Below are 227171 nucleotides of genomic sequence, written 5' to 3'. Positions count from 1 at the left end.
CGCAGAGCGTGGGGGTGATCCCGGCCATGGCGACGGGCCGACCGCCCGCCTCCCAGAGCATGCAGCGGCCGCCGGCGATGCGGTTGTCGACCGCACGGGCGTCGCGGGGCGGCGGGCCGCCGGTCTCGGCGGCGAAGGCGGTGGACCAGGCGAGCAGGAGATCCCGGTCGGCGGGCGTGGCGGGACGGGCCGCACCGGGCGGTGCGGGGTCCGGCGGTGTCAGCTCGCCCAGCCGGTAGCGGCGGTGGCGCTTGGCGAGGCGCACCGTGCCTCCTCGCCGCTCCTGCCAGGCCGCGGCGAAGGCCTCGGCCGCCGCCCGGGCGCCGTTCACCCCCGGGATGCCGCCCGGGTCCTGCGCCAGCGCCCGCGCCAGCTCGGCCGCGGCACCCTCCGGCATCGGCGAGAGCAGCACCGTACGCGGCGGGGTCCAGACGAACGCGGCGCCGACCGCGCCCCCGCCGCGCCGCCACCATCCGAACGACGGTGCGTCGTCCCCGTACCTGTCCCGGCCCAACTCCCGCAGGGCGGACACCACCGACAGCAGCACGGTGTGCTCGGCCGGCCGCCCGCGCAGGAACTCGCCCGCGGCGGCCTCGTATGCGCCCGGGTCCCGGGTCGTCGTCCATGCCATGTCTCACCCTCCCGCAGGTCCGCGGGCGGACGCAGCCGGTTTCCGGGCCGGCTCCGGTGGCGCTCAGGCGCCCTCGACGGCCGTGGGCGGGGCCGGGAGTCCGGGGCGGCGGGGCAGCAGGACGGTGCGGAGCAGGATTCGGGGAGCGACGAGCCGGGTGGGCGGGGCGGTGAGGCAGAAGACGTCCCGGAAGGCGTCGCCGACGACGCGGTCGACGGCGGCGCGGGCGAACAGCCGGTCGAGGTACCACGTGCTCAGCCGCTCGCCGAGGCCCGCCGCGGCGTCCTGGCCGTCGGCGTAGGGGCGGTCCGCACCGACCGCGGCGAGCCAGGCGGGCTCCACGGCGCGGGCCGCCGCCCGCTGCGCCTCGGCGGTGGCACCGGGGCGCAGGCCGCCACCGCCGGCGAGCGTGTCGCGCACCGCCAGCGCGCCCAGTGCGGCGACCGACATGCCCTGCCCGTATACGGGGTTGAAGGTGCAGGCGGCGTCCCCCAGGACGAGGAACCCCTCGGGCAGGGCACCGGGGCGCTCGAAGTGCCGGCGCCGGTTACAGGTGTCGCGGAAGCCGTGCACCGGCGACAGCGGCTCGGCCTGTGCGAGCAGTTCGTGGATGTACGGGTCGCCGATCGTGGCGCTGAACGCGGTGAACTCGGCCTCGTCCGTGGGCGGATGGTGCCCGCGCACCCCCGACAGCGTCAGCAGCCAGTTGCCGTCCTCGACCGGGATGTACGCGGCGCCGCGGGGACACTCCGGCCAGCCGGGGACGTTGACCCCCGCGTCGGGGGCGGTGTCCGGGTCCTTGGGCCGGTACATCCGGGTGGCGTAGGCGAGTCCCGCGTCCACGGTCTCCTCGTGCGGCGAGGTCCGGCCCAGCGCGGCGTACCACTGGGGCGCGCGGGAGGCCCGGCCCGAGGCGTCCACGACGAGCGCGGCCGGCAGCGTCCGTTCGGTGGGCTCGCCCGGCCCGGCGTCCCGTGACCGGACGCGCACCCCGCTGACCCGCCCGGCGTCCCCGATCAGCCCGATCGCCTCGGTCGCCTCCAGGACCTCCACCCGGGTGGTCGAGCCGGCGACCGCCCGCAACGCCCGCTCGCGTACGACCGCGTCCAACACCGGCCGGGTGATGCTCAGCATGCGATGGCGGCGCTCGTCGAAGCGGCGCTGCCAACCGGTGGGCGTGCGGGTGAGGATGTCGCGCGGCAGATACAGACTGCGCGCCCCGGCCTCGGTGAGCGCGGCGACCGTGCCGGGCAGCAGCTCCTCCAGCGCCCGCTGACCGCCGCTGAGGAGAATGTGCAGATGGCGGGCCTGCGGGACGCCCTTGCGGAAGGCATGGCCTTGCGGGTAGCGGTCGCGTTCGACGACCGTGATCGCCTCGACGTGTCCCGCCAGGGCGGTGACGGCCAGCATTCCGGCCAGCCCGCCCCCGATCACGATCGCGGTGCGCCCGCCATTGGAGTGCTCTGCCATCCCCACCTCGCTCCCCTGCCGGGCCCGCCCGGCCACCGATCCGCACGACTTCTTGCGATTCCTTTCCTCCCTCGTGCCACCCCAGTCCCTGACATCCCGATTTGCGGCGCCCCTGCGTCTAGACTCCCCGGCAGTGGACGCACCCGGTCCGCAAACGGTCTCACCAGCAAGGGATTCGCCTCAGCAGCAAGAGATTCAGGGACGCTTGTGACATTCCAGCAGGATTCTGAGCCGTATGACGCATACGACGTACTCGTCTTCGGTGGGACGGGCGTGGACACCGTCGTGCCGGTCGGCGCGCTGCCCGTGCCGCTCGCCGATTCCCACCCGGTGGCGCCCATTCGCGAGTGGGCGGGACACACCGGCACCGGCGTCGCGCTGGGCTGCGCGGCGCTCGGGTTGGCCACCGGGCTCCTGGACTTCATCGGCGACGACCATCCCGGCGGCCTGGTCCGTGAGCGGCTGGCCGGCACCGGCGTCGACTTCCGTCCACTGATCTCCCCGCACGGCACCCGGCGCGCGGTCAACCTCGTCTCCCCCGACGGCCGCCGGATGTCCTTCCACGACGCCCGCGACCCGCGCGAGCTGCGGATGCCGGCCGAGCACTACCTCCCCGCGCTGCGCCGGGCCCGGCACGTCCATCTGTCGATCACGCACTTCGCGCGCTTCGTCTACGACGACATCGAAGCGCTCGGCCTCCCCGTCTCCACCGATCTGCACGACTGGGACGGTCTGACGGAACATCACCGGGAGTTCGCGCTCCGCTCGGATCTGGTGTTCCTCAGCACGGCCGGGGCGGGCGAACGGATCGGGTCCGTCATGCGCGACATCCTGCGCCAGGGGCGTGCCGAGGCGGTGATCGCGACGGCCGGCGCGGGCGGCGCGTACCTCCTCACGCCCGACGACCGCACCCCGCGGCTCGTGCCGGCCGTGGTCCCGCCCGGCCCCGTCGTGGACAGCAACGGCGCCGGCGACGCCTTCACCTGCGGTTTCCTCTACGGCCGGCTGGCGGGCCGGCCGCTGGAGGAGTGCGCACGGCTGGGCGCCGTCGCGGGAGCGCATGCGTGCACCGCGCCGGGGACGCACACCGCCCTCGTCGGACCGGACGATCTGCGCGGCGTGGTCGCGGACACCCGGGTGGTCGCCCCGACCCTGACGGCACGTGTGGTGGAGCCGCCGCCCGGGCTCCCGGAACCGCCGGAGGCCCAGGTCTCCCCGGCGGGGGCGTAGGCCCGCCAGGCGTCGATGGCGGCCTTCCGCCCCCGCCGGTGTCCGGTGTTCAGCCCTTGCGGCCCACCGCGCCGTAGAAAATGGTGTTGTTGAGCTCCTCGGCACCGGGCACCGCGCCGTCCGGCCGCCACAGCGGCACCCGTACGACGCCCGGCGACAGCAGTGCGAACGGTCCGAAGAGCCGCTCGACGCCGGCCTTCGACCGCAGGTTGAGGGTGGCGGTGGCGCTCTTGTAGACGTCCTGTACGCCGGCCCGCGCCACCTCGTCCGTACGGCCGCCCTCGTACGCCTCGTAGGGCTCGTCGGTGGCGTGCGACAGGACGAGATGGCTGCCCGCGGGGAGCGCCTCGGCGAGGGTGGCGATGATGCCGGCCGGGTCCTCGTCGTCGCGGACGAAGTGCAGCACGGCGACCAGCAGCAGCGCCACCGGCCGGTCGAAGTCGATCAGTTCGCGGACGGTGGGGTGCGCCAGGATCGCCTCGGGGTCGCGAACGTCGCCGAGCACGAAGCCGGTGTGCGCGGTGTTGGTCAGCCGGGCCCCGGCGTGGGTGGCGACGATCGGGTCGTTGTCGGCGTACACGACGCGGGTCTCGGGGGCGATCTCGCGGGCCACCTCATGGGTGTTGGGCGAGGTGGGGATGCCGGTGCCGATGTCGATGATCTGGCGGATGCCGCCGGCGACCAGTTCGCGCACCGCCCGGCGCAGGAACGCGCGGTTGGCTCGGGCGCTGAGCCGCACCTGGGGGTGGACCTCGATGACCCGCTCGGCGGCCACCCGGTCGACCTCGTAGTTGTCCCAGCCGCCGAGGTAGTAGTCGTACATCCGCGCCGGGTGCGGCCGGCTGGTGTCGATCTCCTCGGCCGCGAAGCCGGAGTGCGCCGGCCCCGGGGCGTACGGTCCGATCCGCGGGACCTCCGGGTCCGGGGCCGCCGGGGAGGTGTTCTGCTCGCTCACGCCGACCTCCGCTCGGTGCACCGGCCCGGTGCGGCGGAGAGCAGGAAGTCGGCGTGGCCGGCCTTCGCGCCCTCGATGAAACTCACCATTTCACGGTGGGTGTAGATGAGTGCCGGGCCGTCCGGGTCGGTGGACTGGCGCAGCGCGATGCGGCCGTCCCCCAGCCGCATCGCCTCGACGCACTCGCCGCCGTTCCCGCCGCTCCATGGTTTGTGCCAGCCCTCTGTGCCCAGCTCTTTGGCGGGCATGCCGTTGTAGATGCGTATGCGATCCATGGGGGGTTCAGATCTCCTTGCGAAAGCCACCCAGAATGGCCTCGGTGGTGTGTGCCGGCGCGGCCTGCGCGCACATCCGGTCCAGGGCCTCCAGGAACTGCGAGACGTCGTTGCGCTGGTCGAAGTACACGGCTCCGACGAGGCTTTCCGCGTATGCGATGTCCGGGAGTTCCGGGATCGGGAAGCGGAAGATGTGAAAGGGCCCGTACATCGCGGGGTGCGCGCCCGCGGCGAAGGGCATGAGCTGCAGCCGCACGTTCGGCAGCGCGGTGGCCTCCATGAGCCGGGTGATCTGGTCGCGCATCACCTTGGGCCCGCCGATCGGCCGCCGCAGGACGGTCTCGTCCATGACCACCCACAGCATCGGCGCGTTCTCGCGGGTCAGCAGGGACTGCCGTTCCATGCGCAGCGCGACGATGCGGTCGATGTCGGCCGCGGAGGCGTGCGGCATACCGGCGCGCAGGACGGCGGTGGCGTAGTCCTCGGTCTGCAGCAACCCGGGGACGTAGTGCGGCTGGTAGGCGCGGATGAGGTTGGCCTCGCCCTCCAGGCTGACGAACGCGCTGAACCACTCGGGCAGTACATCGCGGAAGCGGTGCCACCAGCCTGGTTTGTTGGCCTCGCGGGCCAGCGAGAGGAAGCCCTCGATCTCGTCGCCGTCGGTGACGCCGTAGGTCGCCAGCAGCTTCTCGACGTAGGGGAGTTTGAGGCCGACTTCGGCCTTCTCCATGCGCCTTATCGTGGCGTGGGTCACATCGAGCGCCGCGGCGGCCTGCTCGAAGGAGAGTCCCGCCTTTTCGCGCAGGTCCTGCAGCCGCTTGCCGAGTACCACCCGCAGGACGGTCGGTGCGCCTGCCGACCGTGGGTCCGCCACGTCCGATCGCCTCCAACTGATGTCAGTGATCAGCAGTGTGTCATGCCGTCACTATTAACGAACAGACTGCACTTACGATTCTGCAAATTACAGAGTGATCCTTGCCATCGGTGACCAACATCGCACATAGTTACGACGTGGCTTCCTCCAACAACGCTTCTTCGTTAGGGCGCTGTGGCGGCTTCGTCGCCCAGTACCCGCAGGACGCGTTCCACTTGCCGGCGCGACGCACCTCCGTTCCCGAGGCGCGCAGACGCGTCAGTGTGCTGCTGTGCGAGTGGGGCGCGGATCAACAAGTCCGCGACGACGTGGAGTTGGTGGTCTCCGAGCTGTTCACCAACGCGGTACGGCACACCGACAGCGAGAAGGTCGGCTGCGAGCTGTCCCTCGTCGGGACGCACATACGCATAGAGATCACGGACCAGGGCGGGCCGGGGCTTTCGGCGCCGCACGTCCAGCCCGGCAGCGTGGACAAGGAGTGCGGACGGGGCCTGTTCCTCGTCGGGGCCCTGTCCGACGGCTGGGGATCGCGGCCCGCCGACAGCGGTCAGGGCCGGGTCGTCTGGGCGGACCTGCCGTACAAGGGCACCGCGGCACACAACTGAGGCCCCGTTCCGCGTCTGCGGGAGCGGGGCCTCGGTCATGCCGCGGGCCCGCCGTCGGGCCGCGGCCGCACTACAGCGGAAGCAGGTCCGGCCGCTTGGGCTCGACATGGTCGCCGGAGGACTCGCCGCGCAGCCGGCGGCCGATCCACGGCACGAGGTGCTCCCGCGCCCAGTGGACGTTGTCCCGCCGCGCCTCGGCGGCCGATCGCTCCGCCTCCGGAGGCCACGGCTGGTCCGGGTCGGCCGGCACCCGCAGACCGAGCACCTGGGCCGCGCGCAGCGCCACCCGGGTGTGGCCGTCGGCCGACAGATGCAGCCGGTCCTCGCTCCAGGCCCGCCGGTCCTGCACCGACTTCAGCGACCACAGGTCCAGCACCGGGCAGTCGTGCCGGTCCGCGATGGCCCTGACGTGCGCCGTATACGTCGCGATCTTGCCGCGCAGATGCTTGAGCACCGGGACACCGCGGGTGTCGAAGCCGGTGCAGAGCAGGACCGTGCCGACGGCCTGCCGCAGATCGACGACCGCCGCCTCGTAGCGCTCGGCGACCGCGTCCGGATCCGAGCCGGGCCGCAGGATGTCGTTGCCGCCGGCACAGAACGTCACCAGCGCCGGGGCGAGCTCCTTCGCCCGCGGCACCTGCTCCTCGACGATCTGGTCCAGCAGCCGCCCCCTGACGGCGAGATTCGCATAGCGGAAATCCCCCTCCGCCCGCTTGTCCGAGAGCAGGACCGCGAGGCGGTCCGCCCAACCGATGTACACCCCGTCAGGGCCGGGATCCCCGACCCCCTCTGTGAAGCTGTCCCCGACGGCTGCGTACGACCCGATGGCGCCGTGGGCGCCGGTGATGAGGTCTTTCGACTCATCTGCAGCGCTCCAGGCGCCGCTGCTGATGTTCTTCGAATCGTCTGCCACGTCAGGACATACTTCACCTTCAGAAGTGACCTACGCCACCGTAACCAGGGGTTGACGGGAGGTGATTAATGCCACCAGGTCAAATTCTTCTCAAGTTGGAATAATGATCGATCACTCGCCGCCCCGAGCGCCGTCTCGCGCTTCCACACACCACCATCGCGGCTTGATTGACCATTGCACCAGTGTCGTATCGTCGGTTGTGCCCGCGCCGTCGACAAGCAGCGTCGCCGGCCGACATCAAGGAGCGCCCGTGACGCAGACGCCGCAGGTCCCCCAGGCACAGCCCGAGCTCGCGGAGGTCCGCAACTTCCGCGATGTGGGCGGGCTGCCGACCGTGGACGGGCGTCGCGTACGGGAGGGCAGGCTGTTCCGCAGCGGGCACCTCGCCCACGCCACGGAACAGGACGCGGCGTTTCTGGCCGGCCTCGGGCTGCACACCGTCTTCGATTTCCGCAATGCCTCGGACATCAAGCTGGAGGGCCCCGATGTCGCGCTGCCCGGCGTGCGCAATGTGAACATCCCGCTCACCGACCCGGCCGACGGCGCGGAGTTCTGGACGATGGTGCGCGACGGTGAGCTGGGGCAGCTGCGCACCCTGCTCGGCGACGGCAAGGCCGCGGCCCGTATGACGGCGACCTACCGCCACATCATCACCACCCGCACGGAAGACCACAGCCGGGTGCTGCATGCGCTCGCCGAGGACAGCGTCCCGGCGCTGATGCACTGCGCGGCCGGCAAGGACCGCGCCGGACTGTCCGTCGCGGTGACCCTGCTGGCGGTCGGCGTGGAGCGGGACGCCATCGAGGAGGACTACCTCAAGTCCAACGAGCCGCACCGCCGCTACAAGATCCGCCGCTCGGACAACTCCGCGGTCGGGATGTCCCCGGAGGTACTGGAGCTGCTCTCGCCGCTGTTCGGGGCGCACGCCGACTACCTCACGGCCGCCTACGCCGCGATCGAGGAGACCTGGGGCTCCACGGAGAGCTACCTCTCCGACGGCCTGAAGCTGGCACCCGCCACCCGCGAGCGGCTGCGCGACCGGCTGCTGGAGGGCTGACCCGCCGCGGACGGCCGTATGGCAGGCTCCGAGCCATGATCGACAACTACGAGTTCTCCAGCGATCCGGCTCGGCTGGACCCCGCCCTGGTGCACCACTGGCTGTCCACCGACACGTACTGGGCAGCGGGGCGCTCGCGGGAGAAGCAGGACCGGGCGATCGCCGATTCGCTGAACTTCGGGGCCTACGACACCGCGTCGGGTGCCCAGGTCGGCTATGCACGGGTGGTCACCGACCGGGTCACCTTCGCCTGGCTCTGCGACGTCTATGTCGCCCGCGAGGCACGCGGCAAGGGGATAGGCACCGCGCTGGTCGCCGCGGTCCGCGACCACCTGGCGCCCTACGACGTGCGGCGCATCCTGCTCGCGACGGCCGACGCCCACGACGTCTACGAGAAGGTGGGCTTCCGCCCACTGGCGGAGCCCGGCAAATGGATGGCCTACGGGCGCCAGTAGCACCGGCTCACGGCTCGGCGACCCAGCCCGCGACCAGCACCATTCCCGACGCCCGGTGCACGGCGAGGAAGCCGAAGGGCCGGTCGTAGCGGGCCGCGATCCACAGCGCCTGGTGGCGCGGGGGCGGCGGTGCGGCGCCCGCGGCGGCCGGCAGGACCGTGACGGCCGCCGCCCGGAAGCCCAGCGGGCCGAAGGTCGCGGTCGCCGTCTGGCGGGCGGCCGCCGTCGCGAGCGGGGTGTCGCTGATACCGGGGAAGTGCCCACGGGAGGTATCACAGGCGCTGGCGAGACCGAAGAGGTCCGCCCGCTTCAGCAGATCGTGGTCGGCGTCGACGGTGAACGCCGCGGTGGTGAGGTGGAATCGCGGGGCGGGGTCGTCGCTCTGCACCCTCGTCACCGTCAGCCCCGGCCCTACGCCGTCGCTCAGCGCCGTGCCGGAGACCGTCGGGTAGGTGCCCTCCAGTGCCGCGACACCATGGTCCAGCACCTCGGCACCCGGCGTCGTGGGCCCGCCGAGCAGCAGATGCACGTCCAGGCCGTTGTCGCCCTCGACCGTGACGTCGGTGAGCGGACCGGCCGGTGTGGCGTGCACCCGCACCTGGTCCACGTCGGGCCCGGAGCGGCTGAGCGAGGTCAGCTCCCGCCCCGCCCAGGGCCCTTGGCCCACCCGGTCCGGGAACGCCTGGAACGGCCGCGCCCAGGTGGTGCGCACCAGCAGCGCACTGGCCAGGAGCAGCAGCAGGTCGGGGGTGACCTGCACCGGCATCCGCTCGATCAGGCCGTCGGTGTGCCGGCGGGCCCAGTCGTCCAGCGCCGCCTGGTCCGCCTCCGGGTCCTCGGCCAGCTCGCCGTGCACGCCGGGCGGCAGACCGCCCAGCCACGCGGGGCGCAGCGCCAGGGTGCGGCGGGCCCACAGGCCCACCGCCGCGTCGACGCCGTCCGCGGCGTCCAGCGCGGCGAGCAGTGCGGCGCCCTCGCGGACCGCCTGCTCCGGATCGGTGCCGAGCGCCTCGGCCAGCTCCGCACGCGCCGGGCCGGCCGCCGGGCCGGCGAGCAGGGCCAGCAGCGGCCAGACGCCGGCCGCGGTCAGCACCGTGCCCTGCTCCCCCACCGTCTCCCGCGCCCAGCGCGCCGTCATCGTGTTGACCGACCGCACCGTCGTCCCGGCGACCATCGCACCCCCACGAGCGTCGTCAGCGGTGGGCGACCGCCTGTTTGACCAGCGTCCGCCCGAAGTCCCACAGCAGGCCGCCGCCGCCATGGGCGTCGTCCATGACGGCCGTGAACGCCTCGACGAAACGGTCCACTTCCGGCTCGCCGATGATCAGCGGCGGGATCAGCTTAATGACCTCCAGATGGTCGCCGGAGACCTGGGTCAGGATGCGGTGCCGCTGCAACAGCGGGACCACCACCATCTGCGCGAACAGGCCCTTGCGGGCCGCCTGCAGCATCGTCCAGCGGCTCCGCAGGCCCAGCGAGCTGGGGCGGCCGAACTCGATGCCGATCATCAGGCCGCGGCCGCGTACGTCGTGCAGCAGCTCGTACCTGCCGACCAGTGCGGCGAGCCGGGAGCGCAGCAGCTCGCCGGTGTGCCGGGCGTGGGCGACGAGCTGCTCGTCCTCCAGCACCGTGAGCACCGCCAGGCCCGCCGCCATCGCCTGGGCGTTGGCGCCGAAGCTGGCGGAGTGCACCAGCACCCGGTCCATGGACGAGTAGACCTTCTTGAAGATCCAGTCCTTGCCGAGGGTCGCGCCGACGGGGACATAGCCGCCCGAGAGCGCCTTGGCCACGCACACCAGGTCCGGTTCGACGCCGTCCTCGTGCTGGTAGGCGAAGAAGTCGCCGGTGCGGCCGAGGCCGGTCTGCACCTCGTCGGCGATCAGCAGCGCCTTGTGCCGGTGCAGCAGCTCCTGTGCGGCCCGCAGGAAGCCGGGCGGGGTGGGGTGGACGCCCTTGCCCTGGATGGGCTCGACGACGAATCCGGCCACGTCACCGCGCTTGAGCTCGCGTTCCAGCGCGGCCAGATCGCCCATCTCGACGGCCGTGTCCGGCAGCAGCGGGGCGAAGCCGTCGCGGAAGCCGTCCTCGCCGTTGACGGAGAGCGCGCCGGTGGTCAGGCCGTGGAAGGCGTGGGTGCAGTACAGGACGCGCGGTCTGCCGGTGGCGTAGCGGGCGAACTTCAGGGCGGTCTCGACGGCTTCGGTGCCGCTGTTGCCGAAGAAGACCCGGTCCAGGTGGGGCGCGTGGGCCAGCAGCTTCTCGGCGAGCAGTCCGGGCAGCGGTGCGCAGTCGAAGCGGGTGAGGTCGGGGAGCTCGGCGTCCAGGACGTCGTGCAGCGCCTGCCGGACGACGGGATGGTGCCGGCCCAGGCCCATCACCCCGAAACCCGCCAGCATGTCCAGGTAGTCCTGGCCGTCGGCGTCCCAGAAGTACGCGCCCTCGGCCCGCTCGTAGACCTTGTCGAAGCCGATGGTGCGCAGCATCCGCGGGAGCTGGTGGTTGAGGTGGCGGGTGTGCAGGTCGTAGCGCTCGGCGCCGCGCTCGGCGAGCAGCCGGGTCAGATCGAATCCGGTCACGGGGTGCCCTCCTTACGGGCCAGCGCGGCGCTGATCCGGCCGGCGATCTCGGCCGGGGTGAGGCCGAGGTCGGCCAGCAGCTCCCCGCGCCGGGCGTGCGGCAGGAACTGCTCGGGCAGGCCGAAGGTGCGCAGCGGCACATCGACGTCGGCGTCCCGCAGGGCCTGGCCGACGGCCCAGCCGACCCCGCCGTTGCGGCTGTTGTCCTCGACGACCGCCACCATCGCGTGCCGTGCGGCGAGCCGGGGGACGGCGTCGTCGACGGGCTTGACCCAGCGCGGGTCGACGACGGTCGCGTCCACCCCGCGTGCGGCGAGCAGTTCGGCCACCCGCAGACAGACCGGGGCCATCACTCCGACCGCGACCAGCAGTACGTCCGGATGCGGTGTGCGGTACAGCACGTCGACGCCGTCGACCCGGTCCACGGCCGGGATCGGGTCGTCCACCGACTCCTTGGGGAAGCGGATGACGGTCGGTGCGTCGTCCACCTCCAGCGCTTCGCGCAGCTGGGCGCGGAGCTGGTCGGCGTCGCGCGGCGCGGCGATCCGCAGCCCCGGTACGACGCCCAGCACCGACAGGTCCCACATGCCGTTGTGCGAGGCGCCGTCGGTGCCGGTGACACCGGCCCGGTCCAGGACGAAGGTGACCCCGCACTTGTGCAGGGCGACGTCCATCAGCACCTGGTCGAAGGCGCGGTTGAGGAAGGTGGCGTACACCGCGACGACGGGATGCAGCCCGCCGGTGGCCAGCCCGGCGGCCGAGACCGCGGCGTGCTGTTCGGCGATCCCCACGTCCCAGACCCGGTCCGGGAACGCCTCGGCGAACTTCCCGAGCCCGACCGGCTGCAGCATCGCCGCCGTGATGGCCACGACGTCCTCGCGCTCGGCGCCGATGCGGACCATCTCGTCGGCGAACACGGACGTCCAGGAGGGCGCACCGGGCGGGGCGACCGGCGCGCAGGTCAGCGGGTCCATCATGCCGACGGTGTGGAAGTGGTCCGCCTCGTCCTCCAGGGCCGGCTGGTAGCCGCGGCCCTTCTCGGTGCGGCAGTGCACCAGCACCGGCCCGTGGAAGCCGGCCGCGCGGCGCAGCGCGGACTCGACGGCCGCGATGTCGTGGCCGTCGATCGGTCCGATGTACTTCAGGCCCAGGTCCTCGAACATGCCCTGGGGTGCGAAGGCGTCCTTGAAGCCCTTCTTGGCACCGTGCAGGGACCCGTAGAGCGGCTGCCCGACGACCGGGGTGCGCTGGAGGACGTCCTTCCCCCAGGCCAGGACCTTCTCGTAACCGTCGGTGGTGCGCAGCGCGGCCAGATGGTCGGCCAGGCCGCCGATGGTCGGCGCGTAGGACCGCTCGTTGTCGTTGACGACGATGATCAGCGGGCGGTCCTTGGCGGCGGCGATGTTGTTGAGCGCCTCCCAGGCCATGCCGCCGGTCAGCGCGCCGTCACCGATGACGGCGACCACGTGGTCGTCCCTGCCGCGCACCTGGTTGGCCTTGGCCAGGCCGTCGGCCCAGCCCAGGACGGTGGAGGCGTGGGAGTTCTCGATCACGTCGTGCGCGGACTCCGCCCGCGAGGGGTAGCCGGAGAGCCCGCCCTTGGCGCGCAGCTTGGAGAAGTCCTGACGACCCGTCAGCAGCTTGTGGACGTAGGACTGGTGGCCGGTGTCCCACAGGATGCGGTCGGCGGGCGAGTCGAAGACCCGGTGCAGGGCGATGGTCAGCTCGACGACCCCCAGGTTGGGGCCCAGATGGCCGCCGCTGCGGGCGACGGCGTGCACGAGGAAGTGCCGGATCTCCTCGGCGAGTTCGGGCAGGCGCCCCTCGGGGAGCGCCTTGAGGTCACGCGGTTCCCGGATGTGTTCCAGCATCGTCACAGGGGTCCCCCTCTGCTCGTTCGGCCGGCTGGTGGCGGGGAGCCCCCAGGGCGTGGGCTCCCCGCTCATGGGGTCAACCGCGGTTCCCCGCGACGGTCTCCTTGGCCGCCCGGAGGGATTCCTTGAGGGAGCCCATGGTGGCCAGGACGGCCGTCGGTTCGTAGCCGCAGTGCGCCATGCAGTTGGCGCAGCGGGGGTCCTTGCCGCGGCCGTACTTGTCCCAGTCGGTCTCCTCGATGAGCTCCCGGTACGTCGGGACGTAGCCGTCGCTCATCAGGTAGCACGGGCGCTGCCAGCCGAACAGCGAGTAGTTGGGGATCGCCCAGGCCGTGCACGGGAAGTCCGCCTTGCCCTCCAGGAAGTCCAGGAAGAGCGGGCTGTGGTTGAGCCGCCAGCGGCGCCGGTTGCCGCCGGCGAAGGCCTTCTTGAACAGCTCCCGGGTCTGCTCGACGCCCAGGAAGTGCTCCTGGTCGGGGGCCTTTTCATAGGCGTAGGCGGGCGACAGCATCATTTCGTCGACCTGCAGGTCGTCGTTGAGGAAGTTGAGGACCTCGATGATGGTCTGCGGGGTGTCGGTGTTGAAGAAGGTGGAATTGGTGGTGACCCGGAAGCCGCGCCGCTTGGCCTCCTTGATCGCCGCCACCGCCTCGTCGAATACGCCTTCCTTCGCCACGGATTCGTCGTGCCGCTCACGCATTCCGTCGATGTGCACCGCGAACGCGAAATAGGGCGAGGGGGTGAACTCGTCCATCTTCTTGCGCAGCAGCATCGCGTTGGTGCACAGGAAGACATACTTCCGGCGGGCCACCAACTGCCGCACGATCTCGTCGATCTGCGGGTGCATCAGCGGCTCGCCACCGGCGATGGAGACCATCGGGGCACCGGACTCCAGTACCGCGCCGACCGCCTGTGCCACCGGCATCCGCTGTTTGAGCACCCCCGCGGGGTGCTGGATCTTCCCGCAGCCCTCGCATTTGAGGTTGCACGCGAAGAGCGGTTCGAGCTCGACGATGAGCGGGAACTTCTCGCGACGGCGAATCATCTTCTGTTCAAAGAGATAGGTCCCGACCCTGATGGACTGTCGGAGCGGCATGGCCATCTGGCTCACCTCCAGGGGAGCAGCAAAGAACGGTGCCATTCATAGAAGACAGGAAGTACCGAGCGCAGCACCCGGAAGGCTGATATTCCACCGCCCACGGTGCCGATGCGTACGAGTTCATGTTCTGGAGCGTCCACGACCACCCGGACGGCCGCAACCGGGCGGCCGCCGGCTCGCTGCGCCGCGCGGAGCGTGGCGGCGGACTCCATGTCCACCGCGAGCGCCCCGGAGGCGTGCAGCGCGGCCCGCTCCGCGCCGCGCACGACGTGGTCGGAGCCGCACAGCAGTCCGCTGTGCACGGTCAGGCCGCGCTGCCGCAGCGCGCGCAGCAGCGGGCCGTTGTCGCGGCAGGGCAGGTCCGGCGCGCCGGGCCGGTGGTCGCGGGTGGCCTCGGCGACGACCACGTCCCCGGGGCGCATCCCGGGGGCGAGGCCGGCGCAGAAGCCGCTGGCGACGACGGGGGAACGCGCTGTCGCCCGGTCCTCACCCAGCGCTTTGACGACGGCGCGTTCGGCCGCCTGGGGGCCCATGCCCGTACGGAGCACGACCAGCCGCGGCGGTGCCTCCCCCGCCGGCCGGCCGGCTCCCCCGCGCAGCGCGAACCTCTCGATGCCGAGCGCACAGGCGACCAGCAGCGGCGGGTCCGCGTCCGCGGGGGGCCGTCTCGGCATCAGGCCTCCACCGCGGCGGCGGCCGGTCCCCCGTGGAGATAGCGGCCCAGGGCCGTCAGTGGGAAGACCTGGCGGTAGAGGTGGTAGTTGATGGAGAAGTCCCAGGGGAAGCCGGTGCCGGTGAAGTACGGCTCGTCCCAGGAGCCGTCCTCGCGCTGGGTCCCGGTCAGCCAGCGCACCCCGCGCCGTACCGCCTCGCTCTCCCGTTCGCCGGCCGCGAGCAGCGCCATCAGCGCCCAGGCGGTCTGCGAGGCGGTCGAGGCGCCGCGCCCGGCCCACCGCTCCTTGTCCTGATAGGACCGCTGGTCCTCGCCCCAGCCTCCGTCGTCGTTCTGCACCCGCTCCAGCCAGCGCACGGCGCGGCGGACCGCCGGGTGCGCGGCGGGGATGCCGGCCGCGGCGAGCGCGGGGAGCACCGAGCCGGTGCCGTAGACGTAGTTGGTGCCCCAGCGGCCGAACCAGGCACCGCTGGGCTCCTGCTCGGCCAGCAGCCAGGCGATCCCGCGGCGGGTGCGCGGGTCGTGCGTACGGCCGACGTCGGCGAGCATCTCCACGACATGGGCGGTGACATCGGCCGACGGCGGGTCGATGACCTCGCCGAAGTCGCAGAACGGCAGACGGTCGGGCAGCGGGCTGGTGTTGTCGACGTCGAACGCGCCCCAGCCCCCGTTCCTGGACTGCATACCGAGGTTCCACCGGACCGCGCGGCGCACCGCGGCCTCGACCCGCTGCGGGTCGGGGTGGTCGACACGGCGGAGCGCGAGCACCACCTCGGCGGTGTCGTCGATGTCCGGGTAGTTGTCGTTGTCGAACTCGAACGCCCAGCCACCGGAGGGGAGTTGGGGCCGCCGCACGCTCCAGTCGCCGGGCCGGTCGAGCTGCTCGGCGAGCATCCAGTCGGCGGCCTTGACCAACTGCGGGTGGTCGGCGGGCAGTCCGGCGTCGGCCAGTGCGATGGCGGCCAGGCAGGTGTCCCAGACCGGGGACTGGCAGGCCTCGATCATCCGGGCGCCGTCCTCGCGCCAGACCGCGAACCGGTCCAGCGACGCAAGGCCGGTGCGCAGCACGGGGTGGTCGAGGTCGTAGCCGAGGAGGTGCAGGGCGATGATCGAGTAGACGGCCGGGGGCTGGATGCCGCCCCAGCAGCCGTCGTTCTCCTGCCGTTCGATGATCCAGCGGGCGGCGGAGCGCATCGCGGCGCCGCGCAGCTTGCGCAGGGCGACCCTGTGGTAGAGGTGCAGCGCCTTGTCGAGGCGCTGGAAGACGCCGTCCCAGCTGGTGGCGCGGGCGAGCGGCCGGGGCGGGTTCGGGTTGTCGGGATCGGTGTGCAGCTCGTCGAGGGCGAACGGCGCCGGGCGGACCGGGCGCTTGGCCGAGACGATGGTCAGCGGCACGATGGTCTGCCGCGCCCAGCACCCGAAGTCATAGATGTTGAGCGGGAACCACTTGGGGAAGTAGAGGAGTTCCGGCGGGAGTTCGGGCAGGTCCTCCCACTTCCACCAGCCGAAGAGCGCCAGCCAGATACGGGTGAAGACCCGGGCGGCGGCGATACCTCCCTGTGCGCGGATCCAGGCCGAGGCCCTGACCATGTGGGGCGCGTCGGGCTCGTCCCCGGCGAGCCGGAGGGCGACATAGGCCTCGATGGTGGCGGAGAGCTCGCCGGGCCCGCCGTAGAACGTGGCCCATGTCCCGTCCTCGCACTGCTCACCGCGGATGAAGCGGGCCGCGGCCTCGGTGAGCTTCGGGTCCTGGATGCCCAGGAACTGGCGGAGCATCAGGTCCTCGGCGTCCATCGTGACGTTGGTCTGGAGGTCGCCCTTCCACCATCCGGCGGGGTCCTGGACGGACAGCAGGTAGTCGGTGGCGCGTGCGGTCGCGCGCCGGGCCGCCTCCGCCGTGTCCTGGAGTACGGCGGTATCCGTGCGGTGGGTCGATTCGGTTGTCTCAGCGGTGGTCTCGCTGGCCGAGGGGCCCCGGGGCGGCAGCGCCCCGGTGCTTCCGTCGGTCGTCGCTGTCATGGCTTCCCCTTCGGCAGTGAACTGTCAAAGCGTGCTCAGGGATTCCGTCGGCCGGCGCCCGGCTGGCACCGGCCGGCGACTGCGATCTATTCGGTGTCGAAGCGTGATCATCTCTCTCGTACAACGACGAAGTCGGCGAGTGCGACGAGCTGCGCGCGGACCTTTTCCGGCATCTCGATCTCGTCCAGCGCGGCGATCGCGGTGGCGTGCTGGCGGCGGGCCTCCTGGGAGGTCCACTCGCGGCCGCCGGCCTCCTCGATGAGGGCCGCGCGGGAGGCGAACTCCTCCTCGGTGAAGTCGGCGATCTCGGTCTCGCTCTTCTGGGCGTCGGCGGCCAGGATCTGGGCCAGCCGCTCGGAGGCCGGGCCGCCGGCGGCGAGCGCGGCGACGACCGGCAGCGACTTCTTGCGCTGGCGCAGATCGCTCCAGGGCCGCTTACCGGTGGCGTCCGGGTCGCCCCAGATGCCGAGCACGTCGTCGACGGCCTGGAAGGCGAGGCCGAGGTGGTAGCCGTACTTCTCCAGAGTGTCCGCGGTGCGGTCGTCGGCGCCGCCCAGGACCGCACCGATGGAGACGGCGCAGGCCAGCAGCGCGCCGGTCTTGTTGCCCTCCATCTCCAGGCACTCCTCGACGGTGACCCGCTCGCGGTGCTCGTAGGAGATGTCCTGCGCCTGGCCGTCGATCAGCTTGCGGGTGGCCAGGGTGAGCCGCCGGGTGGCGCGGCCGGCGTCGACCGTGCCGAGCTCCAGCAGTATTTCGTTGGCGAGGGCGAACAGCGCGTCGCCGACGAGGATGGCCTGGGCGGGGCCGTGCACCTTCCACACCGTGTCGCGGTGCCGGCGCTGCTCGTCGCCGTCCATGAGGTCGTCGTGCAGCAGCGAGAAGTTGTGCACCAGCTCGACGGCGACCGCGCCGGGGATGCCGACCTCGGGGGCCGCGCCGGCGGCCTCGGCCGACAGCAGGGCCAGCGCGGGCCGCACCGCCTTGCCGCTGTCCCCCGAGCTGGGGTTGCCCTCGGCGTCGATCCAGCCGAAGTGGTAGGCGGCGACGGTGTCCATGGGAGGAGCGAGCCGGTCCACGGCGGCACGCAGCACGGGAGTGGCGAGCGTCCGTCCGCGCTCCAGCAGCGCGGTGACGCTCTCGGTGTCGATAGCTGGGGAAGCCGGATTCACGGTTTCTCCTCTGTTTCCGATGCTCGTGCTCGTGGGAGCGCTGGTACTCGTGGTCATGCCGCCTCCTGAGGCAACTGGCCCTGGGGGAAGCCGAGTTCGGTGAGTGCTTCGCGGGCGGCGGCGGTGCCGCTGCGGACAGCGCTTTCCATGGTCGCGGGCCACCCGGTGGCGGTCCACGCGCCGGCCAGGAACAGGCCGGGGGCTTGGGTGCGGGCGGCGGGGCGGAGCCTGCCGACGCCCGGGGCGGGCGCGAAGGTCGCGGTGCGCTCGCGGGTGACGAAGAAGTCGCGGATCCTCGCGCCGCGGGCGGCGGGCAACAGCCGCTCCAGTTCGGGCAGGTAGCGGGCGCGGAGTTTGGCGACCGGCTGGTCGATCTCCTCCTGCGCGGCGGACTGTGAGAGGGCCAGGTACTGGCAGCCGGCCCCGTCGGGCTGCCCGGGCAGCCCGGAGGCCTCCGTACGGTCGAAGACCCACTGGACCGGGGAGCCGACCGCGGCGAAGAAGGGGCGGCGCAGCACCTTGCGGTCGTAGACCACATGGAGGTTGAGGATCGGGGCGGTGCCGATGTCCAGCAGGCGGTCCCTGCCGGCCAGCGCTCCGTCGGGCAGCAGGGCGTGGGTCTCGCGCTGCGGTACGGCGAGGACGACCGTGCCGGCGGTGAGCTGCTCGCTGCCGTGCGGGCCGTTGTCCACCGAGATCCGCCAGCCGTCGTCCGTGCGCGTCAGGGCCCCGGCGCGGGTGCGCAGGGCGATGCGCACCCCGGCCTTCTCCAGGGCCGTGCGGGCGAGGCCGTCGTGGACGTCGCCGAGCGGGACGCGGGACCAGCCGATGTCGGCGGCGCCCGGGGCGGACAGCAGCCCGGTCTTGAAGACCTTGGCGGCCAGGCCCATCGAGGCGTCGGCGGCGCGGGCGTTGAGGGTGGCGATGCCGACCAGGTCCCACAAGGCCTCGACGGCGCGCGGCGACTGGCCGTAGCGGCGCAGCCAGCTGCCGAAGTCGAGGCCGTCCAGCGCCGGGTCGGCGGGGTCGAGGGCCTTGAGCGCGAGGGTGGCGCGCACGACGCCGGCCCGCTCCACCGGGGACAGGTGCGGATAGCTCGCGAGGCTCTTGGCGAGGTGCAGCGGGACGGGCAGGGCGGTGCGGCGCAGCCGGCCGAGCCGCATCCGGTCGGCGTCCAGGACCGGTACGTCCATCCGGTCCTGCAGGGGCACCAGACGCGTGGCCCCGATCCGCTCCAGCAGCCCGCTGTAGGCGGTGCAGCAGCGCAGATAGACATGCTGGCCGTTGTCGACGCTCAGCTCGCCGGCGGCGCCGTCGCGGCGGAAGGAGAAGACCAGGCCGCCCAGGCGGGGCCGGCCCTCGACAAGGGTGACCCGCAGCCCCGCGTCGGCCAGCGCGAGCGCCGCGGTCGTGCCCGCGAGGCCGCCCCCGATGACGACCGCGGCGGTGGCGTGCGATGTCATGTGGCCTCCCCCCATACGTGAATCATGGACGCAGCCGCCTCGGGGAGGGTTGCCCGCCGCGCTGGCGCGGGGTCACCGCTGTCGTTCGCGGCCCGGCGCATCATCCACGCCTCCGGACGGCCTGCCGGCGCCCGATCGCCCGCGCGTCGAGCCCGGACAGCCCGCGCACCGCGACGAACGCCTTCTCCCGGCCGGGCAGCGACACCCGGCCGCGCAGCACCGCTTCGGGGTCCGACGCGATCCGGGTGAGCAGGCGGTGGTAGATGCCGGCCATCGCGGCCACGCAGGCGCCGCTGCGCCGGTCGAGCATCGGCAGCAGCCGGAAGCCCTCGGCGAACAGCGCACGGGCCCGCTTCACCTCGAAGTGCACCAGGCCGGCGAAGTCGGAGCCGGGCGGCGGGACGGGACCGGCGAACCCGGCCGAGCAGCCGAACTTGGCGAGGTCCTCGGCGGGCAGGTACGTACGGCCGTTGCCGGCGTCCTCGCGAACGTCCCTGAGGATGTTGGTCAGTTGGAGGGCGAGGCCGAGCGTGTCGGCGTACTCGGGAGCGCGCTCGGCGTCCGGCGCGCCCGGCACCGTGCCGAACACGCCGAGCGAGAGCCGGCCGATGGCTCCGGCGACACAGCGGCAGTAGACCCGGAGGCCCTCCCAGGTCTCATAGGTCTCGCCGCGCACATCCGCCAGCACACCGTCGATCAGCTCGTCCAACGCGTCGAGCGGGATGGGGAAGCGCGCGGCGGCGTCGGCGAGCGCGACGGCCACCGGGTCGGTGTCGTCCTCGTCGACCAGGCCGTTCTTGATACGCGCCAGCAGCGCCCGGGTGTCCTCCAGGCGTTGCTGTTTGGCGGCGGTCTCCAGATTGCCGTCGCCGATGTCGTCGACCCGGCGGGAGAAGGCGTAGAGCGCCGACATGGCCTGTCGCCTGTCGGTCGGCAGCAGCCGGATGCCGTAGGCGAAGTTGCGCGCCTGCTGACCGGTGACGGCCTCGCAGTAGCGGTACGCAGCGAGCACCGGCGCGGACGCGTGTGCGGTTGCCTCCACGGTCCGGCTCACCCCTCTCTTCGCAGTACGGCCGCCAGCTCGCGCATCAGGCTGAGCTTGGTCGGCTTGGGCGGTCCAGGGAGTACGTCGTGTTCGGCGGCCGCCACCGCCTGGAGTGCGGCGCGTCCGCCGGCCACGAATCCGGCCAGCAGCAGCTTGAGTCTGCCGTGGACGCTACCCACCAGCGCGGTGCCTTCATTCAGCAGGTCACGGGCGCGTTCGGCTTCGAACGCGATCAGTGCGCGCACCGATGCGCCCCCGCTCGGGGCGGCCAGATCGGCCTCTGTGACGCCGAAGCGTTTCATGTCCTCGGCGGGGAGGTAGACGCGGTCGCGCCCGAGGTCCTCGGCCACGTCCTGGACGTGCTCGACGATCTGCAGGGCGGTGCAGACCGCGTCGGAGCGACGGATCCGCTCGGGGCTCGAGGTGCCGGTGATGCCGAGGACGAGCCGGCCGACGGGGTTGGCGGACAGCTCGCAGTAGGCCACCAGGTCGTCGTAGGTGGCGTAACGGCTCACCCGCTGGTCCTGGCGGTTGGCCTCGATCAGGCCGAGGAAGGGCTCGGGGGTCAGCTCGCAGCGGCGGACGGTCGGGCCGAGGCGGCGCATCAGCGGATGCTTGGGGCCGGGCGCGCGGTCGCTGAAGACACGGTGCAGATCCGCCTCCAGGGCGTCCAGCAGCGCGGGCCGGTCGTCGTACTGTGCGCGGTCGAGCCCGAGGAGTACGGCGTCGCCGCCGCCGGGCGCGAGATCGCCGTCGCCGATGTCGTCGACGAGCCGGGCGAAGCCGTAGACGGCCATCAGATCGGCCCGCCAGACGCGGGGCAGGAAGAACGGCGCGACCGGGAAGTTCTCATGTGCGGCCTGATCGAGCACGGTGCGCGTCTGGTCCCGCCCGTCACCCGTCGCCACCCTTCCGACGAAGGCGCGACGCGCCCGCTCGTTGTCTCGGCTCACCGGGGTCTGCCCGGCGCATTTCGGTGCCGGAGCGAACCAGTAGCCATTGCCGTCACGTCTCCCGTTCTACACCGCCAAGCTAAAACATCCTATTTCGGACACGCCGCACCCGGCGACGCGCCCTAATCGAGCCTCCATCACCCTTTTGGGTGAGCGTCGCCCGACTTATACCACTTGTGCTGTTCGGTACCCGTACAGCTTACGCCGTGCCTCTCGTACAGGTCCGAGCGGGTACCGAGGCCCCGGGCAACGATCCGGTCGGCATCCACCCCGTCCGAACTGCTCCCGACGCCAGTGGAGTTGGCCGTCACCTCACGCCGAAGGCCTCCGCGAGGCGGACTCGCGGAGGCCTTCCGGTGCGAGTGGGGCTACTTGCCCGTTTCCTTCTCGTACGCCTTGATGACCTCGTCCGTGGGGCCGTCCATCAGCAGTTCGCCGCGCTCCAGCCACAGGACGCGGTCGCAGGTGTCGCGGATGGACTTGTTGTTGTGGCTGACCAGGAAGACCGTGCCGGCTTCCTTGCGCAGCTCGCGGATGCGGGCCTCGGAGCGCTTTTGGAAGGCGCGGTCGCCGGTGGCCAGGGCCTCGTCGATCATCAGCACGTCGTGGTCCTTGGCGGCGGCGATGGAGAACCGCAGCCGGGCGGCCATACCGGAGGAGTAGGTGCGCATCGGCAGCGAGATGAAGTCGCCCTTGTCGTTGATGCCGGAGAAGTCGACGATGCCGTCGTAGCGCTCGCGGATCTGCTCGCGGGACATGCCCATCGCCAGGCCGCCGAGGATGACGTTCCGCTCGCCGGTCAGGTCGTTCATCAGGGCCGCGTTGACGCCCAGCAGGGAGGGCTGGCCGTGGGTGTAGACCCGGCCGCGCTCCGCGGGCAGCAGCCCGGCGACCGCCTTGAGCAGCGTCGACTTGCCCGAGCCGTTGGAGCCGATCAGGCCGATCGACTCACCCCGGTAGGCGGTGAAGGACACGCCCTTGACCGCGTGGACCTCGCGCACACCGGTCGAGGGCTTGCGGCGGACGATGCGGTTGAGGGCCGCGGTGGCACTGCCCTTGCCCGCTCCGGTGCCGTAGACCCGGTAGACGATGTGCAGATCGTCCGCGATCACCGTCGGGATACGGGCCTCTGCGGCCTCGGTCGGCTGGACGCCGTTCTTCTGCTCAGCCACGTCCGTACCGCTCCTCAGCCTTCCAGAAGTACACAAAGCCGACGACGCCCATCAGCAGCGCCCAGCCGCCGGCGAACGCCCACACGTGCGGGGGCAGCTTCTCCGCCGTGAAGCTGTCGATCAGCGCGAAGCGCATCAGGTCGATGTAGACGGCCGCCGGGTTGGCGTTGAGCAGGACCTCGACGAACGCCGGGACGTCCTTGCCCTTGAGGATCAGGTCGATGCTGAACATCACGCCGGACGCGTACATCCACGTCCGCATGATGAACGGCATCAGCTGCGCCAGGTCCGGGGTCTTCGAGCCCAGCCGCGCCATGACCATCGCCAGGCCGGTGTTGAAGACGAACTGCAGCGCCAGCGCGGGGAGCACCAGCAGCCACGACCAGGTCGGCAGCTGCCCGAAGCCCAGCAGGATCAGGACCAGCACGCCCATGGAGAACAGCAGCTGCTGCAGCTGCATCAGGCAGAACGAGATCGGCAGACAGGCGCGCGGGAAGTGCAGCGCCCGCACCAGACCCAGGTTGCCCGAGATCGCCCGCGTACCGGCCATCACCGAACTCTGGGTGAAGGTGAAGATGAAGACGCCGGTGACCAGGAACGGCACGAAGTCGGGGACGCCCTTCCTCGTGCCGATCAGCAGACCGAAGATCAAGTAGTAGACGAGCGCGTTCAGCAGTGGCGTGGCCACCTGCCAGACCTGCCCCAGCTTGGCCTGGCTGTACTGCGCCGTCAGCTTGGCGCTGGCGAAGGCGGAGATGAAGTGCCGCCGGTCCCACAGCTGCCGGACGTACTCCGGGAGGCTGGGCCGGGCACCGCTCTGGGAGAGCCCGTACTTCTGGGCCCGCTGGGCAGGGGTCAGCCCTTCGTCGGAAGCTGGCGGGGCACTCATGGCGACCGCACTGTCGTGCGTGGTCTCGCTCACAGTTGACACTTTCGTCCTCAAGGTGCGCTGCCGGGGCCACGCCCCGGTTCGCGCTGATGCTCTCAGATACGAGCTTGTCAGATGACGGGAGGGCGGCCCAGTCGGGTCAGTCGCCAAACGGTAGCCCACTTCATGGGACGCCTGGGACCGCACGGGGTGACCCAGCCCTCCTTGAAGCCGCCCAGCCACGCCCGCAGCGCCGGTCGCGACGGCCGGCGGGCGAGGGTGAGCAGAAACCAGACACCGAGATAGACCGGAACCAGCGCGGCCGGGAGGTTGCGCCGGGCCAGCCAGACCCGGTTGCGGGCCACCATCCGGTGGTAGACCGCGTGCCGGGCCGGTGCCGTGGTCGGGTGGAGGAGGACCATGTCCGCCCGGTAGTCGATCATCCAGCCCGCGTCCAGCGCCCGCCAGGCGAGGTCGGTCTCCTCATGGGCGTAGAAGAAGTCGTCGGGCAGCCCGCCGACCTCCTCGAGGACCCGGGTGCGGACCGCGTTGGCGCCACCGAGGAAGGTGGTCACCCGCGAGGAGCGCATCGGGTCGGAGGCGCGCAGCCGCGGTACGTGCCGGCGCTGGGTCTCACCGGTGTCCGGATCGGCGATCCGGAAGCTGATGATCCCCAGCCCGGGGTCCGCGGCGAACGCCTCCCGGCACAGCGCGGCGGTGTCCTCCCTGGCCAGCAGCCCGTCGTCGTCGAGGAAGAGCAGGATGTCGACCTCGCTGCCGCCGGGCCCGAAGGCCTCGATGCCGACGTTGCGGCCGGCCGGGATGCCGACGTTCTCCGGCAGCTCGACGGTCCGTACGCCCTCGGGGAGCTCCGGCAGCGGCGAACCGTTGCCGACGACGGCGACCTCGATCGGGTCGCCGTCCTGCTTGGCGACCGAGTCCAGCAGCGCGCGCAGCTCCTCGGGGCGGTTGCCCATGGTCAGGATGACCGCACCGACCCGCATGCCCGACGCCCCCGTCACTTGAGCCTGCTGGAGACGAGGATGGACACGAGGTGGAGCAGCGTCTGGAGCAGCGCGATGCCGGCGAGCACGGCGACGCCCAGCCGCGAGAAGAACAGGTCGCCGCGGACCGTGTCCAGGATCGCCAGGACCAGGATCAGCAACGACGCCTCGACCCCGAGGACGAGCCGGTGGAACTTCAGCGCCGCGGCCGCCTTGCGGGCCAGCGCCATCCCGGAGGAGCGCGGCTCGGACGCCGACTCCTTGACCGGCGGCAGCCCGCCCTGGTGACGGGCCACACCCACGAGGTCGGTCTCGGCCTTGATCAGGATGGCGCCGAGGGCGGCGAGCGTGCCGAGGAAGGCCCACAGCCAGTCGATCCGCCCGGTGCCCCACAGGTCGGAGGCGCGCAGGCCGAAGCCGACCAGGACCGCGGCGTCGCACAGGTAGGCGCCGACCCGGTCCAGGTACACCCCCCCGAGCGAGAACTGCTTCTTCCAGCGGGCGACCTCGCCGTCGACGCAGTCGAGCAGCAGGTAGAGCTGGACCATCAGCACGCCGAGCACGGCGCCCGCGATCCCCGGCACCAGCAGTGCCGGGGCGGCGAGGACGCCGAAGACGGTCATCAGGTAGGTCAGCTGGTTGGGCGTGACCCGGGTGTTCACCAGGTGCCGGTCGATGCGCAAGGAGATCTCGCGCATGTAGAGCCGGCCGGCCCAGTGCTCGCCGCTCCGCCGGTCCTTCACCCCGGCGGGGTGAACGACCGGGCGGAGCTCAGCTACCGATGGCTTCTGCATAGTCGGCGTAAGCGTCCCTGATCTGGTCGGTGGACAGGTCCAGGTGCTCCAGGATGGTGTAGCGCCCGGGGCGGGTCTTGGGTGCGTACTCGACGGCCGCGACGAATTCCTCGTCGGTGAAGCCGATCTCGCCGGGCGTGACCGGCAGGCCGTGCCGGCGCAGCACCTCGACCATCAGGTCGCGGGTCTCCCGGTCCCCACGCAGATGCGTGGCGAAGGCGGCGGCGAGGCCGCACTGCTCGCCATGGCTCGCGGCGCGCTTGGGGTAGAGGATGTCGAGCGCGTGGTTGATCTCGTGGCAGGCGCCGGACGCCGGGCGGCTGTCGCCGGCCACCGACATCGAGATGCCGGTGAGGACCAGGCCCTCGGCCAGCACCTGGAGGAAGCCGTTGTCGCCGACGCCGCCGGGGTGCCGGAGCACCGCCTCGCCGGCCTGGCGCGCCATGGCGGCGGCCAGTCCGTCGATCGCCTCGCCGGTCTCGCGGTGCGAGAGCTCCCAGTCCGCGACCGCGGAGATGTTGGAGATCGCGTCGCCGATGCCCGAGCGGACGAACCGGACCGGGGCCTCGCGGATGATGTCGAGGTCGATCACCACGGCGATCGGGTTCGGCACACCGTAGGAGCCACGGCCGGCGTCGTTGTCGAGGGTGGCGACCGGCGAGCACAGGCCGTCGTGCGACAGGTTCGTCGCGACGGCGACCAGCGGCAGGCCGATCCGCGCCGCGGCGAACTTGGCGCAGTCGATGATCTTGCCGCCGCCGAGGCCCACGACCGCGTCGTAGTGCCCCTTCTTCATGGCGTCGGCGAGCTTGATCGCGTCGTCCAGGGTGCCGCCGCCGACCTCGTACCACTCGGCGCCGGGCAGGGCGGGCGACAGCCGCTCACGCAGCCGCGCCCCCGAGCCGCCGCTGATGGCGATGGCCAGCTTGCCGGACGCCGAGATGCGCTGATCGGCCAGCAGGCCCGCCAGGTCGTCCAGGGCGCCGGCGTTGATGTCGACGACGACCGGGGACGGAATGAGGCGGGTCAGTACTGGCATGCGATGTCACGGCCCTTCGCCAGGTCGTCGTGGTTGTCGATCTCGACCCACTTGACGTCGCCGATCGGGGCCACGTCCACCTGGAAGCCGCGGTTGACCAGCTCCTGGTAGCCGTCCTCGTAGTAGAGGTCGGGGTCCCGCTCGAAGGTGGTCTTCAGGGCGTCGGCCAGCTCCTCGGCGGCCTCGCCCTCGATGAGGGTGACGCCGATGTACTCGCCGGTCGCCTCGGCCGGGTCCATCAGCTTGGTGATCTTCTGGACGCCCTTGTCGGGGTCCACGACGACCTTCATCTCCTCGTCGGCGAGCTGCTTGACGGTGTCCAGCGCGAGGATGATCTTCTGGCCGTTGCCGCGGGCGGCGAGCAGGGTCTTCTCGACGGAGACCGGGTGCACGGTGTCGCCGTTGGCGAGGATCACGGTGTGCTTGATCGAGTCACGGCCGCACCACAGGGAGTAGGCGTTGTTCCACTCCTCGGCCTTGTCGTTGTCGATCAGGGTGAGCTTGAGGCCGTACTTCTGCTCCAGGGCCTCCTTGCGCGCGTACACGGCCTCCTTGCGGTAGCCGACGATGATCGCGACCTCGGTCAGGCCGATCTCGGCGAAGTTGCCGAGGGTCAGGTCGAGGATGGTGATGTCGCCGTCCACCGGCACCAGAGCCTTGGGCAGGGTGTCGGTGTAGGGACGCAGACGCCGTCCGGCGCCGGCAGCCAGCACGAGGCCGATCATGCGGGTTCTCCTTCATCGTGTACGGCGGGTGCTCCGGAAGAGACCCAGAAGCGGATGCTCTCGGTGAGCACCAGCAGCGCCAGGACCACGGCGAGCGCCGTGAGGGCGATTGTGAAACCTGAGGGGGACAGCGCGGCGGCGAGGACGGTGATCACGAGGACCCGTCCCTCGGCACCGCCGGTCGCCCGGACCAGCCACCGAGGTGGGGCTCCGGTGCCACCGCGGATGCGGTAGACCGTGTCGTAGTGATGGTAGGCGACCGCCGCAACCAGCCCGAACGCCGCGGGCAGCGCTCCGGGGTCGTCCGCGCGGGCGGCCAGGACCAGGATCGCGGTGTATTCGCCGGCCCGGAAGAAGGGCGGTACGAGCCAGTCGAGGGCGCCCTTGAGCGGGCGGGCCACGGCCGCGCCGGCCAGCAGCGCGGAGCAGGCGGCGACGCCGACGGTGAGCCAGGACGCGGGGTCGTCCTCGAAGATCACCCAGACCAGGAGGACCGCGGCCGAGAGAAACGCCATAACGGGGGCCAGGTACGAACCGGTCCGTCCGCGGCCCCGCGCGCCACCGGCGACCAGCTCGGCGAGCGGGCCGGAGTCGGCGAGGTCGGCCAGCGCCCGGGCGGCGCGGTCGGTGCGCCGGGCCCGGCGGGTCAGGGAGCGCAGCACCCGGCCCGCCGTGGTGTAGCAGGCGGCCAGCGCGCAGCCGACGAGCAGGGCGTAGAAGACGATGCGCGGGGTGGTGAGCGCGGTGAGCACCGCGATCATGGCCCAGCGTTCACCGATCGGCAGCACGATCATCCGGCGCACCCACACCGTCCAGCCGACGCTGTCGAGCTTGTCGGAGAGCGAGGCGGTGGGGCTGGTGTTGGCGGTGGCGTCGTGGTTCGCCTCGTTGAAGGAGAAGTCCACGACGTGCCGGCAGGTCTGCAGCACCATCGCGCCGAGCGCCAGCGCCCATACGTCGTCGCCGCCGCGGGCGGCGCCGAGGGCGAGGCCCGCGTAGTACGCGTACTCCTTGGCCCGGTCGAAGGTGGCGTCCAGCCAGGCGCCCATCGTCGAGTACTGCAGGGAGTAGCGGGCGAGCTGCCCGTCGGTGCAGTCCAGGACGAAGGAGAACAGCAGCAGGACGCCGGCGGCGACGAAGCCGCCGCGGGTTCCGGTGGCCGCGCAGCCGGCCGCTATCAGCGCGGTGAGCAGCGATGCCGTGGTGACCTGGTTGGGGGTGAGGCCGCGGCGCGCGCACCAGCGGGCGAGGTAGCGGGAGTAGGGGCTGATGGCGAAGGTCGTGAAGAACCCGTCGCGGGACTTCACCGCGGTGCGCAGCCGGACGGCCTCGTCGTCGACGGCGGCGACCGCCTCCCGCGCCTCCTCGCGCTGTGCGGGGGTGAGGGCGACGGTGGCGACCAGGCTGCCCAGCTCGACGCGGTGCAGCCCGACGTCCTCACGGTCCAGGGACTCGGTGAGCGTCTCGGTGAGCACGTCGGTGAGGTGTGCGGTGCCGGCGCCGACCGGGATCCGGCCGAGCGCGCGGGCCAGCGCGGGGCGGGCCCCGGGCTGGGCGGTGAGCGCACCGGGCACCGCCGCGGCCTCGAAGCGGGGGTCGGTCAGCGCCAGCCGAAGGGCGTGCAGATGTCCGACGAAGCGGGGGTCGACGACCGCGATCCGCTCCTGTGCGGGCACGGCGGCGATCAGCTCGGCGGCGGACGCGGGATCGTCCGCGGCGCGAACGTCGAAGCCCAGCGTGCGCAGGTCGGCTTCGAGCGGCGACCCGGCAACCGGCGGACCGGTGAGGATGGCGGTCGACAGACGAACTCACTCCTTGGATGCTGACAAGGCAGCACGGACGGTCCGCAATCGATCCGCATTCGATACGAACTACCCGGGCAGCGGGCGTGGCACACCTGACGCCTGGAGGGCCGGGTGGCACGTCGGCAGAGGTTATCGGATCGCCGGATGCGGCCGTTCACCGCGCATTCACCGCACGATCGAGTGACCGACGGCTGCGCCTGCCGCGATCATCATGGTGGATCGGGTGGCGCATGAACAACCGGTCAGCTGCCCGGGCACCCGATCCGGTGCCGGTTATGAGCGGGCTGGTCACGGGGCGGGCGGGTTGTGCCGGGGCAGGTGTGGTGAGAGCCATGCCGGGTCCGGAGATGATCGCCGGGCACTCCCGCCGTCACCGGGCCTGCCGCATCCGCCCTTGTCAGGGACACTGCGAGCGGCTCCCGGGGTGTGTCCCCTCTCACGACGGGCGCACTCGGCGAACGGTGCGCGGGCGGTGTTGCGCCGCGCACCCGCTGTGCCGGTGTTGCGGACCCGGCTAGGGCAGACTTGACGTCGAAGACCGACGACAAGGATGGGCATGCCGATCACACCTGCCAACGGACAGACCACCGCAGACGCGGCGGTGAGCACACCGGGCGGCACCGCCGAACCGATCTTGCTGGAGCTGGTCGACGAGGACGGCACGACGATCGGCACCGCGGAGAAGCTCGCGGCGCACCAGCCCCCCGGGCAGCTGCACCGCGCGTTCTCGGTCTTCCTCTTCGACGAGAAGGGCCGGCTGCTGCTGCAGCGCCGGGCGCTCGGTAAGTACCACTCCCCCGGTGTGTGGTCCAACACCTGCTGCGGACATCCGTATCCGGGTGAGGCGCCGTTCGTGGCCGCGGCCCGCCGGACCTCGGAGGAGCTGGGCCTGGCGCCCGCGCTGCTGGGCGAGGCCGGCACGGTGCGTTACAACCACCCCGATCCGGCGTCCGGCCTCGTGGAGCAGGAGTACAACCACCTGTTCGTGGGCCTGGTGCGGGCCGAGCCGGCGCCGGACCCCGAGGAGGTCGGCGAGGTCGCGTTCGTGACGCCGCAGGAGCTGGCCGAGCGGCATGCCGCGGTGCCGTTCTCCTCGTGGTTCATGACCGTGCTGGACGCGGCCCGTCCGGCGGTGCGCGAGCTCACCGGACAGTCGGCGGGCTGGTAGCGAGCGGGGTGAGCGGAAGCTCGGCCCAGATGGCCTTGCCGCCGTTCACCGTGTGCTCGACGTCGCATTTGCCGCCCACCTCCGCGGTGAGCGTCTTGACCAGCCACAGCCCGCGGCCGCCGACATCACCCTCCTCCGCCTCCAGCGCCTTGGGGCGGTAGGGGTGGTTGTCCTCGACCGCCACCCGCAGCCAGTTCGCGCCGATGGTCACCTGCACGGCGATCTGGGGCGAGAGCAGGGCCGCGTGCTGGACGGCGTTGGTGACCAGCTCGGAGACGATGAGCAGCAGGCCGTCCATGATGTCGGCGGCCACGGGCACACGCTGTTCGTCGAGCAGATCCCGCACCGCGTGCCGCGCCTGCGGCACGGAGGCCTCCAGTGCCGGGGCGGTGAACCGCCAGACACCTTCGTACGCGAGCGGGGAGGTCAGCTCTTCGGGGGGTTCTGCAGGGGGTCCGGAAGGCATCCTCACAGGAAGAGTGTTGAGAATGCGTTGGTCCGGACCGACCCGCTGAACACAAGTCAGCACCTATCGACGACTTATGGTCGATTCCGAGCGATTCGATCGACCCGGCGACTGGTCCTGTTCCGTTTGTTCCTTCTCCGGGGACTCCCGCGGAATGGCGACCGTACGATCCTCGCCATCAGGACCGCCCGTGCCGCAGACCCCATACAGCACAGCAGGCCCGGCGCCTGAGCACCGGACCTGCTGTACATCTTCAGTAGCGGGGACAGGATTTGAACCTGCGACCTCTGGGTTATGAGCCCAGCGAGCTACCGAGCTGCTCCACCCCGCGTCGGTTGCCCCCACACTATGGGTCACCGGCCCCAGGACCAAATCGATAATCACCACGGGCGTCCGGGGCCCGCCCCCGCACCCCTCACACGGTCCGCTCGGCGATCCGGCCGCCGTCGACCTCGATCCGCCGCGTGGTGTGCACCGCCTCCAGCATCCGGCGGTCGTGGGTGACCAGCAGCAGGGTGCCGGCGTACGAGGCGAGCGCGGACTCCAGCTGCTCGATGGCCGGCAGGTCGAGATGGTTGGTCGGCTCGTCCAGGACGAGGAGGTTGACCCCGCGGCCCTGGAGGAGGGCCAGCGCTGCGCGGGTCCGCTCGCCCGGTGACAGCGTGCGCGCCGGGCGCAGCACATGCGCCGTCTTCAGGCCGAACTTCGCGAGCAGGGTGCGCACGTCGGCGGGCGCCATATCGGGGACGGAGGCCCGGAAGACGTCCATCAGCGGCTCGTCGCCGAGGCCGGGCGCGCCGAAGAGCGCTCCGCGCGCCTGGTCGACCTCGCCGACCACCACCCCGGGGCCGAGCGAGGCCTGCCCGGCGTCCAGCGGGAGCCGGCCGAGGAGGGCGGCGAGCAGGGTGGACTTGCCGGAGCCGTTGGGGCCCGTGATCGCGACCCGGTCCGCCCAGTCGATCTGCAGGTCCACCGGGCCGAAGTGGAAGTCGCCGCGCCGGACGCCGGCGTCGCGGAGCGTGGCCACGACCGCGCCGGCCCGGGGCGCGGCGGCGATCTCCATCCGCAGCTCCCACTCCTTGCGCGGCTCCTCGACGACCTCCAGCCGCTCGATCAGGCGCTGGGTCTGCTTGGCCTTGGAGGCCTGCTTCTCGGTGGCCTCCACCCGGCCCTTGCGTCCGATCTTGTCGTTGTCCGGGGCCTTGCGGCGGGCGTTCTTGACGCCCTTCTCCATCCAGTTGCGCTGGGTGTGCGCGCGGGTCTCCAGGGCGGCCCTGGTATCGGCGTACTCCTCGTACTGCTCGCGCGCATGGCGCCGGGCCCGCGCGCGCTCCTCCAGATAGGAGGCGTAGCCGCCGCCGTAGGTGTTGACCTGCTGCTGGGCGAGGTCGAGCTCGACGACGCGGTTGACCGTACGGGTCAGGAACTCGCGGTCGTGGCTGACCAGGACCGTGCCGGACCGCAGCCCGGTGACGAATGATTCCAGCCGTTGCAGGCCGTCCAGATCGAGGTCGTTGGTCGGTTCGTCCAGCAGGAAGACGTCGTAGCGGGACAGCAGGAGCGAGGCGAGCGAGGCGCGGGCGGCCTGGCCTCCGGAGAGCGTGGTCATCGGCTGGTCGAGGCCGACCGAGAGGCCCAGCTGGGCGGCGGTCTCCTCGGCGCGCTCGTCGAGGTCGGCGGCGCCCAGGTCGAGCCAGCGCTCCAGCGCCGTGGCGTAGGCGTCGTCCGCGCCGGGCCGCTCCTCCACCAGCGCCTGGGTGGCGTCGTCCAGGGCGAGCTGGGCTCGGGCCACGCCCGTACGGCGGGCGAGGAAGGCCCGCACGGTCTCACCGGGGCGGCGGTCGGGCTCCTGCGGGAGGTGGCCGACGGTGGCGGTGGGCGGGCTGAGGGAGAGCGCGCCCTCCTCGGGGGTGTCCAGTCCCGCCAGCAGGCGCAGCAGGGTGGACTTGCCCGCGCCGTTGGCGCCGACGAGGCCGATCACATCGCCGGGGGCGACGACCAGATCCAGGCCGGAGAACAGGACGCGCTCGCCGTGGCCGGCGGCGAGGTCTTTGGCGACGAGAGTTGCTGACATCAGGCCGCCGATCGTATCCGGCCGCGCCCTCGGCGGTCGCTCTAATATCCGGGCATGGAACCGGGTCTGAAGACACACGTCAGCGACGGCACAGCGACCGTCACCATCAGCAACACCGGCAAGCGCAACGCGATGACCGTCCAGATGTGGCGGGACCTGCCGCCGCTGCTGGAGCGGCTGGCGGGGGACGGTTCCGTGCGGTCGCTGGTGCTGACCGGCGAGGGCGGGACGTTCTGCGCGGGTGCGGACATCGGGGCGCTGCGGGATGCCGCCGGCGAGTCGCAGGGCCTGGCGGTGGCGGCCGAGGAGGCGCTGGCCGCCTTCCCCGGGCCGACGCTGGCGGCGATACGGGGCTACTGCGTGGGCGGCGGCGCCCAGCTGGCGGCCGCCTGCGATCTGCGGTTCGCGGAGGAGGGGACGCTGTTCGGGGTCACGCCGGCCAAGCTGGCGGTGGCCTATCCGGCGTCCGCCACCCGGCGGCTGGTCCGGCTGGTGGGGCTGTCCACGGCCAAGTACCTGCTGTTCTCCGGCGAGTTGATCGACTGCGCGCGGGCGCTGCGTACGGGCCTGGTGGACGAGGTGCTGCCCGAGGGCGACCTGGGCAAGCGGGTGGCGGAGTTCTCGGCCGTGCTGGCCAGCCGGTCACTGCTGACGCAGACCGCCGCGAAGGAGCTGGCGAACGGGACCTGGGACGTGCCCCCGGAGGAGGCCGAGGAGCGCGGGGCCTACTGGGCCGCGCAGGCACGCGCCAGCGGCGACACCGAGGAGGGTGCCGCCGCCTTCCTGGAGCGCCGGGCGCCGCGCTTCACCTGGCCGACGGGCTGACGCCCCGGGCCCCGGGCCTTACGCGCCGGTGTCCTCGCCGGTCAGGAGGAACCGGCTGCGCTCCCGCAGCAGCGCGACGACCTCGGCCGGCGCCTTGTCCGGGGCGCCCGCGTCGTAGGGCGGCTGCGGGTCGTACTCGATGCCGAGCTGGATCGCCTGGGCCGTGGTGTCCCCGGCGATCCGGCCCAGCAGGGCCAGTCCCATGTCGATGCCGGACGAGACGCCGGCCGCCGTGACGTACTTGCCGTCGAAGACCACCCGCTCCCCGGTCGGCTCGGCGCCCAGGGCCGGCAGCTGGTCCAGCGCGAGCCAGTGGGAGGTCGCGCGGCGGCCCTTGAGCAGGCCCGCGGCCCCCAGGATCAGCGAACCGGTGCAGACCGAGGTGGTCCAGGTGGTGCCGGCGTCCACGGCGCGGATCCAGTCGTGCAGCGGGCCGTCGTCCATCTGCGCGAGCTGCCCCGGGCCGCCGGGGACGACCAGGATGTCCGGGGCGGTGACCTCGCTCAGCGTGGCGTCGGCGACCAGCCCCAGCGAGCCGACCTCGTTGCGGTAGGTGCCGGAGCGCTCGCCGACGAACACCGTCTCCGCCCCCGGGAGCCGGCTGAGCGTGTCGTAGGGGCCGATGGCGTCCAGGGCGGTGAAGCGGTCGTAGAGAAGGATGGCGATCTGCATGTGGGTTCCTGTCGGTCGTGGTGACGTAAGGGATGTACGGGGTCTGGTGAGGTCGGTGGATCAGGCCGGCTGCGGGGCCGCTCCGGCCGGCCGGAAGCGGCGCCGGTATTCGGCCGGGGAGGCGCCCAGGACCTTCAGGAAGGCGCGGCGCATCGCCTCCGGGGTGCCGTAGCCGCAGCGGCGCGAGACCTGCTGGATGCCGTCGACGGTGTCCTCCAGGCAGCGGCGGGCGGCCTCCAGCCGTACCCGGTCGACATAGCGGCCCGGCGTCATGCCGACCTCGTGGCGGAACGCCCGGGCGAAGTGCCGCGGGGAGAGTCCGGCGCGGTCCGCGAGGGCGTCGACGGAGAGGTCGGCGGCCGGGTTCTCGGTGATCCACTGCTGGACGTCGCGCAGCGGCCGCCGCTGTGCGGTCTGGGCCGCGAGCTGGGCGCTGAACTGGTTCTGGTTGCCCGGCCGCCGCAGGAAGACCACCAGATGCCGGGCGACGGTCAGCGCCAGGTCCCGACCGTGGTCCTCCTCCACCAGGGCCAGCGCGAGGTCGATACCGGCCGTCACGCCCGCCGAGGTGGCCAGGTCGCCGTCCCGTACGTAGATCGGCTCGGGCTCGACCCGCACCGCGGGGAACCGCTCGGCGAGGGTCTCGCAGAGCATCCAGTGGGTCGTGGCGCGGCGGCCGTCCAGCAGCCCGGCCTCGGCCAGCAGCAGCGCCCCGCTGCAGACCGAGACCTTGCGCCGGGCCCGGTGGGCGTGGTCCCGCAGCCACTCCACCAGGCGGGGGTCCGGTGCCCGGGTGCCCTCGCCGCCCGGCACCAGCAGGGTGTCCGGCGCCTCGGCGGCGGCCAGCGTGAGGTCGGGTACCAGGGTCAGGCCGCTGGTGGTGCGGACCGGGGCGCCGTCCAGGGAGGCGGTACGGATCCGGTAGGCGCCCGGGACTCCCAGGGCCGCACCGTGGAAGACCTCGACCGGTCCGGTGACGTCGAGGGCCTGCACGCCGTCGAAGAGGACGACCAGCACATCGCGCTGTTCCATACGTCCATCCTGGTCAGCGAGGCCGATGGCGGCAATGACGGATAACCCACCTTTTCTGCCATGTCTCGTACGCACGGACGTTCCGGCCGGTTCCGACGCCCTGCCACCGAGGCCATACCGACGGGTCGGTACCCTGCCCCCCATGACCTCATCCAGCGCACTGCCCGCACAGGCCGGCCGGGCCTGTCACAACGTCGTCAACCCCTTCCACTCCACCCACTACTTCGCGCCGGAACTCCCGGCCGAGATGGCCCGGATCGGCATCGAGGACCGCAGCGCCGGCTACTTCGCCTGCCGGTCGGCGGCCATGGGCGCGGTGGGCCCCGGCACGGTCACGGCCACCTTCTACAACTTCAACCACGACCTCGTCGCCCGGCACGTCCCGCACGTCTGGTCGGTCACCACGCCCGAGGCCGTGCTGGCCGCCCGGCTGCGCGCCGCGGACGCCACGCTGCGCCGGCTCCTGGGCGACGAGGCGGTCGAGTCGCCGGAGATGGCGGAGGCGGCGAAGCTGGCGCTGCGCGCCACCGAGGGCTGCACCCGCCACGCCCGGCCCCTGTACGCCGCGCACGCCGACCTGCCCGTACCGGACGCCCCGCACCTGGCGTACTGGCACGCCGCGACGCTGCTGCGCGAACACCGCGGCGACGGCCACCTGCTGGCGCTGCTGGACGCCGAACTGGACGGCCTGGAGGCCCTGGTCAGCCACACCGCCAGCGGCCGCGGGATGAGCTACCGCGGCGTCATGGCGACCCGCGGCTGGGAGGAGGAGGACTGGCAGGCCGCACAGGAGCGGCTGCGCACCCGCGGGCTGCTGGACGCCGAGGGCGAGTTGACCGAGGCCGGCGTCCAACTGCGCAAGGACCTGGAGGCCCGGACCGACCGGCTGGACCGGGCTCCGTACGAGCACCTGGGCGCCGAGGGCGTGGCCAGGCTCACCGAGCTGGCGACCGGCTTCACCACCACCGCCATGAACGCCGGCGCGTTCCCCGCGGTGCTGTTCGGCAAGTAGGGCCCCTGCGGGACGTCCCCGCCGGGGTGTGCGTGCGGCTTCTCACACCCCGGCGCGCACGGCTGGGCGGCGCGACAGCCCCACCCACGACCCGGCACAATGCAGGCTCAAGCAAGCGCTGGAAGGCGGGGCAGGATCAACGTGACGGCAGCCACTGAGCCCATCGGGGCCCTCGGGTCCATCGAAGCCAGGATCGCCGGGGAGCTCGGCGTCAAGGAGCGGCAGGTGAAGGCCGCGGTCGAACTGCTCGACGGCGGTTCGACCGTCCCGTTCATCGCGCGCTACCGCAAGGAAGCCACCGAGATGCTCGACGACGCGCAGCTGCGCTCGCTCGAGGAGCGGCTGCGCTATCTGCGCGAGCTGGAGGAGCGCCGGAGCGCGATCCTGGAATCCGTACGGTCCCAGGGCAAGCTGGACGCCGCCCTGGAGGCGCAGATCCGCGGCGCCGAGTCCAAGGCCCGGCTGGAGGACATCTACCTCCCGTTCAAGCCCAAGCGGCGCACCAAGGCGCAGATCGCCCGGGAGGCGGGCCTGGAGCCGCTCGCCGACGGGCTGCTGAGCGACCCCTCGGTGGAGCCGGCCGCGGCCGCCGCGACGTTCGTGGACGCCGACAAGGGGGTCGCCGATCCGGCCGCCGCCCTGGAGGGCGCGCGGGCCATCCTGACCGAGCGGTTCAGCGAGGACGCGGATCTGATCGGCGAGCTGCGCGAGCGGATGTGGGGGCGCGGGCAGGTCGCGGCGAAGGTGCGGGAGGGCAAGGAGGAGGCCGGCGCGAAGTTCGCCGACTACTTCGACTTCGCCGAGCCGTTCACCGAGCTGCCCTCGCACCGGGTGCTGGCGATGTTCCGCGGCGAGAAGGAGGAGATCCTCGATCTCAACCTGGAGCCGGAGGCCCCGTCGGACGCCACCGAGGGCCCCAGCTCCTACGAGCAGTCCATCGCGCACCGCTTCGGCATCGCCGACCGGGGCCGCCCGGCCGACAAGTGGCTCAAGGACACCGTCCGTTGGGCCTGGCGCACCCGCGTCCAGGTGCACCTGGGCATCGATCTGCGGCTGCGGCTGCGCCAGGCCGCCGAGGACGAGGCGGTGCGGGTCTTCGCGTCGAACCTGCGCGATCTGCTGCTGGCGGCGCCCGCCGGGACGCGCGCCACGATGGGCCTGGACCCCGGCTTCCGTACGGGCGTGAAGGTCGCGGTGGTGGACGCGACGGGCAAGGTGGCCGCCACGGACACCATCTACCCCCATGTGCCGCAGCAGAAGTGGGACGCCTCGCTGGCCACGCTGGCGAAGCTGGCGCGTGAGCACGGCGTCGAGCTGATCGCGATCGGCAACGGCACCGCCTCCCGCGAGACCGACAAGCTGGCGACCGATCTGATCGCCGCCCAGCCGGAGTTGAAGCTGACCAAGGTGATGGTCTCCGAGGCCGGCGCCTCGGTGTACTCCGCCTCCGCGTTCGCCTCGCAGGAGCTGCCGGAACTGGACGTGTCGCTGCGGGGCGCGGTGTCCATCGCCCGCCGGCTCCAGGACCCGCTGGCCGAGCTGGTCAAGATCGACCCGAAGTCGATCGGCGTCGGCCAGTACCAGCACGACCTGTCCGAGGTGAAGCTGTCGCGCTCGCTGGACGCCGTGGTCGAGGACTGTGTGAACGGCGTCGGTGTCGACGTCAACACCGCGTCCGCGCCGCTGCTTTCGCGGGTCTCCGGCATCAGCTCCGGCCTCGCCGAGAACATCGTCGCGCACCGGGACGGCAACGGCCCGTTCCGCTCCCGCAAGACCCTCAAGGACGTGGCGCGGCTCGGCCCGAAGGCGTACGAGCAGTGCGCGGGCTTCCTGCGGATCCGCGGCGGCGACGACCCGCTGGACGCCTCCAGCGTGCACCCCGAGGCGTACCCGGTGGTGCGCCGGATGGTGACGGCGGCGGCCACCGAGGTCGGCGCGCTGATCGGCAACACGTCGGTGCTGCGGGCGCTGAAGCCCGCGGACTTCGTCGACGACTCCTTCGGCCTGCCGACGGTCACCGACATCCTGACGGAACTGGAGAAGCCGGGCCGCGACCCGCGACCGGTCTTCAAGACCGCGACCTTCAAGGAGGGCGTGGAGAAGATCGGCGATCTGCAGCCGGGGATGCTCCTGGAGGGCGTGGTGACCAATGTCGCCGCCTTCGGGGCGTTCGTGGACATCGGCGTCCATCAGGACGGTCTGGTCCATGTCTCGGCGATGTCGAAGAACTTCGTCAAGGACCCCCGGGACGTGGTGAAGCCGGGCGACATCGTGCGCGTCAAGGTGCTCGACGTCGACATTCCGCGCAAGCGGATCTCGCTGACCCTGCGGCTGGACGACGAGCCCGGCAAGGGCGCGTCGGCGGGCGGCGACCAGCGCCGCGGCGGCTCGGGCGGCGGGCGCGGACCGCGCGAGGGCGGCGGCCGGGGCGGTGCGCCGCGGCAGCGGCAGGGCGGCGGCCAGCGCGGCGGGGACCGCCGTGGCGGCCGCGACGCGGGACCGGCCAACGACGCGATGGCGGACGCCCTGCGACGGGCCGGCCTCCTGGGCAAGGAGCGGGGCGGGCGCTGAGGCCTCGCGCCCTGAAGCAGGGTTCTCCGAGCACCTGCTGACGTACCGTCACCTTCCACGGCCGTCAGTCCGGGCAGCCGCTTACCGGTGGCTGATCGGGCTGACGGCCGCGCCGTCGGCGGAGCGGCTGGACCGGCCGCGGCTGCCCCGCAATTGCGTGGACGGGGTGAACGGGGCTCGTTATTCTGCGTCCGTGTCCAGCCCCGAGGCGTCAAGACGCTAGCCACCGGTCGTCCGGTGGCTCCTCGCGTTGCCCAGCCACAGGGAGTGTCCGCGCCGCGGGGCGTGCCCGCTCCACGGGGCGTGCCCGGCACGTCCCGCCCGGCCCGCGCCCCCTCGTCGCGCGCTCCCCTTCACGGCTGTGCTCCCCTGCCATCGGATCGCCGTAGTACGGGCTTTCTTCCGACCTGACGCGGGCTCTCGCCTGTGTGCGGCCCCAACTCGGCTGCCAGGTCGGCTTCCCGCGCGGTAGCCGCATGCGTCGTTCGCGCGCCTGCCGCCGCACCGTATCGATCCTCTGTGGTTGCGGAGTATTGCTGTGCCCTGCTTTCTGTATCTGCTCGGACTGGCCGTCTTTGCCCAAGGGACGTCCGAGTTCATGCTGTCCGGTCTCCTCCCCGGCATCGCCGCCGATCTGGGTGTCTCGCTCTCGGCCGCGGGCGCGCTGACCTCGGCCTTCGCCGTGGGAATGGTCGTCGGCGCGCCGCTGATGGCGCTGCTGAGCCTGCGCTGGCCGCGCCGCCGCGCGCTGCTGGCCTTCCTGATCACGTTTCTGCTGGTCCACCTCGTCGGCGCGGTCACCACGAGCTACGGGGTGCTGCTGGCCACGCGGGTCGTCGCGGCCCTGGCCAACGCCGGGTTCCTGGCGGTGGCGCTGGCCACCGCGACGGCCGCGGTGGCGCCGAACGCCAAGGGCCGCGCCACGTCCGTCCTGCTCGGCGGCACCACCATGGCCTGTGTCGCGGGCGTACCGGCCGGTGCGTTCCTCGGTGGGCTGTGGGGCTGGCGCTCGGCGTTCTGGGCGGTGGCCCTGGTGTCGGTGCCCGCCGTCGTCGCGATCGTCCGGTCGGTACCGGCCGGGGAGGGCCGCGAAGCCGTTCTTGACGCGCCGGACGCCCACGACACGGCGCACGGCGACGGCACCACGGGCGCGCAGGGCCCGACGGGCACGCCCGGCGCGGCGGCCGTCCGCCGTGCGGCCGGTGCACGCCGGGAGCTCCGCGCGCTGCGCGCCCCGCGGCTGCTGGTCACCCTGCTGCTGGGCGCCCTGGTGAACGGCGCGACCTTCTGCGCCTTCACCTACCTCGCGCCCCTGGTCACCGGCGTCGCCGGCCTCGCACCCGGCTGGGTGCCGGCCGTGCTCGCGCTCTTCGGGGTGGGCTCCTTCGCCGGCGTCACCCTCGGCGGGCGGATGGCCGATGCCCGCCCCGTACGGCTCCTGGTGACGGGTGGGGCGGCCCTGCTCCTGGGGTGGGCCCTCCTGGCGCTGACGGCGGGGAGTCCGGCTGCGACGTTTGTGCTCGTCCTCGTCCAGGGAGCCCTCTCGTTCGCCGTCGGCTCCACCCTGATCTCGCAGGCGCTCTACGCGGCGACCGGGGCGCCGACCCTGGCCGGCGGGTTCGCCACGGCCGCGCTGAACGTGGGCGCGGCGATCGGCCCCTGGCTGGGCGGGGCCGCCCTGGCCGCCGGGCTCGGCTACCGGGCGCCGGTGTGGGTCAGTGCGCTGCTGGTGGCGCTGGCCCTGGTGGCGGGCGGGGCGGCCCGGCTCAGCCGGTCCCCGCGTAGCCGCGCATGCGTTCCAGCTCCGCCGCGACATCCGTGAGCGTGGCGCAGTCCGGAACGGGGCGCAGGTCGGGGTCCGCCACGGCGGTGTCCCGCCGGCGGCGCGGGTCCTCCAGGGCGTCGGCCATCGCGGACAGCGCTTGGGACAGCCGCTCGGACTCCTGTGCGCCGGGCCGGTGGGCGCCGTGGTCGAGGCGTACGGCGCAGGCGGTCGCCGCGTCGACGATGCGTTCGGCCGCGGTGACCACGGTCAGCCAGTCGGGGTTGCGGTCGCGGGCGGCGAGGAGTTCGGCCGCGGCGGTCTCCGCCGCGGCCCTGGCCTCCGCCAGCGCCCGGTAGGCGGCCCGGCGCAGCGCCAGCCGCCGGGTGGGGTCGGCTCCCGGCTCCGACTCCAGTACGTGCCGCAGGAACCGCTCGGTGGCGCGCAGCGCCGCGGTGACGCGCTGGCCGACCCTGCGGCGCGGGTCGGCGAGCCGGGGCAGATGCCCGACGACGAGGACGATGACGCAGGCGATGGAGGTGTCGACGATCCGCTCGCCGGCGGGGAGCGCGGTCAGATGGGGGTACTCCTGGCCGAAGGCCGTGGGGGCGGCCCCGCCGACGTCCACGAACGACAGCACCATGAGGGTGATCGCCACGGTCTGCAGCGCGAAGTGCCGGGTGGCGAACGGCAGCAGCGCACCGCCCGCACCGGCGACCAGCGCCGGCCACCACTCCCCGGTGAGCAGCAGCCCCGCCCCGGCGAAGACCAGCACCCCGGCCACGGTCCCGGCGAAGCGGTTGACCGTACGGGAGAACAGCGGGCCGAGGTCCGGCTTGACCAGGAAGGTGGCGGTCACCGGGAGCCAGTACCAGTGGTCGGCGCGCAGCAGCAGGGCCACCGAGGCGCTCGCGGCGATGCAGACGGCGACCCGGAGGCCGTAGTGCCGCCCCGCTGGGCCGAGCAGGCTGCGCCCGCGCCGGGTCCACCGCTGCGCGAAGGCGCCCAGCATGCGGCGGAGCGCGCGCACGGTCGGCACGACCCCGGTGGGACGGCCGGACGGGGACGGGGGCGGCGCAGGCTCCGTCGCCGCGTCCGCCTCCGCCTCCGGCTCCCGCACCGGCCGGGGCAACGGCTCGCGGCGGGCGAACACCACCGCCGCGTCCAGCAGCGCCTGGTCGAAGGCGCCGCGTGCGGCCGTGCTGGTCTCGGGGGCGGACAGCCGGCCCGGTGGCCGCCCGGTGCGCAGCGCCTCGGCGAACCGGCGGGGGCTCTCGGCGACCCGGGACGGCAGCGGGCGGGCCTCCCACAGCAGCGCGACGCTGGCCTCGCACAGCGCGGTGGCCGCGGCGAACCGCTCGGTCAGCAGCAGCTCTTCGATGCGCGCGGGGCGGCGCAGCAGCCGACTGGTCAGCCGGCGCAGCCGCAGGGCCTCGTCGGCGCGGTCCAGGGTCGCGGTGAGCCGGCGCCTGGCGGGCTCGGCACCGGGTCCGCCGGCCGCGCCCAGGGCGTCGGCGAGTGCGTCGAAGACCGTGGCGACCGCCGCCCGCTCACCGCTGAGCGCGCCGCCCGCGGGGCGTGGTGAGCGCAGTACGAGGCGCAGCAGAAGCAGCCACAGGCAGCCGGCGAGCACGTAGAGGGCCTTGGTCCAGGGCGCTCCGGGCAGCGGCATTCCGGCGCCGAGGATGGTGGTGGCCAGCATCTGCATACCGGCGTTGGAGCGCACCGGCCCCGCCACGCTGCCCGCGCCGGAGACATAGCCGACCGCGAACAGCGCCGGCACGATCCACCAGCCCGCACCGGCCGCCTGCAACGAGGCGCCGATCAGCATGCCGAGCGCCGAGGCGAGGGCCGGCAGGCCGATGTGGACGATGCCGGTACGGCGGGTGCCGGGGCGGTCGTTGACGCCGGCCAGCATCGAGCCGAGTCCGGCCAGCACGCCGGGCGCCGGATGGCCGGTCGCGATGCCCGCCCCGAGCAGCGGCCCCGCGCACAGCGCACCGCGGGCGACGGCGGCCCAGGGCACGGGCAGCCGCTGCCAGCGGAACGGGTGCGCCAACCAGGCGGGCACGGCGCGCGGCGCGCGGAGCATGGGCCTCCTCAGACGACGGCGTACGGATGGACGGCGAGCGGAATCCGAGGGGCGGCATCGGCCGACGGTGCTGCTACCAGCCTAAGGTCCGGGTTTGTCCGCACCACGTCCGGAGGGTTACCGCAAGATCACGAACGGCGGACGGGCGGGCGGCCTGCTTCGCCCTGGTGCTCCCCCGCGGGCGCGCGCTCCACCGGGCTCCGCCTACCATCCCGCCATGACGCTCAACACGGATGACGTATGGGTGATCGGCGCCGGCGTGATCGGGCTGACGTCGGCGATCGCGCTGGCGGAGGGCGGGCACCGGGTGCGGGTGGTGAGCCGGGACGCGGCGGCCGCCACGACGTCGGCGGTGGCCGGCGGGCTGTGCTGGCCCTATCGCATCCGGCCCTACGAGCGCGCGGTGCGGTGGTCCGTCAGGTCCTTCGAGGTGCTGGCAGAGCTGGCGCACAGGCCGCAGGCGACCGGTGCCCGGATGGTGACGGGCACGATGGCGAGCGCCTCGACGGCTCCGGGCGCCGCCGATGACGGTCTCGCGGCCTGGTACGCCGCCGTGCCCGGGCTGCGGCAGGCGGTCGCAGACGAGCTTCCCGAGGGGTGCGGGTCCGGGTGGCGGGCTCGTACACCGCTCGTCGACATGCCGGCTCATCTGCGCTATCTGGAGCGGAGGTTGGCGGCGGCGGGCGGGGGGGTCGAACGGCGCGAGGTGCGGTCCTTGGACGAGGCGGGCCGGACGGCTGCCGTGATCGTCAACTGCTCGGGGCTGGGCGCGCGGAGCCTGGTGCCGGATCGCGAAGTGCATCCCGTGCAGGGGCAGTTGGTGATCGTGGAGAACCCGGGCGTGCAGGAGTGGTTCGTGGCCGCGGAATCGGGAGCGGCGGATACCACGTATGCGCTGCCGCAGCCGTACGGCCTGGTGCTGGGCGGTACGGCGCGGGAGAACGCCTGGTCGCGGGAGCCCGATCCGGCGGTGGCCGACGCGGTCGTGGCGCGTTGTGCGCGGTACTTCCCGCAGGTGGCGCAGGCCCGGGTCCTCGCCCACAAGGTGGGGCTGCGCCCGGCCCGGCCGTCCGTGCGTCTGGAGGCGGAGCGGCTGCCGGGCGGAGCGCTGTGCGTGCACAACTACGGGCACGGCGGTGCGGGGGTGACCGTGGCGTGGGGATGCGCGGACGAGGTGGTGCGGCTGGTGCGGGACGCCTGAGGCGGTACGGCAAGGCCGGCCGGAGGCTCGTGCGCGGCGCGCAGCGCCAGGCCCAAAGGCCCGTGGAGGGCCGGTGGCTCCGGCCACCGGTCCTCCACGGAAGCCCAAGGGCTCGATTGCCGGACTAGCCGTCTTCCTTCACCTCGGCGGTGGCGCCGCTCGCGCTGCCGCCGGGCATGATCTGGAACTCGAAGTCCCCGTCGTAGCGTTCATGGCCCGCGATGACGGCCATCTCGACGGCCTCCTCGCCCTTCTGGCCCCGCACGATCAGCGGGTCGCTGCGCAGATCCCGCATCAGCGCCCAGCACATGACGATCATCACGAGCAGGAACGGCACCGCGACCAGGATCGTGAGGTTCTGCAGTCCGGTCAGCGCGTCGCCCGAGCCGCCGCCGATCAGCAGCATGATCGCCGCGACCGCACCGGTCACCACGCCCCAGAACACCACCACCAGCCGGCTCGGTTCGAAGGTGCCCCGCTGCGAGAGGGTGCCCATGACGATGGAGGCGGCATCGGCGCCGGAGACGAAGAAGATGCCGACCAGGATCATCACGAGGATGCTGGTGAGCGTGGCGAGCGGGTACTGGTGCAGCACGTCGAAGAGCTGGCCCTCCGGTGTGCTCGACCCGCTGAGCTGCTTGGAGTCCTGGAGCTTCATGGCCGAGCCGCCGAACACCGCGAACCACAGCAGGCTGACCACGCTCGGTACGAGGATGACCCCGCCGATGAACTGACGGATCGTCCGGCCGCGGCTGATCCGGGCGATGAACATGCCCACGAAGGGCGTCCAGGAGATCCACCACGCCCAGTAGAACACCGTCCAGCTGCGCAGCCAGCCGCCCACCTCGCTGCCGCTGCTGGCCTCCGTACGGCCGGCCAGCTGCGGCAGTTCGCCGATGAACGAGCCGATGGAGGTCGGCACCAGGTTGAGGATGAGGATGGTCGGCCCGACCACGAAGACGAAGACCGCCAGGATCAGCGCCAGCACCATGTTGATGTTGGACAGCATCTGGACGCCCTTGGCGATGCCGGAGACCGCGGACAGGATGAAGGCGATGGTCAGCACGGTGATGACGCCGACCAGCAGGGTGGAGCTGACGCTGTCCATCCAGCCGAGCACCTTGATGCCGCTGCCGATCTGCAGCGCGCCGAGCCCGAGCGAGGCCGCGGAGCCGAAGAGGGTGGCGAAGATGGCCAGGATGTCGATGACCCGGCCGCCCCAGCCGCTCGCCCGCCGCTCACCGATCAGTGGGCTGAACACCGCGCTCATCGTCTGCCGCCTCCCCCGCCGGAAGCAGCTGTACGCGATGGCCAGACCCACGACCGCGTAGATCGCCCATGGATGCAGCGTCCAGTGGAACAGCGTGGTGGCCATCGCCGTGTCCATCGCCTGGGCGGCGTCCTTGGGGTCGGTGCCCGGTGGTGGAGTGGTGAAGTGCCCCAGCGGCTCGCTGACGCCGTAGAACATCAGGCCGATGCCCATACCGGCGCTGAACATCATCGCGATCCAGGACACCGTGCGGAATTCGGGCTCCTCGCCCTCCTTGCCGAGGGTGATCCGGCCGTACTTGCTGACGGCCAGCCAGATCGCGAAGATCACGAAGCCGGAGGCGGAGAGCACGAAGGCCCAGCCGCCGTTGTCGATCACCCAGTTCAGCATCGTGGTCGACACGTTCTTGAGCGAGGTGGTCGAGGTCGCCCCCCAGGCGATGAACGCCAGGGTGAGCAGTGAGGTCACACCGAAGACCACACGGTCGGTGTGTGGGCGCCCGGTCCGCAGCGGGTCGACGGGGAGGTCCGCCACCGATGGCGCGCCACCCCCGTCTCCCGTCCCCTTGTCTGCGTTCGACACGTAGTCAACCTTTCAATAGCCCATATTTTCCTTACCCGTTACCCCCTACCACACCTCGGCAGACGTCCAGGGGCGTCGCGACCGTAAGGTGATAATCGGCCCGTCGGTCCAGCAGCAGCGGGATGAGGCCGCGCAGCGACTGGCGCAGCGGGACGAGCGCGCCGCCGTCACGGTCTCTCTTGTAGGCCACGCCGTGCAGGTCCAGCTCGTCCTTGAGCCCGGCGAACTGCGCGGCGTCCAGCCGGTAGCCGCAGGGCGGGTCGGACAGGATCCGGTCAACGGGGGCGGGTTCGTTGTCCGCGCCGGCGAGGTAGACCGCTCCGCGGTCGGCGTAGCCGGCGAGCCGGGCGGCGGCGGTGGCCGCTTCGACGCGGGCACGGTGCTGGTCGGCGAAGGCGAACAGGCCTTTCAGGGCGGACAGTTGGGATGTGACCCGGCGCCGGTTGTTGAGCGCGGGGTCGGCCTTCTCGGCGTCCGTGAGCGGGTCGACGCGGGTCTCGACGAGCAGCCCGACGGATCCCTTCACCCCGGCGGTGTTGCGCAGAATGCGCTCCTGGCCGTCGCCCGCGACCTGCTGGACGGGGTCGCCGGTCTCCGGGTCGGTCCAGATGCCGTAGACCCCGGTGCTGAATCCGGCGTTGCGGACGGCGGGCCCGAGGAAGTCGTCGAAGAGCGAGGTGGCTTCGCGGTGCACCGCGTCCGAGGTGTTGAGGTTGCGCGGCCAGAGCGACAGCACGTCCTTCATGTAGTACGGGGCGGTGGGGCCGTACTCGTGCAGGTCGTAGATGGTGTCGGGCCGGTTGTCGCGGATGACCGCGGCCATCGCGCGGGCCTCGGCGGTGCGCAGGGCGAGGTGGTCGCGGTTGATGTCCGCCCCGTCGGAGTTGCCGCGGGTGTCCGCGGCCCGGCCGTCGGGGTTGGCGGTCGGTACGACCAGCACGGTGGTGCGCTCCAGGAAGCGCCGGGTCGCCGGGTCCTTGGCGTAGGCGAGGTCGCGGACGGTGGTGAGGCAGGCCTCGCGGCCGGAGGGCTCGTCGCCGTGCTGGGAGCAGATCAGCAGGACGGAGTTGCCGCGCCGTACCTCCGCCGGGCTCTTGGGGGCCGGGGCGCCGATGCGGACGAGCTGCAGCGGGCGGCCCTGCCGGGTGCCGCCGATCCGGTCGATCCGTACGCGCGGCGTGGCGCGGTCGACGGTGGCGAGGAACTCCTGCTCCTCGGGCTGACTGGTCCAGCGGGCGCCCTGGCTGGTTTCAAATCCCGTACGGGGTATCCGGTTTCCGGCGGCGCCGGCGGGCGAGGCCGACAGGGCGGCGCTGAGCGCGGCGGTCAGGGTGAAGGCCAGGGTCCCGAGGGCCAGGCGGCGGGAGCGGAGTATCACGAGAGGGTGCCTCCCTTGGTGGAGCGGTGGGGGGTGGGGGTGCGGTGGGGGTGGGGCCGGGCCGCCCGCTGCGGGGCGGCCCCGGTCATCCGGCGTGCGGCAGCCGGCTGATCGAGTGCGGCGGGGCGATCCCGTACCGCGGGCCCGTGTCCTCCGCCTGCCGGGGCGCGCCCCCGGTGGCCCGTGCGAAGGCCGGGGTGCCGCCGGTCAGCGGCAGTTGGGCGGAGGTGCGGGCCAGGTCGAGGGTGAGCCGCGGCCGGGAGGCGGGCGGGTCGATCAGGCCGGCGTCGGTCCCGCCCACGATCAGCGCGAGCCGGTGTCCGGCGGGCACGATGTGGTCGCTCGCGGCCAGGCCCAGGGTGATGGTGTAGGGCTTGCCGGGGGTGAGCGGGCGGCCCTTGCGCGGGTCGGCGTAGTTGCCGAGGTCGGCCCAGCCGCGGCTGAAGACCGTGTGCGCCACCTGCCGGGTGTCGGCGGCGGTCTCCTTGAAGCAGCCGGTGTCGCCCTTGGTCCCCTCGCCCCAGCAGGTGGCCCGGTCGAGGGTGGTGATGCCCTCGCCCTCGTCGGCGTAGTCGCGGATGGTGTCGGGGCCGAGGTCGACCAGGACGGCGGAGAGGTGGGCGGTCGTGGTGCTGGGCGTGGCGGTCACGGTGACCGTGCCGGAGCCGGACAGCCGCAGCGGTGCGCGCAGCGGCCCGGTGGTGAACCCGGCCTTGGCCGCCGTCGGTTCGTCGAGGTGCGCGGCCCAGTCGGCCTCGCTCAGCCGCGGGTCGTCGGTGAAGGTCTCGGTCGTGCCCGGAGGGGCCTGCTCGGTGCCCAGGACGCCGACGCCGGGGGCGCTGCCGGCGCGCGGCCGGACGGTGGTGGCGGAGGTGCCGGGTGCGGGCCACTGCGGGTCGTTGGTCCACGTGCCCGGCGAGCGTTCGATGTCGGCCATCGGGGCGCGGTCGATGCCGTTGTCGTAGCCCATCAGATAGTGGTCGAACCAGTGGTGCAGGGTCTTGACCCAGTCCGCGCGCCGGTAGTCGAAGGGGTCGACGTGCCCGGTCTGGGAGAGCCAGATCTTGCGCTCGACGCCGTGTCGGGCGAGCGCGTCCCACCACTGGCCGACGTTCCGGGTACGGACGTTGAGGTCCTGCATGCCGTGCACCATGAAGACGCTGGCCCGGACCTTGCGCGCATTGCGGACGTGGTCCCGTTCGGTCCACAGCCCGGTCCAGTCGCCACTGCGCGGCGCGCCCTCGACGAGCTGGCGCTGTACGGCGGCGCAGCCTCGTTGCGCGTCGGGGCTCTCGACCAGGTGCGCGAGGGAGTCCGGGCCCGAGCCGTAGAGCGGGGCGCCCTTGGCGAAGTAGTAGTCGTACCAGGAGGAGATGCCGGCGATCGGGACGATGGTCTTGAGGCCCTTGACGCCGGTGGCCGCGACGCCGCTGGCGATGGTGGCGTCCCAGCTCTTGCCGATCATGCCGGTGCTGCCGTTGGACCAGTCGGCCGTGACGGGTCTGCCTCCGCTGCGGGCGGTGTAGGCGCGGCCCCGGCCGCCCAGCCAGTCGACGACGGCCCTGGCCGACTGGATGTCGTGGCGGCCGCCGACGTCGACGCAGCCGTCCGACCGGTTGGTGCCCGCCAGGTCGACCAGGACCGTCGCATAGCCGCGCGGCACGAAGTAGTTGTCGTAGTAGAGCGGGAACTGGACCGGCCGGCCCCGTTGGTCGTAGGTCTTCTTCTGGCTCTCGTTGCCGCGTCCGCAGCAGGAGTAGTACGGACTGGCATCCATGATCACCGGGACCCGTCGGCCCTGCCGGGCGGGTTCGGAGGGCCGCACGATGTCGACGGCGACGCGGTCGGTGCGCCCGTCCTCGTCGCCGTCCAGCCCGGTGTCGACCCAGACCGAGGCACGTATCGCGCGGTCGTAGGAGTACACGGGTCTGCTCTCGCCGGGCGCCGCCTGCGCGGTGGCCGGCCCGATCAGGGCGGACAGCAGGGCGACGACCGCTGCCAGCACGAGCGCTGTGAAGGGCATGCGGGGGAACCGCGCAGGATTCGTCACGGGCGGACCGTAGCGCGGCTCAACTCGCAAGCGTAAGAGTGCGGGTGACCGCGGCCGCGCGTTCGGTGGCGGATGGGGGCCTGTGGCGTGAAGGACCACCGGGGCAGATGGTGGTTCATGTCGGTCATATGTCAGATCGGGCCATGTACATGACTCCGGCCCGAAGGACTGCATAAGGTCTGAAGCGAGCCATCCCCCCTACGAGTTGGAGGACTCGTGCGTCACAGACTCCTCGTCCCGGGCGCGGCCGCGCTCAGCCTGCTGCTGGCGATCCCGGCATCGGCGGCCAGTTTCTCGCCCGGCGCTCCCGGTGTGGGCGACACCTACTACCCCGAGAGCGGAAACGGCGGATACGACGTTTCCCACTACGACCTGCGACTCAAGTACCAGCCGAAGACGGACCTGCTGGAGGGCACGGCGACGCTGCTCGCCAAGACCACCCAGGACCTCTCCCGCTTCAACCTGGACTTCGGCCTGAAGGTCAGCGAGATCCGGGTCAACGGCAAGAAGGCCGCCTTCGCCACGTCCGGCAAGCACGAGCTGGAGGTCACCCCGGCCACGCCGCTGGAGAAGGGCCGGCAGATCAGCGTGGTGGTCCGCTACGCGGGCAAGCCCTCCGAGCTGAAGATAGACGGCTACTCCGCCTGGGCCCGTACGCCCGACGGCGGTGTGGTGGCGCAGGAGCCGGACGCCGCCGTGTGGTGGTACCCGAGCAACGACCACCCGACCGACAAGGCCACCTACGACATCTCGGTGGCGGTCCCGGACGGCACCCAGGCCCTGAGCAACGGCGTACTGGCCTCGCAGTCCTCCAAGCTCGGCTGGACGCGCTACAACTGGCGCTCGGACAAGCCGCAGGCGACGTATCTGACGACGCTGGCCGTCGGCAAGTTCGACATCACCACCGACAAGACCGCGAACGGCCTGCCGGTGATCAACGCCGTCAGCAAGGACCTCGGCGCGAACGAGGGGTCGGCGCGGGCGAGCATCGAGCGCACCACCGAGATCACCGAGTGGCTGGAGAGCGTCTTCGGCCCCTACCCGTTCAACGCGGTCGGCGGCTACGTTCCCAACGTGCCGGCCGGGTACGCGCTGGAGACCCAGACCCGCCCCTTCTACGGCAAGAAGGCCTTCGACCGCGGCACCAACGTCTCGGTCGTGGTGCATGAGCTGGCCCACCAGTGGTACGGCGACAACGTCTCGCTCAAGGACTGGAAGGACATCTGGATCAACGAGGGCTTCGCCGCCTACAGCCAGTGGCTGTGGTCGGAGAAGGAGGGCGAGGGCACCGCTCAGGAGCTGGCGGACTACGTCTACGCCCAGCACCCGGCCGATGACCCGTTCTGGAAGGTCAAGCCGGGCAACCCGGGCGCGGAGAACCAGTTCGACGGCGCCGTCTACGACCGTGGCGCGCTGACCCTCCAGGCGCTCCGCAACAAGGTCGGCGACAAGGTCTTCTTCACCATCCTCAAGTCCTGGCAGACGGAGCACACGTACGGCAACGCCTCGGTGGCCGACTTCGTGAAGTTCGCCGAGCAGAAGTCCGGCAAGCAGCTGGCCGACTTCTTCGACACCTGGCTGTTCCAGTCGCAGCGGCCGGCGGCGGGCGCGGCCAAGCAGGCGCTCGGCGCGCAGCGGGGGCCGGTCGCCCAGCCCAAGTCGTGGAAGCAGATCGCGGCCACGCACGACGTGCACGGGGCGCACGGCCACTGATCCGGTGGACGGGTGAACCGTCCGGAGCCGGGGGCGGCGGGTATCCCGTCCCCCCGGCTCCGTTCGTGCGCGGCTACGTCCGCGCCGCCCGGCGGGCCCGGCGCGCGATCGGCATGAAGCGCAGCGGCTCCGGCAGGGCCGGGACCACCGTGCGGACCACCCGCCCGAAGCGGCGCAGCCGGCGCTCCTGCGCATCGGTCCACTCCAGGCCGATGGCCTGCCGGGCGTCCGGCGGCATCAGCCCGATCGTGACGAACCGCCGGAAGCGGGCGAACCGCGGGCGCAGCCACGGCCAGCTGAGCCGGAGCAGCAGCCGCAGCCAGCGCGGGCCGCGGTCGGGGACCGGCAGCGGCGGATCGGTCGCGATCAACTCCCGTACCACCACGGTGGCTTCGAGGTCGTTGTCGAGGACCTTGCGGTAGTACGGCCAGAACTCCTCGATGGTCTGCGGCATATCGCGGTCGTGGATACCCAGGATCCGGCCGACCTGGAGCCACTCCGCGTAGAGCTGTCGCTCCTGTGCCTCGGTGAAGGGGCGGCCGAGGTAGCGCTGGGCGTGCCGGAAGACGGGGTAGCCGGTGGCGTGCACCCAGGCGTAGTAGGCGGGCGTCAGCGCGTGGTACCTGCGGCCGTGGGCGTCGGTGCCCTGGATGGTCCTGTGCAGCCGCCGCAGCCGCCGGCCCTCCTCGGCCGCGCCCTCACCGCCGTACACCCACAGCTGCAGCGAGGTCAGCGAGCGCTCGCCGCGGCCCCACGGATCGGTGCGGAAGACGGAGTGATCGTCCACGCCGGCGCCCACCGCCGGGTGCGCGACCTGCATCGTCAGCGCCGGCGGCAGGGTGAGCAGCATGCGGATGTCCCCGACCATCGACCAGAGCACACCTCCGACCGGCGGGGGTTTTGGGTATGTTTCCACCGTATTCATGGTATTAGTCATCATACGGCCGCTCTCGGCGGCCCGCGGGCAGGGGGTCCCTCCCTGGCCGGCGCGTCTTCCCCAGGCCACCGTAACGCCGGCGCCGCGGCCCGCCACCCGACCGCCCCACGGCTACTCCGCCCCACTCGCCCGGCTACCGGCCTGGAACCCGTCGCCCCCGCTCGCGACCGCGGCCGGTCATGCGCTTCGCTCGGTAAATCCCGTTCCCCTCCATCTCGTTGCCCCCGGATGGTTACCTCGAAGTAACCCCAGCTGATTTGATGTGCGTCGCCGGAACTCACCCCCACCCCACAGGGAGTCCCCGTGTCGCCTTCTCCGCTGCGCGTGTCCCGGGCCGCCGCGGCGGCCGCCGCCCTGGCCGCCGTCACCCTCGCCGCCGCGTCCCCCAGTTCGGCCGCCACCGCCCCTCATCTGAAGGTACTCACCTACAACGCCTTCCTCATGAGCAAGAACCTCTACCCCAATTGGGGCCAGGACCACCGGGCGCAGGCGATCGCGGACGCCGACTTCTTCCAGGGCCACGACGTCGTCGTCCTCCAGGAGGCGTTCGACAACTCCTCCTCCGACGCCCTCAAGTCCCGGGCCGCGGCGCAGTATCCGCACCAGACCCCGGTGGTCGGCCGCAGCAAGGACGGCTGGGACGCCACCGGCGGCGCGTACTCGGCCACCACTCCGGAGGACGGCGGGGTGACGCTACTGAGCAAGTGGCCGATCCTGCGCAAGGAGCAGTACGTCTACAAGGACGCCTGCGGCGCGGACTCCCTCTCCAACAAGGGCTTCGTCTATGCCGTGTTGGACGTCAACGGCACCAAGGTGCATATCGTCGGCACCCACACCCAGTCCACCGACTCGGGCTGCAAGGCGGGCGAGGCGGCCGCGGACCGCGCCGAGCAGCTCAAGGAGATGGACGCCTTCCTGGACGCCAAGAACATCCCGGCGGACGAGGAGGTCATGGTCGCCGGCGACCTCAACGTCGACTCGCACAGCGACGAGTACAACGCGCTGCTCGGCAACGGCGACCTGGCTCCCGCCGACAGCCGCACCGGCCACCCGTACTCCTTCGACACCCAGGACAACTCCATCGCGAAGTACCGCTACCCGGACGACCCCCGCGAGGACCTGGACTACGTCCTGCACCGCAACGGCCACGCCCGGCCCGCCGGATGGCGGAACGAGGTGGTCAAGGAGGAGTCGGCGCCCTGGACGGTCTCCAGCTGGGGCAAGGACTACACGTACACCAACCTCTCCGACCACTACCCGGTGATCGGCGGCTGACCGGTCGCCCGGGACAGCGCGAGGGCGGTCGCAGAGGCCTCTCGACCTCTGCGACCGCCCTCGATACCTCGGGTGTCCGCTACCGCGCGGCTACTTCGTCAGCTCGCGCTCCTCGGCGATCCGGGCGACCCGGCCGCGGACCGCGAACCAGCCGGCGACCAGCGCGGCGCCGATGACCGGGATCAGCAGCACGGTCTGCCGGCCGACACCGTCGTCGAACCACATCAGCACGATGACGCCGACGAGGAAGACGATGGTGGCGATGTCGGTGACCGGCGTACCCGGCAGCCGGAAGCGCGGGCGCTCGACCAGACCGGCCTTGGCACGGCGCACGAACACCATGTGGCAGATCATGATCGTGCACCAGGTGCTGACGATGCCCAGCGCCGCGATGTTCAGCACGATCTCGAACGCCTGGCCCGGCACGACGTAGTTGAGCCCGACGCCCAGCACACACACCGCAGCGGTCAGCATGATGCCGCCGTACGGCACCTGGTTGCGGTTCATCTTGCCGACGAACTTCGGCGCGGAGCCCGCCATCGACATGGAGCGCAGGATGCGGCCGGTCGAGTAGAGCCCGGAGTTGAGGCTGGACATCGCCGCGGTCAGCACGACCAGGTTCATCACATCGCCCGCCGCCGGGACACCGACGTTGGACAGCACCGTCACGAAGGGGCTCTCGCCGCCGGTGTACTTGTTCCACGGCAGCAGCATCGCGAGCAGCACCACGGAGCCGACGTAGAAGATGCCCACCCGCCACATGATGGAGTTGACGGCCTTCGGCACGACCTTCTGCGGCTCACCGGTCTCACCTGCGGTGACACCGACCAGCTCGACCGCGGAGTAGGCGAAGACGACACCTTGGAGCACGATCACCACGGGGAGCAGGCCGGTCGGGAAGAGGCCGCCGTGGTCGGTGATCAGATTCAGCCCCGGCGTATGGCCGTCGACCGGGTGCTGGGTGGCCAGCAGGAAGATGCCGATGAACATGAAGACGACCAGTGCGGCGACCTTGATGATCGCGAACCAGAACTCCAGCTCACCGAAGATCTTCACCGAAATCAGGTTCACCGACAGCACGACCGCCAGGGCGATCAGCGCCATCACCCACTGCGGGATGTCGGTGAACAGGCTCCAGTAGTGGGTGTAGAGCGCGATCGCGGTGATGTCGGCGATACCGGTCGTCGACCAGTTGACGACGTACATCCAGCCGGCGACGTAGGCACCCTTCTCACCCAGGAACTCACGGGCGTAGGAGACGAACGAACCGGACGAGGGGCGGTGCACCACCAGCTCGCCCAGGGCCCGCACGACGAAGAAGGCGAAGAGGCCGCAGACGGCGTAGGCGACGGCCAGCGCGGGTCCCGCGGAGTGCAGTCGTCCGCCGGCACCCAGGAAGAGGCCGGTTCCGATCGCCCCACCGATGGCGATCATGTTGATGTGCCGGCCCTTGAGGCCCTTGCTGTAGCCCGCATCGCCCGCATCCTGCTGCGCGGCGCTCCCCCCGTCAGGTGACCTGTGGGCTGTCTCGGTGACGGTTTCTGTGCTCACTGCTGGTGAATCTCGCTTTCGGGCAGGCGTCGCCTACGGGGCAGGCGCTCGAGCGATGGCCGGATCCCGCGGATCGCGCGGCGGCCGACGGCACACCTTCCCCGAAGAGTGGCCCCCCGTCTGTGTTCAAGATCACAGCGTGTATAGGCCATCCAAGATTTGTCCGTATTTGGCGGTAATTATCCGGCGACGTAATTTCAAGGAGGGCGTCAGTTCACCCGATTCCGGACCCCATTCCTCACTCAGCAGCGAAAACTTCTTGACCTGTTCAGTTCGGTTCAGGCGTGAATTCGCCGCCGCGACGGCCCGCTCGACCTCCGCCCGTACCTCCGGATGCCCGGCCAGTTCCCGCAGCGTCCCCTCGATGCCGCGCCGCCCCGCAGCCAGAGGAAGCCGTCCTCATCGACCCGGCCGAGGTCTCCCGTCGCGAACCAGCCATCTGCGTCGGTCGCCGGCTCCACCGATCCGTCGGCCCGCAGATACCCCTCGCACACCGTCCGGCCGCGGACCTCGATCTCCCCGTCGTCGGCCGTACGCACCTGGACGCCGTCGATCGGACGGCCGACCGAGCCCAGCCGGAACACGCCGAGGCCGTTCGCCGTACTCCTCCGCCAGCGCATCGCCGGGGCGCTCGCCCCGCTCCCGGCAGTCGACAGACGCCCGGGCCACTCCCCCGCCACCGCTGCCCGCCGCTCCTCGGGGAGCAGCGCGAGGGCGGCCCGCACCGACGCCGCCAGCTTCTCCCACACCCGCGGCACCCCGAAGAACTCCGCCGGACGCAGCTCGCGCGCGGTCCGGGCGACCGCCGACGGATCCGCGCACAGGTAGACGTGCCCGGCCCGGAAGACCGGCAGATAGATGCCCAGCATCCGCTCGGCGATATGCGCGAAGGGGAGGTAGCAGAGGTGCTCGGCGTGATCGGGCAGCTCCACCACCGCGTCCAGGGCCACCGCGTTGAGCAGCACACTGCGCCGGCTGACCAGTACGCCCTTGGGGTCACCGGTGGTGCCGGAGGTGTAGACGACGGTCAGGGGGTCGCCCGCCCGCACCTGCCGCCACCCCTCCTCGAACGCCTCGGGGTCGTACCGCTCGGCGCCCCGCCGGGCCAGCGCCGCGAAGGTCTCGTACCGGCCGTCACCGGCGGCCTCCCCCGGCTCGACGACCACCAGCCGCCGCAACCGGGCGGTGCCTGATCTGCGGACCGCACCGCGGCGCCGACTGCGGACGCGGCGCGGTCGGGAAGGTTCCAGAAGGTTTCACAAGAGTGGTGAGACAGCAATACTGTTGAACATGATGGAGTCCGCCACCGGTCTGACCGTCGACGAACTGGCCGCCCGTGCCGGGGTGACGGTCCGCACGATCCGCTTCTACAGCACCCGCGGTCTGCTGCCGCCGCCGGAGCTCGGTCCGCGCCGGGTCGGCCGCTACGGCCCCGACCACCTCTCACGACTCGCGCTCATCGAGGAGCTCCAGCACCAGGGCCTGACGCTCTCGGCCATCGAACGCTATCTTGCGCAGCTGCCGCCCGATCTGAGCGCCCAGGACCTGGCCATCCACCGTGCGCTGGTGGCCAGTTGGGTTCCGGACAAGGCCGAGGACGCCACCCGGGAGCAGCTGGAGCGCCGGGTCGGCCGGCAGCTGACCGAGGAGGACCTGGACCGGCTGGCGGCGATGAGCGTGCTCGTACGGACCGAGGACCCGCGGGTCTTCCGGGTCGACCCCGGTCTGCTGCACCTGGGCACCCGGCTGCTGGACGTGCCGATCGCGCTGGAGACCATCCTCGCGGCGCGCACCGTGGTCATCGAGCACACCCGCTCGGCGGCCCGCGAGCTGAGCCGGCTGTTCAAGGACGAGGTATGGGAGCCGTACCGGGACGGCGGGCCGGACGAGGAGGAGATGGCGCGGATGAAGTCGCTCTCCGCCCATATGCAGCCGATGGTGGTGCAGGCACTGGTCACCGCCTTCCAGCGGTCGATGAAACAGGAGCTGCGGGAGTGGTTCGGCAAGGAGGGCGAGGCCGGCCGCCGGGACAGCGGCCCGCAGACCCCGCCGGAGTGACGGGGCGGGCCGCGGCGGCCCGCCCCGTGACCCGTCAGTCGCTGAACTTCTCGCCCTTCTCGGCCTTCGCGACCAGCAGCGCCGACGGCGCGAACCGGTCGCCGTAGGCCGCCTGCAGCTCGCGGGCGCGGGCGACGAATCCGGGCAGGCCGACGAGTTCCTCCCGCCCTGACCCACCCTGGTATCCGTTGATGTACTGGATCACGCCGCCGGTCCAGCCCGGGAAGCCGATGCCGAAGATGGAGCCGATGTTGGCGTCGGCGACGGAGGTGAGCACGCCCTCCTCGAAGCAGCGGACGGTGTCCAGCGCCTCGGCGAAGAGCATCCGCTCCTGCATGTCGACGAACGGGATACCGGCCCCCTCCACGGCGAAGTGCTCGCGCAGTCCGGGCCACAGACCCGCACGCCGGCCGTCCTCGCCGTACTCGTAGAAGCCGGCGCCGCCGCTGCGTCCGGGGCGCCCGAACTCGTCGACCATCCGGTCGATGACCTCGTCGGCCGGGTGCGGCCGCCAGGTGCCGCCGGACTCCTCGACCGCCCGCCGGGTCTCCTCGCGGATCTTCCGCGGCAGGGTGAGGGTCAGCTCGTCCATCAGGGACAGCACCTTGGCCGGATAGCCGGCCTGGGCGGCGGCCTGCTCGACGGACGCCGGGTCGAGGCCCTCGCCGATCATCGCCACGCCCTCGTTGATGAAGTGGCCGATCACGCGGGAGGTGAAGAAACCGCGCGAGTCGTTGACCACGATCGGGGTCTTCTTGATCTGGCGGACCAGGTCGAAGGCGCGGGCCAGCGCCTCGTCGCCGGTCCGCTCCCCCTTGATGATCTCCACCAGCGGCATCTTGTCGACCGGCGAGAAGAAGTGCAGCCCGATGAAGTCCCGGTCGCGCTCGACGCCCTCGGCCAGCAGCGTGATGGGCAGCGTGGAGGTGTTGGAGCACAGCAGCGCGTCGGGCGCGACGATGTGCTGGATCTCCTTGAACACCTTGTGCTTGAGGCCGATGTCCTCGAAGACCGCCTCGATGACGGCGTCGCAGCCCGCGAGGTCGGCCGGCTCCGCGGTGGGCGTGATGCGCGCCAGCAGCTCGTCGCGCTGCTGCTCGGTCGTACGGCCCCGGGAGAGCGCCTTGGCGAGCAGCCCCTCCGCATACGCCTTGCCCTTCTCGGCCGCCTCCAGGGAGACGTCCTTGAGGACGACCTGCATCCCGGCCCTGGCGCAGGAGTACGCGATGCCCGCACCCATCATGCCGGCGCCGAGGACCGCGACCTTCTCCACCTTGCGGGGCTCGATGTCCTTGGGCCGGTTGGCACCCGAGTTGACGGCCTGCAGGTCGAAGAAGAACGCCTGGATCATGTTCTTGGAGATCTGGCCGGTGACCAGCTCGACGAAGTACCGCGCCTCAATGGTCTGCGCGGTCTCGAAGTCGACCTGGGAACCCTCCACGGCCGCGGCGAGGATGTTGCGCGGGGCGGGGTACGGCGCACCGTTGAGCTGCTTCTTGAGGTTGGCGGGGAACGCCGGGAGGTTGGCCGCGAACTTCGGCTGGGCGGGCGTGCCCCCGGGGATGCGGTAGCCCTTGACGTCCCAGGGCTGCTGGGACTCGGGGTGCTCCTCGACGAAGGCGCGGGCCTTGGCGAGCAGCTCCTCGGGGGTGGCCGCGACCTCGTGGATCAGCCCGGCTTCCTTGGCGCGGGTGGCGTTGTACTGCGTGCCCTGCAGCAGCACCTTCAGCAGCGCGTCGGCGATGCCGAGCAGCCGGACCGTGCGGGTGACGCCGCCGCCGGCCGGCAGCAGGCCGAGGGTGACCTCGGGCAGGCCGATCTTGGTGCCGGGGGTGTCGAGGGCGACGCGGTGGTGGCAGGCGAGCGCGATCTCGTAACCGCCGCCCAGCGCCGCGCCGTTGATGGCGGCGACGACGGGCTTGCCGAGGGTCTCGATACGGCGCAGATCGCGCTTGATGCCGTTGCCCGCCTCGAAGGCCTGCTGCGCCTGGGCGGGCGTGACCGCGATCAGATCGCGCAGGTCGCCGCCGGCGAAGAAGGTCTTCTTGGCGGACGTGAAGATGATGCCGCGGATGCTGTCCTTCTCGGCCTCCAGGCGGTCGGCGACCGCGGTGAGGGAGGCCTTGAAGGCGTTGTTCATGGTGTTGGCGGACTGGTCGGGGTCGTCCAGGACCAGCGTGACGATGCCGGTCTCGTCCTGTTCCCAGCGGATGGTCGACAAAGCGGCGGATTCACTCATGGTGCGTACTCCGTAGTGGGGTGGGACGAGGGGTCAGAGGCGCTCGATGACGGTGGCGACGCCCATGCCGCCGCCTACGCAGAGGGTGGCCAGGCCGTAGCGCTTGTCCTGCCGCTCCAGCTCGTCGATCAGGGTGCCCAGGATCATCGCGCCGGTGGCGCCGAGGGGGTGGCCCAGGGCGATGGCGCCGCCGTTGACGTTGACCTTGTCCAGGCTCAGGCCCATGTCCTTGACGAAGCGCAGCACCACGGCGGCAAAGGCCTCGTTGATCTCGACCAGGTCGATGTCGTCGATGGTCAGGCCGGCCTTGGCCAGGGCCTTGCGGCTGGCGGGCGCGGGGCCGGTGAGCATGATCGTCGGTTCGGAGCCGGAGACCGCGGCGGAGATGATGCGGGCCCGGGGAGTCAGGCCGTAGCGCTCGCCGACCTCCTTGGAGCCGATGGCGACGAGGGCCGCGCCGTCCACGATGCCGGAGGAGTTGCCGGCGTGGTGGACATGGTCGATCTTCTCGACCCAGTGGTACTTCTGCAGGGCGACGGCGTCGAAGCCGCCGGCGTCGCCGATGGCGGCGAAGGACGGCTTGAGGCCGGCGAGCGAGTCGGCGGTGGTGCCGGGGCGCATGTACTCGTCGTGGTCGAGGACGACCAGGCCGTTGCGGTCGCGCACCGGGACGACGGAGCGCTCGAAGCGGCCGTCCTTCCAGGCCTCGGCGGCGCGCTCCTGCGACAGCGCGGCGAACTCGTCGACATCGCGCCGGCGGTAGCCCTCGATGGTGGCGATGAGGTCGGCGCTGATGCCCTGGGGGACGAAGCCGGTGTCGAAGTTGGTCATCGGGTCGGCGAACCAGGCGCCGCCGTCGGAGGCCATCGGGACCCGCGACATGGACTCCACGCCGCCGGCCAGGACCAGGTCCTCCCAGCCCGAACGCACCTTGGCCGCGGCCATGTTGACGGCCTCCAGACCGGAGGCACAGAAGCGGTTCTCCTGGACGCCGGCGACGGTGTCGGGCAGTCCGGCGGCGATCGCGGCGATCCGGGCGATGTCGGAGCCCTGGTCGCCGACCGGTCCGACGACGCCGAGCACGATGTCGTCGATGGCGGCCGGGTCGAGCCCGGGGAAGCGGCGGCGGACTTCGTGGATCAGGCCGACGACCAGGTCGATCGGCTTGGTGCCGTGCAGTGCGCCATTGGCCTTGCCGCGGCCGCGCGGGGTGCGGATCGCGTCGTAAACGTACGCTTCGGTACTCACTGGGTAAGCGCCTTTCGAGAGGACACAGCGGGAGGACACAGCAGGAGGGGTCAGCCGAGCAGGGAGCGACCGATGATCTCCTTCATGATCTCGGTCGTCCCGCCGTAGATGGTCTGGATGCGGCCGTCGGTGAAGGCCTTGGCCACGCGGTACTCGGTCATATAGCCGTATCCGCCGTGGAGTTGGAGACAGCGGTCGGCAACGCGCTTTTGGAGTTCGGTGGCCCACCACTTGGCCATGGAGGCGTGCACGGCGTCGAGCGTGCCGTCCGAGTGATCGGCGATGCAGCGGTCCAGGAAGGTGCGGGTGACGGCGCACTCCGTGGCCATCTCGGCGATTTCGAAGCGGATGTGCTGGAGCTTGGCCAGCGGCCGCCCGAAGGCCTCGCGTTCCTTGACGTACTGCGTGGTGATCTCCAGCAGATGCTCGGCGCCGGCGATCCCGGCGACGGCTATGCCCATGCGCTCCTGCGCGAGGTTGGTCATCAGATGGATGAACGCGCCGTTCAGGTCACCGAGGAGGTTCTCCTTGGGAACCCGTACGTCGTGGAAGAACAGCTCGGCGGTGTCCTGGGACTTCTGGCCGATCTTGTCGAGGTTGCGGCCGCGCTCGAAGCCGTCCATACCGCGCTCGACGACGAGCAGCGACAGCCCGTGCGCACCGCCCTCCGGTGTGGTCTTGGCGACGACGATGACGAGGTCGGCGAGGATGCCGTTGGAGATGAAGGTCTTGGAGCCGTTCAGCAGCCAGTGGTCGCCCCGGTCCTCGGCGGTGGTGCGGATGCCCTGCAGGTCGGAGCCGGCGCCGGGCTCGGTCATGGCGATGGCGGTGATGATCTCGCCGCTGCAGAAGCCGGGCAGCCAGCGGCGCTTCTGCTCGTCGGTGGCGAGCGAGGTCAGATAGGGGCCGATGATGTCGTTGTGCAGCCCCACCGCGAGCCCGGCGGCTCCGGCGCGGGTGAACTCCTCGGCGAGGACGGCGCTGTAGCGGAAGTCGGCGTTGCCCCCGCCGCCGTACTCCTCGGGCACCGCCAGGCCCAGCAGTCCCTGCCGGCCGGCCGCGCGCCAGGCATCGCGGCTGACGATGCCGTCCTTCTCCCACTGCTCGTAGTGCGGCGTCACCTCCTTGGCGAGGAAGGTGCGCACGGTCTCGCGGAAGGCCTCATGGTCGGCGGTGAAGAGCCGGCGCTTCATCTGGGCGTTCATCTCTGCGGGCCCTCCTCAGAGCCAGTTCTTGACGGTTTCGATCAGCTTGGCGGGCCGGGGTCCCACCGGGTGGACGTCGAGCATCGTCACGCCCGCGTCCCGGTACGCCGCGATCCGCTCGCGGACGTACCCCTCGGGCCCGCACAGCGACAGCTGCTCGCACAGGGCGTCCGGGACGGCCGCTTCGGCCTCCCGCTTCTTGCCGGTGAGGTAGAGCTCCTGGATCCGGTCGGCGGCCTGCCCGTAGCCGTAGGCGACGGCCAGGTCGTGGTAGAAGTTCCTCCCCTCGGCACCCATGCCGCCGACGTAGAGCGCGACGGCCGGGCGGGCGAGGTCACGGGCCGCGGCGGCGTCCTCGCCGATCGCCAGCAGACCGCCGGCCACGGTCTGCAGCGGGCCGAGCGCCGGATCGCGCCGGGCGGCGCCCTCGGCGAGCGGGGCGCCCCATACCTCGCCCGCCTTCTCCGGGATGAAGAGCGCGGGCAGCCAGCCGTCGGCGACCTCGGCGGTCAGCCGGACGTCGGCCGGTCCGAGCGCGGCGACGTACACCGGGATGCCGGGCCGCACCGGCCGGGTGAGGATCTTGAGGGACTTGCCGAGCCGGCCGCCCTTCTCCGGGGGCAGCGGCATATCGGTGATGCCGTGGTGGTCGACGACCTCGCGGCGCCAGATGCGGCGGCACAGCTCGATGGTCTCGCGGGTGCGGCCGAGCGGCTGGTCGTACGGCCTGCCGTGCCAGCCCTCGACGACCTGCGGGCCCGAGGCGCCGAGACCGAGCAGTGCCCGGCCGCCGGAGAGGGCGTCGAGCCCGGCGGCGGTCTGGGCGATCAGGGCGGGGGTGCGGGAGTAGACGTTCAGGATCGCCGAGCCGATCTTGGCGTGCCGGGTGCGGGCGGCCAGGAAGCCCATGATCGTGGGCGAGTCGAAGCCGTAGGCCTCGGCGACCCAGATGGCGTCGAGGCCGGCCGGTTCGAGGGCCGCGACCGCTTCGGCGGCCTGACGCGGATCGCCCGCGTACTGCAGCGTGGTGGACAGCTCCATCAGCCGGCGGTGTCCTTCTGCTCGGTGCGGGCCGGGCGGGCGGCCGGGGTGCCGGCGCGGTCGGCCGCCGGCGGGGCGAGGAGGCCGGGGGCCTGCCAGTCGCGGGCGATCTCCTCGGTGTCCGCGCCGGGCCGAGCGGGCGGTCTGCGTACCGCGCCCGGAGTGCGCGAGAAGCGGGGCGCGGGCGCGGGCTGGGTGATCCCGCCGTGGTCGACGAAGGTGCCGCGGGCGGCGAGGTGCGGGTGCTGCGGGGCCTCGCGCAGCGAGAGCACGGGCGCCACGCAGGCGTCGGACTCCTGGAAGACCTCGGTCCACTCCTGCCGCGTACGGGTCTTGAAGCGGGCGGCGATGGCGGTGCGCAGCTCGCCCCAGGCGGCGAGGTCGTCCCGGCCGGGCGCCTCCCGCTCGATCCCCAGCAGCCGGATGAACTCGCCGTAGAACCGCTGCTCCAGAGCGCCGACCGCCATATAGCCGCCGTCGGCGGTCTCGTAGGCGCCGTAGAAGGGCGTCCCGCCGTCCAGGAGGTTCGCGCCGCGCCGGTCCTGCCAGCCGCCGGCCGCCAGCATGCCGTGGATCATCGCCGTCAGATGGGCCGTGCCGTCGACGATCGCGGCGTCCACGACCTGGCCCTTTCCGCCATCGGAGCGGGCGTGCTGAAGGGCGGCGAGGACGCCGATGACGAGGTAGAGCGATCCGCCGGCGTAGTCGCCGAGGAGGTTGGCCGGAATGGCGGGCGGGCCGTCCGGCGAGCCGATCATGCCGAGGGCACCGGTGATGGCGATATAGCCGATGTCGTGTCCCGCGGTGTCGGCCAGCGGGCCCTGCTGTCCCCAGCCGGTCATCCGTCCGTAGACCAACCGGGGGTTGCGCGCGAGGCACTCCTGCGGACCCACGCCGAGCCGCTCGGCCACACCGGGGCGGTACCCCTCCACCAGCACATCGGCGCGCTCGGCCAGCTCCAGTACCTGCGCCACCCCTTCGGGCGTCTTCAGGTCCACCAGCACCGACCGCTTGTTGCGGTTGGTGACGTCGTACGCCGGATCGATGCTCAGCCCCGCGCCTCCCGGCCGGTCGACGCGGACGACGTCGGCGCCGAGGTCGGCCAGCAGCATGGCCGCGAACGGGCCGGGGCCGATGCCCGCGAGTTCGACCACCCGCACCCCGCTCAGCGGGCCGTTGTCCGGCTCTGTCATCGCGCCCCATGCCCTTCCGCACTGTGACACTTCTGATGTAACACTCGCGATGTTAAGAACGTGTTCCACTTTCCACAAGCCCCCGCACCAAGTGGTACGCGCCAAAAAAGGCCCGTGGCGGCGATGCTCAACTGCCATCGCCGCCACGGGCCTTTGCGCGCCTGCTGCCGCTGCGCCGCTATCCCCCGTCGAGCCCGGCGATGATCTTCGCCGGGGCTATGCCGCGCAGGGGCTCCATCGCCTTGTCACAGAGCATCCCGGCGAGCCCGCGCCGGAGGCCGAGCCCGAGTCCGAGCGCGCGCTCCCGCACAGCCGCCGGATCCGCCGCCTTCGCCATGCGCTCCTCCACGTCCGATCCCCCGTACGGCACCGCGCCTGTCGCGCGCGGGCCGACCAACGCATCCCACGCTAACGGCGAGCACTGACAACGGCCCGCGCAGCGCCGGACGCCCGGCCGACGGAGCGACGAACGGCGTCACGCCGAGTCCGGCGACACCTCCCCGGCGGCGGAGCCGGCCGGCGCCCCCGGCGCGACGGCCTTCGCCTCGCCGGCCTCCGGCACGAGGTGGTCGTCGGGCGCCTGACGGTCCACCAGCCTCCCGAGGCGCTGGGGGACGTTGCCGCCCACCAGGAGGATGACGACGAGCGTCAGCCCGAAGGTGAGCACGGCAAGCGCCCGCCCCAGGGGCATGCCCTCGGCCAGATGGGCGCCCAGCACGGGGGCGACCGCACCGCCGAGGGCCCCGACGTTGTAGACGAAGCCCAGCGACGCGGCGCGGCGCGCGGTCGGGAAGTGGCCGGCGAGGTACTTCGGCAGGATGCCGGAAATGCCCTGGCTGAGCGCGAGCAGCACGAACAGCAGCGCGCCGAGCGCCGGCAGGCTGTCGTGCACCGCGAAGACCGGGAAGACGAAGACGAGCGAGGCCAGCAGCGTGCCCGCGTAGGCGCGCCGGGTACCGAACCGGTCGCCGACGAAGCCGGCCAGCCAACAGCCCGCCATGGTGCCGAAGCCGGCGTAGAACATCACGTCGGTGACCTGGGCGGGGGTGTACCCGAGGCCGGTCTTGAGGTACGTGGGCAGCAGGGCCTGGATGGGCCAGCTGTAGAGGAAGGCGCAGAACACCGTCGCCATCAGGGACACGTACAGCAGCCACCCCCGGCGGCCGCCGAGCTGCGCGGCGAAGACGATCAGGCAGAGCGCCGCGACGCCCGCCAGCCAGGGCACACTCCCCGCCCCGATGGGGGTGAAGACGCAGAACAGCGCGATCGAGGCACCCGCCGCGAGGGCGGCGTTGGCCCACGCTCGGATGCGGCCGGTGAACAACGGCCGGAACGGATTCGGACGCCCCTGCTCCGAGGGTCCCGTGGTGGCACCGATCTCCCTCTTCCAGTCCCCGGCCTCCGGCAGCGACCGGCGCACCCACAGGGCGACGAGGACGGGCAGCACCCCGATCCAGAACATCCAGCGCCAGCCCCAGTGGGGAACCACCCACTTGTACAGCTCGGCCGCGAGGACGGTACCGCCCGCATAGCCGGAGATCAGGAACCCGGAAGCGCGGTTGCGCCATCGGGTGGGCCAGCTCTCCAGCACGTAGGTCACACTGGCGCTGTACTCCCCCGCCATGCCCAGGCCGATCACCAGCCGGGCGACGAACAGGCTGGTGTACCCCCAGGCGAACCCGCAGGCGAAGGTGCCGAGCGAGTAGAGCAGGATGCTGGCGATCATGGCGGTCTTGCGGCCGTGGCGGTCGCCCAGCGCACCCAGGACGGCACCGCCCAGCCATCGGGTGATGAAGGCGCCCGAGATCAGCGAGGCGGCGGTGGCGGTGCTCAAGTGGAAGTCGTCGGCGATCTCGGTCAGCACGAGGGTGATCAGCACGAAGTCGAAACCGTCGAGGAGGTAGCCGATCCAGGCGCCGGCCATCGCCTTCCACTGCCGTGGGGTGACCTCGCGGTACCAGCTCCGTGCCCTGTCCGGGGTCTCCATGGGGCGCTTGCTCACGGCAACCCGGCCTCCTCCAGCAGTGGGCGGGCGGTTCGGTGCGCGTCGGCGTCGAGGGCGACCCGGCCACTGCCGGATCGGGACATGGGACGTCCCATGTCATCGGTGCTCACGGCGAATCTGGCCCGCCCCCGACGCCCTGTCAAGACCGCACACCGGCCCCGGCCCGCCGCAGGAGCACCAAGGCGGCGGATGGGGCCAATGGGGGCTATTGGACCGATCGTTGACGCGTCGACGGCAACTGCCTAGGGTCCCGGACACCAGTTCAACAGGGCGGTCGAGAGGATGCGGGATGCGACGGCAGGACACCTCCGGACGGGCGTATGACCTCGTTCTGTACGGGGCGACCGGTTTCACCGGCACACTCACCGCCGTGTATCTGGCCGAGCACGCCCCCAAGGACTGCCGCTGGGCGCTGGCCGGACGCAACCTCGCCAAACTGGAGCAACTGCGCGACCGGCTGGCGGAGATCGACCCGGCCTGCGCCGAGCTGCCCCTGCTGCGGGCCGACAGCGGCGACCCGGGCGCCCTGCGCGCCCTCGCCGCCGACACCCGGGTGCTGGCCACCACGGTGGGGCCGTATCTGCTTCACGGTGAACCGCTGGTCGCCGCCTGCGCGGCCGCCGGCACCGACTATCTCGACCTGTGCGGAGAGCCCGAGTTCGTCGACCGGATGTACGTCCGGCACGATGCGGCGGCCCGCGCGTCGGGCGCCCGTCTCGTCCACGCCAGCGGGTTCGACTCCGTTCCGCACGACCTGGGGGTGCACTACACGGTGGGGCTGCTCCCCGAGGGCGTCCCGCTGCGCATCGACGGCTTCGTACGCACCAACGCCACGTTCTCCGGCGGCACACTGTCCTCCTCGCTGACCGCCGTGTCGCGCCCGGTCGCGATGGCGCGGGCCGCCCGCGCCAGGCGGCGGGTCGAGCCGCGACCGGCCGGACGTGCGGTCCGGGCGCCGTTCGGGGCACCGGTCAAGAGCGCCGAGACGGGCACCTGGGGTGTGCCGTTGCCGACCCTCGACCCGCAGGTCGTCGCCCGCTCCGCCGCCGCGCTGGACCGTTACGGGCCCGACTTCCGCTACCGCCACTACGCCGGCGTGCGACGGCTGCCGATCGCCGTCGGCGGGGCGCTGGGGATGGGCGCCCTGTGCGCGCTCGCGCAGCTGCCGCCCGCCCGGCGCTGGCTGTCGGGCCGTCTGGAGCCGGGCGACGGTCCCGGCCCGGAGCGCCGGGCGCGCAGCTGGTTCACGGTGCGCTTCGTCGCCTCCGGCGGCGGCGAGCGCGTGATCACCGAGGTGTCGGGCGGTGACCCCGGCTACGACGAGACGGCGAAGATGCTCGCCGAATCGGCGCTGAGCCTGGCCTTCGACGATCTCCCGGAGACCGCGGGCCAGGTGACGACCGCGGTGGCCATGGGGGACGCGCTGACGACCCGCCTCCAGAAGGCGGGCCTCACCTTCCGCGTGGTCCAGGAGCGGTAACTCGACGCCCGGGCCCGGCGATGCCGTCGTCAGGCGCCGGCCAGCGCCTTGCGGCACAACGAGTCGGCGGCCCGGGTCGTCTCCGGGAGCCGGTAGGCCGCCGCCAGCCGGAGCGTGTGCGCGCAGGCCCGGTCGAGGTCGAAGCGGTGCCCCACGGAGACGAAGACCGGTTTGACGCCCTTTTGGGTGCGCAGGGCACGTCCGACCTCCTCGTCGCCGTCCATGAGCGGGGAGGTCGTGCCGCGCTCGGGCCCCGGAGGCTCGTACCGGAAGGTGAAGGGATTCTTCGCCACCCCGATCGTGGGCAGCCCGGTCAGTACGCCCAAGTGGCTGGCGAGCCCGAAGCGGCGCGGGTGCGCCAGCCCGTATCCGTCGCACACCACGAGGTCGGGGACACGGGCGAGGCGGGCGAGGGCGTCGAGCACGGTCGGGATCTCGCGGAACGCCAGCAGTCCCGGGACGTACGGGAAGGAGATCTGCCCGACGGCGGTGGCCTCGTCGACGACGGCGCGGGTACGGGCGTCCAGCGCGACGGCGGCCGCGGCGACCACGTCGCGCTCGTCGTCATAGGCGACGTCCACCCCGACCACGGTGCCCTCGAAGCCCGGCTCCGGCCCGGACTCATCGAGCCGTACGTGGGACCGCAACCGGTCCTGGACCGCGCGCGCCTGAGCTTCGTCGGTCGGCCAGTGCCGCAGTTCCTCGTCGCAGGAGATCGTTCGGGAAGTGTCCATGGTGTTCACCACGCTACCGAACCGGCGATCGAACGATGATCGAACCGATGCCCTGTCAGTGGCGCTCGGTACGGTGATGAATGTGTCCGACGCTCTCCACGAACTCGATGCCACCGACCTCGCCGTCCGGTTACGCCGTCGCGAGCTCTCCGCCCGGGAGGTGGTACAGGCTCATCTGGACCGCATCGCCCAGGTCAACCCGGCCGTCAACGCCATCGTCACCCTCGACCCCGAGGGCGCACTCGCCGCCGCGGCACAGGCCGACGAGCGCCTCGCCCGGGGCGCCGCCGTTCCGCCCCTGCACGGTCTGCCGATCGCGTTCAAGGACACCCATCTCACCCGCGGCATGCGCACCACCTTCGGCTCGCCGCTCTTCGCCGACCACATCCCCGACGAGGACGACCTGGTGGTCGACCGGCTGCAGCGGGCCGGCGCCATCCGCCTCGGCAAGACCAACGTCCCCGAATTCGCCGCCGGTTCGCACACCTTCAACCCGGTCTTCGGCACCACCCGCAATCCGTACGACACCACGCGCTCGGCGGGCGGCAGCAGTGGCGGCGGCGCCGCGGCGCTCGCGACCGGGATGCAGCCGCTCGCCGACGGCAGCGACATGGGCGGCTCGCTGCGCAACCCCGCGTCCTTCTGCAATGTGGTCGGTCTGCGGCCGACACCGGGCCGCGTGCCACCGCACCCGGGCGGCAACCTCTGGGACACCCTTGCCGTCCCCGGCCCCATGGGGCGGACCGTCGCCGACACCGCGCTGCTGCTGTCGGCGATGGCCGGCCCGGATCCACGCTGCCCCATCAGCCTGGAGACACCCGGCGACGCCTTCCGGGTACCGCTCGACCGCGATCTGCGCGGACTGCGCGTGGCATGGGCACCCGACCTCGGCGGACACGCCCCGGCCGATCCGGACGTTCTCGCCGCTCTGGAGCCCGCGCTCAGCGTCCTGGAGGAGCTCGGCTGCCATGTCGAGGCGGCCTGCCCGGACCTCACCGGAGCCGACGAGGCCTTCCGTACGCTGCGGGCGCACAGCTTCGACCTGGCGCTCGGCGATCTGCTCGACTCCGACCGGCAGGCTCTCAAGCCCAGCCTCGTCTGGAACATCGAGCAGGGCCGCCGTCTGACCGCGGCCGATCTCAAGGCCGCCACCGCGACCCGCGGCCGGCTGTACCTCGACGTGCTCGACTTCTTCTCCCGGTACGACCTCCTGCTGGCCCCGGTCAGCCAGGTCACGCCGTTCGACGCGGAGCTGGAGTATCCGAGGGAGGTCGCGGGCCGCCCCACGCACACGTATCTGGACTGGATGCGGTCCGCCTACCTGATCACCGTCCTCGGTGTGCCCGCCCTCTCGGTCCCCGCGGGGTTCACCCCGGGTGGTCTGCCGGTGGGGCTGCAGTTCGTCGGTGCGCCGCGCGCCGATCTCGCCCTCCTCCAGGCCGGCCATGCCTACGAGCAGGCGACACGACACGGGCGGCGCCGCCCCGAACCGCCCATATCCTGATCCGCCGCGCGCCCCCGTCCGCTCCCGAGCGGCCCGCGAGCCTCCGGTCGCCTGCCGTCACACACGTTCTGGCCTGCGTCTTCTCAGTCGGGAGGGGGCGCAGCCGGCGAGCGGGGCCTGCTCTATATTGCAGCCATGTTCGTATTGGAACTGACCTACACCGCGCCCCTCGAACGCGTCGACGCCGCCCTTGCCGAGCATGTGGAGTGGCTGCGGAAGGAGTACGCCGCGGGGCATTTCATCGCGGCCGGCCGCAAGGTCCCGCGTGACGGGGGCGTGATCCTGGCCGCCGGGATGGACCGGGCGGCCGTGGAGCGGATCGTGGCCGAGGACCCGTTCACCCTTGCCGGGGTGTGCGAGTACCGGATCACCGAGTTCGTGGCGACGACGACCGCACCGGCACTGGAGACGTACCGCGAGCAGCTGCCTTCCTAGGCGCCTCGCTCCGCACAACCCGCGGGACCCGTTGGGCTGAGCGGGCCGGGGCTCACCTCGCGGGGCTCGGGCGCAACGGGCCACCGTCCCCCGTTGCGCCAGTAGCCTTGGATCTCCTCCAGTTGGCGCCCCTTGGTCTCGGGCGCCGTGGCGGAGGCGAAGACCAGAGCGGCGAGGGCGAGAGCGGCGAGGCCCGCGAACGTCCGGGCCGCGCCGGCCCAGGCCATCAGCGACGGGAAGAACTGGGCGATCAGGAGGTTGGCGACCAGGTCGGCGGTGAGCATCACCGACGCCCCGGTGGAGCGCAGTTGGGCGGGGAACGCCTCGCTCGCATAGACCCAGATCAGCGATCCGAAGCCGAAGTTGAAGGCCGCGGTGAACAGCAGGATGGCGCCGAAGCCGATCCAGGTCGTGGCACCGCTCAGCTCCCCCGTCCCGAAGACCGCGGTCAGCACCGCGAGCATCATGACCATCGTGCCGATACCGCACAGCAGCACCACGCGGCGGCCGAGCCGGTCGATGACGAGGATGGCGAGAACCGTCGCGGCCAGTGAGGCGAGCTGCACGAAGGACGGCAGCAGGAAGTTCTGGCCGTCACCCGTGAAGCCCATCTCCTCGAAGATCTGCGGGCTGTAGTAGGTCACGGCGTTGATGCCGGTGATCTGGCAGAAGAAGCCGAGGCCGACGACGAAGAACGCCGCTCGGGCGTACGGCTTGCGCAGCAGCGAGCGCGCCGATCCACCGCTCTCCTCGGCGAGCGCGGCACTCACGGCCGCGACCTCCGCGCGCGGGTCGACGTCCGGATCGGTCATCGCCATGACCTCGACGGCTCGCTCCGTGCGCCCCTTGAGGACGTACCAGCGCGGGGTGTCCGGCAGCCGGAGCAGCGGGATCAGGACGAGCGCCGCGGGGAGCGCGGAGAGGCCGAGCATCCAGCGCCAATGGCCGCCGCCGGACAGGCCCCAGTTGACGAAGTACGTGATGACGATGCCGGCGACCGTGGCCACCTGATAGGCGGCGACGGAGGCGCCCCGGATCCGTGCCGGGGTCGATTCGGCGACATAGAGCGGGGCGGCGACGATCGAGATGCCGATGGCGACGCCCAGCAGGAACCGGACGAGGTCCAGCACGACGACGTTGGGCGCGAGGGCGGAGAGGGCGACGAACACGGCGTAGGAGCCCGCGACGATCAGCATCGCGGCCTTGCGGCCCAGGGCGTCCGCGAGCTTGCCGCCGATCAGCGCGCCCACGATGGAGCCGCACACCAGGATGCTGTTGACCAGGCCCTTCTCGACCTCGGTGAGGTGGAAGTCCCTGCTCAGGAACACCAGGGCACCGGAGATGCTGCCGGTGTCGTAGCCGTAGACGACGCCGACGAAGGCGCCGGTGAGCGCGAACAGTCTGCCGGTGCGGCGGGCGGCCCGGGACGAGGGTGGCGGGGGCGTCGCGGAGAGCGTGGCAATGGACATGCGAGGTCCTTTGTACGGCGGAGCGGTCTACTGCACGACCGACCGATCTGCGTGAGCGCATGAGTGCGTGACTGCTTGATTGATCTTGCGAATATCCAGCCTCTTTCACGCAGCTGTCAACAGCTAGCTTCTACCCCGCCACGCACCCTCCATCTCCGCATCCACCGCATGCACACCGGCACAACACCCCTACATCGCCCGCGACCAGCATCGACCCTCCACCCCTCCCCCTGACGCATCCACCCATACGAGGGATGGATCGCGCGCAGGATTCTGCGTACAGTCGATTGCAACGAAGCTAAAAGTTGCAGCTTCACGCAGCACGACAAGTATCGCGGTACAGGACGATCCAGATCCTTTTCAGGCATCACGGGAGGGTGGCCATGAACGAGACCTCGTACATGGAGCAGGAGCTGCACAGTCAGCCGGAGACCTGGCGGGAGGCGGCGCGGATCGGAGCGGCGGTCGGCACGCTGCCCGCCGCCGGGCAGCGGGTCGCCGTGATCGGTTGCGGCACTTCCTGGTTCATGGCGCAGTCGTACGCGGCACTGCGCGAGGGTGCCGGGCTGGGCGTGACGGACCCCTTCGCGGCCTCCGAGGCATTCCTCGGCAGCGACCGCGGCTATGACGCGGTGGTGGCCATCACCCGCTCGGGCACCACGACCGAAGTGCTGCGCGTACTCGACGCGGTCAAGGGCCGCATCCCGACGGTGACGATCATCGGCGACCCCGAGACGCCGGCGACGGCGATCTCCGACGAGACGGTCGCGCTGCCCTTCGCCGACGAGAAGTCGGTGGTACAGACCCGCTTCGCGACGACGGCGCTCACACTGCTGCGCGCGCACCTGGGTGAGGACGTCTCACAGGCGGTGACCGACGCCCGGGAAGCATTGGCCGCGCCGTTGGACAAGGAGTGGGTGGATGCCGAGCAGTTCTCGTTCCTCGGCACCGGCTGGACCTTCGGCCTCGCCAATGAGGCGGCGCTCAAGATGCGGGAGGCGTCGCAGAGTTGGACGGAGTCCTACCCCGCGATGGAGTACCGCCACGGTCCGATCGCGATAGCCGCCCCCGGTCGGGTGACCTGGCTCTTCGGCCGGGCACCGGAAGGGCTGGAGGCCGATGTGGAGCGGACCGGTGCGCGCTTTGTGTGCCATGCCCGCGATCCGTTGGCCGATCTGGTGCTGGTACAGCGGGTTGCGCTGGAACGGGCCCGCGCCCGTGGCCTGGACCCGGACAACCCGCGCAGCCTGACCCGTTCGGTGATGCTCGAGGCGCCGGCCGCCTCCTAGCCACCGCCTCCGCCCCGCACGCCAATCCACCCCGCACGCAAGGGAGTCAGCGCGCCATGCCCCTCGTTCCCACCTCATCCATCGTCGACGCCGCGCGTGAGGCCCGGGTCGGCGCGGCGGCCTTCAACGTCATCCATCTGGAAACCGCCGAGGCGCTGGTCACCGCCGCCGAGCGCACCGGCATCCCGCTGATCCTGCAGATCAGCGAGAACTGCATCCGCTACCACGGCAGTCTGCTGCCGATCACCCGCGCCACCCTCGCCCTCGCCGAGGACTCCGGTGCCCCGATCGCGGTACACCTCGACCACATCACCGATGCGGACCTGGTCCGCCAAGGCATCAGGGCCGGAGTGGGGTCGGTCATGGTGGACGCCTCCGCGCTCCCGTACGAGGAGAACGTCGCCACGACTGCCGAACTCACCGCCTGGTGTCACGAGCGCGGCGCCTATGTCGAGGCGGAGCTCGGCGAGGTCGGCGGCAAGGACGGCGTGCACGCACCGGGGGTGCGTACGAACCCGGACGAGGCCCTGGCCTTCGTCCGTGCCACCGGTGTGGATGCCCTCGCGGTGGCCGTCGGCTCGTCGCATGCCATGCACGAGCGCACGGCCGTGCTCGACAAGGAGCTCATCGGGGCGCTGCACGCCACCCTGCCGGTGCCGTTGGTGCTCCACGGCTCTTCCGGGGTGCCGGACGAGGAGCTGCGCCGCGCCATCGCCGCCGGAATGACGAAGATCAATATCTCCACTCATCTGGTCTCCGTCTTCACCCGCTCGATACGCCAGACGCTGGGCGCGGATCCGTCGCTGGTCGACTCCCGGAAGTATGTGAAGCCGGCCCGCGAGGCAGTGGCCGAGGAGGCCGCGAGGCTGCTGGGCGTGCTCGGCACTCCGGCGACGGTTCCGGTCCAGTACGCGGCGCAGTCACCGGCTCGGGGGTGAGCCGGCGGGCGCTGCCCACACCTGCAGCGAGGAGAAGGAGGTGGAGGACGGGGCGCCCACCGGGCGTCACGGAGGCCGCGGGAGACGAATTAGGCTCGCGCTATGAAGCGCCATGAACGGATGAACGCACTGCTCGAGCTGCTCGGGGACCGGGGCCGAGTAGACGTCGAGGAGGCGGCGACCGCCCTGGAGGTCTCGGCCGCCACGATGCGGCGCGACATGGATGCCCTCGCCGAGCAGCAGCTGCTGACCCGCACTCGGGGCGGGGCGGTGCTCAGCTCGGTGGCGTACGACCTGCCGATCCGCTACAAGCACGCTCACCGGTCGGAGGAGAAGGAGGCGGTGGCGAAGGCCGCGGCGAAGCTGGTCGAGCGGGGGGATGTGGTCGGTCTGAGCGGTGGCACGACGACTACGGCGATCGCCCGGGTGCTGGCCACTCGCCCGGACTTCGCCGAGGCGGGACCGCAGCCGCATCTGACCATCGTCACCAACTCCCTCAACATCGCCAACGAGCTGGCCGTGCGGCCGCAGATCAAGATCGTGCTCACGGGCGGGGTGGCGCACTCGCGGTCGTTCGAACTCGTCGGCCCATTCAGCGAGTTGGTACTGCAGCAGATCTCGATCGACATCGCGTTCATCGGGGCGAACGGGATGGACCCGCTGATGGGGGCCACGGTGCACGATGAGGCGGAGGCCCGGGTCAACCGCCTCATGGCCGAACGCGCCCGGCGTGCCATCGTCGTCGCGGACTCGTCGAAGATCGGCGAGCGCTGCTTCGCCCGGGTCGGCGATGCGGATGTCTTCGACACCTTCATCACGGACGGCGGCGCCAAGGAGGCAACCCGACGCGAGTTCGCCGACCGGGGACTGAAAGTGGTGACGGCACGCCCGTCTGCCGGCGAGTGAGGCTCCGGTCCGCCTCGGTCCACCGTTCACGGGAGCAGGCACATGCGGTCCCGCTCGCTATGATGCGGCACGGTTTTCCAGCCTCAGGGGGATACGTGTCGACTCGTATGTTGGCCGCGCTTGCCGTTGGCTCGCTCGTACTGGTTGCGGGATGTTCGGGCGGCGGCGGTGATGCCAAGAGCGACGCGCCGACCACCGGCGCGGAGTCGTCGCCTACCGCCTCGCAGCCCAGGTACACCAAGTTCGCCGACTTCCCGGGCAAGGACTTCGTGACGACCGAGCCGGGGTTGCGGCTTGGTGTGCGGGTGAAGCCTGTGGACACCAGCTGGACGCCCCAGTTGGTAGGTAAGCCGGCTGACGCCGGAAAGCACTATGTCGCCGTCTACGTCGCGGTGACCGGCGAGCTTCCCGATCGCGGGGTGGAGAACGTCAAGCTCCAATATCTTCGGCTGAAGTTCAAGTCGACGGAGCGGCCGTGCGAATTCGGGGAGAGCGGCTACTGCTACACCGAGGCGTTCCCCAGTAGCGGGCTCGCCGCGCTTGATGATGTCCAGCAGGACGCAAGCGGCAAGTGGCGCAACTACAGCTGGAGCGAAACGCTCCTCGGGAGCAACGTCGAGCAAGGCGCGACCAAGATCGGCGTGGTCGGGTTCAGTCTGCCGGACACGGAGAAGGCCACGTCGTTCGAGCTGTGCGGCCCCACGAAGGAAGCCCAGGTGGACACCGACGAATTCCCCTGTGTCCCGATCAAGACTCCCAGGCGGAGCTAGGCCGTCTCTTCCGGATCTTGCCGGTTGAGCCCGTGGCGTCTGGCGCGGTGCAGCTCGGCTTCCGGAGGTCGCATGAAGAGCCGAGGCGGAGCGAAGCGGAGCGCAAGGCGGAGGGTCGCCCGCGTACGGGACGTACTCGGGCGACCCGACAACGATGGGGTCCCCCGCGCCGTTCAGGCGTGAGGGAGAGGTGCCGTGTTAGACGCCACGGGTCAGGCAAGAGCCGGAAGAGACGGCCTAGGGATCCAGCGGTCGAGGCAGGCGGCCCGCCGCCCCCGATGACGCGTCGCAGGCAGATGGGCCCGCTGGTCGACCGGTTCCCGGGCCGGGGTCCCTGTTTGCGGGCCCCGGCTTCGTGCGTCGAGGCCTGGTCTGCCGGGTGCACGGAGGAAACGGATGAGACCGGCACGGCGCGTGGGTGGGTTCCGGCGGCGAGCAGTGGGCGCAGCCCTTCCAGGGTGGCGGTGACGTCGAGGTAGCCGGATGGGCGAGTGGCCGTGGCGACACCCCGGCAGAAGCCGATCGGGCAGCTGGCTGTTTGCCCCGCTTTAGCGCATTTCGCTACCGTCCTGCCCGGTATCAAAAAGGTCGCTCTTGTGTCGCACTTGTGTCCCCACGTGGCACCGGAGGCTGATTTCGTCGCGTGAGTGTGGACAATGGGGAATGAACGTGCGAAGCCGATACGGGTTTCGCAGGGGGAGTCTGAGTCTGAGTTTCTCTCGGGGGAGATGACGTGCGGAAGTTTCTGGCCATAGCGCTGGCAGCAGTGGCATGCAGCGCCTCACTGACACTGACCACCGCCGCGGAAGCGGCAGCCGCCGACCAGCCGCCACGGTGCGTCAAGGTGCGGAAGTACTTCGACAAGGGTGGACAACGGTACGTACGCCTGGCGAATCTGTGCGCGGTGCGCACCGCGTGCTTCACCGTCGTCATCCCCCACCACAAGGATCCGCGGGGCCGCCTCTCCGGAGGCGAGACGAAGAGCGTCCGCTACGGCAGGACGGCAATGACACCGCGGGCGCTGTACGTGAAGAACGTCTCGTGCTGAACGGCCTGGCCGTCAGGCGGCGGCCGCGCCCGCGGGCCTGAGAGCGCGCCGCCGGCCGGTCGGGCCGTTCCGCGCCCGACCGGCTGGTCATTCGCGTACGGCGATGCCGTCCAGCACCATCGACAGGTACTGGCGGGCGATCTCCTCGGGGCTGTGCAGACCGCCCGGCCGGTACCAGCTCGCCGCGACCCAGACGGTGTCCCGCACGAAGCGGTAGGTGAGGCGGACGTCGAGGTCGGCCCGGAAGACTCCGTCGGCCACACCCCGCTCCAGCGTGCCCAGCCAGGCCTTCTCGAATTTCTGCTGGGAGTCGGCGAGGTAGCCGAAGCGGGGCTGACCGGCGAGGTGCTTGGCCTCCTTCTGGTAGATCGCGACGGCCGCGCGGTGCCGGTCGATCTCCCGGAAGGACTCGGTGACCAGCGCCTCGATCGTCTCCCGCGGCCCGAGCCGCGCGGCGAGCACCGCGTCATAGCCGTCCCACAGCTCGTCCAGGAACGTGGACAGGATCTCGTCCAGCATCGATTCCTTGGAATCGAAGTGGTAATAGAGGCTGCCCGCGAGCATCCCGGCCTCGTCCGCGATCCGGCGGACGGTCGTGGCGTTGTAGCCCTGTGCGGCGAAGACCTCGGCCGCGGTGTCGAGCAGTTCGCGGCGGCGCTCCGGGGATGCGTTCGCGGTGGTCGTCTTCTTCTTGGCGGCTGGCACCCGCACATTGTCGCTCTCGGCCGTGCGATGTCTGCTCCGGGGAGGGCGCCGGCGGGCGCGTCGGACGCCCCCTCCCCGACCCCCATAGACTCTTTACGAGTAAAACACCTGCTAATCTTTCCTTATGGGGAAGCATGCCAGGCCCGCCGGGAAGCGTGGGAGGACAGGGAGCGTCGAGCCGACGGACGTGGTGCGCGCCCGGCCGTTGCCGATCAGGAGCACCGTGCGGCTGCGCAGCCCCGTCGACATCTGGCACAAGCCGGCGCTCAGCGCGGTCGTCGCCCTGGCGATCCCCGACCTCGCACTCCTCTTCCTGGACCGGCTGGATCTGATCCTCTACACCTCGGCCGGGGCGATGTGCGCCCTGTACGCGCACGGTCTGCCGTACGCCGCCCGCGCCCGCACGCTGGCGTGGGTCGTGCTCGGCATGGTCACGAGCCTGGCTGTGGCGCTGACCGCGGCCTCGCTGATCGCCTCGACCGCGCTGCTCGTCGTCCTCGCCTCGCTGCTCGCCGCGGTCCACAAGGTGGTGTGCGACGCCACCCGCATCGGTCCGCCGGGGAACCTCATCCTGACCTTCGTCGCCGCGTCGGGCTTCTTCGTGCCGCAGCACCCGGGGCAGGTCCCCGCGCACCTGGCGCTGGCGCTCGGCGCGGGTGTGCTCGCCTGGCTGGTGTGCATGGCACCGGCGCTGGTCCGTCCGCAGGGCCCGGAGCGGATCGCGACCGCCCGTGCGCTGGAGGCCGCCGCCGGTCTGCTGCGTACGGAGCCGGGCGCGGGCGGCGCGGCGACGGCCGGGGTGGCGCACGCGCGACATGCGGCCGCGGCCGCCGTGAACGCGGCCCGGCACACGTTGTTCCTGGTCCCTGCGTCCCGCACCCCGCAGCAGGCGGCGGCCCGGACCGGACTCGAACGGCTGCTGGTGCGGGCGGAGGCGGTACTCGGGGATACGGGCGGCCGGGAGCCCGAAGGCGCCGACGCCCAAGCCGCCCTCCTGGCCGCCTGGGCCCGTGACCTCCGGCGCGGGCGCTCGCTCCCCCATCTCTCGCTCTCGGTGCCACAGGCCGAGGAAGAGGAAAGGGAAGGGGAAGGAGAAGGGGAAAGGGAAGCGATCGGTCTCGCCGGTCAGGCGCCGGGAGGAAGCCGGCCCGGGGAACCCTTGGCGGGCACCGCCGCCGAAGCGGTGGGATCGCGGCGGCCTGCCCCCGAGCACCCACGTGGGCTGCGTGCGGTGGCCTCCCGGTTGGCGCCGGGTTCACCGCTGCTGCCCATAGGAGTGCGGGTCGCCGCCGGGTGTGTACTGGCGGGCTGGGCCTCGATGGCGGTGGGCGTCGGGCACCCGTATTGGGCCGTGGTGACCGCCGCCTCGATCTACCAGGCCAACACCACGCTCTCCTGGCAGCGCGCGCTGCAGCGCACCCTGGGCAATCTGCTCGGTCTGCTGCTGTTCACCGCGCTGCTCCCGGTGATCCGCATCGGGCCGCTCGCGATGGTCGCGCTGGCGCTGGCCTGCCAGTTCGGGGCGGAGGCCTGCATCAGCCGCAATTACTGGCTGGGCTCCGTGTGGGTCACGCCGATGGCGCTGCTGCTGACGGAGTTCGGCGGTCATCGGCCGGCGGCGACGCTGATCGCGGACCGCTGGATCGACACCGTGGTGGGCGCCGCGGTGGGCCTGGCGTGCTGTGTCGCGGTCACCAACCGGCGGGCGGCGGGCCGCGTCGAGGGCGCTCTGGAACGGCTGGCGGAGGCGGAGGCCGCCGTGCTCCATCTGCTCGCGGCGGGACCGGCGCCCGGGGCCGACGAGGCTCGGGAGATCTGCTGGGCGCGCGACCGGCTGGCCGGTTGCCTGGTCGAGCTCCGGGAGGCCGCGGAGGTGGCGGCCGGCGAGTGGTGGCAGCGCACCGTCCCGCAGGAGCGGATCGCCGGTGCAGAGCAGCGGGGTCACCGTGCGCTGGCCGGGGTCGTCCGGCGACTTGGGGCCTCTCCGGTGGGTCGGGTGCGGAAGACGGGCGCTGCGGCACCGACACCGGCACCGGCCGCCTGACCCGTACGCCCGCCCGCGCGGCGGACGGCGCCGTGCGGCAGGCACAATGAGGTCCTGTCCGGGTGATCAGCAGCGGACCGGGTGACCAGCGGGGGACGGGCCGCGCCGGACGCCGCGGTCCCGGACCTGACCCCGGCGCCGACCGCCCGGAGGGGACCGAGCGGCGGACGGCCTGGCCGAGAGGAGCGTGCGGGTGACCGAGGACATCGTCGCAGGGGTGCTGCGCCAGTGGCAGCAGGTGCACCCCGGGCTGGATACCGGCCCGATGGCGGTGATCGGGCGGCTCAACCGCTGTTCCGCCCTGCTGCAGCAGGCGGCCGACGCTCCGCTGCGGCGGGCCGGGCTCACCCGGCCCGAGTTCGACATCCTCGGCACCCTGCGCCGGATGGACCGTGAGCTGACCCCCGGACGGGTCGCCCGTGAGACCTTCGCCTCCGGTGCGGCGGTGACCAAGCGCGTACGGCAGCTGGAGGAGCGGGGGCTGATCGCCCGTCGGCCGGACGACCGGGACCGCCGCGTGGCGCATCTCTCGCTCACCGACGAGGGCCGCGAAACCATCGACCGGCTGCTGCCGGAGCAGCTGCGGTACGAGGCGGCGCTGCTCGACGGCATCGGTGATCAGCGGCAGGAGGAACTCTCCGCGGGGCTCGCCGAGTTGCTGGTCGTACTGGAGGGCCGGCTCGGGAGCCTCATGGAGTGAGGGGACGGCCCGCGGCAAGCACCCTTGACCGCTCCGGCCGACGGCCTACGTCCGCCACCTCGGCCGGCCGCTCCGCCCGGCCCCCGGCCGCCCGCGCCGCTCACCACCCCAGTCGCGCGACCCGGCCCCGCTCCCCCGCTGCCCAACAGCCCAGGTCAGGGGCGCAGTCGACGGTGTCGTACGAGCCCTGGTCGAAGGGGTGCCAGGTGCGGCCGCCGTCGAACGTGACGTCGCTGCCGGACGGTCCGACCGCCAGGGCCAGGCGCCGGGAGTGCGGGAGCCAGGCGGCGCCGGAGCGGTAGGCCTTGGGGGGTTCGGCGGACGCCGTCCACGTGGCGCCGGCGTCGGCGCTGACCGCGGCGGCGCGGGGCGAGGGCTGGTCGGGGCGGTAGTCGCCGCCGACCGCGAGGCCGTGCGCCCGGTCGCGGAAGGCGAGGGCGAAGACGCCGCGTGCCGGATCGCCCGCCGGAAGAGGGGCGTCGGTGACCGACCAGGTATGCCCGCGGTCGGCGGTGTGCAGAACGCGGGCGGTGGTGGCGCCGCCGGTCGCGATCCAGGCGTCATGGCGGCCGGCGGAGACCAGGCACTGGCCACTGGCGGCGAACGCGGCCTCGCCGGGCTGCGCCGGGGGCATGCCGTCCGACGGCAGTACGCGCCAACTCCGGCCGCCGTCCCCGGTGGACAGGATGCGGTACCTGCCGTCCACGGGGTCGCTGAGCGCGATGCCGTGCCGCTGGTCGAAGAAGGTCAGGCAGTCGTAGAAGGCGCGGGGGTCGGTGTTGCGGAAGCTCTCGTGCCAGGTGGCGCCGGCGTCGTCGGTGCGGAAGACGCGCGAGGCCTCGCCCTCGCCGATGGCGAGGACGACCGCGCGGCGTGCGTCGAACGCCTCGATGTCGCGGAACTCCAGCCCGCCGGCACCGGGCGGGGAGACATCGCTCCAGCGCTTGCCGCCGTCGTGGGTGCGCAGCACGGTGCCGCCCGTACCGGCGACCCAGGCGGTGCTGCGGCTGACGGCCGCCAGGCCGCGGAAGCGGGCGGTGCTGCCGCTGGTCTTGAGGTGCCAGCCGGCGCCGGCGAGCGGGGTGGCGCGCTGTGCTGCCGCCGCCGGCTCATGGGAGATCGTGGCCGCTACGGCCGACGGGCCGGGCGCGGCGGCGACCATGCCCGTCACCGCCAGCACCGCTGCCGCCATCCGGCGTGCCACCCGCCGTCCGAGCGGAGCCCCGCTCCCGACCCTGCCGAAGAACGACCCGCTGTGCACCATGCGCCGCATTCGCCCCACCCCGCTCGTGTTGTGCGCCGGAAGCTAGCCCAGCGCGGCGGCTCCGTCCAGGCCCACCCGGCGGCCGCCGAAGGCGAGTTCACGACGGCTTCATGACACTCGACCGAAAACTGACGCCACGTCATGTCGCATCGTCGCGCGCCGGAGCCTCCGATTCCCGGACAACAAAGAGGGCATATGGCGGCGCATGGGGATACATTCCTCCGCCTGGTGATGCAGGTCACGCAGGAATACATGGGAATCCAATGCACCCGCGGCAACGGCCTTGCCGTCCTAGTGGTTGTACACCCAGAGATCCGCACCAATTGCAAGGGAGCCGGCGATGTCCAGCGTCATCGACCAAGCCGTTTCGGCCCGTCTCATCGCGACCGCTCCCCGGTCGCGGGTGATTCCGGCGAACCTGCGTTACGACCGCGCCGATCCGTTCGCGGTGCGCCTGGTCTTTCCGCCCGCCGCGTCGCTGGACGGTGCGGAGGTGGTCTGGACGTTCGGCCGGGAGCTGCTGGAGGAGGGGCTGCACCGGTCGGCCGGCGCGGGCGATGTGCAGATCTGGCCGAGCAACGCCGACGGTGAGCGCGAGGTCGTGGTGGTGGAGCTGCACACCGCCGGTGGGATGGCGGTGGTGCAGTTCGAGGCGCAGGATCTGCGCGGCTTTCTGACCGGGTCGTACGAGGTCGTCGCGAGGGGCGACGAGGCGCGGCATCTGGACGTCGAGGCCGATCTCGACGCCCTGTTGCGCGAGGCGTAAACCCCCGGCCACCCGGGCCGCTCCGCTGACGCCGACTCAGCCCCCTACGGCCCGGGGCGCCCCCGCCTCGCGCTCACTCCCCCGCCGGCGCCTGCCCCTCGACCGCGTCCCCGAAGAGGTTCGCCAGGTGCAGGTCCAGCAGCCGTACCGCGGCCTGCGGCTCGTGCACTTCGAGCAGGACGTAGCTGGCCAGCCCGTCGGCGACACTGATCAGCAGCATCGCCTGATCCTCGGTCGCACGCTCCGGCGGCAGCTCCCCCCGTTCCGCGGCGCGTCGGAGCTGGTCGGCGAAGAAGGCGCCGAGCTGGGGAATGCCGTTGCGGGCCTCGGCGCGCAGGGTGGCATCGTGGACGGCGCGGGCGTAGTAGGCGGCGCCGACGAGCACGCCGATGCGACTGTTGTCGTCCAGCGGCAGCATGCCCGTCAGACAGGCGCGCAGGACCTCGCGCGGCGTCGGTTCCTCGGCGAGCGCCTCGATCCTGGCGCGGATGCGGTCGGCGGCGAGCTGGTTGATGTGCCGGAGGGCGAAGATCAGCATCTCGTCCCTGGTGCGGAAGTAGTGCTGGAGCCGGCCCAGTGAGATGCCCGCCTCCGCGGCGACGTCGCGCAGGCTCGCGGCGTCCAGTCCGCGGCTGCCGGTGATCCGCCAGAGCGCCTCGGAGATCTCCCGCCGCCTGGCTTCGTGATCCACCTTCTTGGGCACGGACGAGGCCTTCCTTCTCACATCGCGCACCCTTCTCACTGAGCGCGCCGTTCTTCCCGCATGACTCCGGCTGCCGCGACCCCTGCCGGTTTTTACAAGTCGCTTGTACCGTTATAACGTACCGCTACTCAATACGCTTGACTTGGAAACCGGTGACACCCTGATGCCCGAGCACGCCGCCCCGCTCCTGCGCCCGCCCCGCCACCGTGTCGACCCCCGGGCCCGCAACTGGTGGACCCTGCAGGCCCTACTGACGCTCAGCGGCCCGATGCTGCTCACCGCGCTCGTCATGGCGGTGCTGTCCCTGCTGTTCTTCCCCGGCGCGCTGCCCTGGCTGGGACCGCTGCTGCTGGTGGTGCTCGTGCTGCCGGCCGTCGGCTATCTCGTGGTGATGCCGCGCTGGCGCTATGCCGTGCACGCCTGGGAGCTGGGCGGCCGCGCGGTCTACGCCGCGGGCGGCTGGTTCTGGCAGAAGCGGCGGATCGCGCCGCTGTCCCGGGTGCAGACGGTGGACACGGTGCGCGGTCCGCTGCAGCGGCGGTACGGGCTGGCGACGGTGACCGTCACCACCGCCTCGACCGCCGGCGACATCAAGATCGCGGGACTGTCCGACGCCGACGCCGAGGAGCTCTCCCGGCTGATCGGCGAGGCCGCGCAGGCCGTGCCGGGTGATGCCGCATGAGCGCACCGCTGCCTCCCGAGGTGCCCGGCGTGTCCGGCGGGCACGACGCCCGCATCGCGCCGGACGCCGTCCCTTCCACCGCTCCCCAGTGGCGACGGCTGGATCCCCGCACCCTGCTGGTGCACTGCGGCTGGATGGGAGCGCCGCTGGCCTCCCTGGCGCTGACCGCGCTGGCCACCGGGGGCCGGATCGACACCAAGGCCTGGATCAGCCTCGCCGCCATCGCCGCCTCGTTCGCCGTCGTCACCACGCTCGGCCTGATCCGCTGGGCGCGTACGGACTTCCGGGTCACCGCCGACACCCTCGACGTACGGACCGGTCTGCTCAACCGGCGGCTGCGCAGTGTTCCGCTGCACCGCATCCGCACCGTCGATCTGACGGCGACGCCGCTGCACCGGCTGCTGGGCGTCACCGTGCTGCGGGCCGGCACGGCGGGCTCGGCGGACGGTGGCGGTGAGCTGTCGCTGGAGGCGCTGACGACCCGGGAAGCGGACCGGCTGCGCGCGGAGTTGCTCACCCGCGCCGACACCGAGGGGGCCGCCACGGATCCGGTGCTGGCCCGCATCAGCTGGCGCTGGCTGCGCTACGCACCGCTGACCTTCTGGGTCGTCGGCGGGGTGTTCGTGGCGGCCGGATCGGTCTACCGGGTGCTGGACGGTATGGGCATCGAGCCGTGGCGGATCGGCTTCGTCCGGCAGGCGTTCGTCGACTTCGGCGCCGGCGCGCTCTGGCTGACGATCCCGGCGGCGCTACTGGCCGTCCTCGCCCTCGGCTCGCTCGGCGCGATCGTCCTGTACGTCGAGAACTGGTGGGGCTACCGCCTGGAGTGGACCGACCCGCGCACCCTGCGGGTCCGCCGCGGGCTGTTCACCACCCGCTCGGTCACCATCGAACGGGCCCGGCTGCGCGGTGTGGTGCTGCGCGAGCCCCTGCTGCTACGGGCCGGCGGCGGCGCGCTGGTGCGCGCGGTGGCCGGCGGGCTGGGCAACCGCGAGGAGAACCGCAAGCGCAGCGGACTGATGCCGCCGGCGCCGCGCGCGCAGGCGCTGCGGGTGGCGGGCGGCGCACTGCGCGCGCCGTTCCCCGGCGGCTGCGGCCCGACACCGCTGGCGCCGCATCCGCGCGCCGCCCTGCGCCGGCGCCGGGTACGCGGCCTGCTGTTCGTGGTGCTGCCCGGCACCGCGGTCCTGGGGGGCCTGGGCGCGGCGTTCACGCCCGTACTGCTGCACTGCGCGTGGATCTACGCGGTGCTCGGCACGCCGCTGACGCTGCGGCTGGCCGGGGACGCGTACCGCAGCCTGGGGCACGCCGTCGAGGGCCGGTATCTGGTCGGGCGTTCGGGGACCTTCAGCCGTGACACCTTCGCCCTGCAGCGCGAGGGGGTCGCCGCCTGGACGTTCTCCACCTCGCCGTTCACCCGCCGGTCGGGCCTGGTCACGCTCACCGCGGCGGTCGCGGCGGGCGAGGACGGCTACCGCATCCGGGACCTCGCGGCCGACGAGGCTCCGGCGTTCGCCGCGGCGGCGGCTCCGGGCATCCTGGACGAGTTCCTGGTCCGGCCCGGGGAGCAGCACCGGGCCTGAGGGCAACTGCCTCAGTGGGTAAGGGCAGTCGATCGACGCCCCTTAAACGTGATGCACCTCACACACCCTTCGCGTGCACGGTGGGAGTGGGCACGGCGTCCTACTGGACGAGCCAGTGCCCATGACCGACCAGCCGTGAGGGAGCAGCGCGATGAACACCGTCATCGACCACGCCGTCCAGGTCCGCCTCATCGCCACCACTCCCGGCACGTACGCGGTCCCCGCCGTGCTGCGCTACCTCCCCGCCGACCCGCTGGCGGTGCGGATGACCTTCCCGCCGGAGATATCGCTGGACGGCTCCGCGGTGGACTGGACGTTCGCCCGCGAGCTGCTGGACGCGGGGCTGCGGACACCGGCCGGGCGGGGCGATGTCCGGGTGCGGCCGTGCGGCCCGGACCGCACGGTGATGGAGTTCCACGCCGACGAGGGCATCGCGATGGTCCAGTTGAGGACCGCCGAGGTGCTGCGGTTCCTCGCCCGGTCCTACGCGGCCGTGCCCGCCGGCGGCGAGGCGCCGTACCTGGGTCTGGACCAGGGACTGGCGGAGTTGTTCGGCGCGGCCTGACGCGCGGGCCCGCTCGGCACGAGCCGGAACGCCGTACGGGCCGCCGCCCCGGGTGTCCCGGAGTACGACGGCCCGCACGGCGCTGCTGTCTCGTAGCCTCCTACCGCTCCGGGAATCCGAACCCGTAGCCCTGCAGCTTCATCCACGGCAGCAGCCGCTCCAACGACTCCACGGTCCGGGCGCGGTTGCCGCCGCCGTCGTGGAAGAGGACCGTCGGCCCGTTGGTGAGCTCCCCGCGGACCGTCGCCTCGATCGACGCGACGCCACCGCCCTCGAAGTCCTTGCTGTCGACGTTCCAACCCAGCGGGCGCATGCCGTGGTCGGCGGCGAGCTGCCGGCTGTAGGGGGTGAAGGCGCCGCCGGGGGCGCGGTAGTACTCCACCTTCGCACCGCCCGCCGCGTCCTCGATCATCTTCTGCGCATCGAGGATCTGCTGGGACTGGTAGCTCTGCGGCTGGTGGTCCATGCCTGTGTTGTGGCTGGTGGTGTGGTCGCAGAGCTTGTGCCCGGCGGCCACCACCTGCTTGACCAGGTCCGGGTGGGCCTTGGCCTGCGGGCCGATCATGCAGAAGACCGCCTTGACCTCGTGCTTCTTGAGCACTTCCAGGACCTTCGGGGTCCAGACCGGGTCCGGTCCGTCGTCGATGGTGATGTTCAGGCTGCGACCGGGGCGGTCCGAGGCATGGGCGATGGACGGGTCGACGGGCGCGATCTTCGGCGCCCGCTCGGGCCGCTGCTGGGCGGAGCCGGGACTGTCCGCCTCGGCCTCGGAGGCCTGCAGTTGGGCGAAGGCCAGCGCCCCCGCCGCCGCCAGCGACACCACTGCCGCCGCGGCCACTCCGATGATCCCGCCCTCGATGCCGAAGCGCCGTGCCATGCCGATCCCGTCCCCTCACGCCGTGCTGGTGTCCATAGCGGACGGCGGTGGGCGATACCGGTGCCCGCCGCCTTCCACCACGACAGATGGGCACGGGATCGGGCAGGCTGCTCCTGTTACGGATCCATCATGAAACTGATTGATACTCGACCCATGCCACGTGTACTTCTGATCGAGGACGACGCCGCCGTACGCGACGGAGTGACCCTCGCGCTACGGCGGCGCGGCCATGAAGTGGCGGCCGCGGCCAGCGGCGAGGCGGGCCTGGCGACCCTGCCGACGTTCCGTCCCGACATCGTGCTGCTGGATCTGATGCTCCCCGGGAAGGACGGCTTCCAGGTCTGCCGGCTGATCCGGGCCGAGCGGCAGCTGCCGATCATCATGCTCACGGCGCGTGGCGACGATCTGGACGTGGTGCTCGGACTGGAGGCCGGGGCCGACGACTACATCGTCAAACCGGCCCGCGGTGAGGTCCTCGAAGCGCGCATCCGTGCCGTGCTGCGCCGCACCGCGCTGCCCGCGGACGGTGCGCCGGCCGTGGCGGAGCCGGGCCCCGCCCCCGTGGAGACCTACGGCGAACTGGCCATCGACCGGGCCGGTCTGGTCGTCGCCAAGGCCGGCCAGGACCTGGCGCTGGCGCCGTCGGAGATGAAGCTGCTGCTGTTCCTGTCCGCCACGCCCGGGCAGGTCTTCAGCCGCCAGCAGCTGCTGGAGCATGTGTGGGAGCACAGCTACCACGGCGACGCGCGACTGGTCGACGCCTGCGTGATGCGGCTGCGGACGAAGATAGAGGACATCCCGCGCAGCCCCCGCTACGTCCAGACCGTGCGCGGCTTCGGCTACCGCTTCGGGCCGCTGTGAACCGCCTGGTGCCGTCCCGCACGCTGCTGCGCGGCCTGCGGGCCCGGCTCGTCGTGGGGTTCCTGGTGGTGGCCACGGTCAGCGCGCTGACCACCGCGCTGCTGACCTACCGCGAGGCCCGTAACGCGATCCTCCAGCGCTCCCAGGACATCGCCGTCAACGACCTGCGGGCGCAGGTCAACTCGCTGGCGCCGGAGCTCACCGTGCCGCCGGCCCAGGCCGACCTGGACAACTTCCGGGTGCAGCTGGAGCGCTCCGGAAAGTCCCGCGAATGGGACATCTCCGTGCACTACCGCGGGGTCCCGGACAGCGACGAGGGCGGTCTGCGGCGCAGTGTGGTGATCCCGGCCGACCTCAAGGCGAGCGTGGAGAAGCGCCATGTTCCGGCGTTCCAGCGGATCGACCGCGGCGGCGACCCGTGGCTGCTGATCGGGATGCCGGTCCGGCAGTCCGACGGCGCGGCCTCCGCGCTGTCCGTCTACGCCCAGCTCCCGCTCAGCGCCGAGGAGTCCAACGTCGAGGCGCTGGTGACCGCCGCGCAGCGGGGCGCGCTGCCGGTGCTCATCCTCGCCGTGATCCCGGCGCTGCTCGCCGCGCGCGGGGTGCTGCGGCCGGTGCGGGGCCTGCGGCAGGCCGCCGGGCGGATCGCCGAGGGCAAGCTGGACACCCGGCTGGAGGTCAAGGGCGCCGACGAGCTCGCCGATCTGTCCCTGACGTTCAACGACATGGCGGCCCGGCTGGAGGAGAGCATGGCCGAGCTGCGCCGCCTGGAGTCCAACTCCCGGCGGTTCGCCGCCGACGTCTCGCACGAGCTGCGGACACCGCTGGCGGCGATGACCGCGGTCACCGACGTGCTCGACGAGGACGCCGACTCCCTCGACCCCGACACCGCCTCCGCGGTCCGGCTGATCAGCCAGGAGACCGGCAAGCTGGCGCGGATGGTGGAGGACCTGATGGAGGTCTCGCGGTTCGACGCCGGGGCCGCCGCGCTCCATCCGGACGAGGTCGATGTCGCCGAGACCATCCAGAAGACGCTGCAGGCCAGGGCCTGGCAGAAGCGGGTGGCGACGGACCTGCCGGCGGACGTGCGGGCCCGACTCGACCCGCGGCGGCTCGATGTGGTCGTCGCCAACCTGGTCGGCAACGCGCTGCACCACGGCGGCGAGCCGGTCCGGGTGGCGCTCAGGACGCCGGAACCGGGCGCCGACCGGCTGCTGATCGAGATCTCCGACAGCGGCCCCGGCATCGACCCCGAGGTCCTGCCGCATGTCTTCGAGCGCTTCTACAAGGCGGACTCCGCCCGTGCCCGCTCGGAGGGCAGCGGCCTGGGCCTGGCCATCGCGATGGAGAACGTACGACTGCACGGCGGCACCCTGCGCGCCGCCAACTCCCCCGACGGCGGCGCGGTGTTCACGGTGGATCTGCCGCTGCGCCACGACGAGCCGGGTGAGACGGGCGCCGAGGCGGCCGGCGGCGGGAAAGAGAACGACGCATGAGCACGACGCAGACCCCGAACGCCCCGCGTACGGTGCGGGCCCGGCGCCGGGTGCTGGGCGGCGCGGTCACCGGCGCGGTCACCGGCGCGCTCGCCGTCGCACTCGCCGTCGCGCTGGCCGGCTGCGGTATCGCACCCACCGATGTGATCGACGCCGGTGAGCCCGCCGGCGGCGTGAAGTCGCCCGGCCAGCAGGTGGCCGATGTCCAGCTGTTCTTCTACGGGCCGTCCGGGCTGCGCTCGGCGACCCGCCCGGCGAAGGCTCCGGTCGATCCGGAGCAGGCCATCGAGCTGCTGATGGAGGGGCCGAACCACGCCGAGCGGATGCGGGGCCTGTCCAGCGTGCTGCCGAAGTTCCCCAGCCGCCTCACCGCCTCCAGCGGCGAGGGCAAGGTCGTGATCACTCTGCCGGTGAACGCCAAGCTGCTGGACTCCGCCTCCCTGAACCAGCTGGTGTGCACCGCGGCCAATGCCCGAGTGCCCGGGGACAAGCCGCCGGGCCAGGTCACGGTGACCGTGGTGGGCGACTCGGTCCGGGTCGGCCCCATGGTGTGCGGCGGAAACAACGCCTTCCCGGTGGTCCAGCCCACTCCGGGGGGCGCGGCGAACAGCGGTACCGGCGGCGCGGGCGGCGGCGTAGGCTGACAGCGCTGACGTACAGGCCGGATCCTGGGGAAACGCGATGACGGAGCGCAAGCCACCCGGAGTCACCTTCGAGACCTGGGTCGACAAGCAGATCCGCGAGGCGACGGAGCGCGGCGACTTCGCCGACCTCCCCGGGGCCGGCAAGCCCCTGCGCCATCTCGACCAACCGTATGACGAGATGTGGTGGATCAAGGAGAAGATGGGCCGGGAGCACCTGTCCTACCTGCCGCCGAGCCTGGCTCTGCGCAAGGAGGCCGAGGATGCCCTGGAGGCCGCCGCGAACGCCCCCACCGAGGCCGCGCTGCGGCGCATACTGGCGGCGGTCAACGAGCGGATCCGCGCGGCGCTGCGGACCCCGCGCGAAGGCCCCCCGCTGAATCTCATCCCGTTCGACATCGACGAGCAGGCCGGCAAGTGGCGGGCGCGGCACGGGAGTTGAGCGCACCGCGCCGGGCTCACCGCCCGGTGTCCGCCATCCGTACGCGCACGAACCGCGGCCGGTACAGATCCACGTCGCCGTTGAGCCGGGTGTCGGCCGGCACCCCGGGCGGCCCCAGCCAGTTGATGTCGTAGCTGAGCAGCAGCTCGCCGTCCGCGGAGAGTTCCGGGTGGACCTGGGGGTTGTAGGCGGCGATGTGGTGCGGGTCGGGCGCGGGCGGGCGGGGCGGGGTGAGGCGGCCGACCGGGCCGTGCCAGGGCCCCTGCGGCGAGCAGGCCCAGTAGCCGGTGATCGTCCGCAGCCCGGCCGCACCGCCGCGCCCGGTGTCCATGGTGAACAGCACCCAGGTGGCGGAGCCGTCGCGCAGGACGGTGAAGGCGCTGCCGACACCGCGCCGACCGCCGTCCCGCAGCACCGGCCGGGCCCGCTCGGCCCGCCGCTGCCAGCGCGCACCGTCCCAGAACCGCCAGCCGCCCCGGTCCGCGAACCGCCCGGCCGGGACCCGGGCGACGTAGGCACTGGAGCCCGGCGCGGACGGCGGGTCGTCGCCGCCGAAGACATAGGTCCAGCCGCCGTCCCGCACCGCCGCGGCGCCGTAGAGGACCCGCCGCCCCGGGTCCGCGACGGCGCTCTGGCCGACGGTCTCCTCGATGCCCTCCAGGCGCAGGCCGGGCAGCGAGAGGGTGGCGACCTCGGTGCTGCGCGGCACCCCGAAGAGCCACGGTCCGGTGCCGGGGGCGCGGTTCCACAGCAGTACGCGGACGACCTTCTCGCGCGCCCCGGGCGTACGGGGCTCCACGCTCGCGTGGACCGGCCAGCGCCAGCCGCCGTCGGGCAGGTCCGGGAAGAACGGTCCGGGGGCGGCCGGGGTGCCGCCGGTCAGGGTGCGCTCCAGTAGGCCCGAAGGGGACATCAGCACGGCGGAGTTGTGCCGCAGGAAGGGGGTGCCGCCGGCGTCGGCGGTGCGCCAACGGCGGTTCTGTCCTTGGGGGTTGGGCGGTGGCTGGATCCGGTCGAGGAAGGTGTCGGAGAAGAGCCAGAGCGTACGGCCGTCGGGAAGGCGCACGGAGTGGGTGCCGTCGCCGCCGGTCCAGTCGTCCACCCGGGTGTTGTCATTGCCGTAGCGGGCGAATTCTCCGGTATGCCGGGAATCGACCGACCATGAGGCGATCCGGCGTCCGGCGCAGCCCCCGGCGCGGTCCGGTGCGGCCGCCCTCGGCAGGGCCCACAGGAGCGCGGCGACCGCCAGGAGCAGGGCGGCGACGGCGGTGGTGCGAAGGATCGGCGCCTTGGGCATCGCGCTCCTTGATCGGGTGCCGGGCCCACCGTAGCGAACCGGTCACCGACGCATAGATATGAACATCAATGAGAGGTCAACGAGTGCAACGTCACAGCTGGAGCCCCTGCTCCAGCTAACGGTCGTTCGCCTAGCCTGCTGCCATGACCGCCGAGTCCCCCGAACTCCCCCTGGCTGCCGCATTCCCGGATGCCGACCGAGCGCAGTGGCAGCGCCTCGTCGAAGGCGTGCTGCGCAAATCGGGCGTCACAGAGGCAACGGGCGCCGCCGCCGAGGACGCGCTCGCCACGGATCTCCAGGACGGGATCCGCATCCGCCCGCTGTACACCGCCGAGGACGGCGCGGCCGCCCCGGGCCTCCCCGGGGTCGCGCCCTTCGTGCGGGGCGGCCGCCCCGAGGGCACGGCCGTCGCCGGCTGGGACGTACGCCAGCGCCATGTCCAGACCGATCCGCGGCGCGCCAACGAGGCGGTGCTCGCCGACCTGGAGAACGGCGCCACCTCGGTCTGGCTGACCGTCGGGGACGGCGGAGTACCGGTGGCCGGTCTCGAAGAGGCGCTCAAGGGCGTCTATCTGGACCTGGCCGCGGTGGTCCTGGACGCGGGCGCCGACTTCACCCCGGCCGCCGAGGAGTTGCTGCGGCTGTACACCGCGTCCGGTGCCCCGCTGCGGGAGGCCGCCGGCTGCCTGGGCGCCGACCCGCTCGGTCTGCTGGCCCGTACGGGCGACGACAGCAAGCTCCGGGTCCAGTTGGAGGCCGCGGCCCGGCTGGCGCAGCGCTGCACCCACGAGGCGCCCGCGCTGCGCGCGCTGGCCGTCGACGCGCTGCCGTACCACGAGGCGGGCGGCTCGGCCGCCGAGGAACTGGGCACGGCGCTGGCCACCGGCGTCGCCTACCTGCGGCAGCTGACGGACGCCGGGCTCGGCGTCGACGAGGCCTGCCGGCAGCTGGAGTTCCGCCTCGCCGCGACCGCGGACCAGTTCCTGACCATCGCCAAGCTGCGCGCCGCCCGCCGGCTGTGGGCGCGGGTCGCGGAGGTGTGCGGGGCCTCGCCCGAGGCGTCCGCGCAGGTCCAGCACGCGGTCACCTCCACGGTGATGATGACCCGTCGGGACCCCTGGGTGAACATGCTGCGCACCACCGTCGCCGGGCTGTCCGCCGGCGTGGGCGGCGCGGACGCGGTGACGGTGCTGCCGTTCGACGCGGCGCTGGGCCTGTCCGACGCCTTCGCCCGCCGGATCGCCCGCAACACCCAGTCGGTGCTGCTGGAGGAGTCGCATCTGTCGAAGGTCATCGACCCGGCGGGCGGCTCCTGGTACGTGGAGCACCTCACCGACGAACTGGCCCGCGCGGCCTGGGAGTTCTTCCAGGAGATCGAGGGCGCGGGCGGCCAGGCCGCGGCGCTGCGCTCCGGGATGCTCGGCGAGCGCCTCGCGCGCACCTGGCAGCGCCGCACCGAGGACCTGGCGCACCGCCGCGAACCGATCACCGGCGTCAGCGAGTTCCCGCACCTCGCCGAGGCACCCGTACGGCGCGAGCCCGCACCCGCACCGGTCGGCGAGGGATCACCCCGGGCGGAGTCCGCAGGAGGGCTGCCGCGGGTGCGCAGGGACGATGCGTACGAGCGGCTGCGGTCGCGCTCCGACGCGCACCTGGAGGCGACCGGGGACCGCCCGAAGGCGTTCCTGGCCGCGCTCGGCCCGGTGGCGGCACACACCGCGCGGGCGGCCTTCGCCGCCAACCTCTTCCAGGCGGGCGGCATCGAGACCGTTCAGGAGACCGTGGACGCGCGGTCGGTGGCCGAGGCGTTCGCCCGCAGCGGTGCGAGCATCGCCTGCCTGTGCTCCGCCGACGCGGTGTACGGCGAGCAGGCGGCGGCGGTGGCGGCCGCACTGAAGGCCGCGGGTGCGCGGCGGGTGCACCTGGCCGGCAAGCCCGGCGAGCACCGGGAGGAATTCGTGGCGGCCGGGGTGGACGGCTTCGTCTTCGCGGGCTGCGACGCGGTCGAGGCGCTGTCCTCGGCCCTGGACGTCATGGAGGTGGCGTGATGGGGAACATCCCCGACTTCAGCGGTATCGAGCTGGGGGAACCGGCCGGAGCAGCCACCTCGGCCGACGCCGGGCAGTGGGCGCAGGCCGTGGCGCAGGCCACCGGCAAGGACGTCGAGGCCCTGACCTGGGAGACACCGGAGGGCATCGACGTCAAGCCGCTGTACACCGAGGCGGACCTGGCGGGCCTGGACTTCCTGGGGACGTACCCGGGGATCACGCCGTATCTGCGCGGCCCGTATCCGACGATGTACGTCAACCAGCCCTGGACGATCAGGCAGTACGCCGGCTTCTCCACCGCCGAGGAGTCCAACGCCTTCTACCGGCGCAACCTCGCGGCCGGCCAGAAGGGCCTGTCGGTCGCCTTCGACCTGCCCACCCACCGCGGCTACGACAGCGACCACCCGCGCGTCACCGGCGACGTCGGGATGGCGGGCGTGGCCATCGACTCGATCTACGACATGCGGCAGCTCTTCGAGGGCATCCCCCTGGACAAGATGACCGTGTCCATGACGATGAACGGCGCCGTGCTGCCGGTGCTCGCCCTCTACATCGTCGCCGCGGAGGAGCAGGGCGTACCGCCCGAGAAGCTGGCCGGGACCATTCAGAACGACATCCTCAAGGAGTTCATGGTCCGCAACACGTATATCTATCCGCCGCAGCCCTCGATGCGGATCATCTCCGACATCTTCGCGTACACCTCGCAGAAGATGCCGCGCTACAACTCCATCTCGATCTCCGGCTACCACATCCAGGAGGCCGGCGCGACGGCCGACCTGGAGCTGGCATACACCCTCGCCGACGGGGTGGAGTATCTGCGCGCGGGCATGGCGGCCGGTATGGACGTGGACTCCTTCGCCCCGCGCCTCTCCTTCTTCTGGGCGATCGGCATGAACTTCTTCATGGAGATCGCCAAGCTGCGCGCGGCCCGGCTGCTGTGGGCGCGCCTGGTCCAGCGCTTCGAGCCGAAGAACCCCAAGTCCCTCTCGCTGCGCACCCATTCGCAGACCTCGGGCTGGTCGCTGACCGCGCAGGACGTCTTCAACAACGTCACCCGCACGTGTGTGGAGGCGATGGCCGCCACCCAGGGCCACACCCAGTCGCTGCACACCAACGCGCTGGACGAGGCGCTGGCCCTGCCCACCGACTTCTCCGCCCGCATCGCCCGCAACACCCAGCTGTTCCTGCAGCAGGAGTCGGGCACCTGCCGGGTCATCGACCCCTGGGGCGGCAGCGCGTACGTCGAGAAGCTCACCCACGACCTGGCGCGCCGGGCCTGGCAGCACATCGAGGAGGTCGAGGCGGCCGGCGGGATGGCCAAGGCGATCGACGCGGGCATCCCCAAGCTGCGCGTGGAGGAGGCCGCGGCCCGTACGCAGGCGCGGATCGACTCGGGGCGGCAGGCGCTGATCGGCGTCAACAAGTACCGGGTGGAGTCCGACGAGGAGATCGAGGTCCTCAAGGTCGACAACACCGCGGTGCGCGCCCAGCAGATCGAGAAGCTCAAGCGGCTGCGCGCCGAGCGCGACGAGGCCGCCTGCCAGGACGCGCTGCGGGCACTGACGCAGGCGGCGAAGTCCGGCCCCGGCAAGGGACTTGAGGGCAACCTGCTGGCGCTGGCCGTGGACGCGGCCCGCGCGATGGCGACCGTGGGCGAGATCTCCGACGCACTGGAGGAGGTCTACGGGCGGCACTCCGGCCAGATCCGTACGATCTCCGGTGTGTACCGAGACGAAGCGGGGCCCTCCTCCGGTGTCGAGCGCACCCGGGCGCTGGTGGCCGAGTTCGAGCGTGCCGAGGGGCGCCGACCGCGCATCCTGGTGGCCAAGATGGGCCAGGACGGCCATGACCGCGGCCAGAAGGTGATCGCCACGGCCTTCGCCGACCTGGGCTTCGACGTGGACGTCGGCCCGCTGTTCCAGACGCCGGCGGAGGTGGCCCGCCAGGCGGTCGAGGCCGATGTGCACATCGTCGGGGTGTCGTCGCTCGCCGCCGGCCACCTCACCCTGGTGCCCGCGCTGCGCGAGGCGCTGGCCGCGGAGGAGCGCGACGACATCACGATCGTGGTGGGCGGGGTGATCCCGCCGCAGGACGTGCAGCCGCTGCGCGACATGGGCGCCGCCGCGGTCTTCCTGCCCGGCACGGTGATCCCCGACGCGGCCCACGACCTGGTGCGGGACCTGGCGTCGGTCCTCGGCCACGAGCTGTAGAGCGGGGGGGGTCATGCCTGCGACGATCGATGTCGAACGGTACGCCGAGGGTGTCCGAGCGGGCTCCCGGGCCTGGATCGCCCGCGCCGTCACCCTGGTCGAGTCCACCCGGCCCGACCACCGGGCGGCGGCCCAGCGGCTGCTGGTCGAGCTGCTGCCGTACTCCGGTGCGGCGCGCAGGGTGGGCATCAGCGGGGTGCCGGGCGTCGGCAAGTCGACGTTCATCGACGCGCTCGGCACGCTGCTGACGGGGATGGGGCACCGGGTGGCGGTGCTCGCCGTCGACCCGTCCTCCAGCCGGACCGGCGGCTCCATCCTGGGCGACAAGACCCGGATGGAGCGGCTGGCGACCGATCCCGCGGCGTTCGTGCGCCCCTCCCCCACGTCCGGGACGCTGGGCGGCGTGGCGCGGGCGACCCGCGAGTCCATCGTCGTCATGGAGGCCGCGGGCTATGACGTCGTCCTGGTGGAGACCGTCGGTGTCGGCCAGTCCGAGACCACGGTCGCCAACATGGTCGACACCTTTCTGCTGCTGACGCTGGCGCGCACCGGCGACCAGCTCCAGGGCATCAAGAAGGGCGTACTGGAGCTCGCGGACCTGGTCTCGGTCAACAAGGCCGACGGTCCGCACGAGCGGGACGCCCGCTCCGCGGCCCGCGAACTGGCCGGCGCGCTCCGGCTGTTGCGCCCCCAAGCTCTCGACGACGCTCGAGCAGGGGGGACCCCCATCGCGGACGCGGTCTGGACGCCGCCCGTACTGACCTGCAGCGCCCGCGAGGGCACCGGTCTGAAGGGGGTCTGGGAACGCGTCGAGCAGCACCGCACCCTCCTCGAATCGACCGGTGCGCTGGCCGAGCGCCGCCGCACCCAGCAGGTCGACTGGACCTGGTCGATGGTCCGCGAACAGCTCATCGACCGCCTCCAGGAGCACCCGGAGGTCCGCCGGCTGAGCCCGGACGTCGAGCGTGCGGTACGCGAGGGCGAGCTCACCGCGACGCTGGCCGCACAGCGGCTGCTGGCGGCGTTCGGGCTGGCGGACGGCGCACAGGGCTGACGGGGCCGGCGGAGCCTTTGCGGCCGACGCCCAGCGGCTCCGCCGCCCGCTGTGACGGGTTTCGTGCTACTCATCCGCGGACTTGAGTAGCCGCACTCATGACGCCCCCGCGCCCGGCCCCGAGTATGTCGATGACTGTAGGGGCGGGACGCTTTCCGCATCTTCCATGGGGGCCACCATCAATCCGCAGGACGTCACACACGGGCTGTACGACGACAATCCGCTGGCCGAGCTGATCGAGGGGTTCTGTCTGGCACCGGCCGCGGACGGTGCGCTGGAGTCCCGGCCGGTCATCCATGTCCAGTTGCGCCCCGGCGTGCGGCTGTCGGCCGTGGAGGCCGACCGGCTGGCCAAAGCCTGCCAGCACGGCGTGCGACGCCAACTGGCGGTGACAGCAAGGGAGATGGGTCAGCTGGCGGAGGACTGCCCGTCGGCCCACGAGATCGCGATCACGCTGCATACGTACGGTGCGGGCCCGTTCACCGGCGGGCCCGCGGGCGAACGGGGCCGGTCCGGGCCCGACGCGCCGGACCGGCCCTGAGCGACGAGCCGGGCCGCCCGGCCTACCCGTCCGCGTCCGGACGCAGCGCCGCCCGTGCGGCGAAGTGGGCGACCGCCATATCGCGGAACCGCTCGGCGGCCGTGGAGAGATAGCTGTCCTCGCGGCGCACCAGGTTCAGGGTCCGTACGCAGTCGGGGGCGTCCAGCCGCAGCCAGGCCAGCGGTACCCGGGCCAGGTCGGGAACGGCGAGCGAGGGCATCAGGCCGACGCCGAGGCCGGCCGCGACCAGATGGTGGGTGGCGCCGGGCTCCTCGCCCTCGCAGGAGATGACCGGGCGCCGCCCGATCGACGCGAACAGCCGCTCCAGCAGGGCGCGTTGCCAGTGTCCCGGCCCCGTGGTGATGAAGGGCTCCCGGGCGAGGTCGGCCACCGCGATCCGCTCCCGCCCGGCCAGCGGATGGTCGGCCGGCACCGCGAGGAGCACCTCTTCGTGCAGCAGCCGCACCGCGCCGAGCCCCGGCCCGGTCAGCGGCTGCGAGGCGACGCAGAAGTCGACCTGCCGGGAGCCGAGTTGATGCAGCATCACTTCGGGTGTGGACTGGAAGCAGCGGACGGCCACCCCGGGGTACGCGGCCCGGAATCCGGTGAGCAGCCCGGTGAGCGGCAGCAGGGTCTCCGCGGCGACGGAGACGCTGCCGTCGTCGAGCCCGGCGGCATCGGCGAGCTCCCGCCGGGCGTCGTCGAGTTCGTCCAGCACCCGCTCGACCCGGGTCAGGAACGCGGCGCCGTAGCGGTTGAGGCGGATGGCCCGCCCGTGCCGGTCGAAGAGCGGCACACCCAGCTCGGCCTCCAGGCGCGCGATCGTACGGCTCACCGAGGGCTGGGCGACCCGTAGCTCCTCGGCGGCCCGGCTGATGTGCTCACGGCGCGCGACCACCCGGAAGTAGCGCAGGGACAACAGATCCATCGGCTTCTCGGGCCTCCCGCTCGGGTGTCGGCGTCCCGGGAATCGTCACATACGGTCTCAGCCGCGCAGCGACACCGTCGCCCACACCGTCTTGCCCGAAGGATCCGGCGGGGTCCATCCCCACGCCTCGCTGAGCCGGTCGACGAGGTGCAGCCCGCGCCCGGATTCGGCCATCGGGTCCCGGGGTCGGACGACGGGGGTGTGGGTACCGGCATCGGAGACCGCGCACAGCACGGCATCGTCCTGCCGGGTCAGCGCCAGCCACGCCGGTCGGCGGCGCGCGAGGGCGCCGCGGCCGTCGGGGGCTCCCGGGGAGGCGGGGGCGCCGCCCTCCTCGGCCCGGACGCCGTGGCGCAGTGCGTTGCTGACGAGTTCGGAGACGACCAGCGTCGCGTCCTCCGTAACGTCCGCGCACAACTGCCAGTTGCCGAGCGTCGCGCGGGTGAACCTGCGGGCCTCCGCGACGGTGTGCGCGGAGCTGCTGAGCGCGCAGGCCGCGAAGTCGTCGGGGCCGGGCATCCACCAGGAGTCCTCACACGGTTCCTCCCGAAGGGCGTCGTGCACGGTCTCTACCGGATGTGCGGTCATCAACGTCTCCGCGAGGATTTCGGGTCTGGGCCGAACTGCCTTGGGACGGCTAATATCCTCGTCAACCGTCCCTTGATGCAAGTGCATCTGCAAGTACATCGGTAAGGACGGCGGCACAGGGGCTCGTTCACGCCAACGTGTTCGCGGGCTCGGGATCGGTCGGAGGACTCTCCTCCAGCAAGGGAGCAGCTGTTATGGAGCCGGTGACCAACGGCATGCGGGCGACCAGCATCGAAGGTGCCGTCTGGCGCAAGAGCCGCCGCAGCAACCCCAGCGGCAACTGCGTTGAACTGGCCGTTCTTTCGGACGGCGGGGTGGCGGTGCGCAACTCCCGGTTCGCCTCGGGACCGGCGCTGATCTACACCCGCGACGAGATCGCGGCCTTCGTCCAGGGCGCCAAGGACGGCGACTTCGACGATCTCGTGGCGCGCGACTGAGGCATATGCCGCTGAGATTGGCGCATATGTCGTTCGGATAGTCGCCACAACTGTACGAACTTTCGCGGCGATGGGACACTGGGCGTTCGCCCGACCACTCAGGGGAGTCAGCATGTGCGCCGCGCAGTCGAGCAGTGATACGTCCCTGCGCCGGTACCTCGAACACCCGCGGGGCGGGCCGACCGTCCTGCGCATCGTGCTGGGCACCCAGCTGCGCCGGCTCCGTGAGGCGGCCGGCATCACCCGCGAGGCCGCCGGGGAGGCGATCCGCGGTTCCCATGCGAAGATCAGCCGCCTGGAGCTGGGACGAGTGAGCTGCAAGGAGCGGGACGTCGCCGATCTGCTGACGCTCTACCACGTCACGGACGAGGCGCTCCGCTCCGACTTCCTCAAGCTGGCCGGCCGGACCAGCAGCCCCGGCTGGTGGCATCAGTACGGCGATGTGCTGCCCGGCTGGTTCGAGACGCATCTCGGCCTCGAAGAGGCCGCTTCGGTGATCCGCACGTACGAGGTCCAGTTCGTCCCGGGCCTGCTGCAGACGGCGGACTACGCCCGCGCGGTGGCGCAGCTCGGCCACCCGCGGTCCACACCCGAGGAGATCGAGCGGCGGGTGCGGCTGCGCGTCCACCGCCAGGAGCTGCTGACCGTCCCCGACGCGCCGCGGGTGTGGGCGGTGCTCGACGAGGCGGCGCTGCGCCGCCCGTTGGGCGGGCCGGAGGTGATGGCCGGGCAGCTGAGACATCTGCTGAAACTGGCCGAGCTGCCCAACGTCACGCTGCAGATCGCGCCGTTCAGCCTCGGCGGTCTGGCCGCGGCCGGTGGCCCGATCACGATCCTGCGGTTCCTGGAGCCGGATCTGCCCGACATCGTCTATCTGGAGCAGCTGACCAGCGCGCTCTATCTGGACAAGCGCGATGACGTCGACCACTACCTCGCGGTGATGGACCGGCTCAGCGCCCAGTCGGAGTCACCACGCGAGTCGTTGGCGATGCTGGAGCGGCTGCTCAAGGAGTGCTGACCGCCCGCGACAGGGCGGTCCGACCCGTTCCCGTTCGGCGACGAGGGGCGGCTTCTCGAAGGCCACGCCGCTCCCGTCACCGCCGTCGACTGCCGTCGCGCACCTACAGCTTGCGGGCGATGCCCCCGTACTCGATCCACTCCTGGGTGAGCTGCCTGGGGCCGATGTCCGCGTCCGGCTTCCAGGTGGAGACCTCCACCAGGCCGGGCTCCAGGACCTCCAGGCCCTCCAGGAACCCGGCCAGCTCATGCGCCTGGCGCACCCGGCCCCACTGCCCATGGGTGCTGACCCGCATGAACTCGGTGACGAACTCGCGCGTCGCGGCGTCCTCGCTCACCAGCTGACACACCACCAGGAAGCTGCCGGGTGCCAGTCGGTCGGCGACCCGCTTGATCAGACCGGCCGGGTCGTCGGAGTCCGGGATGCAGTGCAGCACGGAGACGAACAGCGCGGCGACCGGCTGGTCGAAGTCGATCAGGCGCTCGACCTCGGGGCTGCCGAAGACGCCGTCCGTGTCGCGCATATCGGCCTGAATGACGGCCGTGTAGGCGTTCTCCTCCAGCAGCGCCCGCCCGTGCGCCAGCACGATCGGGTCGTTGTCGACGTACACCACCCGCGACTGCGGATCGATCCGCTGCGCGACCTGGTGGACGTTGTCCTGCGTCGGCAGGCCCGATCCGTGGTCGACGAACTGCCGGATGCCGTGTTCGCTCGCCAGCCAGCGGACCGCCCGCTGCAGGAAGCGCCGGTTGTTGATCGCCAGCACCTGCGTGCTCGGCACCACCTTGCTCAGCTCGTCGCAGGCCTCGCGGTCGACGGCGTAGTTGTCCTTGCCACCCAGGTAGTAGTCGTACATCCGCGCGACGCTCGGGATGGTGACGTCGACGGCGGTCGACTGCGGTGGTGTTTCCTGGCTCATTCCACGCTTTCCCGTCGCTTCGACAGCCATCGGCCATGGCACCGCCGAAGCGTTCCGTGTCGGAACGACCACGCGGCGCAGCGTCCAACATACCCACGCCGGGGCGGTTGTTGCAGAAGAGCTGCGGGATAATTCCGCTTTCTCGGCTCCGCATCCGGCGGCGGGCCGCCGGCGCCGAGCGGCTGTGCCCCGCCGATTCTCATCGCCCTCTCACCCGGCGCTTATCGGCCGGTCACACCCGATTCGTACGGTCGCCGAAGGCTTGCCGCGCATCCGGCCGGGGCCTTGAGGAGAGGCCACCATGTACCACCTGGACGGCGTGACCAAGTGCTATCGCAGCGCCCGGGACGGCGGGGTGGTGCGGGCACTGGACGGTGTCGGGCTCTTCGTCGAGGACGGTGACGGCCTCGTCGTGCGGGGGCCGGCCGGCGCGGGCAAGTCGACGCTGCTGCGGATCCTGGGCGGGCTGGAGCGGCCGACCCGCGGCAGCGTCGTACTCAACGGCACGGATCTGGCCACGGTCACCGAGTGCCGGCTGGCCCGGATCCGTGCCGAGTCGGTCGGCATCGCCCTCGGCACGGGAGGCGACCTGCCGCCGGGGCTCACCGTCCGGCAGAGCGTGGCCGGGGCCCTGGTACCGCTGGGGCTGCGCCCCGCCGACTGCCGGGAGCTGGCCGATCGGGCGTTGGCGGAGGTCGGAGTGCCCGACGAGCAACTGACGTGGCCGACCCACGAGTTGGATGCCGGTTCGCAACGGCTGGTCGCGCTGGCGCGGGCGCTGGTGAAGCGGCCGTCGGTGCTGCTGGCGGATCAGCCGACGGCCGGTCTGCCGGCCGGCGCCCGGGCCTGCGTCGTCGCGGTGTTCGCACGGCTGTGGAGCGAGCGGCGGCTCAGCTGCGTCGTGGCCACCGAGGACGACGCCCTCGCCCGGCACGCGCCGCGGCTGGCGACGCTCTCGCGGGGGAGGGTGACGGCCCTCACCCGCCGGCGCGGCGCGGGACCGGCCGTCCCTTCTGGTCGCCCGGCCACCCGGCCGGTACAAGGGAGGGATGACAGAAGAGATGAGTGAGCCGGCGGCCTTACCGGAGGCGTTACCCGGCGTCGCGGAGATGGTCCGGGCCAATCAGGCGAACTGGGACGCCCGCACACCGATCCATGTGGCGAGCGCGTTCTACGGGCTGGACGGCTCCCGGACCGCCGAGGACTGGTTCGCACCGTTCGAGTGGACGGACCTCGGCGATCTGGCCGGGCGCGAGGTGCTGCATCTGCAGTGCCATCTGGGCACCGAGACCGCCGCGTTCGCCGAGCGGGGCGCCGCGCACACGGTGGGGCTCGACTTCTCCGCCGCGGCGGTCGAGGCGGCCCGGACGCTCGCCGACGCGGCGGGCCGGCGGGTGGAGTTCGTCCAGGCGGATGTGCACCGGGCCGTGGAGGCGCTGGACGGCCGCCGCTTCGACGTGGTCTACACCGGCAAGGGGGCGCTGTGCTACCTGCCGGATCTGACGGCCTGGGCGCGGATCGTCAGCGCACTGCTCCGGCCCGGCGGGACGCTGTACCTGGTCGAGTTCCATCCGCTGCTGGACGCCCTCGGACCGGCGCCGAGCCCGGATCCGCAGCGGCAGCAACTCACGCTTCGTTACGACTACTTGGCGGGCCGCGGCGCCATACGGAGCGATTCGCCCAGCACCTACACCGACGGCCCGCCGGTGCAGGGGGCGACGACCAGTTACGAATGGCGGCACGGCCTCGGCGAGGTCGTCTCCGCCGTGGTGGGCGCCGGACTGACCGTCCAACTGGTGCGGGAGACCGAGCTGTTGCCCTGGAAGCGGTTCGACTCGATGGTGCCGGCCGAGAACGGCTGGTGGCGGCTGCCGCCCTCGGAGCCGATCATCCCGCTGCTGTACGCCCTGCGTGCGGTGAAGCCGGCGGCCTGAGCCCGGGGACCGGGGGACGCCGCGCGCCTCATGCCCGCCGGTATACCGAGCGCAGCAGCTGGTCCTTGGCCGGCCCGGTGACCCGCCACCGCAGGAGCCACTCGTCCGCCGCGACGGTGGTGAAGGTCCCCGCGTAGCGGTCCGCGGAGCAGGGGTGGACGGCGGTCCACCGTCCACCCCTGAGGTCGAGGTCGTGGAAGGGCCGGCCGTCGGCGAAGCGGATCTCGGCGGTGCCGTCGGGGCGGGGGCACAGGCGCAGGGTGCGGCTCGCCGGGTACTCCGTACCGTCCCAGATCAGCCGCCCCTCCTCGACGTGCAGCAGCCCCTCGCCCTCCGTCGGCTCCCCGGCTCCGGCCGGCCGGAACTCCGCGGTCCCGCGGAAGGTGCCCTCGACACCGGCCCGCAGGTCGTACACGGTGCGCTCGACGCGCCAGCGGCCGGCGAGGTAGGCGGCGACGTCGGCGACCGGATACGGCACCACCTCCGGAGCGCACCCCGCCCCCGTCTGTGGCACCGGCCCGCTCGATGACATCCCCGACATGCCCCCATTCTCCCGCCCGCCCCCTCCCGTCACCCCATCGGCCCCACCCCGCGCGCCGCTCCCCTCTCCCCGGCCCCTCGTACCGTGCGGACCCGGAGTGCCCGCCTTACGCTCGGTGCAGTGATCGTCACCGAGGTCCGGTGGCCGTACGCCGTCGGCCAGGGCGGCACGCCCGCTCGCCGCCGCCTCGTACGAGCCCGGAGACCGGAGGCCCCCCATGCCGGAGCTGTTCATCGGCGGTCAGTGGACCGCAGCGGCCGACGGGCAGGTGCGGGAGATCCGCTGCCCGGCGGACGGCACGCTGGTCGCGACCGTCGACGAGGCCGGGCCGAAGGACGCGGCGGCCGCGATCACCGCTGCCCGGCTGGCCTTCGACGACGGGCCCTGGCCGCGGACCCCGACGGCCGAGCGCGGCCGGTTGGTGCTGCGCGTCGCCGAGCTGCTGGAGCGCGACAAGGACGCGCTGGCCCGGGCGGAGTCGCTGGACACCGGCAAACGGCTGGTCGAGAGCGCCTACGACATGGACGACATCGCCAAGTGCTTCCGCTACTTCGGCAACCTGGGCGCGGCCGGCGGCACCGACCGGGTGGTGGACACCGGCATCGCGGAGACCGACAGCACGGTGCGGCACGAGCCGGTCGGCGTCTGCGCGCTGATCACCCCGTGGAACTATCCGCTGCTGCAGACCGCCTGGAAGGTCGCACCCGCGCTCGTCACGGGCAACACCTTCATCCTCAAGCCCAGCGAGCTGACCCCGCACACCGCCATTCATCTGATGCGGCTGCTGGACGAGGCCGGGCTGCCGGCCGGCGCCGGCAATCTGGTGCTGGGCACCGGCCCGGAGGCGGGCGCACCGCTGACCGAGGACCCGCGGGTGGACATGGTGTCGTTCACCGGTGGTCTGGCCACCGGCCGTCACATCATGGCCGCGGCCGCACCCACGGTGAAGAAGATCGCCCTGGAGCTGGGCGGCAAGAATCCGAACATCGTCTTCGCGGACGCCGACTTCGACACCGCGGTCGACTACGCCCTGACGGCGGTCTTTCTGCACTCCGGGCAGGTCTGCTCGGCCGGCGCCCGGCTCCTGGTCCAGGACAAGCTGCACGATGCGTTCGTCGACGAGTTGGTCACCCGTGCCCAGCGGATCCGCCTGGGCGGGCCGTTCGACGAGCATGCCCGCACCGGGCCGCTGATCTCGGCCGCGCACCGCGCGAAGGTCGAGGCGTATGTGGCGGCCGGGCTCGACGAGGGGGCCGTGCTGCTCTGCGGTGGCAAGGCGCCCGACGACCCGTCACTGGCGAACGGCTTCTACTATCTGCCGACCGTCCTGGACGAGTGCACCCCGGACATGTCCGTCGTACGGGACGAGTCGTTCGGGCCGGTGCTGACCGTCGAGCGGTTCCGCGACGAGAACGAGGCGGTCTCGCTCGCCAACGACACGGTCTACGGACTGGCCGGGGCGGTGTGGACGCAGGACGGCGAGCGCGCCCACCGGGTGGCGGCCCGGATGCGCGCGGGAACGGTGTGGATCAACGACTTCCACCCGTACGTACCGCAGGCGGAGTGGGGCGGGATGAAGCAGTCGGGCGTCGGACGGGAGCTGGGACCCGCCGGGCTGGCGGAGTACCAGGAGGCCAAGCACATCTGGCGCAATACCGCACCGCGGCCGCAGAGGTGGTTCGAGTGACGGATCCCGGATCCGTGCACCCCCGTGCCGGCGACGACCATGCGCACGACGACGCCTCGCTCGCCGAACTCGGCTACAAGCCCGAACTCAAGCGCACCCTGGGCAACTTCCACACCTTCGCCGCCGGCATCAGCTATATCTCGATCCTCACCGGCACCTTCCAGCTGTTCTACTTCGGTATCGCCCACGGCGGCCCGGCGTACTGGTGGTCCTGGCCGATGGTCTTCGTCGGGCAGTTGATGGTGGCGCTGTGCTTCTGCGAGCTGGCCGCCCGCTATCCGGTGGCCGGCTCGATCTACAACTGGGCCAAGAAGCTCGGCGGCCCGCACATCGGCTGGCTCGGCGGCTGGATGATGCTGACCGCGACCATGGTGTCCCTGTCTGCGGTGGCCCTGGCCTACCAGGTGACGCTGCCGCAGATCTCCTCGTGGTTCCAGTTCATCGGCGACGGCACCGGGAAGTCGGCGGCCGCCAATGCGGTGGTGCTCGGCACCGTCCTCGTCGCCTTCACCACGCTGGTCAACGCCTTCGGCGTCAAGCTGATGGCGCGGATCAACTCGGCCGGCGTGGCCATCGAGCTGATCGCCGCCATCGTCCTGGTCGTGCTGCTCGCCGCGCACATCACCCGCGGCCCGGGAGCGATCACCAACACCTTCGGTCTGGGCGAGGGCGAAACCCTCGGCTACTTCGGGGCGTTTCTGACCGCGTCGCTGGCCTCGGCGTATGTCATGTACGGCTTCGACACGGCCTCGTCGCTCGGCGAGGAGTCCAAGGACCCGGGCCGCAACGCGCCCCGGGCGATCCTGCGCGCCCTGGTCGCGTCCTTCCTGATCGGCGGGCTGATCCTGCTCTTCGCCCTGCTCTCGGTGCCCGATCTGCACGCCGAGCAGCTGTCCGTGGACGGACTGCAGTACGTCGTCCTCGCCACCCTCGGCTCGACGGTGGGGCAGATCGTGCTCTGGTGCGTGGTCATCGCGATCACCGTGTGCGAGCTGGCCGTGCACACCGCGGGCATCCGGCTGGCGTTCGCGATGGCTCGGGACAACAACCTGCCGGCCGCCTCGCTGCTCGCCAAGGTCAGCCCGCGCTTCCAGACGCCGGTGCTGCCCGCCGTCGTCATCGGGCTGGTGGCGATCGGCATCCTGGTGATCAACGTCAACCAGCCGCAGATCTTCTCGGTGATCACCAGCATCGCGATCATCATGATCTATCTGGCGTATCTGTCGGTCACCCTGCCGATGCTGATCCAGCGGCTGCGCGGCAAGTGGGTCCCGCTGGAGGGGAAGTTCTCGCTGGGCAGGTTCGGCGTGCCGATCAACGTCCTCGCGGTCCTCTGGGGCATCGGGATGTCCCTCAACCTCGCCTGGCCGCGCGCCGCCGTCTACAACGCGACCGGTCCGCAGCACTGGTATCTGCGCTGGGGCGCGTTCCTGTTCATCGGCGTCGTGGCGATCGGCGGCTTCGCCTACTACTGGTTCGTCCAGCGCAAGCGGACCGGTGTCCTGGCCATGCACGCCGCCGTCGGCCCCGACGACGGCGGCCCGGGCGGCCCGGGCTCCCCCACCACCCCCACCCCCTGACGGGAGACGGCGCGATGCCCCAAGAGACCCCCGTGGAAGAGTTCGACTATGTCGTGGTCGGCGGCGGCACGGCCGGTGCCGTCGTGGCGGCGCGGCTGAGCGAGGACCCCTCGGTCACGGTCTGCCTGCTGGAGGCCGGTCCGTCCGACGTCGGCGACGACAACGTGCTGCGTCTGGACCGCTGGATGGGCCTGTTGGAGTCCGGGTACGACTGGGACTACCCCGTCGAGCCGCAGGAGAACGGCAACAGCTTCATGCGGCACGCCCGCGCCAAGGTGCTCGGCGGCTGCTCCTCGCACAACTCCTGTATCGCCTTCTGGGCCCCTGCCGAGGACCTCGACGAGTGGGCCGCGAGGGGGTGCCAGGGCTGGAGCGCGGCCGACTGCTTCCCGCTCTACCAGCGGCTGGAGAGCAATGACGCCCCCGGCGACCACCACGGCCGTTCCGGCCCGGTCACCCTGCGCACCGTTCCGCCGCGCGACCCGTGCGGGGTGGCCCTCCTGGAGGCCTGCGCGGCGGCCGGAATCCCCACCACCCCGTTCAACACCGGCAAGACCGTCGTCCGCGGGGCGCACTGGTTCCAGATCAACTGCCGCCCGGACGGGACCCGTTCCTCCGCTTCCGTCTCCTACCTCCACCCCGTCATGGAGGCCCGCCGCAATCTCGACGTACGCACCGGGCTGCAGGCCAAGCGCCTGAACTTCACGCCCTCCCGGCGCTGCACCGGTGTGGAGTACCTCTCCCCCGACCTCTTCCACAGCCGTACCGTCAACGCCCGCCGCGAGGTCGTCGTCTCCTGCGGCGCCATCGACACCCCCAAGCTGCTGATGCTCTCCGGCATCGGCCCGGCCGAGCACCTGCGCGAGGTCGGCATCGAACCGCTCGTCGACTCACGGGGCGTGGGCGAGAACCTCCAGGACCACCCCGAGGGCGTGATCATGTGGGAGGCCAAGCAGCCCATGACCACCACCTCCACCCAGTGGTGGGAGATCGGCATCTTCGCCGACACCGAACCCGGCCTGGACCGCCCCGACCTGATGTTCCACTACGGCTCCGTGCCCTTCGACATGAACACCTACCGGCGCGGCTACCCCACCTCGTCCAACGCCTTCTGTCTCACGCCCAACGTCACCCGCGCCCGCTCCCGCGGCACCGTCCGCCTGCGCACCCGCGACTTCCGCGACAAGCCCAAGGTCGACCCCCGCTACTTCACCCACGCACACGACGTACGCGTCATGACCCACGGCCTCCGCCTCGCCCGCGAGATCGCCGCCCAGGCCCCGATGGCGAGCTGGGCCGGCGTCGAACTCGCCCCCGGTCCCGCCGCCCACTCCGACGAGGACCTGCTCGCCTACATCCGCGACACCCACAACACCGTCTACCACCCCGCCTGCACGGTCCAGATGGGCGCACCCGGCGACGACGCGGCCCCGCTCGACCCGGAGTTGCGGGTCAAGGGTGTCAGCGGCCTGCGGGTGGCCGACGGCTCGGTGATGCCGTTCCTGACGACCGTGAACCCCTGCATCACGACGATGATGATCGGGGAGAAGTGTGCGGACCTGATCCGGGGTGGCTGAGCGCTCTGCGCGGCACGGCTCGCGGTTCACGGCCGGCGGCCTCGCGGATCAGGGCACGACAAAGACCTACGAGGTGGGCTCCCTTCGCCGGCATTGTCCGGATCAGGTGCTTGGGGGTCGCCGTCCGGTCTCACGACCTTTCAGCCTCTCAGCCCGACCTTTCTTCTTGTCCTCGGCGAGAGCCAGAGCTCCCTTCTCCGAGGCCAGTCCGGTCGAACTCCCTCGCTCGCCCCGTAGGCCGGTCTTCAGGATACTCCCGAACAATGGGAATGGAACAGTCAAATCGGATAAGTTGGCCGGATTTCCCGAGTGGCACTCGACATCGACCCGGAAAACGAAGAAAACCCCTGTTCAACAGGGGTTTTTCGCTGGTGTCCGAGGGGGGACTTGAACCCCCACGCCCGATAAAGGGCACTAGCACCTCAAGCTAGCGCGTCTGCCATTCCGCCACCCGGACTAGGTGTGATCTTCACGGGGCGTTCCCCGCGGCGACATGGACAACAATACCAAGGTTTCGGAGTGCCTTTCACCTGCGTATCCGTGCGGGACATAACCTCTACTTATGGGCAATGACGGACACATCGCTCATCTCACTGGGCCGCGCAGGCCACGGGCGCTTTCGCCGCTGCGGGAGCATCTGCGGGACACCTTCTGGTTCGCTCCGACGGCGGGACTGCTCGGCGCGGTGTTGTTGTGGTGGGCCGCGTCGGCCGTCGACCTGGAGATCGTCGCGCTGTTGCAGCGCGAGCGGGCGTACGGCGCGGTCCGGGAGCTGATGTCGATCGCGGAGGACGCCAAGACGATCGTGACGACGATCAGCGCGGCGATGATGACCTTCATCGGCGTGGTCTTCAGCATCTCGCTGGTCGCGGTGCAGATGGCCGGCGGCCAGCTCACCCCGCGGGTGGTGCGGATCTTCGTCCGGAGCCGGATCACCAAGATCACGCTCACCGTCTTCCTCGCGACGTTCCTGTTCTCGCTGCTGGTGCTCACCTCCTACGAGAGCGAGAGCAGTGCGCGGGAGGTCACCTCCGTGCCGGTCGTGCAGAGCCTGATGACGCTGGCGCTGGTGGGGCTGAGCCTGGTGCTGTTCATCGCGTATGTGTCGTCCACGCTGCGGCTGATGCAGGTGGGGCCGGTGGTGGACCGGATCGCGCGGGAGACGCTGCGGATGCTGGCGCGGCAGGCGCCGGGCAGCGAGGACGGCGGGGACGGGGCGGGGGTGCGAGCGCCGGAGACCGGGTGGATGGCGCATGAGGGGCGGGCGGGGGTGGTGCGGGATGTGCATGTGGCGCGGCTGGTGCGGGTGGCACGGCGGCAGGGCGTCGTACTGCGGCTGATCCCGCGCATCGGGGACTTCGTGATGCCGGGGACTCCGGTGCTCGCGGTGCACGGCGGGACGCCGCCGCGGCGGGCGCTGCTGCGGTACACGGTCTCGGTCGGCGTCGAGCGCACCTTCCACCAGGATCTCGGGCTGGGGCTGCGGCAGCTGTCGGATATCGCGCTACGCGCGCTGTCACCGGCGGTGAACGATCCGACCACCGCCGTGCAGTGCCTGGACCGGGTCGTGCAGATCCTGGCGGCGGTGGTGCACCGGCCGCTCGGGACGGTGCACCACCGCGACCGCCGGGGTGCGGTGCGGCTGACGCAGCGGGTCCCGGGGTGGGCGGATCTGGTGGATCTGGGGCTGACCGAGGTCCGGGCCGCCTCCGTACACAGCCCGCAGGTGACGCGCCGGCTGCTCGCCGGCATCGACGATCTGCTGCTGCTCGCGCCGGAGGAGCGGCGGGAACCCCTGGTGCGGCACCGCGAGCTCCTGCTCCAGGCGGTGGAGCAGGCGGTGCCGGAGGCGGCGGACCGGCGGTTCGCCTCGCACCCCGACCGGCAGGGGATCGGCTAGGGGTCCGATCTGATCCACGTGCCGCGGCCCGGACTCCCGCCGCCCCGTGACCGGCCGTCCCGCTACGGCATCAGGTGGTAGTCCGGGAAGTTGCCCGGCAGCCGCTCGTCGGCCGGGCCCTCGGTCACCGCGCGGACCAGCAGCTCGCCGCCGACGAAGGCGCCGCTCCAGGAGTTGCCGAAGCCGCCGAAGAGCTCATCTCGGTCGCCGCGGGAACGGGGCTTGTTGTGGCCGACCTTGAAGGCGCGGATCTGGGGCGCGAGGCGGTCGTAGGTGTCCTTGTCGTCGCAGGAGAGGCTCGCGACCAGGGCGCCGTTGCTGGCGTTCATGGCGGCGAGCAGCTCCGCCTCGGTGTCGACGAGGACGACGGTGTCGACGGGGCCGAAGGGCTCGGCGTGGTGGAGGGGCGAGGAGGGCGGCGGGGCCAGGAGGGTGGTCGGCGGGAGGTAGGCGGAGGTGTCCTGGTCGGGCAGGAAGTGGCCGTCGGCGAGGGTGCCCCGGTGCAGGGGGACGGCGCCCCGGGAGACGGCCTCGGTCGTGAGGTCGGCGAGCTCCTTGGCCTTGGCCGCGTTGATCAGGGGGCCGAAGTCGAGTTCGGGGAGCGGGTCGGCGGGATCGGCGACGGCCAGGGGGTGGCCGAAGCGGACGCTGTGTACGGCCGGGAGGTAGGCGGCGAGGAAGTCGGCGAAGGCGTCGCGCTGGACGACGAAGCGGGGGTAGGCGGTGCAGCGCTGCTTGGCGTAGTCGAAGGTCTTGCGCAGCAGCGGGGTGAGGGACTGCCAGTCGGTGTAGTGCCAGATGCCCCAGGTGTTGAGGCCCTCCTGTTCGAGGATATGGCGTTTGCCCAGGTCGGCGACGGCGGTGGCGACGCTGGCGCCGGTGTCCCGGCCGCCGACGAAGGAGACGCAGCCGATCTCCGGTGAGCGGACGAGGGCGGGCGAGAGCTCGCCGCCGCTGCCGCTGACGAGGGTGGCCGGGACACCCTCCCGGGCGGCCAGCGCGCAGGCCAGGGTGAGGCAGACCAGGCCACCGTCGGTGGGCGTCTTGGCGATCACGGCATTGCCCGCCAGCGCTTGGACGAGCATCGCGTGGATCAGCACCGACATGGGGTAGTTCCAGCTGGCGATGTTGCTGACCGGGCCGGGCAGCGGGGTGCGGTCGACGAGCATCCGGTCGATCTCGTCGACGTACCAGCGGACGCCGTCGATGGCGCGGTCGACATCGGCCTGGGCGAGCTTCCAGGGCTTGCCGATCTCCCAGACCAGGAGCAGCGCGAGCAGTTCGCGGTGTTCGGTGAGGGCGTCGAGGGTGGCGGAGATCCGGGCCTTGCGCTCGGCGAGCGGGACCTGGCGCCAGGCACGGTGCTGGTCGAGGGAGGCGCGTACGGCCTGCCGCGCGGTGTCGGCGTCGAGGCGGGGCGGGCCGGCGATCGGGGTTCCGTCGATCGGGCTGGTGGCGGGCAGCGGATCGCCGTCCGGGTGCCAGGCGGCGGCCCAGAGGTTGAGGGCGTGATCGTCGCGGAACGCCTCGGGGGCGGCCGCCAGGCTCCGTCGCCAGGCGTCCTGCCAGGACGTACCGGGCTTGAGGGCCAGGGCCGGGGTGGTGTCGGGGGTGGGTGCCATCGTGTGTCTCCGCTCTCGGTGCACGGCCGGAGGGGCAGGGTGGTGGCGCTCGGGCGGCTCCCTGAGAAGCCGTTACCGGACGGTAGTGGGCGGGGTGGCACCGGGGGGCGGTCCGGCGTCAGGTATGGCGAGTGTCACTCTTCGTGGGCGGCACAGCCACCTGGGTGAGGCGAGTGGTGGGTGGGCCGCTCCCGCACCTCCGGCCGGACGACACCCAACTGCCTCGACGGTATGCAATCTGCCGCCCGGCGGACGTCCCCATGAAGGGAGGCGATGCCCCATGCCCGACGACGCCCAGCACCTCGTCCCCGGTGGGCATTTGGTCGCCGAGGCACTCAAGGCGGAGGGGGTCGACCGCGTCTACACCCTCTGCGGCGGCCACCTCATCGACATCTACGACGACTGCGTGGACGAGGGTGGGACGGCGCCGCCACCACGCCTCACCCCCTATCCCTACCTCACCCCTACCTCATCCCTATCCCTGCGTACGGTCGACGATCGCCCGGTGACGGCGGACGACCTCATCGACAAGTCGATACGAAGTTCGGGAACCTCTTCGGTAAGGATCCACGATCTCGGTGGGCGTCCGGACCCACACACTCACCGGCCTTGGTGACCGTCAGCCCCATGACGCCGTCAGCCGGACGCCCCAACTCACCCCACTCACACCAGACTTCCTCCACATCGCTCCAAAGGCCGAGTTCCCCGCATTCGGCTACGACGATCCAGGCGACAGACCTCCTGTCGGGCGGGAGGGGCGAGGAAAGCGATCGACCCTCGCAATTCCTCTTGCATCGCCGCCAGTTCGGCGAAGTGCGGCCGGTCGCTGCCCAGTCGCAGCGCGCGCCCGATCGTCTCGCGGATCGTAGAGTCACGGCCGATAGGCGTAGCCCTCAAGACTTCTGTGAACGCGCAGAGAACCAGTGCGCACAGGGCCGCGATGGCGACATGTCTCCAGACGATCCGCAATAGCTGGACGACCGTCGTTCTCAGACATCTCCGTTGCTGTTCACGGCCTTGTCGGCGATCGCCCGGTGGTGGCGGACCACTTCATCGATGATGAAGTTCAGGAACTTCTCGGCGAATGCCGGGTCCAGGCGGGCGTCCTCGGCCAGTCGGCGAAGGCGCTCGATCTGGGCGGCCTCGCGGGCCGGGTCGGCGGGCGGCAGGCTGTGCCGGGCCTTGAGTTCGCCGACCTGCTGAGTGCACTTGAAGCGCTCGGCGAGCAGATGGACCAGGGCGGCGTCGAGGTTGTCGATGCTGCTGCGCAGGTAGCCCAGCCGCTCGCGGGCCGCCTCGTCGGCGACGGAGGCCGCTTCGCCGGCCGCCGGTGCTGTCCCTTCGCTCATGTACCTCTCGCCATTCCTGGTCGGTCGTTCGGTGCTTCGGTCCTGATCGGGTGAAGATTACCCGGCCGGCGGCCTGCGGCCGGGGCTGGTCTCGCGGATCGGACGCGTGGCGGGCGCGGAGCCATGGGGCCTACCCGGTCCACCGTTGGCCGCGGCCGGCCGGGCGGCCTCGACCTCCAGCAGCGTACGGACCGTCAGCAGCTGGTCGGCCTCCTCCTCGGTGGGCTCGTGGACGAACGCCCCCTGCGCCGGCCGCAGGCCCACCCAGCCGTCGGTGTTGAGCCGCTGGAGCGCCTCGCGGACCGGCTGCCGGGAGACGCCGAGGTGCCCCGCGAGCTCGCTCTCGACCAGATGCCGGCCGGGCCGCAGCGCACGGGTGGTGATCGTTTCCAGCAGCGCTTCATAGACGCGCTCGCGCAGCGGACCGGGGCGTTCGAGCTTCGGCACGGCGCCCTGCGGCAGCCCGGCCGCCCTATGCAGGACAATGAGGGCGCCAAGGTCACCGGAACGAGTGGGACTGATCAAGCCATGGGACGTGTCACGGAACGACGCAAGGTGATCCGTATCCGCGACGGTGCCGTGAGCACCCGCCCGGACACTCTCGTCGCCGAGGAGCCGCTGGAGATCCGGCTCGGCGGCAAGCCGCTGGCGATCACGATGCGCACGCCCGGCGACGATTTCGCGCTGGCCGCGGGCTTCCTCGTCAGCGAGGGCGTCCTGGCCCGCGCCGACGAGCTGGCGAACATCGTCTACTGCGCGGGGGCGACCGGCGAGGGCGGCGCCAACACCTACAACGTCGTCGACGTACGGCTCGCGGACGGGGTGCCGGTCCCGGACATCAACCTGGAGCGCAACGTCTATACGACGTCGTCGTGCGGGATGTGCGGCAAGGCCAGCCTGGAGGCGGTGCGCACCACCGCGCGCTGGCCGCTGGACACCTCCCTCGGCACCCCGGCCCGTCTCGCGCCCGCCACCCTCGCCGCCCTCCCCGACCGACTGCGGGCCGCCCAGCGGGTGTTCGACCGGACCGGCGGCCTCCATGCCGCGGCGTTGTTCACCACCGACGGGGAACTGCTCGACGTACGGGAGGACGTGGGGCGGCACAACGCGGTGGACAAGATCGTGGGCCGGGCGCTGCAACAGGGGCTGCTGCCGCTGTCCTCGTGCGTGCTGATGGTCTCCGGGCGGGCGTCGTTCGAGCTGGCGCAGAAGGCCGTGATGGCGGGGATACCGGTGCTGGCCGCGGTCTCGGCCCCGTCCTCGCTCGCCGTCGACCTGGCCCAGGAGACCGGGCTGACCCTGGTCGGGTTTCTGCGCGGCTCCTCGATGAACGTGTACGCGGGTGAGCACCGCCTCGCCCTGGGCGCCACGGCCGCCACTGGCTGAGGCGGCGGGAGGCGGGCCGGCAACGGCGCCCAGGGCGGCGGCCCCCTCCAGCGCCTCACTCCCCCGGCAGCGCGATCCGGGTCAGCAGCGCGATCAGCTGCTCGCGCTCGGCGGGGGTGAGGGCCGCGGTCAGCTCCGCATTGGCCTCGTCGCCGAGCCGCTGGGTGCGGCGCAGCCGCCGCCTGCCGTCGGCGGAGATCTCGACGGCGTTCTTGCGCCGGTCCTTGGGGTCGGGGGTGCGGGTGACCAGCCCGTCCTTCTGCAGGTCGTTGACGATCGCGACCATGTCCTTGGGGTCGATGCCCAGGGTCCGGCCGAGCTCCGCCTGGGAGACCGGGCCGAGCTCGTCGACCGCCGACAGCACGGCGTGATGCATCATCCGCATGCCCTCGGCGGCGAGGGCCTCGGCGACCAGGCGGTGGCCGCGGGCGGCGGCGCGGCCCAGGAGCCAGCTGGGGAGCGCGCGGATACGGCTGGGGGCGTAAGAGGTGTCGGCCATGGGGCCAGGGTATCGAGAATCCATTGGGCCGCCCTATGAAAAGTTGCGGAAATTCATTGGCTTCCCCAACGGATTCATTTACTGTTGGGGGACCCAATGAAACGGCCGGCGCCCGCCGGCCCACCCGACCTTCACGGAGGTGGCGGCCCATGCGCCGAGTCCGATTCCATGCCTATGGCGGTCCGGAAGTCCTGCGCGTCGAGGAGGCCGAGGCGCCGGTGCCGGGTCCCGGTGAACTCCTGGTGCGCACCGAGGCGATCGGGGTGACGCTGCCATGCGTACGGCGGCTGCGCGGCGACGGCAAGGGCGGCGGCGATCCGCTCCCCGGTACGCCCGGTGGGGAGATCGCCGGCGAGGTCGTCGCGCTCGGTCCGGACATCACCGGCTTCGCCGTCGGCGACCGCGTCACCTCGCTCACCCTCACCGGTTCGTACACCGAATTCGCCCTCGCGCCGGCCTTCCTGGCGAGCCGGATACCCGAGGGAGCGAGCGCCGTGGAGGCGGTGGCGCTGGTGCGCAGCGGGCATGTCGCGCTCGCCGCGCTCAGCACCGCCGCACCGCGGGGCGCCGAATCCGTACTGATCACCGGCGCGGCCAGCGGCACCGGGCACCTCGCCGTCCAACTGGCCAAGCTCCAAGGGGTGCCGCGGGTGGTCGCCGCGGTCGGCTCGGTCGCCAAGGCGGAGTTCCTCAAAGGGCTCGGGGCCGACGAGGTGGTGACCTACGACCAGGAGTCCTGGGGCGAGCCGGTGGACATCGTCCTGGACGGCGTCGGCGGGGAGGTGCTGCCGCGGGCGCTGGCCGCCCTGGCGGAGGGCGGCCGGCTGGTCTTCTTCAACTCCGGCGGCGGCACGGTCCCGGCGTACGAACTGCTGGCCGGCTCCAAGACGGTCACCGGACTGACGATGCGTCGGTTCGCCGCCGTCCACCGGGAGCTGTACGAGCAGCACCGCGTGCAACTGTGGGAGCTGGCGCGGTCCGGCCGACTGCGAGCCACCGTGCACGCCGAACTGCCGCTGGCCGAGGCCGCCGAGGCGCACGAGATCATCGAGGCCAGGGCCAATCTCGGCAAGGTGGTGCTGCGGCCGTGACGCACCGCGGGGGCGGACCGTGTGTGCCGTACGCCCCGGCCCTGCGGCACACCTGGCACACCCGACTCACGCGGCGCACCCGGCGCACCCGGCGCAGTGCCTGCGGGCCGGGTGAGTGAATTCCGGCTGCGGCGCCGAGAACCGATGCAGGCTCCTTGTCGCGGTCCGCACGCGGCAGTAGCTTCCGTCAGGGATGCACATAGGACGTGGGATGTCCTGATGACCCGACCGCCGATCCGTCGAAGGGCAGGCCGGACCATGACGTCAGTTCTCCGCGCACACCCCAGCCCCCGCCGTAGACCCCGGCACCGCCGCGCCTTCGCCACGCTCGCCGTACTGGCGGCCTCGGCCCTCGCGCTACTGCCGACCGCCCCCGCACTCGCCGTTCCTGACGAGACGTCGGGCGGCGGCACGTCGGCCACGGCGCCGTTGCCCGCGGGCGGTTTCGAGCAGCAGATCCTGTTCAAGGCCTCCCAGGAACGGGGCTACTTCTGCTTCCGGATACCAGCCGTCGTGCAGTCCGCGCGCGGCACCCTGCTCGCCTTCGCCGAGGGCCGCCGGCACGACTGCGGCGACTCCGGCGACATCGACCTGGTCCTCAAGCGCTCCACCGACGGCGGCCGCACCTGGGGCCCGCTCCAGGTCGTCAACCAGGGCGGCGGAGACACCCACGGCAACCCCGCCCCCCTCGTCGACCGCCGCACCGGCCGGATCGTCCTCGCCGAGACCTACAACAAGGGCCGCGACGACGGCCTCAGCTGCGATGTCCCCTGCGACCGCACCCCGCACCTCCAGTACAGCGACGACGACGGCGCGACCTGGTCCGCGCCCCGGGACCTGACCCCGAGCATCCGCCCCCCGCAGTGGAACTCCTGGTACGCCACCGGACCCGTGCACGGCATCCAGCTCACCCGCGGACGGCACAGCGGCCGGCTGGTCTTCGGCATGAACTCCGAGAGCTACGCGGACAACCGGGTCACCGCCAACCACGCCGCGCTGATCCACAGCGACGACGGCGGCGCCACCTGGAAGGTCGGCGCGCTGGACACCTGGCCCATCGCGGCGGACGGAACGTTCCGCCAGAAGCCCTCGGAGATGACGCTCCTGGAGCGCTCCGACGGTTCGATCTACGTCAACGGCCGTGAACAGGACGGCACCGACCTGGGCCATCGCGACGCCGCGGTCAGCCGTGACGGCGGCGACTCCTTCACCGCGCCGTTCCGCGCCCTGCCCGACCTCTACTCCCCCATGGTGCAGGGCTCGGCGCTGCGCCTGCCGCATCCGCGGGACGGCCGCAGCCGCACCCTGTTCGCGGCCCCCGCCGATCCCGACCGGCGCCGGACCATGACCATCCGCTCCTCCTGGGACGAGGGCCGCACCTGGGAGGGCGTCGACCGGGGCGCCCGGGTCACCACCGACTGGTCCGGCTACTCGGACCTGGTCGCCGTCTCACCCGACGTCACCGGCCTGATGTACGAGGGCGGGGCGGTCGACGCCCGGGACGAGATCCGCTTCGTCCGCTTCACCGAGGACTGGCTCGGCCCGCGCCGCGCCCCGGACCCCACCACCCGTGACGCCGCCCTGGGCGCCCGGCCGGCCCTCGTCCTCGGCGGTGCGAGCACCACCGGCGGCCGGTTCGGCCAGGCCCTCTCCTTCGACGGCAAGGACGACGCCGTACGGCTGCCGTTCCGCAGCTCCTTGCCCCTGGGCACCCACGACTTCACCTGCAGCCTGTGGTTCCGCTACGACGCCCGGACCGGCGAGCAGCCGCTGCTGTGGATGGGCGGCGTGGGCACCAGGAGCCCACAGGTCGCGCTGACCGGAGACCCCCGCAACGGCCGGCTGCTGGCCCGCGTCACCGCCGTCGACGGCGCCTCGCCGCCCGCCACCGCCCAGGCCGCGACCGCGGCGGCCTACAACGACGGCGACTGGCACCATCTGGCCCTGCGCCGCACCGGCGGCCGGCTGCTGCTCACCGTGGACGGCACCGAGACCAGCGTGGTGGCCGACGTCCCGGGCTCGGTCAGCCGCGGGTCGGTCTTCGGCGTCCACCTCGGCCAGCGGCCGGACGCCCGCGCCCAGTTCACCGGTGCGCTGGACGCCGTACGGGTCTACCGGCGGGCGCTGACCGACGCCGAGCTGTCCGCGGTGCGCACGGACGACGCCTCGGTGCCCGCGCCGCTGGTGCTGGGGCTGTCGCTGGACCGGGTACGCGGACCGGGCCGGTAGTACCCGTCTCCGACCGCCGCCGCGGCGGGACTGGCCTCCCGCCGCGGCTCCTGCTCCTGCTCCACACCGGCCGCATACCGCCTGGCCAGCACCGCGCACACCATCAGCTGCATCTGGTGGAACAGCATCAGCGGAAGGACCATCAGGCCCGCCTGGGCACCGAAGAGGACGCTGGCCATGGGGAGGCCCGCGGCCAGGCTCTTCTTGGAGCCGGCGAAGGTGATGGCGATGCGGTCCGCACGGGGGAAGCCGAGCCGCTTCGCGCCGTACGAGGTGAGAGTCAGCATCAGCGCGAGCAGCACGGCCTCCACGCCCAGCAGGCACAGCAGCCGCAGCCAGGAGACCTGGTGCCAGATGCCCTGGACCACACCGGCGCTGAACGCGGCGTAGACCACCAGAAGTATCGAACCGCGGTCCACATAGCCGAGGACCTTCTTGTGGCGGGCGAGGAAGTCGCCGTCCGGTCGCCCGCCGGCGTCCTGCCCGGCGCGCCGCGTCCGGCCCCGCCGGCTCCACCAGCGGCGCAGCACCTGCCCGGCGGCGAACGGGAGCAGCAGCCGGCCGACGATCGACAGCAACGAGTCGGCGGAGAAGCCGCCGCCGTCCCCGTGCAGCACGAGACCCGCCAGCAGCGGTGTGACGACGATGCCGGCGAGGCTGGAGAACGAGCCGGCGCAGATCGCCGCCGCGACGTTGCCGCGGGCGAGGGAGGTGAAGGCGATCGAGGACTGGACCGTGGAGGGCACCAGGCACAGGAACAGCAGCCCGGTGTAGAGGGTCGGCGGCAGGACGTACGGGGCCAGGCCGCGGGCGGCCAGGCCGAGCACCGGGAAGATCACGAAGGTGGCGGCCAGGACGGTGAGGTGGAGCCGCCAGTGGCGCAGTCCGTCCATCGCCTCGCGGGTGGAGAGCCGGGCGCCGTAGAGGAAGAACAGCAGCGCGACGGCTCCGGTGGAGGCGCCGTCGGCGACGGTGGCGGCCGCTCCGCGGGCGGGCAGCAGCGCGGCCAGTGCGACGGTGCCCACCAGGGCGAGGAGGTAACCGTCCACGGGCAGCCAGGAGGGCGGCTTGAGGGAGGGGCGGCGCATGGTCTCTCTTCGGTCGGCAGGCGGCTCACGGGCGGCGGCGTGGACGGCGCCCGCTCCAGCGTGCCGGTCGCTGCGGCGATCGGGAACCCCTCTTACCGTGGTGACTGTTATCGCAGAGCATGATGAGCACCGGAGGGGCCATGTTCGAGCCCGCGCAGCTGCGCACCTTTCTGGCCGTGGCACAGACGCTGAGCTTCACGCAGGCCGCGCACCGGCTGGGGCTGCGGCAGTCGACCGTGAGCCAGCACGTACGGAAGCTGGAGGAGGCCGCCGGCCGGCGGCTGTTCGCACGCGACACCCACGGTGTGGAGCTGACCGAGGACGGCGAGGCGATGCTCGGCTTCGCCCGCACGATCCTGGAGGCCAACGAGCGGGCCGCCGGCTTCTTCGCGGGTACCAGGCTGCGCGGCCGACTCCGCTTCGGCGCCTCCGAGGACTTCGTGCTGACCCGGATGCCGGAGGTGCTCGAAGGGTTCCGCCGGGAGCACCCCGAGGTCGATCTGGAGCTGACCGTCGAGCTGTCGGGGACCCTGCACGCGCTGCTGGCGGCCGGGCGGCTCGATCTCGTCCTCGCCAAGCGGCGCCCGGAGGACTCGCGCGGGCGCCTGGTGTGGCGCGACCGGCTCGTGTGGGTGGGCACCGAGCGGCTGCGGCTGGATCCGGAGCGTCCGGTCCCGCTGGTCGTCTATCCGCCGCCGGCGGTGACCCGGGCCCGTGCGCTGGAGGCGCTGGAGCGACAGGGCCGGCAGTGGCGGATCGCCTGCACCAGCGGAAGCCTGAACGGACTGATCGCCGCAACCAGGGCGGGTCTGGGTGTTATGGCACATACCAGAGGCATGATCCCGCCTGGTCTGGTCCAGATCTCGCCACGTGCCGGACTGCCGGATCTGGGCGGGGTCGACTTCGTCCTCCTGCACGGCGAGCGCGACCGCGCGGCGCGGGGCCCGGCGGAGGCGCTGGCGGACGCGATCCTCGCGGGCGGTGACCGACTGCAGCTCCCGTAGCCGCGGGTCCGTTCCGGGCGGGTCGGATGATCAAGCGTACGACCAGGCGGCACGTGCAGAGATTTGGTGCAGATATGGTCCCGGCGTCGTGATCGTACGGCGTCGAAGTACTGGGATCATGTCCATTTTTCTTCGAAGTAGCCCGATTTCGTCGCTTGGCCAGTTCCGGTGGGGGCGCGTTCACGCCGTGGTACGGCCCTGCCGGATGCCGTCCCCGTGGGGTACGGTCGCGGCCTTGTGAGCAACACCACGAGGAGCTGGGTCATTGCGCGAGTTCACCGTCCCGCCTTTGGCGACCGCGCCCCGGGTCGGCGGGCTGGCGGATGCCGTCTACGACCACGCCGAGGCCGACCCCGGACACATCGCTCTCGGGCGTAAGGACGACGCGGGGAACTGGCAGGACGTCACCTCCGGACAGTTCCGGGACGAGGTCATCGCGCTGGCCAAGGGCCTGCTCGCGCAGGGCGTCCGGTTCGGTGACCGCGTCGGGATCATGTCCCGTACGCGCTATGAGTGGACCCTGTTCGACTTCGCGCTGTGGTCGATCGGCGCGCAGTCCGTACCGCTGTATCCGACGTCCTCGGCCGAGCAGGTCTTCTGGATGCTGCACAACGCGGGCGTCTCGGCGTGCCTGGTCGAGCACGAGGACCACGCGATGACCGTCGGCTCGGTCATCGACCGACTCCCGCAGCTGCGCAAGCTGTGGCAGCTGGACGCCGACCCGGTGGCCGAGCTGACCGCGGCCGGTGCGCACATCGAGGACGACGTGGTGCACCGGCACCGGATGGCCGTCACCCCCGATGCCATCGCGACGATCATCTACACCTCGGGCACGACCGGCCGCCCCAAGGGCTGTGTCATCACCCACGCCAACTTCATGGCCGAGGCCGACAACATCGTCATGCGCTACGAGACCGTCTTCACCTCGAAGGGGGGCGACGAGGCCGCGACGCTGCTGTTCCTGCCGCTGGCGCACGTCTTCGGGCGGATGGTGCAGGTCGCCGCGGTCCGCGGCCGGGTCAAGCTGGGCCACCAACCCGAGCTGGCGGCCCGGGCGCTCCTGCCCGACCTGCAGGCCTTCCGGCCCACCTTCATCCTCGCCGTGCCCTACATCTTCGAGAAGGTCTTCGCCGCGGCCCGGCGGCAGGCGGAGACGGACGGCAAGGAAGGCCCCTTCGACAAGGCCGTCGACATCGCGGTGCGCTATGCCGAGGCGCAGGAGCACAAGGCGTTCGGCACCGGCTCCGGCCCCAGCGCCGCGCTGCGGATGCAGCATCAGCTCTTCGACAAGCTCGTCTACAGCAAGGTCCGTACGGCCATGGGCGGCCGGATGCGGTACGCCATGTCCGGCGGCAGCGCGATGGAGCGCCGGTTGGGGCTGTTCTTCGCCGGCGCCGGAGTGCGGATCTTCGAGGGCTACGGCCTGACGGAGAGCACCGCGGCCGCCACCGCCAACCCTCCCGAGCGGACCCGCTTCGGCTCCGTCGGCACCCCCATCCCCGGCACCACCGTGCACATCGCGGAGGACGGCGAGATCTGGCTGTACGGCGGCCAGGTCTTCCAGGGCTACCACAACGACCCCAAGGCGACCGACGCGGTGCTGCACGACGGCTGGTTCTCCACCGGTGACCTGGGCGCCCTCGACGAGGACGGCTATCTGACCATCACCGGGCGGAAGAAGGAGGTCCTGGTCACCTCCGGCGGCAAGACGGTCTCGCCGGTGGGCCTGGAGGAGCGGGTACGGGCACATCCGCTGGTCGCCCAGTGCATCGTCGTCGGCAACGACCGGCCGTTCATCGCCGCGCTGGTGACGCTGGACCCGGAGGCGGTCGCGCACTGGCTGGCCATGCGCGGCAAGCCGGAGATGCCGCCGACGGATCTGGTGCGCGACCCGGACCTGGAGACCGAGATCCGGCGCGCCGTCGTCGCCGCCAACACCCTGGTCTCACAGGCCGAGTCGATCCGTACGTTCCGGATACTGGCCAACCAGTTCAGCGAGGAACACGGGCTGCTGACGCCGTCGCTGAAGCTCAAGCGCAAGGCGATCGAGACGGCGTACTCGGCGGAGGTGGACGCGCTGTACGGGACGTGACGGGGCGGCGGGCCGCCGTGCCCCGTCCGTAACCGCACACCGCACCTCCGCCGTACGGCGGAGCCGGATCGTCCGCGGGCCCGACGCCGACCGCACCGGCGCTCAGCAGACTCGGTTGCATGTCCTCTCGCCGCCTCACGCTCCTGGGCCGGACAGCCGTCCTGGCCTGCACCCCGTACCTCGCCCTCAAGCTGCTGTGGCTGCTGGGCTTCGACGTCGGTGTCGGCGATCCGCACCGCATCGGCCGCGCCGTCTGGGTCGCGGCCAACGCCTTCACCTTCCTGCTCGATGCGATCGCGGCGGTGGTGGCTCACACCCTCACCCGCCCGGCCGGCCTACGCGCCCCGGCATGGCTGCTGCTCCTGCCGCTGTGGATGGCCTCCGGGCTGCTCGTCCCGCTGATGACCGGCGTCGTGGGCGGCAGCCTCGCCGGCCTGATCACCGGCGGCCGCAACCCGATGGGCTCCGACGACTTCATCGCCCCCTGGGTCTTCGGCGTGGTCTACGGCGGCTTCCTCGTCGAGGGCGTCACCCTGCTCGGCGCCTTCGCGGTGTACGCCCACCAGCGCTGGGGCGGTCTGCTGCGCAGCCCTCTGGGCGACCTCGCGGACACCGGTACCCGGACCGTGCAGCGGATCTTCCTCGCACCGGCCGCGGTCCTGCTGGCGGCGCTGGGCTGCCTCAACGTGCTGTGGGGCACGGGCTCGACGCTGGGCATGGACGCCGCCGAGGCGGCCGCGGGGACCGTGATCAGCTCGGCTTCGAACTGGTCGCAGGGCCTGCTCTCGCTCCTCGCCGCCGCCGGACTGCTGCTGCTGGTCTTCCCCCGTCTGATGCCCGGGCTGCGGGTGCGCTGGCCGCTCGCGGCGGCCTGGACCGGCGGCGGCGCGGCGTTCGCCTGCGGGGGCTGTATGTGGCTGGTGCAGGCGGTGACCGACGGCCTCTCCCCCGGCGCGCCCGCCGTCTCCGGTGGGCTTCCCGGCCTGGTCGGCGCCCTGGAACTGTGCGCCGGGCTGACGGTGCTCTGCGCCGGTGCCTTCACGCTCGGCGAACTCACCACCGACATGCGAGGGAATGCACAGCGGCGGATGATCGTTGAACGACCTGCAACAAGAACGTATACGTAAGGATCGATCCCCCCGTGAGCAAGGTTCCGTCCATCACGCTCAACAACGGCATCGCGATGCCCCAGCTCGGCTTCGGTGTCTGGCAGGTCCCCGACGACGAGGCGGCCACGGCCGTCGGCCACGCCCTGGACGCCGGATACCGCAGCATCGACACCGCCGCGATCTACGGCAACGAAGAGGGCACCGGCAAGGCGCTTTCCGCCTCCGGTCTCCCCCGCGACGAGCTGTTCGTGACGACCAAGCTGTGGAACTCCGAGCAGGGCTACGACTCCACGCTCCGCGCCTTCGACGCCTCCCTGGCCAAGCTCGGCCTGGAGTACGTGGACCTCTATCTGATCCACTGGCCGCTGCCGGCCCGGGACGCGTACGTCGACACGTACAAGGCCCTGGAGAAGATCTACGCGGACGGCCGCGCCAAGGCCATCGGTGTCTCGAACTTCCAGCCCGCCCATCTGGAGCGGCTGCTGGGCGAGACCTCCGTCGTGCCCGCCGTCAACCAGATCGAGCTGCACCCGCAGTTCCAGCAGGCCGAGTCCCGCGCCGTCCACGCCCGGCACGGCATCGCCACCGAGGCCTGGTCGCCGCTGGGCCAGGGCAGGGGCCTCCTGCAGGACCCGACGATCGCCCGGCTCGCCGCGAAGCACGGCAAGACCCCCGCCCAGGTGGTGCTGCGCTGGCACGTCCAGCTCGGCAACGTGGTCATCCCGAAGTCCGTCACGCCCTCGCGCATCGCCGAGAACATCGACGTCTTCGACTTCGCGCTGGACGACGCGGATCTGGCCACCCTCACCGGTCTGGACACCGGCAACCGCCTCGGCCCGGACCCGGCCACGTTCGACATGGCCTGACGGCCTCGACACAGGCCCTAGCTGCCACGCGCCACGGCGCCGTCCGCTCTTACGGACGGCGCCGTCGCATACCCGAGTGGCGGGCTCGGCGGACGGCGGGAAGTGTGGAGGGGAGCGCCACGTGTCGCCGCCGCGCGCCGGCGGGGCCTACGACGCGCGGCGCGCCGTCCTGCTTCCCTCCCCGCCGCACGGACGCGGCAGGCGCCCCCACCGAGGAGGCCACGATGCCCGAAGTCACCTCCGCCTATCAGCCCGGGACCCCCTGCTGGGTCGATCTCGCGGCCCCGGACCAGCAAGCCGCCATCGACTTCTACTCCAGCGTCTTCGGGTGGACCGGGGCGATCGGGCCGGCCGAGACCGGCGGCTATGCCGTGTGCGAGCTGAACGGCAAGCCGGTGGCCGGCATCATGGCCGCGATGGCGATGGGCGGCCAGCCCCCGCCGCCCACCGTATGGACCACGTATCTGGCGGCGACGGACGCGGACGCCACCGCCGGGGCCGTGAGCAGCGCCGGCGGCACGATCCTGATGCCGGTCATGGACGTGATGACGCTCGGCCGGATGTGTATCGCCGCCGACCCGACGGGCGCGGTGTTCGGCGTCTGGCAGGCGGTGGACTTCCCCGGCGCCGGCATCGTCAACGAGCACGGCGCACTGATCTGGAACGAGCTCAACACCACCGACCGCTCCGCCGCCGCTGCCTTCTACCAGTCCTCCTTCGGCATCGAGAGCACCGCCATGGAGATGGAGGGCGCCGAGAACTACTACGCGCTCAAGGTGGGCGACCGCCCGGTGGGCGGTATGCAGCCGATGTCCGAGCAGATGCCGCCCGACACGCCGTCGCACTGGCTGGCGTACTTCTCGGTGGCGGACGCCGACGAGACCGTCGGCAAGGTGACCGCGGCCGGCGGCGCGGCTCTCCAGGAGCCGTTCGACATGATGGCCGGACGGATGGCCGTGGTGACCGATCCACAGGGCGCCACCTTCGCCGTGATCACCCCCAAGCCGATGGAGTAGGGATGACGTCGCCGCGCCCCTGACTTCCCGTTCCGTCCTCCTCGGCTCCCCGGCCGGCGTACTGCCCGGCCGGGGAGCCGAGGGGCGAGGCGGTCCGGCGATCCGGCCTACCGCGCGCAGGCCGTGTGCACGGTCTGCGCGGACAGCAGGAAGACGTCGGGGCGGCGGGTGACGCCGGCCGGGTCGTCGGGGTCGGTGAGGCGGGCGAGGGTGGTGCGGTCGTCCGGGTCGAGGCGGTCGCCGTAGAGGTCGACGGAGCGGGTCAGACGGGTCTGGACGTATCCGCGGGCCTCGGCGGAGAGCGGGGCCGCAAGGTCCAGCAGGAAGCTGCGGGTGCGCGGGGCGCGCAGGCCCGCGTCGGCGAGGAAGGCGGGCCAGTCCTCGATGTCGTCGGCGGCCTCGGGCAGCGCCGTCCGCATCGTGGTGAACCACTCCTCGCCGGCCGCGTCGAGCCGGGACTGCAGCCCCGGGCGGCCGACGCCGATGTCGCGCGGCAGGTAGCGCGGGGCGAGGCCGCCCTCGCAGACGGCGAGCAGTCCGCCGGGCCGCAGATGGCCGGCGAGGGCGGCGACCGCGGCGCGCTGGTCGCCGACGTGGTGCAGGGCCTTGCTCGACCAGATCAGGTCGGCGCCGCCGAGGGCGTCCAGCCCGTCGGGGACCTCGGCGTGATGGGTGTGGATCCGGTCGCCGAGCCCGAGGCGGCCGGCCCGGGCGCGGGCCCGCTCCAGCAGCGCCTCGGCCGCGTCCACCGCAACCACCTCGGCCGCCGGGAAGGCCTGGGCCAGCAGACAGCTGACGACGCCGGGCCCGCTGCCGATGTCGAGCACCCGGCGCACCCCGTCGGGGCCGGTGCCGGCCACGCCCGTGAGCAGCTCCCGCAGCCAGGCCGCGATCTGCTGGTGGAGCGGTGTGTGCAGTTCGGCGCCCCGTTCGAGGATCGGGCCGAGCGCCTCCCAGTCGATCTGCGCGCTGTCATGGCGGGCGTGGTGGTGCCCGGGTCCGGTGCGGTCGTGGTCGGTCATGACAACGAGCCTCCGCTACGGGTGACTCCGGTGCAATCTCCTCTGACGTCCCGGCAACCCCAGGTTCCGGCGGGCCGGGAGGTGATCGTAGGGTCTTGGCCTGTGGCTACTCCGGGATGGATGCCGCCGACGGATACCGAGCGGCGGCTGTGCGAAGCGACGGCGCGTGGTGATGTGGACGGCCAGGTCGCCGCGGTCGTCGGCGAGGACCTGTATTTGGCGGCGCCGCAGCCGGGGCAGGACCCGCTGCCCGTCTACGACGACCCGGTGACGGGCGGCAGGTGCATTCCCGTCCTGACCCGCGGCATGCTGCCGCCGTGGCAGCCGCAGCAGTTCTTCGACCGGGTCTCGCTGGAGGAGCTGGCGCACGACTGGCCGAACGACAAATGGCGGCTGGCGATCAACCCGGGCACGCCGTGCGCGGCGTATCTGGCCGCCGTCCCCCAGGCGCGCGCCGGGTGGCTGCGGCTGCGCGCCCAGCTCGGGGTGCGGCCCGGCGGTCTGCTCGTCACCCACTTCGGGGGGCCGCTGCACGGCCCGGTCGCGCAGGGGCTGGCCTGCGGCGCGCCGCTCGCGGTGCACCACAGCGTGCCGTGGAACGAGCTCGGTACGGCCTTCCTCGACCACGCTTCGGACGCCCAGACGCTGAACGACCAGTGGTCGGTGACCGACCCCGCCGGCTGGCAGCAGCGGCTGGACCAGCTCCTGGCCGGGCAGTTCGTGCCGGCCGACACCGAACAGGCGCTGCGCGCGCGGGCGGCGGCGGACCCGGAGAGGGAGAACGAGGGCACCGACGAGGCGCCGGAGCTCCCCGAACTCGTCGCCCGGTACGAGGAGCGGTTCCGCGCGGACGGGCTGCTGCCGGCCGACGGCCGGGTGGTGTCCCTGCTCGCGCTGGATCTCGTGCACGCCGTCAACCTCGTCCGCTGGGGCCTGGGCGCCCGGCTGTGCGCGCCGCCGCAGGCCGAGCAGGCGGTGCAGCGGGTCGGCGCGCGGGCCGGGGAGGTCTACGGCTCGTGGGCGGAGTTCGCCGCGGGCTATCTGCTGGGCCGGATGCTGGCCTTCGACCACGGATGGTTCGGCCCGCAGTACGCCGAGGCGGCGCACCTCCACCGTGTGCTCACGCAGGACCCGTCCTCGCCGTGGCAGGTGCTGCCCTTCGCGTGAGCGGGCGGGCCGCCGGACGATCGTCCATACGGGGGACGTGGCCGCGGAGAGCTGACGGGGGGCGGTGCGGACCGGGACCGTGAGGGGTGCCCACCGCCGGACGCGATGCCACCCCGGGCGGGCGGTGGCCGCCCGGCCGTCTCCGGACAGTCCTGGCGCGGGGGATGATGCAGGACGTGACGACGAGAGGACGGACGACATGGGCGACAGCGGTACGCGCCGGGGGATGAACCGGACGCTGCTGGACCGCGCGCTCGGCGCCGCCGGGCCGAAGCCGCCGCCCGCCCGGCCCACCTGGGCCCAGTGCCGTACCGCGCTGCGCCGTACGCCGCTGTCCGTCTGGCACGACGATCTGACGGACTGGGCGGCGAGCCTGACGTACTACTCGGTGCTGGCGCTGCTGCCGTCGCTGATCGTCACGGTCTCGCTGATCGGGCTCGCCGACCCGGCGGCCACCGAGCAACTCATCAACCAGATCAGCGCCATCGCCCCGGCCGAATCGGGTCCGACCGTCCGCCGGGCGCTGGTCGGCATGGCGCATCAGCGCACCGCGGCGTGGGTGGTGGTGGGCGGCGCCCTGGCCAGCGCCCTGTGGTCGTCGTGCAGTTATCTGGCCGTGTTCCGCCGGGCGCTGCACGCCATGCACCGGACGAAGGACGACCGGCCGCCGTGGCGCAAGGCGCCGCGGATCCTGGTGACGGCGCTGCTGCTGATGGCACTGCTGATCAGCAGTGCGGTGGCGCTCCTGGTGAGCGGGCCGATCGCGACCGCCGTGGGCCGGGCGCTCGGGTTCGGTGAGGCGGGCGAGGCCACCTGGAACCTGCTGAAGTGGCCGCTGCTGCTGGTGTTGGCCACGGTGCTGGCGATGGTGCTGTTCCGCTCCGGTCCGCCCAGCTCGCGCGGGGTGCGGCGGGCGGCGCCCGGTGGTGTGGTCGCGGTGCTGCTGTGGCTGGTGTCGTCCGCGGGCTTCGCGCTCTACGCCTCGTACGTCGGCACCTTCAACCGGCTCTACGGCTCGCTGGCCGGACCGGTGGTGTTCCTGATCTGGCTGTGGTTCTCCCACCTGTCGCTGCTGTGCGGCGCCCAGTTCAACGTGGAGCTGGCGCGCGCGGGCCGGGTGGTCAGGCCGCGCTCGGGCGACTGACCCGCCACACGCCGGTCAGCGGGCGCCGTGGGCCGGGGCGACCTCCTCGATCCTCCGGGCGAGGTCGAAGTCCAGCTGGGTGATCCGGCCGCCGGCGCTGTGGGTGTTCACCGCGACGGCGAGCCGGTCGTAGCCCAGGGTCAGCTCGGCGTGGTGGTCCAACTCCTGCTGGATCCGGGCGATATGGACGACCATCACGGCGGCCGGCAGATGCCCTGGGAAGGAGTAGCTCCGGCGCAGCAGGTCGTCCTCGACGGACCAGCCGGGCAGCTCCGCGAGGCGGTCCTCGATCGCCTGGGCGCTGAGCGGTGCGGGCCGAGCGTTCACGGTGTTCTCCTCGCGCGGTAGGGCGACTTCCTCACGGCTCCAGCCTGTCACGGGGCGGACGCTTCCGCCGGGTGCCGCGGATCCCTCGCCCGGCCGTCGGAGTGAGACGCAGACCATATAATCGGCGCTGACGGCCGATCAGCTTTGCTTCACCCGGCACTTCGGAGATCAGCTTGGCAGCTTCCAGCCTTCCGGAACCTGATCAGGAATGCTTCTTCATCGCCCCCATCGGGGAAGAGGGTTCGGACATCCGCAACCGCTCCGACGGCATTCTTGAATTCATCGTGCAGCGAGCCGCACAGGAGATAGGTCTCACGGCGGTCAGAGGAGATCAGATCGCCGAGCCCGGGCAGATCAATCTGCAGGTCCTGGACCATATTCTGCGGGCGAAGGTGGCGGTGGCTGACCTCACGGGGCTCAACCCCAACGTCTTCTACGAGCTGGCGGTGCGGCACACCGCCAAGCTGCCGGTGGCGCTGATCGCGGACAAGGCCTGCGACCTGCCGTTCGACATCGCCCAGATGCGGGTCATCCTCTTCGAGCACACCGATCTGCGCAGTGCCGACAACTGCCGGCAGCAGATCGTCACGCATCTGAAACAGGCGTTGAACAGCGGCAATTCGGAGAGCCCGATCTCCACCACCCTCGACGTGCAGTCCATGCAAGTGGGCAGCCCCGTGGAGCGGAGCGTGGCCGAGATGGTGACCAGCGTCGAGGAGATCGCGCGGATCCAACGCCATATCGCGGTGGACCTGAACCGTATCGCGCAGGGGCGGAAAGAGACCGAGCGCGAGGATTTCGCGCTGCGCTACGCCCTCAAGAAGCTGAAGACCCTCCGCGAGAACATCGCCGATATGAGTCAGAGCGAGATCGAATACGTCCTGGGTCAGGCGGCTGAGGCGGTCTGGTCCGCGACGTCCCCCCGCCTGCAATTGAGCTCGCTCAACGAGCGGACCACCGTGCGCGTCCCCGAGGAGCGGACGGCTCAACCGGACAACCTCAACTCGCTTGTTCTGGCGGAGCTTCAGCAGGTGGCCTCGGCACTCGGCATCAGGGGTACGGCGCGCATGCGGAAGTCGCAGCTGATCGCGACGATCAGGGAGAAGCAGAGCAGCAAGAACTGAAAGGCGGCGGACCCGGCGAACGGGCGCCGCGCCGCGGGCCGACGACGCCGGGCTGAGGCCAGCCCCACCCCTTGGTGGCGGTAACCCCCCGTTCGGTGCGGGGGGTGCACCGGCTGTCGGGCCACGGGCCGGGTCGGAAGACTCGCCGATATGACGACGGGGCTTGGGCGGTCACTGGCGGGTGCGGCGCTCGCCGGGGGCTGGGCGGTGTTCTTCACGCTGGGCGACAGCTGGTGGCAGCCGGCGGTGGCCGGGCTGCTGGCGCTGGTGTCCGGGCAGGTCGCGCTGGTCACCCGCGAGACGGCGGATCGGCGGGTGCGCCGGGGACGGCGGGCGCGCCGCGGTCGGCGGCCGAGCGAGATCGGCGGGCGGCTGTTCGGCAACCTCGGCGTGGGGATGTCGTACGGCTGGTGGATGAGCCGGCACCCCGGCACCCCGCCAGGGTGCGGCGAGCGCCCTCAGATGGGGCGGCTCTCCCTTCCGCTGCTGGCGCTGGAGGGCTTCCGGCTGCGGGTGGCGAGCGTCCGGGCCCTCCGTTCCCCCACGCTGCCGGCATGGGGGACGGAGGCGGTGCTGCTGCTGGCGCACATCACGCTCTATCTGTGCGCACTGTTCCTGGTGCTGTCGCCCGGCAAGGCGCTGGTCTTCCTCGTCGTCCATCAGGGCGCCTTCGGCGTCTTCCTGAGCCGCCACGGCAACTCGGGCGGACGGGCGATCCCGTCAGGAGACCTTCTCGGGGACCGCGTCGGGCTGCGGCCGGTGGGCGGGCGGCGTCGCCGCGGCGCCCGCCTGGTCCTCCCGGCGTCCCGCACGGCGGGCCGCCATCCAGGCATAGACGAGGATGCCGGCGAAGAGGAACAGCACGCCCTGGTAGATCGCGGCGTAACCGGCCCCGGCGACGAGCCAGAAGGTGAAGCCGAACGCGACGAGGGCGAGGGTCAGGTCCCGGGCGAAGCGGGCCGGGCGGACCTTGTCGCGGCGACCGGTGAGCAGGAAGTAGACCTGCGCGCCGGCCGCGAGGAGATAGGGCACGGTGGCGGAGAAGGTGGTGATCAGGACCAGAATCTCGAAGACGCCGCCGCTGCCGATGAAGTAGTTGATCACCGTCAGGACACTGGCCAGGACGGCCGCGGCCAGCACGCCGAAGGTCGGTACACCGCGCCGCTTGGTCAGGAACGCGGCCGGGAAGAGACCGTCCTTGGCGGCGGCGTACGGGGACTGGGCGCTCATCAGGGTCCAGCCGTTGAGCGCGCCGATGATCGAGACGACGGCCGCGCCGGCGACGAGCGTGCCGCCCCAGTGGCCGCCGAACATCGCGTCGACCGCGTCCGAGAACGGTGCCTTGGAGTTCACCAGCTTGTCGTGCGCGACGCTGCCGAAGACGGCGAGGGTGCCCAGGAGGTACACCACGGCGGCGCCGATGGTACCGAGGACGGTGGCCCGACCGACGTTCCGCTCCGGGTCGCGGACCTCGCCGGCGCTCATCGCGGCGGACTCCACACCGACGTACGAGTAGAGGAGGATCGCGGCGGCCGCCGACATCCCGCCGACCGCGCTGCCGCCGCCGGCGTTGAACGAGCCGAGGTTGTCCGGGTCGAAGAAGAACAGGCCGACGACGGCGATGAAGAGCAGCGGGACGAACTTGAGGACGGTGGAGACCAGCTGTACTGCGCCCACGTAGCGGGTGCCGGCGAAGTTGGCGATGGCGGGGAGCCAGAGCGCGCCCAGCGCCACCAGGAGATCGGTGCCGGCGGAGGCGCGGCCGGGGAAGAGGACGTGGACATAGCCGACGGCGGCGACCGCGAGGGCCGCGTTGCTGACCCAGGTCATGGTCCAGTACGACCAGGCGGAGAGGAAGCCGGCGAAGTCGCCGAACGCCTCACGCGCATAGACATACGGGCCGCCGGTGTCCGGGTGGCGCTCGGCGAGCCGGCCGAAGACCAGGGCCAGCGCGACGGCGCCGATGGTCAGGACGCCGAAGGCGACCAGGCTGACGGTGCCGAACGGGGCCACCGAGGCCGGCAGCAGAAAGATGCCGCCGCCGATGATGTTGCCCATCACCAGGCAGGTGGCTGTCAGCAAGCTCATCCGAAACGGCTGCTTGGCTTGATTGTGCAGGTCAGAGCCGGTCTCGGGGTCCTGAGCGGCAGGGCTGCGGTGCATGGATCGTGCGTCTCTCGTCGTGCCGGTGCCCGAGGTCGCCGGGCCATAGCACATGGTCACTGCCTGGGGGCCCGCTTCAAAATCGCCGGTAATGCTCCGGCCACGGGCACCTCGGAGCGAAGGATCTTCGGCCCGGCGGGCACCCGGCAGTAAGCCTCACCCCGACCGCTCCAGGTCTTCAGCGGTCGTCGCACTCGTCGAGCCCCGCGATCGCCTGCGCACGCTCGACGGGGTACTCGCCGGCTCCGGGCACGGCGAGCGCCGTCTGGAACTGCTCGCGTGCCTCGGCGAGGCGTCCCGCCGCGGAGTAGGCGCGGCCCAATCGGGCGCGGATGTCCATCTCCAGCCGGTCGTAGTGGGGTTCGGTGAGCGGGGACAGCGTCCGGTGCCGGGAGAGGGCCTGGTGGTGCAGGGCCGTGGCGGCGCTCAGGTTCCCCTCGCCCTGCTCCGCGGTGCCCAGTCGGGTCAGGACGATCGCGTGCAGGAGAACGTCCCCGCCCCGCTGCACCAGCTCGGCCGCGTGACGGTACAGGGCCTTGGCCGCACCGTAGCGACCGAGGTCGAGGTGGACCCCGGCGGCGTTGGCCACGGCCATCCCGATCACGCGGGGCCGACCGTTGGACTCGGCGTGGGCACGGGCGGCGGCGAAGCAGTCGAGCGCCTCCTCGGAGCGCTGCCGGCTGTGGTGGACGGCCCCGAGGATGGACAGGCCCATGGCGGCCAGCCAGTCGTCGTCGAGCCGCCCCGCCAGCTCCACCGCCTCGGTCAGCGAGGGAATCGCCTCTTCGGCCCGGCCCAGATTCAGGTCGGCGGCCCCCAACCCGCCCAAGGCCACGGCCTCTTCGCGCCGTTCGGCTCGGCGGCGGCTGAGGTCCAGCGCCTCGGCGAACCGGTCCCGCGCTTGGGGGATGCGCCCCTGGTAGATGTCGGCGATGCCCAGGCAGTTGCGCAGCGCGGGGGCCATCCTCCGGTCGGTGGCCCGGTCCGCGTGCGCGAGCGCGCTCTCCAGGGCCGTCCGGCCCTCGTGGTAGCGGCCCCGGCGGATGAAGTAGTCGCTCAGGGCCTCGGCGATCCAGCAGGCGTAGTCGGCCTCGCCGAGCGCCGCGGCGTGCCCGACGACATCGGCCAGCTCCGCGCCGGCCGCGTCCAGCCAGCCCTCGGCCTCCTTCCAGTCCGCGAACGGCGCCCCGCCGGGTTGCGGCCCGGTGGGGAAGCCGCCCGGGCCCCAGTCGCTGGTGGTCCGGGCCGCGTCCAGGTAGAGGCGGAGGGCGGCGGTGCGCGCCGCGCCGGCTTCGTCGGGCTCGGCCTCCGCGAGCCGCCGTGCGTGCACCCGGACCAGGTCGTGCAGGCGGTAGCGGCCCGGACGGGGCTGCTGCACCAGGCTCGCGTCGACGAGGCTCTCCAGGATCCGCTCGGCGTCCCGGGGTGACCGGTCCAGCATGGCCGCCGAGGTCGGCGCGTCGAACTCGACGGTCGGCGACAGGCCGAGGGTGCGGAAGGTGAGCTGCTGCTCCGGCGTGAGCTGGTCGTACGACAGGCGGAAGGCCGCCTCCACGCTGCGGTCCCCGGCACTGAGCTCGCCCAGACGGTGCTCGTCGCCCGCCATCCGCTCCACCAGATACGCCAACGTCCAGGCCGGACGGGTCTGCAGTCGCGCCCCGGCGATGCGCAGGGCCAGCGGCAACCCGTCGCACAGCCGGACCAGTTGACGGGTCGCCGCCGGCTCCCGGTCCGCGCGCCGCTCCCCCACGATGTCCCGGAGCAGGGACAGCCCCTCGCCGGTCTCCAGGGGCTCCAGGGTGACCCGCCGATCGGCGTCCAGGCCGGCCAGCCGCCGCCGGCCGGCCACCAGCACCGTGCTGCCCGGTCCGGCGGGCAGCAGCGGACGGATCTGCCGCGCGCCGGGCACATCGTCCAGCACCAGCAGCAGCCGCAGCGGGCTGGTCGCGGCCCGCCACGCCGCGGTCAGCTCGTCGAGGTCGTCGGGCACCTCGCTGTCGGCGGCGCCGAGCGAGCGCAGCAGCCTGCGCAGCACGCGCTGCGGGGAGATCCTGTGCCGTCCGGTGCTGTGCGCACGGAGGTCCACGAAGAGGCAGCCGTCCGGGTGGTGGGCGCGCAGCGCACCGGCCGCGTGGACGACGAGCGCGGTCTTGCCGACGCCGGCGGTCCCGTCCACCGCCACGACCGACACGGATTCGGGCGGCGCGGGCGCGGTCAGCAGCGCCAGCTCGCGCTCCCGGCCGATGAGGCGGCCGGTGCCGCCCGGCAGTTCGTTGACCACGCGGCGCGGTCGGCGCGGCACGGCGGCCGGGCTCGCCGCCGCGCCGAGGAGCTGTGCGTCGTCCCGGCGCAGCACCGCCTGGTGCGCCCGGCTGAGTTCCTCGCCGGGATCGACCCCGAGTTCGTCGCGCAGCCGCGTGCGCATGTCCTGATAGGCGCTCAGCGCCTCGACCTGGCGTCCGCTGCCGTACAGGGCGCGCATCCGCAGCGCGGTCAGCGACTCGTCGTAGGGATCGGACGCGGACATGGCGACGAGGTCGTCCAGTGCGTCGGCGGAGCGGCCGAGCAGGACCAGGCATTCGAGGTTCTCCCGCCGCAGCGCGCGCCGGCGCCGCGCCAGCCGCCCCCGCTCGCCCTGCGCGAACGGCCCCGGCAGCCCGGCCAGCGGCTCGTCCCGGAACAGGCCGAGCGCCTGGGCGGAGCAGGCCATCGCGGTGGCCGGGTCGTCGGACGCCCGTGCGCGCTGCACCTCGCCGAGCCGTTCGGCCAGTTCCGCCACATCGAGCCGTACCTCGTCGCCGACGAAGCGGTACCCGCCCCGGCCGCCGCGGATGACCGACGCCGCCGGTCCGGTGCCCACCGCGTCGAGCGCCTTGCGCAGCGGGTAGACATAGCTGGGCAGTACCCGGCGCCCGGTCTTGGGCGGCTGGGCTCCCCACACGTCGACGAGCAGCTGCTCATGGCTGACCAGCGTGCCCGGACGCAGCACCAGCGCGGCCAGCACCGCCTGCCGCCGGATCGGCCCCAGGTCCAGCGGCGTCCCGTCACGCCAGGCACGCACCGGGCCGAGCACCTCGATCCGAAGCCGCTCGGCGGATCCCCCGTCCACAGCCAAACCCTCCGCCCCCGCGCCGCCGTCGGCATCACCGCGATTTCATCGGCATTTCAGCGTCTCCCGCCAGGGTTGGCAAGTCACCACCGAGGACCGCGGGGAAGCAGGGGGAGCGGCGAGGCGGGCCGGTACCGGGCGCGGCACGGGGTGCGCCCGCGACACGCCGGGCGTCGCGCCGTTCCCTCGGCGGATCTCCGCGGCGGCCGACGGCACGCCGTGCGTATGTGTCATTTCCCGACCTGGAGGTCATGTTGAGCGAGCACCGCCCCACCCGCAGAAGTGTCTTGAGGGCCGTCGGCGGGGTCTCCGCGGCAGTGGCCCTCGGCGGCGCGAGCGTCCTTGCCGCGGCCTCGCCGGCCGGTGCGGCCGACGACGGGCTGCGCGTCGTGGACCGCCGGGAGGACGACCCCCGCATGTGGTACTACCGCTTCGCGACCGACGCGATCGGCTGGGAACCCGCCGTCAACGTCCTGCTCCCCGACGACTACCACTCCAGCGGGCGCACCTACCCCGTCCTGTACCTGTTCCACGGCGGCGGTACCGACCAGGACTTCATGACCTGGGACCGCGCGGGCATCCGCGATCTGACCGCCGGCAAGCCGATCATCGTCGTGATGCCCGACGGCGGTCACGCGGGCTGGTACTCCAACCCGGTCAGCTCCAACACCGGCCCCCGCAACTGGGAGACCTTCCACATCGCCCAGCTGCTGCCGTGGGTCGAGGCGAACTTCCGGACGTACGCCGAGTTCGACGGCCGCGCCGTCGCCGGGTTCTCCATGGGCGGCTTCGGCGCGCTGAAGTACGCGGCCAAGTACTACGGCCACTTCGCCTCGGTGAGCGCCCACTCCGGCCCGCCCAGCCTGCGCCGCGACCTCGGCGCCGTCGCGCACTGGGCCAATGTGTCCTCCGCGGCCCTGGACCTGGCCGGCGGCACGATCTACGGCGAGCCGTGGGACGAGGCCAAGGTCAGCGCCGACAACCCGATCGAGCACATCGAGCGCTACCGCGACAAGCGGATCTTCCTCGTCGCCGGTACCAGCCCCAACCCGGTCGACCCGTTCGACCTGCTCAACGAGACCGAGGTGCTCGCCGGCCAGCGGGAGTTCCGGGCCAAGCTCGACGAGGCCGGCATCCCGCACGAGTCGCACGAGCAGCCCGGCGGGCACTTCATCCGCCCCGAGATGTTCACCCGCGACCTCGACGGCATCCTCGACCGGCTCCGCAAGGCATAGGGAGGGCGCGCGCGAGCGGTCACCCCTGGTCCGGTGGTGGAACACCGTCGGGGGTGGCCGCCCGGCGCCGGGCCGTGTCCTGGGCGGGGCCGACCGGCTGTTGCGGACCGTCGGCCTCGCGCAGCCAGCGCCGCAGCACCCGGTGCACCGCTTCGGCACCGGTCAGCGCCCGGCCTTCCGGGGCCGGCGGGGTCAGTTCGGCGGGCCAGAGGAGGAAGGCGTGGCTCTGGGCGCCGCCCAGCCCGCCGTGTGAGCCGATCTGCTCCTCGAAGGCGTGCACCGCGCCGGTCGCCGGGTCGTAGGCGGAGTTGACCATGAGGTCGGCGGTGTGCGGGAAGCGGGCGGTGCGGCGTACGGCCTCGGCCGCGCCGGCGCCGAAGGGGGCCAGTGGGTCGCGGCCGGTGATGCGGCCGGTGTCGAGGTGGTGCTCGGCGCCGGCCGGGCCGAGCACCACGGGGCCGTGCGCGGCGGAGCGGACCAGCAGGAAGCCGATGCCGGGGTGGTTGGCGAGGGTGCCGAGCAGGGCGGGGTGCCGGCGGTCCAGCTCCTCGCGGGTGATCCGGCCGGGCACGTCCGGGAAGGACACCAGCCCCAGGTTTCCCGAGGCCAGTACGACGGGCTGGGTGGTGGAGCGGTCGCCCCGCGCCCCCTCCGGGCGGTGGAGGGCGGCGCGGGCGGCTTCCCTGGCCTCGGCCCCGCTCGGGGTGCGTCCGGCGCGGCGCGGCACCGGCAGGCCGCAGCCGGCGCGGACCAGGTCGCCCAGGCTCAGCCCGTAGCGCTCCAGGAAGGTCGGGCCGTGGCTCTGCCCGTGGTCGGAGAGCAGCACGATGCGGTACGGGCGCGGGGCGTGCCGGGCGGCCTTGGCGATCAGCGCGACGACCCGGTCGAGGCCGCGCAGCACCTGGTGGGTGTCGCGGTGTGCGGGCCCGGAGTGGTGGGCCACTTCGTCGTAGCCGACGAGGTCGGCGTAGACGGCACGGCGGCCGGCGAGCAGGTCGCCGATGACGGCGGCGACCACCACATCGCGCTCGACGACGGTGGCGAAGGCCCGGATGACGGGGTAGAGGCCGCCGCGCTTGACCCGTGGCAGCTCGCGGCGCAGGCGGCTGCGCAGCGACTGGACGATCTCGCGGACGACCTCGGCGCCGAAGGAGACGGCGGTGCGGGTGGCGTTGGCCGGGTCGGAGAAGTAGGCGAAGTATCCGGCCCGGGAGCGGTTGTGCCGGCCGCGCCGGGCGGCCACCGACATCACCAGCGCGACCTGGTCGGCGCCGCCGCTGAAGAGGTTGCCGCGGCTGGCGCCGTCGTGGGCGAGCAATCCGCCGTCGCCGGTGCGCTCGACGGCGCGGCGCTGCAGTTCGGCGGCGCTGCTGGGCCGGTTGCTGACGACGAGGGTGCCGGTGTCCTTCTCGTACCAGCGGAAGGCGGGCAGGTCCTCGTTGCTGCCGTGCAGGATGGCGAGCTGGCTGGCGCCGGTCTGGCTGGACCAGTCGGTGCGCCAGGGGGTGAGGTGGTGGGTGTCGCCGATCCAGCGGGCGACGGTCGCCATCAGCGGCCGCTCGCCTCGGGTGGCCTCCCGCAGCAGGTCGTGGCCCAGGCCGTCGAGCTGGAGGAAGAGCGTGCCGGGGGTGTCCGGGCGGGGGGCGGCGCGGGTGCGCCGGCGGCCGGCGAGCCGCACCAGCCGGCGGTGGTAGGCGTCGTCGTTGCGTACGGCGAGGAAGGCGGAGGTCGCCGAGGAGGCCGCGGACATCGCGGCCGCGACGATCACCGCGGTCTGCGGGGCGGCCCGGCCCTGCCCCGCGGGGATCAGATCGAGCGCGAGCAGCAGCAGCGAGCCGTTGAGGACGAAGACCAGCAGGCCGAGGACGAGGGCCGGCACCAGCAGCAGGGCGCGGACGAGGACCGGCCACACCAGCGCGCTGAGCAGGCCGAACGCTCCGGCGCCCAGGGCGGCGGCGAGGGCGGTGCGGGTGAGGCTGTCCCCGCCGGCGGACTGCAGCTGAAAGTCGGGCAGCAGTGCGGCGAGCACGAGCAGGGTGAGGCTGGCGACGGCCCAGACCGCGAGCACCCGGAACAGGGCGCCGCCGAGGGATCTCCACCGCGGCATCCGCAACGCCGTCCCTCCTCCCGCCCCGGCCCGCGCCGGCTGCGCGGACCCGCCGCCGAGCGTCCTACCACGCGTCTGATGCACGAGTTATGCCCGATCTGCGGCGTGCGCCCGTCGTTCCCGGCCGGATGGTGGAAGATCGGAGGATGGAGGTCACCTGGTGGGGGCATGCCACCGCGACGGTCGAGGACTCCGGGGTGCGGGTACTGACCGACCCGCTCTTCGTACGCCGGCTGGCCCATCTGCGGCGCCGCCGGGGCGCGCTGCCGCCGCCCGAGGCCGCGCGGGCCGATCTCGTCCTGGTCTCGCATCTGCACGCCGACCACCTCCACCCGGCGTCGCTGGCCCGGCTCGCGCCGGGGACCTCGCTGGTGGTGCCGCGCGGGGCGATGGCGGCGGTACCGGGGCTGCGCAGGGTGGCCGCGGCCCGCCGGCTGCGAGTGGTCGAGCTGCGGGTGGGCGAGGAGTGCCGGGCCGGTGCGGTGACGGTACGGGCGGTGCGCGCGGCGCATGACGGGCGGCGGCTGCCCTGCGGACCGCGCCGGGTGCCGGCGCTGGGCTATGTCGTGCACGGCCAGGCGCGTACGTACTTCGCGGGCGACACCGGCCTGTTCGAGGAGCTGGCGGAGGAGGTCGGTCCGTGCGATGTGGCCCTGCTGCCGGTGGGCGGCTGGGGGCCGTTCCTCGGACCGGGCCATCTGGACGCGCGGCGGGCGGCGCAGGCGGCGGCCCGGCTGGCGCCGAGCTGCGCGGTCCCGGTGCACTACGGCACGTACTGGCCGATCGGGCTGGACGCCGTGCGGCCGCATGAATTCCACGCGCCGGGCCTGGAGTTCGAGCGCCACATGAGGCTGATGGCACCGCAGGTGACGGTCCATCGGCTGGGGCACGGCGAGTCGGTGCGCCCGAAGGCGGGGCGATGACCGCGCCGACGGCGCCGGCGGGGCTCGCGCTGGCATCGGCCGGTGAGCTGCTGCGGAGTGTGCCGCCGGAGTCGACGCAGCAGGCGGTGGGCTATCCCTCATTGTTCCTGCTGGTGATGCTGGGGGCGCTGGTGCCGGTGGTGCCGACCGGGGCGGTGGTCAGCTCGGCGGCGGTGGTCGCCTTCCACCACGCCTCGCCGTTCTCCTGGCTGATGGTCTTCGCGGTGGCGTCGTGCGCCGCGTTCCTCGGCGATGTGCTGCTGTACTGGCTCGGGTCGCGCGGCAGTCGTTCGCGCAACGGCTCGCGCTGGCTGTCGCGGCTGCGCGCCCGCGCCGCCCCGGAGCGGCTGGAGCTGGCGCAACACAAGGTGCGCGAGCACGGGGTCCTGGTGCTGGTGCTGTCCCGGCTGGTGCCGGCCGGGCGGATCCCGGTCATGCTGGCATGTCTGCTCGCGGCGATGCCGCTGCGGCGGTTCGTCCGGGGCGCCGCGCCGGCGTGTCTGGCCTGGGCGGCGACGTACCAGCTCATCGGGCTGCTGAGCGGTTCGCTGTTCAGCGAGCCGTGGGAGGGCGTGGCGATGGCAGTCGCGCTGACGATGGCCATCGCCGCCGTGCCGGCCCTCTGGCGGCGCGTCAGACCGGCCGGGGACGGGGGCAGCTAGAGCCGGCCCGCACGGCCCGTTCAGCGCTCGGCCAGCACCCGTGAGGCACCGACCGGCAGATCCCACAGTTCCTCGCGGGGCCGGCCGGTGGCGGCCCAGGCGGCGCGCACCCGGTGCAGCGGTTCCAGGGGCGGCTCGCCGGAGAGCAGGAAGGTCGACCAGTGCATCGGGACCAGCGATCGGGCACCCAGGTCCTGGCAGGCGCGCACCGCCTCCTCCGGGTCGGTGTGCACGGGGCGGAGCATCCAGCGCGGGTCGTAGGCGCCGATGGGCAGCAGTGCCAGGTCGATGCCGGGGTAGCGGCGGCCGATCTCCTCGAACCAGTGGCCGTAGCCGGTGTCCCCCGCGAAGTGGATCCGCCGCCCGTCGGGGGCGGTGAGCAGCCAGCCGCCCCACAGGGAGCGGCAGGTGTCGGTCAGGGTCCGCTTGCTCCAGTGGTGGGCGGGGACGAAGTCCAGGCGTACGGGGCCGCCGGGGGCGGGCAGTTCGACCGCCTCCCACCAGTCCAGGTCGGTGACGTGGGTGAAGCCGCGCCGGCGGGCCCAGCGCGCCAGTCCGGCGGGGAGCAGCAGCGGGGTGTGGCGCGGCAGCCGCTTGAGGGTCGGCGCGTCGAGGTGGTCGTAGTGGTTGTGGCTGATCAGGACGGCGTCGACCGGTGGCAGGTCCTCCCAGCGGACGCCTACGGGGGTGACCCGGGCGGGGGTGCCGAGGATCTTGCGGGACCAGACCGGGTCGGTCAGTACCGTCAGACCGGCGATCCGGATGACCCAACTGGCGTGCCCGGCCCAGGTGAGGGCGATGGTGGTGGCCGTGGCGGCCGGCATCGGGCCCGGTTCGAAGGGCAGTCGCTGGATCTCCAGGAGCGTCTCGGGAGGCGGGCGCAGCTTGCCCTCCCGGGCGATCCTGGCCAGTGCCCGCACACCGGGCAGGGGCGCGGTCAGCCGGTCGGTGAAGTCCCGTGGCCAGCTGCGGGGTTCGCCCAGGGGGCGGGGCTCGGCCGGCGGGGGCGGGGTGGCGTGCGGCAGGACCGGCGTGGCGACGGCGGTGGGGCCCGCGTCGGCGGTGACGGTGGCGGTGGCCGCTTCGGCGGTGGCGGTGCCCGCGTCGGCGGCCGGGCTCCCGCCGCGGTCCGCTCCCCCGCCCGCCGCGCCGTCGCCCTGGTCCGTACCGCTGCCCGCGCCGGCTTCGCCGCCCCCGTCGGCGCCGCCGGCCTGGGCGTGCGGAAGTCGCTCGGTGTCGGAGGACTGCTCGGCGAGGGAGCGCTCGGTCTGCTCGGTCATCGAGGGGCCCTTTCGGTGGACGGAACCATGGCGGGTGCGGGTCGGGGCGCGGACGGCGCTCGCGGGGCGGGCGGATCAGCCCGCCGCGGAGGCCGTGAGGGCGGCCAGTGCACGCGACAGCGCGGTCAGCGCCTCGGTGATGTGCGGGAGGTCCAGCGGATCCGGCGCGTCCAGGGCGCGTTGCCGCAGCTCCCGTTCGGCGCCCAGCAGGGCCTCGGCGCCCAGCCGTACCCGCAGGGCGCCGGGGTCGTCGCCGAAGCGGTGCCCGCCCAGCGCCGCCCAGGGGGCCAACTTCCGCTCCAGGGCGGTGGATTCGACGATGCCGCGGGCGGCGAGGGGGCGGCGCAGCGGTTCGAGGTCGACGTAGAGGTGGCTGCCGGAGCGCGGCGGTCGGCAGACCGCGCCGGCCTCGGTGACGATGTGGTGCAGGGCCGCGGCGAGCGTGCCGTAGACCCGGGCGGCCGCGGCCGTTCTGGCGCGTACGACGTCGGGCTCGCCGAGTGCGTGGGTGACGACGCAGCCGACGGGGCCCGGCAGCGGCGTACGGAGCGCGGTGAGCGCGTCCAGCGCGGCGGCCCGCAGGACGGCGCCGCGGTCGGTGGCCGGGAAGCGGGCCAGCGCGGCGGGCCAGGAGGCGGGCACGAGCGTGGCGCCGAGGTCGGTCAGCACCACGACCTCGTCGGGCAGTATCTCGGCGGGGCTGAGCAGCACGGTGTCATGCGGATCGTGCAGCAGATCGCGGCGGCTCTCGTCGCTGAGGACCCACATCCCCTCCCCGGCCGCCGCCTCGCAGACCTCGTGCAGTTGTTCGGGGGCCGGGCAGGTGCCGGTCGGGTCGTCGGCGACGGACAGGACCAGGACGCGCGGTGCGTCCCCGTGCATCCGGGCCCGGCGGACGGTCTCCAGCAGCGCGAACGGGTCGGGCACCCCGCCCGACTCCGCCGGTACGGGCGCCAGGTACACCTGCCGCCCGAGCAGCCGGGCGGGTGGCGCGTACGCCTCGGAGCAGGGCCGCGGCAGCACCACCCCGCCGTCGGCCGCGGCGTACAGCGTGAGGAGCAGGGCGGCCAGCCCGGGTGCGGCGAGCACCTGACCGGGGTCGGCGGCCAGGCCGCGGCGCGCCCAGTAGCCGCAGGCGGCGCTGCGCAGGGGGGCGGCGCCGCCCGGGGGTTCGGGTTCGGTGCGGTCGGCGGCCGCGGAGAGGTGTGCGGCGAGGTCCGGGAGGACCGGCAGGCCCACCGGCGGATCCGGCCGTGGATCCGGGGCGGTCCGCTGCATCCGTACCTCCACTCCACGACGGCGGGTCGATCGTGGGCCCATCACATGATGGGCGGCCCCGACCACCTTTGCAGATCCTTGGGGTGGGGCCCGGGGACGACACGTCAGCGGCGGCCTAATGGTCCGAGCGCGCCCTCTCGTAGCGGTGCACGGCCACCACCTCGCCCGCGCCCCAGTCCTGCCGCTCGGTGGCGCGGCGGACCCAGCCCAGGCGCTCGTAGAGGGCGACGGCCGAGGTGTCGGTGGTCTTCACCTCCAGTACGGGGCGCAGTCCGCGGGCGGCAGCCGCCTCCTCGGCGGCCCGCAGCAGCCGGCCGCCGAGGCCCGCGCCCCGGGCGGCGGGGGCGACGCAGAGCCGGCTGACCTCGCGTCCGCACAGCGCCACATGTCCGACGACCCGGCCGGCCGTCTCGGCGACCCAGGCCGCGGTCAGCCCGTCGGGGGTCAGCCAGCGCGCCGGGTCCCGCGGCCAGTGGTGCGGATAGCCGCTGTGGGTGTGCACCCGGGCCAGAACGTCCACACAGGCGTCGAGGTCGGTGTCCTGCCGTCTTCGGATCATCGGGGCATCGAAGCACGGTTTCCCGCCCCACGGGGTACAAGGAGGCCCATGCGATCGCTACTGACCCGTCTCGACCGTCGGACCTTCGATCTCATCGCGGCACGCGAGTGGCCGGGGGCCCAGCGGGTGCTGCCCCGGTTGACCCGCAGCGCCAACCACGGACTGCTGTGGTTCGGCCTGGCGGCCGGTGCGGCCGCGCTGGGCGGGCGGCCGGCCCGCCGTGCCGCGCTGCGCGGAGTGGCCTCGCTGGCCGTGGCGTCGGCGACGGTGAACACGCTCGGCAAGCGCTCCGTACGGCGCCGGCGCCCGCTGCTGGACCCGGTGCCGGTGATGCGCCAGCTGACCCGTCAGCCCCTCACCTCCTCCTTCCCGTCCGGCCACGCGGCCTCGGCGGTGGCCTTCGCGTCCGGGGTGGCGTTCGAGAACAAGTGGTGGGGTCTGGCACTGGCGCCGCTCGCCGCGTCGGTGGCGTTCTCCCGCGTCTATACGGGCGTGCACTATCCGGGTGATGTGCTGGCCGGGGCCGCGCTGGGCGCGGGCGCGGCGTTCGCGGTGCGGGGCATCGCGCCGACCCGCGCCCAGCTGGCGCCGCCCGCCCGGCCGCGGGCGACGGCGCCCGCGCTGCCCGGCGGCCGCGGCCTGGTCGTGGTGGCGAACCAGGGGGCGGGGCAGCGCACCGGCCCCCGCCCGGACCGGGTCGGGGAGGTGCACGGGGTGCTGCCGCACGCCGAGGTGACGGTGTGCGGGGGGCCGGGCGGGCAGCCGCTGGCCGAGGCGCTCACCGAGGCCGCGGAGCGGGCCCGGGAGCTGGGCGGCGCGCTGGGGGTGCTCGGCGGGGACGGCAGCGTCAACGCCGCGGCGGCGGTCGCGATGCGCTACGAGCTGCCGCTGGCGGTGCTGCCCGGCGGGACCCTGAACCACTTCGCCTACGACCTGGGGATCGAGACGCATGCGGAGGCGGCGCGCGCCGTGGAGGGCGGGGAGGCGGTCGCGGTGGACCTGGCGTGGTTCGGGGCCGGAGCGCACGGGGAGGGTCGGTACTTCCTCAACACCTTCTCGATCGGCGTGTATCCGGAGTTGGTGCGCATCCGGGAGCGGTGGGCCGGCCGGATCGGCGCCTGGCCGGCCGGGGTCCTCGCGGCGTGGGAGGTGCTGCGCACCGCCGAACCGCTGACCCTGCGGATCAACGGTGAGCGGCGCGCCGTGTGGATGGTGTTCGCGGGCAACTGCCAGTACCGGGGGCTGGGGTTGTCGCCGGTGCGCCGGCACGACCTGGCGGACGGGGTGCTCGACGTACGGGTGGTGCACGGCGGCCGGCTGGCCCGCACCCGGCTGCTGGTCGCCGCGCTGACCGGCTCCCCGCGCAGCACGCCGGTGCTCGGCGAGGCGCGGCTGTCGCGGCTGCGGCTCTCCGGGCTGCCGCAGGGCGGAACCGTCGCGTTCGACGGCGAAGTGACCTCCGGGGCGGACGAGTTGATGCTTCAGAAGGAGCGCGAGGCGCTGACGGTCTATCGGCTGCTGCCCGACCGGCCGGCCGCCGCTCACCCCTCGCTGCCCGAATAGCAAGACGCCACTCTCATGATGCGAGATACCGGCGTACGGTGGACACATCCGCCGGAGCATGCGAAGGAGAGTCGGCCATGCCGCAGAAGTCCGCCGTCTACACCCACGGCCACCACGAGTCCGTACTGCGCTCCCACACCTGGCGCACCGCCGCCAACTCGGCCGGATACCTGCTGAGTTCGCTGCAGCCGCAGATGCAGGTCCTGGACGTCGGCTGCGGTCCGGGCACCATCACCGCCGATCTGGCGGCGCTGGTGCCGCAGGGGCGGGTCACCGGGCTGGAGCGGGCGCCCGAGGTGCTGGCGCAGGCGCGCGAGACCGCCGCCGGGCGGGGCCTGACGAACGTCCGCTTCGAGGTGGGCGATGTCCACGCACTGGACTACCCCGACGACACCTTCTGCGTGGTGCACGCCCATCAGGTCCTGCAGCACGTGGGCGATCCCGTCCAGGCGCTGCGCGAGATGCGCCGGGTGACCAAGCCCGGCGGGATCGTCGCCGTCCGCGATGCGGACTACTCGGCCATGACGTGGTACCCGGAGGTCGCGGGGATGGCCGACTGGCAGCGACTGTATCTGCGGGTGGCCCGCGCCAACGGGGGCGAGCCGGACGCCGGGCGCCGGCTGCACGCCTGGGCCCGGCAGGCGGGTTTCGCGCCGGAGGCCGTCACCGCCACCGCCGACACCTGGTGCTATCGGACCCCGGACGAGCGGTCCTGGTGGAGCGGGCTGTGGGCGGACCGCACGGTCGACTCCACGTACGCGCGGATCGCGATGGAGAGCGGGCACGCCACCGAGGAGGAACTGCGACGGATCGCGGCGGCCTGGCGGGCCTGGGGCGCCGAGGAGGACGGCTGGTTCGCCGTGCTGCACGGCGAGATCCTGTGCCGCGCCTGAACGGACGTGCACCACAAGGCTCTTGTGCTCCGGGGCGAAGAGCGGACGGATGAGGGCCAACTGATCGCGCATGAGCGGGCCGCCCAACTAGGGTTGCCCGTATGGATATTCTGGGGACCTCATTGCGGGTGTGCGTCGGTGATCTCAATGCCGCGATCGGCGTCTACGAGCGGCTGACCGGCGCCGAGGCGATCCGCTTCCAACGCGGTGGGGTGGCGGTCGCGGCCGTCGGGTGCTTCTTCCTGATGAGCGGACCCGAGGCGGAGTTGTCGGTACTGCGGAAGATCACCGCGACCCTCGCCGTCAAGGACGTGGACGAGGCGCTGGCCGATCTGACGGCGGTCGGCGCGGACATCATCGCCGGCCCGCTGCCGACCCCCATCGGCCGCAACCTGGTGGCCCGCCACCCGGACGGTTCGATCTTCGAGTACGTCGACCGCAAGGGCGGCGAGGGCGCGGAGGCCTGAGCGGCCTTCCGCACCCCGCTGGTCCCTCCTCGCCGACCGGCCGTCAGGACACCTCAAGGACGATCTTGCCGCGGGACCGGCCGGCCATGCTCCGGCGGAACGCCTCGGCGGCCTCGGACAGCGGGAAGACCGCGTCGACCGGAACGGTCAGCTTCCCGGAGTCCGCGAGCGCGCCGAGCGCGGCCAGATCGTCGGCGTTCGGACGCACCCACACCATGTGGCCGCCCTTCGCCGTGACCTCGCCGTCGGCGACGGACACCACCCGGCCGCGGTCCTTGAGCAGCTCCTGCGAGACGTCCACGGCGCCGCCGCCGACGAAGTCCAGGGCCACATCGACGCCTTCGGGCGCCAGCGCACGCACCCGGTCGGCGAGACCGTCGCCGTAGGTGACCGGCTCGGCGCCCAGGGACCGCAGGAAGTCGTGGTTGGACTCGCTCGCGGTGCCGACGACGCGGGTGCCCTGGGCGACCAGGATCTGCACGGCGAGCGATCCGACGCCGCCGGCGGCCGCGTGCACCAGGGCGGTCTCGCCGGCCTTCGTGCCGACCCGCTTGATCGACTGATAGGCCGTCAGTCCGGCGAGCGGCAGCCCGGCGGCCTGCTGCCAGCCGAGCGCGGCGGGCTTGCGCGCCAGGGTCCGCACCGGCGCGGAGACCAGCTCGGCGAACGTGCCGTGCTGGACCTCGTCCTTGCGGACATAGCCCATGACCTCGTCACCGATCGCGTACTCGGTGGCGTCGGCGCCGACCGCCTCGACGACCCCCGACACGTCCCAGCCGGGGATGAGCGGGAAGTGGCTGTTCATGATCGGGTCCAGATAGCCGGCGACGATCTTCCAGTCGACGGGGTTGACCCCGGCCGCCTTGACCCGGATCAGTACCGAGTCCGGAGCCACCTTCGGGTCGGGCAGGTCGGAGTAGGCGAGGACTTCGGGGCCGCCGTAGCTGCTGGCGCTGATTGCTTTCATGGTCCGCCCCAACGTGGAACGACCGGGGAACATTCCAGCGTGTGGCGACGATCACCGGATCGGCCTACGAAGCGGCGCTGAGCGCTCGTCAGCCGGGCTGCGCGCCGAGCGAGCGCAGCAGGAACGGCAGCAGCTCGCGGATCGCCGCCTCACCGGAGGAGGGGCCGTCCGTGCCGGAGCGGTGCGCCGCGTCGGGCGTCAGGAACAGGCGGCTGACCATCGAGCCCACGACCAGGTCGGCGAGCACATGGGCGTCCTCCAACGGCGGGATGTCCCCTCGGGCGACCGCGCGGTCCACCACGGTGGCGGCCCGGTCGCGGACCGGCTCGATGATCGCGGTGTCCAGCACCCGGGCCAGCGCCTCGTTGTGCGCGGACTCGCCGATCAGGACGTGCAGCAGCCGGCCGCCGGGGCCCTCCAGCGTCTCGGCCTTGTCCCGCAGCAGCGCGGCGAGGTCGCCTTCGAGGCTTCCGGTGTCCGGCTGCGGGCCGAGGTCGCTCGCCCAGCGGACGGCGGTGCCCACGACCAGGTCCTCCTTGGAGCGCCAGCGGCGGTAGAGGGTCGCGGTGGAGACGCCGGCCCGCTTGGCGACCGCCGCCGTGGTCAGCCCGCCGTAGCCGCTCTCCTGGAGGACCTGGACGGTGGCCTCCAGCAGGGCGCGGTCGCGTCCGGCGTCCCGCGGGCGCCCCCGGCCGCACGTCGGCCCGGCTGCGGTCTGGTTGCTCTCGGTACGTTCGCCCACACCGGGAGTCTACCGACCTCCAATTTCGAAACGAAAAGTTTTCGTTTCGTGTAGCCTCGGCGCCATGACATCCCACGCCTCCGCCCCGGACCTGGACGCCGCCGCCGTCGTCGACCGGCTCCGCACCACCTTCGCCACCCGTCGCACCGTCTCGCCGGACTGGCGGCGCGGACAGCTGACGGCGCTGCGCACACTGCTCACCGACCACCGCGACGACCTCCTCACCGCGCTCGCCGCCGACCTCGGCAAGGGCCCCGAGGAGGCCTACCGCACCGAGATCGGCTTCACGGTCAACGAGATCGACCACACCCTCGACCACCTCGACGACTGGCTGGCGCCCCGCCCGGCGGAGCTGCCCGAGCGGCTGCTCCCCGCGACCGCGCGGGTGGTCCGCGAGCCGCTCGGCGTCGTCCTGGTGATCGCCCCCTGGAACTACCCGCTGCAGCTGGCGCTCGCCCCGCTCGTCGGCGCGCTGGCCGCGGGCAACTGCGCCGTCGTCAAGCCCAGCGAACTCGCCCCCGCGACCTCCGCCGCGATCGCCCGGCTGCTGCCGCGCTATCTGGACGCCGAAGCGGTGACCGTCGTCGAGGGCGCGGTCCCGGAGACCACCGCCCTGCTGGCCCAGCGCTTCGACCACATCTTCTACACCGGCAACGGAGCGGTCGGCCGCATCGTGATGGCCGCCGCCGCCCGGCATCTGACGTCCGTCACCCTGGAGTTGGGCGGCAAGAGCCCGGTCGTCCTGGACCCGGGCACGGACCTGGCCGCGGCCGCCCGGCGGCTGGTGGCCGGCAAGTTCCTCAACGCCGGCCAGACCTGCGTCGCCCCCGACTACGTCCTGGCCATCGGCGACACCGCCCGCGCCATCGAGCCGCACCTCGCCGAGGCCGTACGCGAGGCATACGGCGCCGACCCGGCCGCCGCGCCCGAGTACGGACGGATCGTCGACGAGCGGCACTTCGACCGGCTGACCGCGCTGCTCGACAGCGGCCGCACGGTCACCGGCGGCACCCACGACCGCGCCGGCCGCTATCTGGCGCCCACCGTCCTCGCCGATGTCTCCCCCGACGCCCCCGTCATGCGAGAGGAGATCTTCGGCCCGGTCCTGCCGATCGTGCCGGTGCCCGACCTGGACGCGGCGATCGCCTTCATCAACGACCGCGACAAGCCGCTGGCGCTGTACGCGTTCACCGACTCCGACGACACCAAGCACCGGCTGCTGACCGAGACCTCCTCGGGCGCCCTCGCCTTCGGCCTGCCGGTCGCCCATCTCACCGCGCCCGACCTGCCGTTCGGCGGGGTCGGCGAGAGCGGCATGGGGCGTTACCACGGCGAGTACTCGCTCGACACCTTCAGCCACACCAAGGCGGTGCTGGACAAGCCGCTGGGGTGAGGGAAGGGTGCGGCGCAGCCGCGAGCGGGCACCGCGGCGCACCACACCGCCGGTACGCGACCGGACCGGCCCGCTCCGCCGACCGCGGCCGGGCGGTTCGGCGGGCGTCAGCCGCCGGCGGGGTCCGACTCGTCCGCACCGGGGGAACCCGGTGCGGACACCGGCCGCATCCGGTACTCGTACCGCTCCGGGAGCGGATGCAGGGACCGGGCCGTGGCGCGTACCTCCTCGGTGACCGGCCTGCCGGACGCGACCAGTTGCTCGGCGACGGCGTACCAGGTGTCGCTCAGCGTCTCGTCGCCCTCCCTCAGATCGGCGATCTCGAAGCCGGCGTCGAAGATCTCGCGGGCCGCGGCCGGCCGTCCCTGGGCGAGCGCCACCCGTGCGGTCAGCAACCGGAAGCGGCCGTCGGCCAGTTCGGCCGGCGGCAGCGCGGACAGCAGCCGGGCGGCCTCCTCGGTGCGGCCGGCCGCGAGCAGCGCCGGCACCGCCTCCCGGGCGAGCGCGGTGCGCACCGCGCACCAGGAGAGCGCCTGGGGACCGTTCGCCGCGGCCGCCTGCTCCGCCGCGGCGCAGGCCTGCGCGAACCGGTCGGCCGCGCGGGCCGGCTCGCCCGCCGCCCGCTCCGCGACGGCCAGGCAGTACAGCGGCAGCGCAGCACCGCCGTACCCGGTCGCGCGCTCCCAGCTGCGGACGGCCTGGGCACGGTCGCCGGCCTGCCACTGGGCGAGGCCCAGGTGGTAGTCGACGGCCGGGCCCGGCGGTGCGGACTCCAGCAGATCGCGCCAGGCCGGTGCGGTCGGCGCCGATCCGGGCACCGGCCCCGCGGCCGGCAGGTCCCCGGTGCGCAGCAGCGTCAGCCACGGCTCCTGCTCCGGGCCGAGAGCGGCCGCGTCGAACGGCGTACCGGGCAGGCCGAGGCCGGCCCGGGCGACCTCCAGCGCGCCCCAGCCCGACCCGTTGGCCAGCGACTCCTTGGGGTCCAGGTCCGCGTACGGCAGCCAGGCGGCGTGGGCGGCGTCGACATCGGCGCGCGGCAGGGCCTCCTCCAGCCGGGCGGCGACCTCGCCGCGGGCCGCCGCCCAGTCGGCGCCGTGCACCGCCGAGGGATCGGCGGCCAGCGGTCCGTAGGCCTCCAGCCAGGTGAACTCCCCTCCCCCGTCGAGCGGTAGGTGTTCCAGCTGGGTACGGGCCAGCCCGGCCTGGATCTCCGCGTAGCCGCCGGTGCCCGGCTCGGTGAGCCACCGCTGCCAGCGCCGCCCGGCCCGCCCGGCCCCCCACAGGAAGAGCTTGCGGCCGCGCAACGCGTCCGTGGAGGTCTGCACCAGGCCGCGGCCGTCCTCGTCCAGCGCGGTGACCCAGCGGCGGGCGCCGTCGGGCACCTCGTAGAAGTAGTCCGCCGGAAACTCGCTGCGCAGCGGGTAGGTCCGGTCCGCGCCACCGGAGTGCGGGACCGGCACCCGGCGCAGCACCCGCTCGTAGCCGAAGTGCCAGGCCTCGTCGGCGGGCGCCAGTACCCGGCCGCCCACCGCCTCGGGGACCGCGATGTTGGACCACCAGTAGACCGGGACCGTGTGGTGGTGGGGATTGCGGATCCGCACGCCCACGTACAGGAAGTCGGAGCCCTCCGGCAGCCACAGGTCCACCTGGAAGGGCAGATCGCGCAGCCGCTCCCACTCCCACAGGCGCAGCATCTCCCCGCCGTCCGGCGCCGGGACGCGGGCGGCGTGCAGCGGGGCGCAGGAGAGGGTGGTGTGGCCGGTGGCGCCGATGTTCCACTCGATGCCGCCGGAGAACCAGGCGCCGTTGAGCGCGAAGGCGGCGGGCTGCCACACCGGGTTGCGGTAGAGCAGTTCGCGGTCGGAGGGCTTGTGGTGCAGGGAGTACACCCGCCCGCCGAGGCCGGGCAGGACGGTGGCGCGCAGCCGGTCGTTCTCGACGACCAGCGCGTCGAGGTCGGTGCTGCGGCGGTTGCGGCCGTATCCGTCGCGCATACGGGTCGGCAGGATCGAGCGCAGCGGCTGATAGCCGATCTGACGGGCCATGTCGGTGGGCAGGCCGGCGTCTTGGGGGATCTCGACGCGGTGCGGGTCCCGGCCGCCGTCGAGCGCCGGGAGGGGGTTGTCCGGACCGAGGGGGGAGGCGGGAAGGGTCAGGGTGGTGCGTCGCACAGTCGTGGCCACGGCTGCCTCGCAATGCTGGACCGGGCCGCCTCGGCTGCGGCGGCCTCCGATTTGCCCATGGAACCTCGCGATCGCCGGTCTGAACAGGCCTTCTTGCGGCCGGCCGAGGTCAGGGTTGCGCAAAGATCCCTTCAAGGAGGCCGGTGAGCAAGGCGGCGCCGCTCCCCTCGGGGTCGCGGTCCGGGTCGTAGATGGTGACGTTGATGCCGGCGCAGCGCGGCGACGCGGCCAACGGGCCGAGCAGCTCGGCGAGTTCGCCCGTCAGCAGACCGCCCGGATCGGGGCTGTCGACGGCGGGCATGACGGACGGGTCGAGGACATCGGCGTCGAGATGGATCCAGAAGCCGTCGAGCGGCGGCTTCTGGAGGTGGACGAGGGCCTCCCGCGCCACCGCCTCCGCGCCGCGCCGCCGGATCTCGCCGACCGGGGTGTGGCTGATGCCCAGCCCCGCCAGCTCCTCCTGGTCCTCGTCCGCGTCCCGGATGCCCAGCAGGCTCACGTCCTCGTCGCGCACATACGGCCGCAGCCCGTCGATGTCCGTGAGATCCGCCTGGCCCCGTCCGGTGATCTGCGCGACGCCCTCGCCGGCCGCGGCCCCCAGCGGTCCCGACAGCGCCACGTTCCCCGGATGCCGGAAGTCGCCGTGCCCGTCCAGATACGCCACGCCGTACCGCCCCAGCCGCCGCAGCGCGAGCACCGCGCCGAGCAGGATGCTGCAGTCCCCGCCCAGCACCACCGGGAAGTCCCCACCGCGTACGTGCCCCCCGACCCGCTCCGCCAACTTGACGGTGTACGCGGCGATGGCGGCGGCGTTGAAGTCCCCGTCCACGCCCTCCCGCCAGTCCCCCAGGTCGTACCGCGGCGGCACCACCACTCCGCCCTCCAGCGCGCCGAGCCGGCGCAGCAGCCCCTGTTCGCGCAGCGCGCCGGCGAGCTTGTGGCAGCCGGGGACGGTACCGGGCGCGGGCGGCCGCAGTCCCAGGTTGGAGGGGGCATCGATCACTACGGTGCGGCGCATGCCGAAATCGTCACACAGGAGCCCGGGAAAATGGAGCGACCCCGGAAGATCAGGCGAAATACCCTGTCGGTCCGATCCGGTCACCAACAGCCGCGCAGGCGGACGGAAGAGGACACCGATGAGCGCCACCCAGCACACCTACCGAGTGATCGTCCGTGGCAGATGGGACGGTCTGACGGAGGAGGCACGGGCGAAGCTGCTCTCGGAGGTGGCCGACCACGGTCTCGCGCAGCTCCGGTTCACCCCCGAGGGCTCGCTGGCCTACGACGCCACGCTGACCTCCTTCACCTACCGCTACGTCATCGTGTCCGACGCGGCGGACGGCGAGGAGATGGCGGCCGCGCTCGCCGAGGACCGGGCCGAGACCGCGCTGCGGTCGGCCGGTCTGGGCTTTCGCGAACTGCGGTCCAGGGCCACCGACATGGACACCATGAAGATCAATCGCAGGGGCCGGTAGGCCCGGCCTCGTCCGGGCCCGGCTCGTTGAACCGCAGCCGGTTGCCGAAGGGGTCGGTCAGGGTCAGGCAGGTGCCGATCTCGTCCTGTTCCAGTCCGGGGCGCAGATACGGATAGTCCTTGGCCGCCAGCTCGGCGTGCAGCGCGCGGACCCCGCTCAGCTCGGTGTAGACGGTCGAACCGGGCGTCGCGTCACCGTGGTGCTCGGACAGGTGCAGTACCAGGTCGCCGCGCGAGACCTGGGTGTACAGCGGCATGCCGGGCTCGAAGCGGTGTTCCCAGTCGACGGTGCAGCCGAGGTAGTCGACGTAGAACTCATGGGCCTTGGCCACGTCGAAGATCCGGAAGACCGGGACCGTGCGGCGGAAGACGATGTCCATGCCGGACAGCGAATCACACCTGCTCGTCGGACGCCTGCTCGGCATCGGGCAGCATCTCGCTGGTGATCGCCCAGCGCTCGTGGTCGCGCCAGGCGCCGTCGATGAACAGGAAGTCCGGGGAGAAGCCCTCCAGACGGAAACCGGCCCGTTTGACCAGGGCGATCGACCGTTCGTTGGCGGGCTGGACATTGACCTCCAGGCGGTGCAGACCCAGCCGCTCGAAGGCGTGGTGGAGCACCAGCCGCAGCCCCTCGCCCATCAGTCCGCGGCCCGCCGCGTGGGCGAAGGCGCCGTAGCCGAGCGCGCCGCAGCGGAACGCGCCGTGCACGATGTTGTTGATCGTGACATAGCCCGCGATCCGGCCGCCGGCGAGCTCGCAGATCAACAGGCCCTCGCGGGACGGCTCCTGGAGCCTTCGCAGATAGGCGTCGTAGTCGGCGACGGCGGCCGGCGGGAAGAGCCACGGGTGGTGCATCCGGGCGCTCTGGCGGGCGGCGGCGGTGAACTCTTCCCGGTCGGCGGCGGTGAAGTGCCGGATGCCCACCCGCGGGCCTCGTGCCAGGTAGGGGTCGCTGGTCGTCATCGGCAGATCGTACGCGCCGGGTGTCAGCCCAGGGCTGCCGCGTCCCGTTCCGCGGCGCTCGGCGCGGCGAGCGCCAGCCGGCGGTGGGTGCGGCGCAGCATCGTCCGGGCCATGAAGGGGTGGACGCGGCGGACCACGGCGAAGTAGAGCCGACCGGCGGTGTTGTGGACGCGGACGACCGTGCCGAGCGTGACCCGGCCGTCCGCGACCAGGATCGAGGCACGGAAGTCCAGGTGCCGGGCGTCCTCGCCGAGCAGTATCTCGCCGCCGGCCGCCGCGGGGAGGTCCCCCCGGTCGGCGCGCCCGACCTCGGGGAAGGACGCTCCCCGCAGCACGTTCCGCCAGGCCGCCGGCTCGCGCGGCATGCCGGGCAGCAGCTCCATCTGCCAGGCGTCCTGGAAGTCGGTGCGCGGGAAGGCCTGGTGGGCCAGCCGGGCGGCGGCGGGCAGCGCCACGGCCCGGGGGCGGGCCCAGAGCAGGCGGTTGAGCAGCCGGGCGCGCGGTGAGCGGCGGACCGGGGCCGCGAGGCGGCCGGTGGCGGCTCGTTCGATGTTGTCGAAGATCTCCTCGACCATGGTGGCGTGCACCGGGCGGATCGCCGTGGTCCACAACAGCAGCCGACCGAAGGGCAGTTGGCTTTCCAGGACGTGTTCCACCCGGCAGCCGTCCGACCCCAGGGGCCGCACGGTGAACTCATGCCAGCCGCCCGCCCCCTCCGTGAAGTCGAAGCGGATCCGGCGGCCGGGCTCGTAGGCGCCGACGCGGTAGCGGATCCGGCCGTGCCCGCCGTCGGCGCCGACGCCCAGCGGGCGGTCGAAGCGCAGTGCCGGCCACACGGGCGTCGGGAAGAGCGGGTCGCGGTCACTGCCGATCCGGTCGAGCAGGGCGCCGACGGCCTCGGCCGGGGCCGCGACGGTGCGGACATGGACGTCTCGGACGGTATGCACGGGACACCTCCATACGGTGGCGTATGTTTTTCCATACGGTACCGTATGGACATGGTGCGACCACGAGCGAAGGAGCCCGCCGGCAGCGGTGCGCGGCGGCGGCTGACCGCCCTGGACTGGGCCGATGCCGCCCTGGCGGCGATGGGCGAGGGCGGGATCGCGGCGGTGGCGGTGGAGCCGCTGGCCGCCCGCCTGGGCACCACCAAGGGCAGCTTCTACTGGCACTTCGCCAACCGGGACGCCCTGGTCGAGGCCGCGCTCCGGCGCTGGGAGGAGCTCGGCACGGAGGCCGTGATCGGCGAGGTCGAGGCTGAGCCCGAGCCCGTCGAGCGGCTGCGCCGACTGCTGCGCCGCGCCACGGACTCGGCCGCCGAGAACCCCCTTGAGGTCTCCCTGCTGGCGACCGCCGCGCAGCCGCGGGTGGCCGCCGCGCTCGCCCGGGTGACCGAGCGGCGCATCGGCTATGTCGCCTCGCTCTTCACGGAGCTGGGCTTCCCGGAGGACGAGGCACGGCGCCGCGGCCTGCTGGCCTACACCGCCTATCTGGGGCACACCCAACTGGGTCACGCGGTCCCGCGGTCCCTGCCGGCCGGCGCCGCACGCGACCGCTATCTGGACGGGGTGATCGACACCCTGGTGCGCCCGGCGTGACCACCACCGGGCTGTCCGATCCGCGACTCGCCGTACCCGCCGACACGGCCCCCATCAAGCCCGGTGGCGATACTGTGCAAGGCCTGATCGAACTGCCGCTGACCTGGCATCAGCCAGGCCGGGAGACGGAAGGAAAGGGGTCCGGGATGCGGATCACCATCGACAGCGAGGTCTGTATCGGCTCCGGTCAGTGCGCCCTGACCGCGCCGGGAGTGTTCACCCAGGACGACGACGGATACGGCACCGTGCAGCCCGGCAGTGAGGACGGCGCGGGCGACCCGATGGCGCGCGAGGGCGCCCGCGCCTGCCCCGTGCAGGCCATCACGATCGCGGACGACTGAGCCGGTCCGCTACCGCAGTCCCCCTCGGGTGACGGGGAGTTCGAGGACACCGGTGTCCTCGGGCGTGCTGGTGACGGTCACCGGCTTCACCCCCCGATTGCCCGCGTAGGCGTCGTCGCTCGCGGCGATGACGAAGCCCAGCCGGTGCCCCGGCTCGTAGCGGTGCACGATACCCGGCAGTTCGACGGAGAAGCTCCGGGTCACATCGGGCACCCGCGCCGGGGCCACCAACCGGTTCACCAGGGTCTTGGTGCCGTCCGGAGCGATGTCGTAGAGCTTGGCGAAGAGCACCAGCCGGTCGGCGGCGTCCGAGGACTCCTGAGCCCGCTCCGCCGCCGGCGAGTCCACCTTGAGCGTGACCCTGGGCGCGCCCACCACGTCCACCGGACGACCCCCCACCGGCGCGGACGTCCAGGCCAGATGGGTGCCCGCGGTGTCGAACGGCGCCGCGTCCGGCAGCCCCAGCATGCTGGACAGCGAGCTCTCCGAATGGCTGGTGGCCATCGGCAGATTACGGTACGTGCGGCTGCCGGGCACCACCTTGCTGCGGTCGTCGACCAGCGTGCCGTCCCCGGAGAGGTACAGCCGCCGGCCGTCGGCCGCCGGGACGCTCGACGAGGTGGCGTAGGTGGGTCCGTCGGTCACCCAGTCCCGGTAGTAGGCGAAGGCCGGCCCGGTGTCGGTCTTCTTGTGGTGGCGCAGATAGCGGTCGAACCAGGCGAGGATCCGCCGCCCGACATAGCTGCCGCCCACGTTGCCCTCGGCCAGGTTCAGTTCGCCCGCCGCCGGCTTCCTCATCCCACCGCTGTGGCCCCACGACTGCCAGATCATCTTGGCCGGGGTGCCCTGTGCGGTGAGGGTCCGGTAGGTGGCGGTGGCCTCGTTGAGGTTGAACAGGGTGTCCGCCTGGCCCTGGATCAGCAGCGTCGGCGCCGTGACCGACTTCAGATACGAGACCGGCGAGACGCTGCGCGCGTAGGCGAGCACGGCCTGGGTCTGCTCGGCCGGGTACGTCCCCGAGTCCAGCAGCCGCTTGGTGGCACAGGCCCGCTCGACGAAGTGCAGACAGCCCGCTCCGCCGGTGCGCGAGGCGTCCAGGTTCGGGTGGAGGAGCCCCTGCGACTCCCCCAGGAGGAAGAACCCGTTGGTCCACTGCCACTTGTAGGCGCCGGGCAGCTGCCCGCTGACGCCCTCGGTGCGGCCGGCGTTGTTGGGGTCGAGGGAGTAGGAGAGGTCGTTCCAGGTGATGAGCGGGACCAGGGCGTCGACGCGGTGGTCGACGGCGGCGGTGGCCAGCTGGATCGCCCCGCCGTAGGACCCGCCGATCATGCCCACCCGCGGATCGCTGTTGCCGTCCTTGGCGACGTAGTCGACGCGGGTCCCGTCGTCGGCCTTGCGGGTGCCGGCCAGCATGTCGAGCAGCCGGCTCGCCGTCCGGCCGTCGACCCGCGGGTCGTCGAGGGAGATCGGACAGCCGGTCTTGCCGAAGCCGAGGCCGGAGTAGGCCAGCGCCACATAGCCGCGCGCGGCGAACGCCCTGGCGATCGCGTCGGTCGCGCCGTCCGCCTTGCTGCCGCCGAAGCCGTTGGTGGTCAGCACGGCGGGCGCGGGGTGTGCCGCGTCGACTCCGGTCGGGCGGTAGACATCGGTGTCCAGGGTGCATCTGCGGTCGCCGGCCCGGACCGTGATCTTCAGTGCGGTGACGGTGTACGGGTCGGCGGCGACGACCGCGGCCGCGGGGGCGGAGAGGACGAGCGGCGCAGCGAGGGCGGTGCCGGCCAGCAGGGCGAGGGATGTGCGGAGCAGGGAGCGGGAGAGTGCTCGGGACTCGCTGGGCACCAGGACCTCCACAAGGACATGTCGTACCAACCAGTCGGTAACGGCGCGCTCATGTTGTGACACGAGTAACGGTCAAGTCAACGCTCATGACCCGCGTTTCTGACAGGACATCAGTTCGCAGGCGTCCGACCGGCGGACGGGGGGGCGCGGCGGCCGCCGCGTCAGACCAGCGCCGGCCCCGTGAACCGCAGCGTGCCGGCCGTCGCGTCCAGCTCCGCGGCGACGCCCAGCGGAACGGTCAGGGCGGACTCCCCGTGGCCGAAGCCGAACTCCTCGACCACCGGCACCCCGAGCCCGCCCAGCCGGTCCCGCAGCACCTCCCGCACCCGCTCGTACGGTCCGCAGCGCGCCCAGGAGCCGAGCACGACCCCGGCGACGCCGTCCAGCCAGCCCGCCCGCAGGAGTTGGGTGAGCGCACGGTCGATCCGGTACGGCGGCTCGCCCACGTCCTCCAGGAGCAGCAGGCCGCCCGAGGCGCCGCGCCTGGCCTGGCGGGTGCCCAGCTCGCTGGCGAGCATCGTCAGACAGCCGCCGACGGTGACCCCGCGGGCCCGGCCCTCCACCAGCGGCCGGGCCGTGGCCGAGGCCAGCGTGCGGACGGTCTCCGGCGCGAAGAGCGTGCGCCGCAGCTGCTCGCGGGTGGCGTCGTCCTTGAGGAAGACCTCGCCGGCGACGGCCGGGCCGTGCAGCGTCGCGACACCGGCGCGCACCGCGAAGGCCTCGTGCAGCACCGTCACATCGCTGAAGCCGATCAGCGGTTTGGGGGCCGCGGCCCGGAGGGCGGACCAGTCCAGCAGGTCGACCATGCGCTGTGCGCCGTAGCCGCCGCGGGCCGCGAACACCGCCTTGACGGACGGATCGCACCAGGCGGCCTGGAGGTCGCGGGCCCGGTCCTCGTCACCGGCCGCGAGATATCCCAGCGTGCCGTGCGTGCCCAGGACGTGGGGCGCGGCGACCGGATCGAGGTCCCAGCCGCGCAGCACGTCCAGCCCGCGGTCCAGCCGGTCGGCCACGATGGGGCCGCTGGGCGCGACCACCGCCACCCGGTCGCCGGCCCGCAGCCGCGGGGGCCGGCGCAGCGCCGCCGCGGTCATCCGCGCAGCTCCAGCGCCGGGATGTCGCCGCGGGTGAAGCCGAAGGCCTGGGCGTACAGGGAGAGTTCGGCCTCCACGGCGCGGATGATGGTGTTCGCGCGGCGGAAGCCGTGCCCCTCGCCGGGGAACGCCAGGTAGGCGTGCGGTATGCCGCGCCCGGCGACCGCGGCGAGGAAGCGTTCGCACTGGGCGGGCGGGCAGATCACGTCGTCCAGGCCCTGGAGCAGCAGGAACGGTGCGGCGATCCGGTCCGCGCGGTGCAGCGGCGAGCGCTCGCGGTAGCGCTCGGGCACCTCGGCGAGCGGACCGACCAGCGACTCCAGGTACTGCGACTCGAAGTCGTGGGTCTCGCCGCCGGCCCAGCCGGTGAGGTCCAGGATCGGATAGCTGATGGTGCCGCAGGCGTAGAGGTCGGTGGTGGTCAGCGAGGCGGCGGTGGTCCAGCCGCCGGCGCTGCCGCCGCGGATCGCCAGCCGGGCGGGGTCGGCGGTGCCCTCGTCGGCGAGGGCCCGGGCGACGGCCGCGCAGTCCTCGACGTCCACCACGCCCCACTGGCCGCGCAGCCGCTCGCGGTAGGCGCGGCCGTAGCCCGTCGAACCGCCGTAGTTGACCTCGGCGACGCCGATGCCTCGCGAGGTGAAGTAGGCGATCTCCAGGTCGAGCACCAGCGGGGCACGGCCGGTGGGGCCGCCGTGCGCCCAGACCACGAAGGGCGGCAGCTCGCCCTCGGGGGCGGTGTGGTCGGGGCTGTGCGGCGGATGGATGTGAGCATGGACGTCCCGCCCGCCGGGTCCGGTGAAGGTGCGGCTGTGCGGCCGGGGGTAGTAGGCCGGGTCCAGTACGTCGACATGCCGGCAGGCGATCGCCCGGGCCCGTCCGGTGCAGGTGTCCAGCTCGACGATCTCGTAGGAGCGGTGCGGGCCGGCCGCGATGCCGACGACGCGGCTGCCGTGTACGGCGAGGGTGGGCGCCCACTCCGTCCAGGGCCCCGCCGCGTCGACGAGGTCGCCGCTGACCGGGTCGAGGATGCCCAGGGAGGTCGTGCCACGGCCGTGGACGACCGCGACGGTGCCGTTGTCCAGGGGCAGGAACCAGCGCTGTCCGACGTTCCACAGCGGGCCGCCGAACTCCTCCTCCCGGGCGGGGCACAGCGCGCGGCCGGCGACCACGCCGTCGCCGGCCGGGTCGGGGTCGATGCGCTGCAGTTCCCACCAGCCGCTGAGGTCCGAGACGAACAGCAGCGAGCCGTCGGCGGCCCATTCGATCTGGGCGACGGACTCACCGCTCTCCGTGTCGCCCCGGGCGTCGGTGCCGAGATCGCCGACGAGCGGCCGGATGTCCTCGAACCTGCCCCCGTCGGTGATCCGGGCGACCATCACCACGGTGCCGTCCCAGGGCATCTGCGGGTGGTCCCAGGCGATCCAGGCGGCCCGGCGCCCGTCCGGGGAGATCCGCGGGCCGGTGACGAACCGATGCCGGTCGTCGCTCAACTCCCTTACCGCGGTGCGGTCTTCGGCCGCCGAGCCGTCGAGCGGCACGGCCGCGATCACCCGACGGACATCCGTCGGTCGGTCACCGGTGAACTCCTCCAGGACGCACCACACCTCGCCGAGTTCCGGGCGCAGCACCGGATCGACCCAGCGCAGCCCGTCGCCGACGGCGGAGAGCGGGGTGAGCGGGCGCGGCGCGGCGCCGCCGTCCGGCTCGTGGGCGTAGAGCCGCTGGTCGGCGAAGTCGCTGAAGACGACCAGCGGGCCGCGGTCGGTGACGGTGCCGGCCCAGGGCTGGCCGCCGTACTCCAGCACCCGGCTGCGGACGTTCCAGGGCGCCGGCAGCACCGGCCGCCGGGTGCCGTCCGGCAGCCGGCGGACCAGCGCCCGCCGGCCGCCCTCGTCGGGCCGCGGCTCCGTCCACCACACCTCGTCGCCGACCACACCGACGAAGGCCGGGCGGCCGTCGTGTGCGGCGACGGTGCGGGCATCCATCGGGGACGCCCAGGTGCCGTAGGGAGCGGTGGTCACCATGCAGCAGTTCCTCTCGTGGGCCGGTCGGGCAGGTCCCGTCCGGTCAGGCCAGGCGCAGGAAGTGGTCCAGCACCCGGACTCCGAAGTGGAGTCCCTCGACCGGTACCCGCTCGTCCACGCCGTGGAAGAGCGCCTGGTAGTCGAACCCCTCGGGCAGTTTCAGCGGCGAGAAGCCGTAGCCGGTGATGCCCAGCCGGGAGAACTGCTTGGCGTCCGTGCCGCCGGACATGCAGTACGGGACGACATGACCGTCCGGGTCGAAGCGCTCGATCGCGGCGCGCATCGCGGCATAGGTCGGGGAGTCGACCGGGGCCTGCAGGGCGACCTCGCCGTGGTGGTACTCCCAGCTCACGTCGGGCCCGGTCAGCTCGTCCATGGTGGTACGGAACTCCGCCTCACCGCCGGGGACGACCCTGCCGTCCACGTAGGCGACGGCGGACCCGGGGATCACGTTGACCTTGTAACCGGCCGTCAGCATCGTGGGGTTGGCGCTGTTGCGGATCGTCGGCTCGACGAGCTTGGCGCACGGGCCGAGCCGGTCGAGCAGCGCGTCGACGTCGAAGCCGGGCGCCTCGGCGTCCACGTCGACGCCGCGCAGCGCGGCGAGTTCGCGCAGCGCGGCGCGGACGGTCGGAGTCAGCCGGACCGGCCAGGAGTGCTCGCCGATCCGGGCCACGGCGGCGGCGATCCGGGTGACGGCGTTGTCGGGGTTGACCTTCGAGCCGTGCCCCGCGCGGCCCTGGGCGGTCAGCTTCAGCCAGGCCGTACCGCGTTCCCCTGCCGCGATCGGGTACAGCTGCATCCCGCCGCCGGCGTGGAAGGTGAACGCCCCGGACTCGCTGATGCCTTCGGTGCAGCCCGCGAGGAGATCGGCGTGCCGGTCGGCCAGGAAGCCCGATCCGTCGTCGGCGCTGGCCTCCTCGTCGGCGGTGAAGGCCAGCACGATGTCGCGCCGCGGCCGCACTCCGCCGCGCGCCCAGTGCCGTACGACGGAGAGCACCATCGCGTCCATGTTCTTCATGTCGACGGCGCCCCGCCCCCAGACCACGCCGTCGCGGACCTCCCCCGAGAAGGGGTGCACGCTCCAGTCGGAGGGCTCGGCGGGCACCACGTCCAGATGGCCGTGGACCAGCAGGGCGTCGGCCGCGGGGTCGGTGCCCTCGATGCGGGCGACGACGTTCGTCCGGCCCTTGGTGCGCTCCAGCAGCGTCGGCTCCAGCCCGGCCCCGGCCAGCTGCTCGGCGACGTACTCGGCGGCCGGCCGCTCCCGGCAGGCGCCGTCGCCCGCGTTGCTGGTGTCGATCCGGATCAGGTCCGAGGTGAAGCGCACCACCTCGTCCAGCGCCTGCTGGTCGACGCCCGGGGCGGGCTCGGCCGCGGGGTCCGCCATGATGTCCGCCTCAGCCATACGCTTCCTCCACGGCCGACGACACGACGGTGGTCACCGTCTTGAAGCACCGGATGGCTTCGTACATGTTCTGACTGGTATACGCCACGCGCCGTTCCCCGCTGCGCTCCACGCCGGGCACACAGCTCGCGACGACCACCAGATGCTCGGCGTCGAACTCCAGCTCGAAGCGGTGCGGTCCGCGCCGGACGGGTTCGTGGCGCACCGCGAGCGCCGCCCCCTTGCGCGCCCCGGCCCGGATGTCGGCCGCCGTGCGGGCCGGCGGCCGGCAGACCGCCGCATAGCGCGACACGTAGTCCTTGACCGCCACACCGGGCGCCTGCGGGGCGTAGCCCAGCGCGTCCTGGCAGGTACGGTCGTCGCCGGTGACCAGCACCACCGGTACGCCGTACTCCGCGACGACAAGGGAGTTCAGGTAGCCCTCGCTCGCCCGGGTGCCGTCGACCCAGACGCCGGTGAGCGTGTTGGCCAGGTAGGTGTGCGCGAGGACGCCTTCGGTGCCGGCCGCGGTGTGGTAGCCGACGAAGGCGATGCCGTCGACATCGCCGTGCTGTACGCCCTCGACCATGCTGAGCGACTTGTGCTTGCCGGTGAGCATCTGGGCGCGCTCGTCGAGCTGTTCCAGCAGCAGATTGCGCATCGACCAGTGCGCCTCGTTGACCAGCACGTCGTCGGCGCCGCCGTCGAAGAACCCGGCGATCGCCGCGTTCACGTCGGAGGTGAACATCCGTCGACAGCGCTCCCACTGCGGAGTGCCCGGCAGCACGTCGGCGGGCCAGGTGACGCCGGTGGCGCCCTCCATGTCGGCGGAGATGAGGATCTTCACATTCACCAGTCCTATCGCGGCTAGGCGGCGGTACGCACGATTCCCGACATCACTCGTCAACAACATTTTCGAGGCGGCGAACGGATTCCCCACCCTAACCAGGGCCTTCGGTGTGACGCCCCGTCCAGCACCTTCCAGGACCGGCCAGTTGGCCGCAGCGGCGCCGTCCGGATGGCGCAGACGCGCCGGAACGTTCGCGCGGCGCCCCGACCTACACAGTTTCTGTCGCAAAGCGGAAGGTCTTCCGCCAGAATTCGGACGGAGTTCCGACGGACATCTGTCAGCTGCCGTCGGCACTTGCCGGGTGAGGTAGAACAGCCCGGACCGGCCTCCCACAGGATGAGACAGAGGCAGAACGATGAGCAACGCACTCAACGACGTCTCGTTAGCGCAGCCCGGCGACACACGGGCAGACGACCACGATCAGCTCGCGATCCTCACCGATCTGATCACGCAATCACTTTGCGACCGCAATCCACGCTTCCGGGATTGCCTGGGACACGACACTCGTACGCAGGTCACCCGGCTGATCGCGGAGGTGCTGCGCAACGGCCGCCCACTGCCCGACACCGTCAGGGCGGTCGTGCTGCGGACCGACACCGACATCCACCTCGTCGCGTCCGCACTGGGCGACTGCCTCGTCAGCTCGCCCGGCGAGGCACCGGGCCTGCTGATCCCCGGCGCGCTCGCCGACGACAGCGGCGGCCGCGCCCGACTGAAGGGCGTGCTGCGGCACCGCGCCGCCGCGGTCGGCCATGCGGTGCCGGCGCACGACGCCGCCGCCTCCGTACGGTCCGCGGCCCGCCTGCTGGCCCTGGCGTCCGCGCACGACGGCCCCGACGCCGGAGTGATGTTCGTCGACGACCACCTCTCCTCCCTCGTCCTGCTCCAGGACGAGTCGCTGGCCCGTACGCTCGTCGCGCGCCGCCTGCGCCCGCTGGCGGGCCTGTCCCCGGAGCGGTGCGAGCGCCTGGAAGCCACCCTGCTGGCCTGGCTCGGTGGGATGGGCGCCCCGGAGATCGCCAAGGCGCTCGGCATCCATCCGCAGACCGTGCGCTACCGGATGCGCCAGCTGGAGAGGCTCTTCGGCGCGCGGCTCCGCGACCCGCTGACCCGGTTCGAGATCGAGATGGCACTCCGCAGCCGCCGGCTGCTGGCGGTCGCCCACCGCCGCCGCGCGGCCGCGACCCGCCGGCGAGCCGCGACCGGGGCCCGCCGCCCACTACCGCGCTCCTAGAGAGCGCCGAAGACACCGAAGACACCGCACTCCCCCGTGTCCGATTTGGCGAATCTCACACACCGGCCCACACCACCAAACCCGGACAATCCACCCCATGTGCCCGGAGGCGCCGCGCAGCCGCCCCGTATCGTCCACCCCCATGCACAGATCACGCATATCGACCTGCGCGCGCCGCGGGCTGGCCACCGTCGTGGCTGCCGGGTCGCTGCTCACGGTGCTCACCACGGCCACCCCGGCCGCGGCCGGCACCGCCACCACCCCGGTGGACGGCGCCAAGGTCGTGTGCACCTCGCAGAAGCCGGGCCTGGCCCCCGCCCTGTCCCATGACATAGCCGTCGCCCTCGACAGCCACGAGGGCGCCGCGGCGCTGGCCGTCTACGACCGGCGCACCAGGACCCGCTGCGATTTCCAGGCCGGCGCGCACTTCGACTCGGCGAGCGTGGTGAAGGTGACCGTGCTCGGGGCGCTGCTGCGGCAGGCCGAGGAGGCGCACCGCCGCCTCACCCCGCGCGAGGTGCGGCTGACCACCGCCATGATCACCAAGTCGGACAACGCCTCGACCTCCGCGCTGTGGCGGCAGCTCCGCCCCGCCGGCGTCCAGCACTTCCTGACCCTGGCCGGGATGCGGCACACCGTCCCCGGCACGGGCGGCGCCTGGGGCCTCACCCAGATCACCGCCGCCGACCAGCTCACCCTGATGCAGCTGCTGACGACGGACAATCCGGTGCTCACCCGGGCCTCCCGCGGCTATGCGCTCGACCTGATGGGACACGTCGTCCCCGAACAGCGCTGGGGAGCGCCCGCCGGCGCACCGGCCACGGCGACCGTCCACGTCAAGAACGGCTGGCTGCCGCGCAAGACCGACGGCTGGCGGGTGAACAGCGTCGGCGCCTTCACCGGCGGCGCCCACGACTACGGCATAGCCGTGCTGTCCACCAAAAACCGCACCATGGACGACGGCGTGGACGCCGTGGAGAGCGCCGCCCGCGTCATCCACCGCGATCTGTCGCGCTGACGGCCCCGGTCCCCGCGATACGACTTTGCACTCCCCAGGGTGACCGGTTGCCCCGATGTCCCCCACGGGCGGCGCGAGCGGCGATATCAACGCCGCATGATCAAGGCAGACCTCACGGGAGTTCCCGAAACGGCGTTGTGGACCCTCTATCACCGGGCCGCCGAGGCCGCCCGCCCCGGCACCGTGCTGCCCGACCCCCGCGCCGTGGAGCTCGTCACCGAACTGGACTTTCCCTTCCGGGAGCGGCTGGGCACCGCCCGCCCCTGGGTGGCGCAGGCCCTGGCCCTGCGCGCCCTCGCCTTCGACCAGGTGGTGCGGGAGTTCCTCGCCACGCACCCGGACGGCACCGTGATCGCGCTCGGCGAGGGCCTGGAGACCCAGTTCTGGCGGGTGGACAACGGCCGCGTCCGGTGGGTCACCGTCGACCTGGCCGACCCGTTGGAGCTGCGCGAGCGGGTACTGCCCCACGGTGACCGGCAGCGGCTCGTCGCCGGCGACGTCCGCGACAGCCGGTGGACGGCGGGCATCGACGCCTCGCGCGGGGTCCTGGTGACCGCCCAGGGGCTGCTGATGTACCTGCGGCCCGCGGAGGTGACCGAGCTGATCGCCGCCTGCGCCGACGCGTTCCCCGGCGGCACGCTGCTCTTCGACTCCGTCTCACGGCGCTTCGCCGCCCGCACCCGCGCCGGCGCGAAGGGACCCGGCGGCCACCGCCTGCCCCCGATGGCCTGGGGCATGGACGCACACGAACGGGACCGGCTCCGCAGCGCCCATCCCGCCATCGGCGACGTGGCCGACGTGCGGCTCCCCGCGGGCCGCGGGCTCCTCGGCTACCTCGCGCCCCGTGCCGCGGCCGTGCCCCTGCTCCGCGGCGACCGGCCCCTGATCACCCGGCTGCGCTTCGGTGCCGAGGCCGCCCCGCAGCAGCCGCCACCACCCGCTCGGCGAGCCGCGCCGGACGCTCGGCGTTGATCTCGGCGGTGGGCCCGCGCCTCGGGCCCACCGGCCGCCGCCCCGGGGCGTGTGCTCAGTCCTCGTGTCCCAACTGCAGGTCGCGCTCGGTCCGACCGCCGCCGGCCATCTGCAGGACGGTGGCCACCGGTGGATACCCGGCGGCGATCACGGTGTACTCGCCGGCCGACAGGTCCACGAAGCGGAACAGCCCGTCGGCGCCGGTCGTCGCGGTGTCGACGACATTGCCGGCGGTGTCCAGGAGGGTCACCCGGGCGTCCTCGACGGGGCGTCCGCCACCGGCCCGTACGGTCCCGCGCAGGACCGCGCCACCGGCGAGTTCGACGTCCTGGCGGGTCTCGCGCGACGCCTGGACGGTGACCGGCAGCGCGGTCGGCCGGAACGCCGGGGCGCTGGCGGCGAGGGTGTACTCACCGGCCACCAACTCCCCCATGACATAACCCCCTTCACGCCCGGAGCGGGTGGCCGCGACCACCTCGCCGCGTACGTCGGTGAGGGTGACCATGGCATCGCGTACGGGCGTGCCGTCGGCGGTGGTGACGGCACCGGCCAGCCGCCCGGCGCCGCCGAGCACCACGTCCAGCTCGACCGGCCGCTCGCCGACGGTGACGCTCACGGCCTGCGGCTGGTGTCCGCCGGCTGCCGCGACCAGCACATACGAACCGGCGCCCGGTGTGGCGAGCGCGTACCGCCCGTCCTCGCCGGTGGCGCCGCGGCCGATCTGCCGCCCGTCGACGTCGATGAGGGTGAGCGCGGCACGCGGCACGATGGAGCCGTCGTGGTGCTGGACGGTGCCGCACACGGGGACGCCGGGGTGGCCCGTGGCGGCGTGGGCGCGCGGCCGGGTGTACGCGGACGCGGGGCCGGACGGGCCGGCGGGCGCCGCGTCGGCGGCGGGGCGGGCCGGGGGTACCGCGGCGGGGGCGGGCGGTTCGCCGTACGGGGCGTGCGGGGTCAGGGAGGCCTGCGGGGCAGGAGAGGCGTGGGACACCAGCGGTTTCTCTTTCAGGAAGAAGGCGAGCACAAAGCCCAGGACGAGCACCGGCACGAGGGAGAAGAAGACCCCCGGCACGGCGTGCGCGAAGGCGGCCACCTGGCCGTCGCGCAGCCAGTCGGGCAGCGCGCGCACGAGGTGCGGGGTGATCGACTCAGGATCGGGCAGCGGGGGCGGCCCCGGCAGCCGGTCGTCGAGCCGGCGCAGGAGCCGGTCGGCGAGGAGGGCGCCGAAGAGGGCCGCGCCGACGCTGCCGCCGAGTTGCCGGAAGCAGTGGTCGGCGCCGGTCTCGGTGGCGCGGTCGCGGCCGCGTACGGAGCTGCGTACGGCGAGCACCAGCACCGGTACGACCAGGCCGATTCCGAGGCCGAGGACGCCCGTCCAGAGGCCGCACACCTCGCGCGGGGTGTCCGGCCGCATCCGCGACAGCAGCCACATCCCCGCCGCGGCCACCGCGCAGCCCAGGACGGGGAAGGCCTTGTAGTGGCCGGTGCGGCCGATGAGCCGGGCGGCGACGGCCGAGGCGAGCACGATGCCGCCCGTCATCGGCAGCATCAGCAGCCCGGACTCGGTGGCCGTGGCCCCGTCGGCCGTCCGGAGGAAGGTCGGGAGGCTGTCGGCGGCGCCGAAGAGCGCGAGGCCGACGGCGGCGCCGACCAGACCGGTGACGTGGAAGACCGAGTCGCGGAACAGCCGCAGCGGGATCAGCGGTTCGGCGGCGAAGTACTCCACGGCGAGGAACAGCAGGGCGGTGCCGAGCGCACCGGCGGCGAGGCCGAGGACGGTCCGCGAGTTCCAGGCGTACTCGGTACCGCCCCAACTCGCCAGCAGGACAAGGCAGGTGGAGAAGGTGGCGAGCAGCAGCGCGCCGGCGATGTCGAGCCGCCGGCGGCCGGCGGGCCGGGGCGGCTTGAGGGCGAGGGCGAGGACCAGGAGCGTCAGCACGCCGCAGGGGACGTTGAGGTAGAAGCACCAGCGCCAGGAGGCGTGGTCGGCGCAGAGGCCGCCGACCAGCGGCCCGGCCGCGGTGGCGAGCCCGAAGGCGGCACCGAGCAGGCCCATGGAGCGCCGGCGGGCCCGCGCCGGGACGGCCTCGGCGGTGATCGCCCGGGCACCGATCATGAGCCCGCCGCCGCCGATGCCCTGCACGGCCCGGAAGACGATCAGTTCGTCCATGGTGCGCGACCAGCCGGCCAGCGCCGAGCCGGCGGTGAAGACGAGGATCGCGAGGAGGAAGACGGGCTTGCGACCGAAGAGGTCGCCGAGTCTGCCGTGGAGGGGCAGGGCGATCGCCGACGCGAGGAGGTAGGAGGTCACCACCCAGGACATCCGGCCCTGGCCGGGCAGTTCACCGGCGATCTTCGGGAGCGCGGTGGCGACGACGGTCTGGCCGAGGGCGGCGAGCAGCAGCGTCAGCAGCAGACCGGCGAGGACCATGCGGACCCGGCGGGGGCCGAGCGGCACCGGCGCCGCGCCGGGAGCGGACGCGTCGGTCCGCTCGCTCAGGGTGGTCCCGCCCACGTGCTGCTCCCCTCGTCACGCCTGCTGCCGCCCAATTTCTCGCATTGGGCGACAACAGCGTTCAAGCGCGACGAAAGGGTGCGTGCGGGGCGGGAACGGACGTCAAGTGCCTTGCCCCGGACGCCTCTTGGGCTCCCATCAGGGCTTTCCGAACGGAACCGATCCGGCGGGCCGGACACTTCGGCCCGCCGGAAACCACCCGAACCGGTGAGCGTGACGACACACACTCAGGGTGACGGAAGTGACTACGGATCACTCCTGTTCACCGTCACCCCTCGCGGCCGCCCTGCCGCGCTCGGGGGTCACTTCTCCATACGGGAGGCGAGGTTGGCGAGGATGGCGTCGTAGATCCGGCCGAGCCCCTTGGGCGCGAAGGTCCGCTCGAAGAAGCCGCCGATACCGCCGGCGCCCTGCCAGGTGGTGGTGACGACGACCTTGGCGCGCTTCTCGCCGGCCGGCGTGACGACCCAGGTCGTCACCATGGAGGAGTTGCGGTCCTTCTCCACGAGCTGACCGTCGGTCGGCTCGTCGACCTCCAGCAGGCAGTCGCGCACCCGCTTGCTCGTGGCCTGGAGCTTCCAGTGGACGAGGGTGCCCTTGCCGTCGCCGCCCTCGCGGACCTCGTACTCGCTGAAGTGCTCGGGCAGCAGCTGCTGGCGCGTGCCGGTGTAGTCGGCGAGCGCGTCGAACACGTCCTCCGGGTCCGCCGCGATCTCGCGCTGCGTGGTGGCCTCGACCTGACCCATGTGTGTCTTCCTCCAGTAGTCGGCTGCCGGTCCTGCGATGCGCCGCCAAGCCAACCACCACTGGGGGGCACGCCCAAAATCCGGGTCGACGAACCACAAGGGAACGTTTGTTCTATTATTGCGAACGGGGGGCTCGGCAGCACGCAGAAGGAGGCCCGATGCGCTGGGACAATCTGGGCGAAAGCCGATCCGCCCTGTTCGGCACGGACGTCGTCAGCCGCACGATCGACACCCCCGAGTTCCGCGGCATCACCTTCCACGAGGTGCGCGCCCGCTCGATCGTCAACCGCGTCCCGGGCGCCTCCCGGATGCCGTTCGAATGGACCGTGAACCCCTACCGCGGCTGCAGCCACGCCTGCGTCTACTGCTTCGCACGCAAGACGCACAGCTACCTCGACCTGGACACCGGGCTCGGCTTCGACTCGCAGATCGTCGTGAAGGTCAACGCCCCGGACCTGCTGCGCCGCGAACTGGCCGGGCGCCGCTGGCACGGCGACCACATAGCCATGGGCACGAACGTCGACTGCTACCAGCGCGCGGAGGGCCGCTACGGCCTGATGCCCGGCATCCTCGAGGCGCTGCGCGACCACGCCAACCCCTTCTCGATCCTCACCAAGGGCACGCTGATCCTGCGCGATCTGCCGCTGCTGCGGCAGGCCGCCGAGGTCACCGACGTCGGCATCTCCGTCTCCGTCGGCTTCCTGGACCCCGAGCTGTGGCGCACGGTCGAGCCCGGCACGCCCGCGCCGGAGCGCCGGCTGGACGTGGTGCGCACGCTCACCGCGCACGGCGTTCCGTGCGGTGTGCTGATGGCGCCGGTCATCCCCTTCCTCGGGGACGCGCCGGAGCAGCTCCGCGCCACGGTCCGGGCCATCGCGGAGGCCGGCGCCGGGTCCGTCACCCCGCTCGTCCTCCATCTGCGGCCCGGCGCCCGCGAATGGTTCATGGCCTGGCTGGGGCACCACCACCCGCGGCTCGTACGGCGCTACGAGACGATGTACGCGGACGGCGCCTACGCCCCCAAGTGGTACCAGCGCCGGATCACCCGCCAGGTCCATGAACTCGCCGCCGAGTACGGAATCGGGCCGGCCCGCGCCGGCGAGCACCGCCGGATCGCGCCACCGCCCCCGGCTCCCGCACCGGGCGGGCACCCGCCCAACGCCCCTTCCGAACCCGTCCAGTTGACGCTGCTCTGAGCCTCGGCCCCTCCTCCAGGACGCAACGCGCCCTGCGCTCCGCCCCGGCCGGACGCCTACGCCGAGGCGACCGGGACCGCCTCCAGGGCCCGCGCCAGGCGGTCGCGCGCCTCCATCTGGGCGGCGATCCGCTCGTCGATGGCGGCGAGCCGGTCACGGGCGATACGCAGGCCCGCGGGGGACGGCGGGGCCGTGGTCATGTCCCCGTCCAGGCAAAGGCCGAAGCACCGGACGTCGGCGAGGGTCAGCCCGGCGGCCAGGAGATGCCGTATGTTGCGCACCCGTACGGCCGCGCGCTCGTCGTAGACCCGATAGCCGTTGGCCGCCCGCTCCGAGGCGATCAGCCCCTCGCGCTCGTAGTTGCGCAGCGCGCGCGTCGACGCCCCCGTGAGCTCCGCCAGCTCGCCGATCCGCACCGGTACCCCTTCCGTCCACGACCGCCGACGGCGGCCGGCCCCTCCTGCCTGCCGTGTGAACTCCTGGCGGGGGACGCCGGTTCCCGGTTCAGCCCACCACCGCTCCTCCGTCGACCGGGAGGACCACCCCGGTCACGAACGACGCGGACGGCGCGGCGAGCCGGGTGACCGCCCAGGCCACTTCCTCGGGGCGACCGACCCGCCCCATGGGGGTGTGCTCGATCTGCCACTTCCGTATGGCCGTCCGCTGCTCCGGCGTCCAGCCCTGGTGCAGTGCGATCGGGGTGTCGATCGCGCCGGGGGCGACCGCGACGACCCGTACACCGCGCGGTGCGAGCTCCACCGCCCAGCTGCGGGTGAGGAGTTCGAGTCCGGTCTTGGTCGCGGCGTAGACCGAGTTGCCCGGCCACCCCCGCTGACCGACCGAGGTGCTGATGTTGACCACGACACCGCCGCTCCGTTCCAGGTGGGGCACCACTTCCTGGGTCAGCAGTACGGGCGCCACGAGGTTCGTCGCCAGCTGCGGCGCCATGCCCTCCTTGGTGTAGGTGCCCAGCGCCCCGCTGCCCACCACCGCCGCGTTGTTGACCAGGACGTCGAGTCGGCCGTAGGTCTCGACGGCGTGGCGCACGAGGGCCTGGGGCGCGCCGTCCGCGGTGATGTCCGCGGCGTACGGGACGATCTCGCCGCCCTCGCGTCCGGCCCCCGCCGCCGTCTCCGCCAGCGGCTCGGCCCGGCGCCCCACCGCCAGCACGCGCGCTCCCTCCGCCGCGAAGGCGCGGGCGGTGGCCCGCCCGATCCCGGTACCGGCTCCGGTGATGATCACGACCCTGCGGTCCGTCCCGGGCACGGTCGACCCGGTGTGCGTAGTGCGTTCCATGCCGGGAGTCTCGAACCCTGACGCCTGGGGCAAGGTCAAGCGGACACCTGCCGGCCGCACGCTTCCGGCCCGAAAACCCTTTTGACCGGCCTCCTAGGCTCTCTGACATGAACGGGTCCATGGATGGGGAACTGGACGGGCCGTCGGGCGGGTCCGGTGCACAGGCACCGCACCCGTTACCGATACGGGAGATGACCGAGGCCGATATCGACGCGGTCGCGGCGGTACGGGTCCGCGGATGGCAGGCCGCGTACCGGGGGCTGATGCCGCAGGCGTATCTGGACGCGATGAGCGTGGCCGCGGACGCCGAACGGCGGCGCTCGTGGTTCGGCCGCCGGCCGCCGGAGGTGTCCGACCTCGTGGCCGAGCGCGACGGAGAGATCGTCGGTTGGATCAGCGTGGGGCCGGCCCGAGACCCCGGCCTCACCCCGGAGCCGACCGCCGCGCCCGCGGCAGATCGGCCGGCGGGCGAGGTGTACGCCCTCTACCTGTCTCCGGGCGTGATCGGCACCGGCGTCGGACGGTCCCTGCTGGCCGCCGGGACGGCGCGCGCACGGGCGAGCGGATTTCGCACGCTGTACCTGTGGGTGCTGCGCGACAACGCCCGCGCCCGGCGGTTCTACGAACGGGCCGGCTTCGTGCCGGACGGGGCGGAGGAGGCGTACGAGGTGGGTGGCAGCAGCGTCCCCGAGGTGCGCTACTGGCGCCCCCTGGGACCGGGCCCGCGCTGAGCGTCGTCGGCCCCGGGACGGCCGCCGCCCCCCTTCGCCTCGGGCCCGCCCTGCCCGGGCACCTCATGGACGCCCAGTCGCGCCAGCGACGCCGCCGCGGCCGCCGCGAGCCGGGGGTGGGCGACGGCGGCGGCCAGCGCGGGGACGGCACGCCGGTCGCCCAGCGCGCCCAGGCCCTCGACACAGGCGAGCGCCACCCGCCAATAGGGGTTGTGCGGGGTCAGCAGCCGCTCCAGGGTCGCGATCAGCGCCGGTACGGACTGCGGCGCGCGGAGCTCGGCGAGCAGCCGGACCGGGTGCAGGGCGTAGGCGGTGCGCAGCGGGTTGGTGGCGAGCGCGGCCGCGGCACGGGCGGTGCGCGGGTCGCCGAGCCGGCTCAGGGCGTGCGCGGCGGTGGCGCAGCGCACCGGGTCGCGGTAGTTCAGCAGCAGTACGAGCGTCTCGAAGGCGCGCTTGTCCCCGGCGCAGCCGAGAATGAAAGCGGCGATCTCCCGGGCCCACAGGGGGCGTTCGACGGCGACCAGCATCCGGGCCAGTTCCTCCCGCCCGGCGGGGGTGTTCTTACGGGCCAGCCCCAGTAGCCGCTCGTAGGCGACCAGATCCTGTGGGGAGCGGAGTTCGGCCCGCACCCGGTCCGTCAACTCGTGGAATTCCTCTTCCATTTGCCGCTCCCCTCCCACCGGGCCACCCCGGCCCCTGCGACGTGGCCTGCACCACAGCCTAATGACCCGGACTACCCCTGGCGCTTCGGTTACCCACCGGTTAACCTGCTGGAACGAGCAGCACCACTGCTCAGGCGGCCTGGTGACGCAGCCGCCACAGAGTGAAGTCGGTTCGGCACCGCACAGCACGACACCAGTACGGAGCACACGGCACGGCCCCGGGACAGGGCCCGCCACAGCTCCGGCACCGCCGGCGCTGCCAGCAGCGCTGCGGCTCTCTCGGCCCACCGCCGTAATTCCCGCCGCTGCGTTTCGCTACGCCTCGCGTCCGCGCGGACACCCCTCAGTCGTCACTTCTCCCCTGCCCTCAGGGGAACACCCTCAGGAGTCTCGCGATGGGCCCTCAGTCCACCCCAGATCTCTCAACTGAAGCCTCCCCACCGTCCCTGTCCACCGTGGCCGTCATCGGTCTGGGCACCATGGGCACGGGTATCGCCGAGGTGCTGACCCGGGCCGGCCGCGAGGTCGTCGGGATCGACACCGACGAGGCCGCGGCCCGGCACGCCGTCGCCACGCTCGAAGCCGCCACCGCCCGCGCGGTGCAGCGCGAGCGGATCACGGAGCGGGAGCGCCAGGACATCCTGGCCCGCTTCCGCACCTTCACCGACCTTCAGGCCGCCGCGGACGCCGACCTCGTCATCGAGGTGGTGCCCGAGGACTACGAGCTCAAGCGGCAGGTCTTCGCCGGGCTGGACGCCGTGGTGCGTCCGGACGCCATCCTGGCCACCGGCACCAACGCGCTGTCCGTGACGCGGCTGGCCGCCGACTCGCAGCGCCCCGAGCGGGTGCTCGGCCTGCACTTCTTCAACCCCGCACCGGCCATGAAGCTGGTCGAGGTGGTCTCCTCGGTGCTCACCGCGCCGACCGCCGTCACGGCGGTCACCCAGCTCGCCCGCGATCTGGGCAAGGACCCGATCTCGGTCGGCGACCGGCCCGGTTTCGTCGCCGACGGGCTGCTCTTCGGCTATCTGAACCAGGCCGCGGCGATGTACGAGTCGAAGTACGCGACCCGCGAGGACATCGACGCCGCGATGCGGCTCGGCTGCGGGCTGCCCATGGGCCCGCTCGCACTGCTCGACCTGATCGGCGTGGACACCGCCCGTACGGTCCTGGAGGCGATGTACGCCGAGTCCCACGACCGCCTGCACGCCCCCGCGCCGATCCTGGGCCAGCTGGCCGAGGCGGGGCTGACCGGCCGCAAGACGGGGCGCGGTTTCTACACGTACGAGGGTCCGGACAGCTCCACGGTGGTTCCGGACGGTGAGAGCCCTGCGGCGGCCGACGGGGACGCCGCAGGGCGCGCGGTCTCCAGCGTCGGCGTCGCCGGCTCCGGGACGATGGCCAGCGGCATCGCCGAGGTCTTCGCCAAGGCCGGCTACTCCGTCGTGCTGGCCGCCCGCAGCCTGGAGAAGGCCGAGAAGGCCAAGGCCCGGATCGCCAAGTCGCTGGGCCGCTCGGTGGAGAAGGGCCGGCTGACCGCCGAGGCCCGGGACGCCGCGCTGTCGGCGATCACCCCGGCCGGCTCGCTCGACGCGTTCGCGGACGTGGACCTGGCGGTCGAGGCGGTGGCCGAGGACCTGGCGGTCAAGCAGGAGCTGTTCAAGGCGCTGGACAAGGTCTGCAAGCCGGGCGCCGTCCTGGCCACCACGACCTCCTCGCTGCCCGTCGTCGCCTGCGCCCGCGCCACCTCGCGCCCGCAGGACGTCATCGGGATGCACTTCTTCAACCCGGCGCCGGCCATGAAGCTGGTCGAGATCGTCCGTACGGTCCTGACCGCCGACGACGTGCACGCCACGGTGCGGGCGGTGTGCGCCAAGGTCCGCAAGCACCCGGTGGACTGCGGCGACCGGGCCGGCTTCATCGTGAACGCGCTGCTGTTCCCGTACCTGAACAACGCGATCAAGATGGTCGAGGAGCACTACGCGTCCCTGGACGACATCGACGCCGCCATGAAGCTCGGCGGCGGCTACCCGATGGGTCCGTTCGAACTCCTCGACGTGGTCGGCCTGGACGTGTCCCTGGCCATCGAGAAGGTGCTGCACGCCGAGTTCCGCGACCCGGGGCTCGCCCCGGCTCCGCTGCTGGAGCACCTCGTCGCCGCGGGCTGCCTCGGCCGCAAGACCGGCCGCGGCTTCCGTGAGTACGCCCGGCGCTGACGCGTGGCGGCGCCCCCGCCCGGGAGGGGGAGGTTGGGGTGGACTGCTGGAACCCGACGGCGGTCCACCCCCGCTCACAAGGGCGGAGGCGGCACCTCATGCCGCAGGTCGCGTAAATATGCAGTACCGTCCCCACATGTCCCAGCCCGCTCGCACGCAGCCCTCCGAGACCCCCGAGACCAGCACTCCCGGCACCCGCCGGGCGGCCGCGCAACGGCTCAAAATGCGCCGCGAACTGTCGGCGGCGGCCATGGAGCTGTTCGCGACCAAGGGCTACGAGGCGACCACGGTCGACGAGATCGCGGCGGCCGCGGGCGTCGCCCGGCGCACCTTCTTCCGCCACTTCCGTTCGAAGGAAGAGGCGATCTTCCCCGACCACGACGACACCCTCGTACGCGCCGAGGCCGTCCTGGACGCCGCCCCGCCGCATGAGAACCCCCTCGACACGGTCTGCCGCGGCATCAAGGAGGTCATGCGGATGTACGCGGCCTCCCCGGCCGTGTCGGTGGCCCGTTACCGACTGACCCGCGAAGTACCCACCCTCCGGGAGGCCGAGATCGCCTCGGTGGCCCGCTACGAGCGACTGTTCACCCGCTATCTCCTGGGGCACTTCGACGAGGGCGCCCACCGCGAGGGCGACGACGACCCGCTGCTGGCCGAGGTCGCCGCGTCCGCCGTGGTGACCGCGCACAACCACGTGCTACGCCGCTGGCTGCGAGCCGGCGCGGAGGGCGATGTCGAGGCGCAGCTGGACCACGCCTTCGAGATCGTCCGCGAGACCTTCGGCGCCGGTATCGGCGCCGGCCGCACCACCACGGGGGAGCAGCCCGCGGCGGCCGTCTCGCGGGAGGGCGAGGTGCTGGTCGCGGTGGCCCGCACGGACGCCCCGCTGGACGAGGTCATGCGTACGATCCGCAAGGCGATCAAGGACCGGAAGTGATCCCGTAACGGCCTGACGGACCCGGCTCGCTCGTGCTATCCACGTGGACGTGGCGGACGCGAGCGAGGCGGGGCCGGCTCCGGCCACCCACAACATCGTCAGTGGCGGGCAGACCCGCGACGTCATCCAGGGCGGCGTCGTGCAGATCTACGCCACCCCCTCCCCCGTGCGCTCGCTCAGCGCGCTGCCGCCCCGGCCCGCCGCCCTGCTCGGCCGCGAGGCCCCGCTCGCCGAACTCCTCGCCCTCCTGGCGCCCGACCGCCCCACCGGATCGCCCACCGCGATAGCGATCACCGGGGAGGGCGGCGTCGGCAAGTCGGCGCTGATGGCGGCCGCCGCCCACGAGGCGCACAAGTGGTTCCCCGGCGGGGTGCTGTACGAGGACGCCCGCGCACACGGCGCCGAGGGCCGGATGAGCGTCGAGGAGCTGGTGGGCACCTGGCTGCGCTCCTTCGGCATCCCCGGCGACCAACTCCAGCCCCACCGGACCGGTCTGCTGGGCCAGTTCCGCAGCCGGCTGCGCGAGGCCGACGAGGCGCTGCTCATCCTGCTCGACGACGCCTCGCCCGACGAGCACATCGGCCCGCTGATACCGCCCGACAGCCGGCACCGCCTCCTGGTGACCGTCCGCTCGGTCCCCGAGGACGCCGGGATCGCCGTGCTGCGGCTGGACACGCTCAGCCCGCAGGACTCCGTCGCGCTACTGGAGGCCGCGGCGACGGAGCCGGTCCCCCAGGCGCACCTGGACGAAATCGCCGCGCTCTGCGGCCACTTACCACTGGCGCTCGACGTCGTGGCGGGCCGGCTGCGCAACGGCGACGACAGCGCGCAGCGGGTGCTGTCCGCGTTACGTCCGCCCGGTGAGCGGCTCGCCGAACTCGACCCGGTACGGCAGGCGTTCGAGGCCTCCTACCAGGCGCTGGCCGACCCGGACGCGCGCATGCTGCGCCGCCTGGGGCTGCACCCCGGCGCCGAGATCGACGCCGAGTCCGCCGCCGCGCTCGCCGGCGTCTCGGCGGCGGAGGCCGACCGGATGCTGCGCCGTCTGACCCGGGCGCAGCTGCTGCGCGCCTCCGGCTCCGAGGGGCGGGTGCGCTTCCACGACCTGCTGCGGCTCTATGTGGACGAACTGTCGTGCCAGGAGCCCGAGTTGGCGCGAACCGCGGCGCTGGACCGCCTGATGGCGCACTATGCCCGGCGCGCCGCCACCGCCGACGATCCGTGGTTCGACCGGGAGCGCGGCGCGCTGGCGGCGGCGCTGGCGGACGCGGTGGACCACGGCCGGTCCGCGGGAGTCGAGCCGGTCGTGGATCACCTGGTGGCGTATCTGCTGCGGCGCAGCCGCACCGTGGACGCGCTGTTCGTGCTGCGGCAGGGGGCCGTCGCGGCGCAGCGCCGGGCGGACCACCGCCGGGAGGCGGAGCTGCTGCGGACGATGCGGCGGCAGTACCGCGCTCTGGAGCTGTGGCGGGAGGCCCAGTCGTGCGCCGAGGCGGGCCACCTCGCCCGTATCCGGGCCGGGGTGCGCTCGCCGGAGCTGGACGACGACCTCGGTGAGCAGGCGGCGGAGCGCGGCGACCACGCGGCCGCGGCGCACCACTACGGGCGGGCCGTGCGCGGCTGGGTGCTGCGCGGCGACCGGCGCCGGCTCGCCACCTCGCTGCTCGCCCGGGCCGACGCCGAGGAGCGGCTCGAACGCGTCCAGGACGCGGCGCGGTCGTACCAGATGGCGGTGGCCGCGGCGGACAACAGCGGCGACCACGCGGTCGCCGCGTACGCCTGGCTGAAGTCCGCCCGCTGCGCCGCCCACCGGCACCACCGCGCACACCAGCATCAGCTGCTGCGCCGCGGCCTGGCGGCGGCGCGCCGGTCGAACGACGTACGGGCGACGATCGAGGCGCTGGCGCTGCTGTCCGAGGCGGAGATCGAGGACGGGCGGCCGGGGGCGGCGGAACAGTTGTTCAGGGAGGCGCTCAGCGAGGCCGACGCACACCACCTGCCGCTGCTGCGGACCCGGCTGCTGGCGATCAACCGGCCGTGGCTGAAGCTGCCCCCGGAGCGCGGGAGCGAGCAGGCGCCCCCGGCCCGGCCGGACCGCGACGCGCAGAAGCCACCGCCGCCCAAGGCGCCCGAACCGCCCGTGGAGTCCGCCGCACGGCACGTACGCCCCGTTCTGCTGCGGCTGCTGGCGCTGCCCGTCTGCGGCGCGCTGTGGGCGCTGGGCTGTCTGGCCGGGGCGCTGGTGCACGGCGGCCCCGTCGCCCTGTGGCTGGCGCAGCTGGCGCTGGCCGGCGCCACGGCGTGGGCGGCCCGCCGGGTGTGGCAGCAGAGCCGGGGCAGCCGGCTCGGCGATCTGACCGCGGTCTTCCTGCACCGCTTCCACACGCTGCCCGCCACGGTCCTGCTCGCCGCCGGCGCCTGGGCGGGGGCGGCGGGCGCCGGCGTCGTGGCGGCGCTGCCGCTCGCGCTGCACTCCGCCGCCCAGCTGTGGCCGGGGCTCCGTGAGCGCCTGCGATCCCGGAGACGAGCGGACACGTAACCCGAATGGCCTAACCACACCCGCGTTAACGGCCGGTACATGCACGGTTCCCCTGTGTGGCCGTCACGCCTCCGATCGGGTCATCCATTGCTCATGCGTGCCGCCCGGATGACATCTGAGAGAAATTGCTGGCACTCAGTGTCTTGTCGACTGGCACGCGGTGTCATACGTTGAGGGTGTCCGGGCGGCCGGCGCGTAGCGAACCCACGCGCGCCGGCTGTCCCACCAGCCCCACGTGGCTGTCCGCCCGGACGCCTGCGTCACAGGCAAAATCCCAGCTACGGCTGGACTCGCGCACGCTTTGCCTCCAAAGCCTTTGTTACGAGCAAAGGCGGAGCGGAGCGAAGCCAGCGCTGCCGGCACCGCGACCGACGGCTCTGCGACCCCCGCAGAGACGGCGGAGACGGCGCCACCCCGGCCGAACCGACGGCACCACCTCCGCTCCACCCCCGACGTTCCCTCAAGCCGTTCCCAACGGACTTCGCCGGAGGCACCCCGTGAACGAAATCCTGGACGCAATCCTCGCGCCTGACACCACCAGCGCCGACTTCGCCGCGCTGCCCATCCCCGAGTCCTACCGCGCGGTGACCGTGCGCAAGGACGAGGTCGAGATGTTCGACGGCCTCACCACCAAGGAGAAGGACCCCCGCAAGTCGCTGCACGTCGACGACGTGCCGGTGCCCGAGCTCGGCCCCGGTGAGGCGCTGGTGGCCGTGATGGCCTCCTCCGTGAACTACAACTCGGTGTGGACCTCGATCTTCGAGCCGCTGTCGACGTTCGGGTTCCTGGAGCGCTACGGCCGCCTCTCCCCGCTCGCCAAGCGGCACGACCTGCCGTACCACGTCATCGGCTCCGACCTGGCCGGTGTCGTGCTGCGCACCGGACCCGGCGTCAACGCCTGGAACCCCGGCGACGAGGTCGTGGCGCACTGCCTGTCCGTCGAGCTGGAGTCCTCCGACGGCCACAACGACACCATGCTCGACCCCGAGCAGCGCATCTGGGGCTTCGAGACCAACTTCGGCGGCCTGGCCGAGATCGCCCTGGTCAAGTCCAACCAGCTGATGCCCAAGCCCAAGCACCTGAGCTGGGAGGAGGCCGCGGCGCCCGGCCTGGTCAACTCGACCGCCTACCGCCAGCTGGTGTCCCGCAACGGCGCCGGGATGAAGCAGGGCGACAACGTCCTGATCTGGGGCGCGAGCGGCGGTCTCGGCAGTTACGCCACCCAGTTCGCGCTGGCCGGCGGCGCCAACCCGATCTGTGTCGTCTCCAGTGAGCAGAAGGCGGAGATCTGCCGGAAGATGGGCGCCGAGGCGATCATCGACCGCAGCGCCGAGGGCTACAAGTTCTGGAAGGACGAGCACAACCAGGACCCGCGCGAGTGGAAGCGCTTCGGCAAGCGGATCCGCGAGCTGACCGGCGGCGAGGACGTGGACATCGTCTTCGAGCACCCGGGCCGGGAGACCTTCGGCGCGTCGGTGTACGTCACCCGGAAGGGCGGCACCGTCGTCACCTGCGCCTCGACCTCCGGCTACAACCACGAGTACGACAACCGCTACCTGTGGATGTCGCTGAAGCGGATCGTCGGCTCACACTTCGCGAACTACCGCGAGGCGTGGGAGGCCAACCGGCTGATCGCCAAGGGCAAGATCCACCCGACTCTGTCGAAGACCTACACCCTTGAGGAGACCGGGCAGGCGGCGTACGACGTGCACCGCAACCTGCACCAGGGCAAGGTCGGCGTGCTGGCTCTGGCGCCCGAAGAGGGTATGGGTGTGCGCGACGAGGAGATGCGCGCCAAGCACCTGGACGCCATCAACCGGTTCCGCGACGCGTAGGCAGCGCGGAACCACAGACACCGGCCGGAACGCCTGAGTCACCTCGGACGTTTCGAACCTCGAAGATTCGGGCCTGATATGACTGAGCGTCAGAAGGATCGTCCGTGGCTGATGCGGACCTACGCCGGGCATTCCACCGCCGAGGCGTCCAATGAGCTGTACCGGCGCAACCTCGCCAAGGGGCAGACCGGGCTGTCGGTCGCGTTCGACCTTCCGACGCAGACCGGCTACGACCCCGACCACATCCTCGCCCGCGGCGAGGTCGGCCGGGTCGGGGTCCCGGTGTCGCACCTGGGCGACATGCGGCGGCTGTTCCAGGACATCCCGCTGGACCAGATGAACACCTCGATGACCATCAACGCGACGGCGATGTGGCTGCTGGCGCTGTACGAGGTGGTCGCCGAGGAGCAGGGTGCCGACATCACCAAGCTGTCGGGGACCACCCAGAACGACATCGTCAAGGAGTACCTCTCGCGCGGGACGCACGTCTTCCCGCCGGGACCCTCCCTGCGGCTGACCACCGACATGATCACGTACACGGTGGCCAACATCCCCAAGTGGAACCCGATCAACATCTGCAGCTACCACCTGCAGGAGGCCGGGGCGACGCCGGTGCAGGAGATCGCGTACGCGATGTCCACCGCCATCGCGGTGCTGGACGCGGTGCGCGACTCCGGGCAGGTCCCGGCGGAGAAGTTCGGCGACGTCGTGGCCCGTATCTCGTTCTTCGTGAACGCCGGCGTCCGGTTCGTCGAGGAGATGTGCAAGATGCGCGCCTTCGGCCGCATCTGGGACCGGATCACCCGCGAGCGCTACGGCATCGACAACCCCAAGCAGCGCCGCTTCCGCTACGGCGTTCAGGTCAACTCGCTCGGGCTCACCGAGGCGCAGCCGGAGAACAACGTCCAGCGGATCGTGCTGGAGATGCTGGCCGTCACCCTCTCCAAGGACGCCCGCGCCCGCGCCGTGCAGCTCCCGGCCTGGAACGAGGCACTGGGGCTGCCGCGCCCGTGGGACCAGCAGTGGTCGCTGCGCATCCAGCAGGTCCTGGCGCACGAGAGCGACCTGTTGGAGTACGAGGACATCTTCGCCGGCTCGCATGTCATCGAGGCCAAGGTCGACGCCCTGGTCACCGACTGCTTCGCCGAGATCGAGCGGATCCAGGAGATGGGCGGCGCGATGGCCGCGGTGGAGTCCGGCTACCTCAAGTCGCAGCTGGTCTCCGCGCACGCCGAGCGGCGGGCCCGGATCGAGGCGGGCGAGGAGAAGATCGTCGGCGTCAACTGCTTCGAGTCCACCGAGCCCAACCCGCTCACCGCGGACCTCGACACCGCGATCATGACCGTCGACCCGGCCAACGAGGCGCGGGTGGTGCAGGCCCTGCACGACTGGCGGGACAACCGCGACGAGGTGCGCGCCCAGGAGGCGCTGTCGGTCCTGAAGAAGACCGCGGCCGGTGACGCCAACCTCTTCGCGGCCACCCTGGAGTGCGCCCGCGCCGGTGTGACGACCGGCGAGTGGGCCTGGGCGCTGCGGGACGTCTTCGGCGAGTTCCGGGCGCCCACGGGCGTCTCCAGCGCCCCCCTGGCGGTCGCCGCCGAGGAGGGCAGCCCGCTGGCGGCGGTCCGCGAGAAGGTCGCCAAGACCGCTGCCGAGCTCGGCAGCGGCAAGCTGCGGCTGCTGGTCGGCAAGCCCGGCCTGGACGGGCACAGCAACGGCGCCGAGCAGATCGCCGTACGGGCCAGGGACGCCGGCTTCGAGGTGATCTACCAGGGCATCCGGCTCACCCCGGAGCAGATCGTCTCGGCGGCCGTCGCCGAGGACGTGCACTGTGTCGGCCTGTCGATCCTGTCCGGCTCGCACGCCGAGCTGGTGCCGGACGTACTGGCCCGGCTGCGCCGCACCGGCGTGGACGACATGCCGGTCATCGTCGGCGGCATCATCCCCTCCGCCGACGCCACCGCGCTCAAGGAAGCCGGAGTGGCGGCCGTCTTCACCCCGAAGGACTTCGGTATCACGGAGATCATCGGCCGTATCGTCGACGAGATCCGCAAAGCGAACCAGCTCGACCCCCTGGAGGTCCCCGCATGACAGCGCCAGCGCCTGTCAGCCGACTGCGGCCGCGCCGCTCGTGTCTGGCGGTCCCCGGCAGCAATCCGCGCTTCCTGGAGAAGGCCCAGGGCCTGCCCGCGGACCAGGTGTTCCTGGATCTGGAGGACGCCTGCGCCCCGCTCGCCAAGGAGGGCGCGCGGCACACCATCGTCGAGGCGCTGAACGGCGGCGACTGGACCGGCAAGACACGGGTCGTACGGGTCAACGACTGGACGACGCACTGGACGTACCGCGATGTCGTCACGGTCGTCGAGGGCGCGGGAGCGAACCTCGACTGCATCATGCTGCCGAAGGTCCAGGACGCCCAGCAGATCGTGGCGCTGGACCTGCTGCTGACACAGATCGAGAAGACCATGGGCTTCGAGGTCGGCCGGATCGGCATCGAGGCGCAGATCGAGAACGCCAAGGGCCTGGTGAACGTCGATGCGATCGCCGGTGCCTCGCCGCGCCTGGAGACCATCATCTTCGGCCCGGCCGACTTCATGGCGTCCATCAACATGAAGTCCCTGGTGGTCGGCGAGCAGCCGCCCGGCTATGGCGCGGACGCCTATCACTACATTCTGATGCGCATCCTGATGGCGGCCCGGACCTACGATCTACAGGCAATTGACGGTCCGTACCTTCAGATCAAGAACATTGACGGTTATCGCGAGGTGGCCGGCCGCGCCGCCGCGCTCGGCTTCGACGGCAAGTGGGTACTGCACCCGGGTCAGGTCGAGGCCGCCAATGAGGTGTTCTCCCCCTCCCAGGAGGACTACGACCACGCCGAGCTGATCCTGGACGCCTACGAGTGGCACACCTCGGAGGCGGGCGGAGCCAAGGGTTCCGCGATGCTCGGCGACGAGATGATCGACGAGGCGAGCCGGAAGATGGCGCTGGTGATCGCCGGCAAGGGCCGGGCCGCCGGCATGATCCGTACGTCCAAGTTCGAGGCCCCGGAGGCATAAGCGCGATGCAGTTCGGCCGTACCTATGAAGAGTTCATCATCGGCGATGTGTACAAGCACTGGCCGGGGAAGACCGTCACCGAATACGACGACCACCTCTTCTGCCTGCTCACGATGAACCATCACCCGCTGCACATGGACAGCAACTACGCGGAGCAGACCACCGACTTCGGAAAGAACGTCGTCGTCGGCAATTACATCTACTCGCTGCTGCTGGGCATGTCGGTGCCGGACGTCTCCGGAAAGGCCATCGCCAATCTGGAGATCGAGTCGCTGAAGCACGTGGCGCCGACCTTCCACGGCGACACGATCTACGGCGAGACCACGGTGCTGGACAAGACGCCGTCGAGGTCCAAGTCCGACCGCGGCATCGTGTACGTGGAAACCAAGGGCTACAAGCAGGACGGGACCCTGGTCTGCGTCTTCCGGCGCAAGGTGATGGTCCCGACCGCCACCTACATCAAGGAGCGCGGCGGCGAGCAGCCCGGCCGCCCGGAGCTCAAGGCCCCGCCGGCCAAGAAGGAGAAGTAGTCACCATGACCCGTCTTGCGCAGACCGAGGGCCTGACCGACGTCCAGCGGGAAATTCTCTCCACCGTCCGCGACTTCGTGGACAAGGAGATCCTGCCGGTCGCCACCGAGCTCGAACACCGCGACGAGTACCCGACGCAGATCGTCGAGGGACTCAAGGAACTCGGCGTGTTCGGCCTGATGATTCCGGAGGAGTACGGCGGGCTGGGCGAGTCCCTGCTCACCTACGCGCTGACCGTCGAGGAGATCGCCCGCGGGTGGATGAGCGTCTCCGGCATCATCAACACCCACTTCATCGTGGCGTACATGCTCAAGCAGCACGGCACGCAGGAGCAGAAGGACTACTTCCTGCCGAAGATGGCGGCCGGTGAAATCCGGGGTGCCTTCTCGATGTCGGAGCCGGCACTGGGCTCGGACGTGTCGGCCATCTCCTCCAAGGGCGTGCGGGACGGCGACGATTACGTCCTCAACGGCCAGAAGATGTGGCTCACCAACGGCGGTTCGTCCACCCTCGTGGCGGTGCTGTGCCGTACGGACGAGGGCCACCCGGAGGGCACCGCCCCGCACAAGTCGATGACGACCTTCCTCGTGGAGAAGGAAGCCGGATTCGGTGAGGTGCGCCCCGGCCTGACCATCCCGGGCAAGATCGACAAAATGGGCTACAAGGGCGTCGACACCACCGAACTGATCATGGACGGGCTGCGCATCCCCGCCGATCGGGTGCTCGGCGGCCAGACCGGACGTGGCTTCTATCACATGATGGACGGCGTCGAGGTCGGCCGGGTCAATGTCGCGGCACGGGGCTGCGGCGTCGCCCAGCGCGCCTTCGAGCTGGGCGTTTCCTACGCGCAGCAGCGACACACCTTCGGCAAGCCGATCGCCCAGCATCAGGCCATTCAGTTCAAACTGGCAGAAATGGCGACAAAGGTCGAAGCGGCCCATGCGATGATGGTTAACGCCGCTCGCAAAAAGGACTCGGGCCAGCGAAACGACCTCGAAGCGGGCATGGCGAAGTACCTGGCCTCCGAGTACTGCAAGGAGGTAGTGGAAGACGCGTTCCGCATCCATGGCGGGTACGGCTTCTCGAAGGAGTACGAGATCGAGCGCCTCTACCGCGAGGCCCCGATGCTCCTGATCGGCGAAGGTACCGCCGAGATCCAGAAAATGATCATTGGTCGCCGGCTACTGGAGGAGTACCGAATCCAGGGGTGAACGCCCGGTTTGGGCCGATTTACCCTAGACGAAGATCACACCCCGTCATCCTACTTCGGCCACGGATTGGCTCTGGCTCTTGGCCAGTTGCCGCTCGCAACCGATAGCATCCTTGGAAAGCCGCCGTCCCCCGTATCCATACGCGGCATCCTCCGCTACGAAGGTCATCCATGCCCCACAGCCAATCCTCTGCACAACGCGGTCGCGTCCGCCTCGCGCGCGGAGCGTCGCCGTGGCTCCTGCCGACCGTTGCCACGGCAGCGGTCAGCCTCGCCCGGTCCCGCCGGTCGGGTCGCTGGGCCGCCGTTGCCGTGCCCACCACCGCTCTGGCGGCGGGCATGCTGTGGTTCTTCCGCGACCCCGAGCGGGAGATCGCTCAGGGTCGTGTCATCTCCCCGGCCGACGGCGTGGTGCAGAGCATCATGCCGTGGAAGGACGGGCGCACCCGCGTCGCGATCTTCATGAGCCCGCTGAACGTCCACGTCAACCGCGCGCCGCTGGCCGGCACGGTGACCTCCGTCGAGCACATCCCCGGCGGGTTCGTTCCGGCGTTCAACAAGGAGAGCGAGAACAACGAGCGGGTCGTCTGGCACTTCGACACCGAGCTCGGCGACATCGAGATGGTGCAGATCGCCGGCGCGGTGGCCCGCCGTATCGTCCCCTACGTGCCCGAGGGCACGAAGGTGGAGCAGGGCGAGCGGATCGGGCTGATCCGTTTCGGCTCCCGCGTCGACGTCTACCTCCCGGAGGGCGTCGAGGTGGCGGTCGAGGTCGGCCAGGCCACCACCGCGGGGGTGACTCGCCTTGACCGTGGTTGATCCCGAGACACAGGCGGGCTGGGCACCCGAGACCGACGAGGACGAGGACGACATGCCGCTGTCCACGCGGCTGTCAATAGCGGACACCCTCACCCTCGGCAACGCGATCTGCGGCTTCATGGCGGTGTACTTCACCACCACCGGAGTCCTCATCCCGCACCTCACGGGGACCGAGGACGGCGGGATGGCCCGGCACAGCGCGGCCATGGCCGTGATCCTGATGCTGCTCGCTTCGGTCTTCGACCTCTTCGACGGGCTGGTGGCGCGCAAGCTGCGGGCCTCGGCGATGGGGGCCGAGCTCGACAACCTCTCCGACCTGATCAGCTTCGGGCTGGCGCCCGCGTACTTCGTCGTGACCTGGGGCATGGTCGCCCAGGACGCGCACCAGCGGGTGTCGGTCGTCGCGGCGGTGGTGGTGCTGCTGGCGGTGGTGCTGCGGCTTGCGCGGTTCTCCTGCGTCACCCTGCGCGACGGGATCTTCCAGGGCATGCCGAGCCCGTTCGGCGCCCTGACCGTCGTGGCCATCGTGCTGCTGGAGCTGCCGTTCCTGCCGACGCTGCTGGCGATCATCGGGGTGGCCTGGCTGATGGTGAGCCGGGTCGAGTACCCCAAGCCGCGCGGCCGGCTCGCCGTGGCGATGCTCAGCTGGATCGTGCTCAGCATGGGGATGCTCGCGGCCTGGGCGCTGGACGCCCCCGGCGGCCAGCTGCTGCTGCAGACCGGCTGCTCCCTCCAGGTGGTCCTGGGCGCGATGATCCCGCTGTTCGCGACGGCCCGGAGGGTCAACACCTTCCGCGACAACCGCCGCGAGTCGCGGGCCGAGTCGCGCGCCGCACAGCTGCCCTAGCGCAGACGCGGCACCCCGCACAGAACGCCGAGAGCCCCGAGCGAACGATTCGCTCGGGGCTCTCGGCGTTTCGCGGCGTGCGCCGGGACCGCCCTCAGACCAGGAAGTCGCGGGCCAGGCTCTCCGCAGCCCGCTCCAGCAGCGGGCCCGCCTCGGCCATACAGCGGGCCGGGTCGGACTCCAGGTCCGTCAGGGCGTAGGCGCGCTGGATACCGGCCCGGCTCAGCGCCTCCTGCGGCAGCTGGAGCCGGCCGCAGACCGCGACCACGTCCAGGCCGGCCGCCCGGGCCGCGGCGGCGACGCCGGCCGGCGCCTTGCCGTGCAGCGTCTGCTCGTCCAGCGAGCCCTCGCCGGTGATCACGAACGTGGCCTCCGCCAGGGCCGGGGCGAAGCCCAGCACGTCGAGCATCACCTCGATGCCCGGCCGGAACGCCGCGTCCAGAGCCACCAGCGCGCCGTAGCCGATGCCGCCGGCCGCGCCCGCGCCGGGAGCCAGGGCGTACTCGGCGGCCTTGGGGCCGACCGTGCGCTCCAGCACCTCGGCGTAGTGCGCGAGGGCGGCGTCGAGCGTGGCCACGTCGTCCGGGCCGGCGCCCTTCTGCGGGCCGTAGACCGCCGGGGCGCCCTTGGGACCCGTCAGCGGGTTGTCGACGTCGCTGGCGAGCACGATCTCGGTCTTGGCCAGCCGGGGGTCCAGGCCCGACAGGTCGGCCGTGGCCAGATCGCGCAGCGGGCCACCACCGGGGGCGACCGGCGCACCCTCCGCGTCCAGGAAGCGGGCGCCCAGCGCCGCGAGCATGCCCGCACCGCCGTCGGTCGTGGCGCTGCCGCCGACGCCGAAGACGATGGTGGTCGCGCCCGCGTCCAGGGCCGCCAGCAGCAGCTCCCCGGTGCCGTACGTGGTCGCCGTCAGGGGGGCGAAGGCGCCCCCGGGCAGGTGCTGGAGGCCGGACGCCTCCGCCATCTCCACCACCGCGGTGCCGTCCTCGCGCAGCGCGAAGGTGGCCGTCACCGGCGCGCCGGTGGGACCGGTCACCTGCACCCTGTGGGGCGCGAATCCAGCGGCGAGAGCCGCCTGTGTCGTGCCGTCGCCGCCGTCCGCGACCGGGACGGCCGCCACGTCCAGATCGGGGACCACGCGCCGCAGACCGGCCGTGACGTGCTCGGCGACCTCTACGGCCGTGAGTGAACCCTTGAACTTGTCCGCGGCGATCAGCACATGTGCTGTGTGTGTCCTTGCTGCGTCCGCCACCGTGTTTCCCCTTGCTTTCGAACTGGCAGTCGCGCCGCTGCGACCTTATCCGGCGAGCGGCCCGGCGAACAGGGCACATAGGTCGTAGGCGCTCCCGAAAGCGCCCAAGTGCGCCCTCGAAGATCAGCCGGGCAGGCTCTAGGCTCGCGCCGTGACGACCATGGATTACGCCACGTACCTTGCCGGACTGCCCCGTGTTCTCGCGGGAGCGGGAGCGATCTTCCGTGACGCGGAAGGCCGCATTCTGCTCGTGGAGCCCAACTATCGCGACACCTGGATCCTGCCCGGCGGGACCGTCGAGTCGGACCGCGGCGAGTCGCCCCGCCAGGCCGCGCGCCGCGAGACCGCCGAGGAGATCGGCCTGGATGTGGAGCTGGGCCCGCTGCTCGCCGTCGACTGGGTGCGCGGCGAGGGGCGGCCGCCCTTGGTGTCGTACCTCTTCGACGGCGGAGTGCTGGACGCCGGCCGGCTCGCCGCCATCCGGCTCCAGGAGGAGGAGCTGCTGTCGTGGCGGCTGGTCCATTGGGACGAGGCCCAGACACTGGTGAACCGGGCGATGGCGCTGCGCATCGGCGCGGCCCTCAAGGCCCTCGCGGACGGCCGCGGACCGGCGGAGCTGGAGGACGGGGTGCCGCCGAAGGTCGCCGGCGGGATGTCGGGATGAGTCGGCGCCGCCCGGGAAAATGACATGATCGGCGGCTGCCCGCGCGCCTAGGGTGCCCCCGTGGACAACACCGTACAAGACACCGTGGAAGACGCCGTGGGAGCGATCGCCGCCAAGGTCGCTCGGGTGCCCGGAGTGGTCGGGGTGATGCTCGGGGGGAGCCGGGCCCGGGGGACGCATCGGCCGGACTCCGACTGGGATCTGGGGCTCTACTACCGGGGCGAACCGGATCTCGGGGCACTGGAGAGCCTGGCCGCGGAGCTGACCGGCGGGCCCGTCGAGGTCTATGCGCCGGGGTCCTGGGGTGCGTGGGTCAACGGCGGTGCCTGGCTCGTACTGCCCGACGGGCGCCGTATGGACTGGATCCTGCGGGACGTCGACCGGGTGTGGCGGGTGTGGGAGGAGTGCCGCGCGGGCCGCTTCGAGATCGGCGTCCAGGCCGGTCATCCCCTCGGCTTCTGGTCGCCCGCCTACCCGGGTGAGGCGGCGCTGGGCCGGGTGCTCTCCGACACCGACGGGGAGCTGGCCCGACTGAAGGAGGCGGCGCGGGACTACCCGCCGGCGCTGCGCACGGCGCTGACCGGTGCCGCGGTCTGGGACGCCGGGTTCTCCACGGCGATGGCGGGCCGGTCGTACGCGACCCGGGACGTGCTGCACGCCGCGCTGTGCCTGTCCCGCGCCGTCGGCCACCTCGTCCAGGCGCTGCACGCGCACCACGGCGTCTGGTGCCTCAACGAGAAGGGCGCGCTGGCGGCGGCCGCGGCGCTGCCGCAGACCCCGTCCGGCTTCGGTGACCGCGCCGCCGCCGTGCTGTCCCGGCTCGGGCCTACGGGGGACGAGCTGCGCCGCGCGCTGGCGGAGGCGGAGCGGCTGGTGGCGGAGGTGCGGGCGGTCGTGGACGACCCGGGCGCGCCCGCCGCGTCCACGGCGGACTGAGCCCTGCCCCGTGGCGCTCAGCGGCTGATGCCGACCGCGTGGCCGTAGGTCTGCGGATCGGCGAGGAAGTCGAGCATGGCGCGGGCCACGTCGGCGCGGGCGATGGACGCCCCGGCCGGGCCGGCTTCGACGGCATGGCGGTAGCGGCCCTCGCCCGGCTTGTCGAGCAGGCGGGGCGGGCGGACCGCGGTCCAGTCGAGCCCGCTGCCGCGCAGGACGGCCTCCATGCGCTCCAGGTCGGTGTACAGCTCCTTGAGGACCGCCCACAGCAGGGGCCCGAACACCCGGTGGCTCAGGAACGGCTGGCCGGTACCGGAGCGGTTGAGCGGGCCCGCGCTGACCATGAGGACGCGCCGTACGCCGGTCGCCTTCATCGCCTCGACCACCGCGCGCGCCGAGGTGGAGGCGGGCCGCAGCGGGTCGTGCCGGCCGGCCTGGCCCATACCGGAGAGCACCGCGTCGGCGCCGTCGACCACCGCCTGGACGGAGGCGGCGTCGAGCGCGTCGGCGCGGACGACGGTCAGGCGGTCGTGCCGCTCGGTGAGCTTCTCCGGGCTGCGCAGCGCGGCGGTCACCTCGTGCCCGTCGGCCAGCGCCTGGCGGACGAGCTGACGGCCGACGCCGCCCGACGCGCCGAGAACGGTGAGCTTCATGCCTCTCCCGTGATGAGTGGGTGTCGCGTGGATGCGGGATGCACCCTCCGTAGGTGAGTGGGTACTCACTCACCCTACATGGTGAGTGAGTACCCACTCACCTGTCAATGTAGGATCGGGGCATGCCCCAAGACGCCGCCGCTCCCCTGACCGGAGGCGCCCGCACGCGCGCCCGCATCCTCGACGCCGCCGCCGCGCTGATGACGACCGTGGGGCTGACCCGCACGACGACGAAGCAGATCGCCCGGGAGGCCGGGTGCTCCGAGGCGGCGCTGTACAAGCACTTCCGCAACAAGGAGGAGATCTTCGTCCGGGTGCTGCACGAGCGCGCCCCGCGGTTCTCCACGGCGCTGGAGCAGCTGCCGGACGTCGTGGGCGACGAGCGCGGCCCGTCCGGGCACCTCCAGGAGGTGGCGCTGGCGGCCGTCCGCTTCTACCGGCGTGCCTTCCCGATGGCGGCGTCGCTCTTCGCCAGTCCGGAGCTGCTGGCGACGCACCGCCGCAAGCTGGACGAGCTGGGCACCGCCGGGCCGCAGAACGCCAGCCGGCAGCTGGCCGACTACCTCCGGGCCGAGCAGGAGCTGGGCCGGGTCTCGTCCGCCGTCGACCCGCACGCGGCCGCCACGCTGCTCATCGGGGCCTGCTTCCACCGGGCCTTCCTCGACCTGTTCTTCGGCACCGAGGCACCGGCCGGCGCACTGCTGCCCGAGACCGAGGAGGAGTTCGCGGCACAGACCGCACGGGCCCTGCTCGACGGGCTCACCCCACGGGCCACCTCCTAGGCCTTTCCTTCACCTCGCCTGCCGGGGGCGCTCTCGTGGCCCAGGGCTCGGGTCAGCCGAACGCCTCCGCCGGGAACAGCGTGTCCGCCTCCTCCGACCGTTCGAAGGCGAGCAGCCGGCGCTTGCGGTCCAGGCCGCCGCCGTAGCCGGTCAGGCTGCCGTCGGCGCCGACGACGCGGTGGCAGGGGACGATGATGCCGATCGGGTTGCGCCCGTTGGCCAAGCCGACGGCGCGGGCCGCCGACGGTGCCCCGATCCGTTCGGCGAGCTGCCCGTACGAGAGCGTCTCGCCGTACGGGATGGTGCGCAGCGCCGCCCAGACGCGGCGCTGGAAGGGCGTGCCGCGCAGCGCGAGCGGCAGGTCGAAGGCGGTCAACTCGCCGCGGAAATAGGCCCGGAGCTGGGCGATGGCGGCGGCGAACGGCGGCTCGCCGGGGTCCGCCGGGCTTCCGAAGGTCTCCTGGGGCGGGCGATGGCGCTGGTCGGTCATGTAGAGGCCGGTCAGCGCCGCTCCGGCGGCGACGAGGGTGAGGGAGCCCACCGGGGTGCCGGTCAGGACGGTGTGGGTGAGGGGGGCGGTGTCGTCGCGGGGCTCGGGTGCGTGGACGGTCATGGCTGCGGCTCAGTTCGTCGGGAGGTGGTTGATGGGGTGGTCGTCGGTCGCCCAGAGGTACTGCACGGCGTAGGCGCGCCAGGGGCGCCAGACCGCGGAGTGCCGCACCAGGGCCGCCGGGGTGTGCGGCAGGCCGAGGCCGGCGGCCGCGCGGCGCAGTCCGAGGTCGGTCGGGGTGAAGGCGTCGGGGTCGCCGAGGCCGCGCATGGCGATGCACTCGACGGTCCAGGGGCCGATGCCGGGCAGCGCGGCGAGCCGGGCGCGGGCCTCGTCCCGGTCGCTGCCGACGCCGAGGTGCAGGGCTCCGGAGGCGAGGGCGGCGATGACCCCGGTGAGCGTGGCGCGGCGGGTGCGGGGCATGGCCAGCGACTCGGGGTCGAGTGCGGCGAGCGCGGCGGCGGACGGGAAGAGGTGGCTGAGGCCGCCGCCCGGGTCGTCGACCCGCTCGCCGTGTGCACGGACCAGCCGTCCGGCGTGGGTACGGGCGGCCGCGGTGGAGATCTGCTGGCCGAGGACCGCGCGGACGGCGAACTCGGCGGCGTCGACGGTGCGCGGGACCCGGCGGCCTGGCGCCTTGGCGACCAGCGGTGCCAGCTGCGGGTCCTCGCGCAGCAGCCCGTCGACGGCTTCCGGGTCCGCGTCGAGGTCGAGCAGCCGGCGGCAACGGGCGATGGCGCCGGCCAGATCGCGCAGGTCGGTGAGGGCCAACCGGCAGTCGATGTGGTCCGGCCGGGGCGCGAGTGCGACGATGCCGTGCCCGTAAGGGAGGCTCAGGGTGCGGCGGTAGGCGCCGTCCCGCCACTCCTCGACGCCGGGGACGGCGGTGGCCGCGAGATGTCCGAAGAGGTTGTCGGGGTTCAGCGGCTGTCGGAAGGGCAGTCGCAGCGCGAGCGTGCCGGGGACCGCCGCACACGGACCGGGCCGGGCCCGCTGCCGCAGGTCGGTCGGGGAGAGCGCGAAGACCTCCCGCACCGTCTCGTTGAAGGTGCGGATGCTGGCGAAGCCGGCGGCGAAGGCGACCTCGGCCATCGGCAGCGCGGTGGTCTCCACCAGGAGCCGGGCGGTCTGTGCGCGCTGGGCGCGGGCCAGGGCGAGCGGCCCGGCACCCAGCTCGGCCAGCAGTTGCCGCTCGATCTGCCGGGTGCTGTAGCCGAGCCGGGCCGCGAGGCCGGGGACGCCCTCGCGGTCGACGATGCCGTCGGCGATCAGCCGCATGGCGCGGGCGGTGAGATCGGCCCGCTCGTCCCACTGCGGGGACCCGGGGCTGGCGTCCGGGCGGCACCGCTTGCAGGCCCGGAACCCGGCCTGCTGGGCGGCGGCGGCACTCGGGTAGAAGCGCATGTTCTCGGGCTTGGGCGGCACCACGGGGCAGCTGGGGCGGCAGTAGATACGGGTGGTGAGCACCGCCGTGTAGAACCAGCCGTCGAAGCGGGCGTCCTTGGACTGCACGGCGCGCAGACAGCGCTCGGTGTCGGTGTGCATGCCTCCAGGATTGCCCAGTGGGCGGGTCGCGGCTGGCGAGAATCCGACATCAACGTCGGGTGACCAGGAAGGGCCCGGGTCACCCGGACTCAGGTGTTCCGTTCGCCGCGAAGCGGTCCAGCGCCCCGATCACCTCGTGCCGCATCGTCCCGCTCCCCTTCTGCCCCGCGTCGTGGATCACGGTCAGCCGGGCGGTCGGCCAGGCGCGGGCCAGTTCCCAGGCGGTGTGCAGGGGCGAGCCCAGGTCCTGGCGACCGTGGACGAGCACACCGGGGATGCCCGCCAGCCGCCCGGCGTCGCGCAACAGGGCGCCCTCCTCCAGCCAGGCGCCGTGCGAGAAGTAGTGCGAGCGGATCCGCACCAGGCCGAGCCGGGCCATCGACGGCCGGTCGCCGTAGGGGTTGGCCGAGCCGGACGGCTCCAGGGAGAGCACCGCGTCCTGCGTTGGCACCTGGACGTCGACCATGCCGACAGGGTGTCATGTCGCCGCAGCACGCCGGTAGGAGGCGATGGCGGCGGGAGGGCACGGGCGGCAGGAGAGCCGTACCGGCCTGCTGCCGCCATGCGAGCCCGGTGGTGAGCGGTCGTCAGGACGCGGCCAGGGCGGCCTCGTAGGCCTCGCGGGCGCGGTCGTCGAAGACGACGAAGCGGATCTCGTCGAAGGCGTCCGGGGACGCAGCGACCGCGGCGCGGACCGTGGCGACGGCGGTCCGGGCGGCGTCCTCCACCGGCCAGCGGTAGACGCCGGTGGAGATGGCGGGGAAGGCGACGGTGCGGGCGCCGAGGCCCGCGGCCACCTGGAGCGACTGCGTGTAGCAGGAGGCGAGCAGGGCGGTGCGGTCCTCGCTGTCGGAGTGCACCGGGCCGACGGTATGGATCACCCAACGCGCGGGCAGCCGCCCGGCGGTGGTCGCCACGGCCCGGCCGGTGGGCAGGCCGCGCCCGTACTGCGCGGCGCGCAGCGAGCGGCACTCGTTAAGGATCTCCGGGCCGCCGCGCCGGTGGATCGCGCCGTCCACTCCCCCGCCGCCCAGGAGGGAGGAGTTGGCGGCGTTGACCACGGCGTCAACGGCCTGTTCGGTGATGTCGCCCTGAATGAGGGTCAGGGAGGTGCTCTTGGCGCTCATGGGGTCCGAGCGTAGGGCTTCGGCCGTGCACGAGGACTGTCGACGGGCCAACCGCGACCGGCGCCCCGTGCGCTCCCGCGGCTCAACGACGAGCCGCACGCAGCCGGCGCCCCGTGCGCTGCCGCGGCTCAACGACGGGCCGCACGCAGCCGGCGCCATACGGTCTTCGCCGCGTAATGGCCCGACATCCCATGGACGCCGGGGCCCGGTGGGGTGGCCTGGGAGCAGAGGAAGACGGCGGGGTGGGCGGTTTCGTAGGGCACGCGGGCGAGCTTCGGGCGGATCAGCAGACGCAGGCCGGCCGCGGAGCCGGTGGCGGTGTCGCCGCCGACGTAGTTGGCGTTGCGGGCGGCGAGTTGCGGCGGTCCGGCGACCGCGCGGGCTAGGACCAGGTCGCGGAAGCCGGGGGCGAAGCGCTCGATCTGCCGCTCGACGACCTCGGTCGCGTCGCCCTCCCAGCCGTTGGGGACATGGCCGTACGCCCAGAAGACATGCTTGCCCTCGGGGGCGCGGGTGGAGTCGATCAGGCTGGGCTGAGCGGTGATCAGGAAGGGTACCGACGGGTCCTGGCCGCGGCTGGCGGCGTCCAGCGCGGCGGAGATCTCACCGCTGGTGGGGCCGATGTGGACGGTGCCGGCGCGCCGGGCCTCCTCGGCCGTCCACGGCACCGGGCCGGACAGCGCGTAATCGATCTTGAAGACGCTGGGGCCGTACTTGACGTCGCGGTAGGCGTTGCCCAGACCGGCGATGCGGGCCAGGGCGGTCGGGGAGGTGTCGAAGACATACGCGCGGGCCGGCGGCAGGTCGTCCAGGCGCTTGACCTCGAAGTCGGTGTGGATCGCTCCGCCGTGGGCGCGCAGCAGCCCGGCGAGCGCGTCGGAGATGGCCTGGGAGCCGCCGCGCGCCACCGGCCAGCCCTTGGCGTGCGCGGCGAGCGCGAACATCAGGGCGATGCCGGACGTGCCGATGCCGCGGAGCGGGGCGATGGCGTGCGCCGCGAGGCCGGCCATCAGCCCGCGGGCCTTCTCGTCCTGGAAGCGGCGGTTGAGGAGCGTGACCGGCTGCGCGGCGACCAGCCCGAAGCGGGCGTAGGTCAGCGGGTCGGAGGGCAGGCCGAGCCACTGGGTGCGCAGGAAGTCATGGGCCATGGTCTCCCACTTGCCGATGAACGGCGCGACGAGCCTGCGGTACGTGCCGGCGTCGCGGGGGCCGAAGGACATCGCGGTCTCGCCGACGGAGTGGGCGAGCACGGCGGCCGTACCGTCCGGGAACGGATGAGCCATCGGGAGGTCCGGGTGCAGCCATTCGAGGCCGTGGCGCTCCAACGGCATCCTCGCGAAGGCCGGTGAGCCCACACCGGTCGGATGCACGGCCGAACAGGGGTCGTGGCGGAAACCGGGGAGGGTCAGCTCCTCGGTACGGGCGCCGCCGCCGATGGTGTCGCAGGCCTCGAAGACCTCAACGGACATGCCACGGCGGGCCAGTTCGACGGCCGCCGTGAGGCCGTTGGGTCCCGCCCCGATCACCACGGCATCGAGCATCCTCGGCACCTGCGCCACTCCCCTCGTGTCCGACCCTCGTCGGTGAGGATCAGTTGGCGGCCGCCAGCAGTCCGAGGATACGCCGCGCGGTTTCGGCGTCACGCGCCGCCGTGAAGGGCAGCGCATTGCCGCCCTCGATACGGAACGGCTGCCCGGCGACCGTGCCGCTGGCGCCGCCCGCCTCATGGACCAGCAGCAGTCCGGCCGCGTGGTCCCAGGCGTTCTCCCAGCTGAAGGCCGTGGCGTCGAGCTCGCCGCGGGCTATGTGCAGATACTCCAGGCCCGCCGAACCGCACGGCCGCGGGGCGATGCCACCGGTCTCCAGCGCGGCCAGCACCCGCTTCTGGTCGTCGTCGGTGAAGTCGTAGTGGGAGGTGGCGACATCGAGGACCGCGTCCGGGGACGGGCTGCCGGCGCGCAGTGCCACGCCGTTGAGCCGGGCGCCGGCGCCGCGGCGGGCGATGGCCATCAGACCGAGCGCGGGGGCGTACGTCCAGGAGGCCAGCACCTCGCCGCGGTGGGCGAGCGCGACGAGCGTGGCGAAGCCGGGGTCGCCGTGCACGAACTGGCGGGTGCCGTCGACCGGGTCGACTATCCAGACGGGGGCGTCACCGTGCAGCGCGTCGAGCACGGACGGGTCGGCGTGCACCGCCTCCTCCCCGACCACCCGGGAGCCGGGCAGCAGGGCCGTGAGGGCGGCGGTGAGGTGCTCCTCGGCGCGCCGGTCGGCGACCGTGACGAGGTCGTGCGGGCCGTTCTTCTCGACGATGTCCTCGGCGGCGAGCTGCCGGAAGCGCGGCATGATCTCGTCGGCCGCGGCGCGGCGGACGGCGGCCTCGACGGCGGCCAGGTCCAGTCCGGTCAACTCGGGCGAGAAGGGCATCGTGGTGGCATCGGTGATGTTCGTGGTGTCTCCCGCGTCTTGGGTACGAAGTGCTTCGATCATGTGTCCATGGAAACACGAGCCACTGACACGGCAGCTGGATCGCAGGTGAACTCCCGGTGTTGCGGAGGGCACGGCGAGGGGCTCGGGCGACGGCGCGGCCGCGGTCCGTGCGCGGCCCCGCCTCGGCGCCTCAGCGCCCGACCGCGTACCCCTGCATCCCCCGGGGATTGGCCGCCGCGGACAGCACCCCGCTCTCCGGGTCGCGCGCCACCGCGCACAGTCGACCCTCGGACCAGGCGTCACCCACCGTGACCAGATGTCCACGCCGTCGCAGCCCGGCGACGACCTCGTCACCGATCCGGGACTCCACCGTCACGCTCCCCGGCCGCATCCCGCGCGGGTAGAACGAGCCGGGGAAGGAGTCCTGGTGCCAGTTCGGCGCGTCGACGGCGCCCTGGAGGTCGGGCCCGCCGCGGACCCGGCCGCGCAGCGCCACGGCCAGGAAGAAGTGCACCTGCCACTGGTCCTGCTGATCGCCGCCCGGTGTGCCGAAGGCCATGACCGGGACCCCGTCGCGCAGCGCGAGGGACGGCGAGAGGGTGGTGCGGGGCCGCCGGCCCGGGGTGAGGGAGTTGGGCAAGCCCTCCTCCAGCCAGGCCATCTGCAGCCGGGTGCCGAGCGGAAAGCCGAGGGCCGGGACCACGGGGCTGGACTGCAGCCAGCCGCCGGAGGGGGTGGCGGAGACCAGGTTGCCCCAGCGGTCGACGACGTCGATATGGCAGGTGTCGCCCCGGGTGGCACCACTGCGGTCGACCTCGGGCGCCACCTGCTCGGGGGCCGGGGCCGGGCGGTCCGCGCGGGCGACGGTCGGCTCGCCCGCGCCGCTCCGGGCCCCCGCTCGGGCGCCGCCTCGGTCCGCACCGGCCGCGGCCGCCGCCGCGTGCTCGCCCAGCCGCGGAGCGCGCCCGTCGGGGCTGCCGGGGCGCAGCTCGAACGAGGCGTGCTCGCCGATCAGCGTCCGCCGCGCGGCGTTGTACCCGTCGCTCAGCAGGGCGTCGAGCGGCACCTGGGCGGCGTCCCCGTACCAGGCCTCCCGGTCCGCCATCGCCAGCTTGCCGCCCTCGATGAGCAGATGCACGTATGCGGAGCTGCCGTACGGGGGCAACTCCTCGGGCAGCAGGGCCAGTTGCTGGAGGAATGCGGGGCCTTGGGACCAGCCGCCCGCCTTGGCGACGGTCCATCCGTTCCAGTCGTGGGTGACGGGCGCTTCGTAGGTGGCGGAGTAGGCGGCCAGGTCGTCTCCGGTGAGCGTGCCGGCGTGCCGTTCACCGGAGGTGTCCATGGCCGGGCGGGCCGCGAACGCGGCGAGCGCCTCACCGATGAAGCCCTCGCGCCAGATGCGGCGGGCGGCGTCGATCCGCGCCTCCCGGCCGGTCGCGGCGGCCTCGGCCTCCGCGGTCAGCCGGCGCCAGGTGGCCGCCAGCGGACGGTTCCTGAGCAGCCCGCCCGGGGCGACGGACGTACCGCCCGGGAGGTAGATCTCGGCGGAGGACGTCCACTCCGTCTCGAAGAGCTCCCGGACCGTCTCGACGGTCTCGCCGATCCGCTCGACGGCCGGGTGGCCGTGCTCGGCGTATCCGATGGCGTACCGGAGCACCTCGGCGAGGGTCTTGGTGCCGTGGTCGCGCAGCAGCAGCATCCAGGCGTCGAAGGCCCCGGGGACGGCGGCGGCGAGCGGCCCCGTACCGGGCACCAGGTCGAGTCCGAGCGAGGTGTAGTGCGCCACGCTCGCCCCGGCGGGTGCCGGTCCCTGGCCGCAGAGCACCCGTACCGGGCCGTCCGCGGGGGCCAAAATGATCGGCACCTCACCGGCCGGCCCGTTCAGATGCGGCTCCACCACATGCAGGACGAACCCGGCCGCCACGGCCGCGTCATAGGCGTTGCCGCCGTCCTCCAGCACGGCCATCGCGGACTGGGACGCCAGCCAGTGCGTGGTGGCGGCCATCCCGAAGGTGCCCTGCAGGGTGGGACGGGTGGTGAACACGGCGGCTCCTGTTCCGAGTGGGGTGGCACTTGGGGTCCCGGGGACACGTGGGGTGACGCGACGGCCCTGGATGGCTACCCCTCCCCTGGTCCGCCACTGCCCATGCCCCGATGCGCGTCCGCTCACCGCGGGCGGGCACTTATTGCGGAGACGGGGGCCGGCCGGCTGCGTACGCTCGCAGCATGACCGGCACCGATGCCTCGCACGACCACCCCGCCCCGGCGTCCCGCCGCCCCCTCGTCGCGATCCTGAGCGGCGCCGGGATCTCCACGGACTCCGGGATTCCGGACTACCGCGGGCCGAACGGGCTGTGGCGGCGCGACCCGGAGGCCGAGAAGCTGGTCACCTACGACGTGTACATGAGCGACCCGGAGATCCGGCGGCGGTCGTGGCGGATGCGGCAGGAGAGCCCGGCCTTCCGGGCGAAGCCGAACGCCGCGCATGAGGCGGTGGCCCGGCTGGAGCGGTCCGGGACGCCGGTGCGGGTGATCACACAGAACGTCGACGGGCTGCATCAGCTCGCGGGGATGCCCGAGCGCAAGGTGCTCGAACTGCACGGCACGGTGCGGGCGGTGGTCTGCACCCGCTGTCACGCCCGGTCCTCGATGCGCCGGGCACTGGCGCGGGTGGCCGCCGGCGAGCCCGATCCGCCGTGCCTGACCTGCGGCGGGATCCTGAAGTCGGCGACGGTGATGTTCGGCGAGCGGCTCGATCCGCAGGTGCTCGGTACGGCGCTGGGCGTGGCCAAGGCGGCCCAGGTCTTCCTCGCGGTCGGCACCACGCTCCAGGTCCAGCCGGCCGCCTCGCTCGCCGGAGTTGCCGCCGAGCACGGCGCGCGGCTGATCATCGTCAACGCCGAACCGACGCCGTACGACGAACTGGCCGCCGAGGTGATCCGCGAGCCGATCGGCAGCGCGCTGCCCCGGCTCCTGGCGGGGCTGGCGGAGCCCGCCTGAGGCGGGCCCGCGGGGCGCCGGGGGCCGGGGCGGGCGGCGCTTCCGCCCGCCCCGGAGCCCCGCGGTGTGCCGTCGCCGACGGGCCCGGGGTCCGTCCGGCCCTGATCCGCCGGACCGGCCCCAGGGCCTGTGTCGGAAGTCCCGTCGTCCGCCCGCGGGGCAGGCGGGACTTCCGACACAGGTGGCGCCCTAGAAGTTGATCATGTGTCCGGCCAGGCCGTGCACCGCTTCCTTGACCGCTTCGGACAGTGTGGGGTGGGCGTGGACGTTGCGGGCGACCTCGTGCACGGTGAGGTCCCACTGCTGGGCCAGGGTCAACTCCGGCAGCAGCTCGGTGACGTCGGGGCCCACCATGTGCGCGCCGAGGAGTTCGCCGTGCCGGGCGTCGCTGAGGATCTTCACGAAGCCCGTGGAGTCGCCCAGGCCGTGGGCCTTGCCGTTGGCGGCGAAGGGGAACTTCGCGACCCGCACGTCGAAGCCCTTCTCCCGGGCCTGTGCCTCCGTCCAGCCGAAGCTGGCGATCTGTGGCTGGCAGTAGGTGGCGCGGGGAATCATGGGGAAGTCCAGCTCCATGGTCTCCGCGCCGGCGATGGTCTCCGCCGCCACCACCCCCATCGCCTCCGCCGCGTGCGCGAGCATCAGCCGGGCGGTGACGTCGCCGATGGCGTAGATGCCCGGTACCGATGTGCGGCACCTTTCGTCCACCGCGACGGCGCCGCCGTCGGTGAGCTGGACTCCGGTGTTCTCCAGGCCGTAGCCCGTGACGTTCGGCTGGAAGCCGATGGCCACCAGCACCTTGCCGGCCTCAAGGGTCTGCTGTGCGCCGTCCTTCGTGCGGACGTGCACCTGGACCTGGGGCCCGGAGTCGTCGATGGACTCGACGCGGGTGGCGGCCATGACCCCGATGCCGAGCTTGCGGTACTGGCGGGCCAACTCGGCCGAGACCTCCTCGTCCTCCAGGGGGGCGATGCGGTCGAGGAACTCCACGAGGGTGACCCGCACGCCGTAGTTGTGCAGGACGTAGGCGAATTCGACGCCGATCGCACCGGCGCCGACGAGCACCATGCTCTCCGGCAGTGTCTCGTCGAGGATCTGCTCCTGATAGGAGACCACCCGATCGGTGCGCCCGGTGCCGGGCAGCATCCGAGGGGTGGCGCCGGTGGCGATGACGCAGTGGTCGAAGCCGACGGTGCTGGTGGTCCCGTCGGCGTGGGCCACCTGGAGGCTGGTGGCGTCCACGAAGGTGCCGCGGCCGTCGTATTCGGTGATCTTGTTCTTCTTCATGAGGTAGTGCACGCCCTTGACGCGGCCGTCGGCCACGCGGCGGCTGCGCCGGAAGGCCTCGCCGTAGTCGAAGCGCACCTCGCCGTCGGCCTCGATCCCGAACGTCTTCGCCTCGCGGGTGAAGATATGGGCCAACTCGGCGTTGCGCAGCAGGGCCTTGGTGGGGATGCACCCGATGTTGAGGCAGACGCCTCCCCAGTACTTCTCCTCGACGACGGCGACGCGCAGTCCCAGCTGGGCCGCCCGGATGGCCGCGACATAGCCCCCGGGGCCGGCGCCCAGCACGACGACGTCATAGTGGTCGACCATCGACAACTCCTTCTTTCCCATCCCGGCCGGGGCGCCGGAGTCCAGACCTGAAGACCTCTCAGGCATTCTGGCTCCTCGCCGCCTTGTCCCCGTAGATCGACCACGACAGGATCAGGACGGACACCGCTCCCACCGCGCCGGCGGCGGCGAGCACCGCGACCGGCCCGAGCCCGGCGAGGACCAGTCCGCCCAGCCCGCCGCTGAGCGAGATGCCCAGGAACAGGCAGCTGCTGTTGAGCGCCACCACTTCGTTGCCGGCGTCGCCCGCGAGCGACAGCAGCCGGGTCTGCAGGGGCGGGTTGAGCGCGCCGCCGAAGATGCCCCAGCCGGCCAGCAGCAGGGCCACCGCGACGACGGACACGCTGCCCGGCCACGCCCAGCCGAAGGCCGCGAGCAGCAGGGTCGAGGAGACCTGGAGGGACAGGGCGAGCACGATGGTGCGGCCGGCTCCCCAGGAGTCGGCGGCGCGCCCGCCGATCAGGGCGCCGCAGGCGCTGGCGATACCCATGAGGGAGACCAGGAAGGCCAGTTGGCCGGGACCGGAGCGGCCGAGGTCGTCGGCGATGACCGCGATGTAGCTGAAGGTCATGAAGTTGCCGGTGGCGCCGACGACGGTGCCCACCAGGCCCAGCAGCACCGGGCGGTGCCCCAGCGGGGCGAGTCGGCGGCGCAGCGGGATGGCGGGAACGCCGGGCAGCGCGGGCAGGAAGACCGCGACTCCGGCGATCACCACCAGCGCCAGGGCGCCGACGAAGATCATCGTGGCGCGCCAGCCGAAGGCGCCGGCGATCGCGGTACCGACGGGGACGCCGACGACCAGGGCGACGGACTGCCCGAAGGTGACGGAGCCCAGATAGCGGCCCACGGCCCCCTTGGGCGCCAGCGCGGCGGCGGTGGAGAACGCCGCGGGCATGATCGACGCGCCGGCCAGGGCGGTGAGGATCCGGAAGACCACCAGCACGCCGTACGTGGGCGCGAGGGCGGCTCCCACGTTCGCCGCGGCGAAGAGCGCCAGCGCCGTCATCAGCACCCGCCGCCGTGGGTAGCGCGCGGTCCGCAGGGCCACGAAGGGCGCCGATAACGCGTAGGTGAGCGAGAAGACGGTGATCAGCTGCCCCGCCACGGCCTCCGAGACGTGCAGCCCCTGGGCGATGTCCTTGAGCACACCGGCGATGACGAAGTTGTCCGTGCCGGCGGTGAAGGACGCCACGCACAGGCACACCAGCCACACGGGAAAGCGCCTGGCGTCGGTGGGTGCCCCTTGCGCCGTGGTGGGGGTAGAGGTTGTCACGTGCTACTCCTTGGGATCAGGTGCGACCCGCACGGCGGACCTTTCACCGGACCGCCCGCACGGGCTGAAGTGCTGCCGCTCCGGCCACCGCGCTCAGGGCGGCGAGCAGGAACAGCAGGGCATAGTTCTCGCCGCCGCCGACGGCCAGGACGGCGGGCGCGAGCGTGGGGGCCAGGGACTGCGGCAGCGCGGTGGCGATGTTGAAGACGCCGAGGTCCCGGCCGGCCGTCGCGCGGCTCGGCAGGACGTCGGTGACCAGCGCGAGGTCGACGGAGAGATAGGTTCCGAAGCCGATGCCGGTGATGGCCATGCCCAGGAGGAACAGCGCGAAGGAGTCGGCCAGTGAGATCACCAGCAGACCGAGTCCGTACAGCACCGCCGCCCACACCACGAAGGGCTTGCGCCGCTGCACCCGGTCGGAGAGCCAGCCGCTGAGCTGGCTGCCGATCACGGTGACGACGGTCTGCGTGAGCAGCGCCCAGAACACCAGCCGCGGCACCTGAGCGGCGGGGTATCCCAGATGGTCGGAGAGGTAGAACGTCTTGTAGGCGCTGAGCACGGACGTCCCCATGAACATCAGGCAGCGGCTCAGCCAGGCCCACCCGAAGTCGGGGTGGCGCCGGGGGTCGACCCAGTAGCTCCGCGCCAACTCCCGTACCCCGAAGGGCGGGCGCTCGGTGAGGCGGCGGTCGCGCAGTACGGCGACCAGCGCGAGCACCGTCAGCGCGCCCACCCCGGCCGGCACCATGAACATCAGCACGACCGACGAGGAGACGGCCTGCGCCAGGAAGCTGCCGACCACCAGGGCGACCGACAGGCACAGCCCCAGGACGCCGGAGACCGCGCCCCGACGGTGTTCGGGTATCTGGTCGGGCAGTACGGCGATCAGCGCCGCGAGCACCGCGTTGAACCCGAGCTGGGTCAGGCACCAGCCGGCCACCAGAGTGGCGACGTCCCGGGTCGTCGCGCAGACGAGCAGGCCCGCCAGCCCGCCGACGAGCCCGCCCACCAGCCAGGGCCGGCGCATCCCGAACCGCGAGGTGGTCCGGTCGCTCAGCCTGCCGAACAGCGGATTGCCCAGGATCGCCAGCACGGACCCGATCCCCAGGGCCAGCGAGAGCACCGCCTGCTTGTCGTGCGGCGCGATCTGCTGGGCCTTGACCGCGAGCGTGACGGTCACCGGCGTCACCAGCGCGATGTACACCCCGCAGTAGGCCGCGGCGAAGAGTCCGACGAGCAGGGGGCCGGCGGTGCGTTCCGGGAGGCGGGCGGGCGGGGTGTGCGGCGGTGCGCTCGCGGCTCCCCCAGCGGTCACTACCTCAACCCCCCGATGCATCGGGATCACCGTATAGGACGGCCATGCACCCCTGATCCGTGGTGAGTTCGAGATCACACAGCGCGATCCGGCGGTAACGGGCCTGCCAGTCGACCCAGTTGTCGGCGAGCGCCACCCAGACGCCGGTGGCGTGGGTGCCGGGCGCCGCCTCGTGACGGTTCGGCCCGCGGAGGGCCGGGCCGAGGCGCCGGGCCGCCGAGGGGCCCAGCACCACCAGCGTCCCCTGGGGGTCCTGGTCCACCAGGGCGTTGAGCCGGGCCGTCAGCTCCTCGCGGGTCAGCTCCAGGCGGACGTCCTTGGCGTCCCGCAGCGCCAGGCGCCCTTCGCCGCCGAAGGCCAGCAGGGCGCCGGAGTCCACCAGCGGGCGCTCGCCGTGCACGGCGGGATCGCGCACCGGAAGCGTGGTCTGCTCCAGTACCAGCAGGACGGGCCGCCGGGTGCGGCCGCTGCGCCAGAAGCCGGTCAGGATGCGCAGCGCGGTGAAGGGTGCGGACAGCCCCTGCTCGGAGACGGCGAATCCGTGCGAGTCGTCGCCGAAGAGCAGCCCCGCGTAGGAGGCGGTCACCCCGTACGGCTGGGAGTCGGGCAGCGCGTGCGCGACGATGACGAGGTCCGCGGTGCGTCCGCGCAGCGACGGGTGGTCGGCCAGCAGGTCGGTCAGCTGCCGGTGGGTGTGCTGCGGTCCGGCGGCGAACTGCTCCAGGTCGGCGGTCCGGTCGTACGCGGCGAACAGGTCGCGGTAGAACGCCTGGCTGTGCGGGTTCTCCTCGTACTGCCGGGCCGGCGGGTCGAGGACGGCCGCGGCGCCTTCCAGGCCGGGCATCACGTGGTCTGCACCCTTTCCAGGTAGTCGATGAAGGTCGCCACGGACACGAAGTCGTCCATGTCGATCTCCTCGGGGTCGACGGTGAAGCCGACCTCCTCCTCAAGGGCCATCAGCAACTCCAGGATCGACGTGGAGTCCAGGTGGAGGTCGTCGAAGAACCTCGTCTCCTCCGACACTCCGGGCACGTCACGCTCCAGGACGCCGCTGAGGGCGGACTGAATGGTGCCGACCATCTGCTGGCGGTCCATCACATCTCCTGCGTTCTCGGTGGTGGGCGGGGTTTCTCGGGCGGTCGGCCGGGCTGCTCCGGCGGGCCGGGGTCACATGGGGATGAGCCGTTGCCGGCTCAGCAGGTCCTCCACCGTGTCGCGGACCCGCACCAGATGGGCGCGGCCGGCACGGACCATGACCTCGGCGGGGAACCCGTGGCTGAGGAACAGTCCGGGGGAGGCGGAGGGGCCGTAGGCCCCGGACCGCTCGACCCCGATCAGGTCGCCGGGTTCGAGCGGGGGAAGCAGGACGTTCTTGCCGAGCACGTCGTTCGGTGTGCACAGCGGGCCGGTGACCGTGTAGGGCTGCTCGCCCCCGGCGGGCCGGGTGAGCGCGCGCATGGGGAAGTTGCGTTTGACGAAGCTGCCCACGCCGACGGCGGCCATGTGGTGGTGGGTGCCGCCGTCCGTGACGGCGAAGCGGGTGCCCATCGACTCCTTGACGTCCAGGACCCGGCTGACGTAGGTGCCGCACCGCGCGGTGAGGTAGCGGCCCAGTTCGCAGATCACCCGGGAGCCGGGGTGCGCCTGGAGGAAGTCGCCGACGACGTCGTCGACACCGGCCGCGAGGGCCGGCAGGTCCAGGTCCGTCTCGTTGTCGAAGTAGGCCACCCCGAACCCGCCGCCGATGTCGACGAGCTCGCAGGGCAGGTCCAGTTCGGCGGCGAGCTCCGTCGCCAGCCGCAGGATCTCCCGGGTGTTGTGGACGATGTCCTCGTGCCGCAGGAAGCGGGTCCCCATATAGGCGTGGAAGCCGCGTATCCGCAGGTGCCGCAGTTCGTGCAGCCGGTGCCGCTGTTCGCGCAGCAGGCCTGCGTCCATGCCGAACTGGCGGGGCTTGCCGCCCATCGAGAGCCCCGAACCCTTGGTGGTGAAGTCCGGGTTGATGCGCAGCAGCACCGGCACGTCGGTGCGGCCCGCGTCCCGTGCCGCCCGCTCCAGCCGCCTCAGCTCCGCCGGCGACTCGCAGACGACGGCACGCAGATCGGTGCGTACACAGGCCTCGATCTCGCGCGGGGTCTTGCCGGGCCCCAGGAAGATGACGTCCTGCGGCGCGATGCCGGCCCACAGCGCGGTCCTGAGTTCCGCCAGCGAGGAGACCTCGGCGCCGGAGCCCAGCGCGCCGAGCACGGCGCACACGCTGACGTTCGGGTTGGCCTTGAGGGAGAAGAACAGGTCCGCGCCGGGGTGGAGCAGCCGGCGCACCTCCCGGTAGTCGCGTTCGAGGCGGTCCGCGTCGTAGAGGAAGAAGGGGGTGCCGAACTCCTCGGCGAGGTCGGTGACGGCGAGGCCCTGCACCGTTGCTGATGTGTCCGCCATCGGTCAGCTCCCCCGGTGGGTGAAGACCATGGCGGCGAAGGTCGTGCCGACGCCGACGGAGGCCATGAGGTAGTGGCGGCCGGGCACCAGGCGCCCCTCGGCCTTGAGGGTGGTGTAGTTCAGCAGGACGTCGGAGGCGAAGCAGTGGCTGAAGCGGGGGATGTTGTCGAGGTAGGTCCGCTCCCGGGGGAAGCCCATCGCCTTGATCGTCTGGCGCCAGGACATCATGTTGACGTTGTGCGGGATCAGCAGGTCGATGTCGTCCAGCGTCAGGCCGGCGTCGGCGACGGCCTTGCGCATCACGTCCGCGAACCGGTCGGGGTAGATCTGTCCCAGCTCGGCTGCCTTCTCCTTGCCGAGGCGGACACCGTTGGCGTACGCGCCCAGCGTCCGCGTGACATACGAGCGCACGGGGTCGCCGGGGCCGTCGACGGCCACCAGGCAGGCCGCCGCCGCCTCCCCCATCAGCGCGGTGTCCGGGACGAGTTGGACACCGGGGGTGAAGGACTTCTCGCCGGTGACCACCAGGGCCCTGGCGTCCGGGTCGCCGTCCGACCGGAGCAGCTCTCCGGCGATGTCGATGGCGGCCATGCCGGTCGCGCAGTTCTGCTGGGTGACGGCGAAGGCGACGGCGTGGTCCAGCCCGAGTTCCTTGCGCAGGACCCGCGCGGGGCAGATGCCGTGCGGGGCGATCTGCTGGGTGGCGTGGCCGAAGAGCAGGTACTTCACGCGTTCCTTCGACGGCAGGGCGTCGAGGATCCGGCGGGCCGCGGGCAGCACCAGTTGGAAGAGGTCGACCTCGGGGTCCTGGCGCAGCTCCTTGAGCCCCTGCATGGTGGTGAACAGTCGCACCTTCGACGGGTTGAGCCCGAGGGGTTCCGCCAGGTCCCGCACCGTCACCGTGCGCTCGGGTGCGTGCGCGGCGATGTCTTCCAGTGTGACGAGGGAGTCCGTCATGTGTGGTGTCCTCGTCAGTTGGCCCAGAACGGGAAGGCGTGGTCGAGGAGGAACTCCGGGCCGCTCCGGTCGGCGCGGACCTGGGCCTCGAAGGGCGCCCACCAGGCGCGGTGGTCGCGGTACCAGTCCGTCGTCAGGCCCACTCCGTCCCACAGGTCCGTGGTGGGCTTCCACCCGGTGACCTCGGTCAGGTGGGCGGAGGTGGCCACCAGGGAGCTGCCGCGGCCGTCGGCCTGGGGCACGTCCCGGGTCACGAACGAGCCGCGGCCGGCGGTGCCGATCACCGCCTCCGCGGCCTCCTCCAGCGGGGTGTGGCGGCCGGCGGCGAGGTTGAACGTCTCGCCCCAGGGCCCGTTCTCGGCGAGGTCGAGCAGCACGCCCACGGCGTCCTGGACGGCGAGGAAGTCCCGCAGGCGGCCGGTGACGGCCTCCGACTCGATGCCGAGCAGCGCCTGGGCGGTGATGCGGGGGATGATGCGGTCCGGGGCCTGCCACGGTCCGTAGAGGTTGGTCAGCCGCACGGTCGTCGACACGGTGTCGTAGACGTGCTGGTAGGACTCGGTGAGGCTCTCGCAGGCGATCTTCGAGGCGGCGTAGGGGGACAGCGGCTGCAGTTCGCTGGACTCGGTCAGCAGGTCGCCGTCGTTGCCTCCGTACACCTCGATGGAGGAGGCGAAGAGCAGCGGGATCCGGCGCAGCCGGGCCGCTTCCAGGACGGCGGACATGATGCCGATGTTGTTGGTGAAGGTGCGCTCCGGGTGGTGGAGCGAGAAGTCCACCTGCGGCAGGGCCGCGAGGCTGATCATGACGTCGCAGTCGGGTATCCGGGCGCCCGGCTGCGCCAGGTCCAGGAAGTGGCAGTCGGCGCGCTCCAGGAGACCGGAGGCCTCCAGGCGCCCCAGGCGGTCGCTGACGTCGAGCAGAGTCAGGCGGTGTCCGCGCTGTTCGGCGGCGAGTGCGAGGTTCGTGCCGACGAATCCCGCGGCACCGATGATCGCGATGTTGAGTGTCACGTCTTCCCCGTTCGTCAGGAGAGGGCCAGGTGTGGCCGGGCGAGGTCAGGTCTGCGGGTGCCGCGGCCCTCGGCGCAGGCGGTGCTCGACGAGGTCGGCCGCGGCGGATGCGCCGCCGGAGGCGCGGATCTCCTCGCGCAGCCGGTCCAGCCGGGTGGTGAGTCCGGGGCGGGCGAGCAGCTCCTCCAGGGCCGTGCGGACGGTGCCCCCGGTCAGCTCGTCCTCGTGCAGGCGCCTGGCGACGCCGAGTTCGACGAGCCGGTCGGAGATGAAGAACTGGTCGGCGCCCTGCGGGAGGGTGAGCATCGGCACCCCGTGGCTGAGTGCTTCGACGGTGCCGCCCATCCCGGCGTGGGTGACGAAGGCGTCGGTGTGGGCGAGGACGTCGAGCTGGGGCAGCCACTCGTGGACTTCCACGTTGTCCGGGAGCGGGCCGAGCGCCTCGGCGGCGACGAACTTGCCGGTCTGGAGCACGACATGCCAGTCGGAGCCGGCGAACGCGGCCACCAGTCGCCGGTAGATGTCCGGCCGGTTGGTGAACGTCGAGCCGAGGGAGACGAGCACGGTGCGCCCGGCGGCGGGCGGGGCCCAGGCGGCGGTGTCGCCGCGCGGCCCGAAGCACGGTCCGACGAAGGAGAAGCGGGGTTCGTCGACCTTGTCCGCGTGCGGTTGCAGGGTCCGGGTGATCGAGGCGATGCCCTGCTCGGGAACGAGCCCGAAGTCCGCCACCGTCATGTCGACGCCGTTGCCGGCCAGCCACCGGGAGAAGCGGTCCCGCAGGCGGTGGGCGGCCGGGTCGTCGAGCAGGCCGCGGTAGACCGCCGCGATGCCGTTGTCCTTGCCCTCGTAAGGGACGGCGAACGGCCAGAAGTTGAGAGTGGGGACGCCCCAGCGCAGGCCGAGGACGCGGGCGCCGTACGCGAACACGTCGTAGACGACGGCGTCCGGGCGGTCGGCGTCGAAGGCCCGGGAGAGCTGGGGCAGCGCGGACTCGGCCTCGTCCAGCATCGCGGAGACGATCGCGGTGAAGCCGGTCAGCGACTTCGTCGCGTCGTCGTCGGCGCGCCAGGCCGAGCGGTAGGGGACCGGGCGGGCCCCGGTCGCCTCGACCAGGGGGGCGAACCGCTCCGGCACCGCGTAGCTCACCCGGTGACCCCGGGCGACGAGTTCACGGGCGACGGGCAGCGTCGGGAGCACATGGCCGTGCAATCCGATATTCGTGAAGGCGATGTGCGACTTCGAAGTCAATTGCGGGCTCCTCGCGAACTCGTCGTTACTCTGCGGTAGGTGATCGTGAAACGATCGGAACAGCGGATGCCGTGGCCTTCCTTTGGCGCCCAGAGCGCTTCGCGAGAAAATCGGTGAGGGAAGAGCCTGCATCCCTACAGGGCATTCGCAAGTGCCTTTGGATACACCTGGAGAGCCGATTCTTTCCGGCGGGCGGGGCTCCGGGGCCGCTGGCGCCGGGCGGTCCCGGCGCCGCCCGCGGTGACCTCGAACCCCGGTAAAACCCCCTGGGCCATCGGATGGCAGCAACCTGAACTATGGGTTTCGTCACATTGACAGTGCAGCGCCGCCTTGTGAAGCTGCATTCGCCTCGGGGGATTCATTCTGCGAACTCACGGACGTGTTTCCACGTATCCACATGCGCTCGCCTCCCCCGCGGCGCGGGGCCTCGGTTATTCGGGTTGACCGCATACGGGGAAGGGTTTTGTGGGGGCTATGTATTCCAGATGCAGAATGCTTTGCCAAATTGCTGTGGAAAGCGCGCGGCAGTCCGCGCCTGGTCCGTTACGCCGCCCTGCGGTAGCCGCCTCGCAGAGAACTCGCGGTGCGTTGCTGCGGGCCGCGCTCCGCTCGTCGTGAGGCACCGCGCGGTGACCGCCGCCCGATGGCGGCAGGAGCGCACCGTCCACGCCGACGGCACGGAACTGGCCGTGTGGGAACGGCGGGAGGACCCGGACGCCGGGGCGGCCCCGGCGCCCCATGTGGTGCTCGTCCACGGCTTCGAGGAGGGCTGGGACAGCTGGCAGCCGCTGCTGGAGCACCTTCCACGGACGGTACGGGCGTCCGCGCTCTCGCTGCCCTGGCGGGCCGGCTCCGCGCACACCTGGCCGCGCCACGGGGACGCCGCCACCTGGCTGTCGCGCGCGTTCGACGCCCTGGACCGGCCCCCGGACCTCGTCGTCGCGCACTCCTTCGGCGCCTGCGCCCTGCTCCAGCTGCTCGCCCGCCGCCCCGCACACCCCTACCGCGACGTCCCGGCCGCCTTGGTGGCGCCCGTGTGGCGGGTCGGCGACCGGTCGCTGACCCCCGAGTTCTTCGCCGAGGCCAGAACCCGTTTCCGGCACACCATCACCGAGGGCCTGAAGGTCCAACTCCACACCCGGGGCCGCACGGTGAACGGCGAGCTGCTGCGCATCATGGCCGACAAGGTGCTGGAGCGGGTCGAGCCGGAGGGCTTCCTGCAGTTCTACCTGGAGCTGGCCCGGCTGCCCGACCTGCCCGTGGAACGGATCACGGCGCCGCTGCTCGTGGTCGGCGGACCGGACGACACCGCCGCGCCGGGCGGCGACCTCGAAGTGCTGCGCCGCCGGGCCCGCGACATCACCGTCCACCGGGCCCCGGACCTGGGCCACTTCTGCCAGACCCAGCAGCCGGCCCAGGTGGCCGAGCAGATCAGCGACTTCCTTCCGATGCTCCGACTTCCCCACTCAGCCGAGGAGATGAGGACAGCGTGACCTCCCCACAGGTAAGGGAATACGACGTAGCCATCAGCGGTGCCAGCATCGCGGGGTGCACCGCCGCGGTCCTCCTGGCCCGGGCCGGCGCACGGGTGGCGCTGATCGAACGGCGCTCCTCCCCCGAGGCGCACAAGGTCCTGTGCACGCACTACCTCCAGCCGTGCGCCTACCAGGTGCTCGACGACCTGGGCGTCTCCCCGCTGCTGCGCGAGGCCGGCGCCATCGCCAACCAGGCGCGCTGGTACACCCGTTGGGGCTGGATCGAACCACGCCCCGGCCGGGACGGCGTCCCCCTGGCACACGGCTACAACGTGCGGCGCAGCACGCTCGATCCGCTGCTGCGCTCCTACGCCGCCGACCAGCCCGGGGTCGACCTCCTCTCGGGGCACACCGTCACCGCTCTGCTGCGCGACGGCTCCCGCGCCGCGGGCGTGCGCACCACCTCCGCCGAGGGCGAGCAGGAGATCCGAGCGCGCCTCGTAGTGGGGGCGGACGGCAAGGACTCCGCCGTCGCCAAGCTCGCCGGAGTGCGCGAACAGGCGCACAAGAACAACCGGTTCAGCTACTTCGCACAGTTCCGCGGGGTGCGGATGGCGCGCGAGGAGTCGCACTGCTGGTTCCTCGACCCGGATGTCGCCTATGCGATGCCGAACGACGACGGGATCACCGTCATCGCCATCATCCCCGACAAGAAGCGGCTGCCCGCCTTCCGAGCGGACCTCGAAGGCAGCTTCCTCGACTTCGTCGGGCGGCTGCCCGAGGCCCCCGACCTGAGTGCCGCCGAACGCGTCTCGAAGATCGTCGGCACCACCAACTATCCCCTGGTCAGCCGGCAGGTGACCGCGCCCGGTCTCGCCCTGATCGGCGACGCGGCCCTCACCGGCGACCCGCTGTGGGGGGTCGGCTGCGGCTGGGCGCTCCAGTCGGCGCAGTGGCTCGCCACCGCCGCCCGCGCGGCCGCCGTCTCGGGCAGCCGGGAGGCCATGGACCTGGCGCTCGACACCTACCGCCGGCGCCACCGGCGGCAGTTGCGCGGCCACCAGTTCCTCGCCGCCGACTACGCCAAGGCCCGCCCCTTCAACCCCTTCGAGCGGCTGATGTTCTCCGCCGCCGCCCGGGACGAGTCGATGGCCCGCCATATGCACCTGTTCGCCTCCCGGCTGATCGGCCCGGCGCGCTTCCTCAGCCCCACGGCCCTCGGCCGGGCCGCCGCCGTGAACCTGCGGCACCGCAGCGCGTGAACCCGCCGAACCCCCCGAACCCCGAGGAGCAACCCATGACCACGTCGCACCCCACCGTGACCGAAGAGCAGGCCCGGCAGCTGCGCGAGATCGTCATCGACGTACTGGAGCTGGAGCCCGAGGAGCTGACGGAGACCAGCCACTTCGTCAACGACCACGAGGCCGACTCCCTGCTGGCCATCGAGATCCTCGCGCGAATCGAACAGGACCTGGACGTCGAGATCCCGCAGGACCAGCTCCCGGAGATGGTCAACCTCACCGGGGTACGGGACGTCTTCGCCCGCAACCAAAAGGGTGCGGATCAGTGAGCCGGACCGCGACCCGGCCGGGCCGGCGCGTGGTGATCACCGGGCTGGGGGCCGTGAGCAGTGCCGGTATCGGCGCCGACGACTTCACCGCGGCCATCCGGGCCGGCCGGTGCACCACCGGCCCGATCACCGGTTTCGACGCCGGAGGCTTCCCCCACCGCAACGCCGGCGAGGTCACCGACTTCCGGCCGCGGGAGTGGCTGTCCCGGATCGATCCCGAACGGTGGGGCCGCAGCGGCCAGTTCGCCGCCTCCGCGGCCCGGCTGGCGGCGCTCGACGCGGGCCTCGGCCCCGAGGACCTGGCCCGCGCCCGGGCGGGCTCCGTCATGGGCACCACCAGTGGCGAGTCGGCCGCCGTCGACCAGCTGGTCGGCGAGTGGCACGACGACGGGCTGAAGTCCCTGACCCCCGCCGTGGTCCAGGCCGTTCCGGCGGGCCGGATCGCCGCCGCCGTCAACACCGAACTCGGCCTGGAGGGCGAGGCGTTGACGCTCGCCACGGCCTGCTCGGCGAGCAACTACGCGCTCGGCTACGCCTGCGACATGGTCGCGCAGGGCGAGGCCGACTTCATGTTCGCCGGTGGCGCGGACTCGGTGAACCGCTGGGCGCACGCCGGGTTCTACCGGCTCGGCGCGCTCGCCGAGGAGGTCTGCCGCCCCTTCGACGCCGAACGGGCCGGCATCCTCACCGCCGAGGGCGGCGTCGCCCTCCTGGTGGAGCCGTACGAACGAGCGGTCGCACGCGGCGCCCGGATCTACGCCGAGGTCCTCGGCTACGGCCTCAACTGCGACGCCGACCACATGGTGCACCCCAACGCCGCCACCATCGCCCGCTGCATCCGCCAGGCCCACCAGAACGCCGGTGTCGCCCCCGGGCAGATCGACTACATCTGCGCCCACGGCACCGGCACCCGTACCAACGACGCCACCGAAGTCGCCGCGGTGCGCGAGGTGTTCAAGGCCGACCTGCCGCCGATCAGCTCGATCAAGTCGATGATCGGCCACACCATGGGGGCGGCCAGCGGCTTCGGGGCGCTGATCTGCTGCCGGGCCCTGTACGACGGCTTCCTGCCGCCGACGGCCAACGTCGAACGAGTGGACCCGGAGCTGGGCCCCGGCCTCGACCCGGTGCCGGGCACGGCCCGGCCGGCCGCACCTCAGGTGGTCCAGAACCACGGCTTCGCCTTCGGCGGCAACAACGCCATCGTCATCCTGGGGAAGGCCGCATGAGCACCGACACCGCCCGACCGCCGCTGTCCGCCGACGACCTCGCCCCGGCACCGACCACACTGGCTGTGACCTCCGCCGCGGCTCTGTCCCCGGCGGGAGTCGGCAGCGCGGCGCTGACCGCCGTCCTCGACGGGACCGTCAGCGCCGGCCCGGCGGCCGCCGAGGATCTGCCGGACTTCGGCGGGGAGACCCTGCCGCCGCGGCCCGTGCGGGCCGTCCCCCCACTGGCGTACGAGGAGCTGCTCGGCCGCAAGGGCCTGCGCAACCTGGACCGTACGACCCGACTCGCCCTGGTGGCGTGCGATATGGCGCTGGCGTCGTACCCCGGGACGGTCAGCCCGGGTGCGGGCGTGGTGATGGGCACGGCGACCGGTTCGGTGCGCAGCTCCGGCGAGTACTCGCTGCGGACCCTCCAGGCCGACCGCCCCTACCTCGTCAACCCCAGCCTCTTCCCCAACACCGTGATGAACTGCGCCGCCGGCCAGGTCGCCATCCGCAACGGACTGCACGGCGTGAACGCCACCGTCGCCGGCGGCGCGCTCGCCGGCATCCAGGCGCTGCGCTATGCGCGCAACGCCGTCCGGCAGGGGCAGGCCGCATGCCTGCTGGTGGCCGGTGCGGAGGAACTCAGCGCGCAGAGCGGCTGGGGCTGGCAGCGCTCCGGCGCGCTGCGGCCGGACTTCCCGCTGGGGGAGGGCGCCGCCGCGCTGGTCGTCGAGCCGGAGGAGCGGGCCCGCGCCGGGGGCCGCCCGATCCTTGCCCGGGTGCTCGCCGCGGAAGTGGGCTTCGCACCCCGCGGGCGGCTCACCGCCGCCCTGGCCGGGTGCATCCGCAGGGCCCTGGAGCGCAGCGCGGTCGCGCCGGCCGACGTACGGTCCGTGGCGCCGGGGGCGACGGGGCAGGTCGGCGCCGACCGCCTCGAACTGCGCGCCCTGCGGGCCGCGCTGGGGGCGTCCGGCCTCCCGCCGGCCGTGGACGTCCGGCAGGCGGTGGGCGAGACCTTCAGCGCGACGGTCCCCCTCCAGCTCGCCGCGCTGGTGGAGACCTGGCGGCAGCGCGGCGCCCACCCCGGCGAGGCGGCGCTGATCACCGCGCTGGGCCACGACGGCTCGGTCGGCTGCCTCGTGGTGCGCGGGCCCGCGGACTGTGCGGTCCGCACCGATCCCAGGTGAGGCAACGCCCCGACACGACACGGCACTTCGGGCGGCGGCTCCGCTCTCCCAGCGATTCACCACCTCTTGTGAAAGGACATTCCATGTCACCGTCGCTGACGGAGCGGTCCGATGCCACCACTCTCGCCACCGCCGACCTCATCGAGTCCTGCCGCGAGGGGAGTCAGACGGCCTGGGTGGCGCTGGTGCGACGCTTCTCGCCCCTGGTGTGGGCGGTCGCCCGCTCGCACCGGGTGAGCAGGACGGACTGCGAGGAGGTCTTCCAGCAGACCTGGCTGCGCGCCTACCAGGGGCTGCACACCCTGCAGTCGCCCGAGCGCTTCGCCGCCTGGCTCACCACCTGCGCCAAGCGCGAGAGCCTCAAGCAGCGTGAACGCGCGCTGCGATATGTGCCGGTGGGTGGGCCGGAGGTCTTCGACCGGCCCACCGCCCCGGACTCCGGCCCGGAGAGCGCGGTGCTGTCCAACGAGCGCCGGGACGAGGTGCTCGACGCCCTCGGCCGGCTCTCGGCCCGGGACCAGGCGCTGCTGGGCATGCTCAGCGCCGACGAGGAGTGCAGCTACGACGAGGTGAGCCGCCGGCTGGGGGTGGCCCGCGGCTCGGTCGGCCCGCTGCGGGCGCGGGCGCTGCAGCGGCTGACCAAGCAGCTGGCCGCCGCGTCCGCGGAGTCCGGTACGGGGTGAACCGGCCCCGCCTCGGACACAGGCGCACCGCAGGCCGTCAGCCGGCTACCGGGCCGCGCCTTCGGCCACCCACCGCCGTGTGCGGGAGTGGCCGAAGGCGCGGCCCGCTCTCGTGGTGCGGGGCGGCGGGCGGAGGTGCCGAGCGGGGGCCGGGCGCCGGCTACCGGCCGGATATCGGCCAGTTCGCGACGCACTCGACCAGGTACTCCGGCACCTCGTCCGCCGGCTCGCACGCTTCGTCGGGGCATCCGTAGGCGTCCGCGTCATCGGACTTCTCCGGCGTGCCGGGATCCGGTGCCCTCACAAACTTATGCCGCCGTCAATCTGCAGGACCTGCCCCGTGATGTAGGCGGCCCGGTCCGACACCAGGAACGCGGTCAGGTCGGCGACCTCCTCGGTCGTTCCGAATCGCGCCATCGGAATGCCGGCCAGCGCGCGTTCCTTCGCCTGCTCGGTGAGTTCGTCGGTCATATCGCTCTCGATGAATCCGGGCGCCACGGCATTGACCCGTACGCCGTACCGGGCCAACTCCTTGGCGAGCGAACGGCTGAGGGCGTTGACGCCGCCTTTCGACGCCGCGTAATTGGCCTGTCCGGCGTGGCCGTGCACTCCGGACACCGACGACATATTGACGATCGCCCCCGTGCGGCGGCGCACCATCTGGAATCCCACCGCCCGGCAGAAATGGAAAGTGCCGGTCAGGTTCGTGTCGATGACGTCGGTCCAGTCCTCGAACGGCATCATGACCAGGTTCCGGTCCCGGACGACGCCGGCCGAGTTCACCAGCACGTCGATCGGGCCCAGTTCCCGCGCGACCCGCTTCACGAAGCGCCCGACCTCGTCGCCGTCCGCCACGTCGCAGGCCTGGTAGAAGTGCGCGGCACCGTGTTCGGTGAGCAACTCCGCGGTCCTGCCGGCGGATTCGCCGCGCCCGCAGTAGGCGATGTCGTATCCGTCCGCGGCGAGCCGGCGGGCGACCGCCCGGCCGATGCCGCGCGTACCACCGGTGACCAGGGCGACGGGGCGCCGGTTGTCCGGCATGGTTCCCTCCTCAGCGCATGTGCGGTTGTCCTTCGCGGCCGGTGCCCTCACTCGGCCGGCGCCGTCCGGTGCGTCGGCAGCGGTGCCCCGAGCCGCACATAGACGTCCAGCAGATCGTCGGAGAGCCAGTACTCGGCGATACGTCCCGCCGCGTCGAGGCGCAGGATGTCGACCCCCTGCTGCTCCACGGTGGTGCCGGGCGCGGCCGTCGCGCCCTCGGGACGTCCCGATCGCCAGTCGCCGGTGAACCGCCAGCGGCCGATGAGGTGGCCGTCGTCGGCGAACGGCCCCAGCACGGTGCGGAACCGGGCCCGGTCGTACGAGGACCGGAAGGCGTCGATCCAGGCGACGAGCCGCTCCCGGTCCGGGATGCCGGCGGGGTCCGGCATCCCGTAGCGCGGCAGGTGCAGGGTCACCTCGTCGGCGACGATGCGCGCGGCGTTGTCGTAGTGGCCGTTCCAGATGCCCAGCCACTGCTCCCAGAGGTCGGCGGCCGCCGCCGGGCGTGCGGTATCGCGTGCGTTCACCGCTGCTCCCGGTGCGCAGAGGTGCCGGGCACCTCGTCGGTCTCCACGCCCTGTGTCCACGCCTCGGTGACCTGACCGTCGACGATCCGCAGGATGTCCACCCCGGACCAGTGGATGGTCCCGCCGGGCACGTCGGAGGGCCAGCCCGTGCGGCCGACGCACTCCGCGGTCCCGTACCAGCGCCAGACGGCCAGTTCGCCGTCCTGTATGGGACCGAAGTCCGTCTCGTAGCGCAGGCTCGCGAACTTGGACCGGAATCCGGCCACCCATTCGGCCAGCGCCACTCCGTCACGAATACCGGAGGTGTCGAAGACCGCCGCTTTGGAGGGCAGATGGACGCGGAAGTCGTCGCCCACAATCTTGAGTGCGGCCCTTGGGTCCTCGTTCCACATTTCCAACCAGATCTTCCACACTTCGGCAGCAGTGCGCGCCATTCGATGGTCCTTTCCCGTGATTGCGGCGGGCCGAAAGGGCCCGGCGAGCGGCTTTCCTCTGACACAGAGCCGCCGGGCGGTCACCCGGATACATCCGGAAACCGCCGCGGGAGAAACGGCAGACCGCGGGCCCGAAGTCACCGCGCACCGGAACGTGCGGCCGGGGGTGTATCCACCGATGGGCCTGCCGGGTCTGTAGTGACGTAAGTGACGCAGCGAATCCCCGAATGGCGAAACCCTCCGCGGAACGACCGGAGCACAGGAGCCCACTCATGCGGTTCGGCGAGAACGTGACGATCGATGCGGCCGTCTGCTGGCTGCCCACCACCCGGCAGTCCGCCGCGGCCCAGGTGTCCGACGGCGTGCTGACTCCGGCGGAGTCGGCGCAGTCCGGTGTGGTGGAGGTGCCGGTCGCCGTCGAGCACGCGGCACCCGAGATGGCCGTACTGGCCGGACGGCGCGCCCTGCGGCAGGCCGGGGTGGCACCCGCGGACGTCGATGTGCTGTTCCACAGCTGGACCTACCACCAGGGGCACGACTTCTGGTCACCGGCCCACTACGTGGCCGACGGGGTGGGCGCGGTCAACGCGGTACCGGTCGGCATCGCGCAGATGTGCCACGGCGGCGCCATGGCCCTGCACGAGGCCGCCCTGCATCTGTGCGCCGACCCGTCGGCCAGGGCCGCGCTGGTGACCACCGGCGACCGCTTCCAACGGCCCGGCTTCGACCGCTGGACCAGCGACTCGCACGTCGCCTACGGGGACGGCGCCACGGCCGCCGTGCTCTCCCGCTCCGGCCGCGGCCTGCGACTGCTGGCCCAGACCGTCCGCGCCGCCCCCGACATGGAGGGCATGTACCGCGGGGACGACCCGTTCAGCCCGGCGCCTTTGGAGCACAGCCGCCCGGTCGACGTCCGGCGGACGAAGAAGGCGTTCGCCGCGGCGGGCGGTATGGCCCGGTTCGCCGAACTGGCGCCGGGCGCCATCGGCGGCCTGATCACCTCCGCCCTCGCACAGGCGGGCCTGGCGCCGGACGACCGCCGGGTGCGGCATGTGCTGCTCCCCCGGCTCGGCCCGGCGACCCTGGAACGCACCTATCTGCCGGTCCTGGAGCGGCGGTTGCCGCACGCCACCGTGCACCGGCCGGGCGCCCACACCGGCCACCTCGGCAGCGGCGACCTCCTCGCCAACCTCGCGGTGGTGCAGCGCGAAGCGCTCATCGCCGCCGGGGAGGTGGCGCTGCTCCTCACCGGCGGGGGCGGATTCACCTGGTCGTGCACCGTGCTGGGCCGCGGCACCGGACCGGACGGCCCCGCCGGGGACGGTGCGGCACCGTGCTGACCGGCGTCGACGTACTGCGGATCGGGGAACTCGACCGGCTGCTGCGACGCCCCTGGTTCCGGGCCTACGCCTTCGCCGCGGAGGAGCTCGACCATGCGGCGCTCTGCGGCCCCTCCCGGGCCCGGGAGTTCCTCGCCGGCCGGTTCGCGGCCAAGGAAGCGGTGGTGAAGGCGCTGGGCGTCGGCTTCGGATCCGGAGTACGCCCCCACCACGTCACCGTACGGCGCTCCGCGGACGGGGCGCCCTCGGCCCACCTGTCCGGTGCGGCCGCGCGGGTCGCCACCCGGCTCCGCCTCCAGGAAATGAGGGTCTCCATCGCCCACAAGGACGAACTCGTCGTGGCCACCGCCGTGGCGACGCAGCATCCGCCTCCCCCACCCCCCGCGACCCACCGGGCCGTCCCCCACCCGCCAAAGGAAGAGGGCATGTCACCGCAGTCCACGACACCCGAGGTCCCCCCGGCCGGGACGTCCGCCGAAGAAGCCCCCGTCACCGCGTTCCTCCGGGTGCGCATGGCCCAGCACGACGCCCACTACGGGGGCGGCCTGATCGACGGCGCCCGGATCATGCAGCTGTTCGGTGATCTGCTCACCGAGATCACCGTGCGGACGGACGGCGACGAGGGGCTGCTGTCGGAGTACTCCGACGTCCGCTTCACCGCCCCCGTCCACCCGGGCGACTACCTGGAGGCGAGCGCGCGCCTGGTCCGGCGGACCCGACTGCGCCGCGTCGTCGCCCTGGAGGCGCACCGGGTGATAGCCGCCGGCGGAGCCGACCGGCCCAGCGCCGCCCAGGTGCTCGCGGCGCCCCAACTCGTCTGCCGGGCCACCGCCACCACCGTCGTGCCGATGGGTGCGGCGTCGTCCCGGAAGGAGCAGCGATGACACCGGCACCGACCCCCGCACCGGTCCACCTCCACGACATCCTCGACGCCGCCGCCCGAAGCCACCCCGACGCACCCGCCGTCGTCTGGCAGGAGACCACCCTCACCTACCGGGAACTCGCCGCGGCCAGCGCCTCGGCCGCGAGCGTCCTGCGCGCCCACGGCGTGCGGCGGGGCTCTCGGGTCCTGGTCTCCGCCGCGGACGGCCATGCGGTGGCCGCCGCGGTGTACGCCGCCTCCCGCCTGGGCGCGGTCTTCAGCGTGCTCCACGAGGACGTACGCGGCGCGCCGCTGATCCACGTCCTCGACGACGCCGAGGCCGCGCTTCTGGTCACCGACGACGAGGCGGCGGAGCAAACGGCTTACGAGCGGGGGGTGTTGTGCCTGCGCGCGGCGGAGCTGCGGTCCGCAGACACCCCCGACGGCATACCGGACCCGGGCACCCTCACCACCGACCCGGCCTGCCTGATCTACACCTCCGGTACCACCTCGCTGCCGAAGGCCGTGGTGAGCACGCACCAGCAGATGCTGTTCGCGATGCGGGCCATCCAGGCCGAACTGCAGCTGCGCTCCGACGACATCGTCTACTGCCCGCTGCCGCTGTCCTTCGACTACGGGCTCTACCAGCTCTTCCTGGCCACCCTCAGCGGCGCGGCGCTGCGGTTGGCGACCACCGCCGAGGCCGGCCCGCCGCTGCTGCGCGGCCTCCAGCGCAGCGGCGCCACGGTGCTGGCGGGCGTCCCCTCCGTCTCCGGCACCCTCGCGTGGCTGGCCAAACGGGCCCCGGGTACACCACTGCCCAGGCTGCGGCTGCTGACGAACACCGGCGCGGACCTGCCCGCCCGCACCATGGCCGATCTGCGCGAGCACCTGCCCGCGCTGCGTATCCAGGTCATGTACGGGCTGACCGAGTGCAAACGCGCGGCGATCATGGAGCCGGACGGCGATCTGAAACGGCCCGGCTCCTGCGGCCGGGCGCTGCGCGGCACGGAGATCGTCATCCTCGACGACCAGGGCGCCGAACTCCCGCCGGGCGACATCGGGCAGATCGCCGTCCGCGGCCCGCACGTCATGGCCGGCTACTGGCGCCGCCCGGAACTGACCGCCGAGCGCTTCTGGCGGCGCGAGGGGCTCTTCCCCGAACTGCGTACCGGCGACTACGGGCACCTCGACGCGGACGGCTACCTCTACTTCTCCGGCCGCCGCGACGACCTGTACAAGGAGCGGGGGTTCCGGGTCAGCTGCACCGAGGTGGAGGCCGCCGCCCTGCGCATCCCGGAGGTCACCGCCGCCGCCGTGGTGCCACCGGAGGACGGCCATCCCTCAGTGCTCGCCGCCGTCACCGATCTGACCAAGGAGGAGGTGCTGGAGCGGATGCGGGAGCAGATCGAGCCGTTCAAGGTCCCGCGCCGCTGCGTGCTGCTGCCGAGACTGCCGCTCAACGGCAACGGCAAGGTCGACCGTGCCCGCCTCAAGGCCCTGGCGGAGAGGTAGGCCGTCATGACGGATCGCCAGTTCTTCGTTCTGCTGGGGCCGGACGGTGCCGGGAAGTCGTCGGTCCTGGCGGAGGTCGCGAAGCGGCAGCCGGCGTGGCGGACCCTGTCCACGGACAAGGAACTCACCGCCGAAAGGTACGCGCTGATCACCCAGTTGCGCCGCAATGTGGTCGAGGACGTGCTGCCCGAACTGGGCGGAGCGTACTCGGCGGACTTCCTGGCAAGTCTGATGCAGACCGCCGTGGTGCATCTCAGGGACCAGATGGCGGCCCAGGACCCCGGCACCCCGCTCCTGATGGACTCCTACTACTACAAGATCCTGGCGAAGTGCCGGCTGGCCGGCGTGCGGGCCGGTCCGCTGTTCTCATGGTGGCGGTCCTTCCCGCAGCCGCGCGGAGTCCTCTATCTGGATGTCGCGCCGGAGTCCGCGTGGCGGCGCAGCGCGAACGGGGCGCGGCTCAACCCCCTGGAGTACTTCGGAAAGCGCCCCGAGTGGGGCGGCTTCGAGAGCTACCAGAAGCAGCTTCGGAAACTGATGCTGGAAGAGGTGCGGCAGTTGCCGGTGGAGATGCTCGACGAGCAGGACAGCGTGGCGGGGACCGCGCAGCAGGTGCTGGAGGTGCTGTCCCGGTGAACACGGCTGGATCATGGGACACCCCGGGCCACACCGAACGGTACCGGGCGCGGGTGTTCCAGGAGCGTGACCGCCTGACGGCGTCGCTCGCCGATATGCGACAGGAGCAACAGCGGGTCCTTGCGGACCTGTTGGACTTCAACGCCGACACGGAGTTCGGGAAGCACCACGGGTTCGCCGGCATACGGACGATCGACGAGTTCCGCAGGGCCGTTCCCCTCCAGGACTACTCCGCGCACGCGCCCTACATCGACCGCATGGCGGCGGGCGAGGCCAATGTACTGTCGGCGGACCCGGCCGTCGTGTACTTCACCAGCAGCGGCAGCACCGGAGCGCACAAGAAGATCCCGGTCACCCGGCGCTTCATGCGCACGACCTTCTTCCCGTTCTACTACGCGGCCTGGGCACCGCTGCTGGAGCACTTCCCGGAGGTGCTGAGCCGGCCGGACGCCGTGCTCAACCTCAAGCACGACCCGCTGTCGGCCCCGCCCACCACGGCGGACGGGCGGCCGCATGTGGGCGCCAGCCAGGTGGACTTCGGCGAGATGTTCGGCGAACCGCTCTCGGCCGAACCCGGCACCGGGGCGCCCTGGGCGACCCTGCCGGTGGACGTCGCTCCCGACGACCACCTCCAGAAGACGTATCTGCGGCTCCGGCTCGCGGTGCAGAGCGATCTGCGCTGCCTGATCGGCATCAACCCGGCGATGATCGCCGCCGTCCCGTACCAGCTGAACCTGTGGTGGCCCCGGATCGTGCGGGAGGTGCGCGACGGCACCCTGGGCGGCGTGCCGCACCGGGCTCCCGACCCGGAGCGCGCCCGCGAACTGGAGCGGCTGGCGGACTACTTCGGCGTGGTGCGTCCGGCCCAGGTGTGGCCGCGGCTGCGCGCGCTGTTCTGCTGGACGACCGGTGTGGCGTCGCTCTACATGCCCGCGCTGCGGGAGGAGTTCGGGGCCGGCGTCACCGCACTGCCGGCGCCGGTGGCCGCGTCGGAGGGGCCCTCGGGCGTCGCGCTGGACCGGCACGGCTCGGCGGGGAGCCTGGTGGTGTCCGCGTCGGTCTACGAGTTCGTGCCCGCCGACGACGACCTGCTGCCCGGCACCGAGACCCTGCTGCCGCACGAACTCGAAGCGGGCCGCGACTACCACGTGGTCTTCAGTCACGTCGGCGGTCTGTACCGCTACGCGGGCGGTGACGTGGTGCGCGTCGTCGACCGGGTGGGCGGTGTGCCGCGTCTGGAGTACGCCGGCCGCAACACCCGCTCCGACGCGGCCGGGGAGCGGCTGCGCGACGCCCAGGTCGTCCGTGCGCTGCACCGCGCGCTGAGGGCCACCGGCCTGCGACTGCGCAATGTCGCCTGCCGGGTGGAGCCGTCGGCCGGCGCGGCGGTGCGCTACACCTTCGCACTGGCCGCCACCACGCCCTGGAGCGCGGCGGAGGACGGGCGCTTCGCCGCCCTGCTCGACCAGGGCCTCACGGCGGAGTCCGCGGACTACGGGCGGGCGCGGGCCGACGGCCGGCTCGACGCCCCCGTGCTGCGCCACCTCGACCGCGACGCCTTCCACCGCGACTGGCACACGGCCGTCGCCGGCGGCATCCGCCCGACCCAGGTCAAGGACCGGATGTTCCGGCAGGACGACGCCCTCTGGCAGCGACTGACCCACACCACGACGGACGGGGAGAACCGGCATGAGTGACCTGCTGAACGCCGTCGAGCGCACCGCTCTGCTCACCGCGGCCCTGCGCGCCGCGGAGACTCGCCGCGCGGACCGGCTGTATGAGGACCCCTACGCCGCCCGGCTCGTGGGCGAGGCGGGCGAAGGACTGCTCGCCGAGGTCCGGGCCGCGACCTTTCCGCCCGACCGGCCGCGCACCCTTCCCAGCACCCCCGACTACAACGCGATCCGCACCCGGTTCTTCGACGACTTCCTCCAAAGGGCCGCGCGGGAACCGGAGATGACCCAGATCGTGCTGGCCCCGGCCGGTATGGACTCCCGGGCCTACCGGCTGCCGTGGCCCGACCACCTCCGCTACTTCGAGGTCGACCGGCCGGCCGTGCTGGCGTTCAAGGAGGAACGGCTCCGGGGCGTCGCGCCACGGGTCGACCACCGTACCGTCGCCGTCGACCTCACCGCCGAGGACTGGGAGAGCCGCCTTGTCGCGGCCGGCTACGACCCGGCCCTGCCGTCCACCTGGCTGCTGGAGGGGCTGCTCTACTACATTCCCGAGCCGGACACGCACCGCATGCTGAAGCGGGTCGCCGCCGTCACCGCTCCCGGCAGCCGTATCGCCGCCGACATCGTCAACGAGGCGGCCCTCACCCTGCCCCATATGCAGGGGCTGCTGAACGTCTTCGCGGGGTGGGGCTGCCCCTGGCTCTTCGGCAGCGACGAGCCCGAGGCGCTCTTCGACCGCTACGGGTACGAGGTCCGCGCGGTACAACCGGGAGAGCCCGAGGCGGACTTCGGCCGATGGCCGGACCCGGTGCCCGAACGGGACGTCAAGGACGTCCGCCGGGTGTTCTTCGTCCACGGGCGGCGGCGTTGACCACGTCCGCCGTGCTCATAGCGGGGGCCGGTATCGCCGGCCTCGCCACGGCACTGGCACTGCGCGAGCGCGGCTACCGCGTACGGCTCCTGGAGCGGTCCGGCCCGCCGCCGGAAGGACCGGCCGCCAAGGCCGCCGAGGCCTGGCAGCGGCCCACCGTGCCGCAGAGCGCCCACTCCCAGGTCCTGACCTCCCTCGGCATGCGGGTGCTGGCCGAGCGCCTGCCGGGCCTGCTCGACGCCTTACGGGAGGAGGGCGGCCATACGCTCGATCTCACGGCCGCCGCGCCCCGCACGGCACCGGGTCGCGTCCGGGAGCCGGCCGACGATCAGCTGGTCGCGCTCGCCATGCGTCGCCCCGTACTGGAGCTGGTGCTGCACCGCGCGGTGCGCGACACCCCCGGCATCGAGATCGTCTACGGAACCGCGGTGCGCGCTCTCCTCCTGGCTCCCTCCGGGCGCGCGGTCGCCGGTGTGGTCACCGACCGGGGCGCGCACATCCCCGCCCGGGTGGTCGTCGACGCCTCCGGTCGCAAGGCCGCGTCCCGGTCCTGGCTCGACGCGGCCGGCGTCCCCCTGGCCGAGGACCTCACCAGCCCGACGGCGGTACGCGCCGTCACCCGCTTCTACCGGCTGACCGGCTCCGGACGGCCCGGACCGCTGAACCGGGGCAACGCGGCCGGCGGTATCCACGGCCACTACGCCGCCGTGCTGCACCCCGCCGACGGCGAGGTGTTCGCCATCTCGCTGGGACTGCTCACCGGCGATCCGGCGACGCGGGGGCTCCCCTCACCCGAGGCCTTCACCGCCGCTGCCCGGCTGTCCCCGTACCTGGGGCCCTGGTTGGCCGACGGCGTCGCCGTACCGCTCACGCCCGTGCGCGCCATCACCTTCGCACCGAACATCCTGCGCGGCACCGCAACCGCCCGGCAGCGGCCGGTGGCCGGGCTGTTCCCGGTCGCGGACGCCGCCTGTGTCACCGACCCGCTCTACGGACGCGGCGTCTCCCTCGCCTTCGCCCACGCCTTCGCGCTGGCGGACCTGCTGGACTCCCGGCCGGCCGTCGGCGCGGCACAGAGCGAGCGGGCCGCGCACCTCGCCGAGGAGCTGTTCGGCCCCTGGTACGCACAGGCGGCCCGGGACGGCCTGGCACGTATCGGGCTGTGGCGGGCGGCGGCCGACGGGACGCCACCGCCTCCGCAGGGCACCGCCGACACCACCGCCCGGCCGTCCATGGCGACGATCGCGACCGCGGCCGCCTCGGACCTCACCGTGTGGCGCGGTCTCACCCGCATGCTGATGACCCTCGCCACCCCCGCCGAGGTCTTCGACGACCCCGACTTCCGGGCACGGGTGCGCCGGGCCCGCCCCCTCGACGGACGGACCGGACCGCTGCCGCCGACCCGGGAGGAACTGCTGGACGCCATGGCCACCGGCCGAGGAGCACAGCGGTGACCCGCCGTCCGACCGTGCTCCTGGCGCCGATCACCGTCACCCCCGCCAAGCCGCTCACCCCCAGCCACCTCAAGGGGCTGCTGTGGACCGATGTGATGTTCCGGGCCACCGCGCAGCTGGCCGACGTGACCTACCGCTACAGCCACACCACCTACCACCCCACCGAACAGACCCTGGGCTTCTGGGAGTTCCTGGACCGCACGGGCGGCGACACCGACTACACGGCGCTCACCGAGGAGGAGATCGGGGAGCTCTACGTCCGCTACCGGGTGGAGGCCCGCCGTCCCCCCGCCGAGGACCTGCGCCCCTACGAGGAGGCCGTCGAGAGCGGCGGCTGGGTGCACCCCGCCAGTGCGCGCATCCTGCGCCTGTGGGCCGGCCACTACGCCCGGCTCGGGCTGCACGACCCGGGGCTGGAGCGACACCAGCCGCCCGGCCTCGGGCTCGACGAGATGATCGGCCGGCTGGTCTCGGCGGGCACCGGGCTGGACCAGCGGGACTGCGGCGGCCCCGTCTACCTCGACGCGACCCGGTTCGGCCTGCCGCTGCGCCAGATCGTCTCCCCCGACGGACGCCCCAACTACCTGGCCTGCGCACTGCGCGAACTGCTTCCGCTGGTCCCCCGGTACGACGAGGTCGTCCTGCTCTACGACCGCGAACTCGACCCCGACTACCAGTTGTTGCAGCGGGTGCTCGCCGGGCCGGGCCGGACCGTCCACCGGGTGCCGGTCGGCCGGGTCCCCCTCGACGGGAAGATCGCCTCGGCCCGGCACGGC

General features: G+C 72.5%; 198 protein-coding genes, 2 tRNA genes and 4 pseudogenes (2 of these 204 only partly in view). 98 read left to right on the top strand and 106 right to left on the bottom strand.

The window, feature by feature from the left end:
- Nucleotides 1-631: the 5' portion of a GNAT family N-acetyltransferase gene (locus WAB15_RS33730; RefSeq protein WP_407288557.1), read on the bottom strand. It extends 239 nt beyond the left edge of the window; 631 of the gene's 870 nt are visible here — the first part of the coding sequence; its start codon is at nt 629-631; its stop codon lies off the left edge, out of view.
- 63 nt (nt 632-694) lie between these two features.
- Complete coding sequence (locus tag WAB15_RS33725; RefSeq protein WP_407288556.1) at nt 695-2101, bottom strand: NAD(P)/FAD-dependent oxidoreductase; 1407 nt, start codon at nt 2099-2101, stop codon at nt 695-697.
- A gap of 207 nt (nt 2102-2308) precedes the next feature.
- On the opposite strand from WAB15_RS33725, the gene WAB15_RS33720 reads away from it, so the two are divergent.
- Nucleotides 2309-3331 carry a carbohydrate kinase family protein gene (locus WAB15_RS33720; protein ID WP_399145097.1) on the top strand — a complete coding sequence of 341 codons (1023 nt, stop codon included), beginning with the start codon at nt 2309-2311 and terminating at the stop codon, nt 3329-3331.
- A gap of 49 nt (nt 3332-3380) precedes the next feature.
- On the opposite strand, the gene WAB15_RS33715 is transcribed toward WAB15_RS33720, so the two are convergent.
- Genes WAB15_RS33715 through WAB15_RS33705 form a run of 3 tightly spaced genes read right to left on the bottom strand, consistent with a single transcriptional unit; the run spans nt 3381 to nt 5435 of the window.
- Nucleotides 3381-4286, bottom strand: coding sequence for an SAM-dependent methyltransferase (locus tag WAB15_RS33715; protein ID WP_407288555.1), 906 nt, complete (start codon nt 4284-4286; stop codon nt 3381-3383).
- The gene (locus tag WAB15_RS33710; RefSeq protein ID WP_393500283.1) at nt 4283-4561 is read right to left on the bottom strand and encodes a DUF397 domain-containing protein; all 279 of its coding nucleotides are present in this window, start codon (nt 4559-4561) and stop codon (nt 4283-4285) included. Before WAB15_RS33710 ends, WAB15_RS33715 begins: the two co-directional genes overlap by 4 nt.
- A gap of 7 nt (nt 4562-4568) precedes the next feature.
- Nucleotides 4569-5435 (bottom strand): helix-turn-helix domain-containing protein, encoded by an 867-nt coding sequence (locus tag WAB15_RS33705; protein ID WP_399145095.1) that lies wholly within the window; start codon nt 5433-5435, stop codon nt 4569-4571.
- 137 nt (nt 5436-5572) lie between these two features.
- Between WAB15_RS33705 and WAB15_RS33700 the strand changes: the two genes are divergently transcribed.
- On the top strand, nt 5573-6040 hold the full coding sequence (locus WAB15_RS33700; protein WP_407288554.1) for an ATP-binding protein: 468 nt from the start codon (nt 5573-5575) through the stop codon (nt 6038-6040).
- 70 nt (nt 6041-6110) lie between these two features.
- On the opposite strand, the gene WAB15_RS33695 is transcribed toward WAB15_RS33700, so the two are convergent.
- Nucleotides 6111-6887: an SGNH/GDSL hydrolase family protein gene (locus WAB15_RS33695; protein ID WP_407289341.1), complete on the bottom strand. Its 777-nt coding sequence runs from the start codon at nt 6885-6887 to the stop codon at nt 6111-6113.
- Between the two features lie 316 nt (nt 6888-7203).
- On the opposite strand from WAB15_RS33695, the gene WAB15_RS33690 reads away from it, so the two are divergent.
- Both WAB15_RS33690 and WAB15_RS33685 read left to right on the top strand, forming a co-directional pair.
- On the top strand, nt 7204-8010 hold the full coding sequence (locus tag WAB15_RS33690; RefSeq protein WP_407288553.1) for a tyrosine-protein phosphatase: 807 nt from the start codon (nt 7204-7206) through the stop codon (nt 8008-8010).
- A 35-nt stretch (nt 8011-8045) separates the two neighbouring features.
- Nucleotides 8046-8465: a GNAT family N-acetyltransferase gene (locus tag WAB15_RS33685; protein ID WP_399145092.1), complete on the top strand. Its 420-nt coding sequence runs from the start codon at nt 8046-8048 to the stop codon at nt 8463-8465.
- Nucleotides 8466-8472: 7 nt separating this feature from the next.
- Here the strand turns inward: WAB15_RS33685 and WAB15_RS33680 are convergent, their stop codons facing one another.
- The 17 genes from WAB15_RS33680 to WAB15_RS33600 all read right to left on the bottom strand — a co-directional run bounded on the left by WAB15_RS33680 (nt 8473) and on the right by WAB15_RS33600 (nt 28743).
- Complete coding sequence (locus WAB15_RS33680) at nt 8473-9639, bottom strand: serpin family protein (protein ID WP_407288552.1); 1167 nt, start codon at nt 9637-9639, stop codon at nt 8473-8475.
- 19 nt (nt 9640-9658) lie between these two features.
- Nucleotides 9659-11041, bottom strand: a complete 1383-nt coding sequence (locus tag WAB15_RS33675; RefSeq protein WP_407288551.1) for an aspartate aminotransferase family protein — start codon at nt 11039-11041, stop codon at nt 9659-9661.
- Entirely contained in the window at nt 11038-12918 is a 1881-nt protein-coding gene (gene dxs / locus WAB15_RS33670) for a 1-deoxy-D-xylulose-5-phosphate synthase (protein ID WP_407288550.1), read from the bottom strand. The genes WAB15_RS33675 and dxs overlap by 4 nt, the downstream gene beginning before the upstream one ends.
- A gap of 73 nt (nt 12919-12991) precedes the next feature.
- Nucleotides 12992-14017 (bottom strand): adenosyl-hopene transferase HpnH, encoded by a 1026-nt coding sequence (hpnH, locus tag WAB15_RS33665; RefSeq protein WP_399145086.1) that lies wholly within the window; start codon nt 14015-14017, stop codon nt 12992-12994.
- 5 nt (nt 14018-14022) lie between these two features.
- Nucleotides 14023-14688 carry a 1-hydroxy-2-methyl-2-butenyl 4-diphosphate reductase gene (locus tag WAB15_RS33660; protein WP_407288549.1) on the bottom strand — a complete coding sequence of 222 codons (666 nt, stop codon included), beginning with the start codon at nt 14686-14688 and terminating at the stop codon, nt 14023-14025.
- Nucleotides 14688-16706 (bottom strand): squalene--hopene cyclase, encoded by a 2019-nt coding sequence (shc, locus tag WAB15_RS33655; protein WP_407288548.1) that lies wholly within the window; start codon nt 16704-16706, stop codon nt 14688-14690. The genes WAB15_RS33660 and shc overlap by 1 nt, the downstream gene beginning before the upstream one ends.
- A gap of 107 nt (nt 16707-16813) precedes the next feature.
- Nucleotides 16814-17878, bottom strand: a complete 1065-nt coding sequence (locus tag WAB15_RS33650) for a polyprenyl synthetase family protein (protein ID WP_399145082.1) — start codon at nt 17876-17878, stop codon at nt 16814-16816.
- A gap of 53 nt (nt 17879-17931) precedes the next feature.
- Nucleotides 17932-19341 carry a hydroxysqualene dehydroxylase HpnE gene (gene hpnE / locus WAB15_RS33645; RefSeq protein ID WP_407288547.1) on the bottom strand — a complete coding sequence of 470 codons (1410 nt, stop codon included), beginning with the start codon at nt 19339-19341 and terminating at the stop codon, nt 17932-17934.
- Between the two features lie 100 nt (nt 19342-19441).
- The gene (gene hpnD, locus WAB15_RS33640; RefSeq protein WP_399145079.1) at nt 19442-20395 is read right to left on the bottom strand and encodes a presqualene diphosphate synthase HpnD; all 954 of its coding nucleotides are present in this window, start codon (nt 20393-20395) and stop codon (nt 19442-19444) included.
- Nucleotides 20392-21258 carry a squalene synthase HpnC gene (hpnC, locus tag WAB15_RS33635; RefSeq protein ID WP_407289340.1) on the bottom strand — a complete coding sequence of 289 codons (867 nt, stop codon included), beginning with the start codon at nt 21256-21258 and terminating at the stop codon, nt 20392-20394. Before hpnC ends, hpnD begins: the two co-directional genes overlap by 4 nt.
- Nucleotides 21259-21707: 449 nt before the next feature.
- Nucleotides 21708-22511, bottom strand: coding sequence for an ABC transporter ATP-binding protein (locus WAB15_RS33630; protein ID WP_407288546.1), 804 nt, complete (start codon nt 22509-22511; stop codon nt 21708-21710).
- Nucleotides 22504-23433 carry an ABC transporter permease gene (locus tag WAB15_RS33625; RefSeq protein WP_407288545.1) on the bottom strand — a complete coding sequence of 310 codons (930 nt, stop codon included), beginning with the start codon at nt 23431-23433 and terminating at the stop codon, nt 22504-22506. The genes WAB15_RS33630 and WAB15_RS33625 overlap by 8 nt, the downstream gene beginning before the upstream one ends.
- A 77-nt stretch (nt 23434-23510) precedes the next feature.
- Nucleotides 23511-24383, bottom strand: a complete 873-nt coding sequence (locus tag WAB15_RS33620; protein ID WP_407289339.1) for a glycosyltransferase family 2 protein — start codon at nt 24381-24383, stop codon at nt 23511-23513.
- Between the two features lie 14 nt (nt 24384-24397).
- Nucleotides 24398-25177, bottom strand: a complete 780-nt coding sequence (locus WAB15_RS33615; protein ID WP_399150211.1) for a CDP-alcohol phosphatidyltransferase family protein — start codon at nt 25175-25177, stop codon at nt 24398-24400.
- The gene (locus WAB15_RS33610) at nt 25155-26216 is read right to left on the bottom strand and encodes an iron-containing alcohol dehydrogenase family protein (protein WP_399150212.1); all 1062 of its coding nucleotides are present in this window, start codon (nt 26214-26216) and stop codon (nt 25155-25157) included. The genes WAB15_RS33615 and WAB15_RS33610 overlap by 23 nt, the downstream gene beginning before the upstream one ends.
- On the bottom strand, nt 26204-26941 hold the full coding sequence (locus WAB15_RS33605) for a sugar phosphate nucleotidyltransferase (RefSeq protein WP_399150213.1): 738 nt from the start codon (nt 26939-26941) through the stop codon (nt 26204-26206). Before WAB15_RS33605 ends, WAB15_RS33610 begins: the two co-directional genes overlap by 13 nt.
- Nucleotides 26938-28743: a DUF5941 domain-containing protein gene (locus WAB15_RS33600; protein WP_407289338.1), complete on the bottom strand. Its 1806-nt coding sequence runs from the start codon at nt 28741-28743 to the stop codon at nt 26938-26940. Before WAB15_RS33600 ends, WAB15_RS33605 begins: the two co-directional genes overlap by 4 nt.
- Nucleotides 28744-29302: 559 nt before the next feature.
- Between WAB15_RS33600 and idi the strand changes: the two genes are divergently transcribed.
- Nucleotides 29303-29914 carry an isopentenyl-diphosphate Delta-isomerase gene (gene idi / locus WAB15_RS33595; RefSeq protein WP_399150214.1) on the top strand — a complete coding sequence of 204 codons (612 nt, stop codon included), beginning with the start codon at nt 29303-29305 and terminating at the stop codon, nt 29912-29914.
- Here idi and WAB15_RS33590 read toward each other — a convergent pair.
- The 3 genes from WAB15_RS33590 to WAB15_RS33580 all read right to left on the bottom strand — a co-directional run bounded on the left by WAB15_RS33590 (nt 29889) and on the right by WAB15_RS33580 (nt 32454).
- A complete protein-coding gene (locus WAB15_RS33590; RefSeq protein WP_384442968.1) occupies nt 29889-30380 on the bottom strand; it encodes an ATP-binding protein in 492 nt (163 codons plus the stop codon). The two genes, idi and WAB15_RS33590, sit on opposite strands and share 26 nt — an antisense overlap.
- A 257-nt stretch (nt 30381-30637) precedes the next feature.
- A tRNA-Met gene (locus tag WAB15_RS33585) sits at nt 30638-30711 on the bottom strand.
- 84 nt (nt 30712-30795) lie between these two features.
- Nucleotides 30796-32454, bottom strand: a complete 1659-nt coding sequence (locus tag WAB15_RS33580; RefSeq protein WP_407288544.1) for an ABC-F family ATP-binding cassette domain-containing protein — start codon at nt 32452-32454, stop codon at nt 30796-30798.
- A 54-nt stretch (nt 32455-32508) separates the two neighbouring features.
- Here WAB15_RS33580 and WAB15_RS33575 point away from each other — a divergent pair, with 54 nt between their 5' ends.
- A complete protein-coding gene (locus WAB15_RS33575) occupies nt 32509-33279 on the top strand; it encodes an enoyl-CoA hydratase/isomerase family protein (protein WP_399150216.1) in 771 nt (256 codons plus the stop codon).
- A gap of 18 nt (nt 33280-33297) precedes the next feature.
- Here the strand turns inward: WAB15_RS33575 and WAB15_RS33570 are convergent, their stop codons facing one another.
- Both WAB15_RS33570 and WAB15_RS33565 read right to left on the bottom strand, forming a co-directional pair.
- Nucleotides 33298-33951: a DJ-1/PfpI family protein gene (locus WAB15_RS33570; protein ID WP_399150217.1), complete on the bottom strand. Its 654-nt coding sequence runs from the start codon at nt 33949-33951 to the stop codon at nt 33298-33300.
- A 60-nt stretch (nt 33952-34011) separates the two neighbouring features.
- A complete protein-coding gene (locus WAB15_RS33565; RefSeq protein ID WP_407288543.1) occupies nt 34012-34983 on the bottom strand; it encodes a GlxA family transcriptional regulator in 972 nt (323 codons plus the stop codon).
- 142 nt (nt 34984-35125) lie between these two features.
- On the opposite strand from WAB15_RS33565, the gene WAB15_RS33560 reads away from it, so the two are divergent.
- The 3 genes from WAB15_RS33560 to WAB15_RS33550 all read left to right on the top strand — a co-directional run bounded on the left by WAB15_RS33560 (nt 35126) and on the right by WAB15_RS33550 (nt 40388).
- Nucleotides 35126-35995, top strand: coding sequence for an SCO6745 family protein (locus WAB15_RS33560; protein WP_407288542.1), 870 nt, complete (start codon nt 35126-35128; stop codon nt 35993-35995).
- Nucleotides 35996-36136: 141 nt separating this feature from the next.
- Nucleotides 36137-38566, top strand: coding sequence for a Tex family protein (locus tag WAB15_RS33555; protein WP_399150220.1), 2430 nt, complete (start codon nt 36137-36139; stop codon nt 38564-38566).
- A gap of 538 nt (nt 38567-39104) precedes the next feature.
- Nucleotides 39105-40388 carry an MFS transporter gene (locus WAB15_RS33550; protein ID WP_407288541.1) on the top strand — a complete coding sequence of 428 codons (1284 nt, stop codon included), beginning with the start codon at nt 39105-39107 and terminating at the stop codon, nt 40386-40388.
- Here the strand turns inward: WAB15_RS33550 and WAB15_RS33545 are convergent.
- On the bottom strand, nt 40333-42420 hold the full coding sequence (locus tag WAB15_RS33545; protein ID WP_407288540.1) for an FUSC family protein: 2088 nt from the start codon (nt 42418-42420) through the stop codon (nt 40333-40335). The two genes, WAB15_RS33550 and WAB15_RS33545, sit on opposite strands and share 56 nt — an antisense overlap.
- A gap of 217 nt (nt 42421-42637) precedes the next feature.
- On the opposite strand from WAB15_RS33545, the gene WAB15_RS33540 reads away from it, so the two are divergent.
- On the top strand, nt 42638-43621 hold the full coding sequence (locus tag WAB15_RS33540; protein WP_407288539.1) for an FAD-dependent oxidoreductase: 984 nt from the start codon (nt 42638-42640) through the stop codon (nt 43619-43621).
- 124 nt (nt 43622-43745) lie between these two features.
- On the opposite strand, the gene WAB15_RS33535 is transcribed toward WAB15_RS33540, so the two are convergent.
- The 3 genes from WAB15_RS33535 to WAB15_RS33525 form a co-directional block, all read right to left on the bottom strand.
- Complete coding sequence (locus tag WAB15_RS33535; RefSeq protein ID WP_399150276.1) at nt 43746-45425, bottom strand: BCCT family transporter; 1680 nt, start codon at nt 45423-45425, stop codon at nt 43746-43748.
- A 79-nt stretch (nt 45426-45504) separates the two neighbouring features.
- Nucleotides 45505-46851: a M14 family metallocarboxypeptidase gene (locus tag WAB15_RS33530; RefSeq protein WP_407288538.1), complete on the bottom strand. Its 1347-nt coding sequence runs from the start codon at nt 46849-46851 to the stop codon at nt 45505-45507.
- A gap of 85 nt (nt 46852-46936) precedes the next feature.
- Nucleotides 46937-48874, bottom strand: a complete 1938-nt coding sequence (locus WAB15_RS33525; protein WP_407288537.1) for a Xaa-Pro dipeptidyl-peptidase — start codon at nt 48872-48874, stop codon at nt 46937-46939.
- A 243-nt stretch (nt 48875-49117) separates the two neighbouring features.
- Here WAB15_RS33525 and WAB15_RS33520 point away from each other — a divergent pair, with 243 nt between their 5' ends.
- Complete coding sequence (locus WAB15_RS33520) at nt 49118-50614, top strand: M1 family metallopeptidase (RefSeq protein ID WP_399150226.1); 1497 nt, start codon at nt 49118-49120, stop codon at nt 50612-50614.
- A gap of 73 nt (nt 50615-50687) precedes the next feature.
- Here the strand turns inward: WAB15_RS33520 and WAB15_RS33515 are convergent, their stop codons facing one another.
- On the bottom strand, nt 50688-51539 hold the full coding sequence (locus WAB15_RS33515; RefSeq protein WP_407288536.1) for an oxygenase MpaB family protein: 852 nt from the start codon (nt 51537-51539) through the stop codon (nt 50688-50690).
- 315 nt (nt 51540-51854) lie between these two features.
- On the opposite strand from WAB15_RS33515, the gene sph reads away from it, so the two are divergent.
- On the top strand, nt 51855-52826 hold the full coding sequence (sph, locus tag WAB15_RS33510; protein ID WP_407288535.1) for a sphingomyelin phosphodiesterase: 972 nt from the start codon (nt 51855-51857) through the stop codon (nt 52824-52826).
- A 90-nt stretch (nt 52827-52916) separates the two neighbouring features.
- Here sph and WAB15_RS33505 read toward each other — a convergent pair whose 3' ends face one another.
- Nucleotides 52917-54377 carry an amino acid permease gene (locus WAB15_RS33505; RefSeq protein ID WP_399150229.1) on the bottom strand — a complete coding sequence of 487 codons (1461 nt, stop codon included), beginning with the start codon at nt 54375-54377 and terminating at the stop codon, nt 52917-52919.
- A 132-nt stretch (nt 54378-54509) separates the two neighbouring features.
- Nucleotides 54510-55555 (bottom strand): annotated as a pseudogene (locus tag WAB15_RS33500) (AMP-binding protein); the annotation flags it as partial.
- 112 nt (nt 55556-55667) lie between these two features.
- On the opposite strand from WAB15_RS33500, the gene WAB15_RS33495 reads away from it, so the two are divergent.
- A complete protein-coding gene (locus WAB15_RS33495; protein WP_393490185.1) occupies nt 55668-56435 on the top strand; it encodes a MerR family transcriptional regulator in 768 nt (255 codons plus the stop codon).
- Nucleotides 56436-56469: 34 nt separating this feature from the next.
- On the opposite strand, the gene WAB15_RS33490 is transcribed toward WAB15_RS33495, so the two are convergent.
- From WAB15_RS33490 to WAB15_RS33460, 7 genes are all read right to left on the bottom strand, one after another.
- Nucleotides 56470-58674 (bottom strand): 3-hydroxyacyl-CoA dehydrogenase NAD-binding domain-containing protein, encoded by a 2205-nt coding sequence (locus WAB15_RS33490; RefSeq protein WP_407288534.1) that lies wholly within the window; start codon nt 58672-58674, stop codon nt 56470-56472.
- A gap of 33 nt (nt 58675-58707) precedes the next feature.
- Entirely contained in the window at nt 58708-59922 is a 1215-nt protein-coding gene (locus tag WAB15_RS33485) for an acetyl-CoA C-acetyltransferase (protein WP_399150231.1), read from the bottom strand.
- Nucleotides 59923-59972: 50 nt separating this feature from the next.
- Nucleotides 59973-61115, bottom strand: a complete 1143-nt coding sequence (locus WAB15_RS33480) for an acyl-CoA dehydrogenase family protein (protein ID WP_399150277.1) — start codon at nt 61113-61115, stop codon at nt 59973-59975.
- A 27-nt stretch (nt 61116-61142) separates the two neighbouring features.
- Nucleotides 61143-62168 carry an LLM class F420-dependent oxidoreductase gene (locus WAB15_RS33475; protein WP_407288533.1) on the bottom strand — a complete coding sequence of 342 codons (1026 nt, stop codon included), beginning with the start codon at nt 62166-62168 and terminating at the stop codon, nt 61143-61145.
- Complete coding sequence (locus WAB15_RS33470) at nt 62168-63361, bottom strand: CaiB/BaiF CoA transferase family protein (RefSeq protein WP_407288532.1); 1194 nt, start codon at nt 63359-63361, stop codon at nt 62168-62170. Before WAB15_RS33470 ends, WAB15_RS33475 begins: the two co-directional genes overlap by 1 nt.
- Nucleotides 63362-63539: 178 nt before the next feature.
- Nucleotides 63540-63710, bottom strand: coding sequence for a hypothetical protein (locus WAB15_RS33465; RefSeq protein WP_399150234.1), 171 nt, complete (start codon nt 63708-63710; stop codon nt 63540-63542).
- A gap of 126 nt (nt 63711-63836) precedes the next feature.
- Nucleotides 63837-65348, bottom strand: coding sequence for a sialate:H+ symport family MFS transporter (locus WAB15_RS33460; protein WP_399150278.1), 1512 nt, complete (start codon nt 65346-65348; stop codon nt 63837-63839).
- 307 nt (nt 65349-65655) lie between these two features.
- On the opposite strand from WAB15_RS33460, the gene WAB15_RS33455 reads away from it, so the two are divergent.
- Nucleotides 65656-66846 (top strand): saccharopine dehydrogenase family protein, encoded by a 1191-nt coding sequence (locus WAB15_RS33455; RefSeq protein ID WP_399150235.1) that lies wholly within the window; start codon nt 65656-65658, stop codon nt 66844-66846.
- Between the two features lie 29 nt (nt 66847-66875).
- On the opposite strand, the gene WAB15_RS33450 is transcribed toward WAB15_RS33455, so the two are convergent.
- Nucleotides 66876-67580 (bottom strand): endonuclease V, encoded by a 705-nt coding sequence (locus WAB15_RS33450; protein ID WP_407288531.1) that lies wholly within the window; start codon nt 67578-67580, stop codon nt 66876-66878.
- Nucleotides 67581-67656: 76 nt separating this feature from the next.
- Here WAB15_RS33450 and WAB15_RS33445 point away from each other — a divergent pair, with 76 nt between their 5' ends.
- Both WAB15_RS33445 and WAB15_RS33440 read left to right on the top strand, forming a co-directional pair.
- Entirely contained in the window at nt 67657-69084 is a 1428-nt protein-coding gene (locus WAB15_RS33445) for an amidase (RefSeq protein WP_407288530.1), read from the top strand.
- A 135-nt stretch (nt 69085-69219) separates the two neighbouring features.
- The gene (locus WAB15_RS33440) at nt 69220-69519 is read left to right on the top strand and encodes a YciI family protein (RefSeq protein WP_399150238.1); all 300 of its coding nucleotides are present in this window, start codon (nt 69220-69222) and stop codon (nt 69517-69519) included.
- Here the strand turns inward: WAB15_RS33440 and WAB15_RS33435 are convergent.
- Nucleotides 69516-70988, bottom strand: coding sequence for a sugar porter family MFS transporter (locus tag WAB15_RS33435; RefSeq protein WP_407288529.1), 1473 nt, complete (start codon nt 70986-70988; stop codon nt 69516-69518). The genes WAB15_RS33440 and WAB15_RS33435 overlap by 4 nt on opposite strands.
- A gap of 383 nt (nt 70989-71371) precedes the next feature.
- On the opposite strand from WAB15_RS33435, the gene WAB15_RS33430 reads away from it, so the two are divergent.
- The 5 genes from WAB15_RS33430 to WAB15_RS33410 all read left to right on the top strand — a co-directional run bounded on the left by WAB15_RS33430 (nt 71372) and on the right by WAB15_RS33410 (nt 75939).
- Nucleotides 71372-72277, top strand: a complete 906-nt coding sequence (locus tag WAB15_RS33430; RefSeq protein ID WP_407288528.1) for an SIS domain-containing protein — start codon at nt 71372-71374, stop codon at nt 72275-72277.
- A gap of 56 nt (nt 72278-72333) precedes the next feature.
- The gene (locus tag WAB15_RS33425) at nt 72334-73215 is read left to right on the top strand and encodes a ketose-bisphosphate aldolase (protein WP_407288527.1); all 882 of its coding nucleotides are present in this window, start codon (nt 72334-72336) and stop codon (nt 73213-73215) included.
- Between the two features lie 102 nt (nt 73216-73317).
- Nucleotides 73318-74121, top strand: a complete 804-nt coding sequence (locus WAB15_RS33420; protein WP_399150242.1) for a DeoR/GlpR family DNA-binding transcription regulator — start codon at nt 73318-73320, stop codon at nt 74119-74121.
- A gap of 95 nt (nt 74122-74216) precedes the next feature.
- Nucleotides 74217-74891, top strand: coding sequence for a hypothetical protein (locus WAB15_RS33415; protein WP_407288526.1), 675 nt, complete (start codon nt 74217-74219; stop codon nt 74889-74891).
- Nucleotides 74892-75624: 733 nt separating this feature from the next.
- A complete protein-coding gene (locus tag WAB15_RS33410; RefSeq protein WP_399150244.1) occupies nt 75625-75939 on the top strand; it encodes a hypothetical protein in 315 nt (104 codons plus the stop codon).
- A gap of 87 nt (nt 75940-76026) precedes the next feature.
- Here the strand turns inward: WAB15_RS33410 and WAB15_RS33405 are convergent, their stop codons facing one another.
- Nucleotides 76027-76644 carry a TetR/AcrR family transcriptional regulator gene (locus tag WAB15_RS33405; protein WP_399150245.1) on the bottom strand — a complete coding sequence of 206 codons (618 nt, stop codon included), beginning with the start codon at nt 76642-76644 and terminating at the stop codon, nt 76027-76029.
- 223 nt (nt 76645-76867) lie between these two features.
- Here WAB15_RS33405 and WAB15_RS33400 point away from each other — a divergent pair, with 223 nt between their 5' ends.
- Nucleotides 76868-78688 (top strand): FUSC family protein, encoded by a 1821-nt coding sequence (locus WAB15_RS33400; protein WP_407288525.1) that lies wholly within the window; start codon nt 76868-76870, stop codon nt 78686-78688.
- 193 nt (nt 78689-78881) lie between these two features.
- Entirely contained in the window at nt 78882-79388 is a 507-nt protein-coding gene (locus tag WAB15_RS33395) for a MarR family winged helix-turn-helix transcriptional regulator (protein WP_407288524.1), read from the top strand.
- A 100-nt stretch (nt 79389-79488) separates the two neighbouring features.
- Here the strand turns inward: WAB15_RS33395 and WAB15_RS33390 are convergent, their stop codons facing one another.
- Complete coding sequence (locus WAB15_RS33390) at nt 79489-80580, bottom strand: WD40/YVTN/BNR-like repeat-containing protein (protein ID WP_407289337.1); 1092 nt, start codon at nt 80578-80580, stop codon at nt 79489-79491.
- A 412-nt stretch (nt 80581-80992) separates the two neighbouring features.
- Here WAB15_RS33390 and WAB15_RS33385 point away from each other — a divergent pair, with 412 nt between their 5' ends.
- Nucleotides 80993-81418: an SsgA family sporulation/cell division regulator gene (locus tag WAB15_RS33385; protein ID WP_407288523.1), complete on the top strand. Its 426-nt coding sequence runs from the start codon at nt 80993-80995 to the stop codon at nt 81416-81418.
- Between the two features lie 73 nt (nt 81419-81491).
- Here WAB15_RS33385 and WAB15_RS33380 read toward each other — a convergent pair whose 3' ends face one another.
- On the bottom strand, nt 81492-82121 hold the full coding sequence (locus WAB15_RS33380) for a TetR/AcrR family transcriptional regulator (RefSeq protein ID WP_399150249.1): 630 nt from the start codon (nt 82119-82121) through the stop codon (nt 81492-81494).
- A gap of 163 nt (nt 82122-82284) precedes the next feature.
- Here WAB15_RS33380 and WAB15_RS33375 point away from each other — a divergent pair, with 163 nt between their 5' ends.
- From WAB15_RS33375 to WAB15_RS33365, 3 genes are all read left to right on the top strand, one after another.
- Nucleotides 82285-82803, top strand: a complete 519-nt coding sequence (locus tag WAB15_RS33375) for a PH domain-containing protein (RefSeq protein ID WP_384432983.1) — start codon at nt 82285-82287, stop codon at nt 82801-82803.
- Nucleotides 82800-84386: a PH domain-containing protein gene (locus WAB15_RS33370; protein WP_407288522.1), complete on the top strand. Its 1587-nt coding sequence runs from the start codon at nt 82800-82802 to the stop codon at nt 84384-84386. Before WAB15_RS33375 ends, WAB15_RS33370 begins: the two co-directional genes overlap by 4 nt.
- 151 nt (nt 84387-84537) lie before the next feature.
- Entirely contained in the window at nt 84538-84951 is a 414-nt protein-coding gene (locus WAB15_RS33365; RefSeq protein ID WP_399150251.1) for an SsgA family sporulation/cell division regulator, read from the top strand.
- A gap of 100 nt (nt 84952-85051) precedes the next feature.
- Here the strand turns inward: WAB15_RS33365 and WAB15_RS33360 are convergent, their stop codons facing one another.
- Nucleotides 85052-85828, bottom strand: a complete 777-nt coding sequence (locus WAB15_RS33360; RefSeq protein WP_399150252.1) for a polysaccharide deacetylase family protein — start codon at nt 85826-85828, stop codon at nt 85052-85054.
- Nucleotides 85829-85981: 153 nt separating this feature from the next.
- Between WAB15_RS33360 and WAB15_RS33355 the strand changes: the two genes are divergently transcribed.
- The 4 genes from WAB15_RS33355 to WAB15_RS33340 are packed head-to-tail and all read left to right on the top strand — an operon-like array spanning nt 85982 to nt 89268.
- Nucleotides 85982-86689, top strand: coding sequence for a response regulator (locus WAB15_RS33355; RefSeq protein WP_399150253.1), 708 nt, complete (start codon nt 85982-85984; stop codon nt 86687-86689).
- A gap of 8 nt (nt 86690-86697) precedes the next feature.
- Nucleotides 86698-88185, top strand: a complete 1488-nt coding sequence (locus WAB15_RS33350) for an ATP-binding protein (protein WP_407288521.1) — start codon at nt 86698-86700, stop codon at nt 88183-88185.
- Entirely contained in the window at nt 88182-88829 is a 648-nt protein-coding gene (locus WAB15_RS33345) for a hypothetical protein (RefSeq protein WP_407288520.1), read from the top strand. The genes WAB15_RS33350 and WAB15_RS33345 overlap by 4 nt, the downstream gene beginning before the upstream one ends.
- 37 nt (nt 88830-88866) lie before the next feature.
- Complete coding sequence (locus tag WAB15_RS33340; RefSeq protein WP_407288519.1) at nt 88867-89268, top strand: DUF1992 domain-containing protein; 402 nt, start codon at nt 88867-88869, stop codon at nt 89266-89268.
- A gap of 16 nt (nt 89269-89284) precedes the next feature.
- Here the strand turns inward: WAB15_RS33340 and WAB15_RS33335 are convergent, their stop codons facing one another.
- The gene (locus tag WAB15_RS33335) at nt 89285-90565 is read right to left on the bottom strand and encodes a DUF4185 domain-containing protein (RefSeq protein ID WP_407288518.1); all 1281 of its coding nucleotides are present in this window, start codon (nt 90563-90565) and stop codon (nt 89285-89287) included.
- A gap of 143 nt (nt 90566-90708) precedes the next feature.
- Here WAB15_RS33335 and mutA point away from each other — a divergent pair, with 143 nt between their 5' ends.
- The 4 genes from mutA (at nt 90709) to WAB15_RS33315 (ending at nt 96418) form a co-directional block, all read left to right on the top strand.
- Entirely contained in the window at nt 90709-92613 is a 1905-nt protein-coding gene (mutA, locus tag WAB15_RS33330) for a methylmalonyl-CoA mutase small subunit (RefSeq protein WP_407288517.1), read from the top strand.
- Complete coding sequence (scpA, locus tag WAB15_RS33325; RefSeq protein ID WP_399150259.1) at nt 92613-94823, top strand: methylmalonyl-CoA mutase; 2211 nt, start codon at nt 92613-92615, stop codon at nt 94821-94823. The genes mutA and scpA overlap by 1 nt, the downstream gene beginning before the upstream one ends.
- A gap of 13 nt (nt 94824-94836) precedes the next feature.
- Complete coding sequence (meaB, locus tag WAB15_RS33320) at nt 94837-95877, top strand: methylmalonyl Co-A mutase-associated GTPase MeaB (RefSeq protein WP_407288516.1); 1041 nt, start codon at nt 94837-94839, stop codon at nt 95875-95877.
- A gap of 166 nt (nt 95878-96043) precedes the next feature.
- On the top strand, nt 96044-96418 hold the full coding sequence (locus tag WAB15_RS33315; RefSeq protein WP_407288515.1) for a coenzyme f390 synthetase: 375 nt from the start codon (nt 96044-96046) through the stop codon (nt 96416-96418).
- A 22-nt stretch (nt 96419-96440) separates the two neighbouring features.
- On the opposite strand, the gene WAB15_RS33310 is transcribed toward WAB15_RS33315, so the two are convergent.
- Together WAB15_RS33310 and WAB15_RS33305 are read right to left on the bottom strand one after the other, a co-directional pair.
- On the bottom strand, nt 96441-97346 hold the full coding sequence (locus WAB15_RS33310; protein WP_399150262.1) for a LysR family transcriptional regulator: 906 nt from the start codon (nt 97344-97346) through the stop codon (nt 96441-96443).
- A 57-nt stretch (nt 97347-97403) separates the two neighbouring features.
- Nucleotides 97404-97934: an ATP-binding protein gene (locus WAB15_RS33305; RefSeq protein ID WP_407288514.1), complete on the bottom strand. Its 531-nt coding sequence runs from the start codon at nt 97932-97934 to the stop codon at nt 97404-97406.
- Between the two features lie 194 nt (nt 97935-98128).
- Here WAB15_RS33305 and WAB15_RS33300 point away from each other — a divergent pair, with 194 nt between their 5' ends.
- Both WAB15_RS33300 and WAB15_RS33295 read left to right on the top strand, forming a co-directional pair.
- Nucleotides 98129-98371 carry a DUF397 domain-containing protein gene (locus WAB15_RS33300; RefSeq protein ID WP_399150264.1) on the top strand — a complete coding sequence of 81 codons (243 nt, stop codon included), beginning with the start codon at nt 98129-98131 and terminating at the stop codon, nt 98369-98371.
- A gap of 112 nt (nt 98372-98483) precedes the next feature.
- A complete protein-coding gene (locus tag WAB15_RS33295; RefSeq protein WP_407288513.1) occupies nt 98484-99389 on the top strand; it encodes a helix-turn-helix domain-containing protein in 906 nt (301 codons plus the stop codon).
- 103 nt (nt 99390-99492) lie between these two features.
- Here the strand turns inward: WAB15_RS33295 and WAB15_RS33290 are convergent, their stop codons facing one another.
- Complete coding sequence (locus WAB15_RS33290; protein ID WP_399150266.1) at nt 99493-100308, bottom strand: SAM-dependent methyltransferase; 816 nt, start codon at nt 100306-100308, stop codon at nt 99493-99495.
- Between the two features lie 301 nt (nt 100309-100609).
- Here WAB15_RS33290 and WAB15_RS33285 point away from each other — a divergent pair, with 301 nt between their 5' ends.
- A complete protein-coding gene (locus tag WAB15_RS33285) occupies nt 100610-101377 on the top strand; it encodes an ABC transporter ATP-binding protein (RefSeq protein ID WP_399150267.1) in 768 nt (255 codons plus the stop codon).
- Entirely contained in the window at nt 101358-102242 is an 885-nt protein-coding gene (locus WAB15_RS33280) for a class I SAM-dependent methyltransferase (protein WP_399150268.1), read from the top strand. Before WAB15_RS33285 ends, WAB15_RS33280 begins: the two co-directional genes overlap by 20 nt.
- A 28-nt stretch (nt 102243-102270) precedes the next feature.
- Here WAB15_RS33280 and WAB15_RS33275 read toward each other — a convergent pair whose 3' ends face one another.
- Nucleotides 102271-102723, bottom strand: a complete 453-nt coding sequence (locus WAB15_RS33275) for a DUF6314 family protein (RefSeq protein WP_407288512.1) — start codon at nt 102721-102723, stop codon at nt 102271-102273.
- A 277-nt stretch (nt 102724-103000) separates the two neighbouring features.
- Between WAB15_RS33275 and WAB15_RS33270 the strand changes: the two genes are divergently transcribed.
- The 3 genes from WAB15_RS33270 to WAB15_RS33260 are packed head-to-tail and all read left to right on the top strand — an operon-like array spanning nt 103001 to nt 107627.
- Nucleotides 103001-104470: an aldehyde dehydrogenase family protein gene (locus WAB15_RS33270; RefSeq protein ID WP_399150270.1), complete on the top strand. Its 1470-nt coding sequence runs from the start codon at nt 103001-103003 to the stop codon at nt 104468-104470.
- Nucleotides 104467-106050: an APC family permease gene (locus WAB15_RS33265; protein ID WP_407288511.1), complete on the top strand. Its 1584-nt coding sequence runs from the start codon at nt 104467-104469 to the stop codon at nt 106048-106050. The genes WAB15_RS33270 and WAB15_RS33265 overlap by 4 nt, the downstream gene beginning before the upstream one ends.
- 14 nt (nt 106051-106064) lie before the next feature.
- Nucleotides 106065-107627, top strand: coding sequence for a GMC family oxidoreductase (locus WAB15_RS33260; protein WP_399150272.1), 1563 nt, complete (start codon nt 106065-106067; stop codon nt 107625-107627).
- A gap of 369 nt (nt 107628-107996) precedes the next feature.
- Here the strand turns inward: WAB15_RS33260 and WAB15_RS33255 are convergent.
- Nucleotides 107997-108084, bottom strand: a tRNA-Leu gene (locus tag WAB15_RS33255).
- A 105-nt stretch (nt 108085-108189) separates the two neighbouring features.
- Here WAB15_RS33255 and WAB15_RS33250 point away from each other — a divergent pair.
- The gene (locus WAB15_RS33250) at nt 108190-109527 is read left to right on the top strand and encodes a DUF2254 domain-containing protein (protein WP_399150273.1); all 1338 of its coding nucleotides are present in this window, start codon (nt 108190-108192) and stop codon (nt 109525-109527) included.
- A gap of 62 nt (nt 109528-109589) precedes the next feature.
- Here the strand turns inward: WAB15_RS33250 and WAB15_RS33245 are convergent, their stop codons facing one another.
- A complete protein-coding gene (locus WAB15_RS33245; protein WP_407288510.1) occupies nt 109590-111149 on the bottom strand; it encodes an aldehyde dehydrogenase family protein in 1560 nt (519 codons plus the stop codon).
- 280 nt (nt 111150-111429) lie between these two features.
- Between WAB15_RS33245 and WAB15_RS33240 the strand changes: the two genes are divergently transcribed.
- Entirely contained in the window at nt 111430-111765 is a 336-nt protein-coding gene (locus WAB15_RS33240; RefSeq protein WP_407289377.1) for a hypothetical protein, read from the top strand.
- A gap of 373 nt (nt 111766-112138) precedes the next feature.
- Here the strand turns inward: WAB15_RS33240 and WAB15_RS33235 are convergent, their stop codons facing one another.
- Both WAB15_RS33235 and WAB15_RS33230 read right to left on the bottom strand, forming a co-directional pair.
- Nucleotides 112139-112498, bottom strand: coding sequence for a chorismate mutase (locus tag WAB15_RS33235; RefSeq protein ID WP_399148971.1), 360 nt, complete (start codon nt 112496-112498; stop codon nt 112139-112141).
- Between the two features lie 138 nt (nt 112499-112636).
- Nucleotides 112637-112978, bottom strand: a pseudogene (locus WAB15_RS33230) (GntR family transcriptional regulator); the annotation flags it as partial.
- 48 nt (nt 112979-113026) lie between these two features.
- On the opposite strand from WAB15_RS33230, the gene fdhD reads away from it, so the two are divergent.
- The gene (fdhD, locus tag WAB15_RS33225) at nt 113027-113884 is read left to right on the top strand and encodes a formate dehydrogenase accessory sulfurtransferase FdhD (RefSeq protein WP_407288509.1); all 858 of its coding nucleotides are present in this window, start codon (nt 113027-113029) and stop codon (nt 113882-113884) included.
- A gap of 55 nt (nt 113885-113939) precedes the next feature.
- Here fdhD and WAB15_RS33220 read toward each other — a convergent pair whose 3' ends face one another.
- Complete coding sequence (locus tag WAB15_RS33220; RefSeq protein WP_399148969.1) at nt 113940-114383, bottom strand: MarR family winged helix-turn-helix transcriptional regulator; 444 nt, start codon at nt 114381-114383, stop codon at nt 113940-113942.
- Between the two features lie 149 nt (nt 114384-114532).
- Here WAB15_RS33220 and WAB15_RS33215 point away from each other — a divergent pair, with 149 nt between their 5' ends.
- On the top strand, nt 114533-115474 hold the full coding sequence (locus WAB15_RS33215; RefSeq protein ID WP_407288508.1) for a zinc-binding alcohol dehydrogenase family protein: 942 nt from the start codon (nt 114533-114535) through the stop codon (nt 115472-115474).
- Between the two features lie 258 nt (nt 115475-115732).
- A complete protein-coding gene (locus tag WAB15_RS33210; protein WP_407288507.1) occupies nt 115733-117703 on the top strand; it encodes an exo-alpha-sialidase in 1971 nt (656 codons plus the stop codon).
- Here WAB15_RS33210 and WAB15_RS33205 read toward each other — a convergent pair.
- A complete protein-coding gene (locus WAB15_RS33205) occupies nt 117586-118791 on the bottom strand; it encodes a bile acid:sodium symporter family protein (protein WP_407288506.1) in 1206 nt (401 codons plus the stop codon). The two genes, WAB15_RS33210 and WAB15_RS33205, sit on opposite strands and share 118 nt — an antisense overlap.
- A gap of 140 nt (nt 118792-118931) precedes the next feature.
- Here WAB15_RS33205 and WAB15_RS33200 point away from each other — a divergent pair, with 140 nt between their 5' ends.
- The 5 genes from WAB15_RS33200 (at nt 118932) to WAB15_RS33180 (ending at nt 124878) form a co-directional block, all read left to right on the top strand.
- The gene (locus WAB15_RS33200) at nt 118932-119795 is read left to right on the top strand and encodes a LysR family transcriptional regulator (protein ID WP_399148964.1); all 864 of its coding nucleotides are present in this window, start codon (nt 118932-118934) and stop codon (nt 119793-119795) included.
- Nucleotides 119796-120060: 265 nt separating this feature from the next.
- Nucleotides 120061-121887 carry an AMP-dependent synthetase/ligase gene (locus tag WAB15_RS33195; RefSeq protein ID WP_399148963.1) on the top strand — a complete coding sequence of 609 codons (1827 nt, stop codon included), beginning with the start codon at nt 120061-120063 and terminating at the stop codon, nt 121885-121887.
- 119 nt (nt 121888-122006) lie between these two features.
- A complete protein-coding gene (locus WAB15_RS33190; protein WP_407288505.1) occupies nt 122007-123014 on the top strand; it encodes a hypothetical protein in 1008 nt (335 codons plus the stop codon).
- Nucleotides 123015-123028: 14 nt separating this feature from the next.
- Nucleotides 123029-123862, top strand: a complete 834-nt coding sequence (locus WAB15_RS33185) for an aldo/keto reductase (protein ID WP_407288504.1) — start codon at nt 123029-123031, stop codon at nt 123860-123862.
- Between the two features lie 224 nt (nt 123863-124086).
- Nucleotides 124087-124878 (top strand): VOC family protein, encoded by a 792-nt coding sequence (locus tag WAB15_RS33180; protein WP_407288503.1) that lies wholly within the window; start codon nt 124087-124089, stop codon nt 124876-124878.
- Nucleotides 124879-124985: 107 nt separating this feature from the next.
- On the opposite strand, the gene WAB15_RS33175 is transcribed toward WAB15_RS33180, so the two are convergent.
- The gene (locus WAB15_RS33175) at nt 124986-125900 is read right to left on the bottom strand and encodes a class I SAM-dependent methyltransferase (protein WP_407288502.1); all 915 of its coding nucleotides are present in this window, start codon (nt 125898-125900) and stop codon (nt 124986-124988) included.
- Nucleotides 125901-126020: 120 nt separating this feature from the next.
- On the opposite strand from WAB15_RS33175, the gene WAB15_RS33170 reads away from it, so the two are divergent.
- Together WAB15_RS33170 and WAB15_RS33165 are read left to right on the top strand one after the other, a co-directional pair.
- Nucleotides 126021-127067 carry a DUF1266 domain-containing protein gene (locus WAB15_RS33170; RefSeq protein WP_407288501.1) on the top strand — a complete coding sequence of 349 codons (1047 nt, stop codon included), beginning with the start codon at nt 126021-126023 and terminating at the stop codon, nt 127065-127067.
- Between the two features lie 199 nt (nt 127068-127266).
- The gene (locus tag WAB15_RS33165) at nt 127267-128211 is read left to right on the top strand and encodes a YihY/virulence factor BrkB family protein (RefSeq protein ID WP_399148957.1); all 945 of its coding nucleotides are present in this window, start codon (nt 127267-127269) and stop codon (nt 128209-128211) included.
- 15 nt (nt 128212-128226) lie between these two features.
- Here the strand turns inward: WAB15_RS33165 and WAB15_RS33160 are convergent, their stop codons facing one another.
- A complete protein-coding gene (locus WAB15_RS33160) occupies nt 128227-128538 on the bottom strand; it encodes a 4a-hydroxytetrahydrobiopterin dehydratase (RefSeq protein ID WP_407288500.1) in 312 nt (103 codons plus the stop codon).
- Between the two features lie 1004 nt (nt 128539-129542).
- On the opposite strand from WAB15_RS33160, the pseudogene WAB15_RS33155 reads away from it, so the two are divergent.
- Nucleotides 129543-129653, top strand: a pseudogene (locus WAB15_RS33155) (Rho termination factor N-terminal domain-containing protein); the annotation flags it as partial.
- 729 nt (nt 129654-130382) lie between these two features.
- Here the strand turns inward: WAB15_RS33155 and WAB15_RS33150 are convergent.
- Together WAB15_RS33150 and WAB15_RS33145 are read right to left on the bottom strand one after the other, a co-directional pair.
- Complete coding sequence (locus tag WAB15_RS33150; protein WP_399148955.1) at nt 130383-131750, bottom strand: amino acid permease; 1368 nt, start codon at nt 131748-131750, stop codon at nt 130383-130385.
- A 253-nt stretch (nt 131751-132003) separates the two neighbouring features.
- Nucleotides 132004-134934 carry an AfsR/SARP family transcriptional regulator gene (locus WAB15_RS33145; protein ID WP_407288499.1) on the bottom strand — a complete coding sequence of 977 codons (2931 nt, stop codon included), beginning with the start codon at nt 134932-134934 and terminating at the stop codon, nt 132004-132006.
- Nucleotides 134935-135185: 251 nt separating this feature from the next.
- On the opposite strand from WAB15_RS33145, the gene WAB15_RS33140 reads away from it, so the two are divergent.
- Nucleotides 135186-136169 (top strand): alpha/beta hydrolase, encoded by a 984-nt coding sequence (locus tag WAB15_RS33140; RefSeq protein WP_407289336.1) that lies wholly within the window; start codon nt 135186-135188, stop codon nt 136167-136169.
- 19 nt (nt 136170-136188) lie between these two features.
- On the opposite strand, the gene WAB15_RS33135 is transcribed toward WAB15_RS33140, so the two are convergent.
- Complete coding sequence (locus tag WAB15_RS33135) at nt 136189-138276, bottom strand: phage holin family protein (protein WP_407288498.1); 2088 nt, start codon at nt 138274-138276, stop codon at nt 136189-136191.
- Nucleotides 138277-138422: 146 nt separating this feature from the next.
- On the opposite strand from WAB15_RS33135, the gene WAB15_RS33130 reads away from it, so the two are divergent.
- Complete coding sequence (locus WAB15_RS33130) at nt 138423-139199, top strand: MBL fold metallo-hydrolase (RefSeq protein ID WP_399148952.1); 777 nt, start codon at nt 138423-138425, stop codon at nt 139197-139199.
- Nucleotides 139196-139861, top strand: coding sequence for a DedA family protein (locus WAB15_RS33125; protein WP_407288497.1), 666 nt, complete (start codon nt 139196-139198; stop codon nt 139859-139861). The genes WAB15_RS33130 and WAB15_RS33125 overlap by 4 nt, the downstream gene beginning before the upstream one ends.
- A gap of 20 nt (nt 139862-139881) precedes the next feature.
- On the opposite strand, the gene WAB15_RS33120 is transcribed toward WAB15_RS33125, so the two are convergent.
- The 3 genes from WAB15_RS33120 to WAB15_RS33110 all read right to left on the bottom strand — a co-directional run bounded on the left by WAB15_RS33120 (nt 139882) and on the right by WAB15_RS33110 (nt 142978).
- A complete protein-coding gene (locus tag WAB15_RS33120) occupies nt 139882-141141 on the bottom strand; it encodes an MBL fold metallo-hydrolase (RefSeq protein ID WP_399148950.1) in 1260 nt (419 codons plus the stop codon).
- A gap of 75 nt (nt 141142-141216) precedes the next feature.
- Nucleotides 141217-142419 (bottom strand): aminotransferase class I/II-fold pyridoxal phosphate-dependent enzyme, encoded by a 1203-nt coding sequence (locus WAB15_RS33115; RefSeq protein ID WP_407288496.1) that lies wholly within the window; start codon nt 142417-142419, stop codon nt 141217-141219.
- A gap of 115 nt (nt 142420-142534) precedes the next feature.
- Nucleotides 142535-142978, bottom strand: a complete 444-nt coding sequence (locus WAB15_RS33110) for a GNAT family N-acetyltransferase (protein WP_399148948.1) — start codon at nt 142976-142978, stop codon at nt 142535-142537.
- Nucleotides 142979-143026: 48 nt separating this feature from the next.
- On the opposite strand from WAB15_RS33110, the gene WAB15_RS33105 reads away from it, so the two are divergent.
- The 3 genes from WAB15_RS33105 to WAB15_RS33095 all read left to right on the top strand — a co-directional run bounded on the left by WAB15_RS33105 (nt 143027) and on the right by WAB15_RS33095 (nt 145901).
- Nucleotides 143027-144541, top strand: a complete 1515-nt coding sequence (locus WAB15_RS33105) for a phosphatase PAP2 family protein (protein WP_407288495.1) — start codon at nt 143027-143029, stop codon at nt 144539-144541.
- Between the two features lie 77 nt (nt 144542-144618).
- On the top strand, nt 144619-145434 hold the full coding sequence (locus tag WAB15_RS33100) for a class I SAM-dependent methyltransferase (RefSeq protein WP_407288494.1): 816 nt from the start codon (nt 144619-144621) through the stop codon (nt 145432-145434).
- 101 nt (nt 145435-145535) lie between these two features.
- Nucleotides 145536-145901, top strand: a complete 366-nt coding sequence (locus WAB15_RS33095) for a VOC family protein (protein ID WP_393489983.1) — start codon at nt 145536-145538, stop codon at nt 145899-145901.
- Between the two features lie 43 nt (nt 145902-145944).
- Here WAB15_RS33095 and WAB15_RS33090 read toward each other — a convergent pair whose 3' ends face one another.
- Nucleotides 145945-146868, bottom strand: a complete 924-nt coding sequence (locus WAB15_RS33090) for an NADP-dependent oxidoreductase (protein WP_407288493.1) — start codon at nt 146866-146868, stop codon at nt 145945-145947.
- 88 nt (nt 146869-146956) lie between these two features.
- Nucleotides 146957-147610, bottom strand: coding sequence for a TetR/AcrR family transcriptional regulator C-terminal ligand-binding domain-containing protein (locus tag WAB15_RS33085; RefSeq protein WP_407288492.1), 654 nt, complete (start codon nt 147608-147610; stop codon nt 146957-146959).
- Between the two features lie 64 nt (nt 147611-147674).
- On the opposite strand from WAB15_RS33085, the gene WAB15_RS33080 reads away from it, so the two are divergent.
- Nucleotides 147675-149003, top strand: coding sequence for an aldehyde dehydrogenase family protein (locus WAB15_RS33080; protein WP_407288491.1), 1329 nt, complete (start codon nt 147675-147677; stop codon nt 149001-149003).
- A gap of 107 nt (nt 149004-149110) precedes the next feature.
- Here WAB15_RS33080 and WAB15_RS33075 read toward each other — a convergent pair whose 3' ends face one another.
- Nucleotides 149111-151186, bottom strand: a complete 2076-nt coding sequence (locus tag WAB15_RS33075; RefSeq protein ID WP_407288490.1) for a DUF5107 domain-containing protein — start codon at nt 151184-151186, stop codon at nt 149111-149113.
- Nucleotides 151187-151295: 109 nt separating this feature from the next.
- Nucleotides 151296-152204: an arginase family protein gene (locus WAB15_RS33070; RefSeq protein WP_399148941.1), complete on the bottom strand. Its 909-nt coding sequence runs from the start codon at nt 152202-152204 to the stop codon at nt 151296-151298.
- A 118-nt stretch (nt 152205-152322) separates the two neighbouring features.
- On the opposite strand from WAB15_RS33070, the gene WAB15_RS33065 reads away from it, so the two are divergent.
- A complete protein-coding gene (locus WAB15_RS33065) occupies nt 152323-152661 on the top strand; it encodes a DUF6204 family protein (protein WP_407288489.1) in 339 nt (112 codons plus the stop codon).
- Here the strand turns inward: WAB15_RS33065 and WAB15_RS33060 are convergent.
- Genes WAB15_RS33060 through WAB15_RS33050 form a run of 3 tightly spaced genes read right to left on the bottom strand, consistent with a single transcriptional unit; the run spans nt 152642 to nt 154570 of the window.
- Entirely contained in the window at nt 152642-153040 is a 399-nt protein-coding gene (locus tag WAB15_RS33060; protein WP_399148940.1) for a glyoxalase superfamily protein, read from the bottom strand. The genes WAB15_RS33065 and WAB15_RS33060 overlap by 20 nt on opposite strands.
- Before the next feature lie 13 nt (nt 153041-153053).
- Nucleotides 153054-153623 (bottom strand): GNAT family N-acetyltransferase, encoded by a 570-nt coding sequence (locus WAB15_RS33055; protein WP_399148939.1) that lies wholly within the window; start codon nt 153621-153623, stop codon nt 153054-153056.
- 23 nt (nt 153624-153646) lie between these two features.
- Nucleotides 153647-154570, bottom strand: coding sequence for a DUF2867 domain-containing protein (locus WAB15_RS33050; RefSeq protein WP_407288488.1), 924 nt, complete (start codon nt 154568-154570; stop codon nt 153647-153649).
- A gap of 45 nt (nt 154571-154615) precedes the next feature.
- On the opposite strand from WAB15_RS33050, the gene WAB15_RS33045 reads away from it, so the two are divergent.
- Together WAB15_RS33045 and WAB15_RS33040 are read left to right on the top strand one after the other, a co-directional pair.
- Complete coding sequence (locus WAB15_RS33045; protein ID WP_407288487.1) at nt 154616-155221, top strand: TetR/AcrR family transcriptional regulator; 606 nt, start codon at nt 154616-154618, stop codon at nt 155219-155221.
- 146 nt (nt 155222-155367) lie between these two features.
- Complete coding sequence (locus WAB15_RS33040; protein WP_399148981.1) at nt 155368-155562, top strand: ferredoxin; 195 nt, start codon at nt 155368-155370, stop codon at nt 155560-155562.
- Nucleotides 155563-155571: 9 nt separating this feature from the next.
- Here the strand turns inward: WAB15_RS33040 and WAB15_RS33035 are convergent, their stop codons facing one another.
- From WAB15_RS33035 to WAB15_RS33015, 5 genes are all read right to left on the bottom strand, one after another.
- A complete protein-coding gene (locus WAB15_RS33035) occupies nt 155572-157401 on the bottom strand; it encodes a CocE/NonD family hydrolase (RefSeq protein WP_407288486.1) in 1830 nt (609 codons plus the stop codon).
- A gap of 161 nt (nt 157402-157562) precedes the next feature.
- Nucleotides 157563-158495: an LD-carboxypeptidase gene (locus WAB15_RS33030; RefSeq protein WP_407288485.1), complete on the bottom strand. Its 933-nt coding sequence runs from the start codon at nt 158493-158495 to the stop codon at nt 157563-157565.
- Complete coding sequence (locus tag WAB15_RS33025) at nt 158492-160519, bottom strand: prolyl oligopeptidase family serine peptidase (RefSeq protein WP_407288484.1); 2028 nt, start codon at nt 160517-160519, stop codon at nt 158492-158494. Before WAB15_RS33025 ends, WAB15_RS33030 begins: the two co-directional genes overlap by 4 nt.
- A 43-nt stretch (nt 160520-160562) precedes the next feature.
- Nucleotides 160563-161909 carry a M20/M25/M40 family metallo-hydrolase gene (locus tag WAB15_RS33020; protein WP_407289335.1) on the bottom strand — a complete coding sequence of 449 codons (1347 nt, stop codon included), beginning with the start codon at nt 161907-161909 and terminating at the stop codon, nt 160563-160565.
- 10 nt (nt 161910-161919) lie between these two features.
- The gene (locus WAB15_RS33015; RefSeq protein WP_399148979.1) at nt 161920-162753 is read right to left on the bottom strand and encodes a M55 family metallopeptidase; all 834 of its coding nucleotides are present in this window, start codon (nt 162751-162753) and stop codon (nt 161920-161922) included.
- A gap of 358 nt (nt 162754-163111) precedes the next feature.
- Between WAB15_RS33015 and WAB15_RS33010 the strand changes: the two genes are divergently transcribed.
- The 3 genes from WAB15_RS33010 to WAB15_RS33000 all read left to right on the top strand — a co-directional run bounded on the left by WAB15_RS33010 (nt 163112) and on the right by WAB15_RS33000 (nt 165980).
- On the top strand, nt 163112-163990 hold the full coding sequence (locus WAB15_RS33010; RefSeq protein ID WP_399148933.1) for a helix-turn-helix domain-containing protein: 879 nt from the start codon (nt 163112-163114) through the stop codon (nt 163988-163990).
- Nucleotides 163991-164132: 142 nt separating this feature from the next.
- The gene (locus WAB15_RS33005; protein ID WP_399148932.1) at nt 164133-165008 is read left to right on the top strand and encodes a serine hydrolase; all 876 of its coding nucleotides are present in this window, start codon (nt 164133-164135) and stop codon (nt 165006-165008) included.
- Between the two features lie 96 nt (nt 165009-165104).
- Nucleotides 165105-165980, top strand: coding sequence for a class I SAM-dependent methyltransferase (locus tag WAB15_RS33000; RefSeq protein ID WP_407288483.1), 876 nt, complete (start codon nt 165105-165107; stop codon nt 165978-165980).
- A gap of 55 nt (nt 165981-166035) precedes the next feature.
- On the opposite strand, the gene WAB15_RS32995 is transcribed toward WAB15_RS33000, so the two are convergent.
- Complete coding sequence (locus tag WAB15_RS32995) at nt 166036-168495, bottom strand: DHA2 family efflux MFS transporter permease subunit (RefSeq protein WP_407288482.1); 2460 nt, start codon at nt 168493-168495, stop codon at nt 166036-166038.
- A gap of 302 nt (nt 168496-168797) precedes the next feature.
- A complete protein-coding gene (locus WAB15_RS32990) occupies nt 168798-169241 on the bottom strand; it encodes an SRPBCC family protein (protein ID WP_399148929.1) in 444 nt (147 codons plus the stop codon).
- 158 nt (nt 169242-169399) lie between these two features.
- Here WAB15_RS32990 and WAB15_RS32985 point away from each other — a divergent pair, with 158 nt between their 5' ends.
- Nucleotides 169400-170437, top strand: coding sequence for an Rv2578c family radical SAM protein (locus WAB15_RS32985; RefSeq protein ID WP_407288481.1), 1038 nt, complete (start codon nt 169400-169402; stop codon nt 170435-170437).
- A 56-nt stretch (nt 170438-170493) separates the two neighbouring features.
- On the opposite strand, the gene WAB15_RS32980 is transcribed toward WAB15_RS32985, so the two are convergent.
- Both WAB15_RS32980 and WAB15_RS32975 read right to left on the bottom strand, forming a co-directional pair.
- Nucleotides 170494-170853 carry a MerR family transcriptional regulator gene (locus WAB15_RS32980; RefSeq protein ID WP_399148927.1) on the bottom strand — a complete coding sequence of 120 codons (360 nt, stop codon included), beginning with the start codon at nt 170851-170853 and terminating at the stop codon, nt 170494-170496.
- Between the two features lie 88 nt (nt 170854-170941).
- Nucleotides 170942-171733, bottom strand: coding sequence for an SDR family NAD(P)-dependent oxidoreductase (locus tag WAB15_RS32975; RefSeq protein ID WP_407288480.1), 792 nt, complete (start codon nt 171731-171733; stop codon nt 170942-170944).
- 191 nt (nt 171734-171924) lie between these two features.
- Here WAB15_RS32975 and WAB15_RS32970 point away from each other — a divergent pair, with 191 nt between their 5' ends.
- A complete protein-coding gene (locus tag WAB15_RS32970; protein ID WP_407288479.1) occupies nt 171925-172464 on the top strand; it encodes a GNAT family N-acetyltransferase in 540 nt (179 codons plus the stop codon).
- Here the strand turns inward: WAB15_RS32970 and WAB15_RS32965 are convergent.
- Entirely contained in the window at nt 172431-173126 is a 696-nt protein-coding gene (locus tag WAB15_RS32965) for a HEAT repeat domain-containing protein (protein ID WP_407288478.1), read from the bottom strand. The genes WAB15_RS32970 and WAB15_RS32965 overlap by 34 nt on opposite strands.
- 395 nt (nt 173127-173521) lie before the next feature.
- Here WAB15_RS32965 and WAB15_RS32960 point away from each other — a divergent pair, with 395 nt between their 5' ends.
- The 10 genes from WAB15_RS32960 (at nt 173522) to pssA (ending at nt 187121) form a co-directional block, all read left to right on the top strand.
- Nucleotides 173522-175342 carry a 3-hydroxyacyl-CoA dehydrogenase family protein gene (locus tag WAB15_RS32960; protein ID WP_407288477.1) on the top strand — a complete coding sequence of 607 codons (1821 nt, stop codon included), beginning with the start codon at nt 173522-173524 and terminating at the stop codon, nt 175340-175342.
- A 136-nt stretch (nt 175343-175478) separates the two neighbouring features.
- A complete protein-coding gene (locus WAB15_RS32955; protein ID WP_393489920.1) occupies nt 175479-176282 on the top strand; it encodes a TetR family transcriptional regulator in 804 nt (267 codons plus the stop codon).
- Nucleotides 176283-176331: 49 nt separating this feature from the next.
- Nucleotides 176332-178821 (top strand): NB-ARC domain-containing protein, encoded by a 2490-nt coding sequence (locus tag WAB15_RS32950; RefSeq protein ID WP_407288476.1) that lies wholly within the window; start codon nt 176332-176334, stop codon nt 178819-178821.
- A 497-nt stretch (nt 178822-179318) separates the two neighbouring features.
- A complete protein-coding gene (ccrA, locus tag WAB15_RS32945; protein ID WP_399148921.1) occupies nt 179319-180656 on the top strand; it encodes a crotonyl-CoA carboxylase/reductase in 1338 nt (445 codons plus the stop codon).
- Between the two features lie 78 nt (nt 180657-180734).
- Nucleotides 180735-182747, top strand: a complete 2013-nt coding sequence (locus tag WAB15_RS32940) for a protein meaA (protein WP_399148920.1) — start codon at nt 180735-180737, stop codon at nt 182745-182747.
- A complete protein-coding gene (locus tag WAB15_RS32935) occupies nt 182744-183715 on the top strand; it encodes an HpcH/HpaI aldolase/citrate lyase family protein (RefSeq protein WP_399148919.1) in 972 nt (323 codons plus the stop codon). The genes WAB15_RS32940 and WAB15_RS32935 overlap by 4 nt, the downstream gene beginning before the upstream one ends.
- A 5-nt stretch (nt 183716-183720) precedes the next feature.
- Entirely contained in the window at nt 183721-184245 is a 525-nt protein-coding gene (locus WAB15_RS32930) for a MaoC family dehydratase (RefSeq protein WP_407288475.1), read from the top strand.
- Nucleotides 184246-184250: 5 nt separating this feature from the next.
- On the top strand, nt 184251-185456 hold the full coding sequence (locus WAB15_RS32925) for an acyl-CoA dehydrogenase family protein (protein WP_399148917.1): 1206 nt from the start codon (nt 184251-184253) through the stop codon (nt 185454-185456).
- Between the two features lie 170 nt (nt 185457-185626).
- Nucleotides 185627-186274, top strand: a complete 648-nt coding sequence (locus WAB15_RS32920; RefSeq protein ID WP_399148916.1) for a phosphatidylserine decarboxylase — start codon at nt 185627-185629, stop codon at nt 186272-186274.
- On the top strand, nt 186261-187121 hold the full coding sequence (pssA, locus tag WAB15_RS32915) for a CDP-diacylglycerol--serine O-phosphatidyltransferase (RefSeq protein ID WP_399148915.1): 861 nt from the start codon (nt 186261-186263) through the stop codon (nt 187119-187121). The genes WAB15_RS32920 and pssA overlap by 14 nt, the downstream gene beginning before the upstream one ends.
- 94 nt (nt 187122-187215) lie before the next feature.
- On the opposite strand, the gene WAB15_RS32910 is transcribed toward pssA, so the two are convergent.
- Nucleotides 187216-188340 (bottom strand): glycerate kinase, encoded by a 1125-nt coding sequence (locus WAB15_RS32910; RefSeq protein ID WP_399148978.1) that lies wholly within the window; start codon nt 188338-188340, stop codon nt 187216-187218.
- Between the two features lie 193 nt (nt 188341-188533).
- Here WAB15_RS32910 and WAB15_RS32905 point away from each other — a divergent pair, with 193 nt between their 5' ends.
- Nucleotides 188534-189037 (top strand): NUDIX domain-containing protein, encoded by a 504-nt coding sequence (locus WAB15_RS32905; RefSeq protein ID WP_399148977.1) that lies wholly within the window; start codon nt 188534-188536, stop codon nt 189035-189037.
- A 147-nt stretch (nt 189038-189184) separates the two neighbouring features.
- On the top strand, nt 189185-189973 hold the full coding sequence (locus tag WAB15_RS32900) for a nucleotidyltransferase domain-containing protein (RefSeq protein ID WP_407289334.1): 789 nt from the start codon (nt 189185-189187) through the stop codon (nt 189971-189973).
- Nucleotides 189974-189990: 17 nt separating this feature from the next.
- On the opposite strand, the gene WAB15_RS32895 is transcribed toward WAB15_RS32900, so the two are convergent.
- On the bottom strand, nt 189991-190626 hold the full coding sequence (locus WAB15_RS32895; RefSeq protein WP_399148914.1) for an NAD(P)-dependent oxidoreductase: 636 nt from the start codon (nt 190624-190626) through the stop codon (nt 189991-189993).
- Between the two features lie 122 nt (nt 190627-190748).
- On the opposite strand from WAB15_RS32895, the gene WAB15_RS32890 reads away from it, so the two are divergent.
- A complete protein-coding gene (locus tag WAB15_RS32890) occupies nt 190749-191408 on the top strand; it encodes a TetR/AcrR family transcriptional regulator (protein ID WP_407288474.1) in 660 nt (219 codons plus the stop codon).
- Between the two features lie 52 nt (nt 191409-191460).
- On the opposite strand, the gene WAB15_RS32885 is transcribed toward WAB15_RS32890, so the two are convergent.
- The 7 genes and pseudogenes from WAB15_RS32885 to WAB15_RS32855 all read right to left on the bottom strand — a co-directional run bounded on the left by WAB15_RS32885 (nt 191461) and on the right by WAB15_RS32855 (nt 199101).
- The gene (locus tag WAB15_RS32885; protein WP_407288473.1) at nt 191461-192021 is read right to left on the bottom strand and encodes a methylated-DNA--[protein]-cysteine S-methyltransferase; all 561 of its coding nucleotides are present in this window, start codon (nt 192019-192021) and stop codon (nt 191461-191463) included.
- A 9-nt stretch (nt 192022-192030) separates the two neighbouring features.
- Nucleotides 192031-193503 carry an AlkA N-terminal domain-containing protein gene (locus WAB15_RS32880; protein ID WP_407288472.1) on the bottom strand — a complete coding sequence of 491 codons (1473 nt, stop codon included), beginning with the start codon at nt 193501-193503 and terminating at the stop codon, nt 192031-192033.
- A gap of 79 nt (nt 193504-193582) precedes the next feature.
- Nucleotides 193583-193945: pseudogene (locus tag WAB15_RS32875) on the bottom strand (prolyl aminopeptidase); the annotation flags it as partial.
- Nucleotides 193946-194090: 145 nt separating this feature from the next.
- A complete protein-coding gene (locus tag WAB15_RS32870) occupies nt 194091-194630 on the bottom strand; it encodes an O-acetyl-ADP-ribose deacetylase (protein ID WP_407288471.1) in 540 nt (179 codons plus the stop codon).
- Between the two features lie 128 nt (nt 194631-194758).
- Entirely contained in the window at nt 194759-196171 is a 1413-nt protein-coding gene (locus tag WAB15_RS32865) for a phytoene desaturase family protein (protein WP_407288470.1), read from the bottom strand.
- Nucleotides 196172-196220: 49 nt separating this feature from the next.
- Entirely contained in the window at nt 196221-197054 is an 834-nt protein-coding gene (locus WAB15_RS32860; protein ID WP_407289333.1) for an inositol monophosphatase family protein, read from the bottom strand.
- Nucleotides 197055-197247: 193 nt separating this feature from the next.
- The gene (locus WAB15_RS32855; RefSeq protein ID WP_407288469.1) at nt 197248-199101 is read right to left on the bottom strand and encodes a gamma-glutamyltransferase family protein; all 1854 of its coding nucleotides are present in this window, start codon (nt 199099-199101) and stop codon (nt 197248-197250) included.
- A gap of 182 nt (nt 199102-199283) precedes the next feature.
- Here WAB15_RS32855 and WAB15_RS32850 point away from each other — a divergent pair, with 182 nt between their 5' ends.
- Entirely contained in the window at nt 199284-200057 is a 774-nt protein-coding gene (locus WAB15_RS32850; RefSeq protein ID WP_407288468.1) for an SIR2 family NAD-dependent protein deacylase, read from the top strand.
- A gap of 189 nt (nt 200058-200246) precedes the next feature.
- Here WAB15_RS32850 and lpdA read toward each other — a convergent pair whose 3' ends face one another.
- The 9 genes from lpdA to WAB15_RS32805 form a co-directional block, all read right to left on the bottom strand.
- Nucleotides 200247-201650 (bottom strand): dihydrolipoyl dehydrogenase, encoded by a 1404-nt coding sequence (gene lpdA / locus WAB15_RS32845; protein WP_407289332.1) that lies wholly within the window; start codon nt 201648-201650, stop codon nt 200247-200249.
- A gap of 58 nt (nt 201651-201708) precedes the next feature.
- Nucleotides 201709-202941, bottom strand: coding sequence for an MFS transporter (locus WAB15_RS32840; RefSeq protein ID WP_407288467.1), 1233 nt, complete (start codon nt 202939-202941; stop codon nt 201709-201711).
- A gap of 43 nt (nt 202942-202984) precedes the next feature.
- The gene (locus WAB15_RS32835; protein WP_407288466.1) at nt 202985-204256 is read right to left on the bottom strand and encodes an MFS transporter; all 1272 of its coding nucleotides are present in this window, start codon (nt 204254-204256) and stop codon (nt 202985-202987) included.
- A gap of 4 nt (nt 204257-204260) precedes the next feature.
- A complete protein-coding gene (locus WAB15_RS32830; RefSeq protein ID WP_407288465.1) occupies nt 204261-205100 on the bottom strand; it encodes a hypothetical protein in 840 nt (279 codons plus the stop codon).
- Complete coding sequence (locus WAB15_RS32825) at nt 205100-205351, bottom strand: acyl carrier protein (protein ID WP_384436271.1); 252 nt, start codon at nt 205349-205351, stop codon at nt 205100-205102. Before WAB15_RS32825 ends, WAB15_RS32830 begins: the two co-directional genes overlap by 1 nt.
- Before the next feature lie 72 nt (nt 205352-205423).
- The gene (locus WAB15_RS32820) at nt 205424-206692 is read right to left on the bottom strand and encodes a type III PLP-dependent enzyme (RefSeq protein WP_407288464.1); all 1269 of its coding nucleotides are present in this window, start codon (nt 206690-206692) and stop codon (nt 205424-205426) included.
- 3 nt (nt 206693-206695) lie between these two features.
- The gene (locus WAB15_RS32815) at nt 206696-207649 is read right to left on the bottom strand and encodes a 3-oxoacyl-ACP synthase III family protein (RefSeq protein WP_407288463.1); all 954 of its coding nucleotides are present in this window, start codon (nt 207647-207649) and stop codon (nt 206696-206698) included.
- Between the two features lie 14 nt (nt 207650-207663).
- Complete coding sequence (locus WAB15_RS32810; RefSeq protein WP_407288462.1) at nt 207664-208662, bottom strand: NAD-dependent epimerase/dehydratase family protein; 999 nt, start codon at nt 208660-208662, stop codon at nt 207664-207666.
- Between the two features lie 45 nt (nt 208663-208707).
- Nucleotides 208708-209910 carry a macrolide family glycosyltransferase gene (locus tag WAB15_RS32805; protein WP_407288461.1) on the bottom strand — a complete coding sequence of 401 codons (1203 nt, stop codon included), beginning with the start codon at nt 209908-209910 and terminating at the stop codon, nt 208708-208710.
- 629 nt (nt 209911-210539) lie between these two features.
- On the opposite strand from WAB15_RS32805, the gene WAB15_RS32800 reads away from it, so the two are divergent.
- The 6 genes from WAB15_RS32800 (at nt 210540) to WAB15_RS32775 (ending at nt 216039) form a co-directional block, all read left to right on the top strand.
- Complete coding sequence (locus tag WAB15_RS32800) at nt 210540-211403, top strand: alpha/beta fold hydrolase (protein WP_399148897.1); 864 nt, start codon at nt 210540-210542, stop codon at nt 211401-211403.
- Nucleotides 211400-212647, top strand: a complete 1248-nt coding sequence (locus tag WAB15_RS32795) for an NAD(P)/FAD-dependent oxidoreductase (RefSeq protein ID WP_399148896.1) — start codon at nt 211400-211402, stop codon at nt 212645-212647. Before WAB15_RS32800 ends, WAB15_RS32795 begins: the two co-directional genes overlap by 4 nt.
- 35 nt (nt 212648-212682) lie before the next feature.
- Entirely contained in the window at nt 212683-212955 is a 273-nt protein-coding gene (locus tag WAB15_RS32790; RefSeq protein WP_399148895.1) for an acyl carrier protein, read from the top strand.
- A complete protein-coding gene (locus WAB15_RS32785; RefSeq protein WP_407288460.1) occupies nt 212952-214184 on the top strand; it encodes a beta-ketoacyl-[acyl-carrier-protein] synthase family protein in 1233 nt (410 codons plus the stop codon). Before WAB15_RS32790 ends, WAB15_RS32785 begins: the two co-directional genes overlap by 4 nt.
- Nucleotides 214181-215356, top strand: coding sequence for a beta-ketoacyl synthase N-terminal-like domain-containing protein (locus WAB15_RS32780; protein ID WP_407288459.1), 1176 nt, complete (start codon nt 214181-214183; stop codon nt 215354-215356). The genes WAB15_RS32785 and WAB15_RS32780 overlap by 4 nt, the downstream gene beginning before the upstream one ends.
- An 83-nt stretch (nt 215357-215439) precedes the next feature.
- Complete coding sequence (locus WAB15_RS32775; RefSeq protein WP_399148892.1) at nt 215440-216039, top strand: RNA polymerase sigma factor; 600 nt, start codon at nt 215440-215442, stop codon at nt 216037-216039.
- 160 nt (nt 216040-216199) lie between these two features.
- On the opposite strand, the gene WAB15_RS32770 is transcribed toward WAB15_RS32775, so the two are convergent.
- From WAB15_RS32770 to WAB15_RS32755, 4 genes are read right to left on the bottom strand one after another with little or no spacing between them, the layout of a single operon-like run.
- Nucleotides 216200-216343, bottom strand: coding sequence for a hypothetical protein (locus tag WAB15_RS32770; protein ID WP_399148891.1), 144 nt, complete (start codon nt 216341-216343; stop codon nt 216200-216202).
- On the bottom strand, nt 216340-217080 hold the full coding sequence (gene fabG / locus WAB15_RS32765; RefSeq protein WP_399148890.1) for a 3-oxoacyl-[acyl-carrier-protein] reductase: 741 nt from the start codon (nt 217078-217080) through the stop codon (nt 216340-216342). Before fabG ends, WAB15_RS32770 begins: the two co-directional genes overlap by 4 nt.
- Before the next feature lie 47 nt (nt 217081-217127).
- The gene (locus WAB15_RS32760) at nt 217128-217607 is read right to left on the bottom strand and encodes a hypothetical protein (RefSeq protein ID WP_407288458.1); all 480 of its coding nucleotides are present in this window, start codon (nt 217605-217607) and stop codon (nt 217128-217130) included.
- Nucleotides 217604-218041 carry a nuclear transport factor 2 family protein gene (locus tag WAB15_RS32755; RefSeq protein WP_407288457.1) on the bottom strand — a complete coding sequence of 146 codons (438 nt, stop codon included), beginning with the start codon at nt 218039-218041 and terminating at the stop codon, nt 217604-217606. The genes WAB15_RS32760 and WAB15_RS32755 overlap by 4 nt, the downstream gene beginning before the upstream one ends.
- A 272-nt stretch (nt 218042-218313) precedes the next feature.
- Between WAB15_RS32755 and WAB15_RS32750 the strand changes: the two genes are divergently transcribed.
- The 8 genes in view from WAB15_RS32750 to WAB15_RS32715 are tightly spaced (at most 6 nt apart) and all read left to right on the top strand, a layout consistent with a single transcriptional unit that may run on beyond the window.
- On the top strand, nt 218314-219381 hold the full coding sequence (locus tag WAB15_RS32750; protein ID WP_407288456.1) for a ketoacyl-ACP synthase III family protein: 1068 nt from the start codon (nt 218314-218316) through the stop codon (nt 219379-219381).
- Nucleotides 219375-220265 (top strand): holo-ACP synthase, encoded by an 891-nt coding sequence (locus WAB15_RS32745; RefSeq protein ID WP_407288455.1) that lies wholly within the window; start codon nt 219375-219377, stop codon nt 220263-220265. The genes WAB15_RS32750 and WAB15_RS32745 overlap by 7 nt, the downstream gene beginning before the upstream one ends.
- Nucleotides 220262-221758, top strand: a complete 1497-nt coding sequence (locus WAB15_RS32740; RefSeq protein WP_407288454.1) for a class I adenylate-forming enzyme family protein — start codon at nt 220262-220264, stop codon at nt 221756-221758. Before WAB15_RS32745 ends, WAB15_RS32740 begins: the two co-directional genes overlap by 4 nt.
- 6 nt (nt 221759-221764) lie before the next feature.
- Nucleotides 221765-222394, top strand: coding sequence for a hypothetical protein (locus WAB15_RS32735; RefSeq protein ID WP_399148884.1), 630 nt, complete (start codon nt 221765-221767; stop codon nt 222392-222394).
- Nucleotides 222391-224091, top strand: coding sequence for a GH3 auxin-responsive promoter family protein (locus WAB15_RS32730; RefSeq protein ID WP_407288453.1), 1701 nt, complete (start codon nt 222391-222393; stop codon nt 224089-224091). Before WAB15_RS32735 ends, WAB15_RS32730 begins: the two co-directional genes overlap by 4 nt.
- Nucleotides 224084-224941, top strand: coding sequence for an SAM-dependent methyltransferase (locus WAB15_RS32725; RefSeq protein ID WP_399148882.1), 858 nt, complete (start codon nt 224084-224086; stop codon nt 224939-224941). The genes WAB15_RS32730 and WAB15_RS32725 overlap by 8 nt, the downstream gene beginning before the upstream one ends.
- Entirely contained in the window at nt 224938-226395 is a 1458-nt protein-coding gene (locus WAB15_RS32720) for an FAD-dependent oxidoreductase (protein WP_407288452.1), read from the top strand. Before WAB15_RS32725 ends, WAB15_RS32720 begins: the two co-directional genes overlap by 4 nt.
- On the top strand, nt 226392-227171 hold the 5' portion of the coding sequence (locus WAB15_RS32715) for a hypothetical protein (RefSeq protein WP_407288451.1). It continues 348 nt past the right edge of the window; the window shows 780 of its 1128 coding nt (coding positions 1-780); the start codon lies at nt 226392-226394; the stop codon falls past the right edge of the window. Before WAB15_RS32720 ends, WAB15_RS32715 begins: the two co-directional genes overlap by 4 nt.

This window comes from Streptomyces sirii, from assembly GCF_045690365.1.
Classification (GTDB): domain Bacteria; phylum Actinomycetota; class Actinomycetes; order Streptomycetales; family Streptomycetaceae; genus Streptomyces; species Streptomyces sirii.
The sequence above is the reverse complement of the archived record's forward strand: the minus strand, read 5'-3'. Positions and strand labels throughout refer to the sequence as shown.

Excerpts from the sequence above, each read along its gene's own strand:
- WAB15_RS33725 (WP_407288556.1), bottom strand. The coding sequence starts at position 2,101 with ATGGCAGAGCACTCCAATGGCGGGCGCACCGCGATCGTGATCGGGGGC.
- WAB15_RS33710 (WP_393500283.1), bottom strand. The coding sequence starts at position 4,561 with ATGGATCGCATACGCATCTACAACGGCATGCCCGCCAAAGAGCTGGGC.
- WAB15_RS33685 (WP_399145092.1), top strand. The coding sequence starts at position 8,046 with ATGATCGACAACTACGAGTTCTCCAGCGATCCGGCTCGGCTGGACCCC.
- WAB15_RS33680 (WP_407288552.1), bottom strand. The coding sequence starts at position 9,639 with ATGGTCGCCGGGACGACGGTGCGGTCGGTCAACACGATGACGGCGCGC.
- hpnH (WP_399145086.1), bottom strand. The coding sequence starts at position 14,017 with ATGGCCATGCCGCTCCGACAGTCCATCAGGGTCGGGACCTATCTCTTT.
- WAB15_RS33660 (WP_407288549.1), bottom strand. The coding sequence starts at position 14,688 with ATGCCGAGACGGCCCCCCGCGGACGCGGACCCGCCGCTGCTGGTCGCC.
- shc (WP_407288548.1), bottom strand. The coding sequence starts at position 16,706 with ATGACAGCGACGACCGACGGAAGCACCGGGGCGCTGCCGCCCCGGGGC.
- hpnE (WP_407288547.1), bottom strand. The coding sequence starts at position 19,341 with ATGACATCGCACGCCACCGCCGCGGTCGTCATCGGGGGCGGCCTCGCG.
- WAB15_RS33620 (WP_407289339.1), bottom strand. The coding sequence starts at position 24,383 with ATGCGGGTCGGTGCGGTCATCCTGACCATGGGCAACCGCCCCGAGGAG.
- WAB15_RS33615 (WP_399150211.1), bottom strand. The coding sequence starts at position 25,177 with ATGCAGAAGCCATCGGTAGCTGAGCTCCGCCCGGTCGTTCACCCCGCC.
- WAB15_RS33610 (WP_399150212.1), bottom strand. The coding sequence starts at position 26,216 with ATGCCAGTACTGACCCGCCTCATTCCGTCCCCGGTCGTCGTCGACATC.
- WAB15_RS33605 (WP_399150213.1), bottom strand. The coding sequence starts at position 26,941 with ATGATCGGCCTCGTGCTGGCTGCCGGCGCCGGACGGCGTCTGCGTCCC.
- idi (WP_399150214.1), top strand. The coding sequence starts at position 29,303 with ATGCCGATCACACCTGCCAACGGACAGACCACCGCAGACGCGGCGGTG.
- WAB15_RS33590 (WP_384442968.1), bottom strand. The coding sequence starts at position 30,380 with ATGCCTTCCGGACCCCCTGCAGAACCCCCCGAAGAGCTGACCTCCCCG.
- WAB15_RS33580 (WP_407288544.1), bottom strand. The coding sequence starts at position 32,454 with ATGTCAGCAACTCTCGTCGCCAAAGACCTCGCCGCCGGCCACGGCGAG.
- WAB15_RS33575 (WP_399150216.1), top strand. The coding sequence starts at position 32,509 with ATGGAACCGGGTCTGAAGACACACGTCAGCGACGGCACAGCGACCGTC.
- WAB15_RS33570 (WP_399150217.1), bottom strand. The coding sequence starts at position 33,951 with ATGCAGATCGCCATCCTTCTCTACGACCGCTTCACCGCCCTGGACGCC.
- WAB15_RS33565 (WP_407288543.1), bottom strand. The coding sequence starts at position 34,983 with ATGGAACAGCGCGATGTGCTGGTCGTCCTCTTCGACGGCGTGCAGGCC.
- WAB15_RS33560 (WP_407288542.1), top strand. The coding sequence starts at position 35,126 with ATGACCTCATCCAGCGCACTGCCCGCACAGGCCGGCCGGGCCTGTCAC.
- WAB15_RS33545 (WP_407288540.1), bottom strand. The coding sequence starts at position 42,420 with ATGCTCCGCGCGCCGCGCGCCGTGCCCGCCTGGTTGGCGCACCCGTTC.
- WAB15_RS33540 (WP_407288539.1), top strand. The coding sequence starts at position 42,638 with ATGACGCTCAACACGGATGACGTATGGGTGATCGGCGCCGGCGTGATC.
- WAB15_RS33525 (WP_407288537.1), bottom strand. The coding sequence starts at position 48,874 with ATGCCCTTCACAGCGCTCGTGCTGGCAGCGGTCGTCGCCCTGCTGTCC.
- WAB15_RS33515 (WP_407288536.1), bottom strand. The coding sequence starts at position 51,539 with ATGAATACGGTGGAAACATACCCAAAACCCCCGCCGGTCGGAGGTGTG.
- WAB15_RS33495 (WP_393490185.1), top strand. The coding sequence starts at position 55,668 with ATGATGGAGTCCGCCACCGGTCTGACCGTCGACGAACTGGCCGCCCGT.
- WAB15_RS33490 (WP_407288534.1), bottom strand. The coding sequence starts at position 58,674 with ATGAGTGAATCCGCCGCTTTGTCGACCATCCGCTGGGAACAGGACGAG.
- WAB15_RS33480 (WP_399150277.1), bottom strand. The coding sequence starts at position 61,115 with ATGAAGCGCCGGCTCTTCACCGCCGACCATGAGGCCTTCCGCGAGACC.
- WAB15_RS33475 (WP_407288533.1), bottom strand. The coding sequence starts at position 62,168 with ATGGAGCTGTCCACCACGCTGCAGTACGCGGGCGATCCGCGTCAGGCC.
- WAB15_RS33470 (WP_407288532.1), bottom strand. The coding sequence starts at position 63,361 with ATGACAGAGCCGGACAACGGCCCGCTGAGCGGGGTGCGGGTGGTCGAA.
- WAB15_RS33460 (WP_399150278.1), bottom strand. The coding sequence starts at position 65,348 with ATGGAGACCCCGGACAGGGCACGGAGCTGGTACCGCGAGGTCACCCCA.
- WAB15_RS33455 (WP_399150235.1), top strand. The coding sequence starts at position 65,656 with ATGCGACGGCAGGACACCTCCGGACGGGCGTATGACCTCGTTCTGTAC.
- WAB15_RS33450 (WP_407288531.1), bottom strand. The coding sequence starts at position 67,580 with ATGGACACTTCCCGAACGATCTCCTGCGACGAGGAACTGCGGCACTGG.
- WAB15_RS33445 (WP_407288530.1), top strand. The coding sequence starts at position 67,657 with ATGAATGTGTCCGACGCTCTCCACGAACTCGATGCCACCGACCTCGCC.
- WAB15_RS33440 (WP_399150238.1), top strand. The coding sequence starts at position 69,220 with ATGTTCGTATTGGAACTGACCTACACCGCGCCCCTCGAACGCGTCGAC.
- WAB15_RS33435 (WP_407288529.1), bottom strand. The coding sequence starts at position 70,988 with ATGTCCATTGCCACGCTCTCCGCGACGCCCCCGCCACCCTCGTCCCGG.
- WAB15_RS33430 (WP_407288528.1), top strand. The coding sequence starts at position 71,372 with ATGAACGAGACCTCGTACATGGAGCAGGAGCTGCACAGTCAGCCGGAG.
- WAB15_RS33425 (WP_407288527.1), top strand. The coding sequence starts at position 72,334 with ATGCCCCTCGTTCCCACCTCATCCATCGTCGACGCCGCGCGTGAGGCC.
- WAB15_RS33420 (WP_399150242.1), top strand. The coding sequence starts at position 73,318 with ATGAAGCGCCATGAACGGATGAACGCACTGCTCGAGCTGCTCGGGGAC.
- WAB15_RS33390 (WP_407289337.1), bottom strand. The coding sequence starts at position 80,580 with ATGGCGGCAGCGGTGCTGGCGGTGACGGGCATGGTCGCCGCCGCGCCC.
- WAB15_RS33385 (WP_407288523.1), top strand. The coding sequence starts at position 80,993 with ATGTCCAGCGTCATCGACCAAGCCGTTTCGGCCCGTCTCATCGCGACC.
- WAB15_RS33375 (WP_384432983.1), top strand. The coding sequence starts at position 82,285 with ATGCCCGAGCACGCCGCCCCGCTCCTGCGCCCGCCCCGCCACCGTGTC.
- WAB15_RS33370 (WP_407288522.1), top strand. The coding sequence starts at position 82,800 with ATGAGCGCACCGCTGCCTCCCGAGGTGCCCGGCGTGTCCGGCGGGCAC.
- WAB15_RS33365 (WP_399150251.1), top strand. The coding sequence starts at position 84,538 with ATGAACACCGTCATCGACCACGCCGTCCAGGTCCGCCTCATCGCCACC.
- WAB15_RS33360 (WP_399150252.1), bottom strand. The coding sequence starts at position 85,828 with ATGGCACGGCGCTTCGGCATCGAGGGCGGGATCATCGGAGTGGCCGCG.
- WAB15_RS33355 (WP_399150253.1), top strand. The coding sequence starts at position 85,982 with ATGCCACGTGTACTTCTGATCGAGGACGACGCCGCCGTACGCGACGGA.
- WAB15_RS33345 (WP_407288520.1), top strand. The coding sequence starts at position 88,182 with ATGAGCACGACGCAGACCCCGAACGCCCCGCGTACGGTGCGGGCCCGG.
- WAB15_RS33340 (WP_407288519.1), top strand. The coding sequence starts at position 88,867 with ATGACGGAGCGCAAGCCACCCGGAGTCACCTTCGAGACCTGGGTCGAC.
- WAB15_RS33335 (WP_407288518.1), bottom strand. The coding sequence starts at position 90,565 with ATGCCCAAGGCGCCGATCCTTCGCACCACCGCCGTCGCCGCCCTGCTC.
- mutA (WP_407288517.1), top strand. The coding sequence starts at position 90,709 with ATGACCGCCGAGTCCCCCGAACTCCCCCTGGCTGCCGCATTCCCGGAT.
- scpA (WP_399150259.1), top strand. The coding sequence starts at position 92,613 with ATGGGGAACATCCCCGACTTCAGCGGTATCGAGCTGGGGGAACCGGCC.
- meaB (WP_407288516.1), top strand. The coding sequence starts at position 94,837 with ATGCCTGCGACGATCGATGTCGAACGGTACGCCGAGGGTGTCCGAGCG.
- WAB15_RS33315 (WP_407288515.1), top strand. The coding sequence starts at position 96,044 with ATGGGGGCCACCATCAATCCGCAGGACGTCACACACGGGCTGTACGAC.
- WAB15_RS33310 (WP_399150262.1), bottom strand. The coding sequence starts at position 97,346 with ATGGATCTGTTGTCCCTGCGCTACTTCCGGGTGGTCGCGCGCCGTGAG.
- WAB15_RS33305 (WP_407288514.1), bottom strand. The coding sequence starts at position 97,934 with ATGACCGCACATCCGGTAGAGACCGTGCACGACGCCCTTCGGGAGGAA.
- WAB15_RS33300 (WP_399150264.1), top strand. The coding sequence starts at position 98,129 with ATGGAGCCGGTGACCAACGGCATGCGGGCGACCAGCATCGAAGGTGCC.
- WAB15_RS33295 (WP_407288513.1), top strand. The coding sequence starts at position 98,484 with ATGTGCGCCGCGCAGTCGAGCAGTGATACGTCCCTGCGCCGGTACCTC.
- WAB15_RS33290 (WP_399150266.1), bottom strand. The coding sequence starts at position 100,308 with ATGAGCCAGGAAACACCACCGCAGTCGACCGCCGTCGACGTCACCATC.
- WAB15_RS33285 (WP_399150267.1), top strand. The coding sequence starts at position 100,610 with ATGTACCACCTGGACGGCGTGACCAAGTGCTATCGCAGCGCCCGGGAC.
- WAB15_RS33280 (WP_399150268.1), top strand. The coding sequence starts at position 101,358 with ATGACAGAAGAGATGAGTGAGCCGGCGGCCTTACCGGAGGCGTTACCC.
- WAB15_RS33270 (WP_399150270.1), top strand. The coding sequence starts at position 103,001 with ATGCCGGAGCTGTTCATCGGCGGTCAGTGGACCGCAGCGGCCGACGGG.
- WAB15_RS33260 (WP_399150272.1), top strand. The coding sequence starts at position 106,065 with ATGCCCCAAGAGACCCCCGTGGAAGAGTTCGACTATGTCGTGGTCGGC.
- WAB15_RS33250 (WP_399150273.1), top strand. The coding sequence starts at position 108,190 with ATGGGCAATGACGGACACATCGCTCATCTCACTGGGCCGCGCAGGCCA.
- WAB15_RS33245 (WP_407288510.1), bottom strand. The coding sequence starts at position 111,149 with ATGGCACCCACCCCCGACACCACCCCGGCCCTGGCCCTCAAGCCCGGT.
- WAB15_RS33240 (WP_407289377.1), top strand. The coding sequence starts at position 111,430 with ATGCCCGACGACGCCCAGCACCTCGTCCCCGGTGGGCATTTGGTCGCC.
- WAB15_RS33235 (WP_399148971.1), bottom strand. The coding sequence starts at position 112,498 with ATGAGCGAAGGGACAGCACCGGCGGCCGGCGAAGCGGCCTCCGTCGCC.
- fdhD (WP_407288509.1), top strand. The coding sequence starts at position 113,027 with ATGGGACGTGTCACGGAACGACGCAAGGTGATCCGTATCCGCGACGGT.
- WAB15_RS33220 (WP_399148969.1), bottom strand. The coding sequence starts at position 114,383 with ATGGCCGACACCTCTTACGCCCCCAGCCGTATCCGCGCGCTCCCCAGC.
- WAB15_RS33215 (WP_407288508.1), top strand. The coding sequence starts at position 114,533 with ATGCGCCGAGTCCGATTCCATGCCTATGGCGGTCCGGAAGTCCTGCGC.
- WAB15_RS33210 (WP_407288507.1), top strand. The coding sequence starts at position 115,733 with ATGACGTCAGTTCTCCGCGCACACCCCAGCCCCCGCCGTAGACCCCGG.
- WAB15_RS33205 (WP_407288506.1), bottom strand. The coding sequence starts at position 118,791 with ATGCGCCGCCCCTCCCTCAAGCCGCCCTCCTGGCTGCCCGTGGACGGT.
- WAB15_RS33200 (WP_399148964.1), top strand. The coding sequence starts at position 118,932 with ATGTTCGAGCCCGCGCAGCTGCGCACCTTTCTGGCCGTGGCACAGACG.
- WAB15_RS33190 (WP_407288505.1), top strand. The coding sequence starts at position 122,007 with ATGTCCTCTCGCCGCCTCACGCTCCTGGGCCGGACAGCCGTCCTGGCC.
- WAB15_RS33180 (WP_407288503.1), top strand. The coding sequence starts at position 124,087 with ATGCCCGAAGTCACCTCCGCCTATCAGCCCGGGACCCCCTGCTGGGTC.
- WAB15_RS33175 (WP_407288502.1), bottom strand. The coding sequence starts at position 125,900 with ATGACCGACCACGACCGCACCGGACCCGGGCACCACCACGCCCGCCAT.
- WAB15_RS33170 (WP_407288501.1), top strand. The coding sequence starts at position 126,021 with ATGCCGCCGACGGATACCGAGCGGCGGCTGTGCGAAGCGACGGCGCGT.
- WAB15_RS33165 (WP_399148957.1), top strand. The coding sequence starts at position 127,267 with ATGGGCGACAGCGGTACGCGCCGGGGGATGAACCGGACGCTGCTGGAC.
- WAB15_RS33150 (WP_399148955.1), bottom strand. The coding sequence starts at position 131,750 with ATGAGCTTGCTGACAGCCACCTGCCTGGTGATGGGCAACATCATCGGC.
- WAB15_RS33140 (WP_407289336.1), top strand. The coding sequence starts at position 135,186 with ATGTTGAGCGAGCACCGCCCCACCCGCAGAAGTGTCTTGAGGGCCGTC.
- WAB15_RS33135 (WP_407288498.1), bottom strand. The coding sequence starts at position 138,276 with ATGCCGCGGTGGAGATCCCTCGGCGGCGCCCTGTTCCGGGTGCTCGCG.
- WAB15_RS33130 (WP_399148952.1), top strand. The coding sequence starts at position 138,423 with ATGGAGGTCACCTGGTGGGGGCATGCCACCGCGACGGTCGAGGACTCC.
- WAB15_RS33125 (WP_407288497.1), top strand. The coding sequence starts at position 139,196 with ATGACCGCGCCGACGGCGCCGGCGGGGCTCGCGCTGGCATCGGCCGGT.
- WAB15_RS33120 (WP_399148950.1), bottom strand. The coding sequence starts at position 141,141 with ATGACCGAGCAGACCGAGCGCTCCCTCGCCGAGCAGTCCTCCGACACC.
- WAB15_RS33115 (WP_407288496.1), bottom strand. The coding sequence starts at position 142,419 with ATGCAGCGGACCGCCCCGGATCCACGGCCGGATCCGCCGGTGGGCCTG.
- WAB15_RS33110 (WP_399148948.1), bottom strand. The coding sequence starts at position 142,978 with ATGATCCGAAGACGGCAGGACACCGACCTCGACGCCTGTGTGGACGTT.
- WAB15_RS33105 (WP_407288495.1), top strand. The coding sequence starts at position 143,027 with ATGCGATCGCTACTGACCCGTCTCGACCGTCGGACCTTCGATCTCATC.
- WAB15_RS33100 (WP_407288494.1), top strand. The coding sequence starts at position 144,619 with ATGCCGCAGAAGTCCGCCGTCTACACCCACGGCCACCACGAGTCCGTA.
- WAB15_RS33095 (WP_393489983.1), top strand. The coding sequence starts at position 145,536 with ATGGATATTCTGGGGACCTCATTGCGGGTGTGCGTCGGTGATCTCAAT.
- WAB15_RS33090 (WP_407288493.1), bottom strand. The coding sequence starts at position 146,868 with ATGAAAGCAATCAGCGCCAGCAGCTACGGCGGCCCCGAAGTCCTCGCC.
- WAB15_RS33080 (WP_407288491.1), top strand. The coding sequence starts at position 147,675 with ATGACATCCCACGCCTCCGCCCCGGACCTGGACGCCGCCGCCGTCGTC.
- WAB15_RS33070 (WP_399148941.1), bottom strand. The coding sequence starts at position 152,204 with ATGCGCCGCACCGTAGTGATCGATGCCCCCTCCAACCTGGGACTGCGG.
- WAB15_RS33065 (WP_407288489.1), top strand. The coding sequence starts at position 152,323 with ATGAGCGCCACCCAGCACACCTACCGAGTGATCGTCCGTGGCAGATGG.
- WAB15_RS33060 (WP_399148940.1), bottom strand. The coding sequence starts at position 153,040 with ATGGACATCGTCTTCCGCCGCACGGTCCCGGTCTTCCGGATCTTCGAC.
- WAB15_RS33055 (WP_399148939.1), bottom strand. The coding sequence starts at position 153,623 with ATGACGACCAGCGACCCCTACCTGGCACGAGGCCCGCGGGTGGGCATC.
- WAB15_RS33045 (WP_407288487.1), top strand. The coding sequence starts at position 154,616 with ATGGACATGGTGCGACCACGAGCGAAGGAGCCCGCCGGCAGCGGTGCG.
- WAB15_RS33040 (WP_399148981.1), top strand. The coding sequence starts at position 155,368 with ATGCGGATCACCATCGACAGCGAGGTCTGTATCGGCTCCGGTCAGTGC.
- WAB15_RS33030 (WP_407288485.1), bottom strand. The coding sequence starts at position 158,495 with ATGACCGCGGCGGCGCTGCGCCGGCCCCCGCGGCTGCGGGCCGGCGAC.
- WAB15_RS33025 (WP_407288484.1), bottom strand. The coding sequence starts at position 160,519 with ATGGTGACCACCGCTCCCTACGGCACCTGGGCGTCCCCGATGGATGCC.
- WAB15_RS33020 (WP_407289335.1), bottom strand. The coding sequence starts at position 161,909 with ATGGCGGACCCCGCGGCCGAGCCCGCCCCGGGCGTCGACCAGCAGGCG.
- WAB15_RS33010 (WP_399148933.1), top strand. The coding sequence starts at position 163,112 with ATGAGCAACGCACTCAACGACGTCTCGTTAGCGCAGCCCGGCGACACA.
- WAB15_RS33005 (WP_399148932.1), top strand. The coding sequence starts at position 164,133 with ATGCACAGATCACGCATATCGACCTGCGCGCGCCGCGGGCTGGCCACC.
- WAB15_RS33000 (WP_407288483.1), top strand. The coding sequence starts at position 165,105 with ATGATCAAGGCAGACCTCACGGGAGTTCCCGAAACGGCGTTGTGGACC.
- WAB15_RS32990 (WP_399148929.1), bottom strand. The coding sequence starts at position 169,241 with ATGGGTCAGGTCGAGGCCACCACGCAGCGCGAGATCGCGGCGGACCCG.
- WAB15_RS32985 (WP_407288481.1), top strand. The coding sequence starts at position 169,400 with ATGCGCTGGGACAATCTGGGCGAAAGCCGATCCGCCCTGTTCGGCACG.
- WAB15_RS32975 (WP_407288480.1), bottom strand. The coding sequence starts at position 171,733 with ATGGAACGCACTACGCACACCGGGTCGACCGTGCCCGGGACGGACCGC.
- WAB15_RS32970 (WP_407288479.1), top strand. The coding sequence starts at position 171,925 with ATGACCGAGGCCGATATCGACGCGGTCGCGGCGGTACGGGTCCGCGGA.
- WAB15_RS32965 (WP_407288478.1), bottom strand. The coding sequence starts at position 173,126 with ATGGAAGAGGAATTCCACGAGTTGACGGACCGGGTGCGGGCCGAACTC.
- WAB15_RS32960 (WP_407288477.1), top strand. The coding sequence starts at position 173,522 with ATGGGCCCTCAGTCCACCCCAGATCTCTCAACTGAAGCCTCCCCACCG.
- WAB15_RS32955 (WP_393489920.1), top strand. The coding sequence starts at position 175,479 with ATGTCCCAGCCCGCTCGCACGCAGCCCTCCGAGACCCCCGAGACCAGC.
- WAB15_RS32940 (WP_399148920.1), top strand. The coding sequence starts at position 180,735 with ATGACTGAGCGTCAGAAGGATCGTCCGTGGCTGATGCGGACCTACGCC.
- WAB15_RS32935 (WP_399148919.1), top strand. The coding sequence starts at position 182,744 with ATGACAGCGCCAGCGCCTGTCAGCCGACTGCGGCCGCGCCGCTCGTGT.
- WAB15_RS32930 (WP_407288475.1), top strand. The coding sequence starts at position 183,721 with ATGCAGTTCGGCCGTACCTATGAAGAGTTCATCATCGGCGATGTGTAC.
- WAB15_RS32925 (WP_399148917.1), top strand. The coding sequence starts at position 184,251 with ATGACCCGTCTTGCGCAGACCGAGGGCCTGACCGACGTCCAGCGGGAA.
- WAB15_RS32920 (WP_399148916.1), top strand. The coding sequence starts at position 185,627 with ATGCCCCACAGCCAATCCTCTGCACAACGCGGTCGCGTCCGCCTCGCG.
- WAB15_RS32905 (WP_399148977.1), top strand. The coding sequence starts at position 188,534 with ATGGATTACGCCACGTACCTTGCCGGACTGCCCCGTGTTCTCGCGGGA.
- WAB15_RS32900 (WP_407289334.1), top strand. The coding sequence starts at position 189,185 with ATGCTCGGGGGGAGCCGGGCCCGGGGGACGCATCGGCCGGACTCCGAC.
- WAB15_RS32895 (WP_399148914.1), bottom strand. The coding sequence starts at position 190,626 with ATGAAGCTCACCGTTCTCGGCGCGTCGGGCGGCGTCGGCCGTCAGCTC.
- WAB15_RS32890 (WP_407288474.1), top strand. The coding sequence starts at position 190,749 with ATGCCCCAAGACGCCGCCGCTCCCCTGACCGGAGGCGCCCGCACGCGC.
- WAB15_RS32885 (WP_407288473.1), bottom strand. The coding sequence starts at position 192,021 with ATGACCGTCCACGCACCCGAGCCCCGCGACGACACCGCCCCCCTCACC.
- WAB15_RS32880 (WP_407288472.1), bottom strand. The coding sequence starts at position 193,503 with ATGCACACCGACACCGAGCGCTGTCTGCGCGCCGTGCAGTCCAAGGAC.
- WAB15_RS32870 (WP_407288471.1), bottom strand. The coding sequence starts at position 194,630 with ATGAGCGCCAAGAGCACCTCCCTGACCCTCATTCAGGGCGACATCACC.
- WAB15_RS32865 (WP_407288470.1), bottom strand. The coding sequence starts at position 196,171 with ATGCTCGATGCCGTGGTGATCGGGGCGGGACCCAACGGCCTCACGGCG.
- WAB15_RS32860 (WP_407289333.1), bottom strand. The coding sequence starts at position 197,054 with ATGCCCTTCTCGCCCGAGTTGACCGGACTGGACCTGGCCGCCGTCGAG.
- WAB15_RS32850 (WP_407288468.1), top strand. The coding sequence starts at position 199,284 with ATGACCGGCACCGATGCCTCGCACGACCACCCCGCCCCGGCGTCCCGC.
- lpdA (WP_407289332.1), bottom strand. The coding sequence starts at position 201,650 with ATGGTCGACCACTATGACGTCGTCGTGCTGGGCGCCGGCCCCGGGGGC.
- WAB15_RS32830 (WP_407288465.1), bottom strand. The coding sequence starts at position 205,100 with ATGCCCGGCCTGGAAGGCGCCGCGGCCGTCCTCGACCCGCCGGCCCGG.
- WAB15_RS32825 (WP_384436271.1), bottom strand. The coding sequence starts at position 205,351 with ATGGACCGCCAGCAGATGGTCGGCACCATTCAGTCCGCCCTCAGCGGC.
- WAB15_RS32820 (WP_407288464.1), bottom strand. The coding sequence starts at position 206,692 with ATGGCGGACACATCAGCAACGGTGCAGGGCCTCGCCGTCACCGACCTC.
- WAB15_RS32815 (WP_407288463.1), bottom strand. The coding sequence starts at position 207,649 with ATGACGGACTCCCTCGTCACACTGGAAGACATCGCCGCGCACGCACCC.
- WAB15_RS32790 (WP_399148895.1), top strand. The coding sequence starts at position 212,683 with ATGACCACGTCGCACCCCACCGTGACCGAAGAGCAGGCCCGGCAGCTG.
- WAB15_RS32780 (WP_407288459.1), top strand. The coding sequence starts at position 214,181 with ATGAGCACCGACACCGCCCGACCGCCGCTGTCCGCCGACGACCTCGCC.
- WAB15_RS32775 (WP_399148892.1), top strand. The coding sequence starts at position 215,440 with ATGTCACCGTCGCTGACGGAGCGGTCCGATGCCACCACTCTCGCCACC.
- fabG (WP_399148890.1), bottom strand. The coding sequence starts at position 217,080 with ATGCCGGACAACCGGCGCCCCGTCGCCCTGGTCACCGGTGGTACGCGC.
- WAB15_RS32755 (WP_407288457.1), bottom strand. The coding sequence starts at position 218,041 with ATGGCGCGCACTGCTGCCGAAGTGTGGAAGATCTGGTTGGAAATGTGG.
- WAB15_RS32750 (WP_407288456.1), top strand. The coding sequence starts at position 218,314 with ATGCGGTTCGGCGAGAACGTGACGATCGATGCGGCCGTCTGCTGGCTG.
- WAB15_RS32740 (WP_407288454.1), top strand. The coding sequence starts at position 220,262 with ATGACACCGGCACCGACCCCCGCACCGGTCCACCTCCACGACATCCTC.
- WAB15_RS32735 (WP_399148884.1), top strand. The coding sequence starts at position 221,765 with ATGACGGATCGCCAGTTCTTCGTTCTGCTGGGGCCGGACGGTGCCGGG.
- WAB15_RS32725 (WP_399148882.1), top strand. The coding sequence starts at position 224,084 with ATGAGTGACCTGCTGAACGCCGTCGAGCGCACCGCTCTGCTCACCGCG.